Source organism: Cellulomonas chengniuliangii (assembly GCF_024508335.1).
Lineage (GTDB): Bacteria > Actinomycetota > Actinomycetes > Actinomycetales > Cellulomonadaceae > Cellulomonas_A > Cellulomonas_A chengniuliangii.
In genome coordinates, this window is the sequence record NZ_CP101988.1 from 2,628,975 (window position 1) to 2,856,206 (window position 227,232).

Annotated in this window: 206 protein-coding genes, 1 tRNA gene, 3 rRNA genes, 3 pseudogenes and 2 riboswitches (2 of these 215 running past the window's edge); of the genes and pseudogenes, 89 read left to right on the forward strand and 124 right to left on the reverse strand. The window is 72.6% G+C overall.

Going from position 1 to position 227,232, the window contains the following annotated elements; genetic code table 11:
• From NP064_RS12165 to NP064_RS12190, 6 genes are all read right to left on the reverse strand, one after another.
• Nucleotides 1-97: the 5' portion of a glycosyltransferase gene (locus NP064_RS12165; RefSeq protein WP_227570739.1), read on the reverse strand. Its footprint begins 1,076 nt before the window's first position; the window shows 97 of its 1,173 coding nt (coding positions 1-97); its start codon is at nt 95-97; its stop codon lies beyond the left edge, outside the window.
• Between the two features lie 176 nt (nt 98-273).
• Complete coding sequence (locus NP064_RS12170) at nt 274-1,314, reverse strand: glycosyltransferase family 4 protein (RefSeq protein ID WP_227570738.1); 1,041 nt, start codon at nt 1,312-1,314, stop codon at nt 274-276.
• On the reverse strand, nt 1,311-2,348 hold the full coding sequence (locus tag NP064_RS12175; RefSeq protein ID WP_227570737.1) for a glycosyltransferase family 4 protein: 1,038 nt from the start codon (nt 2,346-2,348) through the stop codon (nt 1,311-1,313). The genes NP064_RS12170 and NP064_RS12175 overlap by 4 nt, the downstream gene beginning before the upstream one ends.
• Before the next feature lie 37 nt (nt 2,349-2,385).
• The gene (locus NP064_RS12180; RefSeq protein WP_227570736.1) at nt 2,386-4,002 is read right to left on the reverse strand and encodes an FkbM family methyltransferase; all 1,617 of its coding nucleotides are present in this window, start codon (nt 4,000-4,002) and stop codon (nt 2,386-2,388) included.
• A 70-nt stretch (nt 4,003-4,072) separates the two neighbouring features.
• On the reverse strand, nt 4,073-5,395 hold the full coding sequence (locus tag NP064_RS12185; protein ID WP_227570735.1) for an ATP-binding protein: 1,323 nt from the start codon (nt 5,393-5,395) through the stop codon (nt 4,073-4,075).
• A 2-nt stretch (nt 5,396-5,397) separates the two neighbouring features.
• Nucleotides 5,398-6,090, reverse strand: coding sequence for a response regulator transcription factor (locus tag NP064_RS12190; RefSeq protein ID WP_227570734.1), 693 nt, complete (start codon nt 6,088-6,090; stop codon nt 5,398-5,400).
• A gap of 197 nt (nt 6,091-6,287) precedes the next feature.
• On the opposite strand from NP064_RS12190, the gene NP064_RS12195 reads away from it, so the two are divergent.
• The 5 genes from NP064_RS12195 to NP064_RS12215 all read left to right on the forward strand — a co-directional run bounded on the left by NP064_RS12195 (nt 6,288) and on the right by NP064_RS12215 (nt 16,188).
• A complete protein-coding gene (locus tag NP064_RS12195) occupies nt 6,288-7,682 on the forward strand; it encodes a sensor histidine kinase (RefSeq protein ID WP_227570733.1) in 1,395 nt (464 codons plus the stop codon).
• Nucleotides 7,679-8,395, forward strand: a complete 717-nt coding sequence (locus tag NP064_RS12200; RefSeq protein WP_227570732.1) for a response regulator — start codon at nt 7,679-7,681, stop codon at nt 8,393-8,395. Before NP064_RS12195 ends, NP064_RS12200 begins: the two co-directional genes overlap by 4 nt.
• Before the next feature lie 172 nt (nt 8,396-8,567).
• Nucleotides 8,568-9,401, forward strand: a complete 834-nt coding sequence (locus tag NP064_RS12205; RefSeq protein ID WP_227570731.1) for an ABC transporter ATP-binding protein — start codon at nt 8,568-8,570, stop codon at nt 9,399-9,401.
• A gap of 23 nt (nt 9,402-9,424) precedes the next feature.
• On the forward strand, nt 9,425-12,079 hold the full coding sequence (locus tag NP064_RS12210) for an ABC transporter permease (protein ID WP_227570730.1): 2,655 nt from the start codon (nt 9,425-9,427) through the stop codon (nt 12,077-12,079).
• A gap of 98 nt (nt 12,080-12,177) precedes the next feature.
• Nucleotides 12,178-16,188 (forward strand): FtsK/SpoIIIE domain-containing protein, encoded by a 4,011-nt coding sequence (locus NP064_RS12215; protein WP_227570729.1) that lies wholly within the window; start codon nt 12,178-12,180, stop codon nt 16,186-16,188.
• A gap of 129 nt (nt 16,189-16,317) precedes the next feature.
• On the opposite strand, the gene NP064_RS12220 is transcribed toward NP064_RS12215, so the two are convergent.
• Nucleotides 16,318-16,740: a hypothetical protein gene (locus tag NP064_RS12220; RefSeq protein WP_227570728.1), complete on the reverse strand. Its 423-nt coding sequence runs from the start codon at nt 16,738-16,740 to the stop codon at nt 16,318-16,320.
• A gap of 443 nt (nt 16,741-17,183) precedes the next feature.
• Here NP064_RS12220 and NP064_RS12225 point away from each other — a divergent pair, with 443 nt between their 5' ends.
• Entirely contained in the window at nt 17,184-17,432 is a 249-nt protein-coding gene (locus tag NP064_RS12225) for a WhiB family transcriptional regulator (protein ID WP_066582690.1), read from the forward strand.
• Nucleotides 17,433-17,539: 107 nt separating this feature from the next.
• Here NP064_RS12225 and NP064_RS12230 read toward each other — a convergent pair whose 3' ends face one another.
• Nucleotides 17,540-19,027: a sensor histidine kinase gene (locus tag NP064_RS12230; protein WP_227570727.1), complete on the reverse strand. Its 1,488-nt coding sequence runs from the start codon at nt 19,025-19,027 to the stop codon at nt 17,540-17,542.
• Between the two features lie 111 nt (nt 19,028-19,138).
• Here NP064_RS12230 and NP064_RS12235 point away from each other — a divergent pair, with 111 nt between their 5' ends.
• From NP064_RS12235 to NP064_RS12265, 7 genes are all read left to right on the forward strand, one after another.
• On the forward strand, nt 19,139-19,654 hold the full coding sequence (locus NP064_RS12235; RefSeq protein ID WP_227570726.1) for a DUF2505 domain-containing protein: 516 nt from the start codon (nt 19,139-19,141) through the stop codon (nt 19,652-19,654).
• 307 nt (nt 19,655-19,961) lie between these two features.
• Complete coding sequence (locus NP064_RS12240; RefSeq protein WP_227570764.1) at nt 19,962-21,245, forward strand: ABC transporter substrate-binding protein; 1,284 nt, start codon at nt 19,962-19,964, stop codon at nt 21,243-21,245.
• A gap of 88 nt (nt 21,246-21,333) precedes the next feature.
• Nucleotides 21,334-22,338, forward strand: a complete 1,005-nt coding sequence (locus tag NP064_RS12245; RefSeq protein WP_227570725.1) for a carbohydrate ABC transporter permease — start codon at nt 21,334-21,336, stop codon at nt 22,336-22,338.
• Nucleotides 22,335-23,252, forward strand: coding sequence for a carbohydrate ABC transporter permease (locus tag NP064_RS12250; protein ID WP_227570724.1), 918 nt, complete (start codon nt 22,335-22,337; stop codon nt 23,250-23,252). Before NP064_RS12245 ends, NP064_RS12250 begins: the two co-directional genes overlap by 4 nt.
• Before the next feature lie 103 nt (nt 23,253-23,355).
• Entirely contained in the window at nt 23,356-24,393 is a 1,038-nt protein-coding gene (locus NP064_RS12255) for a LacI family DNA-binding transcriptional regulator (protein WP_227570723.1), read from the forward strand.
• Between the two features lie 33 nt (nt 24,394-24,426).
• Nucleotides 24,427-24,864, forward strand: a complete 438-nt coding sequence (locus NP064_RS12260; RefSeq protein WP_227570722.1) for a fluoride efflux transporter FluC — start codon at nt 24,427-24,429, stop codon at nt 24,862-24,864.
• An 8-nt stretch (nt 24,865-24,872) separates the two neighbouring features.
• Complete coding sequence (locus NP064_RS12265) at nt 24,873-25,250, forward strand: fluoride efflux transporter FluC (RefSeq protein WP_227570721.1); 378 nt, start codon at nt 24,873-24,875, stop codon at nt 25,248-25,250.
• Between the two features lie 67 nt (nt 25,251-25,317).
• On the opposite strand, the gene NP064_RS12270 is transcribed toward NP064_RS12265, so the two are convergent.
• Nucleotides 25,318-28,617 carry a bifunctional proline dehydrogenase/L-glutamate gamma-semialdehyde dehydrogenase gene (locus tag NP064_RS12270; RefSeq protein WP_227570720.1) on the reverse strand — a complete coding sequence of 1,100 codons (3,300 nt, stop codon included), beginning with the start codon at nt 28,615-28,617 and terminating at the stop codon, nt 25,318-25,320.
• A gap of 147 nt (nt 28,618-28,764) precedes the next feature.
• On the opposite strand from NP064_RS12270, the gene NP064_RS12275 reads away from it, so the two are divergent.
• From NP064_RS12275 to NP064_RS12295, 5 genes are all read left to right on the forward strand, one after another.
• The gene (locus NP064_RS12275) at nt 28,765-29,535 is read left to right on the forward strand and encodes a helix-turn-helix domain-containing protein (protein WP_227570719.1); all 771 of its coding nucleotides are present in this window, start codon (nt 28,765-28,767) and stop codon (nt 29,533-29,535) included.
• Nucleotides 29,536-29,584: 49 nt separating this feature from the next.
• On the forward strand, nt 29,585-30,382 hold the full coding sequence (locus NP064_RS12280; protein ID WP_227570718.1) for an aldo/keto reductase: 798 nt from the start codon (nt 29,585-29,587) through the stop codon (nt 30,380-30,382).
• An 11-nt stretch (nt 30,383-30,393) separates the two neighbouring features.
• Nucleotides 30,394-31,614, forward strand: coding sequence for a M15 family metallopeptidase (locus tag NP064_RS12285; protein ID WP_227570717.1), 1,221 nt, complete (start codon nt 30,394-30,396; stop codon nt 31,612-31,614).
• Nucleotides 31,615-31,759: 145 nt separating this feature from the next.
• Complete coding sequence (locus NP064_RS12290; RefSeq protein WP_227570716.1) at nt 31,760-33,034, forward strand: Glu/Leu/Phe/Val family dehydrogenase; 1,275 nt, start codon at nt 31,760-31,762, stop codon at nt 33,032-33,034.
• Nucleotides 33,035-33,118: 84 nt separating this feature from the next.
• Entirely contained in the window at nt 33,119-34,219 is a 1,101-nt protein-coding gene (locus NP064_RS12295) for an LLM class flavin-dependent oxidoreductase (protein WP_227570715.1), read from the forward strand.
• Between the two features lie 45 nt (nt 34,220-34,264).
• On the opposite strand, the gene hemQ is transcribed toward NP064_RS12295, so the two are convergent.
• Together hemQ and NP064_RS12305 are read right to left on the reverse strand one after the other, a co-directional pair.
• Complete coding sequence (gene hemQ, locus NP064_RS12300; RefSeq protein WP_227570714.1) at nt 34,265-35,014, reverse strand: hydrogen peroxide-dependent heme synthase; 750 nt, start codon at nt 35,012-35,014, stop codon at nt 34,265-34,267.
• The gene (locus NP064_RS12305; RefSeq protein WP_227570763.1) at nt 35,011-36,171 is read right to left on the reverse strand and encodes a ferrochelatase; all 1,161 of its coding nucleotides are present in this window, start codon (nt 36,169-36,171) and stop codon (nt 35,011-35,013) included. Before NP064_RS12305 ends, hemQ begins: the two co-directional genes overlap by 4 nt.
• Nucleotides 36,172-36,623: 452 nt before the next feature.
• Here NP064_RS12305 and NP064_RS12310 point away from each other — a divergent pair, with 452 nt between their 5' ends.
• The gene (locus tag NP064_RS12310) at nt 36,624-37,529 is read left to right on the forward strand and encodes a serine/threonine-protein kinase (protein WP_227570713.1); all 906 of its coding nucleotides are present in this window, start codon (nt 36,624-36,626) and stop codon (nt 37,527-37,529) included.
• Between the two features lie 67 nt (nt 37,530-37,596).
• Here the strand turns inward: NP064_RS12310 and NP064_RS12315 are convergent, their stop codons facing one another.
• Entirely contained in the window at nt 37,597-38,103 is a 507-nt protein-coding gene (locus NP064_RS12315; RefSeq protein WP_227570712.1) for a flavodoxin domain-containing protein, read from the reverse strand.
• A 248-nt stretch (nt 38,104-38,351) separates the two neighbouring features.
• Between NP064_RS12315 and NP064_RS12320 the strand changes: the two genes are divergently transcribed.
• On the forward strand, nt 38,352-39,242 hold the full coding sequence (locus tag NP064_RS12320; RefSeq protein WP_227570711.1) for an FKBP-type peptidyl-prolyl cis-trans isomerase: 891 nt from the start codon (nt 38,352-38,354) through the stop codon (nt 39,240-39,242).
• An 85-nt stretch (nt 39,243-39,327) separates the two neighbouring features.
• Nucleotides 39,328-39,897: an NYN domain-containing protein gene (locus tag NP064_RS12325; protein ID WP_227570710.1), complete on the forward strand. Its 570-nt coding sequence runs from the start codon at nt 39,328-39,330 to the stop codon at nt 39,895-39,897.
• Between the two features lie 2 nt (nt 39,898-39,899).
• On the opposite strand, the gene NP064_RS12330 is transcribed toward NP064_RS12325, so the two are convergent.
• Nucleotides 39,900-40,655, reverse strand: coding sequence for an alpha/beta hydrolase (locus NP064_RS12330; RefSeq protein ID WP_227570709.1), 756 nt, complete (start codon nt 40,653-40,655; stop codon nt 39,900-39,902).
• Nucleotides 40,656-40,840: 185 nt separating this feature from the next.
• Between NP064_RS12330 and NP064_RS12335 the strand changes: the two genes are divergently transcribed.
• On the forward strand, nt 40,841-41,389 hold the full coding sequence (locus NP064_RS12335) for a DUF1697 domain-containing protein (protein ID WP_227570708.1): 549 nt from the start codon (nt 40,841-40,843) through the stop codon (nt 41,387-41,389).
• Between the two features lie 21 nt (nt 41,390-41,410).
• Complete coding sequence (locus NP064_RS12340) at nt 41,411-41,857, forward strand: HIT family protein (protein WP_227570707.1); 447 nt, start codon at nt 41,411-41,413, stop codon at nt 41,855-41,857.
• Between the two features lie 53 nt (nt 41,858-41,910).
• On the opposite strand, the gene NP064_RS12345 is transcribed toward NP064_RS12340, so the two are convergent.
• Nucleotides 41,911-42,714, reverse strand: a complete 804-nt coding sequence (locus tag NP064_RS12345; protein WP_227570706.1) for an SDR family NAD(P)-dependent oxidoreductase — start codon at nt 42,712-42,714, stop codon at nt 41,911-41,913.
• A 135-nt stretch (nt 42,715-42,849) separates the two neighbouring features.
• On the opposite strand from NP064_RS12345, the gene nhaA reads away from it, so the two are divergent.
• Nucleotides 42,850-44,211, forward strand: coding sequence for a Na+/H+ antiporter NhaA (gene nhaA, locus NP064_RS12350; RefSeq protein ID WP_227570705.1), 1,362 nt, complete (start codon nt 42,850-42,852; stop codon nt 44,209-44,211).
• Between the two features lie 6 nt (nt 44,212-44,217).
• Here nhaA and NP064_RS12355 read toward each other — a convergent pair whose 3' ends face one another.
• Nucleotides 44,218-44,718: a DsbA family protein gene (locus NP064_RS12355; protein WP_227570704.1), complete on the reverse strand. Its 501-nt coding sequence runs from the start codon at nt 44,716-44,718 to the stop codon at nt 44,218-44,220.
• A 128-nt stretch (nt 44,719-44,846) separates the two neighbouring features.
• Here NP064_RS12355 and NP064_RS12360 point away from each other — a divergent pair, with 128 nt between their 5' ends.
• Nucleotides 44,847-45,554, forward strand: a complete 708-nt coding sequence (locus NP064_RS12360; protein ID WP_227570703.1) for an alpha/beta fold hydrolase — start codon at nt 44,847-44,849, stop codon at nt 45,552-45,554.
• Here the strand turns inward: NP064_RS12360 and NP064_RS12365 are convergent.
• Nucleotides 45,545-46,294: a helix-turn-helix transcriptional regulator gene (locus NP064_RS12365; RefSeq protein WP_227570702.1), complete on the reverse strand. Its 750-nt coding sequence runs from the start codon at nt 46,292-46,294 to the stop codon at nt 45,545-45,547. The genes NP064_RS12360 and NP064_RS12365 overlap by 10 nt on opposite strands.
• Before the next feature lie 78 nt (nt 46,295-46,372).
• Between NP064_RS12365 and NP064_RS12370 the strand changes: the two genes are divergently transcribed.
• The gene (locus tag NP064_RS12370; RefSeq protein ID WP_227570701.1) at nt 46,373-46,855 is read left to right on the forward strand and encodes a MogA/MoaB family molybdenum cofactor biosynthesis protein; all 483 of its coding nucleotides are present in this window, start codon (nt 46,373-46,375) and stop codon (nt 46,853-46,855) included.
• Nucleotides 46,852-47,937 carry a GTP 3',8-cyclase MoaA gene (moaA, locus tag NP064_RS12375; protein WP_227570700.1) on the forward strand — a complete coding sequence of 362 codons (1,086 nt, stop codon included), beginning with the start codon at nt 46,852-46,854 and terminating at the stop codon, nt 47,935-47,937. The genes NP064_RS12370 and moaA overlap by 4 nt, the downstream gene beginning before the upstream one ends.
• Here moaA and NP064_RS12380 read toward each other — a convergent pair.
• The 6 genes from NP064_RS12380 to NP064_RS12405 all read right to left on the reverse strand — a co-directional run bounded on the left by NP064_RS12380 (nt 47,934) and on the right by NP064_RS12405 (nt 51,319).
• Entirely contained in the window at nt 47,934-48,281 is a 348-nt protein-coding gene (locus NP064_RS12380; protein ID WP_227570699.1) for a DUF6457 domain-containing protein, read from the reverse strand. The genes moaA and NP064_RS12380 overlap by 4 nt on opposite strands.
• 138 nt (nt 48,282-48,419) lie before the next feature.
• Nucleotides 48,420-49,052 (reverse strand): molybdenum cofactor guanylyltransferase, encoded by a 633-nt coding sequence (gene mobA, locus NP064_RS12385; protein WP_227570698.1) that lies wholly within the window; start codon nt 49,050-49,052, stop codon nt 48,420-48,422.
• Entirely contained in the window at nt 49,049-50,287 is a 1,239-nt protein-coding gene (gene glp, locus NP064_RS12390; RefSeq protein WP_227570697.1) for a molybdotransferase-like divisome protein Glp, read from the reverse strand. Before glp ends, mobA begins: the two co-directional genes overlap by 4 nt.
• 72 nt (nt 50,288-50,359) lie before the next feature.
• Nucleotides 50,360-50,572, reverse strand: coding sequence for a hypothetical protein (locus NP064_RS12395; protein WP_227570696.1), 213 nt, complete (start codon nt 50,570-50,572; stop codon nt 50,360-50,362).
• 49 nt (nt 50,573-50,621) lie between these two features.
• A complete protein-coding gene (locus NP064_RS12400; protein ID WP_227570695.1) occupies nt 50,622-51,110 on the reverse strand; it encodes a hypothetical protein in 489 nt (162 codons plus the stop codon).
• Between the two features lie 2 nt (nt 51,111-51,112).
• Nucleotides 51,113-51,319: a hypothetical protein gene (locus NP064_RS12405; RefSeq protein WP_227570694.1), complete on the reverse strand. Its 207-nt coding sequence runs from the start codon at nt 51,317-51,319 to the stop codon at nt 51,113-51,115.
• 150 nt (nt 51,320-51,469) lie between these two features.
• On the opposite strand from NP064_RS12405, the gene mqo reads away from it, so the two are divergent.
• Nucleotides 51,470-52,948, forward strand: a complete 1,479-nt coding sequence (gene mqo / locus NP064_RS12410) for a malate dehydrogenase (quinone) (RefSeq protein ID WP_227570693.1) — start codon at nt 51,470-51,472, stop codon at nt 52,946-52,948.
• 3 nt (nt 52,949-52,951) lie between these two features.
• On the opposite strand, the gene NP064_RS12415 is transcribed toward mqo, so the two are convergent.
• Nucleotides 52,952-53,617, reverse strand: a complete 666-nt coding sequence (locus NP064_RS12415; RefSeq protein WP_227570692.1) for a YoaK family protein — start codon at nt 53,615-53,617, stop codon at nt 52,952-52,954.
• Between the two features lie 163 nt (nt 53,618-53,780).
• On the opposite strand from NP064_RS12415, the gene NP064_RS12420 reads away from it, so the two are divergent.
• Nucleotides 53,781-54,608 carry an SGNH/GDSL hydrolase family protein gene (locus NP064_RS12420; protein ID WP_227570691.1) on the forward strand — a complete coding sequence of 276 codons (828 nt, stop codon included), beginning with the start codon at nt 53,781-53,783 and terminating at the stop codon, nt 54,606-54,608.
• Nucleotides 54,609-54,652: 44 nt separating this feature from the next.
• Here the strand turns inward: NP064_RS12420 and NP064_RS12425 are convergent, their stop codons facing one another.
• From NP064_RS12425 to NP064_RS12435, 3 genes are read right to left on the reverse strand one after another with little or no spacing between them, the layout of a single operon-like run.
• A complete protein-coding gene (locus tag NP064_RS12425) occupies nt 54,653-55,402 on the reverse strand; it encodes a carbon-nitrogen hydrolase family protein (RefSeq protein ID WP_227570690.1) in 750 nt (249 codons plus the stop codon).
• A 55-nt stretch (nt 55,403-55,457) separates the two neighbouring features.
• Nucleotides 55,458-56,090 carry an FMN reductase gene (locus NP064_RS12430; RefSeq protein ID WP_227570689.1) on the reverse strand — a complete coding sequence of 211 codons (633 nt, stop codon included), beginning with the start codon at nt 56,088-56,090 and terminating at the stop codon, nt 55,458-55,460.
• Nucleotides 56,087-57,229, reverse strand: coding sequence for an LLM class flavin-dependent oxidoreductase (locus NP064_RS12435; protein ID WP_227570762.1), 1,143 nt, complete (start codon nt 57,227-57,229; stop codon nt 56,087-56,089). The genes NP064_RS12430 and NP064_RS12435 overlap by 4 nt, the downstream gene beginning before the upstream one ends.
• 305 nt (nt 57,230-57,534) lie before the next feature.
• Between NP064_RS12435 and NP064_RS12440 the strand changes: the two genes are divergently transcribed.
• Nucleotides 57,535-58,233 (forward strand): FadR/GntR family transcriptional regulator, encoded by a 699-nt coding sequence (locus tag NP064_RS12440; protein WP_227570688.1) that lies wholly within the window; start codon nt 57,535-57,537, stop codon nt 58,231-58,233.
• Nucleotides 58,233-59,006 carry a YoaK family protein gene (locus tag NP064_RS12445; RefSeq protein ID WP_227570687.1) on the forward strand — a complete coding sequence of 258 codons (774 nt, stop codon included), beginning with the start codon at nt 58,233-58,235 and terminating at the stop codon, nt 59,004-59,006. The genes NP064_RS12440 and NP064_RS12445 overlap by 1 nt, the downstream gene beginning before the upstream one ends.
• Nucleotides 59,007-59,056: 50 nt before the next feature.
• Here the strand turns inward: NP064_RS12445 and NP064_RS12450 are convergent, their stop codons facing one another.
• From NP064_RS12450 to NP064_RS12475, 6 genes are read right to left on the reverse strand one after another with little or no spacing between them, the layout of a single operon-like run.
• On the reverse strand, nt 59,057-59,638 hold the full coding sequence (locus tag NP064_RS12450; RefSeq protein WP_227570686.1) for a hypothetical protein: 582 nt from the start codon (nt 59,636-59,638) through the stop codon (nt 59,057-59,059).
• Nucleotides 59,635-60,213, reverse strand: a complete 579-nt coding sequence (locus NP064_RS12455) for a DUF6286 domain-containing protein (RefSeq protein WP_227570685.1) — start codon at nt 60,211-60,213, stop codon at nt 59,635-59,637. The genes NP064_RS12450 and NP064_RS12455 overlap by 4 nt, the downstream gene beginning before the upstream one ends.
• Entirely contained in the window at nt 60,210-60,566 is a 357-nt protein-coding gene (locus NP064_RS12460; RefSeq protein ID WP_227570684.1) for an Asp23/Gls24 family envelope stress response protein, read from the reverse strand. Before NP064_RS12460 ends, NP064_RS12455 begins: the two co-directional genes overlap by 4 nt.
• Complete coding sequence (locus tag NP064_RS12465) at nt 60,559-60,741, reverse strand: DUF2273 domain-containing protein (RefSeq protein ID WP_227570683.1); 183 nt, start codon at nt 60,739-60,741, stop codon at nt 60,559-60,561. Before NP064_RS12465 ends, NP064_RS12460 begins: the two co-directional genes overlap by 8 nt.
• Before the next feature lie 23 nt (nt 60,742-60,764).
• A complete protein-coding gene (locus NP064_RS12470) occupies nt 60,765-61,235 on the reverse strand; it encodes an Asp23/Gls24 family envelope stress response protein (protein WP_227584235.1) in 471 nt (156 codons plus the stop codon).
• A complete protein-coding gene (locus NP064_RS12475) occupies nt 61,232-61,720 on the reverse strand; it encodes an Asp23/Gls24 family envelope stress response protein (RefSeq protein ID WP_227570682.1) in 489 nt (162 codons plus the stop codon). Before NP064_RS12475 ends, NP064_RS12470 begins: the two co-directional genes overlap by 4 nt.
• Before the next feature lie 388 nt (nt 61,721-62,108).
• Here NP064_RS12475 and NP064_RS12480 point away from each other — a divergent pair, with 388 nt between their 5' ends.
• The 4 genes from NP064_RS12480 to ligD all read left to right on the forward strand — a co-directional run bounded on the left by NP064_RS12480 (nt 62,109) and on the right by ligD (nt 67,196).
• Nucleotides 62,109-62,705 carry a hypothetical protein gene (locus tag NP064_RS12480; protein WP_227570681.1) on the forward strand — a complete coding sequence of 199 codons (597 nt, stop codon included), beginning with the start codon at nt 62,109-62,111 and terminating at the stop codon, nt 62,703-62,705.
• 1 nt (nt 62,706) lies between these two features.
• The gene (locus NP064_RS12485; RefSeq protein ID WP_227570680.1) at nt 62,707-65,100 is read left to right on the forward strand and encodes a hypothetical protein; all 2,394 of its coding nucleotides are present in this window, start codon (nt 62,707-62,709) and stop codon (nt 65,098-65,100) included.
• Nucleotides 65,101-65,342: 242 nt separating this feature from the next.
• A complete protein-coding gene (locus NP064_RS12490; RefSeq protein WP_227570679.1) occupies nt 65,343-66,053 on the forward strand; it encodes a head GIN domain-containing protein in 711 nt (236 codons plus the stop codon).
• A gap of 72 nt (nt 66,054-66,125) precedes the next feature.
• A complete protein-coding gene (gene ligD, locus NP064_RS12495; RefSeq protein WP_227570678.1) occupies nt 66,126-67,196 on the forward strand; it encodes a non-homologous end-joining DNA ligase in 1,071 nt (356 codons plus the stop codon).
• A gap of 41 nt (nt 67,197-67,237) precedes the next feature.
• On the opposite strand, the gene NP064_RS12500 is transcribed toward ligD, so the two are convergent.
• Genes NP064_RS12500 through NP064_RS12515 form a run of 4 tightly spaced genes read right to left on the reverse strand, consistent with a single transcriptional unit; the run spans nt 67,238 to nt 71,725 of the window.
• Complete coding sequence (locus NP064_RS12500; protein WP_227570677.1) at nt 67,238-68,497, reverse strand: MFS transporter; 1,260 nt, start codon at nt 68,495-68,497, stop codon at nt 67,238-67,240.
• 49 nt (nt 68,498-68,546) lie between these two features.
• Entirely contained in the window at nt 68,547-69,386 is an 840-nt protein-coding gene (locus tag NP064_RS12505; RefSeq protein WP_227570676.1) for a carbohydrate ABC transporter permease, read from the reverse strand.
• A complete protein-coding gene (locus NP064_RS12510) occupies nt 69,379-70,350 on the reverse strand; it encodes a carbohydrate ABC transporter permease (RefSeq protein ID WP_227570675.1) in 972 nt (323 codons plus the stop codon). Before NP064_RS12510 ends, NP064_RS12505 begins: the two co-directional genes overlap by 8 nt.
• Before the next feature lie 28 nt (nt 70,351-70,378).
• A complete protein-coding gene (locus NP064_RS12515; RefSeq protein WP_227570674.1) occupies nt 70,379-71,725 on the reverse strand; it encodes an ABC transporter substrate-binding protein in 1,347 nt (448 codons plus the stop codon).
• A 207-nt stretch (nt 71,726-71,932) separates the two neighbouring features.
• On the opposite strand from NP064_RS12515, the gene purT reads away from it, so the two are divergent.
• Nucleotides 71,933-73,156 (forward strand): formate-dependent phosphoribosylglycinamide formyltransferase, encoded by a 1,224-nt coding sequence (gene purT, locus NP064_RS12520; RefSeq protein WP_227570673.1) that lies wholly within the window; start codon nt 71,933-71,935, stop codon nt 73,154-73,156.
• Here the strand turns inward: purT and NP064_RS12525 are convergent.
• The 4 genes from NP064_RS12525 to NP064_RS12540 all read right to left on the reverse strand — a co-directional run bounded on the left by NP064_RS12525 (nt 73,137) and on the right by NP064_RS12540 (nt 80,167).
• Entirely contained in the window at nt 73,137-75,248 is a 2,112-nt protein-coding gene (locus NP064_RS12525; RefSeq protein WP_227570672.1) for an oxidoreductase, read from the reverse strand. The genes purT and NP064_RS12525 overlap by 20 nt on opposite strands.
• A 28-nt stretch (nt 75,249-75,276) precedes the next feature.
• Nucleotides 75,277-76,476 (reverse strand): acyl-CoA dehydrogenase family protein, encoded by a 1,200-nt coding sequence (locus NP064_RS12530; protein ID WP_227570671.1) that lies wholly within the window; start codon nt 76,474-76,476, stop codon nt 75,277-75,279.
• Nucleotides 76,473-79,571, reverse strand: coding sequence for a 3-phosphoshikimate 1-carboxyvinyltransferase (aroA, locus tag NP064_RS12535; protein ID WP_227570670.1), 3,099 nt, complete (start codon nt 79,569-79,571; stop codon nt 76,473-76,475). The genes NP064_RS12530 and aroA overlap by 4 nt, the downstream gene beginning before the upstream one ends.
• A 95-nt stretch (nt 79,572-79,666) precedes the next feature.
• Nucleotides 79,667-80,167 carry a GyrI-like domain-containing protein gene (locus NP064_RS12540; protein ID WP_227570669.1) on the reverse strand — a complete coding sequence of 167 codons (501 nt, stop codon included), beginning with the start codon at nt 80,165-80,167 and terminating at the stop codon, nt 79,667-79,669.
• 151 nt (nt 80,168-80,318) lie between these two features.
• On the opposite strand from NP064_RS12540, the gene NP064_RS12545 reads away from it, so the two are divergent.
• Together NP064_RS12545 and NP064_RS12550 are read left to right on the forward strand one after the other, a co-directional pair.
• Nucleotides 80,319-80,591, forward strand: coding sequence for a DUF2277 domain-containing protein (locus NP064_RS12545; protein ID WP_227570668.1), 273 nt, complete (start codon nt 80,319-80,321; stop codon nt 80,589-80,591).
• 75 nt (nt 80,592-80,666) lie between these two features.
• Nucleotides 80,667-82,346, forward strand: a complete 1,680-nt coding sequence (locus tag NP064_RS12550; RefSeq protein ID WP_227570667.1) for a stealth family protein — start codon at nt 80,667-80,669, stop codon at nt 82,344-82,346.
• On the opposite strand, the gene NP064_RS12555 is transcribed toward NP064_RS12550, so the two are convergent.
• From NP064_RS12555 to NP064_RS12580, 6 genes and pseudogenes are all read right to left on the reverse strand, one after another.
• Nucleotides 82,333-83,280 (reverse strand): phosphodiesterase, encoded by a 948-nt coding sequence (locus NP064_RS12555; protein WP_227570666.1) that lies wholly within the window; start codon nt 83,278-83,280, stop codon nt 82,333-82,335. The two genes, NP064_RS12550 and NP064_RS12555, sit on opposite strands and share 14 nt — an antisense overlap.
• A 158-nt stretch (nt 83,281-83,438) precedes the next feature.
• Entirely contained in the window at nt 83,439-83,756 is a 318-nt protein-coding gene (locus NP064_RS12560) for a type B 50S ribosomal protein L31 (protein WP_227570665.1), read from the reverse strand.
• A 59-nt stretch (nt 83,757-83,815) separates the two neighbouring features.
• On the reverse strand, nt 83,816-84,151 hold the full coding sequence (locus NP064_RS12565) for a type II toxin-antitoxin system PemK/MazF family toxin (protein WP_227570664.1): 336 nt from the start codon (nt 84,149-84,151) through the stop codon (nt 83,816-83,818).
• Nucleotides 84,148-84,678, reverse strand: coding sequence for a hypothetical protein (locus NP064_RS12570; protein ID WP_227570663.1), 531 nt, complete (start codon nt 84,676-84,678; stop codon nt 84,148-84,150). The genes NP064_RS12565 and NP064_RS12570 overlap by 4 nt, the downstream gene beginning before the upstream one ends.
• A 139-nt stretch (nt 84,679-84,817) precedes the next feature.
• The gene (locus tag NP064_RS12575) at nt 84,818-85,081 is read right to left on the reverse strand and encodes a hypothetical protein (protein WP_227570662.1); all 264 of its coding nucleotides are present in this window, start codon (nt 85,079-85,081) and stop codon (nt 84,818-84,820) included.
• A 378-nt stretch (nt 85,082-85,459) separates the two neighbouring features.
• Nucleotides 85,460-85,582: pseudogene (locus NP064_RS12580) on the reverse strand (winged helix-turn-helix domain-containing protein); the annotation flags it as partial.
• 73 nt (nt 85,583-85,655) lie between these two features.
• Between NP064_RS12580 and NP064_RS16765 the strand changes: the two are divergent.
• Nucleotides 85,656-85,940, forward strand: a pseudogene (locus NP064_RS16765) (DUF4291 family protein); the annotation flags it as partial.
• Nucleotides 85,941-85,995: 55 nt separating this feature from the next.
• Nucleotides 85,996-86,148 (forward strand): annotated as a pseudogene (locus NP064_RS16770) (helix-turn-helix domain-containing protein); the annotation flags it as partial.
• Between the two features lie 187 nt (nt 86,149-86,335).
• Here the strand turns inward: NP064_RS16770 and NP064_RS12585 are convergent.
• The 15 genes from NP064_RS12585 to NP064_RS12660 all read right to left on the reverse strand — a co-directional run bounded on the left by NP064_RS12585 (nt 86,336) and on the right by NP064_RS12660 (nt 103,597).
• A complete protein-coding gene (locus NP064_RS12585) occupies nt 86,336-86,572 on the reverse strand; it encodes a hypothetical protein (protein ID WP_227570661.1) in 237 nt (78 codons plus the stop codon).
• A gap of 12 nt (nt 86,573-86,584) precedes the next feature.
• A complete protein-coding gene (locus tag NP064_RS12590; protein ID WP_227570660.1) occupies nt 86,585-86,734 on the reverse strand; it encodes a hypothetical protein in 150 nt (49 codons plus the stop codon).
• Nucleotides 86,728-88,230: an RHS repeat-associated core domain-containing protein gene (locus NP064_RS12595; protein ID WP_227570659.1), complete on the reverse strand. Its 1,503-nt coding sequence runs from the start codon at nt 88,228-88,230 to the stop codon at nt 86,728-86,730. The genes NP064_RS12590 and NP064_RS12595 overlap by 7 nt, the downstream gene beginning before the upstream one ends.
• A gap of 750 nt (nt 88,231-88,980) precedes the next feature.
• Nucleotides 88,981-89,409: a hypothetical protein gene (locus NP064_RS12600; RefSeq protein WP_227570658.1), complete on the reverse strand. Its 429-nt coding sequence runs from the start codon at nt 89,407-89,409 to the stop codon at nt 88,981-88,983.
• A 15-nt stretch (nt 89,410-89,424) separates the two neighbouring features.
• On the reverse strand, nt 89,425-91,107 hold the full coding sequence (locus NP064_RS12605) for an RHS repeat-associated core domain-containing protein (RefSeq protein ID WP_227570657.1): 1,683 nt from the start codon (nt 91,105-91,107) through the stop codon (nt 89,425-89,427).
• 295 nt (nt 91,108-91,402) lie between these two features.
• On the reverse strand, nt 91,403-91,747 hold the full coding sequence (locus NP064_RS12615; RefSeq protein WP_227570656.1) for a hypothetical protein: 345 nt from the start codon (nt 91,745-91,747) through the stop codon (nt 91,403-91,405).
• A gap of 986 nt (nt 91,748-92,733) precedes the next feature.
• Nucleotides 92,734-93,417 carry a response regulator gene (locus NP064_RS12620; RefSeq protein WP_227570655.1) on the reverse strand — a complete coding sequence of 228 codons (684 nt, stop codon included), beginning with the start codon at nt 93,415-93,417 and terminating at the stop codon, nt 92,734-92,736.
• A complete protein-coding gene (locus NP064_RS12625) occupies nt 93,414-95,915 on the reverse strand; it encodes a DUF4118 domain-containing protein (protein WP_255624151.1) in 2,502 nt (833 codons plus the stop codon). The genes NP064_RS12620 and NP064_RS12625 overlap by 4 nt, the downstream gene beginning before the upstream one ends.
• Before the next feature lie 107 nt (nt 95,916-96,022).
• Nucleotides 96,023-96,694 (reverse strand): potassium-transporting ATPase subunit KdpC, encoded by a 672-nt coding sequence (gene kdpC, locus NP064_RS12630; protein ID WP_227570653.1) that lies wholly within the window; start codon nt 96,692-96,694, stop codon nt 96,023-96,025.
• A gap of 1 nt (nt 96,695) precedes the next feature.
• Nucleotides 96,696-98,852 (reverse strand): potassium-transporting ATPase subunit KdpB, encoded by a 2,157-nt coding sequence (kdpB, locus tag NP064_RS12635; protein WP_372456414.1) that lies wholly within the window; start codon nt 98,850-98,852, stop codon nt 96,696-96,698.
• An 11-nt stretch (nt 98,853-98,863) separates the two neighbouring features.
• On the reverse strand, nt 98,864-100,528 hold the full coding sequence (gene kdpA, locus NP064_RS12640) for a potassium-transporting ATPase subunit KdpA (protein ID WP_227570652.1): 1,665 nt from the start codon (nt 100,526-100,528) through the stop codon (nt 98,864-98,866).
• Nucleotides 100,525-100,617: a K(+)-transporting ATPase subunit F gene (kdpF, locus tag NP064_RS12645; protein WP_227570651.1), complete on the reverse strand. Its 93-nt coding sequence runs from the start codon at nt 100,615-100,617 to the stop codon at nt 100,525-100,527. Before kdpF ends, kdpA begins: the two co-directional genes overlap by 4 nt.
• 346 nt (nt 100,618-100,963) lie before the next feature.
• The gene (locus NP064_RS12650) at nt 100,964-102,064 is read right to left on the reverse strand and encodes a sugar kinase (protein WP_227570650.1); all 1,101 of its coding nucleotides are present in this window, start codon (nt 102,062-102,064) and stop codon (nt 100,964-100,966) included.
• Between the two features lie 33 nt (nt 102,065-102,097).
• Nucleotides 102,098-102,724, reverse strand: coding sequence for a bifunctional 4-hydroxy-2-oxoglutarate aldolase/2-dehydro-3-deoxy-phosphogluconate aldolase (gene eda / locus NP064_RS12655; protein WP_227570760.1), 627 nt, complete (start codon nt 102,722-102,724; stop codon nt 102,098-102,100).
• Between the two features lie 213 nt (nt 102,725-102,937).
• Nucleotides 102,938-103,597, reverse strand: a complete 660-nt coding sequence (locus NP064_RS12660; RefSeq protein WP_227570649.1) for a hypothetical protein — start codon at nt 103,595-103,597, stop codon at nt 102,938-102,940.
• A gap of 137 nt (nt 103,598-103,734) precedes the next feature.
• On the opposite strand from NP064_RS12660, the gene NP064_RS12665 reads away from it, so the two are divergent.
• Genes NP064_RS12665 through NP064_RS12680 form a run of 4 tightly spaced genes read left to right on the forward strand, consistent with a single transcriptional unit; the run spans nt 103,735 to nt 105,252 of the window.
• Nucleotides 103,735-104,076 carry a PadR family transcriptional regulator gene (locus tag NP064_RS12665; RefSeq protein ID WP_227570648.1) on the forward strand — a complete coding sequence of 114 codons (342 nt, stop codon included), beginning with the start codon at nt 103,735-103,737 and terminating at the stop codon, nt 104,074-104,076.
• A complete protein-coding gene (locus tag NP064_RS12670) occupies nt 104,076-104,636 on the forward strand; it encodes an HAAS signaling domain-containing protein (RefSeq protein WP_227570647.1) in 561 nt (186 codons plus the stop codon). The genes NP064_RS12665 and NP064_RS12670 overlap by 1 nt, the downstream gene beginning before the upstream one ends.
• A 1-nt stretch (nt 104,637) precedes the next feature.
• Nucleotides 104,638-104,814, forward strand: a complete 177-nt coding sequence (locus tag NP064_RS12675) for a hypothetical protein (RefSeq protein ID WP_227570646.1) — start codon at nt 104,638-104,640, stop codon at nt 104,812-104,814.
• A 48-nt stretch (nt 104,815-104,862) separates the two neighbouring features.
• Entirely contained in the window at nt 104,863-105,252 is a 390-nt protein-coding gene (locus NP064_RS12680) for a VOC family protein (protein WP_227570645.1), read from the forward strand.
• A gap of 38 nt (nt 105,253-105,290) precedes the next feature.
• Here NP064_RS12680 and NP064_RS12685 read toward each other — a convergent pair whose 3' ends face one another.
• The 8 genes from NP064_RS12685 to NP064_RS12720 all read right to left on the reverse strand — a co-directional run bounded on the left by NP064_RS12685 (nt 105,291) and on the right by NP064_RS12720 (nt 115,331).
• Nucleotides 105,291-107,594 (reverse strand): glycoside hydrolase family 31 protein, encoded by a 2,304-nt coding sequence (locus NP064_RS12685; protein WP_227570644.1) that lies wholly within the window; start codon nt 107,592-107,594, stop codon nt 105,291-105,293.
• Nucleotides 107,591-108,760 (reverse strand): glycoside hydrolase family 15 protein, encoded by a 1,170-nt coding sequence (locus tag NP064_RS12690; protein WP_227570643.1) that lies wholly within the window; start codon nt 108,758-108,760, stop codon nt 107,591-107,593. The genes NP064_RS12685 and NP064_RS12690 overlap by 4 nt, the downstream gene beginning before the upstream one ends.
• 94 nt (nt 108,761-108,854) lie before the next feature.
• Nucleotides 108,855-110,135, reverse strand: a complete 1,281-nt coding sequence (locus NP064_RS12695) for an ABC transporter substrate-binding protein (RefSeq protein ID WP_227570642.1) — start codon at nt 110,133-110,135, stop codon at nt 108,855-108,857.
• A 53-nt stretch (nt 110,136-110,188) separates the two neighbouring features.
• Entirely contained in the window at nt 110,189-111,019 is an 831-nt protein-coding gene (locus tag NP064_RS12700; RefSeq protein WP_227570641.1) for a carbohydrate ABC transporter permease, read from the reverse strand.
• Nucleotides 111,012-111,977, reverse strand: a complete 966-nt coding sequence (locus tag NP064_RS12705) for a carbohydrate ABC transporter permease (protein ID WP_227570640.1) — start codon at nt 111,975-111,977, stop codon at nt 111,012-111,014. Before NP064_RS12705 ends, NP064_RS12700 begins: the two co-directional genes overlap by 8 nt.
• Nucleotides 111,974-113,203: an ROK family transcriptional regulator gene (locus tag NP064_RS12710; RefSeq protein ID WP_227570639.1), complete on the reverse strand. Its 1,230-nt coding sequence runs from the start codon at nt 113,201-113,203 to the stop codon at nt 111,974-111,976. The genes NP064_RS12705 and NP064_RS12710 overlap by 4 nt, the downstream gene beginning before the upstream one ends.
• Nucleotides 113,204-113,454: 251 nt before the next feature.
• Nucleotides 113,455-114,345 (reverse strand): universal stress protein, encoded by an 891-nt coding sequence (locus tag NP064_RS12715; protein ID WP_227570638.1) that lies wholly within the window; start codon nt 114,343-114,345, stop codon nt 113,455-113,457.
• A gap of 89 nt (nt 114,346-114,434) precedes the next feature.
• Nucleotides 114,435-115,331, reverse strand: a complete 897-nt coding sequence (locus tag NP064_RS12720; protein WP_227570637.1) for an NAD(P)-dependent oxidoreductase — start codon at nt 115,329-115,331, stop codon at nt 114,435-114,437.
• 112 nt (nt 115,332-115,443) lie between these two features.
• Here NP064_RS12720 and NP064_RS12725 point away from each other — a divergent pair, with 112 nt between their 5' ends.
• The 3 genes from NP064_RS12725 to NP064_RS12735 all read left to right on the forward strand — a co-directional run bounded on the left by NP064_RS12725 (nt 115,444) and on the right by NP064_RS12735 (nt 117,824).
• Nucleotides 115,444-116,505 (forward strand): D-2-hydroxyacid dehydrogenase, encoded by a 1,062-nt coding sequence (locus NP064_RS12725; protein ID WP_227570636.1) that lies wholly within the window; start codon nt 115,444-115,446, stop codon nt 116,503-116,505.
• Nucleotides 116,506-116,576: 71 nt separating this feature from the next.
• Complete coding sequence (locus NP064_RS12730) at nt 116,577-117,371, forward strand: IclR family transcriptional regulator (protein WP_227570635.1); 795 nt, start codon at nt 116,577-116,579, stop codon at nt 117,369-117,371.
• 48 nt (nt 117,372-117,419) lie between these two features.
• A complete protein-coding gene (locus NP064_RS12735) occupies nt 117,420-117,824 on the forward strand; it encodes a VOC family protein (RefSeq protein ID WP_227570634.1) in 405 nt (134 codons plus the stop codon).
• A gap of 206 nt (nt 117,825-118,030) precedes the next feature.
• Here the strand turns inward: NP064_RS12735 and rrf are convergent.
• The 4 genes from rrf to NP064_RS12755 form a co-directional block, all read right to left on the reverse strand.
• Nucleotides 118,031-118,147 (reverse strand): 5S ribosomal RNA (gene rrf, locus NP064_RS12740).
• A gap of 78 nt (nt 118,148-118,225) precedes the next feature.
• Nucleotides 118,226-121,336 (reverse strand): 23S ribosomal RNA (locus NP064_RS12745).
• Nucleotides 121,337-121,733: 397 nt separating this feature from the next.
• Nucleotides 121,734-123,257, reverse strand: a 16S ribosomal RNA gene (locus tag NP064_RS12750).
• The 16S, 23S and 5S rRNA genes sit together here, the layout of an rRNA operon.
• Before the next feature lie 776 nt (nt 123,258-124,033).
• The gene (locus NP064_RS12755) at nt 124,034-124,825 is read right to left on the reverse strand and encodes a tryptophan-rich sensory protein (protein ID WP_227570492.1); all 792 of its coding nucleotides are present in this window, start codon (nt 124,823-124,825) and stop codon (nt 124,034-124,036) included.
• Nucleotides 124,826-125,038: 213 nt separating this feature from the next.
• Here NP064_RS12755 and NP064_RS12760 point away from each other — a divergent pair, with 213 nt between their 5' ends.
• Both NP064_RS12760 and NP064_RS12765 read left to right on the forward strand, forming a co-directional pair.
• The gene (locus NP064_RS12760; protein ID WP_227570491.1) at nt 125,039-125,662 is read left to right on the forward strand and encodes an NUDIX hydrolase; all 624 of its coding nucleotides are present in this window, start codon (nt 125,039-125,041) and stop codon (nt 125,660-125,662) included.
• A gap of 121 nt (nt 125,663-125,783) precedes the next feature.
• The gene (locus NP064_RS12765) at nt 125,784-126,530 is read left to right on the forward strand and encodes a hypothetical protein (RefSeq protein WP_227570490.1); all 747 of its coding nucleotides are present in this window, start codon (nt 125,784-125,786) and stop codon (nt 126,528-126,530) included.
• Here NP064_RS12765 and NP064_RS12770 read toward each other — a convergent pair.
• From NP064_RS12770 to NP064_RS12780, 3 genes are read right to left on the reverse strand one after another with little or no spacing between them, the layout of a single operon-like run.
• Entirely contained in the window at nt 126,485-127,093 is a 609-nt protein-coding gene (locus NP064_RS12770; protein ID WP_227570489.1) for a DinB family protein, read from the reverse strand. The two genes, NP064_RS12765 and NP064_RS12770, sit on opposite strands and share 46 nt — an antisense overlap.
• Nucleotides 127,094-127,144: 51 nt before the next feature.
• Nucleotides 127,145-127,354, reverse strand: a complete 210-nt coding sequence (locus NP064_RS12775) for a hypothetical protein (protein WP_227570488.1) — start codon at nt 127,352-127,354, stop codon at nt 127,145-127,147.
• A complete protein-coding gene (locus NP064_RS12780; RefSeq protein ID WP_227570487.1) occupies nt 127,338-128,135 on the reverse strand; it encodes a Mut7-C ubiquitin/RNAse domain-containing protein in 798 nt (265 codons plus the stop codon). The genes NP064_RS12775 and NP064_RS12780 overlap by 17 nt, the downstream gene beginning before the upstream one ends.
• Before the next feature lie 94 nt (nt 128,136-128,229).
• On the opposite strand from NP064_RS12780, the gene NP064_RS12785 reads away from it, so the two are divergent.
• Together NP064_RS12785 and NP064_RS12790 are read left to right on the forward strand one after the other, a co-directional pair.
• Complete coding sequence (locus tag NP064_RS12785) at nt 128,230-128,616, forward strand: nuclear transport factor 2 family protein (RefSeq protein ID WP_227570486.1); 387 nt, start codon at nt 128,230-128,232, stop codon at nt 128,614-128,616.
• Between the two features lie 33 nt (nt 128,617-128,649).
• Nucleotides 128,650-130,191 carry an ATP-dependent DNA ligase gene (locus tag NP064_RS12790; RefSeq protein ID WP_227570485.1) on the forward strand — a complete coding sequence of 514 codons (1,542 nt, stop codon included), beginning with the start codon at nt 128,650-128,652 and terminating at the stop codon, nt 130,189-130,191.
• A gap of 28 nt (nt 130,192-130,219) precedes the next feature.
• Here the strand turns inward: NP064_RS12790 and NP064_RS12795 are convergent, their stop codons facing one another.
• The 4 genes from NP064_RS12795 to NP064_RS12810 form a co-directional block, all read right to left on the reverse strand.
• On the reverse strand, nt 130,220-130,735 hold the full coding sequence (locus NP064_RS12795; protein WP_227570484.1) for a CarD family transcriptional regulator: 516 nt from the start codon (nt 130,733-130,735) through the stop codon (nt 130,220-130,222).
• Nucleotides 130,736-130,969: 234 nt separating this feature from the next.
• Nucleotides 130,970-131,371: a DUF2255 family protein gene (locus NP064_RS12800; RefSeq protein ID WP_227570483.1), complete on the reverse strand. Its 402-nt coding sequence runs from the start codon at nt 131,369-131,371 to the stop codon at nt 130,970-130,972.
• A gap of 155 nt (nt 131,372-131,526) precedes the next feature.
• Entirely contained in the window at nt 131,527-132,354 is an 828-nt protein-coding gene (gene thiD, locus NP064_RS12805; protein WP_255624102.1) for a bifunctional hydroxymethylpyrimidine kinase/phosphomethylpyrimidine kinase, read from the reverse strand.
• A gap of 106 nt (nt 132,355-132,460) precedes the next feature.
• Nucleotides 132,461-133,843: an MDR family MFS transporter gene (locus NP064_RS12810; protein ID WP_227570495.1), complete on the reverse strand. Its 1,383-nt coding sequence runs from the start codon at nt 133,841-133,843 to the stop codon at nt 132,461-132,463.
• 324 nt (nt 133,844-134,167) lie between these two features.
• Here NP064_RS12810 and NP064_RS12815 point away from each other — a divergent pair, with 324 nt between their 5' ends.
• The 5 genes from NP064_RS12815 to NP064_RS12835 are packed head-to-tail and all read left to right on the forward strand — an operon-like array spanning nt 134,168 to nt 138,226.
• The gene (locus tag NP064_RS12815; protein WP_227570482.1) at nt 134,168-135,052 is read left to right on the forward strand and encodes a class II fructose-bisphosphate aldolase; all 885 of its coding nucleotides are present in this window, start codon (nt 134,168-134,170) and stop codon (nt 135,050-135,052) included.
• Nucleotides 135,049-135,882, forward strand: a complete 834-nt coding sequence (locus NP064_RS12820) for an HAD-IA family hydrolase (RefSeq protein ID WP_227570481.1) — start codon at nt 135,049-135,051, stop codon at nt 135,880-135,882. The genes NP064_RS12815 and NP064_RS12820 overlap by 4 nt, the downstream gene beginning before the upstream one ends.
• A 4-nt stretch (nt 135,883-135,886) precedes the next feature.
• Nucleotides 135,887-136,537 (forward strand): dihydroxyacetone kinase subunit DhaL, encoded by a 651-nt coding sequence (gene dhaL, locus NP064_RS12825; RefSeq protein WP_227570480.1) that lies wholly within the window; start codon nt 135,887-135,889, stop codon nt 136,535-136,537.
• 38 nt (nt 136,538-136,575) lie between these two features.
• On the forward strand, nt 136,576-137,571 hold the full coding sequence (gene dhaK, locus NP064_RS12830) for a dihydroxyacetone kinase subunit DhaK (protein ID WP_227570479.1): 996 nt from the start codon (nt 136,576-136,578) through the stop codon (nt 137,569-137,571).
• Nucleotides 137,572-137,629: 58 nt separating this feature from the next.
• A complete protein-coding gene (locus NP064_RS12835; protein ID WP_227570478.1) occupies nt 137,630-138,226 on the forward strand; it encodes a YdeI/OmpD-associated family protein in 597 nt (198 codons plus the stop codon).
• Here the strand turns inward: NP064_RS12835 and NP064_RS12840 are convergent.
• A complete protein-coding gene (locus NP064_RS12840) occupies nt 138,192-139,193 on the reverse strand; it encodes a helix-turn-helix transcriptional regulator (protein ID WP_227570477.1) in 1,002 nt (333 codons plus the stop codon). The genes NP064_RS12835 and NP064_RS12840 overlap by 35 nt on opposite strands.
• A 108-nt stretch (nt 139,194-139,301) precedes the next feature.
• Here NP064_RS12840 and NP064_RS12845 point away from each other — a divergent pair, with 108 nt between their 5' ends.
• On the forward strand, nt 139,302-139,727 hold the full coding sequence (locus NP064_RS12845) for a VOC family protein (protein ID WP_227570476.1): 426 nt from the start codon (nt 139,302-139,304) through the stop codon (nt 139,725-139,727).
• Between the two features lie 337 nt (nt 139,728-140,064).
• Here the strand turns inward: NP064_RS12845 and NP064_RS12850 are convergent, their stop codons facing one another.
• From NP064_RS12850 to NP064_RS12880, 7 genes are all read right to left on the reverse strand, one after another.
• Nucleotides 140,065-140,751 (reverse strand): N-acyl homoserine lactonase family protein, encoded by a 687-nt coding sequence (locus tag NP064_RS12850; protein WP_227570475.1) that lies wholly within the window; start codon nt 140,749-140,751, stop codon nt 140,065-140,067.
• On the reverse strand, nt 140,748-141,188 hold the full coding sequence (locus NP064_RS12855; protein ID WP_227570474.1) for a DUF6069 family protein: 441 nt from the start codon (nt 141,186-141,188) through the stop codon (nt 140,748-140,750). The genes NP064_RS12850 and NP064_RS12855 overlap by 4 nt, the downstream gene beginning before the upstream one ends.
• The gene (locus NP064_RS12860; RefSeq protein WP_227570473.1) at nt 141,185-141,739 is read right to left on the reverse strand and encodes an SRPBCC family protein; all 555 of its coding nucleotides are present in this window, start codon (nt 141,737-141,739) and stop codon (nt 141,185-141,187) included. The genes NP064_RS12855 and NP064_RS12860 overlap by 4 nt, the downstream gene beginning before the upstream one ends.
• Nucleotides 141,736-142,311 carry an ArsR/SmtB family transcription factor gene (locus NP064_RS12865; RefSeq protein WP_227570472.1) on the reverse strand — a complete coding sequence of 192 codons (576 nt, stop codon included), beginning with the start codon at nt 142,309-142,311 and terminating at the stop codon, nt 141,736-141,738. Before NP064_RS12865 ends, NP064_RS12860 begins: the two co-directional genes overlap by 4 nt.
• A 57-nt stretch (nt 142,312-142,368) precedes the next feature.
• Nucleotides 142,369-143,382, reverse strand: coding sequence for a site-specific integrase (locus NP064_RS12870; RefSeq protein WP_227570471.1), 1,014 nt, complete (start codon nt 143,380-143,382; stop codon nt 142,369-142,371).
• A 151-nt stretch (nt 143,383-143,533) separates the two neighbouring features.
• Nucleotides 143,534-143,607 (reverse strand) — tRNA-Met (locus tag NP064_RS12875).
• Between the two features lie 147 nt (nt 143,608-143,754).
• Entirely contained in the window at nt 143,755-146,763 is a 3,009-nt protein-coding gene (locus tag NP064_RS12880) for a UPF0182 family membrane protein (protein ID WP_227570470.1), read from the reverse strand.
• A 122-nt stretch (nt 146,764-146,885) separates the two neighbouring features.
• On the opposite strand from NP064_RS12880, the gene NP064_RS12885 reads away from it, so the two are divergent.
• A complete protein-coding gene (locus NP064_RS12885) occupies nt 146,886-147,437 on the forward strand; it encodes a PPA1309 family protein (protein WP_227570469.1) in 552 nt (183 codons plus the stop codon).
• 18 nt (nt 147,438-147,455) lie between these two features.
• Here NP064_RS12885 and NP064_RS12890 read toward each other — a convergent pair whose 3' ends face one another.
• Both NP064_RS12890 and NP064_RS12895 read right to left on the reverse strand, forming a co-directional pair.
• Nucleotides 147,456-148,553, reverse strand: coding sequence for a YlbL family protein (locus NP064_RS12890; RefSeq protein ID WP_227570468.1), 1,098 nt, complete (start codon nt 148,551-148,553; stop codon nt 147,456-147,458).
• A 35-nt stretch (nt 148,554-148,588) separates the two neighbouring features.
• The gene (locus tag NP064_RS12895; RefSeq protein ID WP_227570467.1) at nt 148,589-149,659 is read right to left on the reverse strand and encodes an NAD-dependent epimerase/dehydratase family protein; all 1,071 of its coding nucleotides are present in this window, start codon (nt 149,657-149,659) and stop codon (nt 148,589-148,591) included.
• A 71-nt stretch (nt 149,660-149,730) separates the two neighbouring features.
• Between NP064_RS12895 and NP064_RS12900 the strand changes: the two genes are divergently transcribed.
• Nucleotides 149,731-151,257, forward strand: a complete 1,527-nt coding sequence (locus NP064_RS12900) for a zinc-dependent metalloprotease (RefSeq protein WP_227570466.1) — start codon at nt 149,731-149,733, stop codon at nt 151,255-151,257.
• Nucleotides 151,258-151,297: 40 nt separating this feature from the next.
• Here NP064_RS12900 and NP064_RS12905 read toward each other — a convergent pair whose 3' ends face one another.
• On the reverse strand, nt 151,298-151,894 hold the full coding sequence (locus NP064_RS12905; protein WP_227570494.1) for a SprT-like domain-containing protein: 597 nt from the start codon (nt 151,892-151,894) through the stop codon (nt 151,298-151,300).
• Nucleotides 151,895-152,230: 336 nt separating this feature from the next.
• On the opposite strand from NP064_RS12905, the gene NP064_RS12910 reads away from it, so the two are divergent.
• Entirely contained in the window at nt 152,231-152,389 is a 159-nt protein-coding gene (locus tag NP064_RS12910) for a DUF5679 domain-containing protein (RefSeq protein ID WP_108723739.1), read from the forward strand.
• Nucleotides 152,390-152,583: 194 nt separating this feature from the next.
• Nucleotides 152,584-153,651, forward strand: coding sequence for a ThiF family adenylyltransferase (locus NP064_RS12915; RefSeq protein ID WP_227570465.1), 1,068 nt, complete (start codon nt 152,584-152,586; stop codon nt 153,649-153,651).
• Between the two features lie 27 nt (nt 153,652-153,678).
• Here NP064_RS12915 and NP064_RS12920 read toward each other — a convergent pair whose 3' ends face one another.
• From NP064_RS12920 to NP064_RS12930, 3 genes are all read right to left on the reverse strand, one after another.
• On the reverse strand, nt 153,679-154,032 hold the full coding sequence (locus NP064_RS12920; RefSeq protein WP_284439671.1) for a WhiB family transcriptional regulator: 354 nt from the start codon (nt 154,030-154,032) through the stop codon (nt 153,679-153,681).
• A gap of 149 nt (nt 154,033-154,181) precedes the next feature.
• On the reverse strand, nt 154,182-154,439 hold the full coding sequence (locus tag NP064_RS12925; protein WP_227570464.1) for a hypothetical protein: 258 nt from the start codon (nt 154,437-154,439) through the stop codon (nt 154,182-154,184).
• A 188-nt stretch (nt 154,440-154,627) separates the two neighbouring features.
• On the reverse strand, nt 154,628-156,640 hold the full coding sequence (locus NP064_RS12930) for an ATP-dependent helicase (protein ID WP_255624080.1): 2,013 nt from the start codon (nt 156,638-156,640) through the stop codon (nt 154,628-154,630).
• A gap of 222 nt (nt 156,641-156,862) precedes the next feature.
• Between NP064_RS12930 and NP064_RS12935 the strand changes: the two genes are divergently transcribed.
• On the forward strand, nt 156,863-157,123 hold the full coding sequence (locus NP064_RS12935) for a mycoredoxin (protein WP_227570462.1): 261 nt from the start codon (nt 156,863-156,865) through the stop codon (nt 157,121-157,123).
• Nucleotides 157,124-157,133: 10 nt separating this feature from the next.
• Here the strand turns inward: NP064_RS12935 and nudC are convergent, their stop codons facing one another.
• On the reverse strand, nt 157,134-158,114 hold the full coding sequence (gene nudC / locus NP064_RS12940; RefSeq protein ID WP_256813615.1) for an NAD(+) diphosphatase: 981 nt from the start codon (nt 158,112-158,114) through the stop codon (nt 157,134-157,136).
• Between the two features lie 127 nt (nt 158,115-158,241).
• Between nudC and NP064_RS12945 the strand changes: the two genes are divergently transcribed.
• A complete protein-coding gene (locus NP064_RS12945) occupies nt 158,242-159,180 on the forward strand; it encodes a macrolide 2'-phosphotransferase (protein WP_227570460.1) in 939 nt (312 codons plus the stop codon).
• Between the two features lie 19 nt (nt 159,181-159,199).
• Here the strand turns inward: NP064_RS12945 and NP064_RS12950 are convergent, their stop codons facing one another.
• From NP064_RS12950 to NP064_RS12960, 3 genes are read right to left on the reverse strand one after another with little or no spacing between them, the layout of a single operon-like run.
• Nucleotides 159,200-162,643 carry an ATP-dependent helicase gene (locus NP064_RS12950; RefSeq protein WP_227570459.1) on the reverse strand — a complete coding sequence of 1,148 codons (3,444 nt, stop codon included), beginning with the start codon at nt 162,641-162,643 and terminating at the stop codon, nt 159,200-159,202.
• Complete coding sequence (locus tag NP064_RS12955; protein ID WP_227570458.1) at nt 162,640-165,951, reverse strand: ATP-dependent helicase; 3,312 nt, start codon at nt 165,949-165,951, stop codon at nt 162,640-162,642. Before NP064_RS12955 ends, NP064_RS12950 begins: the two co-directional genes overlap by 4 nt.
• A gap of 54 nt (nt 165,952-166,005) precedes the next feature.
• A complete protein-coding gene (locus NP064_RS12960) occupies nt 166,006-166,941 on the reverse strand; it encodes a DUF3152 domain-containing protein (RefSeq protein WP_227570457.1) in 936 nt (311 codons plus the stop codon).
• 87 nt (nt 166,942-167,028) lie between these two features.
• Between NP064_RS12960 and NP064_RS12965 the strand changes: the two genes are divergently transcribed.
• Both NP064_RS12965 and NP064_RS12970 read left to right on the forward strand, forming a co-directional pair.
• Nucleotides 167,029-167,676, forward strand: coding sequence for a TetR/AcrR family transcriptional regulator (locus tag NP064_RS12965; RefSeq protein ID WP_227570456.1), 648 nt, complete (start codon nt 167,029-167,031; stop codon nt 167,674-167,676).
• Nucleotides 167,677-167,728: 52 nt separating this feature from the next.
• Entirely contained in the window at nt 167,729-167,953 is a 225-nt protein-coding gene (locus tag NP064_RS12970; protein ID WP_227570455.1) for a DUF3107 domain-containing protein, read from the forward strand.
• Nucleotides 167,954-168,052: 99 nt separating this feature from the next.
• On the opposite strand, the gene NP064_RS12975 is transcribed toward NP064_RS12970, so the two are convergent.
• Entirely contained in the window at nt 168,053-168,730 is a 678-nt protein-coding gene (locus NP064_RS12975; RefSeq protein WP_227570454.1) for a ferritin-like fold-containing protein, read from the reverse strand.
• Nucleotides 168,731-168,950: 220 nt separating this feature from the next.
• On the opposite strand from NP064_RS12975, the gene NP064_RS12980 reads away from it, so the two are divergent.
• Nucleotides 168,951-170,672: a DEAD/DEAH box helicase gene (locus tag NP064_RS12980; protein ID WP_227570453.1), complete on the forward strand. Its 1,722-nt coding sequence runs from the start codon at nt 168,951-168,953 to the stop codon at nt 170,670-170,672.
• 100 nt (nt 170,673-170,772) lie between these two features.
• On the opposite strand, the gene NP064_RS12985 is transcribed toward NP064_RS12980, so the two are convergent.
• On the reverse strand, nt 170,773-171,396 hold the full coding sequence (locus NP064_RS12985; protein WP_227570452.1) for a MarC family protein: 624 nt from the start codon (nt 171,394-171,396) through the stop codon (nt 170,773-170,775).
• On the reverse strand, nt 171,393-172,235 hold the full coding sequence (locus tag NP064_RS12990; protein WP_227570451.1) for a PHP domain-containing protein: 843 nt from the start codon (nt 172,233-172,235) through the stop codon (nt 171,393-171,395). The genes NP064_RS12985 and NP064_RS12990 overlap by 4 nt, the downstream gene beginning before the upstream one ends.
• A 75-nt stretch (nt 172,236-172,310) precedes the next feature.
• Between NP064_RS12990 and NP064_RS12995 the strand changes: the two genes are divergently transcribed.
• Nucleotides 172,311-173,858 carry an aminopeptidase P family protein gene (locus NP064_RS12995; RefSeq protein WP_227570450.1) on the forward strand — a complete coding sequence of 516 codons (1,548 nt, stop codon included), beginning with the start codon at nt 172,311-172,313 and terminating at the stop codon, nt 173,856-173,858.
• Nucleotides 173,859-173,865: 7 nt separating this feature from the next.
• Here the strand turns inward: NP064_RS12995 and NP064_RS13000 are convergent, their stop codons facing one another.
• Nucleotides 173,866-174,522 carry a YflT domain-containing protein gene (locus tag NP064_RS13000; protein ID WP_227570449.1) on the reverse strand — a complete coding sequence of 219 codons (657 nt, stop codon included), beginning with the start codon at nt 174,520-174,522 and terminating at the stop codon, nt 173,866-173,868.
• Between the two features lie 130 nt (nt 174,523-174,652).
• Here NP064_RS13000 and NP064_RS13005 point away from each other — a divergent pair, with 130 nt between their 5' ends.
• The 16 genes from NP064_RS13005 to NP064_RS13080 all read left to right on the forward strand — a co-directional run bounded on the left by NP064_RS13005 (nt 174,653) and on the right by NP064_RS13080 (nt 192,693).
• The gene (locus tag NP064_RS13005) at nt 174,653-175,957 is read left to right on the forward strand and encodes a magnesium transporter MgtE N-terminal domain-containing protein (RefSeq protein WP_227570448.1); all 1,305 of its coding nucleotides are present in this window, start codon (nt 174,653-174,655) and stop codon (nt 175,955-175,957) included.
• Nucleotides 175,950-176,525, forward strand: a complete 576-nt coding sequence (locus NP064_RS13010) for a DUF1003 domain-containing protein (RefSeq protein ID WP_227570447.1) — start codon at nt 175,950-175,952, stop codon at nt 176,523-176,525. Before NP064_RS13005 ends, NP064_RS13010 begins: the two co-directional genes overlap by 8 nt.
• A 49-nt stretch (nt 176,526-176,574) precedes the next feature.
• On the forward strand, nt 176,575-177,741 hold the full coding sequence (locus tag NP064_RS13015; protein ID WP_227570446.1) for an Mrp/NBP35 family ATP-binding protein: 1,167 nt from the start codon (nt 176,575-176,577) through the stop codon (nt 177,739-177,741).
• A 58-nt stretch (nt 177,742-177,799) separates the two neighbouring features.
• Entirely contained in the window at nt 177,800-178,615 is an 816-nt protein-coding gene (locus NP064_RS13020; RefSeq protein ID WP_227570445.1) for a DeoR/GlpR family DNA-binding transcription regulator, read from the forward strand.
• Nucleotides 178,612-179,802 (forward strand): galactose-1-phosphate uridylyltransferase, encoded by a 1,191-nt coding sequence (galT, locus tag NP064_RS13025; protein ID WP_227570444.1) that lies wholly within the window; start codon nt 178,612-178,614, stop codon nt 179,800-179,802. Before NP064_RS13020 ends, galT begins: the two co-directional genes overlap by 4 nt.
• A complete protein-coding gene (gene galK / locus NP064_RS13030; RefSeq protein ID WP_227570443.1) occupies nt 179,799-181,034 on the forward strand; it encodes a galactokinase in 1,236 nt (411 codons plus the stop codon). Before galT ends, galK begins: the two co-directional genes overlap by 4 nt.
• A 118-nt stretch (nt 181,035-181,152) precedes the next feature.
• On the forward strand, nt 181,153-182,178 hold the full coding sequence (locus NP064_RS13035; RefSeq protein WP_227570442.1) for a permuted SH3 domain-containing protein: 1,026 nt from the start codon (nt 181,153-181,155) through the stop codon (nt 182,176-182,178).
• A complete protein-coding gene (locus tag NP064_RS13040; protein ID WP_227570441.1) occupies nt 182,175-182,972 on the forward strand; it encodes an ABC transporter ATP-binding protein in 798 nt (265 codons plus the stop codon). The genes NP064_RS13035 and NP064_RS13040 overlap by 4 nt, the downstream gene beginning before the upstream one ends.
• Nucleotides 182,969-184,183 (forward strand): ABC transporter permease, encoded by a 1,215-nt coding sequence (locus tag NP064_RS13045; protein WP_227570440.1) that lies wholly within the window; start codon nt 182,969-182,971, stop codon nt 184,181-184,183. Before NP064_RS13040 ends, NP064_RS13045 begins: the two co-directional genes overlap by 4 nt.
• Nucleotides 184,184-184,376: 193 nt before the next feature.
• Nucleotides 184,377-185,333, forward strand: a complete 957-nt coding sequence (locus tag NP064_RS13050) for a hypothetical protein (RefSeq protein WP_227570439.1) — start codon at nt 184,377-184,379, stop codon at nt 185,331-185,333.
• A 306-nt stretch (nt 185,334-185,639) separates the two neighbouring features.
• Complete coding sequence (locus NP064_RS13055; protein ID WP_227570438.1) at nt 185,640-186,587, forward strand: hypothetical protein; 948 nt, start codon at nt 185,640-185,642, stop codon at nt 186,585-186,587.
• Between the two features lie 214 nt (nt 186,588-186,801).
• Nucleotides 186,802-187,776: a calponin homology domain-containing protein gene (locus tag NP064_RS13060; RefSeq protein ID WP_227570437.1), complete on the forward strand. Its 975-nt coding sequence runs from the start codon at nt 186,802-186,804 to the stop codon at nt 187,774-187,776.
• A gap of 294 nt (nt 187,777-188,070) precedes the next feature.
• Nucleotides 188,071-189,042, forward strand: a complete 972-nt coding sequence (locus NP064_RS13065) for a hypothetical protein (protein ID WP_227570436.1) — start codon at nt 188,071-188,073, stop codon at nt 189,040-189,042.
• On the forward strand, nt 189,039-190,655 hold the full coding sequence (locus NP064_RS13070) for an efflux RND transporter periplasmic adaptor subunit (protein ID WP_227570435.1): 1,617 nt from the start codon (nt 189,039-189,041) through the stop codon (nt 190,653-190,655). Before NP064_RS13065 ends, NP064_RS13070 begins: the two co-directional genes overlap by 4 nt.
• Nucleotides 190,652-191,371 carry an ABC transporter ATP-binding protein gene (locus NP064_RS13075; protein ID WP_227570434.1) on the forward strand — a complete coding sequence of 240 codons (720 nt, stop codon included), beginning with the start codon at nt 190,652-190,654 and terminating at the stop codon, nt 191,369-191,371. The genes NP064_RS13070 and NP064_RS13075 overlap by 4 nt, the downstream gene beginning before the upstream one ends.
• On the forward strand, nt 191,368-192,693 hold the full coding sequence (locus NP064_RS13080) for an ABC transporter permease (RefSeq protein ID WP_227570433.1): 1,326 nt from the start codon (nt 191,368-191,370) through the stop codon (nt 192,691-192,693). The genes NP064_RS13075 and NP064_RS13080 overlap by 4 nt, the downstream gene beginning before the upstream one ends.
• Nucleotides 192,694-192,791: 98 nt before the next feature.
• Here NP064_RS13080 and NP064_RS13085 read toward each other — a convergent pair whose 3' ends face one another.
• Nucleotides 192,792-193,784, reverse strand: coding sequence for an aldo/keto reductase (locus tag NP064_RS13085; RefSeq protein WP_227570432.1), 993 nt, complete (start codon nt 193,782-193,784; stop codon nt 192,792-192,794).
• 97 nt (nt 193,785-193,881) lie between these two features.
• Here NP064_RS13085 and NP064_RS13090 point away from each other — a divergent pair, with 97 nt between their 5' ends.
• The gene (locus NP064_RS13090) at nt 193,882-194,298 is read left to right on the forward strand and encodes a MerR family transcriptional regulator (protein ID WP_227570431.1); all 417 of its coding nucleotides are present in this window, start codon (nt 193,882-193,884) and stop codon (nt 194,296-194,298) included.
• On the opposite strand, the gene NP064_RS13095 is transcribed toward NP064_RS13090, so the two are convergent.
• The 5 genes from NP064_RS13095 to NP064_RS13115 form a co-directional block, all read right to left on the reverse strand.
• Nucleotides 194,286-195,095 carry an exodeoxyribonuclease III gene (locus NP064_RS13095; protein WP_227570430.1) on the reverse strand — a complete coding sequence of 270 codons (810 nt, stop codon included), beginning with the start codon at nt 195,093-195,095 and terminating at the stop codon, nt 194,286-194,288. The two genes, NP064_RS13090 and NP064_RS13095, sit on opposite strands and share 13 nt — an antisense overlap.
• A 53-nt stretch (nt 195,096-195,148) precedes the next feature.
• Complete coding sequence (locus NP064_RS13100; RefSeq protein WP_227570429.1) at nt 195,149-195,631, reverse strand: VOC family protein; 483 nt, start codon at nt 195,629-195,631, stop codon at nt 195,149-195,151.
• A 68-nt stretch (nt 195,632-195,699) separates the two neighbouring features.
• Nucleotides 195,700-196,581: a bifunctional methylenetetrahydrofolate dehydrogenase/methenyltetrahydrofolate cyclohydrolase gene (locus tag NP064_RS13105; protein ID WP_227570428.1), complete on the reverse strand. Its 882-nt coding sequence runs from the start codon at nt 196,579-196,581 to the stop codon at nt 195,700-195,702.
• Between the two features lie 89 nt (nt 196,582-196,670).
• Nucleotides 196,671-197,960 (reverse strand): serine hydroxymethyltransferase, encoded by a 1,290-nt coding sequence (gene glyA / locus NP064_RS13110; protein ID WP_227570427.1) that lies wholly within the window; start codon nt 197,958-197,960, stop codon nt 196,671-196,673.
• A 66-nt stretch (nt 197,961-198,026) separates the two neighbouring features.
• Nucleotides 198,027-198,114: riboswitch (ZMP/ZTP riboswitch) on the reverse strand.
• 61 nt (nt 198,115-198,175) lie between these two features.
• The gene (locus NP064_RS13115) at nt 198,176-198,688 is read right to left on the reverse strand and encodes a GNAT family N-acetyltransferase (RefSeq protein WP_227570426.1); all 513 of its coding nucleotides are present in this window, start codon (nt 198,686-198,688) and stop codon (nt 198,176-198,178) included.
• 191 nt (nt 198,689-198,879) lie between these two features.
• Between NP064_RS13115 and purU the strand changes: the two genes are divergently transcribed.
• Both purU and NP064_RS13125 read left to right on the forward strand, forming a co-directional pair.
• Nucleotides 198,880-199,761 carry a formyltetrahydrofolate deformylase gene (gene purU / locus NP064_RS13120; protein ID WP_372456408.1) on the forward strand — a complete coding sequence of 294 codons (882 nt, stop codon included), beginning with the start codon at nt 198,880-198,882 and terminating at the stop codon, nt 199,759-199,761.
• A 214-nt stretch (nt 199,762-199,975) separates the two neighbouring features.
• Complete coding sequence (locus tag NP064_RS13125) at nt 199,976-201,343, forward strand: extracellular catalytic domain type 1 short-chain-length polyhydroxyalkanoate depolymerase (RefSeq protein ID WP_227570424.1); 1,368 nt, start codon at nt 199,976-199,978, stop codon at nt 201,341-201,343.
• Nucleotides 201,344-201,358: 15 nt separating this feature from the next.
• Here the strand turns inward: NP064_RS13125 and NP064_RS13130 are convergent, their stop codons facing one another.
• The 10 genes from NP064_RS13130 to NP064_RS13175 all read right to left on the reverse strand — a co-directional run bounded on the left by NP064_RS13130 (nt 201,359) and on the right by NP064_RS13175 (nt 217,462).
• Nucleotides 201,359-202,597 carry a sugar ABC transporter permease gene (locus NP064_RS13130; protein WP_227570423.1) on the reverse strand — a complete coding sequence of 413 codons (1,239 nt, stop codon included), beginning with the start codon at nt 202,595-202,597 and terminating at the stop codon, nt 201,359-201,361.
• Nucleotides 202,594-203,370, reverse strand: coding sequence for an ATP-binding cassette domain-containing protein (locus NP064_RS13135; RefSeq protein WP_227570422.1), 777 nt, complete (start codon nt 203,368-203,370; stop codon nt 202,594-202,596). The genes NP064_RS13130 and NP064_RS13135 overlap by 4 nt, the downstream gene beginning before the upstream one ends.
• Nucleotides 203,367-204,464, reverse strand: a complete 1,098-nt coding sequence (locus NP064_RS13140; protein WP_227570421.1) for a substrate-binding domain-containing protein — start codon at nt 204,462-204,464, stop codon at nt 203,367-203,369. The genes NP064_RS13135 and NP064_RS13140 overlap by 4 nt, the downstream gene beginning before the upstream one ends.
• Nucleotides 204,461-205,579: an ROK family transcriptional regulator gene (locus tag NP064_RS13145; protein WP_308015342.1), complete on the reverse strand. Its 1,119-nt coding sequence runs from the start codon at nt 205,577-205,579 to the stop codon at nt 204,461-204,463. Before NP064_RS13145 ends, NP064_RS13140 begins: the two co-directional genes overlap by 4 nt.
• Before the next feature lie 118 nt (nt 205,580-205,697).
• Nucleotides 205,698-206,696, reverse strand: a complete 999-nt coding sequence (gene glsA / locus NP064_RS13150) for a glutaminase A (protein ID WP_227570419.1) — start codon at nt 206,694-206,696, stop codon at nt 205,698-205,700.
• A gap of 40 nt (nt 206,697-206,736) precedes the next feature.
• Nucleotides 206,737-208,512, reverse strand: a complete 1,776-nt coding sequence (gene gadC / locus NP064_RS13155; protein ID WP_227570418.1) for a glutamine/gamma-aminobutyrate antiporter GadC — start codon at nt 208,510-208,512, stop codon at nt 206,737-206,739.
• A gap of 315 nt (nt 208,513-208,827) precedes the next feature.
• Complete coding sequence (gene pulA, locus NP064_RS13160; RefSeq protein ID WP_227570417.1) at nt 208,828-214,620, reverse strand: pullulanase-type alpha-1,6-glucosidase; 5,793 nt, start codon at nt 214,618-214,620, stop codon at nt 208,828-208,830.
• Nucleotides 214,621-214,737: 117 nt separating this feature from the next.
• Complete coding sequence (locus NP064_RS13165) at nt 214,738-215,025, reverse strand: DUF167 domain-containing protein (RefSeq protein WP_227570416.1); 288 nt, start codon at nt 215,023-215,025, stop codon at nt 214,738-214,740.
• A gap of 66 nt (nt 215,026-215,091) precedes the next feature.
• On the reverse strand, nt 215,092-216,078 hold the full coding sequence (locus tag NP064_RS13170) for a malate dehydrogenase (RefSeq protein ID WP_227570415.1): 987 nt from the start codon (nt 216,076-216,078) through the stop codon (nt 215,092-215,094).
• Between the two features lie 166 nt (nt 216,079-216,244).
• Nucleotides 216,245-217,462 carry an NADP-dependent isocitrate dehydrogenase gene (locus NP064_RS13175; protein WP_227570407.1) on the reverse strand — a complete coding sequence of 406 codons (1,218 nt, stop codon included), beginning with the start codon at nt 217,460-217,462 and terminating at the stop codon, nt 216,245-216,247.
• 237 nt (nt 217,463-217,699) lie between these two features.
• Between NP064_RS13175 and NP064_RS13180 the strand changes: the two genes are divergently transcribed.
• Entirely contained in the window at nt 217,700-218,797 is a 1,098-nt protein-coding gene (locus NP064_RS13180) for an aquaporin (protein WP_227570406.1), read from the forward strand.
• Here NP064_RS13180 and NP064_RS13185 read toward each other — a convergent pair.
• Complete coding sequence (locus tag NP064_RS13185; protein WP_227570405.1) at nt 218,794-219,258, reverse strand: DUF3017 domain-containing protein; 465 nt, start codon at nt 219,256-219,258, stop codon at nt 218,794-218,796. The genes NP064_RS13180 and NP064_RS13185 overlap by 4 nt on opposite strands.
• A gap of 160 nt (nt 219,259-219,418) precedes the next feature.
• Here NP064_RS13185 and NP064_RS13190 point away from each other — a divergent pair, with 160 nt between their 5' ends.
• Entirely contained in the window at nt 219,419-220,708 is a 1,290-nt protein-coding gene (locus tag NP064_RS13190; protein WP_227570404.1) for an NAD(P)/FAD-dependent oxidoreductase, read from the forward strand.
• A gap of 32 nt (nt 220,709-220,740) precedes the next feature.
• Here NP064_RS13190 and purH read toward each other — a convergent pair whose 3' ends face one another.
• Both purH and purN read right to left on the reverse strand, forming a co-directional pair.
• Nucleotides 220,741-222,369: a bifunctional phosphoribosylaminoimidazolecarboxamide formyltransferase/IMP cyclohydrolase gene (gene purH / locus NP064_RS13195; protein ID WP_227570403.1), complete on the reverse strand. Its 1,629-nt coding sequence runs from the start codon at nt 222,367-222,369 to the stop codon at nt 220,741-220,743.
• Nucleotides 222,370-222,412: 43 nt separating this feature from the next.
• Nucleotides 222,413-222,509, reverse strand: a riboswitch (ZMP/ZTP riboswitch).
• Nucleotides 222,510-222,544: 35 nt separating this feature from the next.
• Complete coding sequence (gene purN / locus NP064_RS13200; protein ID WP_227570402.1) at nt 222,545-223,225, reverse strand: phosphoribosylglycinamide formyltransferase; 681 nt, start codon at nt 223,223-223,225, stop codon at nt 222,545-222,547.
• Between the two features lie 73 nt (nt 223,226-223,298).
• Between purN and NP064_RS13205 the strand changes: the two genes are divergently transcribed.
• Nucleotides 223,299-223,883: a hypothetical protein gene (locus NP064_RS13205; RefSeq protein WP_227570414.1), complete on the forward strand. Its 585-nt coding sequence runs from the start codon at nt 223,299-223,301 to the stop codon at nt 223,881-223,883.
• Here the strand turns inward: NP064_RS13205 and NP064_RS13210 are convergent.
• The 3 genes from NP064_RS13210 to sucC form a co-directional block, all read right to left on the reverse strand.
• The gene (locus NP064_RS13210) at nt 223,840-225,135 is read right to left on the reverse strand and encodes a cell division protein PerM (protein WP_227570401.1); all 1,296 of its coding nucleotides are present in this window, start codon (nt 225,133-225,135) and stop codon (nt 223,840-223,842) included. The genes NP064_RS13205 and NP064_RS13210 overlap by 44 nt on opposite strands.
• 159 nt (nt 225,136-225,294) lie before the next feature.
• A complete protein-coding gene (gene sucD / locus NP064_RS13215; protein WP_227570400.1) occupies nt 225,295-226,182 on the reverse strand; it encodes a succinate--CoA ligase subunit alpha in 888 nt (295 codons plus the stop codon).
• A 33-nt stretch (nt 226,183-226,215) separates the two neighbouring features.
• A protein-coding gene (gene sucC / locus NP064_RS13220) for an ADP-forming succinate--CoA ligase subunit beta (protein ID WP_227570413.1) crosses the window boundary here: on the reverse strand, nt 226,216-227,232 show its 3' portion. It continues 165 nt past the right edge of the window; only the last 1,017 of its 1,182 coding nucleotides appear in the window; its start codon lies beyond the right edge, outside the window — the gene reads right to left on this strand; its stop codon occupies nt 226,216-226,218.

Genomic DNA, 227,232 nt, shown 5'->3' on the forward strand with positions numbered 1-227,232 from the left:
CCACACCGGGGACGGCGAGCGACGCGAGCCAGATATCGCGATGATTCGGCGCATGGTCGCCGAGGTGGTACACCGCAGCGTCGTAGTCAGTGAGCACACTGAAGTCTTCAGGATACAAAACCCGCGTTCGCCCGCTCCAGGTCCGCCCTCCGGACTCGACTGGATGCCACACGTCGACGTCTACGCCTGGGATCAGAGCGAGCTCTTCGACAATCAAAGAGCTGACACGCCCGATGGCACTCTCGGGCGAGAAGGGTGTGCACCAGGCTATTCTCATGAGAGCAACTCCTGGATCACGTGGTCCCACGACAGATTCAATTCTGCGACTGCCTCGAGTGCTGCTCGCCCCATCGAGGCAGCGAGCTGGCGGTTCTCCCAAATCCGATCGAACGCCCGGGCGATATCGAGTGGGTCGGCGCGGGAGACAATCCCCGTGACGCCATCCGTCACCAGATTGAGGATTCCACCCGAATCCTCAAGGGTGACGACGGGCCGGCCCGCGGTCATTGCCTCGGCGGTGACATAGCCGAATGAGTCTTCGTCGAGCGGGAAGTAGGCGACCGCCAATGAGGACGCTATCAATTCGCGCTTTGTCTCGGTCTCGACAAACGAGAGCCGCAACTCGACGCGGTCACCGAGATCATTCTCCTCAACCGTTCTCCGTATCGCCTCGGCGAGCGCGGGGTCGTCAGGCTGCCCGGCAACGATGAGCCGGACCGGAGTGGTGACGTGTGCCATCGCCTGCACCGCGAGCAACGCCCGCTTGCCCGCGGACACGCGGCCGATGGACAAGACATAGTCGCCCTGGACATCACTCACGGGGATCGATCCCTCGTCAGGCAACGGCGGATAGAGCACGCGAGCATCAAGACCGTTGTGCTCACGCAAGCGCTGTTGAGTGACGTTGTCATTCGTGAAGAGCTTTCGGGCTGAACTCAAGGCCGCGGTATCGGAGAAGGTGATCGCCGCCTTGAGGTCCTTCCAAGCCTGATCGTCTACTGGAGGGCCCCAAGGGGTATCCCACAGGTCGTAGACCTGTCTGAACTGATGCAGAAGCCAAACAACCGTCTCTGGGTGAGGGACCAGGTACGCCGGGAACTTCAGGGCGATCACACGATCGACCTCACGCAGGTCGATCGTGCGTGCGAAGAACATGGAGTCAGCGACCTCGAGCGGACTCTCCCATCGGAACGGGAGACGGATGACTTCTGCCTCGTGCCCCCGCGAGCGAAGTTCCCGGGCTAATGCGTCGGCGAGGAGTTCAGCTCCCCCCTGAATGAATGGCACGCCGTTGTTGAGGATCAGCACCCTCATGCGAGGAGCCTGGTGACGACGTGATCCCAATTGATGTTCAGAGCGTCCACCTTCTGCTTTTGTGCTGCGCCGAGCGCGTCCGCCATGAGCCGGTCCTCATAGAGCCGGTCGAAGGCTCGACCCAGGTCTTCCGGGGTCGGGGGCACGACCAAGCCGTTGACACCGTCCTCGATCAGCTCCGTCACCCCGCCGCTGTCCGGCGTCGTAATGACCGGTCGGCCCATTGCGGCCGCCTCGAGCGACGGATAGCCGTATGAGTCCTCGTCATGGGGCAGATATGCCACCGCAAGCGCCTCCGAAATCCTTCGGCGCTTCTCCCCTTCGTCCACCCAGCCCGGACTAATCGTCACCCGTTCCTCTAAGCCCAGTGCTCGAATCGTCCCAAGTATTTCTTTCCGATACGGCGCGAGCGGGTTATCGAAAGCACCCAATAGGTCGAGCCTCACCGCTGACCTTGTGTGCGCCAGGGCTTCCACTGTCAGAAGTTGCCGCTTGTGCGAAACGAGTCGTGCTGGATAGACAATGGTGTCGCCTGCCGTTCCCAATGGATAGCCTCCATCCGGGTCCAACGGCGGGTAGAGCACCTCGGCTCGGAGGTTGTTGTACCGAAGAAGCCGCTCCTGAATCACGCGCGAATTGCAGAAAACTCGACTCTCGGAGAGCGACGCGTCGTCCGACGAGAACATCATGCGGCGAAACTCTCGACCATGGGGGTCGTCCGCGACGTCGCGCGCAGTGTCCCACATGTCATACGAAGGTCGATGGTGGTGCAGGAACCAGACACTCTTCTTTGGGTGCCGCACCAGGTGGCTCGGGGTGCGAACGGCAATGAGGCGATCACACCGGTCGCTAAAATCGAGTGACCTCAGTCCGACCATCTGGCTGGGCATGGTGCGCGGATCAGAAGCGAACGGCAGGGAGAAGAGATCAACCTCGTGCCCGCGCTGCTCCAATGCGCGGACGAGCCAATCGATAATAATCGTCGCCCCACCACGCAGGAATGGCACGTGTGTCGTAACCACGACGACCTTCATGAAAGCCATTCCTTATGACCTAGAGCGATCCGCCAATTCACAGCGGTGACCGCGCCGAGCGAGAGTTCGCGCTCCGCGTCAGATACACGCTCAGGGGAAGCTCCGAGCCAGGCTCGGGGTGCTCGCCGGAGACGGTCTCGAAGATGTCATGGTCCCAACCACGCTGTGTGGCCTCGGCGATCAGCGCATCGATTGATGTCTCGGCTCGAGTCAGATGCTCGGCAGCGAGTTCTGCGAACACGACGATATCCGGGTTGTCCTCCGCGATCCGCTGCATTCCTCTCAGCACTTCAAGTTCCGCGCCCTCAGCGTCGATCTTGACGACATCGACTTTGGTGCCAGGAGGGAAGACCTCATCGAGAGGAACGATCTCCACGCTCACCGTTGGATCAGTCAGCTCTTTGGAATAGAGCGAGTTGTGGCCAGAGTCGGCGTCATAGACCGCGAGCTTCCCGGTGCCGCGTACCGCCCCCGCCGCCTTCTCGTGGATGGCGACCCTCCCGGTTTCGAGCAGCCCGTTGAGTTGGACGTTGTCCCTCAGCATCTGCGCAGTCCGGGGCGCCGGTTCGAATGCTGTCACCCTGCCTGACGACCCCACCAGCGAGGTTGCCGCGACTGTGTACAGACCGAGGTTCGCCCCGACGTCGACGAAGTGAGCGCCAGGCACGATGTGCCGCGTCATGAGTGACCAGAATCCGGGCTCGGGGTGTCCCCTGTGCTCCAGGAAGGCAGCCAGGCGCCACTCGGCCGCAGGCACACCAAGGAGCATCGAGCCGATCTCCACCACGCGGACCGCCTCCTGCGCGGGAGCGCCGGTCGCGTCACCGGTCCCAGCTTTCAGGTCATTGACCACACGCTGAAGGGCGATGACGCGATCATTCAACCGCTCGATCGATGCGTCGAGATTCGCACGTCGAGCCACGTCCTGTCGACGATCTGTCGCACTTCCGGGCGTCATCCGCGGCAAACTGTAGATCATCTGGAGTTGAGCCATGTCGAACGCACGTGAAGCAAGCACGTGACGCCTCCACCGAGCCCTGGGGCCACGACCGGGCACGTGCGTGAATATCGCCGACTCCAAGGGGACGCCTCGGTGTAATTGGGCCACCATGTCGTCGACGCGGTCCTCGCGCTCGGGCACCCCCAGCAACGACGCCATTGCCCGTGCCACGGCAAGTTCCCACGGCGGACCGCTCCGGACCGGATCCAACTCGTGGGCGAGGACTCCCAGAGGAACTCCCGCCGCCCAGCGTTCGTGTTGCCGCGCGATCGTCTCGTCGTCGCGCAGCTCGCCTTCGACTTCAAGCTGGAGACCCCGAATCACCAACGTGTCGAGATTGTACTCATCGGGGTAGTCCGCTGATACGCGACCGGGAATCGCTCGGGCTTCCATCGATCCGTGAAGTCCGGTGAAGAGTTCCGCGCGGGTCGAGCCCTGCCTCAGCGCATCGACATGGGCGGCGAAGCCGTGAGGGTCGGGCTCGCGCTGGAGCACGAGATCGTAGAGGCCCACGACGAACAGCTCATCGGCCTGATACGGAGTGGATCGAGCCGACTTGCGAGTCCGCGAAGGGCCCGACAATCCCGATGGTGGGAGGGAAGAACGAGCAGAAGCCTGAATGTGCGCAACTACAGACTGCGTTGTCAACGGCACGGCAGGCCTTCCATTCAAGAGACTCGTGATCGCACGGAGTCTAACTGCAACACGTTGCGGCGCTGTTGCCTCACCGCCACCGCCGGTCGGTCCGCGGGGAGATCACGGACCCGCGCGGCAGCACCACGTCGGGCGCGAGCGACGCGGGCACGCCGGCAAGGAAGAGCGCGAACACCGCGGGACGACGCTGCGCCAGCTCGAGCCGCCCACCGTCGGCCGAGGCGAGGTCACGGGCCAGGGCGAGTCCGAGGCCGGTGCCGGCGCCTGAGGTGACCTCCCGCTCGAAGATGCGCGGCGCGAGGTCGTCGGGCACACCGGCGCCCTCGTCCGCGACCTCGACGACCACGGCTCCCGAGGCGCCGCTGGGCCTCGAGCGGACGGTGGTGGTCCCGCCGCCGTGCTTGAGCGAGTTCTCCAGCAGGGTGGCGATCACCTGGGCGAGCGCCCCGGGTGTGGCGAGGACCTGCACGTCGGGGTCGATCTCGAAGACGAGGCGCCGCTCGGCCGCGGCGTAGGCGGGGGCCCACTCCTCGCGCTGCTGGCGCAGCACGTCGGCGAGTACCACTGCCTCGGTGGTGCCGCCCTGGGCACGACGGGAGCGCGCGAGCAGGTCGTCGACCACGGTGACGAGCCTCTCCACCTGCTCGAGGGAGATCCGGGCCTCCTCGCGGACCTCGGGCTCCTGGGTCGCCAGCGCGATCTCCTCGAGCCGCATCGACAACGCCGTCAGCGGCGTGCGGAGCTGGTGGGAGGCATCGGCGCCGAACTGCCGCTCAGCGGCGAGCCGCCCGGCCATGCGGTCGGCGCTACGGGCGAGCTCGGCCGCGACGAGGTCGATCTCCTCGACGCCGGACGGGCGCAGCTGTGGGCGCACCTGGCCGGACCCGAGCTGCTCGGCGGAGGCTGCGAGGTACACGAGCGGGGCGGCGAGCCGGTTCGCCTGCCAGATGGCCATGGCGATGCCGGCGCCAAACGCCACGACGGCCGCGACCACGACGAGCGCGATCACGCGGGCGCTGATCCAGAACACGTCCCACCAGGAGACGTAGAGGGTGATGTTGGCGCCATTGGCCGACTCGGTGACCACCGAGACGTAGCGGCCCTCGATCGGGGGGCCGGCCTGGAACTGGGCGCCACCCGGCGCCGACACCACGACCGTCGCCTCGAGGGCCCCGTCGCCGCCGACGGCCACCTCGAGCATGCGCGCCGTGAGCGGGATGCCCTCCTCGATGCGGAAGTCGACGGAGCGGGCGAGACCGGCGGCTCGCGCCTCGAGCGCGCTGACCTCGTTCTCGCGCACCAGCTGCGCCACGAGGAACGCGAGGGGGAAGCCGAGGAGCACCACCGCGACGGTGACCGCCGCGATCGTCGACTGCAGGACCCGACGGCGCACGTTCAGCCTCGGTCGCCCTCGCCGGTCTCGAACCGGAAGCCCATGCCGCGCACGGTGGTGACGTAGCGCGGCGCGTTGGCGTCGTCCCCGAGCTTGCGGCGCAGCCACGAGACGTGCATGTCGAGGGTCTTGGTGGAGCCGGACGGGTCAGAGCCCCAGACCTCCCGCATCAGGACGTCGCGGCCGACCACGGTGCCGGCCGCGCCGACGAGCACCCGCAGGAGGTCGAACTCCTTGGCGGTCAGGTGGAGCTCCCGCTCCCCCTGGAACGCGCGGTGCGCGGCGACGTCGACGCGCACGTTCTGGGCGTGCAGCTCGTCCTCGTCGGGGACATCGCCCACGGTGCGGCGCAGCAGCGCCCGGACGCGCGCCAGCAGCTCGGCGAGCCGGAAGGGCTTGGTGACGTAGTCGTCGGCCCCGGCGTCGAGCCCCACGACCAGGTCCACCTCGTCGGCGCGCGCGGTCAGCACCAGCACGGGCGTCGTCAGCCCCTGGTTGCGGATGGCGCGCGCGACGTCCAGGCCGTCCATGTCAGGCAGGCCCAGGTCGAGCACCACGAGATCGGCCTCGCTCGCGTGGTCGATCGCGCCTTGACCCGTTCCTTGCACGTGCACGTCGTAACCTTCACGCCCGAGGGCTCGGGCCAAAGGCTCGGCAATCGCGGGGTCGTCCTCCGCCAGCAGCACGTGGGTCATCGGCCCATGCTAGGTCATGGGCGCGGTCATGCACTGGTCGTGGACACGCCCGGTTCGTCGCGTCGCGGGGACGCGGGCGGCGGGCAGCGAGCGGCGGCCGCGCAGGTCCAGGGCTCAGTCCGTGGACGTACCCCCGCGCCCGCCCGTCAGCCCAAGGGCGGAAGCGCACGCCCGGGTACGGCGTCTAGGCTCGCCACGTGGGTCTCTGGGAGCGCTGGAACCGATGGGAGGACTCCCATCGGTTCGCCATCGACGCCACCCTGACGGGCCTCGTGATGCTCGTGGCGGTGCCGCTGTCGGCCGCCAGCGCCGACAGCTTCTACCCGGTGCCGTTCGACTTGTACCTCTGGTCTGCCGCCGTCATCGCGCCGTTGGCGTGGAGGCGTTCCCACCCCGCAGCCTCGGCGGCCGTCGTCTTCGTCGTGGGCCTGCTGCAGGTGCTCGCGGGACACAGCTTGATCTTGCCCGCTGACCTGGCGGTGCTGGCCGCGCTCTACTCGGTCACCGTCCACGGCCCGCGGTGGGCGCACCGCGTCGCGATCACCGGCGCCCTGCTCGGCTCGCTGCTCATGAGCGCAGCGTTCAGCGGCAACGACCCGGTCTCGCTGATCGGCACCACCCTCTTCGCCAGCTCCGTCGCGCTCGCCGTCTGGGCGTTCGGCCTGGTGCGCCGACAGCGCCGGCTGACCATCGACGCCCTCGTCGACCGCACCCACCGCCTCGAGGTCGAGCGCGACCAGCAGGCCCGGCTCGCCACGGCGGCGGAGCGCTCCCGCATCGCCCGCGAGATGCACGACATCGTCGCGCACTCCCTGAGCGTGATCATCGCGCAGGCCGACGGCGGCCGGTACGCGGCCGAGGCCGACCCCGCCGCGGCGACCCGCTCGCTGGGCACCATCTCCGAGACTGGCCGCGCGGCGCTGGCCGACATGCGCCGGCTGCTCGGCGTGCTGCGGACCGACCCAGCGGACGCGGCGCGCCCTCGCACGCCCGGCCTGGTCGCGGCGGCCGGCCACCAGGACACCGACGCGTCGGGGGCCACGACGTCGCCGATGCCCGCGGCCCACGATCTCGACTCCCTGGTGGAGCAGGTCCGCGCGAGCGGCCTCCGGGTCTCGTTGGTGCGGATGGGCACCCCGCGCCCCCTGCCGCCCGGCGCCGGGCTCACGGTGTACCGGATCTGCCAGGAGTCGCTGACGAACGTGCTCAAGCACGCGGGCCCCGACCCCGCGGTGACGGTGCTGGTGCAGTGGCAGGCGGCGGCCATCCAGCTCGAGGTCAGCGACGACGGCCGTGGCGCCTCGGCCGAGTCGGACGGGCTGGGCCAGGGCCTGCTGGGGATGCGAGAGCGCGCGGCGATGTTCGGCGGGTCCGTCAAGGTCGGGCCGCGGCCCGGAGGAGGGTTCCGGGTGCGCGCCCAGCTCCCCCTGCCGCCCGTCGCCAACGACGACGCCCCCGCCATGCCGGCGCCCTCCGAGCCAGTGGAGTCCGTGGACTCCTCGAGCACCCCACCACCACTCGATGACCCCGCCACGGGGTCACACACCACCCACCGGGAGAGACCTCCGATGAACCACCGGCAGCAGGCATGACCACACCGATCAGGGTCGCGCTGATCGACGACCAGCAGCTCGTCCGGGCCGGCTTCCGCATGGTCATCGACTCGCAGCCCGACCTCGAGGTGGTGCTCGAGGCGGGCGACGGCGCCCAGGCCGTGCGGGCGTTGACCCCCGGCACCACGCCCGCCGCGCACGGCCGCGTGGACGTGGTGCTGATGGACGTGCGCATGCCGCACATGGACGGGCTCGAGGCCACCGCCGCGATCACCGCCGCCGGCACCGAGGACGCTCCCGCGCCGCGCGTCATCGTGCTGACCACCTTCGACCTCGACGAGTACGTGCTCTCCGCGATCCGCGCCGGGGCTAGCGGGTTCCTGCTCAAGGACGCGCCGCCGGAGGAGATGCTCGGCGCCATCCGCACGATCCACCACGGGGACGCCGTCATCGCGCCGTCGAGCACCCGCCGCCTGCTCGAGCACCTCGTCACGGCCCTCCCCCCCGAGCGGCTCGCCCACGAGGACGAGCCCGCCCATGCCGCGCTCGCCGACCTCACCGACCGCGAGCGCGAGGTCCTCGTGCTGATGGCACGGGGCCGCTCCAACACGGAGATCGGCGCCGACCTGTTCGTCGCAGAGGCCACCGTCAAGACCCATGTGGGCCGCGTCCTGGCGAAGCTGGGCGTGCGGGACCGGGTCCAGGCCGTCGTCGCGGCGTACGAGGCAGGGCTGGTCCGCCCCGGGGCCTGACGGACGGCCAGGTGGGGGCTGTTGTCGTCGCCGAAGTCAGTGCCTGGTCGCAGACTGCTGAGCGGCGGGTCCACCCGTGGGCGGACGAAGGCCGCGACCCCAGCCCGACGCGGGGCCCCCCGGCGGTCCGTAGCGTCGACGCTGACGCACTCACCGAACTTTGGAGCTAGTCGTGGACACCACCGTCTACCAGAACACCTCGCCCGGGCAGCAGTCCGGCCCTCCTGCGATCGCCGTCCGGGCCCGTGAGCTCGCCAAGGTCTACGGCGACGGCGCGTCGGCCGTGCACGCCCTGGCTGGTGTCGACGTCGACTTCACCGCCGGCGCGTTCACCGCGATCATGGGGCCCTCCGGCTCGGGCAAGTCCACCCTCATGCACCTGCTCGCCGGGCTCGACTCGGCGTCGTCGGGCCACGCGTACCTGGGCGAGACCGATGTCACCACGCTGGACGACGACGCGCTGACGCGTCTGCGACGCGACCGGGTCGGCTTCGTCTTCCAGTCCTTCAACCTGCTGCCGATGTTCACGGCCGAGCAGAACATCACGCTGCCGCTCGAGCTCGCAGGGGCGAAGGTCGACCGCCAGTGGTTCGACACGCTCGTGCAGGCCCTCGGGCTGGGCCAGCGCCTGACGCACCGGCCGTCCGAGCTCTCGGGCGGGCAGCAGCAGCGGGTGGCGATCGCCCGCGCCCTGATCACCAAGCCGGAGGTCGTCTTCGCCGACGAGCCCACCGGGAACCTCGACTCCCGCTCGGGCGCCGAGGTGCTGAGCTTCCTGCGCCGCTCGGTGCGCGAGCTCGGCCGCACGATCATCATGGTCACCCACGACCCGACGGCCGCCGCCTACGCGGACCGTGTCGTGCTGCTCGCCGACGGCCGCATCGCCGGGGACATCGCGGACCCGACCCCCGAGTCGGTGCTGGCGGGCCTGGACGCCCTGCGCCAGCTCGACGAGCCGGTCGCCACGACCGGCGCCATCAACACCGCTCGCACTGCGGGGCTCTGATGCTGCGACTCACACTGGCCCAGATGCGGCGCAGCGTCGGGCGCCTGGCCGCGGGTGGCATCGCCATAGCCATCGGCACCGCCTTCGTCGCCGCCACCCTGCTCGCCGGCGCGGTCATGACGCGGGCCAGCTATGACGCCATCACGGCCTCCTTGGCCCGCGCGGACCTCGTCACCTATGTGGCGTTCCCGGAGACCATCGACCGGGTGGCGGAGCTGCCCGCCGTCGAAGCGGTCCATCCGGCGACGACGAGCGGGGTCGAGCTGCACCACGGCTCGCTCCAGATCTGGGCGAACGCAACGCCCCGTGCCCCCCACCGGGACCTCGAGGTGCAGACGCTCGTCGAGGGCTCGCTGCCCGCAGGCTCCGGCGAGATCGCCCTGCCCGGCCCGATGGCCGAGCGTCTCAAGGTGTCCATCGGAGACGAGATCGAAGCGCCGTACACCGTGTGGGTTGCGTCCGACGCCGTGACACCCGAAGGGTCCACCACCGGCGAGGCCCTCCCGCCGACCAGCGCTGAGCCGACGACCACTCGTGGCGAGGCGGCGCACGACTCCGCAGAGGAGGAAGGCGACTGGGAGTCGGCGTCCATCGTGTTGCGCGTGGTGGGCCTTCTGGACGACCCGCTCGGCGCCTACACCGACGGCGGGGGCGCGGCCGTCATCAGCGTCGAGGACACCGAGGCGTTCACCGGGATGTCGCTGGCGGACATGTCCATCGGCGCCGATGCGCTCATCGTCCTGGCGCCAGGCGCCGACGTGCGCCAGGCGAGCGCCGAGATCAGCGCGATATCGGAATCCGCGGTGCTCACCAAGGACGAGGCTGCCGAGTTCCGCATCTCGAAGACCGGGGCCGACGGGAAGGTCGTCACCCAGGTGGTGCTGGCCTTCGCGGCGGTGGCCCTGATCGTGGCCGCGCTTGTCATCTCGAACACGTTCCAGGTGCTCGTCGCCCAGCGCACGCGGACGCTCGCGCTGCTGCGCTGTGTTGGCGCCGGCAAGCGCCAGCTTCGCTCGTCGGTGCTGATCGAGGCGACACTGCTCGGGGGCATCTCCTCGATCGTGGGCATCGTGAGCGGAACCCTGCTCGCGCAGGTCGCGCTCACCGTGCTGCGCTCCTCGACAGACACGCCGCTGCCCGCGACGGTGTCCATCTCCCCCTCGGTGGTTCTGGCTCCGCTCATCGTGGGCACGGCGATCACCGTGCTCGCCGCCCTGATGCCGGCGCGGGCTGCGACACGGGTTGCCCCCATTGCAGCGCTGCGGCCGGCCGACACCCCGATGGTCACCTCGCGCAGTAGCCGGGTCCGGCTGGTTCTCGCGTCGCTGCTCGTCGTCGGCGGCGTGACGGGTCTGGGTCTGGGCCTGACGCTGGGGACGGACGACCCCGGGCTCGGGCTGGCTCTCGGTCTCCTGGGTGGCGCAGCGTCGTTCGTCGGGTTCCTCCTCGGCTCGGTGTTCTGGGTGCCGAGGGTCGTCTCCGCCACGGGACGACTCCTCTCTCTGACCGGATCGAGCGCCAAGCTCGCTGCGGCGAACACCGGGCGGAACCCTCGGCGCACGGCTGCGACCAGCACCGCGCTGCTGATCGGTGTCACGTTGGTCGCGATGATGAGCACGGGTGCGGCGAGCGCGCGCTCGACGCTCGCAGGGACGCTCGACTCGCAGTACCCCGTGGACGTCTTGATCGCCACTCCGGGACAGCAGGACGGCGGGACGACCGCTTTGCCGTCCACCGTCGAGGCGACCCTCCGGCAGATGGACGACGTCGCCGACACTGTGCCGGTGCACTCCATCACCGTGGAGATGGGCCAGGCAGGCTCCACCACGACCGAGGACGGGGCGGGCTGGGCGGGGCTTCGGGCGATCGACGCCGCCGACGCGAACCGGGTGATGCGCACGAGCCCGTCGGCAGACCAGCTGCGAGACGGGGCCGTGGTGATGAACACGAGCGTCGCCTCCCGGTTCGGGGTCTCGGAGGGCGACATGGTCCCCGTGGCACAGGCCAACGTGGGCGGGCTGTCCTCCTGGTCCCCGCTCGTCGTCCAGCTCGAGGTCGTGGTGGCCGACATCAAGAGCAGCGGCTTCCTCGTCACGCGCAGCACGTTCGCCGAGCTCGTGCCCGACCCGGTGGGCCCGGACGAGCTGTGGGTGCGGCTCGCGGATGTCAATGACGCCGGCGCCGCGTTCCCGCGGATCCAGGACGCCCTGCTCGACCAGTCCGTGATGATCACCGGGGCCGCCGCCGAGCGTGCGCAGTTCCAGCAGGTCATCGACACGCTGCTCGCAGTGGTCGTGGGGCTGCTCGGGGTGGCCGTGGTGATCGCCATCGTGGGGGTCGCGAACACGCTGTCCCTGTCGGTGCTCGAACGCCGTCGGGAGTCGGCGACGCTGCGTGCGATCGGCCTCTCCCGCCGGCAGCTGCGGCTGACGCTGGCCATCGAGGGGGTGCTCATCGCCGGGGTGGGAGCCGTCCTCGGCGCGGTGCTGGGCCTGCTGTACGGCTGGGCCGGATCCGCCATCGTGCTCGGCACGCTCGGGGACGTCTCCCTCGACGTGCCGTGGCGGGACATGGGGATCGTCGTGGTCGTGGCGCTCGCCGCCGGTCTGCTGGCCTCGGTCCTGCCGGGCCGCTCGGCGGCCCGCACGTCACCGGTCGCCGCGCTCGCCGTGGACTGACGGCACGCCGGGCGACGGGCCGGCCTGTGGAGGGACTGAGCGTCCACCCTTCGCAGGCCGGCCCGTCGCCGTGCGGGTCCCCCCGGCAGTGTGGCGGGGTGCGCCTGACCCTCCACAGCCCTGATCCCGCGAGCCCCCAGGCCTGGCGGAGCGTCGATGTGGAGGTCGACGCCGGCGCCCGACTGGGCGACCTGCGCGCGCACCTGGCCAAGGTCACCGGGCACCTCGGGTGGGCGTGCTCCGAGCGGCTGGCGGTGGGGGCGAGTCCGCTGGACGACGCCCACCCGTGCGGCACCTCCCCTCTCGTCGCGGGCGCCGTCCTGCGGCTCGGGCGGGGCCCCCGATCGGAGGACGAGGCGGCCCTGCGGGCGAGCGTCCACCTCGCCGTCGTCGCCGGGCCGGACTGCGGAGGGCTGCTGGCTGTCACGCCCGGGACCGTCGTCGGACGCAGGGGCTCCGACGAACTCCCGGGCGCAGCCGGCGCCCTCCTGCTGGCCGACCCGCTGATGTCGTCCCGGCACCTGGAGCTGCGCCCGCACCACCGCGGAGCGCGGGCACGAGACCTGGGATCCTCCAACGGCACGACGCTGCGCCGCGCGAGGCGGTGGCTGCCCCGACCGGCACGGGCCGACGGACGGCTGCGGCTCCGACGCGCCGGCGCCGGCGCCCTGCGCGGCCGGTGGACGGTGCTGCGCCCTGGTGACCAGATCGTCACCGGCGCGTCCGTGCTCGAGCTGCGGTCCACCGCCCGCGAGCACCAGGGTCGTCCGGCGGGCACATCGCCTGCGGGCCCCTCGGCTTGGACGTGGGCGACCCCGGCCGCCGGCTCGGTGGCGCTCGCGATCGCCACCGGCCACCGCGCGCTGCTGCTGGTCGCGTTGATCGGCCCGCTGCTGGGGATGGGCCAGGTCCTCGCCGAGCGGCGCCGCCGGGCTCGCGGCAGACCAGCCGCCCTCTCGCACCCGGGCAGCCCGATGGACGCCTCCACCGACGGGACTCCCCTGCGCGACCCCGCTGACCTGGCGATGGCCACCCTGCGTGCCTGCGGGGCGCCCGGGACGCCGCGGTTCGGCGCCGACCTGGCAGGGCCCGACAGGGTGCTCTGCATCGTCGGACCCCGACCGCAAGCCCTCGGCTGCGCGCGTGCCGTGGCGCTCGCCGCGGTGGGCACCCACGGCACGGCGGGCCTGACGATCCACGCCGACCCGGCGCTGCTCCAGGACTGGTCGTGGGCGCGATGGCTGACGAGTGCCGACGCGCCCACGATCGGCCCTGGGGACGGGCAATGGCACTTCACGGTCGTGGACGGGCCTGCGAGCATCGCCGGGGCGGCGCGCCACCTGGCCGCCGCGGCCGGCGAGGGGCGCCTGGTGGTGCTCGCTTCCACCCTGTCCTCCGTGCCTGCCTGGTGCCGCACGGTGCTGCGGGTCGACGCCCACGGGGCCCGCCTGAGCACGCCGTTCGCCGACACCGACACGCCGCTGCAGGCCGTCTCCGAGGAGTGGGCCGAAGCGCAGGCCCGCCGCGTCGCCGGCCTACGGCTCGACCCCCGTGCGCGTCCTGCCCCGGCCACGGCGCTGGGCGGCGCCCTTCTCGGCACGCCGGGCGGGGGCGCCGGGGGCGAGCCTGCGCCGGGAGCGGATGCCCTCCCCCGCGACGTCGCCCTCGGCGACTTGCCCGGCATGCCCCCGCCCACCGCCGCGGCCGTGGCCCGAGCGTGGGCCACCGGATCCCACACCGGGCTCGAGGCGGTGCTGGGGCAGGGCGCGAACGGCCCGGTGCGGGTCGACCTCGTCCGCGACGGCCCGCACGCCCTGGTCGCCGGCACGACGGGCGCGGGGAAGTCCGCCCTGCTGCGCACCCTGGTGATGTCCCTCGCGCTCACGCACCCGCCGGAGCGCCTCGCCATCGCCCTCATCGACTACAAGGGCGGCGCGAGCTTCGGGCCCTGCGCCGAGCTTCCGCACGTCGTGGGGCAGGTCACCGACCTCGACGGGCGGCTCGCCCTGCGCGCGTTGGCCGGGCTCCGCGCAGAGCTCCGGCGTCGCGAGCACACCCTCGCCGCCGCCGGGTGCGCAGACCTCGCCGCGTTGTGGGCGGCCACCGCGCCGGGCTCCCCCACGCCTCCGCCGCGGCTCCTGGTGGTGGTCGACGAGTTCCGCGCGCTGGCCGACGAGGCCCCGGACTTCATCCCCGGGCTGCTGCGGCTCGCCGCGCAGGGCCGCTCGCTGGGCATGCACCTGGTGCTCGCCACCCAGCGACCCGCAGGAGCTGTCAACGCCGACCTCCGCGCGAACATCGCGCTGCGCGTCGCGCTGCGGGTCACCGACGCCACGGAGTCCCTCGACGTGATCGACGTCCCCGACGCGGCCGGGCTGCCCGCGGACCGCCCTGGCCGAGCAGCGCTGCGCAGGAGCAACGGGCCCGTCGAGCTCCTCCAGGTGGCGCAGATCCGCGCCCCCGGGACGCGGCCTCCCGTGCGGCTGGCGCCCGCGTGGACCACGCCGCCGGCAGCCGCTTCCCACCCGGCGCAGGACGAGCAGCAGGACGACCAGCGTCTCTACCTGGCGGCCGTCCAAGCGGCAGCCCAGGGCCATGACATGCCCCGTGCCCCCTGGCTGCCCGAGCTCCCGCCTGCGGTACGGCTCTCCGAGCTCGACCCTCCGATGGGTCCTTCCCCGCCGCGACACGGGACAGGCGCCCAGTCAGCAGTGCCCTCCGCCGATGTCCCGACGACCCGGTCCACAGTGCCGCTGGCCCTCGCCGACCTGCCGGACGAGCAACGCCGCGCCGTGGTCGGGTGGGATCCCGCGCGAGGCCACCTCCTGGTGCAGGGCGCCCCGAGCTCCGGGCGGACCACCACGCTCCGCACCGCCGCGGCGGGAGCCCTGGCACTGGGGTGGGACGTGCACGCCGTGGGACTGTCGCTGCCCGAGGCCGCGTCAGCCGACGCTGCCCCAGGGATAGGCACGACGGTGGACGTCGACGACCCCCGTCGGCTCGCCCGCCTGCTGGCGCTGCTGATGGACGGGCCCCACGGCGACGGGCGACCCGGGCAGCTGCTGGTGGTCGACGGATGGGAGGCGGCGCTCGAGGCGCTCGACGCCGTGGGGCGCGGCGGCGCCGGGGACCTGCTGCTCGGAGTCGTGCGCGATGGGCTCGCCAACGGCGTGACGGTGGCGGCCGCCTGCGGCCCGACCGCGCGCACCGCGGCCCTCGCAGGGATGTTCCAGGACCGGATCGTGCTCGGGCTCGACCCGGTCGACCAGGTGCTCGCCGGCGTCCCCGCCGAGCTCGCCACACGGCCGCGCCGCCCGGGCCGGGCCGTCCACCTGCACGGCGCCGACGCCCGCGACTGCCAGGTCGCCGAGCCGGACCGGTGGCCCGCCCTCAGCGGTCGCCCTCCGGCCACGCTGCGGCTGCGCCCCGTTCCCCGGCGGATCGCGTGGACTGATCTCGGCGCGGTCGCCCCCGACGCGTCTCGGGCCGCCGTCGGGCGGGGCGGCGACGACGCCGCCGTGACGTTCCTGGACGTCACCCGAGGGGCCCTCGTGGTGGGTCCTGCGGGTTCGGGCCGGACGAACACGCTCACCGTGATCGCCACCGGCCTCGTCCACGCGGGCAGGGCGGTGGCCGTGGTGTCGTCAGACGCCGCGCTGCTCGCCGTCCCGGGCGCGCGCTGGGCGTCCGAGCCGAACGGGCTCGCCGCCCTGCTCGACACCATCGCCGCCACAGGGCGCCGTGCGGGCGCCGCCGACGCCGACCACGACGTCGACCTCGTGGTGGACGATCTGGACGTCCTCGAGCAACTGTTCCCGGTCGAGGCCGAGCGGCTGGCCAGCGCGGCCGGCCGGGTCCGCCTGATCGCCTCAGCCCGCACCGCCCGCGCGGCGACCGCCTACCGCGAGCCGATGGCCCGGCTGCGCGCCATCCGCCAGGGCGTGGTCCTCGACCCCGCCGAGCCGGGCTCGTCGGACGTGTTCGGGGTCGACCTGGCGCGCGTCACAGATCCAGCCCACCCGCACGCCGCGGGTCGTGGCGCCGTCGTGCACGGTCGGCTGCTCACACCGGTCCAGGCGGCCTTGCCGCCCACGGCCACTAACGGCTGACGGCTGACGGCTGACGGCTGACGGCTGACGGCTGACGGCTGACGGCTGACGTTGACGTTGACGTTGACAGCAGAGCGCCATCACCTGCCCGTGCGGCGAGGACCCGCTGCCCTGGGGCGCGTGCCGCCGCTATCGCCGGGGCGACCGCGGCGCAGCGGGCTCGTCCTCGTCGCCACGCCCGGTCGTCGCGGCGACGACCCCGGGCGTCAGGAGCCCGACGCCGACGGCCAGGGCGGCCGCCAAGATGCCCGCAGCCCAACCGGTCGCCTCCACCTGGAGCCATCCCACCGAGAGGACCACGAGGAAGAGCTGCCAGGTGAGCACCGGCGACCGGGCCCAGCGTCGCCCGCGCCACAGCCCACGGGCACTGAGCGCCAGGACGGCGGCCACCGCCAGAGAGAACACCACGAGGAACGCCATCGCGCCCACCACCTGCGAGCCACGCACGATCTCGACGGCGAACGCCACACCCAGGCCGACCAGCAGCGCGGCCTCGAGCAGGACGAGCAGGCAGAGGGGGGCAAGCAGGCGGGGCGCACGTCGCAAGGGCACCGGCTGACCCTACGCGAGGCCCCCCACAGGCGAGGGCGCTGACGGCGGACCACCGTCGTACCGCCCTTCCGTCAGGGTGTGCCCAGTCCCCGGCCGCCCCCGAACCGAGGGCTCTGTCGAACCCGCAGGTCAGCGCGTCGCACAGTGGGTCATGCACGACACCCAGGCCGATTTCGCCCTGCGGGCCGACCAGGATAGGGTGACCAGTCCATTCACAGGTGGCGTCCAGGTGTGATGAAGACCTCAGGCCACGTGGAGAACCGGCGCGCCCATAGATCTTGTGCTGCGTGCCCGCAGGTGTGAGGCTGTTTCCAGCAGTTGATCCCCCCACCCATGCGCCGCAGGATTCACACGAGCCGCCACATTGCTGTGCCGTGCTGCGCGCATCAAGCCCGGAGCCCTCGTGAGGACCCTGGCTTGCCCTGTGCAAGGAGAGAGATTTCATGGACTGGCGCCACCGCGCAGCGTGCCTGGACGAAGACCCCGAGCTGTTCTTCCCGATCGGCAACACCGGTCCCGCACTGCTGCAGATCGACGAGGCGAAGGCTGTCTGCCGTCGCTGCGAGGTCGTGGACACCTGCCTCAAGTGGGCCCTCGAGTCCGGCCAGGACGCCGGTGTCTGGGGCGGCCTCTCCGAGGACGAGCGTCGCGCCCTCAAGCGGCGCACGGCACGCCAGCGCCGCGCGAGCTGAGCATCCGCACGACCCGCTGAGCACCGGGCGGCAGTCCCCCCGCCGCCCGGTCAAGCGAACACCCGAGAGCCGCCCCAGCATCCTCCGCTGAGGGCGGCTCTCGCGTGTCACATCGAGCCGGCGCTCTCCCTGCTCGGGTTGCGAAGCACAGCCTCGAGCACGACCTGAGTCCCCCGGCTGCCCTCGCGCGGTCCCCACTCGATGCTCCCGCGCAGCTCGTTGGCGACCAGCGTCGAGACGATCTGGGTTCCCAGCCCGCTGCCCGCGCCGGCCAGCTCCGGCAGCCCGCCGCCGTCGTCGGCCACCACCACCCGCAGCGCCTGGCCCTCCCGCTCGGCGGTCACCTCGACCGTCCCACCGCCCACGGCGGAGAGCCCGTGCTCGACGGCGTTCGTGACCAGTTCGGTGAGCACCAGGGCGAGCGCGGTGGCGTCCTCGGCGGGAACCATCCCGAACGACCCGCTGACCACGGTGCGCACCCGGCTGCCGGCCGACGCGACGTCCGCGGCCAGCCGCAGGCTCCGGCCCACCAGGTCGTCGAACGGCACCGACTCGTCGAGGGTCTGCGACAAGGTCTCGTGCACGAGGGCGATGGTCGCCACCCGGCGCATGGCCTCGTCGAGGGCCTCGCGCGCCTCCGGGTTGCTCATCCGGCGCGACTGGAGACGGAGCAGCGCCGCGACGGTCTGCAGGTTGTTCTTGACCCGGTGATGGATCTCCCGGATGGTCGCGTCCTTGGTGATGAGCTCCCGCTCGCGGCGACGCAGCTCTGACACGTCGCGGCAGAGCAGCACCGCGCCGGTCCGCTGGCCACGCTCGGTGAGCGGGACGGCGCGCAACGACAGCGCCACGCCACGGGCCTCGATGTCGGTGCGCCACGGAGCCCGGCCCATGACCACCAACGGCATCGACTCGTCCACCGGCGCCTTGTGCTCCACGAGCTCGGCGGTGACCTCTATCAGCGATCTGCCCACGAGGTCGCCGAGCGCCCCGAGCCGGTGGAAGCAGCTCAACGCGTTCGGGCTCGCGTAGAGCACCTCCCCCTCGGAGTTCAGGCGGATGAGCCCGTCGCCGACCCGCGGCGCCCCACGACGGGGTCCGGTGGGCGCGTTCGTGGCGGGGAACTCGCCGCGCCCGATCATCCCCATGAGCTCGTCGGCGGACTCGACGTAGTTGAGCTCGAGCCGGCTCGGCGTCCGAGCACCGCCGAGGTTCGTCTGCCGTGCGATGACCGCGATCGCCCGCCCTTCGCGGACCACCGGGACAGCTTCCTCCCGCACCGCGTAGGAGCCGAACCAGCGCGGCTCGCGGGACCGCTGCGCGCGCACCTCGGTGAGGGAGCGCTGCAGCTGCGGGCGCTGGCCGTCCGGCGCGTGCGAGCCGACCACGTCGTCGTAGTGGACGGTGGCCCCCGTGCTGGGACGGCACTGCGCGATCGCGATGAAGTCGCCGTCGTCGGTGGGCAGCCACAGCACGAGGTCCGCGAAGGCCAGGTCGGAGATGACCTGCCAGTCTCCGACGAGCAGGTGCAGCCACTCGAGGTCGGCGGCGTCGAGCGAGGCATGACGTGTGGCGAGGTCGCTCAGGGTGGACACGGGATCCAGCCTAGGCGCGGTGACTCATGCCGTCGGCCAGCGCAGGGCGCTAGCCTCGACCTGTGCCACCCCCGCGGTGCGCACGTCGACATCCTCGAAAGGAGCCGATCGGTGCACCTGCGCGTCAGCTTCGCCCTCCCGGCGTCTCCGGCCACCGTCGCCGAGATGCTCGCAGACCCCGCGTACGTCGAGGCCAAGGTCCGCGCGACCGGCGCCATCGAGCAGCAGGTGGACGTGGTGCCGGCCGAGGGCGGCGCGTTCACCGTCACGACGCGGCGCTCGCTCCCCACCGACCAGATCCCGGCGAACATGCGCGGGTTCGTCGGCTCGCAGATCGATGTGCGGCAGGTCGAGGCGTGGGAGGCCGCCGGCCCCGACGGCGGGCGCGCGGGCACCGTGGTCGTCGAGATCGCCGGGGCCCCCGTGCGCCTGACGGGCGCCGTGCGGCTGCTGGCCGCCGAGGACGCGTCCACCCTCAGCTACGAGGGCGACCTCAAAGCCGCGATCCCGCTGTTCAGCGGGGCCGTGGAGGAGGCCGCGGCACGGGCGATCCGTTCCGCGCTGGAGGCCGAGGAGGGCGTCGCGCGCCGCTGGCTGGAAGGTCACGAAGCGAGTTCCCAGCCGTAACAATTCGGTAACACGCTCTGAGGCGAAATGGCCCTGACCTGCAAGAACGCGGGTGTGGGATCGCTACCACACCCGTTTGGCGGGTTCTCCTCCTTGACACCTGACCAGGTGGCGGCCAGAGTTCCAGGCAGCGCGTGGGAACGCTCCCGCATTTCGTCCCTGGGAGCGTTCTCAAGCGAGGGTCCACAAGGCCCACACGAGCCGGACGACACCGCTGCCAGCGGTTCCGGGCGGTGCGTGTCCCATGGGTACGGCGACGACGCCGTCAACTGACAAGGGAGTCATAGTGCGCAAGACCACACGCAAGATGTGGGCGGCTGCGGCCGGGGTCACGGGCATCGCCCTCCTGGCCACCGCCTGCGGAAGCTCGGACAGCGGCAGCGGCGAGCCCGCCGCCGACGGCGACGAGCAGATCACGCTCACCATCGGCACGTTCAACGAGTTCGGCTACGAGGAGCTCATCCCCGAGTACGAGAGCCTGAACCCGAACATCAAGATCGAGCACAAGAAGGCCGCCACGGCCGACGAGGCTCGCGCCAACATCAACACGCGTCTCGCCGCGGGCTCCGGCCTGTCGGACATCGAGGCCGTCGAGGTCGACTGGCTGCCCGAGCTGCTCCAGTACCCCGACAAGTTCACCGACCTCACCTCTGACGAGGTCGAGGGCCGCTGGCTCGATTGGAAGTCCGCCCAGGCGACCGACCCCGAGGGCCGCCTCCTCGGCTATGGCACGGACATCGGCCCCGAGGCCATCGCGTACCGCGCGGACCTGCTCGAGGCCGCTGGCCTCCCGTCGGACCGTGAGTCGGTCGCCGCGCTCTTCGGTGGCGACGACGCCACGTGGGACAAGTTCTTCGAGGTCGGCAAGCAGTACACCGCCGCCACCGGGAAGCCGTTCTACGACTCGGCCGGCGCCATCTACCAGGGCATGATCAACCAGGTCGAGGCCGCGTACGAGGACCCCGACACGCTGGAGATCACCGCCGCGGACAGCGCCGAGGTCAAGGACATCTTCACCACCGTCCTCAACGCCTCCACGCAGGACAAGCTGTCGGCCGGCTTCGCGCAGTGGAGCGACGACTGGCAGTCCGCCTTCCAGAACGACGGCTTCGCCGTCATGCTGGCCCCGGGCTGGATGCTCGGTGTCATCGAGGGCAACGCCGAGGGCGTGACCGGCTGGGACATCGCTGACGTCTTCCCCGGCGGCGGCGGCAACTGGGGCGGCGCGTTCCTGACCGTCCCGACCCAGACGGAGCACCCGGAGGAGGCCAAGGCTCTCGCCGCGTGGCTCACCGCTCCCGAGCAGCAGATCAAGGCGTTCAAGTCGAAGGGCACGTTCCCGAGCCAGGTCGAGGCGCTCTCCAGCCAGGACCTGCTCGGCCAGACCAACGCCTTCTTCAACAACGCGCCCACCGGCGAGATCCTCGCCAACCGCGCCGCAGCGGTCACGGTCACCCCGTTCAAGGGCCCGAACTACTTCGCGGTGAACGACGCGATGGGCAGCGCCCTCACGCGTGTCGACGTGGAGAAGACCGACGACATTGACACGTCCTGGACGAAGTTCGTCGAGGCAGTCAAGGCACTGGGCTGACGCTCATGGTGCCGGGGCGCCGGTCTTGACGACCGGCGCCCCGGCGCCCCCCTGTAACCGCCCTGCTCAGCGCCCTCAAAGGATTCTGATGGTCACCTCCACGACGCCGAAGCTCGACCGTAGGCCCAGCCGGTCCCAGGACCGCGAGCCCCGCCGGCTCGGCTTCGGTCAGCGGCTTGGCCGGTGGGACGTCAAACTCTCGCCGTACCTCTACATCTCCCCGTTCTTCATCCTCTTCGCCATCGTGGGCATGTTCCCGCTGCTCTACACGGCGTGGGTCTCGATGCACCAGTGGCACCTCATCGGTGGCCAGGGTGAGTTCGTCGGGATGGAGAACTTCCTGCACGTCCTGCAGCAGCCGCCCTTCTGGAAGGCGCTGCGGAACACGTTCAGCATCTTCTTGCTCTCCTCGGTGCCGCAGGTCCTTCTCGCGATCACGATCGCGGCCGTCCTGGACGCGAACCTCCGCGCCAAGACCTTCTGGCGGATGGGCGTTCTCCTGCCGTTCGTCGTCGCCCCCGTCGCGGTCTCCCTGATCTTCGGCAAGCTCTTCGCCGACCAGTCGGGCCTGATCAACGCCGTCCTCGGCGGCATCGGGATCGAGCCGATCCGCTGGCACGCCGACGTCCTCGCGAGCCACGTCGCCATCTCCTCGATGGTGAACTTCCGCTGGATCGGCTACAACACGCTGATCTTCCTCGCCGCGATGCAGGCCGTGCCGCGCGAGCTCTACGAGGCCGCGATCCTCGACGGCGCCGGCCGGCTCCGCCAGTTCTTCTCGGTCACCGTGCCCATGCTCCGCCCGACCATCATCTTCGTGGTCGTCACGTCCACCATCGGCGGCCTGCAGATCTTCGACGAGCCGCGACTGTTCGACCAGTTCGGCCTCGGCGGCGGCGACCGCCAGTGGATGACCGTGACGATGTACCTGTACGAGATCGGATGGGGTTCCCAGAAGAGCTTCGGCCGCGCTGCCGCAGTCGCCTGGATCCTCTTCATCATCATCCTGGTCATCGGGCTGATCAACTTCTCCATCACCCGTCGCATCGCGTCCGACTCGGCGCCCAAGTCCAGGAAGAAGCAGAAGCGATGAGCGCGCCTTCGATCCCCGTCATCCAGCAGACCGCTGGACGCGGCGCCGCACGCGCCGCCGCCAGCCGCCGCAAGTCCAAGGGCGCTGGCTCGGACCGCAGGCCGGGCTGGGTGACCTACGCGATCCTGACCCTGGTCATCCTGATCTCGGCGTACCCGCTGTACTTCGCCTTCCTTCTGGCGACGTCGGACTCGGGCACGATCGCGCAGAACCCGGTCCCCTCGCTGATCCCCCGGGGCGAGTTCTTCACCAACGTGGAGCGCGTCCTCAGCGCGGACATCCACTTCTGGAAGGCGCTCTGGAACTCGGTCATCGTCTCGACGGTGACCGCCGTCTCCGTCGTGTTCTTCTCGACGCTCGCCGGGTACTCGTTCGCGAAGCTCCGCTTCAAGGGCCGCGGGCCGCTGCTCGTGTTCGTCGTGGCGACCACGGCCGTCCCGACCCAGCTCGGCATCGTCCCGCTGTTCATCGTGATGTCGGAGCTCGGTTGGACCGGCAAGCTCATCGCGGTCATCGTTCCCGGGATGGTCACCGCGTTCGGCGTGTTCTGGATGACGCAGTACCTTGAAGGGGCGCTGCCCTACGAGCTGATCGAGGCCGCCCGTGTGGACGGCGCGTCGATGATCCGCACGTTCTGGCACGTCGCACTCCCGGCGGCCCGCCCGGCCGCCGCGATGCTCGGGCTGTTCTCCTTCGTGGGGTCCTGGACGAACTTCTTCTGGCCGTTCATCGTCCTGGGGCCAAGCAACCCCACGTTGCCGGTGGCGGTCCAGCTGCTTCAGGCGACGTACTTCAAGGACATGTCGCTCATCATGGCGGGCGTCACCCTCTCGGTGATTCCGCTGGTCATCGTGTTCATCTTCGCGGGACGCCAGCTCGTCGCTGGCATCATGCAGGGCGCAGTCAAGGGCTGACCCTGAGCGATCGGATGTGCGGCGGTGGTCACCTCGACCACCGCCGCACCCCGTTCACCGGTGCGACATCACGCTGCGTGAGCGGCTAAGGAAGGGACGACCAATGACGGTCGACAGCACCACGACCAGAACGGACGCGGGACGCCCGATCGCGCCCACGCTCGAGCAGGTTGCCGAGCGGGCCGGCGTCTCCCGATCCACCGCGTCACGCGCCATCAACGGCGGGCTCCGCGTCTCCCCCGAGGCGCTGGCCTCGGTCGAGGCCGCGGTGGCAGAACTCGGGTACACGCCCAACCGTGCCGCGCGCTCGCTGGTCACCCGTCGCACGGACTCGATCGCCCTGGTCGTGCCCGAGCCTGACGACCGCGTGCTCTCGGACCCGTTCTTCGCCGGCACGCTCAACGGGTTGAGCAGCGCCCTCTCCGACTCGGACCTCCAGTTGGTGCTGGTCATCGCCCGCCCGGGCGACAGCGCGCGCACCATCCGGTACCTGCGCAACGGGCACGTCGACGGGGCCATCGTCGTCTCCCACCACCGGGACGACGCGCTCGACCAGGCGCTGCGCCAGTCGCACCTTCCCAACGTCTTCGTGGGGCGGCCGCTGTCGGAGGGCGACACCCAGTACGTCGACACCGACAACGTCGCGGGCGGACGCATCGCGACGCAGCACCTCATCGACCTCGGCCGCCGCCGGATCGGCACCATCGCGGGCCCGCTCGACATGTCCGCCGGGATCGACCGGCTCGCGGGATGGCGGCAGGCCGTCACCGCCGCAGGGCTCTCCGAGGCCGCCGTCGTGCACGGCGACTTCACCATCGCGTCCGGCGCCTCCAGCGCGCGCCGCCTGCTCGAGGACCACCCCGACCTCGACGCGATCTTCATCGCGTCCGATCTGATGGCCGCGGGCGCCCTAGGCGTGCTGGCCGAGCTCGGATACGACGTGCCTGGCGACATCGCCGTCGTCGGCTATGACAACCTCGGGGTCGCGACGTCCACGAACCCCGCGCTGACCACGGTCATCCAGCCCGTGGCCGCGATGGCGCGGGCGGCCGGGGAACGGCTGCTCGAGCAGCTCAGCGGTGGCTACGCGGACGCGCCGCTGATCTTCGCGCCCGAGCTCGTCATCCGCGCCTCTGCGTGAGCCCGTGCGGAGCCTGATGGCCAACCACCGGTCATGAGTCGCTCCCTCGCGTACCTGCTGGTCGGGGTCGGCGGCGCCGTCGGCGGCCTGCTGCGATGGGGCGCCACCACGGTCGTCGACGAGGCCGCTGGCGCATTCCCGTGGACGACCTTCACCGTGAACATGGTCGGCGCGTTCGCGCTGGGGCTGCTGGTCGTGGGGATCGTGGGGCGGCGGCAAGCGCCGCCCTGGGTGCGTACAGCCCTCGGCACCGGCCTCCTGGGCGGCTTCACCACGTTCTCCGCGTACGCGCACGCCGTCGACGTCCTCGCGACGGGCGGCGAGGTGGGGACCGCGATGGCCTACCTGGTGTCGTCCGTCCTCGTCGGGGTCGCCGCTGCCGGCGCGGGGGCGGCTGTGGGCGCGCGACTACCGGCGCGGCGACGCCGCGCCGGCGACTCCCCCACGACCGCCCACGGGTGGAGCAAGTGAACGGCTGGGTGGTGGTAGGCGTCGCCGTCGGGTCAGGCGTCGGCGCGCAGCTCCGCTTCGCCACCGAGCGGCTGCACGCGCGAGCCCGGGAGCGCCGAGGACTCGGGCGCCCATCCTTCCCATGGGCGACCCTCACGGTGAACGTCGTGGGCTCGGTGGCGCTCGGGGCCGCCGCGGCGCTCGCCGCCCGCGGGGTGATCAGCTCGCCGTGGCTCACCGTGCTCGGCATCGGCCTGGCCGGCGGCCTCACGACCTTCTCGACGTTCGCGCTCGACGTCGTGAGCCTGGCACGCGACCACCGGGTGGCGCACGCCGTCCTCGACATCGCCCTGCACCTGGCCCTCGGGCTCGGCGCCGGCGCGGCGATGTTCCACATCCTGCTCTGAGCGCACGCCCTGCCCGCGAGACCAACCGCGGCTCCTCAGGCGGGCGCGGCGAGCACCCTCGCAGCCGCTAGCCCGCGCCGTCCCGCGCCTCGACGTGGCCGAACCGGTGGCGGGTCCGGCTGATCGACTGGGCGCGCAGCACGGTGAGCAGCTCGCGACGGGCGCTCGCCAGCACGGGGCAGTCGAGAACGGTCACGTGGCCGATCCGATGGGACGCCGCAGCCCGCAGGCCCTCGACCTTGCCCACCACCCGGATCCTGCCCTCCACCCTGCCCTCACGGACATGGGCGGCGAAGGCATCGTCGTCGTCGACGTCGAGCCGGCTGACGGTGACCGGCGTCCCGACGAGGCGCGCGGCGGCGAGGACGCGCTCGACCTCCACCTCCCGGGCGCCAGCGCCGACCCGGATCGTCAGGTGGGGGACGGGCCGGTAGCGCAGGACGTTCGACTCCGCGCGCAGGCCGCTCGGGTCGTGCTCGACGCCCAGGTCCTGCGCCCAGCACCGCGCGTCGTCGGCCAAGGCCCAGGCGAGCCAGTCGGCGTCCTCACGCGGCACGTCGGGTGAGTCCGACCAGACGCCCAGCTCGGCGACGTAGTCCGGGCCACCCGCCTTTGCCCCCGGGCCCACGACAGACGCCTTCCACCCGCCGAAGGGCTGGCGCCGGACGATCGCTCCCGTGATGTGCCGGTTGACGTAGGCGTTGCCGACCTCGACCCGGTCGAGCCACCGGTCGATCTCGTTCTCGTCGAGCGAGTGCAGCCCGCCCGTGAGGCCGAAGGGGACGGCGTTCTGCAGCACGATCGCCTCGTCGAGGGTCTCGACCCGCATGATGCCGAGGACAGGCCCGAAGTACTCGGTGATGTGGAACGGGGACCCGGGGGCGACGCCGACCTTCACGCCGGGAGTCCACAGCCGCCCCTCGTCGTCGAGCCGCCGAGGCCGCACCACCCAGCGCTCCCCCGGGTCCAGCTCCGTCAGCGCGTGCAGCAACTTGCCCGTGGCCGGCTCCGTGAGCGGGCCCATCGTGGTGGCCAGGTCGTCCGGGGATCCGACCTGCAACGACTCGACGGCGTCCACGAGCTGGCGGCGCAGCCGCTCCGAGCGCCCGGCCGACCCCACCAGGATGAGCAGCGACGCGGCCGAGCACTTCTGGCCCGCGTGGCCGAATGCCGAGCGCACCACGTCGGCGACAGCCAGGTCGAGGTCCGCGGAGGGGGTGACGACCAGCGCGTTCTTGCCGGAGGTCTCGGCGAGGACGTCCAGGTCGGGGCGCCAGGACGCGAAGAGCCTGGCGGTCTCGATCGCCCCGGTGAGCAGCACCCGACGCACAGCCGGATGGCTCACGAGCCTGCGCCCCACGCTGCCCTCGGGCGCGAGCACCACCTGCAGCACGTCGCGCGGCGTCCCGAGCTCGTCCATCGCCCGGTGCACCGCGCCCATCGCCACCTGGACGCAGCGGGGTGTGGGGGGCGCGGGCTTGACGATCACGGGCGAGCCGGCAGCCAGGGCGGCCAGCACCGAGCCGACGGGGATCGCGACGGGGAAGTTCCACGGCGGGGTGACCACCGTGAGGCCCTCCGGGCGGAAATGGGCGCCGGGCGTCGACCCGTCGGCCAGGCGCTCGGCCTGGTCCGCGTAGTAGCGGGCGAAGTCGACTGCCTCGCTGACCTCGGGATCGGCCTCGGCGACGGTCTTGCCGGCCTCCTGCACCATGGTGGCGACGAGGTCGGTGCGTGCCCTCTCGAGGTGCAGGGCCGCACGCCGCAGCAACCGCGCCCGGTCTCGGGGCGAGGCGCCCGCCCATCCGGCGGCCACAGCGGAGGCCCGCTCGACGGCCCGGTCCACCCCGGCGACGGTGTCCACGACGATGCCATCGGGCACGTCGACGTCCCGCGTCAGCAGGTCGCCCGCCCATCGGCGGTGCTCCGCGACAGCGGGGTCGGTGTCGGGCGCGTTGGCGAACGGGGCGCCCGGCGGCGGTTCGACCGCCTCGCCCCGAGGTGTGCGCTGCGGCGGGCTGGTGGGCTCCTGGGCGTCGCGGACGGACGCGAGGAACGCCTCGCGCTGCCCGTCGAGACCGTGCCCGCCCTCGGGGCTGAAGAGCGCGTGCAGGTAGTTCTGCGGCGCCGCGTTCTCCTCGAGGCGGCGCACCAGGTAGGAGATGGCCACGTCGAAGTCGGCGCGCGCCACCGCGGGCGTGTACAGCAGGACGTCGCCGACATCGTCGCGCACGGCGCGCGCCTGGGCGGGCGCCATGCCCTGCAGCATCTCGATGTCCAGCGCCTCTCCGACGCCTCGGTCCTCGGAGAGCAGGTGCGCGAGCGCGACGTGGAAGAGGTTGTGGCTCGCGGCCCCGATCCGCACCATCGCGGTCCGCTCGGGCTGGAGAGCCCGGTCGAGGAGCCGCACGTACTGGGCGTCCACCTCGGGCTTGGAGCGGAACGGCGCCTGCTCCCAGCCGTGCAGCTCGGCCTCGACCCGCTCCATGGCGAGGTTGGCGCCCTTGACCAGGCGGACCTTGATCCGAGCACCGCCCGCCGCCCGGCGCCGGGCGGCGATCTCTGTGAGCTCGTCGAGCGCCGCGACAGCGTCGGGAAGGTACGCCTGGAGCACAATGCCCGCCTCGGCGTGCAGGAGTGCCGGGTCGAGCACCAGCCGCTCGAAGACCTGGACGGTGAGCGCCAGGTCGCGGTACTCCTCCATGTCGAGGTTGACGAACACCCCGTGGCGGGCGGCCGCCAGGCACAGCGGACGCAGCCGGAAGACGAGCCGGTCGCGGCTTCCCACGGTGTCCCAGGTGGAGAGCTGGCTCGCGACCGCCGACGCCTTGACCGAGACGTAGTCCACGTCGGGGCGCTCGACCAGCGCGATCACCCGCTCCAGCCGCTGCGCTGCCTCGCGCTCCCCCAGCACCGCCTCGCCGAGCAGGTTGAGGTTGAGGCGGAACCCGTCGGCCCGGGCCCGGGCGAGGCGCCCTCCCAGGCCCGGCCCGGCGTCGGCCACCAGGTGGCCCACGAGCTGGCGCAGCCGGACGCGTGCGGCCGGCACCACCACGCCCGGCAGAACGGTGGCGAGCCGCGCGCCGCAGGCCAGCAGGGCCCGGTCGACCGGGCCGAGGAATCCGGCGGCCGCCGACTGCGCGGCGGCGAGCCCGGCGAGCTCGCGCGCCGCGACGCGCACGTCCTCTGGGCGTGCCACGCGGTCGACGAACCGCACCGCGAGGTCCAGGCCCACCGGGTCGGAGACGAGCGCTGCGAGGCGGGCCGTGGTGCGGCGCTCACGCGGGGTCTCCCCCGCTGCCGTGGCGGCGACCCAACGGTCGGCGAGGGCGAGCGACTCCTCGACCAGGGCGGTGCTGATGCGCATGCCCCCATCGTCCGGCCAACAGCGGTCACCGTCTTGTCTCGATCGGTCGCGCTGTCTGACGTTCCGCGGCGCCCTCCGCGTCGCAGCCTCCCCTGCGCGCCCAGGCATCCTCTGCGGGCGGCATCGGCGCGATAGCCTCCGGGCCTGATGAGCAGCTCTCTGTCCACGGCGCCGGCGGCGCCGCCCGAATGGCCCGGCGCCGTCGACCTGCTCGCGGCCCTGGGCGACCCGATGCTCGCCCTGATGGACGAGCTGTCCACCACGATGTTCTGCGCGAAGGACGTCGACGGGCGTTACGTGGCCGTCAACCAGGCATTCGTGGACCGGACGCCCGAACGCTCCCGTCGGGCCGTCGTCGGCCGCTGCGCGGGCGACCTCTTCGTCACGTCGCTCGCTGAGCACTACGTCCAGCAAGACGCCCAGGTGCTGTCCACCGGACGCGCGGTCCGGCACGTCCTGGAGCTGATCCGGCGCCCCGGCGGCGGCCCGGGGTGGTATCTCACCTCCAAGCAGCCCGTGCGCCTCGACGGGCGCCTGGTGGGCCTGGTCAGCGTCTCGCAGGACCTGCGCAGCCAGGACACGGACGACGTCGCCGTGAGCTCCCTGTCGCGGGTGGTGGAGCTGGTGCGCGAGCGGATCACCGACGGGATCACCGTGGCGGACATGGCCGCGGCGGCCGGCTGCTCCCCCTCGACCCTCGACCGGCGGATGCGCAAGGTGTTCTCGCTCTCACCGCAGCAGTTCGTCCTCCGCGCCCGCATCGACCATGCCACCGCCCTGCTGGCGGTGGACGGCGTCGCCCTGGCCGAGGTGGCGGTGCGTGCGGGGTTCTCCGACCAGGCGGCGTTCACCCGCACGTTCGGGCGGCTCACGGGCGAGACACCAGCCCAGTACCGACGCAGATCGTCGACACGCTGACGCCGTGGCGCCGGTCGCGGCGCCACGACCCCGCGGGCATCATGGTCCGATGACCTCCCTCCCCACCCTCGCGCTGCGCGGCGCGGACATACCCCTCCTCGGGCTCGGCACGTGGCAGTCGGAGGGCGACGACGCCCGCCGTGCGGTGCGCGACGCCCTGGCCCTCGGCTACCGCCACGTGGACACCGCCACCGGCTACGGCAACGAGTCGCTCGTCGGGCAGGGCCTGGCGGACTCGGGCATCCCCCGGCAGGACGTGTTCCTGACCACGAAGCTGCCGCCGGACGCGGCCGGACGCGAGCGCGAGACGCTCGAGCGCTCGCTCGCGGACCTGGGCGTTGACCAGGTGGACCTGTGGCTGGTGCACTGGCCGCCGGCCGGCGCCGCCACCCCGTCCACCTGGGAGCAGTTCATCCAGCTCCGGGACGAAGGGCTGACCCGCGCGATCGGGGTCTCCAACTACTCCATCGCCCAGATCGACGAGCTCGTGGCCGCCACGGGCGAGGCTCCGGCGATCAACCAGATCCCGTGGAGCCCTGGCGATCACGATCCCGACCTGGTCGCGGCGCACCAGGAGCGTGGCGTCGCCCTCGAGGGGTACAGCCCGTTCAAGCGCACCGACCTCGAGGACCCGGTCCTCGTCGAGATCGCCGCAGCCCACGACGCGACCCCGCGACAGGTCGTGCTCCGCTGGCACATCGAGCACCAGGTGGTCGTGATCCCCAAGTCGACCCACCGGGACCGGATCGCGGCCAACTTCGAGATCACCGGGTTCGCCCTGACGCCGGACGAGGTCGCCCGGATCGACTCGTTGACCCGTGTCACGGACGCTGAGGCGCGCTCCTGACCCTGGCGCCGGTGAGGACGTCCCCGTGGCGCGCGGCGGTCGCGCGCATCCGCTCGCCCGTCGAGATGAGGACGGCGGCCAGCGTGGTCGCCGCCGTCCTCATCGCGACCCTCGGAGTTGCTGTCGCCTTCCACAACGGGGCATCCAGCCCCACCGGGGCACGCGTGGAGCCGGAGGGCGTGGTGGTGCTCGACGCCGCCCGCTCGCACCGGGCTGAGCGGGCCCGGTGGGACCGCGTCGCGCTCGCACATGCCGTGCGCCAGTCGCGCGAGACGCTGCTGGCAGCCGCGACGACGGCGGCCTCGGCGACCGCGGCGGTCGAGGTGGCGGCTGGCGAGACGGCAGCGGTGCAGGCGGCGTCGGCTGACGCTGCTGCGGCCTCGGCTGGCGAGGCCGCGGCTGCGTGGGACGCCCTCGCCGGGGCGATGACCGGCCTCGACACCGCCATGTCCCACCTCGGGGCGCGCGTCACGGCGGCAGTGGCGGCGGACGGTGGTGATCCGGCGGCGGACGTCCCCGAGGACGCGGCCTCGGCCCCTGAGGTCCTGCGGGCGGGCGCCGAGACCGAGTCGGCCCGGCTGGCGGTCGAGGCGGCTCACCACGGCTGGGCGGCCAGCATGGACGCGTGGCGGGCCGCCGAGGAGACGAGGGCCGCCGAGGAGGCACGGGCGGCTGAGGAGTCACGAGCCGCCCCGCGGCCGAGCTCCTCTCCGGCTCCCGAGCCCGGGCCGACGGCGCCCTCCGCGGGCGGCGGCCGTCCCACCGACGCCCAGGGCAACATCCTGTGGGTCACCTCCGTGCCGACCGCCGACGGCGACGGGTCGAACGGCCAGATGCCGATGTCGGCGATGTGCCGGATCCCGTGGGGCGCCGACCAGCTCGGCTACGCCCAGTACCTGCGCTGCGACGCGGGCGCCGCGCTGACCCGGCTCAACGACGCCTTCCGCGCTGCGTTCGGGGAGGGCATCGCCATGGACCTCACCTACCGCTCCTACGAGGACCAGGTCGCGATGAAGGAGGCCTTCGGGGCGCTCGCGGCGCGACCCGGGACCTCGAGCCACGGGCTCGGCACCGCGCTCGACGTGCAGGAGTGGCCCGACGTGTACGGCTTCGGCACCGCCCGCTACGAGTGGCTGGTCGCGAACGGGCCGTCCTACGGGTGGACGGCCCCAGCACGCGTTCGCCAGGACGGCGCCTACCCGGAGTACTGGCACTTCGAGTACCTGCCCTGAGCCCGTCTGGCGGACATGCCTGACCGCACCCCGGTCGGGGGCGACATCGCAGGCCAGCGATGGCATGGTGTGGGCGAACGCGTCTCACGGGTCGGCAACGGAGCCGGCCACCGCGCTCTGCGTACCGCTCAGGAGGCACAACCGCATGACGGTGACCGGTTCGTCGACCACGACCGCAGCACGTTCTCCGCTGGCCACAGCCCACGCCCAGCTCTCCTCAGCCATCGAGATCCTGGGGTACGACGAAGGACTGCACGCGATGCTCGCGACCCCGCGACGCGAGATCACGGTGGCGATCCCCTTGCGCCGGGACGACGGCAGCACCGAGCTGTTCACCGGCTACCGCGTGCAGCACAACATCTCGCGCGGGCCCGGCAAGGGCGGGCTGCGGTTCGCGCCCGGCGTCGACCCGGACGAGGTGCGCGCCCTCGCGATGTGGATGACCTGGAAGTGCGCCATCGTCGACCTGCCCTACGGGGGCGCCAAGGGCGGGGTGACGATCGACCCGCGGCACTACTCCGCCGCGGAGCTCGAGCGGGTGACCCGCCGCTACACCAGCGAGATCATGCCCATGATCGGCCCCGAGCGGGACATCATGGCGCCCGACATCGGCACCGACGAGCAGACCATGGCGTGGGTCATGGACACCTACTCGGTCAACAAGGGCTACACGATCCCGGCGGTCACCACCGGCAAGCCTGTCGCGATGGGCGGCTCGCTCGGCCGCGCCACCGCCACGTCGCGGGGAGTGGTGCACGCGGCACGGGCGGCGCTCGCCGACGCGGGCGTCGACCTGCGTGACGTGCGCGTGGCCGTGCAGGGGTTCGGCAAGGTCGGATCCCACGCGACGCGCTTCTTCGCGGAGGCGGGCGCCCGCGTGGTGGCGGTCTCCGACCAGTACGGCGGCGTCCAGGCCCCCGACGGCCTCGACGTGCCGGCGCTGCTCGCCCACGTGGCCGCGACGGGGACGGTGGTGGGGTTCGGTGGCGGCGACCCGATCGACAACACCGCGCTGCTCGCGCTCGACGTCGACGTGCTGGTCCCGGCCGCTGTCGAGGGCGTCCTCGACGAGGAGACCGCGGCCACCGTCAAGGCGCGCTGGGTGGTCGAGGGCGCGAACGGCCCCACCACGGAGGCCGGCGACCAGGTGCTCGCCGACCGCGGCATCGTCGTGGTGCCCGACATCCTGGCCAACGCGGGCGGCGTGGTCGTCTCGTACTTCGAGTGGGTGCAGGCCAACCAGGCGTACTGGTGGACGGAGCCCGAGATCGAGGAGCGGCTCGAGCAGCGCATGCTGGCCTCCTACGCCAACGTCGCGCACGTCTCGCGGGCGGAGGGCCTGAGCCTGCGCGACGCAGCGCTCACCATCGGCGTCAAGCGGGTCGCCGAGGCCCACCAGATCCGCGGGTTGTACCCCTGATCGGCCTGTGCCCCAGATCGGTGTGACGTCGCGCCGGGCCGGCGCCGTCGGGAAGCACAGCAGCCCCGACGGTGTTGGCCCGGTGTGACCAGCACCCGCACCACCCCGTTGTCCGTGCTCGACCTCGCCCCCGTCAGCGCCGGCTCCACCAGCCGCGACGCGCTGCTGGACTCCACCGCCCTGGCCCGCCGCGCCGACGAGCTCGGCTACTCGCGCTTCTGGGTGGCCGAGCACCACTCGATGCCGGCGGTGGCCTCGACCAGTCCCGCAGTGCTCATCAGCCACCTGGCCAGCGCCACCCGCCGGGTGCGGGTCGGATCGGGCGGCGTGATGCTGCCGAACCACCCGCCGCTGGTGATCGCCGAGCAGTTCGCCATGCTCGAGGCGCTGCACCCGGGGCGGATCGACCTGGGCATCGGGCGGGCGCCCGGCGCCGACCCGATGACGGCGGCAGCCCTGCGCCGCACCGTGGAAGGGCTGGGCGCCGAGGACTTCCCGCGCGAGCTCCGGGACCTGCGCGCGATGCTGGGCCAGGAGGACGCGGGCCGGGCGAGCAGCGCCGCGCGTCGGCTCATCGCCACGCCGGTCCAAGAGTCGACGCCGCAGGTGTGGCTGCTGGGCTCGAGCCTGTTCAGCGCCCAGCTCGCGGGCGAGCTCGGGCTCCCGTTCAGCTACGCGAGCCACTTCGCGACGGGCCGCACCCTGGAGGCCGCGGCCGCGTACCGGGCCGCGTTCCGCCCGTCGGCGGTGCTGGACCAGCCGCACCTGATGGTGTCGGCCTCGGTGATCGTCGCGGGCTCCGACGAGGAGGCGGAGTACCTCGCCGGGCCCAGCAGGGTCATGTCGCTCAGCCTGCGCAGCGGCCGCCTGGGGCCCGTGGTCTCCCCCGACGAGGCGCGTGAGCTGCTGGCCGCGCTCGACCCGCAGGCGGCCCGGGACTTCTTCGCGCAGTCCCCCGGCACCCAGGTCGCGACCACCGCCGAGCGGGCCGTCGCCGAGCTCGACGACCTGGTCGCGCGCTCGGGGGCGGACGAGCTGCTCGTCACGAGCACGACGCACGACCTGGCAGCCCGGGTCCGCACCCTCGAGGCGCTCGCCGAGGGCTGGGGCCTGACGCCCTCCGGCCAGGAGTCCTCACCGGCGTCCGGCGCAGCCGATCCGGCGTCCGCCGCGGCCGCCGTCTGAGCGGCTGTCCGCCCCGGTCGAGCCGGCCGGGGCGGACGCGGCGGCTCAGGCCTCGCGCGGCTGCCGGTCTGCCCACTCGGCGAGCGTGACGCGGGGCCCGGTGTAGAACGGGACCTCCTCGCGCACGTGCCGCCGGGCCTGCGTGGCGCGCAGCTCCCGCATGAGGTCGACGATCCGGTGCAGCTCGTCGGCCTCGAAGGCCAGGATCCACTCGTAGTCGCCGAGGGCGAACGCGGCCAGGGTGTTGGCGCGCACGTCGGCGTAGTCCTTGGCGGCACGGCCGTGCTCGATGAGCATCTCGCGGCGCTCCGCGTCGGGCAGCACGTACCACTCGTAGGAGCGGACGAACGGGTAGACGCACAGGTAGTCGCGCGGCGCCTCCCCGGCGAGGAAGGCCGGGATGTGCCCGCGGTTGAACTCGGCGGGCCGGTGCAGGGCGACCACCGACCACACGGGCACGACGTGGCGGCCGAGCACGCTCGCGCGCAGGCGCTCGTAGGCGCCCTGGACCGCCTCGATCGAGTCGCCGTGGAACCACACCATGAGGTCCGCGTCGGCGCGCAGGCCGGCGACGTCGTACCAGCCGCGGACGACGAGGTCCCCGGGCGCGGCGCCGTCCATGGTGATCGCGGCCTCGGCCTCGCGCACCAGCTGGGCGCGCTCCTGGTCGTCCTCGGGGAGCGCCTCCTCGAGCGCGTACACCGAGAACATCGCGTAGCGGATCTCGGAGTTGACGGTCTCAGCGACCTCTGCGGAGTGGCCGCCCTCGGGCGCCCCTGCGTGTGCCGTGCTCATGCGTGCTGTGCTCCTGTCGTCGCGTCCGCCAGATCGTCCTGGACCGGGTCCGATCCGCACGCCGCGGGGATCCCGCTGTCCTGCCCCGCCCGCATGCGGCAGCACCCGGGCCGGCACACGTCCGGCCAGACGCCGAGGGTACCGGCGGACACCCGGTCGACCTCCTCGCCGCGCTCCGCGGCCGCGCGCTCGAGCACCAGGTCCACCAGGCCCTCGACGAACGGCTGGCGGGTGGAGACGGACCCGGCGCGCACGGCGGCCACCCCGGCCTCGCGAGCCGTCTCGAGCGCCTCGGTGTCGAGGTCGAAGGCGACCTCCATGTGGTCGGAGACGAAGCCGATCGGGGACAGCACGACGGCCCGCATGCCCGCCGCTGCCCGCTCGCTGATCAGGTCGTTGACGTCGGGCTCGAGCCACGGCTGGCTGGGCGGGCCCGACCGCGAGCAGTACGCGAGGGTCCACTCGACCTCGGTGTCGAGCCGCTCGCCGACCTGCGCGGCGACGAGCCCCGCGACGTCGAGGTGCTGGGCGCGGTAACTGGGGGCCTGGGCGCCCGACGCCTCCTCCATCGTGTCGGGGATCGAGTGCGTGACGAACACCAGCGGCGCGCTGACCGCGAGCGTCGCGACGTCGCTGCCGGTCTTCTCCGCGAGCCGCTCGTAGGCCTCGACGACGGCGTCGGCGTTGGCCCGCACGAAGCCGGGGTGGTTGAAGTAGTGGCGCAGCTTGTCGACGACGATCCCGGCGCTGCCGTCGTCCCCGGTCGGGGTGGTGGCGCCCATCTCGACGAGGGTCGCGGCGAGGTTCTCCCGGTACTGCCGGCAACCGGAGTACGAGCCGTAGGCGCTGGTCACGATCGCGAGCACGCGTCGCGCGCCGGCCGCGCGCAGCTCGGTGAGCGCGTCGACGGTGTACGGCTCCCAGTTCCGATTGCCCCAGGCCACGGGCAGGTCGACGCCGCGCCGCTCGAGCTCGGCCCGCAGCGCGTCGACCAGCGCGAGGTTCTGCTCGTTGATGGGGCTGCGGCCGCCGAAGTGGGCGTAGTGCTCGCCCACCACGGCCAGCCGCTCGTCGGGGATGTTCTTGCCGCGCGTCACGTTCCGCAGGAAGGGCAGCACGTCCTCAGGGGCGTTCGGGCCGCCGAAGGAGTACAGCATCAGGGCGTCGTACGGCGCGGTGGAGGTCGGGGGCACGGTCGTCGAATCCACCACTGCATCATGGCATCGGCGCCTGGTGGGCCGACGTCCGGGATCCCTGTCCCGCGGCGTGAGATTGTCGAGACACGCCGTCAGATCGGCTCGGCCCCTCTTCGGGACGTCAGCTGCCTGGCGTTGACGACGTGCCTGCCCAGGGCTGTTGGTGAGCACCAATGGCCGGGCGGGGCGTGGACCTCCGCACGGCGACCCGCGACGACCCACGACGGTGCGCGTCGCCGTGGGTCGTCGTGGGTCGCCGTGCGAAACTGCCCCGCCTTGCTACACCTTCCGGACAAACCGGTCAAGCGCCTGGGGAGGCGTGCCCGCCGTCACGCACCCCCGGATGCGGGCGCCCCACCCTGCTCCTACCGTCATTGGGTGGGTCGACACGACGATCGAGGGAGCGCGGCACGGTGCAGACGATCGACCCCGGGGCTCTCATCGGGTGCGTGCTCGGCCATCGGTACCGCCTGGACGCCCCTCTGGGGCACGGCGGGATGGGCGCGGTGCTCCGGGGAACCGACTCCCGGCTGACACGACAGGTGGCGGTGAAGGTGTTCTCCCTGGACGGGGTGGCGCCGCGCGAGATCCGCCGGTACGCCGACGAGGCGCGGATGCTCGGCAGCCTCTCCCACCCCGGTCTGGTCGCCCTGCTCGACGTCGGCGCCGACCTCGGTCCCGGAAGCGAGCCGCTGGCCTTCCTGGTGATGGAGCTCGTGGAGGGCCGCACGCTGCGCGACCACATCGACGCGGGCCCGCTGCCGCCCGCCGAGGTCGCCGACGTCGGGCGCCAGCTCGCGGAGGCGCTCGGGCACGCGCACGCCGTCGGGGTGGTGCACCGCGACCTCAAGCCCGCCAACGTGCTCATCGCGCAGGAGGCGGTGCTCAGCGGCGATGCCGAGGCGCCATTGACCTCGACCAAGCTCGCCGACTTCGGCATCGCGACACCCGTGGGCAGCCAGGGCGCCGCGGGCGCGGGTGACGGCCCGACCTTCGGCACGGCGAGCTACCTCAGTCCCGAGCAGGCCCTCGGGCAGCCGCTCGGCCCCCAGTCCGACGTCTACTCGTTGGGCCTGGTGCTGCTCGAGTGCCTCACGGGCCGGCGCGCCTACCCGGGCGAGGCGCTCGCCAGCTCACTGGCGCGACTGCTGGACTCCCCGGAGGTGCCCGAGAGCCTGGGGCCGACGTGGTCCGCGCTGCTGCGGGCGATGACGGCCACCGCGCCGGAATCCCGGCCGACCACAGCGCAGGTCGCCGAGGAGCTCAGGCGCCTGCGCCGCCCCGCGATCTGGGACCGGGTGGCGGCCCGCCTGGGCTGACCCCCGCGAGCCGGGCTGCGGCCGGCGACGGGCGCCGTCGCGCGGATCCGACGGCGACGCCGCGCGGTCAGACGTGCGCGGGGTGCATCGCCGCGAGCTCGTCGACGATCTGCGCCGCCCAGGCGGCGACCGCGTTGAGATCACGGTGGTCGCCCTCGCGGGCTCGCGCCCCTGAGATCAGGGCGCGCTCGGCGAACGTCAGCTCGCTGCGGATCAACCGGCCCGCGAAGCTGCGATGGGCCCGGGCGCCGAGGGTCTCACGGAGCTGCTGCACCTCGTGGGGGGAGTTCGCCGACGCGGCAGGCTGCGTGGCCAGCCCTGACGACAGCATCCACACGGGCCGGTTCACCAGGTCGTGGGCGCAGCGCTCGGCGAGCGCTCGCGCCGCCGGCAGCCAGTGGGCGGTGTACACGGCCGAGCCGAGCACCACCGCGTCGTAGTCGCGGACCTCGGAGACCATCTCGGGGTCGAGCTCGTCGACATCGTGGCCCGCCTCGGTGAGCACTCGCGCGACCACCGAGCCGATCTCGCGCGTGGCCCCGTGCCGGGACGCCACTGTCACCAAGATCCTCATCGCGTGCACCTCCTGCTCGTGTGTGCCCTGCCCCCGCAGCCAGGCCCTGGTGAACATCGTCCGTCTCGTCCGGACACCTCGCGTGGGCCGGAGGTCCCCTTCGTCCACCGACGCCCCCCTCGCGACCAGGGGCGCGGCGCGCGGGACCCGGACGAAAGGGTCATGCTGAAAGGGCCCCGCCGTCACCCTTCTCCGGGCGCCTCGAGCGTCCGGCCGAGCGATCGGCGGGCCGTCGTCAGGGAGCCCAGATGAACCCTCGACCCGCCGCGCTGGCGGCCGCCGTCCTCGCCGTCCTGCTGCTGCTCGGCTCGTGCGCGCCGGGCGTGGAGACCCGGCCCCGGGGCGCGATGCCCGTGGTGAGGGGAGAGCCGGGAGGCCGGCCCACGCTGGACTTCCCAGCGTCCGGGCCGCCGCAGGGCTTCGCCACGGAGGTCGTCGAGCCAGGGCACGGCGCCGTGGTCCACCCGGACGACCTCGTGCTGGTGCGCCACCTGGCGCAGGCGTGGGACGGCCCCGAGGTCGACAGCTCGTACGGCGAGGGCTCCCCGGTCGTGGCGTCACTGCCCGGCCTGCCGGCGGGGTGGGCCGAGTCGCTGACGGGGTTGCGCGTCGGATCCAGGGTCCTGATGTCAGTACCGCCGGAGATCGGCTACACGCCGCCGGGAGGCGCCGCCGTCACAGGCGCCGACGACGACGTCATCGTGCTGGTCGTGGACGTGGTCGGCGCGTACGGGCGCTCCGCCGGAGGGGAGGCGGACGCCCGTCCGGACCCCGCCGCCGCGGGAGCGGTGGCCCCCCGGGTCAGCGGCGCCCTCGGCGGCCCCGCGAACGTCACGGTGCCCCCGGGCTCGCCGCCGCCGACGACGGTCGTGACGACTGTCCTGGCGCGCGGCACCGGCCCCTCGGTGTCCCCCGGCCCCGTGATCGTCCAGTACGCCGCCGTGGACTGGGAGGGCGCGAGCGCCGGGAGCTCGTGGGAGTCGGGCGCCCCGGAGCAGTTCTTGGTCTCCCCGGCGGATCCGGCGTTCGCAGGGCTCGCCGGCGTCCCGATCGGGAGCCGGGTGCTCGTCGAGCTCCCCGGCGAGGGCGCGGGCAGCCCTGCGACGGCGATCGTGATGGACCTCGTCGGCCAGCCCTAGGCCAGCGGCGCGTCGCAGCACGGCGCGCGGGCGGCTCGTGCCCAGAACCGCGGACCCTCCCGGCCGCACGTCGTACGCTGTGCCGATGCAGAACGGGGAAGGTCGCACCACCTACGTCCTGGTCGACGGCGAGAACATCGACGCCACACTCGGCTCGTCGATCCTCAACGGCAGGCCCACCCCCGAGCAGCGCCCGCGATGGGAGCGCATCCTCGACTTCGCGGAGCGCACCTGGGGCAACCCGGTCAAGGGACTGTTCTTCCTCAACGCCTCGAACGGCACCATGCCGATGTCGTTCGTGCAGGCCCTCGTCGCGATCGGCTTCCAGCCGATCCCCCTCGCCGGGGAGAGCTACGAGAAGGTCGTCGACATCGGCATCAAGCGCACCCTGACGGCGCTGGCGGCCCGGGACGGCGACGTGCTCCTCGCGTCCCACGACGGCGACTTCATCCCCGAGGTCGAGGACCTGCTCGGCGACGACCGCCGAGTCGGCCTCCTCGCGTTCCGCGAGTTCACCAACGCGGGGCTCGCGCAGCTGCTCGACCGAGGCTTGGAGATCTTCGACCTCGAGAGCGACGTCAAGGCGTTCAACGTGCAGCTCCCCCGCCTGCGGATCATCCCGCTCGACGAGTTCGACCCGCTGCGCTACCTCTGAGGTCAGCCGCCGAACGCGGCGGCGAGGAACCCGTCCATCTGGTCGAGGACCTGCGGGCCGGTGCCGGCGAGGAGGATCGCGACGCCGTGCGCGCTGCCGGGCAGCTGGACGTAGGTGGCCGGGTCGTCGGCGCGGGCCACCTGCTGCGACTCGGACGCGCGGATCGACCCGTCGGTCTCGCTGGCGACGACGAGCAGCGGTCCCGTGTAGGCGCTGCCGGCCGAGGTGGCGTCATGGCCTTCCACCTCCACGCCCGGGCTCAGGGCGATCACACCGACGGGGGCGGGGCGCAGATCGTCCGCGAGCGCCGCGACGACACCAGCCCCCTTGGAGGCGCCCACCAGGGCCACATCCTCCGCACCCTCGCCCCGCAGCACGCCGACGGTCGCCTCGAGCGACGCGCCACCGTCCTCGCCCCACGCGAACGACGCCACCCGGTACCCCTGGTCCGCGTACCGCACGAGCTGGTCCGCCCACTGGCAGAAGGTCGCGCCGAGCTGCGGTGCGAACACGATGCCCCTGCTGCCCTCTCCGATCGTGACGACGATCGTCGGGTCCGCCTCGCTGCCCGCGACGACCGCCCGGGCGGCGCCTGGGAGGCAGTCGGGCGTGTCGACCGCCCGGACGGCGGCCTCGGTGGGGTCTGGGGACGCGGTCGCCGACGCCTCGGGCGCGGCTGAGGCGCCGCACCCGCTCAGGGCTGCGAGGACCGGCAGCACGACCACGAGCTCGGCGATGGGGCTGCGGCGCGACGACATGCCGGATTCATAGCGCTCGCGGGATCCGCCGCGCCAGAGGCCTCACCCGTCCGCGCGGCGCGGGGTGCGGGGTACGGGGTGCGGGGTGCGACTACCGCGTGCCGGTGGAGTGCCGCGTGCCCGGACGACGACGCCCGCCGGGGCCCGGCTTGTCGCGACGACGCCCGCCGGGCCATGCTCGCGGGATGACAGCGGCACTGGCCCTCCTGCGGGGCGTCAATGTGGGCGGGCGTCGCAAGGTCCCGATGGCGGACCTGCGCGCCATCGTGGAGTCCTTCGGCCACAGCGAGGTGGCCACGCTGCTCAACAGCGGGAACGTCGTCTTCGCCGCCTCGGGGGGCGCGGAGTTCGACGCCGCCGCGGCCGCCGCGGACATCACCGCCGGGGTGCGTGGGCGGCTCGGGCTGGAGGTCGACGTCGTGGTGCGCACAGCCGCCCAGGTGGACGCGGTGGTGGCGGCCAACCCGTTCGTCGAGGCGGCGCGGACCGATCCGTCCCACCTCGTGGTGGTGTTCTACTCCGACCCGGTCCGCGACGCGGTGCTCGACATGAGCCGGCACGGCTCCGAGCAGGTGGTGTGGGACGGCGCCCAGGCCTACGTCACCTACCCCGAGGGGATCGGCCGGTCCACGCTCACCGCCGACGCGCTCGACCGCGCCGCGGGGCAGCCCGGGACCGGCCGGAACTGGCGCACCGTGCTCGCCCTCCAGGAGCTGCTGCTCGCGCGGGCCTGACCGCCGGGCTAGGTTGGCGACATGGCCACCGTGTTCTCGCAGATCATCTCAGGAGCGATCCCGGGCCGCTTCGTCTGGGCGGACGACGTCGCCGTCGCCTTCACCACCATCGCGCCGATCGCCGACGGGCACACTCTCGTGGTCCCGCGCGAGGAGATCGTCCAGTTCATCGACGCGCCGACGGACGTCCTCGCGCACCTCGTGCAGGTCGCGCAGACCATCGGGCGGGCGCAGCAGCAGGTGTGGGACTCCCCGCGCGTCGCCCTGGTGACCGCCGGCTTCGAGGTGCCGCACCTGCACCTGCACGTGCTGCCCGCCTGGGACGAGCAGAGCCTGACGTTCGCCAACGCCCGCCACGATGTGCCCGCCGCGGAGCTCGACGCGGCGGCCGAGCAGGTCCGCGAGGCGTTGCGCGCCCAGGGGCACGGGGACCACGTGCCCGCCCGGCTCACCGACCCGGCCGTCTAGCGCGCCGGTCCGCCGCCCGCCGCAGGTCGCCGACGAGCGGGACCGACTCCCCGTCAGTCCCCGAGTTGGGCGAGCCGCAGCACGCGGGCGTCGGCGGCCACGACCCGGTCGGCCTCGGCGAGCAGCGAGGCGGGGGTGTCGGCGCCCGCCCGCATGAACCGCCCCGACAGCACGTCGAGCTCGCCGTTGGCGAGCGCGAGCACCAGCTCGACGACGGCCTCGACCGGGGTCCAGTCGCTGCGGTCGTCGTGCGTCGGCATCGACGCCGTCATGTCGGTGCGGACCACGCCGGGCGCCAGGTCGAAGACCCGCAGGCCCTGGTCGCGGTACTGGGCGTCGAGCAACCGGGTCAGCCGGGCCAGGGCCCCTTTGCTGATCGCGTACCCCGTGTAGGCCTCCATCGGGCGGTGCCCCGCGCCCGAGTTCAGGTTGACGACGCGTCCGGAGCCGCGGGCCAGCATCCCGGGCAGCACCGCGTGGGTGACCAGCAGCGGGCCGCGGACGTTCGTCTCGATGACCCGCCACATCTCGTCGGGGTCGTCCTGCGCGAACGGGCCCTCGGTGGACTCGACGACCCCGGCGTTGTTGACCAGCAGGCCCAGCCCGCCATGCGGCTCGAACGCACGGAGCACGTCCTCCACCGCGGTCGAGACGGCGTCCCGGTCGACGAGGTCGGCGACGGCGACGGGCGCCATGACCCCGAGCGACCGGCACTCCGCCGCGACCTCGTCGAGGCGTGATCGGGTGCGCCCCACGAGAGCGACTGACCAGCCGGCCGCGGCCAGCCCGAGGGCGATCGACCGCCCGATCCCGCGTCCGGCGCCGGTGACGAGTGCTGTCTGAGGTGTGTGGGCCATGCGCTCATCGTCGCGCATCCGGCGGGCGCGCGACTCGCCCGGCCCGCCCCTCGCCGGTGGCGCGCGACCGTTGCGGCCACGGTCCCGGCCTGGAAGTTTGAGGGGGACGTGTCGCCGGACGGAGGTGCCACCGTGGTGTCTGACAGCCCTGGCCCGCCGCTGCGGATGCGGCTGCCGAGCGTCAACCCGGGCGTCCTGCGCTTCCTGGCCACGGAGGCGGGCAGCGCGGTGTTCCTGCTCGCGGCGACGATCGTGGCGTTGATGTGGGCGAACTCGCCCTGGTGGGCGTCGTACGAGGCCGTGTGGTCCACGCCCGCCGGGGTGTTCGCCGGGGACGCGAGCTGGCGGCTGGACCTGCGCGACTGGGTCAACGACGCCGCGATGGCGGTCTTCTTCCTGGTCGTGGGCCTCGAGATCAACCGCGAGGTGACGAGTGGGGAGCTGCGGGACCGCCGCACCGTGGCGGTGCCCGCCCTGGGCGCGCTCGGGGGGATGGCCGTCCCGGCGCTGCTGTACCTGGCGTTCACCTCCGGCACGGACGCCGCGCACGGGTGGGGCATCGTCATGTCCACCGACACGGCGTTCCTGGTCGGCATCCTGGCGTTGTTCGGGCCGGCCTGCCCGGACCGGCTGCGGCTGTTCCTGCTGACCTTGGCCATCGTGGACGACATCGGCGCGATCACCGTGTTGGCGGTCTTCTACACCGACGAGATCAGCCCGGTGGCGTTGGCGTCCGTCGGCCTCGTCCTGGTGGGCATCGTGCTGCTCCGCTGGATGCGCGTGTGGCGCTTGGCCCCCTTCGTCGTGGCCGGACTGCTGCTCTGGGCCGCGGTGCTGGCCGCCGGGGTGCACCCGACGCTCGCTGGCGTGCTGCTGGGCCTGCTGATCCCCGTGCGCCCCTCGGCGCGCGAGCACGTCGACGTCGTCGCCCGGTACGCGGACCACCTCGCCGAGGAGACCACCGCCGACCGCGAGCACCTCACCGAGATGGCGGCGCGCGCCGCCGTGCCCGCCGGCGAGCGGCTGCAGCGCGCGCTGCACCCGTGGAGCGCCTACGTGGTGGTCCCGCTGTTCGCGCTCGCGAACGCGGGCGTCCACCTGGACGCCGAGTCGCTGGGCGCCGCCGCGTCGTCGCGGGTGACGCTCGGCATCGTGGTCGCGCTCGTCGTCGGGAACGTGGTGGGGATCTTCGGCGCGTCGGCGTTGGCGATCCGCCTGGGGCTCGGGGACCTGCCCGGCAGGGTCCGCTACGGACACCTGCTGGGCGGCGCGATGCTCGCGGGCGTCGGGTTCACCATCTCGCTGTTCATCACCGAGCTCGCGTTCGGGGAGACCTTGCTGCGCGACGAGGCGAAGGTCGGGGTGCTCGTGGGATCCCTGGTCGCCGCGGTGCTGGGCACGCTCGTGCTGCGGGTGCTGGGCCAGCGGCTGCCGCTGTGCAGCCCGGAGTCGGACGCCCCGCCTCCGCTGCCGCCGCTGCCGTGGCGCAACGTGTGAGGGGGTTCAGCCCTGCCGGTCGAGCCCAGTCGCCGTCCGAAGGTCGTTGAGCGCGATGCGCCCGGTGTACAGCTCCCCGTCGATGAACAACGTCGGGGTGCCCCGGACGCCCGCCTCGACGCCCGACCGGTAATCGCGGTCGACCACCCCGGCGTACTCCTGCGCGGCGGGCCCCGCCGCGCTGTCCGGGTCGACGCCCGCGGTGTGGGCGTAGCGGCGCAGCGACGCGTCGTCGAGGGCGTCCTGGTGGGCGAACAGCTCGTCGTGCATCGCCCAGAACCTGCCCTGCGCGCGCGCGGCCTCCGCGGCGAGCGCCGCCGCCAACGCGTGCGGGTGGACCTCGAACAAGGGGAACTCCTGCCAGACCAGCCGCACCAGGCCGCCTGAGCCCTCGACGAGGCCGCGCAGGATGGGCGCCGCCGCCCGGCAGTAGGGGCACTCGAAGTCCCCGTACTCGACCACGGTGACAGGCGCGCCCTCGTCGCCCCGGAACTGGTCAGTCGCCATGGCCGCCTCCCCCGCCCAGCATGGCGCCCGCGCCCGGGCCGCGCCGGGCGGCTGCCGCCTTGCCGCGGAGGGCAGAGCCTGGTCTGCTGGTCGGGAGGTGGGTCTGCTCAACCCCTGGGGAGGGTTCCATGCCAGCACCGACCGTTCTCCTCGTGCACGGCGCGTTCGCCGACGGGTCCAGCTGGTCCCGGGTGATCGACCGACTACAGGCCGAGGGGGTGTCCGCGCAGGCCCTCGCGAACCCGCTGCGCGGGCTCACCCACGACGGCGAGTACGTCGCGAACGCCGCGGCGCAGGTCGAAGGGCCCGTGGTGCTCGTTGGGCACTCGTACGGCGGCCCGGTGGTGACGTACGCCGGCGGCAGCGCGCCCAACGTGACGGCGCTCGTGCTCGTCGCGTCGTTCGGCGTCGACTACGGCGTGTCGGCGCTGGGCTCGGTCGCGGAGTTCCCCGAGTCCGAGCTCAACACCGCGCTCGAGCCACGGGCCTACCCCGGGAGCGAGAGCCCCGAGCTGTACATCCGACGGGACCGGTTCCACTCGGTGTTCGCCGCCGACCTCCCCGAGGAGGAGACCGCGCTGCTGGCGGCGACGCAACGGCCGGTGGCCCTGGCCGGGTTGAACGACGTGCTGGAGGTCGAGCCGGCCTGGAAGACGATCCCGGTGTGGTTCGCGGTCGCCACGCAGGACCACACGATCGACCCCAACTCGCAGCGGGCCGCCGCGGCGCGCCTCGGCGCCACGACGGTGGAGGTCGAGGGGTCGCATGCGATCGCCCTCTCGCAGCCCGACGCCGTCGCCGCGCTGGTGCTCGCCGCTGTGCGGGCTCAGGGGTGAGCGGGGTCGTCGTCCTCTGCGCGCTCGCCGAGGTGCAGCACGCAGTGGTGGGGCTCGACGAAGCGCTCAAGCCACTCGGCGACGATCGGCCCGTCGTGCTGCTCCAGGACCCCGCGGCTGAGGCCCAGGTGGACCTGGCAGACGACATCGGAGGACTGCCCCACGAGGTCGATGAAGGGGCAGCGGTGCAGGTGCATCTTCAGGGCGTCCGGATCGGCCTCGGGCGCGAAGCCCAGCGCCTCCAGGTGCCGGCGCAGCTCGTCGAGCTGTTGGCGCGCCTCCTCGGCCCGTGCCACGACGGCGTCGTGCTCCGAGGGCGGCTCCTGGTCGGCGAGCTGGGCCGCCCAGGCGCGGCCGCACCGCTCAGCCGGCGCGTCCGGCTGCGGCACGCACGCGCGACCGGCGTCGGGCGGGGTCGCGCCGGCAGTGGAATAGCCGGCGATGAGCGCGCGGATGAGCTGGTCCCGCGCCCGGGCGTCCCCCGGCTCCTCGAGCTCCCCGGTGCTGCTGTACAGGATCCGCGGGCGGCCTCGGGTGCGGCGGCGCTCGATCTCGGTCGTGACGAGCCCCGACTCGATGAGGCGGTCGAGGTGCTCGCGGACCGTGTTGACGTGCAGGCCGACCTCGGCCGCGATCTCGTCGGCCCCCAGCGGACGGCCCGCCTGCTGGAGCATGCGGACCATCGCCATCCGCTTGTCCGACGCGAGAGCGCGGTGCGCGCTGACCGGCTGACTAGGCATGCAACCCATTGTCCGGCGGCTGGACGGCCAGGTCGTAGGACCAGCGGCCCGGGCCTGCGAGGTCGCTACGGTGGCGCCATGGACTCCGCGCAGGCAACCGTCATCGTCGTCTCCGACAGGTGCTCGCGGGGTGAGGCGGAGGACCGGTCGGGCCCTCGCGCCGTCGACCTGCTGCGGGCCGCGGGCCTGGACGTCGGGGCGCCCGTGGTGGTGCCCGACGGCGCGGCCTCCGTCGCCACGGCCATCGAGGCGGCCCTCGCGGCGGGATCGCGCGTGGTGATCACCAGCGGCGGCACCGGCGTGACGCCCCGCGACCAGACGCCCGAGGGCACCCGCGGGCTGATCGACCGTGACCTGCCCGGCCTCGCCGAGGCGCTGCGGCGGGAGGGCCAGTCGCATGTCGCGACGGCCGTGCTCTCGCGCGGGCTCGCGGGCGTCACCGAGGGCGGCGCGCTCGTGGTGAACCTGCCGGGCTCGCCGCGTGCGGTGGAGCAAGGCCTCGGGGTGCTGACACCGCTGCTTCCGCACCTGCTCGACCAACTCGTGGGCGGCGACCATTGAGCCCGCGAGTCGCGCTCCCCGACCCGGCCGTCCGGGTCCCCGGCCCAGCCGCCGGACGCCCGCCGAACACGGCCTCGCCAGCCGCCGCGCCGCTCGTCGACACGTTCGGCCGTGTCCATCGCGACCTGCGCATCTCGCTCACCGACCGCTGCTCGTTGCGTTGCACCTACTGCATGCCCGCGGAGGGCGTGCCATGGATCGCCAGCCCTGACCTGCTGACCACCGCTGAGCTGGTGCGCGTGGCGGGGGTCGCCGTCGAGCAAGCGGGCATCGACGAGCTGCGGCTGACCGGCGGCGAGCCGCTGCTGCGGCCCGACATTGTCGAGGTGGTCGCCGCCCTCGCCGGCCTGCGCGGCCCGCACGGCTCCCCGGAGATCTCCCTGACGACGAATGGGCTGCGGCTGCCGAGGCTCGCGGGACGGCTGGCGGACGCCGGCCTGGCCCGGGTCAACATCAGCATCGACACGCTGCGGCCCGACCGCTTCCTCGCCCTGACCCGCCGCGACCGGCTGGCCGACACCCTCGCCGGCATCGAGGCCGCCGACTCCGCGGGGCTGCGGCCGGTCAAACTGAACGCCGTGGCCATGCGCGGGGTCAATGACGACGAGCTCGTCGACCTGGTGCGGTTCGCCGCCGAGCGCGGCTACGAGATGCGGTTCATCGAGCAGATGCCGCTCGACGCGGGCCACACGTGGGACCGCACGTCGATGGTGACGGGCCAGGAGATCCTCGAGCGGCTCGGCGCCGAGTTCGCCCTGAGCGCGCTGCCCGGTCGGGGCGCCGCCCCCGCCGAGCGATGGCTGGTGGATGGCGGCCCCGCCACGGTGGGGGTCATCGCGTCGGTATCCGCGCCGTTCTGCGGCGCCTGCGACCGCCTGCGCCTGACCGCCGACGGGCAGCTGCGCTCGTGCCTGTTCGCCCGTTCCGAGACCGACGTGCGCGCCCTGCTGCGCGGGGACGCGGACGACGCGGCGATCCTCGCGGCGTTCGCCTCGTGCGTGGCCGGCAAGCTGCCGGGGCACGGCATCGACGACCCGTCGTTCTTGCAGCCAGACCGCCCGATGAGCGCGATCGGCGGCTAGCTCGCGGCGGGCCGCGACCAGTTGTGCGGACCGCCCATGGCCATGTACCGGGCGTACCAGTCCGTGGCGAGGTCGTCGGCTCGATGGATCGCGTCCGTCAGCGGGCCGGCGCCGATGCCTGCCGCGTAGCCGACCAGGAACGCGGTCAGTGGCGAGGCCCCGGGGCGGCCGACGCTCCGGGCGGCGTGCTGCGCGAGCGCGGTCAGCGCCTGCTCGTCCACGACGCCCACGTCGACGCCGAGGTCGCGGGCCAGGGTGTGCACCCACGCGTCGAGCGGCGTCGTCGGGGGCTCGATGTGCCGGTCCGGCGGGACGTGGTCCGGGTGGGGTGTGGTTCCGGTCATGCTGCGCCTCCCCTGTCGCACATGCCCAGCCCTTCCATCGTGCCACGCGACGGCTCCCCGCGCCCCGGCCACCACGGGGTGCGGCCGCAGCGTGCGACCGGCCGCCGCACGACGGCCCAGCCCTCGGTCAGCCGCCGGTCAGCCGTCGATCCGGCGGACGTCCTCCCAGGTGTCGACGTCGCAGGACGCGGCGCCGTCGTCGACGAGGCGCTCGAGCCGCATCCGCCCGAGGAGGGATCGCACCGAGGCTCCACGCACCTCGCGCTCGGCTGCCAACCGGCGCAGGGCTGAGGCCAGCGCCGCCGCCCGGTACAAGCCGACGAGCGGCTGCTCCCGGCCCGCGCCGTCGACGACCATCACCCCGTCGCAGGCCGTGTCGTCCCGCCGCTCGGCGCCGACGCCCAGCAGCCGTGGCACCGCGCCGGCGACCAGCGGCACGTCGCACGCGAGGAGGAGGACCCAGCGCTCGGGACCCAAGTGGTCGAGGGCGCCACCGCTCAGTGCGGCGACCCCCGCCTCGATCCCCGCCACCGGCCCGCCGTCCGGCGGGTCCTCGAGCGTCAAGGCCACGCCGACAGGCACCTCGAGCGTGGGCGGCCCCACCACCACGACACTGCTGGCGCCCGGCACGGCGTCGAGCACGTGGGCGAGCATCCGGCGGCCCCGGACGACGACGTCCGGCTTCGAGGCGCCGCCGAGCCTGCTGGCGCGGCCGCCGGCGAGCACGATCGCGTCGTGGGGCAGCGCGTCCGCCGGGCCGTCCGCCGTCACGGTGCGATCCGCACGACAGCCACGTCGTCCCCGACGGCGACGGCGCCCACCTCGCGGGGCACGATCGCCAGGCCGTCGGCGACGGCGAGGGACGCGACGAGGTGCGAGCCGGAGCCGCGGATCGCGGCCGGGCGCACCTCGAGGCCGTCCTCCCCCTGCGTCAGCACGACGGGGATGTGCTGCTCGCGACCGGCGGGCGAGGTCCAGCCCTCGGTCGCGCGGGCCAGGAGCCGGGGGCGGTGCAGGGCGGCGCCGCGGAGGCCGCGCAGGGCGAGCAGCGCCGGCCGGACGAAGGCCTCGAAGGACACGAAGGCGCTGACCGGGTTTCCGGGGAGGGCGAGCACCGGGGTCCCGTCGTCGAGCCGGCCCAGGCCCTGCGGCTTGCCCGGCTGCATCGCGACGGGGACGAAGCGCATCTCGGGCAGCCCGATCAGCGCCTCCTTGACCACGTCGTAGGCGCCTTGGCTGACTCCGCCGGAGGTGAGGACGAGGTCGACGTCGGCGCGGCTGCTGAGGGCCGCGCGCAGGGCGTCCGGGTCGTCCGGCACCGCGCCGAGCCGCACGACGCTGGCGCCTGCGGCCCGCGCCGCGGCGGCGAGCAGGTAGGAGTTGGAGTCGGGGATCTGCCCGTGGCGCAGCGTCTCGCCGGGAACGACCAGCTCAGAGCCTGTCGACATGACCAGGACGCGGGGTCGCCGGTGGGCCCGCACGGCGGGTCGGCCGACGGCGGCGATGGCGGCGATCCGGTAGGGAGTCAGCTCCTGCCCGGCGCCCAGCACCAGGTCCCCCTGGGCCACGTCCTCGCCCGCGCGCCGCACGTGGGCGCCCAGCGCGGCCGGCGCGAAGATCGTCACGGCCCGGACTCCGGCGTCGGTCCTCTCGACGGGCACGATCGCATCGGCCCCGGGGGGCACCGGCGCCCCCGTCATGATCCGCGCGGCCACGCCGGGCGTCACGGCCGTCAGCGACTCCGCGCCGGCGGGCAGGTCCACCACCACCGGCAGCACCACCGGGTGCTCGGGCGAGGCGCCCGCCACGTCATGGGCCCGCACCGCGTACCCGTCCATCGCGGAGTTCGCGAACCGGGGCAGCGCCTCGGGCGCCGTGACGTCCTCGGCGAGCACGAGGCCGAGCGCCTCGTCGATCGGCGTCGTCACCGCTGGCAGCGCGCTGACCAGGGCCAGCACCTCCGCCAGGTGCTCGGCGACCGTGCGGGGACCCTCGTGCGTCGGCATGCCGCCCACGCTATCCGTCGCCCACGGACACTCGTAGGACCCTGGTCGGTCCACGCGCGGGCGGGCTCGGCGTCAGCCCTGGGAGCTCGCGTCGTGCCGGGGGTTCATGTTGCGCGGATCGGCGTCGGTGTCGTCGGCCGGATCGTCCGACGCGCTCCCCTGGGCGCTGTCGCCTGATCGGGGGTTCATGTTGTCCGGGTCGCCGTCGGTGTCGTAGTCGACCGGGACCCCCGGCGCGGACGCGGGTTCGGGAGCGGTGCTCCCGCTGGGCGGTGTGGAGTTCATCTCCTCACGCTGTCACCGATCTCACAACGCCGCACCTGACGGGCGCCGGTCAGCCGCGCAGGGCCACCTGGCGCGCCAGGACCGCGAGGCGTCTCAGCTCGTCGAGCTGGCGGTCCGCGGCGAGCGCGAGCTCTTCGAGGATCTCGGGATCGAGCCCCAGCTCCGGAGACCACTCCTGCAGGGACCGCCACAGCGAGTGCTTTCCCGACACCGCCGACTGCATCAGGTCGAGCTCGACCAGCGCGGTCAGCGGCGACCTGCTCACGACTCGGCCGTTCGGCTTGAGCCGGCCCAGGTGCTCGCCCGCCCAGAGGGCCGCCAGCTTGGCCTTGCGCACCGGCACGCCCAGCCGCTCCGTGGTGTCGATCAGCCACTCGCGCTCGGTGGTGATCTCCGCCGCGATGTCCCGCAGGGTCGGCCCGAGCGGGGTGTCGCCCCAGGTGTCCGCCATGTGGCGGATCCGGGACACGCCAGCGGTCGCCCCGGCGATGTGGTCGTTCAGGTAGATGCCCAGCAGCCGTCGGTCCAGTGCCGCCATGCTCACTCGTCCGTGGTGCGTGGGTTGAGGTTGCCCGGCTCGGCGTCGGGGTCGGCGTCCGTGTCGGTGGGCGCGTCGGAATGGGCCGCGGCGCCGGTGCGGGGGTTGAGGTTGCCCGGGTCGGCGTCGGGGTCGAGGTCCGTGTCGTCGACGGCGCCGTGCGGGGCGTCGTGCTGGTCGGGGTGCTGGGAGTGCGTGTCGGAGTTCATGGCTCCACGCTGGCGCCGCCCGCGCTCCCGCGCACCCTGTGGGAGGCCGCGTGCCAGGGCCGTCGCCGGGACGCCACGGGCGTGACCACGGGATGACCGCAGTGCGGACAAAGATCCACACTGTGGTCAAGGTCATCCTACGATTCACCCGTGAGCTCTCAGCAGCCAGTGGATGTCGTCCTCGTCGGCGGCGGGATCATGAGCGCGACGCTCGCCGCGATGATCTCGACGCTCGAGCCCACCTGGAAGATCGAGATCCTCGAGCGGCGCCCCGCGCTCGCCGAGGAGAGCTCGAACCCCTGGAACAACGCGGGCACCGGGCACGCCGCCCTCTGCGAGCTCAACTACACCCCTGAGCGCCCCGACGGCACGATCGACATCTCCAAGGCCGTGGCCATCAACGAGCAGTTCGAGCTCTCGCGCGAGCTGTGGAGCTTCCTGCTGACCAGCGGACGGCTCCCCGACGACGCGTTCCTCTCCCCCGCGCCGCACATGACCTTCGTGCGGGGCGCCGCCGACGTCGACTACCTGCGACGGCGCGCGGACGCGCTGCGGGCCCATCCGCACTTCGCCAACCTCGAGTTCACCACCGACCCCGAGGTCATCCGCGACTGGGCGCCGCTCCTGATGCTCGACCGCGACCCGGGCGAGCCGGTCGCCGCGACCCGGGCGCCCGAGGGCACCGACGTGGACTTCGGAGCCCTCACCCGCGCGCTCGTGCAGGACGTCGCCGACCGCGGCGCCACCGTGAGCCTCGAGCAGGAGGTGCGCGGCCTGCGCCAGCGTCGGGACGGCACGTGGCGCCTGCGAGTGCGGGACCTCCGGTGGAACGCCTCCCCCCGGCGGCGCACCATCGACGCGCGGTTCGTGTTCATCGGCGCGGGCGGCGGCGCCCTGCGCCTGCTGCAGAAGTCGGGCATCCGCGAGGCCAAGGGCTACGGCGGCTTCCCCATCAGCGGGCAGTTCCTGCGCACCACCAACCCCGACGTCGTGCGCCAGCACCAGGCCAAGGTCTACGGCAAGGCCGACGTCGGCTCCCCGCCCATGTCCGTGCCTCACCTCGACACCCGCATGGTCGACGGCCAGGCGGCCCTGCTCTTCGGCCCGTACGCCGGCTGGAGCATGAAGTTCCTCAAGCACGGCTCGCCGCTCGACCTGATCCGGACCATCCGGCCGGGCAACATCGTGCCGATGGCCGCCGTGGGCCTGCACAACCTCGACCTGCTGAAGTACCTGATCGGCGAGCTCACGGCCTCGCCCACCCGGCGCCTGCGCACGCTGCGCGCGTTCATGCCCACCGCGCACCCGCGCGACTGGGAGCTCATCACCGCGGGGCAGCGGGTGCAGGTCATCAAGAAGGACCGAGCGAAGGGCGGCGTGCTGGAGTTCGGCACCGAGCTGGTGGCCGCCGCCGACGGCACCGTCGCCGGCCTGCTGGGTGCCTCGCCCGGCGCGTCGACGGCCGTGGCCACGATGCTGGACCTGCTGGACCGCTGCTTTCCCGACCGCGCCGAGTCCTGGGCGCCGCGGCTGCGCGCGATGATGCCGGCGCTCGGCGGACAGGACTGGGACGACGCGCTCGCGCTCCACCAGATGGCCGAGGGCGACCAGGTCACCTCGGAGCACTGAGCCTCACCGGCGTGCCCTCGCCCCGGCCACGGCGACCGTGAGCACGAGCGCCGCCGCCACCCCGAGCGCCAACGCGACCCCGACCCGCAGCAGCAACGCCCCAGCCACTGCTCCCGCGCAGATGACGGCCACCGCCACGACGCGGCGCGGCCATCGGCTGGCGTCGCCCCCGCCCAGGTCGGCCGCGAGCCGGGTGATGGTCGAGGTCACCACGACCGTGGTGATGTCAGCCACGCCGACCTGGCGGGCCGCGGCGGCCTGCAAGCCCATCGCGGAGCTGAGCAGCGCGACCGTCCCGGCACGCACGGCTCCCCCGTGCTCCGGGGCCAGGGCGGTGAGCAGCGCCGCCACCCCGACCGCCGCCCCGGTGACCACGACCGCCACGGTGGTCTTCGGGGTCCAGTGCTGCGGGCTCCCCCGGAGCAGGCGCCCGCCGAGGGCGGCGCCGAGCGTGAACAGGAGCAGCGCCAGCGCGGGGCCGGCCACTGGGACCCCCGAGGCCCGGCCGAGGCCCATCCCCAGGATGAGCACGTTGCCCGTCATGTTCCCGGCGAAGACGGACCCCAGGTCCAGGTAGGCGGCGGCGTCGATCATGCCCGTGCTGAAGGTGAGCACGAACATCAGCGCGGGCTCGCGACGGGCCGGGTCCTGGGGCAGCGCGTCCAGCACGGGCGACCTCCCGAACGGCCGCGCCTTCCGGACGCGGCCCGAGGCGCGCGTCCCACGTCCGCCCGTGGCACGCCGCGGCCATTCCAGGCTAGGCCGCGCCCGCGCGACCCGCTCGAGCCCACACCGGATGCGACCGCGCCCTGGACGGCGTAGACCTGACGAGATGACGAGCCGACCGGACTTCCTCCCCCTGGGCAGCGGGTTCGTCGCTCTCGGAGACTCGTTCGCCTCGGGTCCTGGCATCCCGGTGCTGATCGATGTCGAGCGCGGGCGCTCGGACGGCAACTACCCTCACCTGGTCGCGGCGGAGCTCGGGCTCGCCCTCACCGACGCCACCTGCCGGGGCGCGTCGCTCGAGGACATGATCGACATCCCCGAGTCCGCGGGCGTCCGTGGCGCGCCGTTGCCCCGCCAGGTCGACTCGCTGCTGCCCGACACCCGCCTAGTCACGATCACCGCCGGCGGGAACGACGTGGGGTTCGTCGCGGCGCTCCGCACCTGGTCGGCTGTGCACGCCGCCGAGCGCGGCCAGCTGCCGCACGGCCGTGGCAGCCTCACGTCGCCGCCCCCGGAGCCCGTCGACCGGGCCCGTGTCGAAGAGTCGCTGCGGGGCGTCGCGCCGCGCCTGGGCGACCTGGTGACGGCGGTCCGCGTGCACGCGCCCGGCGCCCGCGTGGTCCTGGTGGACTACCTCACCGTGCTCCCGCCGCAAGGGGTGGAGGTGCCCGAGGCGCCCCTGACCCCGGACGAGCAGGAGTTCCTCTGGCACGTGGCGCACACCTTGGAGGACGTGACGGCGACGGTGGCCCGTGAGCACGGGGCGCTGCTCGTCCAGGCGTCGCGCGCGAGCCGCGAGCACCACGCCGGCTCGCCCGAGCCGTGGGTGGAGGGGTTCTTCCCAGGGCTCAACGTGCCGCCGTACCACCCGGACGCCGCGGGACACCTCGCGATGTCGAACCTCGTCGTCGAGGCGCTGACGGCGACGTCCTAGAAGGGCGGGGCAGGGCCGCGGACGACAGCCGCCCGCGACGGCGGTCAGGCCCGGTGGCGGTCCAGCTCAGCCGAGCGCAGGGTGCGCACCAGCAGGCCCGGCTCAGCGCCGAGCGTGGCCTCACGCACCCCGTCCGGCCGCCACACCCCCGCGCCGCCGATCGTCAGGCCGATTCCGCTGGGACCGACCTGGCCGGCCATCGCCGCGTACATCCGGTGGTCCATCGCCCGGGCGCCGTGGTGCAGGTCGAGGCGCCGCTCCTCGCCCTCGACGTACACCGACGAGGACACGTACAGGTCGGCCCCCGCGGCGGCGGCCTGGGCCGCGTGGGCCGGGTCGGCCATGTCGAAGCACACCGCGAGGGCGACGAGCCACCCGTCGACGTCGAAGGGCGGCGTCGGCGTCCCGGGCGTGAACAGGAGCGTCTCGGAGCCGTGGAGGCGCTCCTTGGGGTGCGCGTGCGCGCGCCCGTCCGGGGCCAGCACGAGCGAGGCGATCACCGGGCCGCCGCCGGCAGGCCGCACGGGCGCCCCGACGACCAGCCACACCCCCTCGGCGCGCGCCGCGTCGCGCAGCGGGTCCAGCCGCGGGTCGTCGACGCCGGAGAGCCAGCGGGCGCCGTCTTCGAGCAGGCTGAGGTCGTAGCCGACCAGCGACAGCTCGGGGAACACCACCAGCCGCGCGCCCGACGCGGCGGCCTGGGCCGTCATCGCCACCGCGTGCGCCGCGTTGGCGGGGACGTCGCCGGGCACCGGCGCGGTCTGGGCGAGGGCGAGGACGAGGTCGGGTCGCACGCGCACACCGTAGCGGCCCGCTCCGACGCGCCCACGGCGTTCTTCTACCGGCTGGTCAGAGACCGCGGAGCAGGTCCTCGAACGAGGTCGGGGCCGCGAACGGGTCCGATGGGGTGCGAGGCTCCCGTGCCGCGACCAGCGCGGCGAGCTCCCGCGCGCCGCGATCGACCCGCTGGTCGAGGGCTCCGGACTCGTCGGAGACGTCCTGCTGCGAGGTCGCGCCGAAGTCGGCGGTGGCCGCGAAAACGCCGGTGGGCACGGTCAACGCCCGCAGATACGCGAACAACGGGCGCATCGCGTGGTCGATCGCGAGCGAGTGCCGGGGCGTGCCCGCGGTCGCGCCGAGGAGCACGGGCGTCCCCGCCAACGCCCCCTGCTCCGTGACGTCGAAGAAGTTCTTGAACAGCCCCGAGTAGGAGCCGGAGAACACCGGGGTCACGGCGATGATCCCGTCGGCGTGGGCCACCGTGTCGAGCGCGGTGCGCAGCCCGCCCGCGGCGAAACCGGTCAGGAGCATGTTCGTCAGGTCGTGTGCCAGGAGGCGCACCTCCACCACCTCGACGTCGGCCTCGACGCCCAGTGCGCCGAGCTCGCGCACCGTCGCCGCGGTGAGCCGATCGGCGAGCAGGCGGGTCGAGGACGGCTCGCGCAGCCCGCTGGAGACGACGGCGATAGTGCGGCGGGTCATCGCGCGGCCTCCGGGGAGAGGCCCGTGACGTCGTCGACCAGGTGGGCGCGCTGCGCCTCGGGGCGGTCGCCCGCGGCGGCGACCCGCGCGGGGTGGGTGGGCGCGTCGGGCACATGGGCCGGCCGCCTGGCGGCGAGCTCCTTGCGCAGGACGGGCACGACCTCGCCCCCGAGAAGGTCGAGCTGCTCGAGCACCGTCTTGAGCGGCAGGCCGGCGTGGTCCATGAGGAAGAGCTGGCGCTGGTAGTCGCCCACGTGGTCGCGCATCGCGGCGTAGCGGTCGATGACCTCCTGCGGGCTGCCGACCGTGAGCGGGGTCTGCGCGGTGAACTCCTCCATCGACGGGCCGTGCCCGTAGACGGGGGCGTTGTCGAAGTAGGGGCGGAACTCGCGCTTGGCCTCCTGGCTGTTGGCCCGCATGAACACCTGCCCGCCCAGTCCGACGATCGCCTGGTCGGCGGAGCCGTGGCCGTAGTGCTCGAAGCGGCGGCGGTACAGCTCGACCATCTGCTGGGTGTGCTCGATGGGCCAGAAGATGTTGTTGTGGAAGAAGCCGTCGCCGTAGTAGGCGGCCTGCTCGGCGATCTCGGGGCTGCGGATCGAGCCGTGCCACACGAACGGCGGGACGCCGTCCAGCGGGCGGGGCGTGGCGGTGAACGACTGCAGAGGGGTGCGGAACTTGCCCTCCCAGTCGACGACGTCCTCGCGCCACAGCCGGTGCAGCAGCGCGTAGTTCTCGATGGCCAGGTTGATCCCCTGGCGGATGTCCTTGCCGAACCACGGGTAGACGGGGCCGGTGTTGCCGCGGCCCATCATCAGGTCCATCCGGCCGTCGGTGAGGTGCTGCAGGTAGGCGTAGTCCTCGGCGATCTTCACCGGGTCGTTGGTGGTGATCAGCGTGGTGGACGTGGAGAGCAGGATCCGCTCGGTCTGCGCGGCGACGTAGGCCAGCAGCGTGGTCGGCGAGGACGGGACGAAGGGCGGGTTGTGGTGCTCGCCGGTCGCGAAGACGTCGAGGCCGACGGCCTCGGCGTGCTTGGCGATGGTCACGGTGGCCTTGATGCGCTCCGCCTCGCTGGGCGTGCGGCCGGTGACGGGGTCGGTCGTGACGTCCCCCACGGTGAAGATGCCGAACTGCATCTGCGGCATGTGGGTGCTCCTGCTCTGTGAGGGTCGGGCGATCGGGCTTCGTCAAACACTCAACCACCGGGTTCTCCGATCGTCAAATCTTCAACTATCCACTGAACCGCGCGGGCCCTCGCGATATTCCCGCGCGGCACGACCGCTGGCCGACGCACGCGGCGGAGCCGCCGAGCTTGGGGATGGCCTGACCGATGTCGCAGCAGCCCGGCCTGCGGCATTGGTCAGACCATCCGACCGCGGGAGTGCTACCGTGCCGTCCCGCGCAGCCCGTGCCACCCACGCTGGACGAACAGGAGCACGCCGTGCCGACACCTGTCCCGCCGCTAGCACGCAGGCCTCCCAGCATCTCGGTCACCCTCGCCGCGCACCTCGAACGGCTCATCGCCACTGGCGAGCTGGCCCCCGGTCAACGCCTGCCGGGCGAGCGCGAGCTCGCCTCCCAGCTCGCCGTCTCCCGGGCCTCCCTGCGGGAGGCGATGTTCGAGCTCGAGTCCAAGCACCTCATCGAGCGCAGGCCCGGGCGCGGCACCGTCGTCGTCGAGACCTCCGCGGAGCAGCGCGACCTGCACGAGCTCACCGCCGGGTCGGAAGAGGGCGTGGCGACGGCCGACGCCGCCGAGCTGCGCCTCATCGTGGAGCCCTCCATGGCCGGGCTCGCAGCGCGCCGGGCCACCCCGGCGAACCTGCTCCAACTGCAGGACGTGCTCGACGCGTCGGCCGGGCCGCTCACCGCCTCCCGCTCTGTGGAGGTCGACCTCGAGTTCCACCTGCTGCTCGCCCACGCGGCGCGCAACCCGCTGCTCGCCACCCTGCACGGGCTGATGGGCGAGTGGACGCTGCCCGTCCGGCGCCGCTCCCACGCCACCAAGGCCGGCCGCGCCCGCTCGGTCGCCGGCCACCAGGAGATCTACGCCGCCGTCGCCGCGCACGACGCGGACGCGGCCACCGCGGCCATGCGCGCGCACCTGAACGACATCCACACGCTGCTGAAGGACGCCTGATGCCACGCCCCACCCCCGCAGGCCTGTACACCTCCGGCCTGCTGCTGCTGACCGCCGCCACCGGCTCCATCGACGCGGTGAGCTACCTGGCCCTCGACGGCGTCTTCACCGGCAACATGACAGGCAATGTGCTGTTCATGGCCTTCGCGCTGGTCGGGGTCAGCGGCATACCGCTCCTCAACAACGCGTTCGCGCTCGCCGGGTTCACAGTCGGATCGGTGGTCGGCGGGCGGCTCGTGCGGCGCGGACACCCTGTGGGCCTGCCGGTGCGCAGCGGATGGGTGCTGGGCGTGGGCGCCGCGGTGATCTTCGCTCTCGTGGGGGCTTGGGCGGCGATCGGCGAGCTCTCCTCGGTCGGTCAGATCACCATCACCGCGCTTCTCGCCGCCCTGATGGGCGCGCAGGTCGCGGCGGTCAAGCCGGTGGGCAACACCGAGATCACCACGATCGTGGTGACCAGCACGTTGGCCAACGTCACCCGGGAGAGCCGGCTCGGCGGCGGGCAGCAGACCCCCAGCCAGTGGCGGCACCGGTTCTTCGCCGTCATCTCCATGGGCGCGGGCGCCGCTGTCGGCGCGGCGATGCTGCGCCTCGCCGACGGACCGGTCGCCCTGGCGGTCTCCGGGGTGGTGTTCACGGCCGGAGTCGCGGTGCTGCTCGTCGCGCGCGCCGACCAGCGCCGTTCCGCGCGGCTCGCCCGCGAGGCCGCAGCGCAGACCACGGAACAGGTCGTCCCGGAGCCTTCGACGCGCACCCCGGCCACCGCTCGCTGACGCCCCGGGCGTGCCCTGGGCGTCAGCGGGCCCGCGGCGTCAGCCCGTCCTCAGGACACCTTGCTGCCCGGGCGGGCGTTCGGGGCCACCAGCACCTGCGCACGGCAGCGCACGTCGTCACGGCCGAGCACCTGGTGCAGGTCGGCGCTGGCCGCCTCGACGGCCGACGCGACCTCCTCGAGGTCCGCGGTGGGGTCGATCGTGATCCGGAGCCCTGCCACGAGCTCGCCCCGGTCGCGACTGAGGCTCCCCGAGGCCGCGCGCACGCCCGGTGTGCCGGCCACCGCGTCCGCCGCGGCCTGGGTGGCGCGGCCCCCGTCGATGGTCAGCGCCCCCGCAGAGCCCGAGCCCCGCAGGCGGAGCGGCCCGGTGGACCGGCGCGGGATGTGGGCGAGGAGCCACCACAGGCCGAAGACCACCAGGGCCACGCCCAGCGCCCCCAGGGCCCAGGGCCACCACGCCTGCTCGGCGAGGTCCGCCGCCGCGCTGGTGTCGAGCGCGTCGGGCGCCGCCGACCACAGGTCGTCGAGGTAGCCCGCCCACCACGCAACGACCGCTAGCCCACCGGCCAGCAGCACCAGGCCGAGCAGGAAGGCGGCGACCCTGTCCCAGCCGATCACCCCGCGGCTCATGTCATCCCCCCGGACGTCGACGAGGAGGGACGCGCCCTCACACTGACCTTGGGCGGCTTGGCCAGCGCCGCGAGCCGCGCGGTCACGACCTCGCGCACCCGGTCGCGGGTGTACGGGTCGCCGGTGGTGCGCACGTCCACGTTCACGTTGCGCCGGCCGGCGGTGACCTTGGCGTCGAGCACGCCGTCGACGTCGTCGGCGGCGACCCGGGCCAGGCGGGCCACGTCACGGGGCCGGATGCCCACGCCCGCGGCCTTGCGCAGCCACAGGGCCTTGCGCCGCCGCCGCCGGAGCGCGACCACGATGAGCCACAGCCCCAGGAGCGCCGCCACGATCCCCCCGGCGAGGGCCCACCCGGTCCGGGTCTGGCCGTTCATCGCGTCCAGGACCGTCACGACCCACCCGTCGCCGGAGATCACGCCGGCGACCGCCAGCGCGTCCCGCACCAGGACCAGGCCCAGCGCGATGGTCAGCACCGCCAGCACGGGTCCCACGAAGCCGATCGCCCCAGAGCCCGTGGGCGCCCGTGCGGGCCGGAGCGGCTGGGCAGCCGGGGCGGCGTGCTGGGCGCTCATCGGACCCGTGCCTTGGCTCGGGGCGGCGGTTGGACCACCCGCATCACCTCGACGCCCACCGAGTCGGCCTGCAGGTCCAGCAAGGTGCTGAGTTGGTCTCCGACCTGCGTGCGGACCTCTGCGGCGATGTCGGCCGCGGAACGCGGCCACAGCGTCGCGATCTCGAGCATGACTCGGGCCCGGTTGCCCGCCACCGTCGAGTGGCTGCGCGGCAGGCCCCGCCCGAACGCCTTCCCGTCGGGGCCCGCCACGCCGTCCACCCCCAGGGCCGCCATCTCGGCGACGCGGGCGATGACGTTGTCGGCGATGCGCAGGCTGCCTCGGCCGCCGGGCTCGTCGAGGTCGTCAGCCACGCCGACGGCCCGCCTGCACCATCGACCCGAGGTCGACGCGTCCTTCGATCTGCGCTCCGACGACGAGCCCGATCACGGCGAAGCCGAGCGCGAGCAGGAATCCTCCGAACCCTCCGAGGATGGCGGCGATGGCGAGGAAGATCCCGATGAAGATGCCGATGACTGAGGTGGACATGTCAGCTCCTGGTTCAGGTGCGGTTACGCGTCGGGGATGTCGAGACCCTCGACGTAGATGTCGACCGGCTCGGGCCTGACCTGCTGCACGGCGTCTCGCACCGCGTCGGCCACGCCGGGGATCGGGGTGTCGGAGGAGACGACGACGTACACCTCGGTGCGGTCCGGGTCGAGCCGCACCCCGGTGACGCGCCGACCGGGCAGGTAGGTGGCGACGTCGGCGAACGGCCCCCCGTGCATCGACGTGATGCCGGGCACGCCGAGCACGGCGTCCCGCACCGCGTCCGCGGCGTCGGCGGGGTCTTCCGACCCTGCCTGCGCCGTTGGCGACTCCGGCTGCGTGGGCGCGGGGACCCCCGGGTCGGCGACCCCGCCCGGCGACGTGCCCCCCGGAGGCAGGACGGGCCCTCCGGCAGGCGGCACCGGGCCGCCGTGCGACCCTGGCCCGCCCGGGGGCGGGAACGCGCCGCCCGTGGGCGGTAGCCCGGAGCTCATGACGATCGAGACCCGGACTGGTCGCCGCTGTCGCCGTCGTCGGAGTCCTCCTCCGGCAGGTGGACGTCCTCGACCGAGATGTTGACCTCGGTGACCTGAAGCCCTGTCATCCGCTCCACGGCGTTGATGACGTTGCGCCGGATCGCTGACGCGACGTCCGCGATGGGCACGCCGTACTCGATGATGACGTCGACGTCGACCGCGGCCTGCTTGTCGCCGACCTCCACGCTGACGCCCTGCGAGTGGTTGGGGCGCGCGCCGGGCATCCGGTCGCGGAGGGCGCCCACGGTGCGCGCGGCTCCCCCGCCGCCGCCGAGGCTGTGGACGCCTTGGATCTCCTTGGCGGCGAGGCCGGCGATGGTGCTGACCACGCTGTCGGAGATGGTGGTGCTGCCCTGGGAGCTGTCGAGCGCGCTGTGCGACCTCGACGCCCCACTGCTCGCGCTCCCGCTGGTTGCTGTGGAGCTGCCGGATTGCTCGCTCACGATGTGCCTCTTCCCTCTGCCTCGCAGCCTCTCGCTGCCTCGCAGCGTCCGCGGCGACGCGGTGCGCCGGTGCGGGGTGCTCTCGCGCCGGCTCGGCGTCGGGGCGTCACCCGTCATGACCCCACATCCAGTGGAGCACCGGGCGGCCGGGCGCGCACCCGCTCGAGGCCGTGGGAGCGTGCCGGGCCGACTCGCGCCAGGTCACGGCGCGATAACGATGTCCCGGCTTGGGTTGGGAAGTACCTAGTACTCACTGTTCGACCCATACCTGCCGCTGCTAAACAGTGCTCGATCAGCCCGTCGGGACTTAAGTCCCAGGCGCAGCGACGACGCTGGCCCGCCCGACGGACATTGGCTCCTCCACGCCATTCACCACAACGAGGTGGTCATGACCAGACATGTGCTCGCGGGGGCTCTCCTCGCCGTTGCCGCTACCCTCACCGTCCTGCTGTCCGGAGTCCTCGGAGCCGAGGTCCAGGGGGTCGCCCTGCTCGGCGCCGCCCTGGGCGGCGCGCTCGGGCTCGTCCCGGACCGCACCCCCGGCCAGCGCGCCGCCGCCTTCGGCCTCGGCTTCGCCGCCGCCTGGATCGGCTACCTGCTGCGCGCGGCCGCGCTGCCCGACGCCACCGCAGGCCGCGCCGTCGCCGTCCTCATCGTGCTGCTCGTGTGCCTCGCCCTCGGCGTGGGCTCCCGCGGCCGGCTCCCGCTGTGGGCCACCCTCCTGGGCGCCGCGGCGATGGCCGGCTCGTACGAGGCCGTCTACGCCGCGGACCCGTCCGCCTTCGTCTCGACCTCCCCGATCGCAGCCACCGCCGTGCTCCTCACCGCCGGCGCGGGCTTCGTGGCGACCGCACTGCTGGGCCCCGTCGTCCAGCGCGACCGGGCCGACGAGCGCGACCCCGAGCCCGACCCCGAGCGCAACCGCTCGACCCACGTCGCCGAACCGGCCGCGTACCGCCCCTTCGAGCACGCCCCGGAGGCCTGAGATGACCCCGACCACCACCACCGGCGCCCGGCGCGCCACGTCGGCGCGCCGAGCGGGCGTCGTCGCCCTCGGCCTGCCTCTCGCACTGCTCGTCGCCTCCTCGCCCGCGACCGGCGCCGTCCGCGCCGCCACCGACACGGGCGACGTCGTCGTCACCAACACCGAGACCGTCCAAGCCCGACTGGACGCCACCGGCAAGCTCACCGGCGCGCGCGTCTACGAGCAGCTGAGCTTCACCGGGAACGGCACTCGAACCGTCGCCAACCCCGTCTCCGCCAAGGGGCTGCGCAACCTGGACGGGTTCGGCGGCTTCACCGTCCAGGACGGCGTCATGCAGGCCACCGTCACGGTGGACGGCGAGCAGCGGCTGCGCACCGTGAGCGACTTCGACGGCGAGCTGCCCGTCAGCGTCGACATCGAGTACTACCTGGACGGCGAGAAGGTGGCCCCGGGCGCCGTGGTCGGCAAGTCGGGCGAGCTCGAGGTCCGGTACACCGTCACCAACCTCACCTCCCGGCAGGACGAGGTCACGTACGACAACGGCACGGGCAGGCAGGCCACCGCCACCGCGGAGACGGTCATCCCGATGGTCGGCCAGCTCACCACCACGCTGCCCTCGACCTTCACCGCGGTCACGTCCGACGAGGCCAACATGGCCGGCGACGGACGCGGCGGCACCAAGCTCTCCTACACGATGACGCTGTTCCCGCCGATCGGGTCGCCCACGGCCGAGTTCGGGTACACGGCGCAGATCCGCACCGGCGAGATCCCGCCCGCCTCGGTCACCGCGCTGCCCGTCTCGCCCCTCACCAGCCCGTCGTTCAAGGGTGGATCGGCGAGCTACCAGGGCGGCGCCGAGTCCGGCATCGCCCTCACCGCCGGCGCCACCGAGATCGACGCGAACCTGCTCAAGCTCCGCGACGGCGCCGCGACGCTGCTCGACGGCCTGCTCCAGCTCCGCACCGGCGCCGACCAGCTCGCCGCCGGGCTCAACGACACGGCGCTGCCGGGCTCCAACCAGCTCGCCGCGGGCGCCAAGACAGCCGCCACGGGCGCCGCCGCGCTGGCCACAGGCGCCGCGTCGGCTGACGCCGGCGCCCAGCAGGTCGCCGCTGGGGCCGCCGCCCTCGGGAGCGGGCTGACATCGGCGGGCGACAAGGTCCCGCAGCTGCTCGGCGGACTGGAGCAGATCGCCGGCGGCTTGGGCACGGTGGACGCCGGGCTCGTCCAGCTCTACGGCGGTGTCGACGCCTTGCCAGCGAGCGCGAAGCCGCTCAAGGATGGGGTCGAGAGCCTCGAGGGTGGAGTCGCGACGCTGCTCGCCGGGGCGCAGTCACTCCGCGCCACGCTCGCGTCTGAGGCAGACGTCCTCCTCGCGTTGGCTGCGATCAATCCGACCGTCACGCTCCCCGCCGCTCCCGATGCGACGACCCTGCGCGTCCAAGCCCTCGGGAGCTTCGTGGCCGGTGTCGCCGCGAAGGAGGCCGACGCCGACAAGAAGTTGGAACTGGACAACGTCGCCAACTCCTACCTCACGGCGCCCGCCTCGTCGACGGTCCCACTCGGGCCCGGCCTCAAGGTGCTGGGAACCGTCCTCAAGGACGGAGCGGTCCCTGGCCTCGTCGCCATGCAGTGCGGTCTCAACGCGACCGCAACCGGCGCTGCCTGTGCCGGGAAGCCCGGGCTCGCCGAAGGGCTCGCAGGCGTCGACGCCGGTGTCGACCAACTCGTCAACTCGGTCCGCGGACAGGTCCTGGGGGCGATCGGCACAGCGGGCCAAACCGCCGCCGACAAGACGCTGCGTGGCGGTGTCGGGTCGTTGTCCGCCGGGGCCGCGGAACTGCTGGAGGGGACACGGACGCTGGTCGGCGGCCTCGGCCAGCTCTCGGCGGGCGCGTCGTCGCTGCAGGCGGGCAGCTCTCAGCTCGCCGGTGGAACCCGTCAGATCGCCACGGGCGCCGGCCAGCTCTCCACGGGCGCCGGGCAGCTCGCCGCGGGGGCTGACCGGCTCGCGGGTGGGCTCCGCACCGCCGCGGACGGGTCGCAGACCCTGGCCGACGGCCTGGGAACGGCGGCGGACGGCGCTCCGGCGATCGTGGACGGGGCGCAGCAGCTCTCCGAGGAGGGCACCTCGGTGCTCGTGGAGACGGGCGCCGCCACGGCGGCCGACTACGGCGTGAAGTACGCCGTGATCGAGGCTGGCGCCGCGCGTGCGGCGGACGAGTCCATGGCGTACGGCGGCCCGGAGGGGGCGGCGTCCGTGACGGCGTACTCGATCGAGATCGCCGGCGCTGACGGCTCGGGCGCGAGCTCGCTCGGCCGGGGCGTCGCGGCGGTCGCGCTGTTCGGGCTGGGCGGCGCGTTGGCGGCCTTCGCCCGGCGCCGGTTCGCGTAGCGCACCACCACCGGACGGGCGTCGCGGGCGGGGTCGTCGGACCTGGCCCACGGCGCCCGTCCGCGCGCTCCCCCGCGCCTGTCCGCGGTCCCGCGCCCCTGTCCTCCCCCTGACCCGCTGTCCGCCCAGATCAGGGGCGGTCTCGGGGCTCCCCCTGATGCCTCCGAGCGACCCGCGGATCAGACTGGTGGGACCGCGCTGGGCGAACCCGCCACGAGCGCCCGATCAACGTCTGAGGCCTCATGCGATCCCGCACCATCGCCCTGCTGACCAGCATGTTCGCCGTGTCCACCGTGCTGGCCGGGTGCGGCGCCCCGATCGTCAACCCGGGCGAGCAGACCACCGAGGACCGTGAGATCGGCAACGCCACCGAGGTGCGGCTCGAGGCCTCCGGCAGCCTGACGCTCAAGGTCGGCGACGAGCCGTCGCTGACGGTGACCGCGGGCGAGAACGTCCTCGACCGCGTCACCAGCCGGATGTCGGGTGACACCCTGGTGCTCGGCACGGACCGCGGGTGGGGCAACTGGGGCTCGGTCGACTACACCCTGACCCTGCCGGACCTCGAGAGGGTGTCCGTCCTCGGCAGCGGGGACGTGAGCGGCGAGCTGGGCGCGACGGGCGAGGTCCGGGTCGCGGTCAAGGGCAGTGGCGACGTCCACCTGAGGGACCTGGACGTGGACGAGGTCCGCCTCACCATCGACGGCAGCGGAGACGTCGAGCTCGAGGGCTCGGCGACGCGCCAAGACGTCCAGATCAACGGCAGCGGCGACTACGACGGCGAGGACCTGGACACCCGGGAGGCCGTGGTCGACATCGCGGGCTCGGGAGATGTCGACGTCCGTGTGCGCGACCAGCTCGACGCCTCCGTCGCCGGCAGCGGGTCCATCCGGTACGCGGGCGACCCTCGGCTCAACAGCTCCACCGACGGCTCGGGGAGCATCGAGAAGCGCTGAGCGGGAGTCGGCGTCGGCGGCGGGTGGGGGTTCCCCGCGCACCGGGGAGCGGCCGCGTCTACGGTGGCTGCCATGGCGCCCACCAAGACGCCGGCGGTGGAGCTCGACGTGCAGGGTCGCACCGTCCGCGTCAGCAGTCCGGACAAGGTGTACTTCCCCGCGCGCGGCCTGACGAAGCTCGACGTCGTCGAGTACTTCCTCTCCGTGGGCGACGGGATCCTGGGCGCGCTCATCGAGCGGCCCACCACGCTGGAGCGGTGGCCCAAGGGGGTCTTCGAGGGCGCGAAGATGGCGACCCGGGCGGACTCCACGGGTGACGCCTTCTACCAGAAGCGCGTTCCGCAGGGCGCCCCGGAGTATGTGGAGACGGCCCGCATCGCGTTCCCGAGCGGCCGGACGGCGGACGAGGTGTGCCCCACCGAGCTCGCGGTCGTGGCCTGGGCGGCGAACCTGGGCACGATCACGTTCCACCCGTGGCCGGTCAGCCGCGCCGACGTCGAGGCTCCGGACCAGATGCGCATCGACCTCGACCCGCAGCCGGGCACGGACTTCACCGACGCGGTGCGGGTGGCGCCGGTGGTGCGGGAGGTGCTCCAAGAGCTCGGCTTGGAGGGCTGGCCCAAGACGTCCGGCGGCCGCGGGCTGCACATCTTCGTGCCCATCGAGCCGCGGTGGACGTTCACGCAGGCGCGCCGCGCGACGATCGCGCTGGGACGCGAGGTCGAACGGCGCCTGCCCGAGCAGGTCACCGTGCACTGGTGGAAGGAGGAGCGCGGCCGCAAGATCTTCATCGACTACAACCAGATGGCCCGGGACCGCACGATCGCCTCGGCGTACTCGGTGCGCGCCAACCAGCGCGCCACGGTGTCCGCGCCGCTGCGCTGGGACGAGCTCACGAGCGTCCACCCGGACGACTTCGACGTGACCACCATGCCGGCCCGGTTCGCGGAGGTGGGCGACCTGTTCGCCCCGTTGAGCGCCGTCGACGGCCCGGCGTACTCGATCCGCCCGCTGCTGGACCTGGCCGACAAGGACGAGCGCGACCACGGCCACCAGGACCTGCCCTACCCCCCGGAGTACCCGAAGATGCCCGGCGAGCCGAAGCGGGTGCAGCCGAGCAAGGACCGCGACCGGGCACGCTGAGCCGACGAGCCCGGCGCTGCGGCGCCAGGGCGAGTGGCGGGTTATCGCCGTCCGACGGGGAGGTCGTCCGCCGTGTCGGGAAGACCGGCGGGCCGGGCGTCGCCGATGGGCGACGAGCCGCCGCCGATCAGCCCCGCCATCGCCATCATGACCGCGATGCCCGTCATGACCAGCAGCGACGCGTGCCAGCCGGCGCCCGAGAGGACGCCCACGAGCACCGGGACGCACGCGGCGAGGCTGTAGCCCACGGCCTGGACCATCGCGGACAGCGACCTCGCGGTCTGCTGGTCGACGCTGCGGCGGGCGATCAGCGTGAAGACCACGGCGATGGCGCCACCCTGGACCACGCCGGCCACCACGACCCACACCGCCCACAGGCCGGGCGCCGTGAGAAGCCCGACGAAGGCCACCACCCACACCACGCCCAGAGAGGCGGCGACGACCCGCGGCGACCGGGACCGGGTGAGCAGGAACGGCGCCAGCAGCGCACCGCTGATGCCGAGCACCTGGAACACCGACATCGCGGTGCCCGCGGCGCCGACCGACAGCCCGCCCACGTCGCGGAGCAGCCCCGGCAGCCAGGCCGTCACGGCGTAGTAGAGGCCCGACTGGCATCCGAAGTAGAGCCCGAGCGCCCATCCGCCACCCGAGCGCCACACGGTGGAACGCCCGCCGGTGGCAGGCACCTCGACATCACCCCGCCCGCGCGACGAGACGGCCCACAGCCACGCCCCCGCGAGCGCGAGCACCGCCCACACCGCCGTCCCGGCACGCCACCCGACGGCGTGCGACAGCGGGATGATCAGCGCCGCGGTGACGGCGGCGCCGGCGGTGAGGGAGGCAGTGCTCGTGCCGGTCATGGCGCCGAGCCGGTGCGAGAAGTCCCGCTTGACCAGCACGGGGATCAGCACGTTCCCCACGGTGATGCCGGCCCCGATCACCACGGTGCCGATCAGCAGCTGTGTCGCGCCGCCCCACGGGCGCAACGCGATGCCCGCCGCGATGAGGAGCAGCGCCACGCAGACGGATCGGTCGGCGCCCCACCGGCGGGCGACGGCCGGGACCAGCAGCGAGCCCACCGCGAAGCAGAGCACCGGCAGCGTGGTCAGCAGCGACGCCTGGCCGGCGGAGAGCCCCAGGTCCGCGCGGATGTCGTCCAGCACGGGCGACACGGCTGAGATCGCCCCGCGCAGGTTGAGGCTGACCAGGATGAGCGCGACCACGTGCAGGGCCCCGGCGACGGCGGGGACGGAGGCGTGAGGGCTGGGCGCGGCGGCGCGACCGGGACGATGTTCGATCACCGCTCTTTGTAGCACGCGATGTGGCGCCAGCCGGAATCCCCCGGAGTCGCTACTTGACCGAGCCCGACGTCAGGCCGGCCACGAACTGCTTCTGCAGCAGCAGGAACCCGATGACCACGGGCACGCTGACCACGAGTGACGCGGCCATCACCTGGTTCCAGTAGACGTTGATCTGCGTCGAGTACTCACGTAGCCCGATGGACAGAGTCCTGTTCGCGTCGTTGGTGAGCACGGAGGCGAACAGCACTTCCCCCCACGCCGTCATGAAGGCGTAGATGGACACGGCGATCACCCCGGGGCGCGCGGCCGGCAGCACGACCCGGAACAGGGCCCCGAGCTGCGAGCAGCCGTCCACGCGCGCGGCCTCGTCGAGCTCGCGCGGGATCCCGTCGAAGTACCCCGCCAGCATCCAGATCGCGAACGGCAGCGAGAAGGTCAGGTAGGTGATGATCAGGCCGAGCCGGGTCCCGATGAGCTGCACCCCGAAGGTCTGCGTGAAGTTCACGAAGATCACGAACAGCGGCAGCAGGAACAGCACGCCGGGGAACATCTGCGTGGACAGCACGGTGGTGGTGAACACCCCGCGCCCCCGGAACCGGTGCCGGGACACCGCGTACGCCGCGAAGATCGCGATGGCGACGCTCGCGATCGTGGCCGCGCTCGAGACGATCAGGCTGTTGAGGAAGTAGCGGGCGAGCGGCACCGTCGACCACATGTCGATGAACGGCTGCACGGTGAGGTTCGTGGGCCACCACGTGAACGCCCCCCGGACGTCGCTCAGGGGTTTCAGCGACGAGCCGACCATGACGTACAGGGGCACGACGGTGAACAACCCGAGGACGACCACGACGACGACGCGGAACGCCTTGAAACCGGTGGTGTCATGCACGGCGCGACTCCCGGTTCGTGATGAGCAGGTAGATGCCGGTGACGAGCAGCAGGAACAGCAGAAGCAGCACGGACATCGCCGCCCCCAGCCCGAAGTTCCAGGTGAGGAACGTGGCGTTGTAGATGTGGAACGAGATCAAGTCCCCCGCGGCGGGCTGGCCCGTGCCGAACAGCACGAACGGCGTGTTGAAGTCGTTGAACACCCACAGGAACATCACGAGCACCAGCACGATGTTGACCGGGCGCAGCATCGGCAGCGTGATCGAGCGCCACTGGCGGTAGGCGTGGGCGCCGTCCACGGCTGAGGCCTCGTAGACGTCCTGCGGCACCGACTGCAGGCCCGCCATGAGCATGAGGAACGCGAACGGCCACATCTTCCAGATCGCCACCACCACCACCGACCAGAACGCGTTCGAGCCGATGAGCCAGAACGGCCTGTCGTCGATCAGCCCCAGGTTGTCCACGAGGATGTGGTTGATCGCGCCCGTGTCGCGCTGCAGCATGAAGTTCCAGGTCAGCACGCCGGCGTACACGGGCAGCGCGTACGGCACCAGGAACAGCGTGCGCAGCCCGGACCGCCCGCGGAACGACCGCTGCAGCACCACCGCGGCGGCCATCCCGAAGGTCCACGAGACCAGGACGACCAGCACGGTGAACGCGCACGTGACGGCGAAGGACCTGAGCAGCGCCTCGCCCACCGCGGCGTCGAAGTCGAGCGCCACCTGGTAGTTCCGCAGGCCCACGCCCGGCGCCGCGGTCCAGTTGCTGATGAAGAACTTGGTGAGCTGGCGGGTGCTCATCCACACGCCCGTGATCATCGGGACCACGTGGATCACCAGCTCGAACAGGACTGCTGGCGCCAGCAGCGCGTAGGGCCACCACCAGCCCGACCGCCTGCGCGGCCGGGCTGGTGGGCGCTGCTCTTGACCGGCGTCGTCCTTCTCGGAGACCGCTGTCGTCGCCATCAGACGCCTCCTCGCCAGGATGGACGGCTCAGCCGACCGAGGCCTGCACCTGGTCCTGCGCGGTCTGCAGCGCAGCCCGCACATCGTCCTCGCTCACCGTGCCGCCGGTGGCGATGGTCGCGAACATCTGGTTCATGGCCTTGCCCACGGTGTTCTCGAACTGGTCCTCCGCGGGCACCAGGGGCAGTGGCGCCGACCGGTTGTTGTAGATGTCCGTGAACGTCTCGGCCAGCTCGGTGTTGTCCGTGAACGTGGCCTCGGTGTCGACGAGCACCGGCAGGGTCGAGAACGGCCGGCCGAGCTGCGTCTGCACCTCTGGGCTGGTCATGTACTCGACGAACTGCAGGGCGCCGTCCTTGTTGTCGGTGTTGGTGAAGATGGACAGGTTGATGCCCGCCACGTGGCTCGCGATGTCGTCCTCGGCGTCGGACGGCGCGGGGAGGGCCACGACCCCGAAGGCGTCGTCGGGCATCCCGTTGGCGGTGATGGTCGCGCCCGCGTTGTTCTGGGTGAGGATCATCGCCGCCTTGCCCGTCGCGAAGTCGGCCACCGCGAGCGCCGCGTTGTCGTACTGCGCGTTGGAGGGGTTGACCACCTCGTCCTCCTGCATGAGGTCCAGGTAGCGCTTGATGCCCTCGACCGTGCCGTCCTCGGTGAAGGTCGGGTTCCCATCGCTGTCGAAGAGCTCGGCCCCGTTCTGCGCGCCGTTGATGAACGCGAAGTGGCTGTTCTCCGTGTAGCTGCCCGAGGCGAGGCTCAAGCCGTACACCCCGGTCGCCGGGTCGGTGACCGCCTGGGCGGCGGAGACCATCTCCTCCCAGGTGGTCGGCGGCTCGACTCCCGCCGCCTCGAGCATCGCCTTGTTGTAGTAGAGCCCGTAGGCGAGCCCGTACACCGGCACCGAGGTCGGGTCCTCGCCCTCGGCCCCTCCGGTCGCGAGAGCCGTCTCCACGAACTTGTCGGCGCCGCCGATGGCGTCCATCTCCTCGTCCCCGAAGGGCATGAACGCGCCCGTGGCCTGCAACGACGCAGCCCAGGTGTTGCCGATGTTCACCACGTCGGGCGCCTGGCCCGACGTCACCGCGGTCTGGATCCGGGTCTGCAGGTCGTTCCACCCGATCACCTCGAGCTCGACCGGGATGCCGGTCTGCTCGGTGAACGCCTCGAGCACGGGCGTGAGCACCTCTTTGTCGTTGTCGATGCTGGTGCCCTGGTTGCTCGCCCAGTAGGTCAGGGAGCCACCGCCGCCGCCCCCACCCTCCGTCGAGCCGCCGTCGGAGTCGTCAGCGTTGTCCGAGTTGCTGGTGCACGCGGCCGTCATGCCGAGCAGCAATGCTGCGGCGACGGCGGAGGCGCGCAGAGATCGTGTCTTCACGAGATGTCCCCCCTGGTCATCACGGGACCGATGTCCGGACGGGCCCGGTCCAACAGGCTCAGGTGCGCATGCGCGAGCCATTTTTGATGGTATGCGCGGTATGCCGTCCCAGCGCGTCGGGAGGGCGACCACGCTGCGACCTCCGCGCGAGGGGCCTGGGGCGGGAGAATGCTCGGACCATCCCGCCACCGAAGGAGCACCTCCGTCATGAAGCCCTGGGGCACACCCGGCTCGACCGTCGCCGCGCGCGTGATGCTGCTCGGATCAGGCGAGCTCGGCAAGGAGGTGCTGATCGCGCTGCAGCGCCTGGGGGTCGAGACCATCGCCGTGGACCGGTACCCGGGCGCCCCCGGGCACCAGGTCGCGCACCGCGCCCACACGATCGACATGACCGACCCGCAGGCGCTGCGGGACCTGGTCCTCGCCGAGCGCCCCGACCTGGTGGTCCCGGAGATCGAGGCCATCGCGACGTCGGCGCTCGAGGAGCTCGAGCGCGATGGCGTGGTGCGGGTGGTCCCCACAGCGCGCGCGACCCGCCTGACCATGGACCGGGAGGGCATCCGCCGCCTCGCCGCCGAGACGCTCGGCCTGCCGACCAGCCCGTACCGGTTCTGCGACTCGGAGGCCGAGCTGCGGGTCGCGATCGACGGCGACCCCTCGACCGGCGCGAGGGGCATCGGCTATCCGTGCGTGGTCAAGCCGGTGATGAGCAGCTCGGGCAAGGGCCAGAGCCGCCTCGACACCCCGGACGACATCACCCGCGCGTGGGAGCACGCGATGGCGGGCGGACGGGTCGCGGGGGGCCGGGTCATCGTCGAGGGGTTCGTGGACTTCGACTACGAGATCACGCTGCTGACGGTCCGCGCCCTCGAGGCCGACGGGACGACGGGCACGCACTTCTGCGAGCCGGTGGGCCACCGCCAGGTGGGCGGCGACTACGTGGAGAGCTGGCAGCCGCAGCCCATGTCGCCCGTGGCGCTGGGCCGGGCGCAGCAGATCGCGCAGGCGGTGACCGGCGACCTGGGCGGGTGGGGCGTGTTCGGCGTCGAGCTGTTCGTACGCGGGGACGACGTGTGGTTCAGCGAGGTCAGCCCTCGCCCGCACGACACCGGGATGGTCACGATGACCACCCAGCGGCAGAGCGAGTTCGACCTGCACGCCCGGGCGATCCTGGGGCTGCCGGTGGACACCACGCTGCTCAGCCCTGGCGCCAGCGCCGTCGTGTACGGCGGGGTCGACGCGGACGCCGTCGTGTTCGAGGGCGTCGCCGAGGCGCTCCGCGTCCCGCACAGCGACTTGCGGCTGTTCGGCAAGCCGACCAGCGGCGTGCGCCGCCGGATGGGCGTGGCGCTAGTGCACGACGACGACGTCGAGGCGGCCCGCGCTCAGGCGGCCCTCGTCGCGAGCCTGGTCAGCGTGCGCCCAGCCTGACCGTGAGGCTGGCGGCCACCGCCGCACCCGCGCGCAGGCCTTGGTCGAAGGCGCGCACCGCGTTGAGGCCGGAGGCGTCGAGCGCGCCTCCGACCACCGTGCAGGGGACGCCGAGCGCCGCGAGCTCGTCGGCGAGCGGGGCGTGCGGCTCCTGCCCGGCTGCCACCACGACGGTGTCGGCCGGGATCGTCTCCTCGGCGCCGGTGGCGTCGGCCACGACGAGGCCGTCCGGGGTGAGCCTGCGGTAGGCGACGCCGGTGCGGCTGCGCACCCCGGCGTCGCGCAGGGCCTGCAGCACGGCCCACCTCGTCGACGCCCCGATCCCCTCCCCCACCCGGTCCCCGCGCCGCAGCACGGTGATCTCCCGTGCGGGCGGGGGCGCATGCCCGGCGCCCTCGACCCCTGCCTCCCGTCGGAACCGGTCCCGCGCCTGCGCCGACGTCTCGGCTCCCCCCACCAGCCCGGCTCCCCCCACCAGCCCGGCTCCCCCCACCAGCCCGGCTCCCCCCACCAGCCCGGCGCCCTCCACCAGCAGGTGCGCCAGGTCCACCGCGATGCCCCCGGCGCCGATCACGGCGACCCGGCGGCCCACACGCCACGGCGCTGCGAAAGCCTCCCGGTAGTCGAGCACCGGCAGCAGCGCCGCGCCGGGCAGCACCACCCGGCGCGGTCGGACCCCGGTGGCGACCACCACGTGGGCGTGCGCGACGAAGTCCTCGGCGCGGGCGCTGACCCCCGTGCGCACCCGCACGCCGAGCCGCTCGAGCTCGTGCTCGAAGTAGCGGACCGTCTCGAGGTAGTCGGACTTGCCGGGCACCCGCCCCGCGAGGAGGAACTGCCCGCCGATCCGCCAGGCCTCCTCGATCAGGTCGACGTGGAGGCCTGCGGCGGCCAGGGTGGCGGCGGCCTGCATGCCGGCCGGCCCCGCTCCTGCCACCGCGACGCGCCGCGCCGGTGGCTCCGGCTCGCGGGCCACCCGAGGGAAGTCGAGCTCGCGACCGGCCCGGGGGTTCACCATGCAGGACACCCGCTCCGTGCCGATCGAGCGGTCGATGCAGGCCTGGTTGCACGCGATGCAGGTGTTCACGAGGTCGAGGGCGCCGTCGCGCGACTTCGCGACCAGTCGGGGGTCCGCCAGGAACGGCCGGGCCATCGACACCAGGTCCACGTCGCCCTGCGCCAGCGCCGCCTCGGCGAGCGGCAGCGAGTTGACGCGGTTCGAGCCGATCACGGGGGTGGTGAGCCCCGCCTCGGCCACGCGGCGCCGGATGCCGCCCGCGATGTCAAGCCACATCCCGTGCGGCACCAGGGCCTGCACGCTGGGCACCGACGACTCATGCCAGCCGATGCCGATGTTCAGCGCGTCCGCGCCCGCCGCGGCGAGCCGCACCGCCAGGTCGGCGCTCTGCTCGGGGGTGCTGGACCCCTCGACGAAGTCCGCCCCCGACGTGCGCACGATCACCGGGTAGTCCGGGCCCACCGCCGCGCGGACCGCGGCCAGCACCGCGAGCGGGAACGCGGCCCGCCGGTCCTCGTCGCCGCCCCACTCGTCGTTGCGCAGGTTCGTCAGCGGCGAGGCGAACTGGTTGATGAGGTAGCCCTCCGAGCCCATCACCTCGACCGCGTCGAACCCGGCGTCGCGGGCGGCGGCCGCGGCGGCCGCGAACGCCTCGATGACCCGCTCGATCCGCGCGCCGTCCATCGCCTCGGGCGTCCTGCGCGAGAAGCGCGAGTACACGGCCGACGGCGCCACGGTGGCCACGCCCTCGGCTGGCATCGCGTACCGCCCGGCATGGAAGAGCTGCAGGGCCAGCAGGGCGCCCTCCCCGTGCACGGCGTCGAGGGTGAGGGCCAACGCCTCCCAGGCGTCCGCGCGGTCGAGGACCAGGTACCGCGGCCCGCCGGAGCCCGCGGCGTCGACCGCCGCCCCACCCGTGACGATGAGCCCGGCGCCGCCCTCGGCGCGCTCGCGGTAGAAGGCCGCGAGCGCGGGCGGGTCGTGCTCGAGGTTGAGGTGCATCGATCCCATGACGATCCGGTGCGGCAGCCGCAGCGGCCCGATCCGGGCGGGCGAGAAGACGCGCGTGAGCATCAGCGGCGGGCCGGCCGGTGTCGCCCGGTCATGGCTCGAGGTCCAGGGCGGCGGCGCGGCGCAGCAGATCGCGGGCGATGACGGTCTTCTGGATCTCGTTGGTGCCCTCCTCGAACCGCTGGGCCCGGGCGTCGCGGTAGACCCGCTCGATGGGCATGGACTTCCAGTAGCCGATGCCGCCGTGCACCTGCAGCGCCTTGTCGGTGACCCGGGTGAGCATGTCCACGGCGGTGAGCTTGGCCATCGAGGACAGCGCCGGGGCGCTCGCCTCGCCGTCCTGCCAGGCCCGCGCCGCGGTGAGGGTCAGCGCCTTGGCCGCTTCGATGTCCGCCTCGTTCTCCGCGAGCTGGAACGCGATGGCCTGCCGGGACGCGAGCGGCTTGCCGAACGTGACCCGCCGGGTGGCGTAGGCGACGGCGAGTTGCTGGGCGCGCTGGGCCAGGCCGACGCAGCTCATCGCGACCGAGATCCTGCTGGGGGTGAGGAACCCGCCGAGCGCCACCGCGAGCCCTTCGCCCTCCTCGCCCAGGCGTTGGTCGACCGGCACGGGCGCGTCCTCGAAGCGCAGGGTGGCGTGGTCGGTGCCGTGCACCCCCATGGTCTGACTGGTGTCCTCGACGACCACGCCGGGCGTCTCGCGGTCCACCAGCAGCGCGACGGTGCCCTCCTTGCCGATGCTGCCTGCCAGGCGGGCGAACAGCAGCCAGTAGTCGCACCGCACCCCGAAGGTGATGAGGTGCTTGCGCCCAGTCAGCAGGTACATGTCGCCGTCGCGGCGGACCGTGGAGGTGATGTCCGCGCCGGTGCCGTTGCCGGGCTCGGTCAGCGTGAACGCGACCGTCAGCTTGCCAGCCACCGCCGGCTTGACGAACTGCTCGCGCTGGCGGTCGTCGGCGAACGGGTTCATCGCCCGCCACGTCCCGTTCACCACGTGCACGATCATCCGCACCGACGCGTGCGACCGGGAGAACACCTCCATCAGCCCCATCCACTGCACGAAGCTGAGCCCTCGCCCGCCGAGGTCGCGGGGGGCCGCGAGCGCGAGGAACCCCCGGTCCACCAGCTCGTCCCACAATGCGTCGGGGACCACGCCGTCGGCCTCGATCCGCTCGGCCCAGGCCTCGCCCGGGCCCTCGACCCACGCGGTGACGTCGGCCAGGATCTGGCGGAACTCCGGGTCGGGGACGCTGCTGCCCCGGCCGTCGGCGGTGATGGCGGTGATGCTCACGGGATGCTCCTCATCGTGGGCGCGGGTGGTTCCGCGGCGAGCTGCCGGGCGAGATCGCGCAGCAGGAACTTCTGCACCTTGCCGACGGCGTTGCGGGGCAGCTCCGCCAACACCTCGAGCCGCTCGGGCCAGTAGTGCTTGGACACCTGGTGCCGGTCCAGGTACGCCGTGAGGTCGGCGAGCACGAGGTTCGCGCCATCGACCGGCACGATGAACGCGCAGGCCCGCTCCCCCAGGCGGGGGTCGGGCATCGCCGCGATGGCGACGTCGTCGACGCCGGGATGCCGGTAGAGCAGCTGCTCGATCTCGGCGACGGGGATCTTCTCCCCGCCCCGGTTGATCACGTCCCGCACGCGGCCGGTGATGCGCAGGAACCCGGCGTCGTCGAGCGTGGCCAGGTCGCCGGTGCGGTACCAGCCGTCCTCGGTGAGCGCCTCCTTGGTCAGGTCGGGGCGGTCGAGGTAGCCGTCGAACATCGTGGGGCTGCGCAGCTCGAAGTTGCCCTCGGCGCCGGCGGGCATCAGGTGGCCGTCGTCGCTGACGATGCGGGCCCGCACGCCGTCGAGCAGCTTGCCGTCGGTGCCCCAGACCAGCGCCGGGTCGTCCTGCGGCGCGGAGAGGCTGCCCAGGCACGTCTCGGTGGTGCCGAATGCCCCGCACACCGCCGCGCCCAGCACCCGGGTGGCACGCTCGGCGAGGTGGCGCGGCGCCGCGGCCCCCGTGTTGACGAAGACTCGCAGGCTCGCCGGCGCCGGCTCCCCCGCCTCCACGGCCTTCACCAGGTCGGTGAGGAACGGGGTCGCCGCCTGCGCGAAGGTGCCCTTCCAGCCGCGGAGCAGCCGCAGCGCCCGCACGGGCTCCCACACGGGCTGCAGGATCTGCGGGGCGCCCAGCACGAAGGACAGCCACATCCCGTAGAGGAAGCCCGTCTGGTGGGCGAGCGGCGACGGGATGAAGATCGCGTCGTCGCTGGTCAAGCCGAGGTGGGCCACTTCCATGGCCGCGGCGCGGCTGAGCGTCTGGTGCCGGTGCAGCACGCCCTTGGGCTCGCCGGTGGTGCCGGAGGTGAACAGCAGTTGGGCCGCGTCGTCGGGGCGGGGCGCGCGCTCGTCGATCTCGGGTCCCCGCGCCTCGGCGTCGGCGTCTGCCAGGGCGTCGGCCCACCGGCGCCATCGGGGGGCGCGGCCGGTCTCCCGCGGCGTGGCGTCTGCGGGCAGGTCGTGCGCGCCACGACCCTGGCACGCCTCCGGGAGGTCCCCGATCACCACCACGTGCTCGAGGCGCAGCCCGTACCCGGGGTCCGTGCCGGTGCCCGCGCGCAGGATGCCGTCGAGCTCGCCGGCAGGGCTCCGGCCCCGGAACTCGGCTGGCAGCACCATCACCCGGGCCTGGGACCGGTGCAGCGCGAACGCGACCTCGCGCTCCCGGAAGATCGGCATGATCGGGGCCGTCACCGCGCCGATCCGCAGCACGGCGACGGCCAGCACCACGAACTCGCGCCAGTTCGGCAGCTGGAACGCCACCCGGTCGCCGCGGCGCACGCCCAGCCCGAGCAGCATCGCGGCGGCGCGATCGGCCTCCGCGTCGAGCTGCGCCCAGGTCAGGTGCCCGGTGGCGTCGTCCCGCGCGTCGACCACCGCCGTCTCGTGGGGCCGTTCCGCGGCCCACCGCCGCACCCACTGCGGGCCGGTGACCTGTGCCGCCTCGTCGATCGCGGTGGGCCCGTCGATGGTGTGGGCGCGGGCGGCGCGCGCCGTGCGGCCCGCGGGGCGGTGGGTCGCGTGGCGCCGGAGCCGGCCGTCGTCGACCCGCATGTCCAGCCCGAACGTCGTCATGGACTCCAGGTACTCCGGGTAGGAGATGCGGTAGGCGTGCGGATAGGTGAGCGTGCTGCGCCCCTCCGCGGCGGAGGCGGCGACCGCCAGCGACATCAGCACCCGGTGGTCGTTGAACGACGACAGGTCGGCGCCGCTCAGCTCGGGCACCCCGCGCACCCGCAGCTCGGTGCCCTCGATCCGCACGTCGCCGCCCATGCTGTTGAGCTGGAGCATCGCCGCGACCCGGTCCGACTCCTTGAGCCGCACGTGCTCGACGTTGCGGAAGACGCTCTCGCCCTCGGCGAAGCAGGCCATCACCGACAGGATCGGCAGCATGTCCGGCACGGCGCGGCAGTCCACGTCGGCGGGGAGCAGACGGGCGCCGTCGTGCCGCACCCGGACCGCGTCGGCCTCGGGGTCGTAGGCCATGGGCACGCCCATCGCCTCGACGATGTCCAGCAGGTGCGCCTCGGGGTGGTCGGAGCGCGCGGAGCTGGTGGAGCGGAGCCCTCGGAGCACGATGTCCGAGGGGTGCAGCGCCCCCGCGGCCAGCCCGAACGCCGCCGAGCCGATGTCGGGGGGCATCCGCAGGTCGGTGGCCACCGCCTCCTGGCCCGGCGGGACCTCGAACCGGCGCCAGTCGTCCGCGACGTCCACGCGCAGCCCGAACTGCCGCATCATCGCGACGGTGAGCTGGAGGTACGAGCGCTCGTTGAGCGGGCCGTCCACGACCACGGTGGTGGGCGAGGTGGCGAACGGGGCGAGCAGCAGCAGCCCGGAGATCCACTGCGAGAGGGTGCCGGCGATGTGCACCTCCCCGCCCCGGGGACGCGCGGCCCGCACCTCGATGGGCGGGCAGTCATCGGAGGATGAGACGTCCAGCCCCATCTGGCGCAGTGCGGCGAGCAGGGGCCCGATCGGCCGTCGCTGGAAGTACTTCTGCCCGGTGACCGTGACGTCGCGATCGCCCAGCGCGGCCAGGCCGACCATGAAGTACAGCGTGGTGCCCGAGCTGCCCGCCGTGATGGCCCGCCGGGTCGGCTGGTACGGGCCGCCGTGGACCACGAAGGTCCCGTCGTGGATGTCGATGCGGACGCCGAGCTGGCGCAGCATCGCGACCGTGTACTGGACGTGGCGGGCGTCGGTGAGGCCGGTGACGCGGCTGATGCCGGGCGCGAGCGAGGCCAGGATCAGCGCGCGGTGGGCGTGGTACTTCGAGTTGGGCACCTGGACGGCGCCGCCGATGGGTCGATGCGTGCCGAGAACTGACAGATACATGCCTGAGCGCCCCCCGAAGCTTCGGCAATATGTCGCCTTTGTCCTTCTGACGCTAGTGCTCGACGTCAGGGAGCACCACGGGGCGTGCCAGGAGGTCAGCGCGCCGGATCGGCCAGCCGGAAGAACAGCTCGGTCTGCCAGCGGCTCATGTCGGGCTGCTCGTCCGGGTCCGTCAGGTAGCTCTCGACCCGGCACCCCCAGGCGTCGCCGCGCGGGTCGTCCCACCGGTCGAACTCGAGCCCTTCCTGCTCCGCCCAGGCCAGGAGGCCACCCGTCGCCTCGACCAGCTCGTCGGGGTGTCCCTCGTGGGTCACCGTGGCGTACTCCCCGGCGGGCAGCACGCCGGCGACCACCTCGCCCGAGCCCTCAAGCGCCTGCGGCACGGGCAGGCCCGCCTCCACCAGCAGCTCGCGGTCCATGTCGATCACGTGGTACCGGATGAACGGCGGCCCTGACGGCTCCACGCCGGCTGCGGCCAGCCAGACCACCAGCTGGTCGAGCCGCTCGACGACCTTGTCGAACGTGGTCATGGTGGTGGCCTGGTGGATGCCCACGTAGGGCTGGGCGTCGCGGTGCTCGACGCGGGGCTGGGACATGGCGACTCCTGGTCGGCTCTCGGTCAGCGCGCTCGCCCCACGGACGCGGGGCCCATCCCGACACTAGGGCCGGGCGGCGGCGCCGTCCTGCCCGCCAGCGCCGCGCCCGTCCCGGGTTCCGCTGCGCGCGCCGTGCTCGTAGCCTCGAAGGATGTGCCGGAACATCCGAACCCTCCACAACTTCGAGCCCGCCGCCTCGGACGACGAGGTGCACGCCGCGGCGCTGCAGTACGTGCGGAAGATCAGCGGGTCCACCACCCCGTCGCAGGCGAACCGCGCCGCGTTCGACCGCGCCGTGGCTGAGATCGCGCACATCACCCAGCACCTGCTCGACGACCTCGTGACCACCGCGCCGCCCAAGGACCGCGAGGTCGAGGCGGCCAAGGCGAAGGCGCGCAGCGCGCAGCGGTTCGCCCCGGTCTGAGGCCGGTCGTCGCGGGGGTTGCGCAGCGCCTACCGACGGGTACGCTCAGCCTGCCCCGTCGGAGTGGTCGATCCGATGAGAGCTGTCGGATCGCACCGTGTGGCGCCCCCCTCCCGCTCGACCATCGGACTCGCCATCGCCACCATCCCCGCCCCGCGTGACGTCTACCTCGCACCTCCCGAGACCGACGTCGAGCCCGCCCTGCCCGTCACGGCCGCCTCACGCGCGCGACTGCGGGAACGCGGCGACCTGGTCCGGCTCAAGGGGCGCTACTGCCTGGTCAACGACTCGTTGACCCCGCATGCGGCGATGGTCGAGGACCTGCTGTTCGTGCGCGACGCCCTGGACCGGGCCGGCATCGACTGCCTGCTGGTGCGCGGCAACGACGAGCGCCCGGTGATCGCGGTGGACCGGGCAGACCGCAAGGCCCTGCGCGCGGCGCTGACCAGCGCGTGCGCTGACGAGCCGTTCTACGTCAAGCCGCTCGACGCGAAGGCGCCGACGCTGCTGGTCGCCGACGGCGCGCTGTCCACCACGTCGAAGGCCCGAGCGTTCCGGCTCTACCGGCCGCGCGTGTGCCTCAACGGCGGCCTGCGGTACGGCGCCGCGACGGGCGTGCAGATCGAGCTGTGGGCGTTCGGCGACGAGGACATCGTCCTGCCCGTCGAGAACTCCCTGACCCGCCGCACCATCCACCGCGACGAGGCGGTGCGCGGCCAGGTGGAGCGGTACGGGCGCACCTGGTCGACCATCGAGAACATGTTCGCCGAGCACGCCGCGGACATCAGGTTCGACATCGACCTGGTGTTCTCGTGGGTGGACGGCACCGACAGCGCCTGGCAGAAGGCCCGCGCCGCGCGCATGCAGAGCTACGTGGTGGGCGAGGGCGACGACTCCGAGGCCCGGTTCCGGCAGATCGACGAGCTGCGGTACGCGCTGCGCTCGGTGCACATGTTCGCCCCGTGGGTGCGGCGCATCTTCGTGGCGAGCGACTCCCCCAAGCCGGCGTGGCTCGCCGACCACCCGTCGGTGACGTTCGTGCGCAGCGAGGAGTTCTTCACCGACACCTCGGTGCTGCCCACCCACAACTCGCAGGCCGTCGAGTCGCAGCTGCACCACATACCGGGCCTGGCAGAGCACTTCCTGTACTCGAACGACGACATGTTCTTCGGCCGCGCGGTGAGCCCGGCGATGTTCTTCTCCCCCGGCGGCATCACCAAGTTCATCGAGGCCAGCACCCGCATCGGGCTCGGGGAGAACAACGAGGTGCGCAGCGGCTTCGAGAACGCGGCCCGCGTCAACCGCCGGCTGCTCAACGAGCGCTTCGGCCGCGTCACCACCCGCCACCTCGAGCACGCCGCGACCCCGCTGCGCCGCAGCGTCATGGCCGAGCTCGAGGCCGAGTTCCCCGCGGAGTTCGCCGCCACCGCCGCCAGCCCGTTCCGGGCGAGCTCGAACATCTCGGTGACGAACTCGCTCTACCACTACTACGCCCTGCTCACCGGGCACGCCGTCGCGCAGGAGAACGCCCGCGTGAAGTACGTCGACACCACCTCGCGGGCCGGGCTCGCGGACATGACGTCGCTGCTCGCCTCGCGGGACATGGACTTCTTCTGCCTCAACGACGGCAGCTTCCCCGAGATCGACGCTGACCTGCGCACCCGGGCCGTGACGGAGTTCCTCGAGCAGTACTACCCGATCGCGGCGCCGTGGGAGAAGCCGGTGGACGGAGGGGCGGTCGTCAGCCCCGCCTGACGGCCGCCCCCGCGCGGGAGCCACCCGCTCCCACGACGGGCCGCTCGGTGAGCGGCTCCGGGATGACGACGCCCGCGGCGGCCAGGCGCCGGGTCGCCTCCTCGGGCGTCACCGGCTCCCCCACCGTCAGGCCTGTGCCGAGCGGGACCACCGAGTGCACGATCGTGTCGTCGTACACGTGCACCAAGTTGAAGCCCTGCGCGCCGTCGCGTCCCCGCAGGCCGCCGCCCGCCGCCACGTTGAGGTCCTGCGTGTAGCAGGTGGCCGACGCGACCGACACGGGGATGCCCGCGAACATCGCGGTCGTCGAATAGTGCAGGTGCCCGGCGAGCACGGTGCGCACGTCGGTACCGCGCAGCACGTCGGCCAGGCGGTGCTGGTCGCGCAGCTCGACGAGCACCGCGAGGTCCAGCACGCTGGGCACCGGCGGGTGGTGCAGCGCGAGGATGGTGCCGTGCGGGGCTGGATCGCTCAGCACCCGGGCGAGCCAGTCCAGCTGCGACTGGCGGATCTCGCCGTGGTGGTGGCCCGGCACGCTGGTGTCGAGGGTGACGATGCGCAGGCCATCCACCTCGTCGACGCGGTCGATCGGGTCGTCGGTGGCCGGCTCGCCCAGCAGCGCGTGGCGGACGCCCGCCCTGTCGTCGTGGTTGCCCATGGCCCATACGACGAGCGCGCCGAGCCGCTCGGCGACGGGCTCCATGACCGCCCGCAGCAGCGCGTACGCGTCGGGCTCGCCCTTGTCAGCCAGGTCGCCCGTGACGACGATCGCGTCCGGACGGGCGCCGGACGCCTCGGCCTCGGCCAGCACCTGCCGCAGCCGCGCGGTCGCGTCGACGGCGCCGTACAGCGGGCCGTCACCGACCAGGTGGGTGTCGCTCAGGTGCCAGAGCACATGGTGCGGGCGAGGGTGCTCGGCTACGCGGTGGTTCATCGTTCCCCGTCCTGGGTTCCCGGTCGTGCGTCGATCTCACCAGCCCCCACCCAACACCCGGTGACCTGCGGGCATCGGGGAGGTGTCGAACCGGGAGCGTCCGGACATGGGGGCGCGCCTGCGCCCCCGCGGCCGCGGGGCCGCTCGGGGTACGACTCTCAGGCGTCGTCGGAGTCGGAGGCCTCGGGGGCCGGAGTCTCGGGGGCAGCCGTCTGCGCGGCGCCCTTGCTGCCCCGGTCGCCGTAGCGCTGCCGGAACTTCTCCACACGCCCGGCGGTGTCCACCACGCGCGACTGCCCCGTGTAGAACGGGTGCGTCGCGCTCGAGATCTCAATATCGACCAGTGGGTAGGTATTGCCGTCCTCCCAGACGATGGTCTTCGACGGCGTCGCCGTGGACCGCGTCAGGAAGGCGAACTCGCCAGACACGTCGCGGAAGACGACCGGGTGGTAGTCGGGGTGGATGTCCTTCTTCATGCCTCCAGCATGTGCCGGGAGGCTGGACGGCGCACCCGCGGGGGCCCCGCTTCAGCCCGTCACGCCAGCCCGAGCAGGCGGCGCGTGATCATCTCCACGCGGAGCAGGGCGAACTCCTCGATGACGCCGAATCGGCGACTGAGCCGCGCAGGAGAGATCGCGCGGAGGTCCTCGCACTTGATGTAGCTGGTCGCCACCAGACCAGAAGGGCCCGGCTCCACCTCGACATGCGTCGGCGCGTCGCGCCGCGTCCGGGTGAGGGGGACGACGGTGACGACAGGTGGCCGCGAGTCCAGCCACGGTTGTGCAGACAGAATCAGGACTGGCCGGACGAGAGCCTGCTCGTGCCCGACAGGGTCCCCGAGGTCAGCGAGGTAGAGGTCGCCGCGCCTCACCAGGCATCCGCTTCGATCGCGTCATCGTCAGGGTCGCCGAGGTTGTCACGCAGAGCGACCGACGCGAGGGAATCCTGAGGCGACGCGGCGTTGCTGGCACGGACGCTCTCCCAGAACTCGTGCTCCTCGGTCTCGTCGAGCACATGCTCGAGCGCCCCGGCGAGGGTGGTGTTCTCCCGGTGGGCCCTCGCGGCGAGCCGGTCGCGCAGCGTTCGCGGCACCTTGATGGTGGTCAGAGGTGTCATACCGTTGATCATACCGCTGGCACCGCCCATCGGTACTACCGCACCCCGGGTCGGTTCCGCGGCTGCCTTCACACCTGTCACCGTCATCAGGAGGAACACCGAGTCCGCCTCAGCCAGCACGGCGTGGCGCACGCGCGTGAGCGGTGCGTTATCGCCCGTGAACTGCACGTCAGCGTCCGCGCCGGTGCTACTCAGGCGCTCCACCAGGACTCGCACGCTGGCCGTGTCATGCTCGGCGAGCTCGACGCCGACCGCTCGTCCATCGGGGCGCACCGAGGCCATCGGCAACATCGAATTACACAACTGGATCGCCCGCGGCTATCACAACCCCGACTACGACCGACTATGTATGCCCCTGGTCTGCGACAGTGCGAACCAAGCCCCCTCCGAAAGTCCGATGAGCCGGCAGAAGAGGCGCGACTCAGGAAAGGCGCCAGCCTGCATGGTCGAAGGCTCGTGCAATTCGAGCGAGGATCAGATCCCTACGGCCAGGCGGCAGGTCAGGGATACTCTCCCCATTCACAACCACATGAACAGGAGACTCGTTCATCGTCTCCGAGTCGACATGGACCATTCCTTGATCGTCGCGATAGTTAATTCCGGTTCTTCCCGCAACCCGGATGCGGTACCCCTCGGACGAGCGGACCACATCCCTCAAGCGAGATTTCTTGAATCTCTCGGTCATGAACAACTCTCCTTATGCCGGGCACTCCGCGCTCACACCGAAGTCTCAGTCCCACCGACAGCAGCCCTTCGCCGGGCCCTGCGACTCACATCGCTTACGTGTCGACTGAGGTTGGTGGTTCCTCGGACGACATACCCCGACCCAGCCACGCGGCGGCACCACCCTGCGCTGTCGACGCCAAGCCGCGCCACTCGGCACGTGGGGTGGACGGCGACGGCGCCAGAAACTACCGGTGACCGGCTTCGCACTCCGAGCAAGCGGTCGCATCACCGTCAGGTTCATCCGATTGCCGCAGCACCCCCGGGCAGGGGCAGAGCAGAGCACCCCGACACGCCCGGCCCGTGCAGCAGGACCCGCGGTCGTCGTCTCCACGTCTGCTCACACCTCGAACACGTACCCCATGCCCGGCTGGGTCCGCAGGTGGCGCGGGTTGGACGGGTCCGCCACGAGCTTGCGCCGCAGTTGTGCGGCGTAGACGCGCAGGTAACCGGTCTCGGACGTCACCCGCACCGGCTTCGAGGAAGCCCTCGCCTCCGCGTCCCTGAGCCACTAGGACGACTCCGTCTACTCCAGCCCCGAGGAATGGCGAGCACGCAAGGAAGCCAGCCCCGTCCGCGTCCAGTGGGACCCCGAGCGCGACCTCCGCCTCGATCCGCTGCCATGGCGCTCACACCAGATCGGACTCTCCGGCGTCGCGGTCCAGAGCTACCTACACGACTGGATCATATGCATTAACGACATCACCGAACGCGTGCAGGCACTGCGCACCGCAGCCTTCGCCGATCCGTCGCTTCTCCCCGCGGAGCGCCCCTACGCGCTGCCCGACCTAGTCGCCCAAGCCGTCGGCGCTGACCGCTGAGACTCAGGCGGACCGGCGCTCGAGTTGTCGGCGCGCCTCGTTCCAGCCCCACCGCCTGCGCGAGCTGCGCACCCAGGCCGGCTGGTCCCAAGCCGACCTCGCCGACAAGATCGACCCCGACGCCCGGCAGGTCTCCCGCTGCGAAGGCGGCAACGTCACCCCCGACCTGGACACCGTCGTTCGCATCGCCGAGACCTTCGACGTCACCGTGGACTACCTCGTCATCCCCGACACGCCCCGCCGGCCCCTGCACGCCCCCACCAACGCCCTGGCCGACCTCCTCGCCGCCTTCGCCGCCCTGCCCCCCCGACGACCAAGCCGCACTACTCAAAGCCCTCGACGCCCTCGTCACCAAGACCAGACTCCGCGCCCTGACCACCGACGCCAGCTGACTGCTACTCGGGCCGAGACGACTCCCGCAGAAGCTCGCCCAGCCGGGCCCGCAGCGCCTTCGCCTGATCCGGTGTCACGCCGAGCCTGGTTTCAAACTCCCACCCCTCAACGAGCTCCAGCGCCTCGTTGACCGCCCCGGCCAACACGGCCAGATCCGCGCGTGCGACGGCCAGAACCAACTCATCGTCGGTCACCTCGTCGTCACCGATCCAAGGGGAATCGGGATGAAGGATCCTCATGTCGGCCGTCCCTCAGTTCAGGTTCAGGAAGTAGTCATAGCCACTCGTCGGGCGGAACGCCGTTCCGCCGTCGACGGCGTTCGGGTTACGAATGACGATCGCCCCGTTGTTCCAGTACGCGGTCCGCCCGCCACCGAGCGTACGCATCTCACCGTTCAGCACCACATCCTCGATGTGGGAGGCAAACTGTGGCCTCGTCGTGATCCCTGGGAACTCCCTTGATCGTTCACGTGCTTCTGGAACGCGTGGCCGCCCGAGATCTCCTCGCCCGTCAGCTGCGCCCGTAGACGCACACCGTTCAGGACATCGTCAGCTCCTGTGCGTGCGGTTTTTGCGGCAACGCTGCCGCCGCGCGCAACCGCCGTTCCCGCGGCGGCGGCGCCGATCTTGCCGCCGACCTTGCCTATGCCGGGAATGAAGCCGACGATGCCCATCGCCGCAGCGACGCAGTTGCCTTCGCTGTAGTTTGCGGCCATAGCGCCGGCGTTGGCACCTAGCGAGAGCGCGATGAGCGCGGCGCCCACTGGGGCGCCGACTCCCGTGGCCGTCACAATTGCGCCGGCAACCCCAAGTCCCAGAGACACGTTGTCCCAGGTCGCGCCCGTCCACGTGCCCGGGTTCCACCAGTCGAGGCCGAGGGGGTCGGTGAATTGCAGTGGGTTGCCGTCGGTGTATCCGTAGGGGTTGCCGGTGGTGGCTTCGAGGGGGTCGCGGGTGAGGAATTGTGCGCTGGCGGGGTCGTAGTAGCGGGCGCGGAGGTAGAGGTATCCGGTGGGGTCGGTGTACTCCCCGGCGTATCCGAACCGGGTGATCACCGCGCAGAGCACGTCGGTGACGGCCTGGGGGACTCCGTAGGCGTCGTAGTCGGCGTCCGAGGTGACCGAGCCGGTGTGGTCGGTGGTGCTGCGCACGGAGCCGAGGGCGTCGGTGTGCAGGTAATCGACGGACGCGTCGCCCAGGTCGACCTGGGCAAGCGGGGTGCTGCCGTTGCCGTACACGTAGGCGTGGGACACGTCGGTGAGCAGCAGCGGGATGCCAGCGAGGGCGTCCCAGGTGTACTGCTCGACGACCGTGCCGGTGGTGGCGGTGGCGCGAAGCCCGGTCGCGGCGTACGTGTAGCTGGTGGTGGTCCCGTCCAGGCCGGTGACTGAGGTGAGCTGGTTGGCCTGGTTGTAGGTGTGCCCGACGGTCCCGGCGGTCGGGCCGGTGTCGGTGGTGGCGGTGGCCCGGTTGCCGCGGGCGTCGTACGCGTACGCCGTCGTCGTCGCAGGGACTGAGCCGGTGGCGGGCGTGGCCAAGGTGGTGACCTGGCGGGCGGAGTCGTAGGCGAGGGTCCGCCCGTCGGCCAGGGCCGTGACCGATCCGGCCGCGTCGAAGGCGAACGCGCCAGCGTTGTCGCCGGTGATCTGCTCGATCCGCCCGAGCCCGTCCCAGGCGAAGTCGCTGCTGGTGGTCGCCGAGGTCGGTGGCGCACGAGACTGGGTGGAACGGGTGGTGGCCTGGTCGGCCAGAAGCCCAGCGTCGGTGTACCCGTAGGCGAGCTCGAGCAGGTCGAACCCATTCCCGGCGACGGTGATGCCCAGGGTCTGGCCGGCGTCGTCGCGGTCGTAGGACGTCACGACATCGTTGGGATAGGCGACCTGCTCGGTGTAGGCCACGGCACTCCACCAAGCCTCCCAGGTATCTCAAGCTGCTCGATCAAGCCGAGCGGAACGCCCACTGAGCACCCCGCCCGGAGGGCCAGTCCGCCAGCTGATCAGCCGGCGAGGCCCACTCCACGAAGGAACACCCGACGCTACGAAGGAACACCCGACGCTCGGACCTGTCGTCGACCCGAAGCACGATCTCGTCGTCACACACCCACAAGCACGACTCGATCACGGCATCGAACTCGAGCCGGCCCCTCTCCCCCGGCCGATCACGCGCCGCACCGAGGTCTCGCAGATGAAGACCCACCCTCCAGCGCTCTCGAAGACGGCCAGTAGGTCCTCGTCAACGAATGGCCATCTCGCGCGGCAGCCGACGAAACCGGCCTGATGGCGGTCAGCCACGAACCGGCCTGATCCGCACCGCCACCCCAGACGCGATCACCCACCTCCAGGCGGAAGCATCGTCCAGCCGTCCCACTTGTACCCGGCGTTCGTGAGCTGACCGAGCTCGCGGCCAAACACCGTGGTCCTGCCAGCGGCCGCATCCCAGACAATCTCCCAGGTCAGGTTCAGCCGACGCACACAGGCAACTCGCGATCAATTATCGCTCTGCACCCATTGATCGTTCTCCACGATCGTCCAGTCGGGTATACAAAAACCCACTCGACGAAGACGCAATTCAGTACTTCACCAACCGCAACCGAGGGTTGAACACTGCGCGAAGAAAAGGACAGATTCGGGCATGAACCAAACAGCGGCTCATGAGAGCCATTTCACTACATCCGCGTCCGTGAGATCACGGCACGGCGGTAGCACCAACAAGCGAGGTCGCCCCGTGCGAATATTCACCAACAGCAAGAATGCGCCAAAGGCGACAAAGAAGGTTGCCGCGGCAAGCCCCACGAATTCCCAGTCGCCACCTGGGCCGGTCGAAAAGAACGTCATAGGCACCGCAAGGGTGAAAACTCCGAAAACGCCGGTCAAATATGTGGTGAGGGGAATTATTGAGCGCGCAAAAGTAGGTAGCGACATCCCGGTCAACTGGCGAAAAACTACAGCGACTCGCGAAACATAACGCCGATGCACCTCCGCGCGGAACAAAACTCGAATCAGGATCGCAAATCCGATGAACGCTACGCAGGAGATCATCCAGGCAAGCAGATCGGCAGTGTGGATTCCAGCAGGCATCAACACACCTCTCTTTCAGTAGTAAATGTGATCCTGCATTGCATTTAAGCCGCGTTGCCCTAACCATGCGCCCGCAGTCCCGAAAGCTGCGCCGACAACGAACCCCGCCACGGTCCCGAGGCCCGGCACCACGCTGCCCACGGCCGAGCCGACGAGTGAGCCGGCGGCCATGCCCGCAAGGAGACCCATGCCTCCACCTGCCACGGCCGCCGACGCTCGTGCTGCGGCCATGCTAGAGCCTTCGCCAGCACCAATAGAATCACTGTACGCCTGAACCCCGCCTAAACCCGCGCCGACAATGCCCACCCCGCCGCCGATCGCGCGCACCGCACCGCCCTTTCCAACAGAATTCATCGTCGCACGAGAGCCGGGATGGGAGTATGAAGACAAGACTCGCCCACTCGCGGACGCGGTGCCCTGACTTACAGGACTCCCCTGCCACCGATAATTGGCCAAGTTTCTGCCCGCCTCACTTGCCGCGCGGGTGTGATAGGCCAAAGCAAACGCAGCAGTATCGGCAGCCGTCACACCGGCCCCGGCGCCAACGAACAGACCGCGATACGAATCTCCCAGCCCCCCAGCAGTGTAAGGGGAGCAGGAATCGTTTCCCGTTGGCGCACCCAACAACCATGTGCTCCTTCTGGGGTTCAACATCATGGCGCTAAGACCTGTTGGGTCGACTCGCTGAAGCGGATTGCCATCGGCGTAGCCGTAAGCATCGAGCGTGCTATCAACAAGACGGTCCACAGAAATGAACTGGGCGGTGGTGGGGTCGTAGTAGCGGGCTCGGAGGTAGAGGTAGCCGGTGGGGTCGGCGTACTCCCCGGCGTACCCGAACCGGGTGATCACCGCGCAGAGCACGTCGGTGACGGCCTGCGGGACTCCGTAGGCGTCGTAGTCGGCGTCCGAGGTGACCGTGCCGGTCTGGTCGGTGGTGCTGCGGACGGAGCCGAGGGCGTCGGTGTGCAGGTAGTCGATGGACGCGTCGGCCAGGTCGACCTGGGCGAGCGGGGTGCTGCCGTTGCCGTACACGTAGGCGTGGGTCGCGTCGGTGAGCTGTAGCGGGATGCCGGCGAGGGTGTCCCAGGTGTACTGCTCGACGGCTGTGCCGGTGGTCGCGGTGGCGCGGAGCCCGGTGGCGGCGTACGTGTAACTGGTGGTGGTCCCGTCGCGGCCGGTGACTGAGGTGAGCTGGTTGGCCTGGTTGTAGGTGTGCCCGACGGTCCCCGCGGTCGGGCCGGCGTCGGTGGTGGCAGTAGCCCGGTTGCCGCGGGCGTCGTACGCGAACGCCGTCGTCGTTACCGAGGTCGCGTCCGCGGCGGGGGTGGCCAGGGTCGTGAGCTGGCGGGCGGTGTCGTAGGTGAGGGTGCGGCCGTCGGCCAGGGTCGTCACCGATCCAGCGGCGTCGAAGGTGAACGTGCCGGCGTCGTCGCCGGTGATCTGCTCGATCCGCCCGAGGTCGTCCCAGGCGAAGTCGCTGCTGGTGGTCGCCGTGGTCGGTGGTGCGCGGGACTGGGTGGAGCGGGTGGTGGTCTGGTCGGCCAGGAGCCCGGCGTCGGTGTACCCGTAGGCGAGCTCGAGCAGGTCGATCCCACTCCCCGCCACGGTGATTCCCAGGGTCTGGCCGGCGTCGTCGCGCTCGGTGCGGCCGTCCGCGTCGTAGGTGTAGGTGTAGTCCCGGTCAGCCCAGTCGGTCACCTTGGTGAGCTGGCCCGCCGCGTCGTAGGCCCGGCCGACAACTTCACGCGTGGGGAGTCGAGGCTGAGGACCCGCCTTGTTTCAATCAGCCGCAACGGATGCGCGTACCTTCGCGGCCATCTCAGAGGCGCCTCGAGCACGCCCTGTCCTCCTTGCCCTCAATACGGCAATGAGAACCCTGCCTCCAGCGGCTTGCGCTCGATCAGGTCGCCCACCCCAACGAGTCGTGACTTCCTGCGACCGCGACGATGCCAGCCAGATCCTGGCCGCGGGCGACGCCACCGCGGGTCCACCACTATCGCCAAGGATCTAATTCCAGCAAATGCCGAGGCAGGATCTCTCGAAGTTCTACCCCTCCCGGCTCGTCGGGATCTGGGAGCATCTCGATCCCGCTCACGGCGATAAGATCCCTCACCGAATCATCACCGCGCAGGTATTGTTCACCAAGCCAATCCCACACCTCCACGCACATCGCGAGATCGGTGCCGAAGTGGGCTCCCATCCACCTCACCATGTCCGAGAGAATCAAGTGTGGCAGAGGTTCGCCGTCAGTCTGAGCCAGATTGTCTCTCAGAATCGGATCTAGCACGGTCCACTTTCGCGCTAACAATTCGACCAGCACTGTCGAAGACTCGGTCATTTTTCACACCTCAGCATCTCCCGGAGCATCCGTCTGTCAGGCCTCGTCACCGAAATGCCCCCTCGCCAACACCCGCATCCGCGCCGCACTCAACAGCGCCGCCAACTGAACCCGACGAGAATTTGCCACGCCGTTCGGAGCGGAGTTGCCGGTAGCGATCTCAACTCCCTCCACGAGGGGTTAACCATTAGCGCCCATAGAATTGGTCAGCACCCACGCTGCAGCCGCAGCCACCGCGGCGCAGGCGCCCCAGACGCAGACCACGACCCTGGAAAGACGCGCTCGGCGGGCCAACAGTTCTCCCGCGGCGATCGCAGCTAGCGGAGTCGAAAGCGCCATGACTGCGAGTGTTGATCGCGCCCCGACCCATGAGCACATCGCTCGGCTCTCCGCTGCCGCGGGCGAGATCGGCCCGACCACCAGGGCGAAGAGCGGCAGTGCAAGGAGTGTTCCGAGCCCGATCGGCCACCAGCGATGCCACAGGAAGTCGGGGCCCGCAGATTGTCCGAGCGCTCGCCCTACGGACCACACCACGCCAGCCACGAGCGCCAAACCGATGCTGACCAGCGCCGCATCGCGTGTGTCTGCCCCCGACGTCATGCAGTTCGCCGCCCGGTGCCCGGCAGAGAAGAGGCCGATGAGGGAGGCTGCTGCCGCAATCGTCGCTACTAGCGTCAAGGCCCAGCACATGACTACTCGCGTCAGGGCGGCCACTCGAGCGTTGGATGCTGGTGCTTCGCTCATGGTTCGCCGGTCACCAACGTGAGGTCCATGCAGTGGCCGCGCCGAATGCTGAGTGAGTCCGCGCCCGTCTTCGCGATGTGCGCTGCTGGGAGCCCGGCGCCGTCGAGAAACGCCCCGCGGGCGAGGCCGGCGGTGGGGCGGCGTCGAGGTGCGACGGGGCGAGCAGGATCACGTTGGCCATTCGTCCTCCTCGGTCGCGACGAGCGTAGGGGTCGGCAGCACTCGCCGCCGGGATTCGAGGCTCACACCTCGAACACGTACCCCATGCCCGGCTGGGTCCGCAGGTGGCGCGGGTTGGACGGGTCCGCCTCGAGCTTGCGCCGCAGCTGCGCGGTGTAGACGCGCAGGTACCCGGTCTCGGACGTGTAGGCCGGGCCCCACACCTCGCGGAGCAGCTGCTCGCGGGAGACGAGGCGGCCGCGGTTGCGGACGAGCACCTCGACGATGGCCCACTCGGTGGGGCTGAGCCGGACCTCGGCGCCGGCGCGCAGGACCCGCCGCCGGGCCAGGTCGATCTCGAGCTCGCCCGCGACGACGACGGCCTCGGTGGCGTCACCGGGCGCCGCGCGGCGCACGGCGGCCCGCAGCCGGGCGAGCAGCTCGTTCATGGCGAAGGGCTTGGTGACGTAGTCGTCGGCGCCGGCGTCGAGGGCGTCGACCTTGTCCTCGCCGTGCTGCCGGGCGGAGAGCACGACGATCGGCACCCGGCTCCAGCCGCGGATGCCGGCGATGACGTCGAGCCCGGGGATGTCGGGCAGCCCCAGGTCGAGCAGCACCACGTCCGGGTGCCACGACGCCGCGAGGTCGAGGGCCTGCGCGCCGTCGGTGCCGGTCGCGACCTCCCAGCCGTGCGCGCGAAGGTTGATGGCGAGGGCGCGCACCAGTCCCGGTTCGTCGTCCACCACGAGCACCCTTGAGCCGGTCATACGCCCTCCTCGGCGCGCGGCACGGTCAGCACCATGGTGAGGCCGCCGCCGGGGGTGTCCTCGGCGGCGAGCTCGGCGCCGACCGCCTCGGCCAGGCCTTGCGCGACGGCGAGCCCGAGGCCGAGGCCGCCCGGAGAGGTGTCCCCCAACCGCTGGAACGGTTCGAACATCTGGTCCTTGAGCTCGTCGGAGAGCCCGGCGCCGGTGTCGATCACACGCAGTTCGACGCTGCGGCGGGTGGCCGATCCGGCGACGCGCACCCGGGTTCCAGGCGGCGCGTGCCGGGCCGCGTTGCCCACGACGTTCGCGACGACGCGTTCGAGCAGGCCCGGGTCGGTGCTCACGAGCGGCAGGTCCTCGGGCACGTCGAGCTCGACGTGCCCCGGGTCGAGGCCTTCGAGCGCGAGCGGCACCACCTCGTCGAGGCTCGTGGGGCGCAGCACGGGCCGCACGCTGCCCGTCTGCAGGCGGGACAGGTCGAGCAGGTTGTCGATGAGCCGTTCGAGCCGGGCTGTCGAGGCGCCGAGGGCTCCCACGAGCGCGGCCGTGTCCTCCGCGTCGAGCCGCACGTCGGGCGAGGTGAGGCCGTCGACGGCGGCGCGGATCGTCGCGAGGGGGGTGCGCAGGTCGTGCGACACGGCGCCCAGCAGGGCGGACCGGGCGGCGTCGGCCTGCTGCAGCGCGTGCACCCGGTCGGCCTCCTGCCGCAGGCGCCGATGCTCGAGCACGGCCCCCGCCTGCGAGGCGAACGCGTCGAGCACGCGCCGGTCGCTCGCGGGCAGCACCCGGCCGCCCAGGGCGAGCACGCGCGTGTCGTCGATCGCGACCACGGTCTGCGCGTCGTCGGGGGCGAGGGCCGGGGCGGGGCCGTCGGTGGCGAGCGCGCGCCACGCCGCCCGCCCCCGTTCGCCGCCCCGGCCTGGCTCTCGCTCGAGCAGGGCGACCGATTCGAGCAGGAACGTCTCCCGCAGCCGTTCGACGAGGGCCTGGGCCGAGTCCTGGCCCGAGAGCACCGACCGGGACACCGCCGCGAGCGCCGACGCCTCCGCGCGGGCCCGGAACGCCTGCCCCGTGCGCCGTGCCGCGAGGTCGACGACGGAAGCGACGGCCGCCGCGACCAGCACGAACACCACGAGCGCGAGCGCGTTCTCGGGTGAGGCGACGGTGAGCCGGCCGGTGGGGTCGGTGAAGAAGTAGTTGAGGGCGAAGAACCCGGCCACCGCGCTGAACACCGCCGGCCACAGCCCCCCGGTCAGCGCCACCGCGACGGTCAGCGCGAGGAAGAGCACGAGTTCGGTGGGCAGCCCGAGGCGGCCGTCGACTGGGCGCAGCAGCATCGTGAGCGCCGTGGTGCCCAGCACCGCCAGCAGCCAGCCGCCGACGGTCCGCCGCCGGGACAGCAGCGAGCCGCGACGCTTCGGCCCCCGCCCGGCGCGGGCCTTCTCATGGGTCATCAGGTGCACGTCGATGTTCTCGGCGAGCCGGGCGATCTCCACCCCGTTGCTCTCGGAGAGCGCCTCGCGCCATCGGCTGCGCCGCGAGACGCCGACCACGATCATCGTGGCGTTGACCCCGCGGGCGAAGTCGACCACCGCGGTGGCGACGTCCTCTCCGACCACCGTGTGGAACGCGCCGCCGAGCTGTTCGACGAGCGCGCGCTGGGCGGCGATCGCGCCAGGGGCGGCGCCGGGCAGCCCGTCGGTGGGCAGCACGTGCACGGCGAGCAGCTCCGCGCCGGCCGATCGCTGCGTGATCCGCGCGCCGCGCCGGATGAGCGTCTCGCCCTCCGGGCCGCCGGTGACCGCGACCACCACCCGCTCCCGTGCGGGCCACGGCTCGTCGATGCTGTGGTCGCGGCGGTAGGCGGTCAGCGCGTCGTCGACCCGGTCGGCGAGCCACAGCAGCGCCAGCTCGCGTAGCGCGGTCAGGTTGCCCACCCGGAAGTAGGAGGACAGCGACGCGTCGATCTGCTCGGCCCGGTACACGTTGCCGTGCGCCAGTCGACGCCGCAGCGCCTGCGGCGAGAGGTCCACGAGCTGCACCTGGTCGGCGTCGCGCACCACGTGATCGGGCACCGTCTCGCGCTGCCGGACCCCGGTGATGGCCTCGACCACGTCGTTGAGCGACTCGAGGTGCTGCACGTTCACCGTGGTGACCACGTCGATCCCCGCGTCGAGCAGGTCGTGCACGTCCTGCCATCGCTTGGCGTGCTCGACTCCCGGCACGTTGGTGTGCGCGAGCTCGTCGACGAGCACCACCTGCGGCGCGCGCTTGAGCACGGCGTCGACGTCGAGCTCGGCGAACTCCTGGTCGCGGTAGGCGACGGCGCGACGCGGCACGATCTCGAGCCCGTCGAGGAGCGCGGCGGTGGCCGGTCGGCCGTGCGTCTCGACCAGCCCGACGACGACGTCGGTGCCGCGCGACAGGCGCCGGTGGGCCTCGTCGAGCATCGCGTAGGTCTTGCCGACGCCCGGGGCGGCGCCGAGGTAGACGGTCAGCCGCCCACCCCTGCACGGATCGGCGCCGAGGTCGCCCGTAGACGCTGGCGGACCAGCCGGCGACGGGGTGTCGCCTGCTGGTCCGTCCGCGTCGGGCGCGGGAGTGCTCACGACCCCATTGTGGTCAGCGCGAGGTTCAGCTCGAGCACGTTGACCCGCGGCTCGCCGAGGACTCCCAGGCCACGCCCCTGGGTGGCGCCCTCCACGAGGGCCGCGACTTCAGTGGCGGACACCCCGCGGGCCTCCGCCACCCGCGCGACCTGCTGGCTCGCGTACTCCGGGGAGATGTGCGGGTCGAGGCCCGAGCCCGAGGCGGTGAGCGCGTCCGGCGGCGCCGACGCGGGGTCGACGCCGTCCTGTACGGCGACTTCGGCACGCCGCTCGGTGACCGTGGCGAGCAGGTCGGGGTTGGTGGGTCCGAGGTTCGAGCCGCCCGACGCGAGCGTGTCGTAGCCTCCGGCCGAGGGGCGCGGGTGGAACCACTCGTCGCCCTCGAACGTCTGCCCGAGCAGTACCGAGCCGGCCGCCTCGTTCGGGGTGGTGACGTGCGCGCCGTCGGCGCTCACGAGGGAGCCGTTGGCCTGCCACGGGAACGCGACCTGCGCGATCCCCGCCACGGCCAGCGGGTAGGCGAAGCCGAGCACGGCGGTGAGGACGAGCAGGACGCGCAGCCCGGCCCAGGTCTGCCGGGTCAGGGCCACGAGCGTGGCGCCAGCCGAGCGGGTGGTGTGGGGACGGGGGTGCGGTGCGACGGGGGTCGCGGTGCGGGGCGTGGTCATGTCAGCTGATCCCGGGGATGAGGGAGACGATCAGGTCGATGAGCTTGATGCCGGCGAACGGGGCGACGAGGCCGCCGACGCCGTAGACGAGCAAGTTGCGGCGCAGCATCACGGCCGCGCTCGCCGGGCGGTAGCGCACGCCGCGCAGCGCGAGCGGGATGAGCGCCACGATCACCAGCGCGTTGAAGATGACGGCCGAGAGGATCGCCGACTCTGGGCTCGACAGGCGCATCACGTTGAGCACCCCCAGCTGCGGGAAGGCGACCAGGAACATCGCGGGCAGGATCGCGAAGTACTTCGCGACGTCGTTCGCGATCGAGAACGTGGTCAGCGCCCCACGCGTGATGAGCAGCTGCTTGCCGATCTGCACGATCTCGATGAGCTTGGTCGGGTTCGAGTCGAGGTCGACCATGTTCCCGGCCTCCTTCGCCGCGCTCGTGCCCGTGTTCATCGCGACCCCGACGTCGGCCTGCGCGAGCGCCGGGGCGTCGTTGGTGCCGTCCCCCGCCATCGCGACGAGGCGGCCCCCGGCCTGCTCGCGTCGGATGAGCGCGAGCTTGTCCTCGGGGGTGGCCTCGGCGAGCACGTCGTCGACGCCGGCCTCGAGCGCGATCGCGCGGGCCGTCACGGCGTTGTCGCCCGTGACCATCACGGTGCGGATGCCCATCGCGCGCAGCTCGTCGAACCGCTCGCGCAGGCCCTGCTTGACCACGTCCTTGAGATGGACGACCCCGAGCACGCGGGCCGGGCCGTCGCCAATCTGCTCCGCGACGACCAACGGGGTGCCGCCCGAGGAGCTGATCGCGTCGACGAGCTGTGCGGTCTGCGCGCCCGTGCTCCCGCCGGTCGAGCGCACCCAGCCGCTCACGGCTCCGGCGGCGCCCTTGCGGATGCGGCGCACCCCGTCCTGACCCGGCAGGTCGAGCCCGCTCATCCGGGTGCGGGCCGTGAAGGGCACGAGCTCGGCGCCCACGAGCTCGCCGTCCTCCCGTGCCCGCATGCCCAGCTGCTCCTTGACGAGCACCAGGACGCTGCGCCCTTCGGGCGTCTCGTCGGCCATCGAGGACAGCTGCGCGGCGTCGGCCAGCTCGAACAGGTCGACGCCGTCGACCGGGAGCAGCTCGGATGCCTGGCGGTTGCCCAGCGTGATGGTGCCCGTCTTGTCGAGCAGCAGCACGTCCACGTCGCCCGCGGCCTCGACCGCGCGGCCGGACATGGCCAGCACGTTGCGCTGCACCAGCCGGTCCATGCCCGCGATGCCGATGGCCGAGAGCAGCGCACCGATCGTGGTCGGGATGAGGCACACGAGCAGCGCCACCAGCACGATGAGCGACTGCCGGGCCCCCGAGTACACGGCGAACGGCTGGAGCGTGGCCACCGCCAGCACGAAGATGATGGTCAGCGACGTGAGCAGCACGTTGAGCGCGACCTCGTTGGGGGTGCGCTGACGTTCTGAGCCCTCGACGAGCGCGATCATCCGGTCCACGAACGTCTGCCCCGCGGGCGCGGTGATCCGCACGACGATGCGGTCCGAGAGCACCACGGTGCCACCGGTGACCGCCGAGCGGTCGCCACCGGACTCGCGGATCACCGGGGCGGACTCGCCCGTGATCGCCGACTCGTCGACGCTCGCGATGCCCTCGACCACGTCGCCGTCGCCCGGGATGGTCTCCCCCGCGACGACCACGACAACGTCCCCGACGGCCAGCGCCGAGGACGGCACCGGCTCGGTGGGCAGGCCCGCGAGCGCGACGCCGCCCACCGCGTCCTGCGGCGCCACCACGCGCCGGGCGGTGGTCTGCGCCTGCGTGGCCCGCAGACTCGCCGCCTGCGCCTTGCCGCGGCTCTCCGCGACTGCCTCCGCGAGGGTCGCGAACACGAGGGTGAACCACAGCCAGAGCGTCACCGAGACCGCGAACAGGCTCGGGTCGATGACCGATAGCACCGTCGAGGCGACGGCCCCGACCTCGACGACGAACAGCACCGGCGAGTGGCACAGCTCGCGCGGGTCGAGCTTGCGCAGCGCCGCGGGCAGGGCTTGGAGCAGTTGGCGCCCGCTCAGCGCGCGCCGGGCGCCCGTCGGGCGGGGCGCGCCGAGAGGGCTCATAGGTCCGGGGTCGACCGACGGGCCCACGGGGTCCACCAGGGTCGGGTGCATGGCGGTGTCCTTCATGAGAGGGACTCGGCGATCGGGCCGAGGGCGAGGACGGGGATGAAGGTCAGGCCGACGACGACGAGCGTCACCGCGACCAGGAGGCCGACGAACAGCGGCCGGTGGGTCGGGAGCGTCCCCGATCCGGCGGGGACGGTCTGCTGGCTGGCGAACCGGCCGGCGAGTGCCAGCACGAGCGCGATCGGCACGAACCGTCCGAGCAGCATCGCCAGGCCGAGCAGGGTGTTGTAGAAGGGCGTCGAGACGGTGAGCCCCGCGAACGCGCTGCCGTTGTTGTTCCCGGCGGAGGTGAACGCGTACAACACCTCGGAGAGCCCGTGCGGGCCGGACTCCTGCATCCCTGCCTGCCCCGCGGTTGTCGCGATGGCCACGGCCGTGCCGATCAGGACGACGGCGGGCACCGCGAGCACGTACAGCGCGACAAGGGTGATCTCGTGCTGGCCGATCTTCTTGCCCAGGTACTCGGGGGTGCGCCCGACCATGAGTCCCGCGACGAAGACCGCGACGATCGCGAGCACGAGCATCCCGTACAGCCCTGCGCCGACGCCTCCGGGGGCGACCTCGCCCAGCATCATCGTGAAGAGGGTGACACCGCCGCCGGGCGCGGTCAGCGAGTCGTGCATCGCGTTGACCGCGCCGGTCGACGTGCCGGTGGTGGCGGCGGCGAACAGCGCGCTGCCCGCGGCGCCGAACCGGGTCTCCTTGCCCTCCGACGCGGCGCCCACGAGCTGCGGCACGGCGCCGGGCGCGGCCATCTCGGCCCACGTCAGCAGGCCCACCGCGGCGACCCACATCGCGGCCATGGCGCCCAGCACCGCATGGCCTTGGCGCTTGTCGCCCACCATGATCCCGAAGGCGCGCGGCAGCGCGGACGGGATCAGCAGGATCAGGAAGACCTGGAGCAGGTTGCTGACCGGCGTCGGGTTCTCGAACGGGTGCGCGGAGTTCGCGTTGAAGAACCCGCCGCCGTTGGTGCCGAGGAGCTTGATGGACTCCTGCGAGGCGACCGGTCCCCCGAGCACGCTCTGCGCGCCGCCCGCGAGCGTGGTGATCTCGGTCGGGCCTGCCAGGTTCTGGATCACCCCCGTCGCGACGAGCACTACGGCGCCGAGTGCGGCGATCGGCAGCAGGATGCGCACCGTCGCGCGCACCAGGTCTGACCAGAAGTTGCCCACCCGCCCTTCGGCGCCCGAGCGCGAGAACCCGCGGATCAAGGCGACGACCACCGCGATGCCGACGGCCGCGGAGACGAAGTTCTGCACCGCGAGACCCGCCATCTGCAGCAGGTGCCCAGCGGACTGCTCACCCAGGTACCACTGCCAGTTCGTGTTCGTCACGAACGAGACCGCGGTGTTCCACGCCCCCGCGGGGTCCATCGGCGGCGTCCCGAGCGACAGCGGTAGGTGGCTCTGCAGCCGCCCGAGGCCGAAGAGCAGGAGCAGCGAGGCCAGCGAGAAGCCGAGCAGCGAGAGCAGGTAGGTGCTCCACCGCTGGTCGGCGTCGGGGTCGACGCGCACCAATCGGTAGCCCGCCCGCTCGACGCGCAGGTGGCGGGGTGAGGTGAAGACCCGGGCGATGTAGGCGCCGAGCGGCACGTGCACGGCGGCGAGCAGCGCGACCAGCAGCGCGATCTGTCCGACGGCGGCCCACGTCGCGCTCATCGGGTCGTGTCCGGCCGGACGAGGGCCACGAACAAGTAGACGGTCAGGGCGGCCGTGACCACGAGGGCGACCCAATCGGCCCCGGTCACGGGTGGTCCAGCGTGCGTGCGACGAGCGCGACGGCGGCGAAGAACGCCACCGTGAGCGCGAGGAAGGCCAGGTCGGCCATGATGGGGCGCCTTCAGGGAGGAGGACGGCCCGCAGGACTCCCGCGAACCGGTGCGCACCCGCGCACAGCCCCTGTCCTATGCCCGCGGGGCGCTCGCGCACCGCGGCCTTGACGACTCCTTAACGCCCCCGGCGCCTGCCTTCACGCAACCCTGACGCGTGGGCTCGCCACCGGGACGGACGAATGCCCGCACCTCCCCGGGGGAACGGGGTGGTGCGGGCATTCGAGCGCGTGGCCCCCCTGCGGGCCGCCCTGCGCGCCGAGGCTCAGCGGTCGACGCGGGCGCTTCCGCCACCGGCGAGCTTGAGCACCTCGGCCTTGGTGACCATCGTCGTGTCGCCGGGTGTGGTCATGGCCAAGGCGCCGTGGGCCGCGCCGTACTCGACCGCGGTCTGCAGCGGCTGCCCGTCCAGCAGGCCGTAGATGAGCCCGGAGGCGAACGAGTCGCCGCCGCCCACGCGGTCCATGATCTCCAGCCGCTCGCGGTGGGTGGACTGCACCACGCCGGTCTCCTGGGACCACGCGAGGGCGCCCCAGTCGTTGATCGAGGCCGAGTGCACGGTGCGCATCGTGGTGCCGATGACCTGGAAGTTCGGGAACTCCGCGGCGGCCTTCTGGATCATCGCGGCGAACTTGTCGACCTCGAGCGCCGACAGGTTCTCGTCGACGCCCTCGACCTCGAAGCCGAGCGAGGCGGTGAAGTCCTCCTCGTTGCCGATCATCACGTCGATGAACGGCGCGATGGCCCGGTTGACCTCCTGGGCCTTGGCCTGGCCGCCGATCGAGCGCCACAGGCTCGGCCGGTAGTTGAGGTCGTAGGAGACGACGGTGCCGTGCTTCTTGGCGACCTGCACGGCCTCGATGACAGTCTCGGCAGCCGTCTCGGAGAGGGCAGCGAAGATCCCGCCGGTGTGCAGCCACCGCACACCGAGCTCCCCGAAGAGGTGCTCCCAGTCCACGTCGCCCGGCTTGAGCTGGGACGCGGCGGTGAGCCCGCGGTCGCTGACGCCCACCGCGCCGCGCACCCCGAATCCCCGCTCGGTGAAGTTCAGGCCGTTGCGGACCTCGCGCCCGATCCCGTCGTACGGCGCCCACTGGACGAACGAGGTGTCCACGCCGCCCTGCAGCATGAGGTCCTCGACCAGACGGCCGACCTCGTTGTCCGCGAGCGCGGTGACGATCGCCCCGCGCAGCCCGAACGCGCGGCGCAGGCCGCGGGTCACGTTGTACTCGCCGCCGCCCTCCCAGGCGCGGAACGAGCGTGCCGTGCGAATGCGCCCCTCACCCGGGTCGAGCCGCAGCATCACCTCGCCCAGGGACACCGCGTCGTAGCGGCACTCAGCGGCGGGACGGATGGTCAGCGACATGAGATCAGTCCTTCGTGTGGCGGGTCAGGGTGGTCAGCGGGTCAGCGCGACGGCGTCGGCCGTGAGCTGCGTGATGCCGGCGAAGTCGCCAGCGGCGACGCGGTCGCGAGGGACCATCCACGAGCCGCCGACGGCTGCGACGGCGGGGATGCTGAGGTAGTCCTGCAGGTTCTTGGGGCCGATGCCGCCGGTGGGCACGAAGCTGACCTGCCCGAACGGGGCGGCGAGCGCGGCGATGGCCGGGGCGCCGCCGGAGGTTCCCGCCGGGAAGAACTTCACGGTCGTCAGGCCCAGCTCGAGGGCGGCCTGGATCTCCGTGGCGGTGACGGCGCCGGGCAGCGCGAGCACGCCCAGTTCGTGGCAGCGCTCGACGACGGCGCGGCTCAGGCCCGGGGAGACGACGTAGGAGGCGCCAGCGGCGACGGCCTGGTCGACCTGGGCCGCGGTCAGCACGGTGCCGGCGCCGACGAGGATGTCGCCCCGGTCTGCCATGGCGCGGATCGAGTCGGCGGCGGCGGCCGTGCGGAACGTGACCTCGGCGACGGGGAGGCCGCCGGCGACGAGGGCGCCGGCGAGGGCGTCGGCATGGGCGGCGTCGTCGAGGACGACGACGGGGACGAGACGAGCTTCGCTCAGTGCGGCGAGGGTATCCACGGTGATTCCGTTTCGCTAGGCGCAACGCCCGCTGCGCTGCGCGAAACAGCATCGCACACTGATCTCGCGGACCTCAACCCGTCACCGAGAGGACCAGCCGTGTCGAGCCGCCGGGTCAGCGGAGCTTGCGCATCTCGAGGGCCGCGCCACACCCGCACAGACGACGTCGGGCCCGCGGGGAGTGATCCTCGAGGGCCCGACGTCGCTCGTTCGGCGGGGTCAGATCCCGCAGCTCGAGGAGCCGGAGGCGGAGCCGCTCGATGTCCCGGTCACCCGCACGCACGGGGTGGGCGACTGCACGGTGGCGCCGCCGGCGCTGAGCGTGAACCGGTGCTGCGAGTAGGCCCTGCCGGTGTTGGAGACCACACCGGACCCGCTGTTGATCCGGCCCTGGTAGCTCCAGCCGGGGGTGGACGTCTCGCCGCCCGCGTCGGCGAGCCACGCGCTGGTGACCGTCGAGCCGGATGAGCACCAGCCGCCCACCGTGTAGTAGGTGTACAGCGTGTTGCCGAGGCCGGACCGGGCGCTGCCGTTCTGTCGGGCGGTCCAGCACCCCGTCGCCAGGATGCCCACGGTCCGGCCCGACGCGGACGCGGCGCTCAGGCTGCGGCGCGCTGCCGCGTCGAGCGGCTGCTGCGCGCCCTGGGTGAGCACCACCTCCGCCGGCAGGCTGCTGGCGATGAACGCGTCGCGGTCCGCGTCGCTCAGCGTGGCGAGGTACGACTCGAGCTCTGGGCTGAGCGCGTCGGCGCCGACGACGACCGACGTGGCGCCGCCGCCCGCGTCGGCGCCGCTCCCGGCGGCCATGCTGGGCGCTGCCGCGAGGACGAGCCCGGCGGCGGCGATCGTGGCGACGGTGGCGGTGCGGAACCTGCGCATGTGTCTCCCCTTCGTGGTCGGACGGGGCGTGCGGGGCCGACCACGCGAGGAGGCCCCCTTGCTCCCGAGGTGAGCCAACCAGGGAACCTGGCGATGCGCACTACCTTGCGGCGCACGCTACTGCTAGCGTGCGCCGCATGGAACCGACCGCGGAAGGCGTGCTCACCCAGATGCGCAAGGGTGTGCTCGAGTTCTGCGTCCTCGCGTACCTGCGGTCCGGGCCCGCCTACGGGCTCGAGATCGCGACCGAGCTCGGCCGCCACGAGACCCTCTTCACCAGTGAGGGCACGCTCTACCCGCTGCTCGCGCGGCTCCGCAAGCAGGGGTGGGTGGAGACCAGCTGGCAGGAGTCCCGCAGCGGCCCCCCACGCCGCTACTACTCCCTCACCGACGAGGGACGCGCGGCGGTCCGCACCTTCGCCGCGATCTGGACCCCGTTCAGCGACGGCGTGGACGCCGTGCTCGGAAAGGCCAGCTGATGCCCGGGCAGCACTTGTCGCTCGTCGAGTCGTACCTCGACGACCTCGACCGCGCCCTGGCGGGCATCGACCCCGCCGAGCGGGCGGACGTCGTGGCCTCCATCCGCGAGCACGTCGACGCGTCCCTCGGCGACCAGCCCACAGCGGCCGACGTGCACGAGGTGCTCCAGCGGCTCGGCCCTGTGGAGCGCATCGCCCGCGAGGCCGACGCCGGCGCCCCCGCACTGATTGCCTTCCCCGAGCCCACGCCCGGCGCCTCCCCCGACGACCGCTGGCCCCGCTGGTCGGGTCCCGTGCTGCTCGGGCTCGGCGCCCTGGCCATCGCCCTCATCCCGACCGCGCCCGTCGCCGCGGTGGCCCTCGCCCTCGCCGCCGGCATCGCCGCGCTGATCGGCGTCCGCCGCGCCCCCGGGCCCACCAGCCTGCTGCGCGCCGCCGTCGCGCTCTGCGCCCTCGCGATCCTGCTGACCGCGCTCGCCGCCGCGACCCTGCTGAACGTGCGAGCCGAACTCCCCTCGATCGACACCCCGGTCGAGGTCGTCTCCCCAGGAGGTGGATGACATGACCGACGACGACGTCGACGACACCACCGCCACGCCCACCGAACGCGAGCTGCGCCGCATGGTGCTGCTCCGCCGACGGGCGCAGCGGCGACCACTCAGCTCACAGGCTGTCCTCGCCCTGGCGATGCGCGTCGCCTCCCCGCCACCGGCCTCCCCCGGGGCGCACGCGCGCTGACCTGCCGCGCGCTTGACGCCAGACCGCGCGAAGCACCATTTTTCGTGCATGGTGACCATCGGCAGATACACAGTGCTCGTCGACGACCTCGACCGGGCCCAGGAGTTCTACGCCACCGCGTTCGGCTTCACGACGCTCTACGACCAGCAGCCCTCCCCCGGCTTCCGCTACGTCCACGTGGGGCCTGGCGGTCTGCACGACCCCGGGCTGTGGCTGTTCGCAGCCACCTCCAACGAGGCGCGCGCCCGCGCCGGCAACCAAACCGCGGGGTACCCGCTGCTGGTGCTGTACACCGACACCCTCGACGCCGACCTCGCCCGGATGGCACGCGCCGGCGTCCACCCCGACCACGGCCCGCTGGTCGACGACGACGGGCGCTACGCCCACATCCGCGACCCGTGGGGCAACGCCATCATCCTGGCCGAGCTGGCCCGCTGATCCTCGGGGCGCCGCTCGCGCGGCGCCCCGTGGCCTGGTCAGCCCTCGAAGACGGGCGCCAGCGCGGCCCAGCGCTCGGCGCGGCAGTACACCGGGACGATGTCGCGAGGCGTCGGCCGCTCGACGGTGGTCCCGCCCGCGAGCGCCTCGCCCGACCAGGCGTCCACCCAGTCGCCTGCCGGCAGGTACGTCGTCCACGTGCTCGCCCCGGGCTCGGTCACCGGATGCACGAGCAGGTCGTCGCCCAGCAGGAACTGGCCCGGCCAGTCCCACACCGCCGAGTCGTCGGGCCAGTCGAAGAACAGCCCGCGCATGAGCGGGCGGTCGCTCGCGATGGTGCGGGCCGCCTGCTCGGCCAGGTACGGCACGAGCCGCTCCCGCAGGTGGGCGTACCGGCGGAACTCGTCGACCACCGCGGGATCGTCGTGGGTCTCCGCCACGAACCACGGGGTGCGGTCGCGCAGCGGCAGCCGGTGGTGGTTGAACTCCGAGTGGTACTGCATCACCGGCATGAACGTCGCGGCAGCCGCCGCGCGCACGTAGAGCTCGCCATCGGGCACGGGGCCGGAGAACCCGGCCAGGTCCCAGCCCCAGTACACGATGCCGCAGGCGGAGGCCGTGATTCCCGCCGTCACCGAGTGCCGGAACGCCTCCCAGGTGGAGTCCTCGTCGCCCGCCCAGAACAGGCCGTGGGCCTGCGACCCGGTGAAGCCGGCGCGTGAGAACGTCACGGGCGCCTTGCCGTGCGCGCGGAGCAGGTCGCCGAACGCCCGCGCGTAGTGCACCGGGTAGAGGTTGTTGCCCTCGTCGCCGCGGCGCCCGTCGGCGTAGCGCAGGTCGTGGCCCCAGGCGTGCTCGCCGCCGTCGGTCTTGAACCCGTCGACGTCGAGGTCGGCCACCAGGTAGCGCCGCTTCGCGGTCCACCAGTCCCGGCCTTCCTGCGTGGACAGGTCGGCCATGAGCGCCTGCGGGAACCACCAGCCGCGGTTGTGGTAGGCCGAGCCGTCGGCCTCCCGCACGGCGTGGCCCGACGCGACCATGGCACGCCCGTCGGCGAGCACCTGGCTGTCCTGGGGCACGTCGGGGCCCAGGTCGTGCTCGGTCTTCTGCAGCGGGATCTGCCAGAGGATCACCTTGATGCCCCGCGCGTGCAGCTCGTCGATCATCGCCCGCGGGTCGGGCCACGCCCCCTCGGGCGGGTAGGTGAAGTCGTCGGCGCCGTGCGGGGCGCCGTCGGGCGTGACCTCGTAGCGGGCGTCGCGGAAGATCGTGATGCCCTCCTCGTCGCTCCACGCCTCGATCACGACGGCGCCCACGGGGATGTCGAGCTCCTGGTGGCTGTCCATGCGCTCCATCACGAGGCGCTGGGTGTTCCACTCGTTGCCCGAGGCCCACAGCCGGAACACCCACGCCGGCAGCTCCTCGGCGCGCCCGACCTCGTCGCCGAAGGCCCGCAGCACCTCGTCGGGCGCCCCGTCGTAGAGGGCCACCTCGAGCCGCTCGTGCGGGGCCCCGCCCAACGCCGCCTCGACCACCAGCAGGTCGGGCTGCGAGGCGCCGACGTCGTACCAGGTGCGCCGCGCGGTGCGGACGTGGAAGCCCCACCCAGCGCCCCCGACGACGTGCGCGAAGGGCATCGGCAGGTAGGTGCGGCCGTGCGCGGCCTGCGACTTGTACTGCTCGAACACGACGGCGTCGAGTGCCGAGCCGCGCTGGTCGACGGCGTCGTACCGCTCCCCGAACCCGACCACGTGCTCGTGGGGATCGAGCCGCAGCGCGAACCGCACCCGCCGCACCCCGTCCGCGTCGCGCAGCCACTCCACGCTCCCGGGCACGAGCCGTGACCGGGAGCCCTCGGCGCCGGCGAGCACCAGGTCGCCGCCCTCCTGCGACCACTCCGCGGCCGAGACGTCGAACCAGGGGGTCGGCGGCTCCACCCGAGGCGTGCCCTCGCCCTCGGCGCCGGTCGCCTCGGCCAGGAACCGGTAGCGGTAGCGCGTCCCGGCGACGAGGGCGGGGGTGTCCACCGACCAGCCGCCATCGGCCTCGAGCTGCGCGGCCTGGGCCGCGGCGAGGTGCCCGTCGCCGCCCGCGAGAGCCGCGGCGTCCGCGGCCGAGGCAGTCGCCGGGGCCAGCGTGAGCAGCATGGTCGCGCCCGTGGACAGGTCCTGCCACTCGCAGGTCACGGCCGTGACGTCGGGACGCGCGACCACGCCGAGGCGGACGCTCTGGCCCGCCTCGGGCGTCACCGGCACGCGCTGGTCCGCTGATGTCGCGTAGGGGTGCTCGATGCCGTGGGGACGGTGGGTGAGAGCCGGGAGGCTCGTGGTGGTGGGGGTCATCGCGCGTCGTCCTCCGGGAGCAGGCCGAGCTCGTCGGCCAGGATCAGGTACATGCCGTGGGACCACAGCAGCGGGGTCGCGACAGTGCCCCAGCGGTCGAGCCACTCGTCGCGGTGCTCGGGCGCCAGCAGGTGGTCCGGGACCTGCTCGGGCATCTCGCCGTCATCCACGGCGTGGTCGGCGGCCCACACGAGGTGGCGCAGGGCGGCCGGGCGGTCGCCCGCGGCGGCACGGTTCCAGCCGAGCAGGCTGGCCAGGAGCAGCCACTGCCCACCGCCGTAGAACACGTCGGCGCGGAAGCGGTGCACGCCGCCGTCGACGTCGAGGTCGCGGGCCACCGCGTCGAGCGTCGCGGCCGCGATCGGGCTCGCGGGGTCCACCAGCCCGAAGGGGACCACGCACGCGGCCAGGGAGGCGTCGACGGCTGACGAGCCGAGCCACTTGGCGAGGTGCGGCGCCGCGGGGTCGCCCGCGCGGCCGGTGGTCGTCCCCTCGGCCAGGACGAGCTGGCGGGCCTGCTCGGCGACGTCGAGCGCACGCCGCGCGCGAGTCGCGTCGAGGACCCCGGCCTGGGCGATGGCCTGGAGTCCGCCGTGGATCGCGCCGAGGGTGGAGACGTGGCGCTGCTCGACGTGCTCCTCCCACCAGTCGTAGCACGGGCGGTCCCAGAAGGCCGCGAGGTAGTCGACCGCCACCTCGATGCCCGACAGCCAGCGGTCGAGCGCCAGGCCGTGCCGCTGAGCGTGCGTCACCACGGCCCACAGCCACATGCCGTACCCGTCGGTCTGGAAGTCCCACCACGGGTCGGAGCCGTCAGAGCCGTCGAACGTGAACCGTGTCGGCAGCATCAGGTCGAGCGGCAGGTCCTCGCCTGCCTCCGCCGCGGCGACGAGCCCGGCGACCTGGCCCGTCCGGGCGGCCAGGACGCGGGTGACCCAGTCGTGGAAGCGGTCGACCGACCCGACGTCGCCGTACCGGGACATGCCCTCCGCCGTGAACGACCCGTCACGCAGCCACGCGTACCCGCGGTAGGCCGAGAACGTGGGCGAGGCCGGGTAGGCGCCCGCGGGGTCCTGGTGTCCGGCGATGACGGCGTGGCTGCGGCGCGCGAGCGCGACGAGGCGCTCCCGGTCGGGCGTGGAGGTCTCCGGGAAGGGGTGGGTCATGTCTCACAGTCCTGGTCAGGTGCGGTGCGGGGATCCGCGCGCGATGCGCGCGAGCGGGTGGGCCCGGCTGACGGCCGGGCCCACCCGGTGCAGGTCAGCCCAGGAGGGCGGTGACCCGGGTCTGCGCGTCGGTCAGTGCCTGCTCGACGGTCTTGCGGCCGGCCGCGGCGTTGGCCAGCTCCTCGCCGACGATGTCCTGCATCTCCTGCTGGGACTCGATCACGGGCGGCAGCACGACAGCGTCGAGCGAGTCGAACACCGCGGCCCGGTTGGCCGGCGGGGTGACCTCGAGGTAGCTGTCCAGCATCGACTGGTCGGCCACCGGCGGCAGCTCCCACGACGTGGCCAGTCGCGTCTCCACGGTCGTGCTGGACGCGGTGAGGAACTCGAGCCAGCGCGTGGCCTCCTCGGGGTGCGCCGACTTCGCGGACACGACGACGCCGTTCGCGAACAGCGCCGACGCCTTCTCGGCGCTGCCCGGCTCAACGGCGATGTCCCAGCCGAGGCCCTCGACCTCGGCGAGTCCGCCGAACATCCAGATGCCGCTGTGCCACATGCCGAGCTTGCCCGCCTTGAACAGGTCGGTGTCGAAGTCAGCGGTGCCCGCGCCGTCCGCCTCCGTGGGCATCGTCGTGCCCGACTTGCCGACGAGCCACGTCGCCGCCTCGATGCCCTCGGGGCTCGCGAAGGTCGCGGCGGTCTGCTCGGCGTCGAAGAACTCGCCACCGGCCTGGGCCAGCGCCTTGTAGAACTCGTGGAAGGAGATCGGCTGGTAGTCGCCCCAGACGCCCGCCGACCGGTCGGTGAGCTTCTCGGCCGCGGCCTGCTCGTCGGCCCAGGTCCAGTCAGCCGTGGGGTGCTCGAGGCCCGCCGCGTCGAAGAGGTCCGTGTTGTAGAACAGCACGACGTTCGAGAACGAGGCCGGCAGGCCCAGCTGGGCGCCGTCGTGGGAGAACGACTCGAGCAGCGACGGCGTGTACGCGTCGGCGTTCTCGATCGTCAGCTCCGCGAGCGCCCCGTTGGCCGCGTACGTCACGAAGTTCTCGTAGTTCAGCTCGAAGGTGTCGGACACCGTGCCGCCGGCCACCGAGGTCAGCAGCTTCGTGAAGTAGTCGGCGTACGGGAGGGTCTCGACCTGCACGTCGATGTCAGGGTTGGCTTCCTCGAACGCCGTGACGATGGCGTCCAGGTCCCCCTCGTGGCCACCGTTGGCCGAGAAGTTCATGTACGTGATCGTCACCGGGCGGTCGCCGTCCCCGGCGGGCGCCTGGGGCGCCGTGGCCGACCCCTGGGAGCAGGCCGTGAGCGTGAGCGCCAGGGCGGCGCTCGCGCCGAGGGCGGCCCGGCGGCCGGGGCGCATCGTGGTTCGGAACATCTGTTCGTCCTTTCGTGGCGGTCGGCGACGGTGCCGAGCCGGGGAGGTGGCGGCTACTTGAGCCCGGTGTGGGCCATGCCCGCGATGATGTGGCGCTGCGCCACGATGTAGAGCAGCGCGATCGGGATGATGGAGACGACCGACCCGGCCATGACCACGTCCCACTCGGTGGTGAACTGCCCGCGGAGGGTCGCAAGCCCGAGCGGGAGGGTCATGAGCTCGGGCGACCTGATGACCACCAGCGGCCACAGGAAGCTGTTCCAGCTCGACATGAACGCGAACACCGCGAGGGTCGCGAGCGAGGGGCGCACGAGCGGCAGCATGATCGTGGTGAAGATGCGCAGGTGGCCCGCCCCGTCGATGGTGGCGGCCTCGTCGAGCTCGCGCGGCACGCCCTCCATGGCCTGCTTCAGCAGGAACACCCCGAACGCGGAGGCGATCGTGGGAGCCAGCAGCGCGAAGTAGGTGTCGTTGAGCTGCAGCCGTGTCATCTCGATGAACAGCGGCACGACGAGCACCTGCAACGGGATCATCAGCGTCGCGAGGTAGACGGCGAACACGACGTTGCGGCCCCGGAACGGCAGCCGGGCGAACGCGTACGCGGCCATCGACGAGGTGACGAGCTGGAGCAGTGTCGTGGCGACGGCGATCCCGAACGAGTTGCCCACGATGCGCCACACCGGCATGACGCCGAACAGCTCCCGGTACGCGTCCAGGGTGGGGTCCTCGACGACCAGGCTCGGCCCCGAGGAGAGCGTCCCGCCGGGCGTGATCGAGGTGATCACCGTCCAGAGGAAGGGGAACAGCATGGCGACGGCGCCGAGGGCGACGACGAGGTAGAGGAGGCCGCGGCGCGCGAGCCGCGTGGTTGTGATGTCAGGCATGGTTCACCCACCGCTTCTGGCCGTGCAGCTGGAATGCCGTGACCCCGAGGATCAGGGCGAAGAGGAGCCAGGACAGCGCAGACGCCTCGCCTGCGCGCCCGTAGCGGAACGTCAGGTCGTAGATCTGGCCGACGACCACCTGGCTCGCGCCCGATGGGCCTCCCCCGGTCATCACGTACACCTGGTCGAACACCTGGAAGCCGTTGACGAGCGAGATCACCACGACGAAGAACGTCGAGGGGGACAGCAACGGGAGCGTGATCGACCGGAACCGCTGCCAGGCGTTGGCGCCGTCCATCCGCGCCGCCTCCATCACGTCGCCCGGGATCGCCTGCAGGCCGGCCAGCAGGATGACCATGACGAAGCCGAGGTCCTTCCATGCGGAGGCGAGGATGACCGAGGGCAGAGCCCACGTCGGGTCCGTCCACCAGCCCGGCTCCGGGAGGCCGATGGCGCCCAGCACCTGGTTGACCAGGCCGTTGCCCGGGTTGAGCAGCCACTGCCAGACCAGCGCCACGACGACCCAGCTCGTGACCACGGGAAGGAAGTAGGCGGCGCGGAAGAAGGACCGGCCGCGGAACGCCTGGTTCAGCAGCAGCGCGAGTCCCAGGCCGCCCACGTACACGAGCGGCAGGTACCCGGCGATGTACATCAGGGTGTTCCCGAAGACCTTCCGGGTCGTCGGGTCGCCCAAGAGCTTGGCGTAGTTGTCGAGCCCGACCCACTCCATGCCGGAGATGAGGTTCCAGCGGTGCAGGCTCACCCAGGCCGATCCCACCATCGGGACCAGGACGAAGGCGATGAGGGGGATCGCGCTCGGCAGCAGGAACAGCAGCACCCACCCGACGCGCTTCAGCCCACGGCGGCGCGACGCGGGTCCGCGGCGGGCGCGGGTGGCTGCCCTGCCGGCGGTCGCGGCGGGGGCGCCGGCGATCGACGGCGCGGTCGGCGCGCTCATCGGACCGGCTCCGCGTGCTGGTCGTCCGCCCCGGCGTGGAGGCGCTCGCGCACGAGCCGTCCCTGGTCACCGGTGGCGCCCGCGGCGTCGAACGGGCTCGCCAGGACGAGGGAGGCGGCGCCGAGCGCCCACTTGTCCTCGGCCCAGGGCTCGATCACGAACGGGATGCCGCGACGCGCGGGCATGAGGTGCCCGCGGAAGGACGGCTCGAAGCCGGGCTCCCAGTGCCGCCACGCGTCGATGCCCTCCCCGAGCAGCACGATCACCTCGGGGTCGATGGTGTGCACGACGCCCGCGAGGGCCCTGCCGAGCCGTGCGCCGGCCTCCCGGTAGATCTCCAGGGCGGCGGCGTCGCCGCGCTCGGCGGCCTGGCGCAGACCGGCGGCGGTTCCTCGGGGGCCGACCACGCCCTGCTCGAGAGCTGCCCGCACCAGGGCGTCCTCGCCGATGTGGGCCTCGAGGCAGCCTCGCGACCCGCACCCGCAGAGCGGGCCGTCCGTGGTGATGGGGATGTGCCCGATCTCGCCCGCGCCACCCGACGCGCCACGGTAGACGGCGCCGTCGACGACGATGCCGCACCCGATGCCGCGCCCGATGGTCACGACCAGGTAGGAGCCGTGGTCGCGGCCGGTGCCGTACAGCCGCTCGGCGACCGCGAGGGTGTTGACGTCGTTCTCCACCAGGACGGGCACGCCGAGCGTGCTGCGCAGCACCGCGCCGACGTGCGCGTCGGACCAGCCGAGGGTCGGGGCGTCGACGATGCCGGAGGCCTGGGAGTCGACAGACCCCGGGATCCCGACGCCGATGCCGAGCAACGGTCCCGAGTGGTCGTCGACCGCGGTGCCGAGGATGTGGCCGAGCGCGTCGAGCGCGTCCGGCGCGTCCGGGTCGAAGCGCTGCGTGGACTGGCTGCGCACGGTGCCGTCGAGGTCCACGTCGACGAGGGCGACGTGGTCGGCGGTGACCTTGGCGCCGATCGCCCCGCCGGCGGACCGGACCAGGCCGAGGAGCCTCGCCGGGCGCCCGCCCTGCGAGGGCGCGTGCTCGAGCTCGGTGACGAGCCCGCGGGCGATGAGGTCCTTGGTCAGCTGCGTCACGAGGGCCGGGCTGACGTCGAGCGCCCGGGCGACGTCGGCGCGGGACGTGGGCCCGCGCGTGCCGAGCAGCCCGAGGATCGCCGACGGGACCAGGTCACCACGGGCAGACGGGCGGGTTGCGGGTGACATCGAACTCCTTTGTTCACCACTAAATTTAGTGCAACACTAACTAGCGCCACAGTGGTCGTCAACTCCGCAGGTCGCGGCCCTGCCAGGAGCCGCGCGCCATGCCGCTCGCTCCCCCAAGCGCGCGACGACGTCCGGCCCGCCACGCCCCGCAGGCATGGCGAACCGCGCGCCAGGCGGACGCCGGCCCTGCCGGTCAAAGCGGCCGTGGCGGAGGCTGCGCAGTCACGTCCGCAGGCGCGGGCCGCCCGCGGTCAGGCGGTGACGTCGGCGCGCGTCACGAGCACGGGGCAGCGCGACCGGCGGACGACGCCCCGGCTCACGGACCCGAGCAGCAGGCCGGCCAGCCCGCCCCGCCCCCGTGCGCCGACCACGACCAGGTCCGCTGCAGCGGAGGCCTGCGTCAGGACATGCGCCGCCGGGCCCTCCGTCACCTCCCACGCGACCTCGATCGGCAGCTCGCGTTCGGCGAGGAGCACCCGGGCTGCCGCCTGCACGCGCTCGGCGTGGGCGAGCGCCATCTCGTCCGGCGTGATCCCCGGGTAGGCCACGGCCCAATAGCTGAGGGTCGCCGATGCCTCGGCCCGGGTCCACGACGTCACGACCCGCAGCGTCGAGCCGCGCAGCACCGCCTCGTTCACGGCCGCGAGCAGCGCGGTGTCGGCGCCAGCCGACCCGTCGATGCCCACCACGACAACGCCCGTCGTCGACCTCTCGGCCGAGTCGGCGGGCACCACGACGACCGGGCAGGTCGCGCGCTGCACAGCGCCCGTGGCGACCGATCCGGTCAGGGCCTCGCTGAACCACCCGGTGCCGTGCCGCCCCAGCACGAGCATCCGCGCCCCGTGCGCGCGGTCCACCAGCGCTTGGGCCGGCGAGCCGTGGCCGATGGCCGCGCTCACCGCCACCGACGCGTCGGCATCCCGGACGATCTCGGCGCCCTCGTCGGCCACGGCCTGGACCCCAGCGAGCACTGCCTGCCCCAGCGGAGAGCTCCCGGCGCCTCCGCCCGGCCTGTCGGCGAAGCCCCACACATGGACCACCAGCACGTCGCTGCCCGCACGGGCGGCCTCTGCCGCCGCCCACCGCACCGCCACCGCCGATTGCTCGGAGGCGTCATACCCGACGACGATCGGAGCAGCCACCATGACCTCCTCGAGCCTCAGCCGGTCTGGCTCTCCATGCTGCACCCGACATCGCGGCGCCGCCCGGCGCCGGCCGGCCCCCGGGTGGGCTAGCGGCCCTCCCCGGTGAGGCCCGAGATGTACGCCTGGACCACCGAGGTGTCCTGGTCGCCCATGCCGAGCGCCGTGAGGTCGGAGAACGCCTCGTGCAGCCGATCGGCGATCACGGTGCGCGTCGTCGTGCGGTCCGCCTCCGCCCGGTAGGCCGCAAGGTCCTTGACCATGAACTTGGCCGCCCCGGAGACCCTGTAGTCCTTCTCGGCGAAACGCGTCGCCTTGTCGGCGAGGATCGTGCTGGCCGCGTAGCCGCCCTGGAGCAGCGTGAGCAGCCTGCCGACGTCGAGCCCCGCGCGCTCGGCGACGACGGCGGCCTCCGCGATCGCCACCAGCTGGGCCGCGCAGATGAGCTGGTTGCACGCCTTCGCGACCTGCCCCGCCCCCAGCGGGCCAAGATGCACGGGCGTCCCCATCAGGCTCAGCACGGGCATCACCTGGTCGACCAGGCCCCGTGGCCCCCCGACCATGATCGACATCGTGCCGGCGACGGCGCCGATCTCACCGCCGGACACCGGGGCGTCGACGAGCCGCAGCAGGTCCGTCCGCGCGGCCAGCTCAGCGTCGAGCTCGCGGACCCCGTCCGGCGAGACGGTGGAGCAGATGACGAGGACCGTCGGCCGCCGCAGCCCGGCGACGAGCCCGTCGGGGCCGTCGAGGAGGCCGCGCAGCTGCGGGAGGTCGGGCAGCATCACGAGGATCAGGTCGCAGGCCTCGGCCACCGCCCGCGCCGTGCTCACACCGGTGGCGCCGCGCTCGATGAGGGCGTCCGCGTTGCCGCGGCCGCTGTCGAGGAGCACGAGCCCGCGGCCCTCCGACGCGACGCCGTCCAGGACATGGCCGGCCATCGGCCTGCCCATCACGCCCAGTCCGATGAACCCGATGTCGGCCATCCCCACCTCCATGTGAGCAGCGTGCGCGCGAACGCGTGCAGGCGGCCACACCGCGCGGACGCCATTACGGTCAACCTAGCAAACGCTGTTCACTCACCTGTACGGTCGTGGCATGAGCAGCACTTCCCCCGACCGTCTCCGCGTCGTCGTCGCCACCCCGCTCACCGACGAGCACTGCGCACTGCTGTCCCGGCTCGAGCCGCGGCTCGACGTCGTGTGCGACCAGGCCCTGCTCCCCCCGATGCGGTTCCCCGGCGACCACTCGGGCGACCCCGGCTTCACCCGCTCGGCAGCTGACCAGGCCCGGTTCGAGGCACTGGTCGACAGTGCGGAGGCCCTGTACGGCATCCCCGACACCGACCCCGCAGCCCTGCGCCGCACCGTGCGCGCCAACCCGCGGCTGCGGTGGGTGCACACAATGGCCGCCGGTGGCGGAGCCCAGGTCAAGGCGGCGGATCTCACACCCGACGAGCTCGAGCGTGTCGCCATCTCGACATCCGCGGGACCGCACAGCAGCACCCTCGCAGAGTTCGCCCTCTTCGCCGTGCTGGCCGGCGCCAAGTCGCTGCCCCGGCTCCAGGCGCAGCAGCAGGCGCGGACGTGGAGCAGCCGCTGGACCATGCGCCACCTCTCCGAGATGACTGTGCTCGTGGTCGGCCTGGGCAACATCGGACGCGCCACCGCGCGGCTCTTCGCGGCCACTGGCGCGCGGGTCATTGGGGTGAACCGCACCGTGCGAGCCGTCGACGGCGTTGAGGAGGTCGTCGGAGTCGACCGCCTGGCCGAGGTCGTCGGGCGCGCCGACGCCATCGTGAGCACCCTGCCCGGCACCGACCGCACGCGCCACCTGATCAGTAAGGACGTACTCGCGCAGGTGAGGCCAGGGGTCATTTTCGCGAACGTCGGCCGGGGCGACGTCGTCGACCAGGACGCCCTCGTCGAAGCGCTGCGCGACGGCCGTGTCGGGTTCGCGGGCCTCGACGTGGTGGCGGTCGAGCCTCTCCCCGCGGACGACCCGCTGTGGGGCTTCGAGAACGTGCTCATCTCGCCTCACACCGCCGCCCTCAGCAACCAGGAGGACCGCCGCATCGCCGAGCTGTTCGCAGCGAACGCCACGCGACTGCTCAACGGCGAGGAACTCGCCAACCGGATGAACACGGTCGACTTCTACTGACCGTGCGGTCCCAGGCGCCACGAGACCGCGTGCCCCACGGCGCCTCCGACGCAGCACCGATGGGAGATGGCATGGCCCCGACATCCGACTCCGGGCGCAGCCCTGCTCCGGCTGTCACCCGCGCCGCCGCGATCCTCATCCTCCTGGCGGAACGCGGACAGCCGGTGGGGCTGGCCGACATCGCCCGTGCGCTCGGCGTCGCGAAGTCCTCGACGCTGAACCTCTGCCTCGCGCTCGAACAAGCGGACCTCGTGCGGAAGACCGAGCAGGGGTACGCGCTCGGCCGCGCCACCGTGCGGCTCGGCGGCGCCTTCGTGCGCGAGTTCGACGTCGTCAGGGAGTTCTACCGCGTCTGCGCCGAGGCGCCAGCCCTCCAGAACGAGCTGCTCCAGATCGCCATGCTCGACGGCACGGACGTCCTGTACCTGGCCCGGCACGAGGGACGGGCGCCGTTGCGCCTTTCCGCGTCGATCGGGGACAGGTTCCCGGCCGCCATCACCGCAGTCGGGTGCGCCCTGCTTGCCGACCTCGACATGGACGAGGTCAGACGACGTTTCGCCGACCCTGCGGCGCTCCCCCGATGGACCGACCGCTCGGTCGCGACGGTAGACCGTCTCACTGCCAAGCTCGAGGCCACCCGGGCCCGCGGTTACGCGCTGGATGATGGCGAGACCCACCCGGGGATCGTGGGGATCGCGGTGGCGATCCCGCCCCGCACGTCCGCGGACCAGCAGCTGGCAATCGGCGTCTCCCTCATGACCACGCCTTCTGACACGGATCGGGAGCACGTCGTGGCAGCGCTGCTCGACGCGCGCGCCGCCCTCACCGCGCCGCAGCTGCGCACCGGCCCCGCATCGTCCAGCTGACGACGTCTTAGGCTCGGCGGGTCAACTACTCGCCTCCCGAAGGAAGCCATGCCCCGGATCCAGCTCTCGAGCATCTATGTCGACAATCAGGAGAAGGCACTGGCCTTCTACACGGACGTCCTGGGCTTCCAGCTGAAGCAGCACGTCCCGGTGGGGGCGTACGCATGGATCACGCTCGTCTCCGCCGACGACCCGGCCGGCCCCGAGCTCGTACTCGAGCCCGCAGCGCACAAGGCTGTGCAACCATACCGGCGGGCGCTCTACCGTGACCGCATTCCGGTGACCTCTTTTGCCGTCGACTCTGTGGACGCGGAATACGAGCGCCTGCGCGAACTCGGGGTCCGCTTCATGCAGAAGCCGACGACCACGGGACCGGTGACGGTCGCTGTCCTCGACGACACCTGCGGGAACCTCGTGCAGATCGCCTCGCCAGCGGCAAGCCCCGACGCCTGACGTCGAGCAGGCCGTTGACCTGCGGTAATGCCCTCACAGAGGATCGTTCCGGGGCGCGCGGCGCATGGCGTCCCGCGCCCCGAGACGCTGCCGTGCGGGCCCCCGGGATCGGGGACGCGGGGGCATGTCATGTGGGCAAAACAGCGTGTCATGTGGGTAAAACAGAAAGAGCCATCCCCATAGGGGATGGCTCTTTCTGAATGATGTTCCGGCGGCGACCTACTCTCCCACACCCTGGCGAGTGCAGTACCATCGGCGCTGAAGGGCTTAGCTTCCGGGTTCGGAATGGGACCGGGCGTTTCCCCTTCGCTATGACCGCCGTAACTCTATGGAGATATGAATCTCGGGATGATTCCCGTTCGTATCTCGGGAACCGCACAGTGGACGCGTAGCAATGTAGTGTGGTGAAGTCATCGGCTTATTAGTACCGGTCAGCTCCAGCAGTCTTTCGTCCTGCCTTCCACATCCGGCCTATCTACCCAGTGGTCTAGCTGGGAGCCTCTCGGGGCACTAGTCCCCATGGAAACCTCATCTTGAAGCAGGCTTCCCGCTTAGATGCTTTCAGCGGTTATCCCTTCCGAACGTAGCCAACCAGCCGTGCTCCTGGCGGAACAACTGGCACACCAGAGGTTCGTCCGTCCCGGTCCTCTCGTACTAGGGACAGCCCTTCTCAAGTTTCCTGCGCGCGCAGCGGATAGGGACCGAACTGTCTCACGACGTTCTAAACCCAGCTCGCGTACCGCTTTAATGGGCGAACAGCCCAACCCTTGGGACCTACTCCAGCCCCAGGATGCGACGAGCCGACATCGAGGTGCCAAACCATGCCGTCGATATGGACTCTTGGGCAAGATCAGCCTGTTATCCCCGGGGTACCTTTTATCCGTTGAGCGACGGCGCTTCCACAAGCCACCGCCGGATCACTAGTTCCGACTTTCGTCCCTGCTCGACCTGTCAGTCTCACAGTCAAGCTCCCTTGTGCACTTGCACTCGACACCTGATTGCCAACCAGGCTGAGGGAACCTTTGAGCGCCTCCGTTACATTTTAGGAGGCAACCGCCCCAGTTAAACTACCCACCAGGCACTGTCCCTGGTCCGGATGACGGACCGAGGTTAGATATCCAGAGCGACCAGAGTGGTATTTCAACGTTGACTCCACCGACACTGGCGTGCCGGCTTCACAGTCTCCCACCTATCCTACACAAGCCGCACCGAACACCAATACCAAGCTATAGTAAAGGTCCCGGGGTCTTTCCGTCCTGCTGCGCGTAACGAGCATCTTTACTCGTAGTGCAATTTCGCCGAGTTCGCGGTTGAGACAGCGGGAAAGTCGTTACGCCATTCGTGCAGGTCGGAACTTACCCGACAAGGAATTTCGCTACCTTAGGATGGTTATAGTTACCACCGCCGTTTACTGGGGCTTAAATTCTGAGCTTCGCCTTGCGGCTGACCCGTCCTCTTAACCTTCCAGCACCGGGCAGGCGTCAGTCCGTATACATCGTCTTGCGACTTCGCACGGACCTGTGTTTTTAGTAAACAGTCGCTTTCCCCTGGTCTCTGCGGCCGTCCACGCTCCCCCAGCAAGTGGGATCACGCTTCGGGCCCCCCTTCTCCCGAAGTTACGGGGGCATTTTGCCGAGTTCCTTAACCACGATTCTCTCGATCGCCTTAGTATTCTCTACCTGACCACCTGAGTCGGTTTAGGGTACGGGCGGCTAGAACCTCGCGCCGAGGCTTTTCTTGGCAGCATAGGATCACCCAATCATCCCGCATTCGCGGTCACCATCAGTTCTCAGGCTATGTGAGAGGCGGATTTGCCTACCTCTCGCCCTACAACCTTGGACGTGGACTACCATCGCCACGCTGGGCTACCTTCCTGCGTCACCCCTGTTAATGCGCTTACCTACTGCCGGCTCGGGTCGCGCGCTCCCCCGCCCGGTGTCCCCGAAGGGACGATGGACGGCTTCGGGCGCTTAGCATCACCGGGGTCGGTATGGGCGGTTCTTCGCCGGTACGGGAATATCAACCCGTTGTCCATCGACTACGCCTGTCGGCCTCGCCTTAGGTCCCGACTTACCCAGGGCGGATTAGCCTGGCCCTGGAACCCTTGGTCATTCGGCGGACGGGTTTCTCACCCGTCTTTCGCTACTCATGCCTGCATTCTCACTCGTGTGGCGTCCACCGCTGGGTCACCCCGCGACTTCACTCGCCACACGACGCTCCCCTACCCATCCACACGCCTGAACCACGAAGGCTAAGCTATTGTGTGAATGCCACAGCTTCGGCGGTATGCTTGAGCCCCGCTACATTGTCGGCGCGGAATCACTTGACCAGTGAGCTATTACGCACTCTTTCAAGGGTGGCTGCTTCTAAGCCAACCTCCTGGTTGTCTGTGCAACTCCACATCCTTTCCCACTTAGCATACGCTTGGGGGCCTTAGCTGGTGGTCTGGGCTGTTTCCCTCTCGACTACGGAGCTTATCCCCCGCAGTCTCACTGCCACGCTCTCACTTACCGGCATTCGGAGTTTGGCTAACGTCAGTAACCTTGTGGGGCCCATCGGCTATCCAGTAGCTCTACCTCCGGTAAGAAACACGTGACGCTGCACCTAAATGCATTTCGGGGAGAACCAGCTATCACGAAGTTTGATTGGCCTTTCACCCCTAACCACAGGTCATCCCCTCGGTTTTCAACCCAAGTGGGTTCGGTCCTCCACGCGGTCTTACCCGCGCTTCAACCTGCCCATGGCTAGATCACTTCGCTTCGGGTCTAGAGCACGCGACTGTATCGCCCTATTCGGACTCGCTTTCGCTACGGCTTCCCCACACGGGTTAACCTCGCCACGTACCACTAACTCGCAGGCTCATTCTTCAAAAGGCACGCTGTCACCCCTGCTAGGGAGGCTCCAACGGATTGTAGGCACACGGTTTCAGGTACTATTTCACTCCCCTCCCGGGGTACTTTTCACCTTTCCCTCACGGTACTTGTCCGCTATCGGTCACTAGGTAGTATTTAGGCTTAGCAAGTGGTCTTGCCGGATTCACACGGGATTTCTCGGGCCCCGTGCTACTTGGGATCCCCCTCGGGAGGCCACGTCATTTCGTCTACGGGGGTCACACCCTCTGTGCCGGGCCTTTCAATGCCCTTCGACTATAACGCGGCTTTCTGACTCCCTGCTGATTCGGCAGAACCAGCTGAAAGGTCCCACAACCCCGCACACGCAACGCCTGCCGGCTATCACACGCATACGGTTTGGCCTGATCCGCTTTCGCTCGCCACTACTCACGGAATATCTCTTCCTGTCGGTACTGAGATGTTTCACTTCCCGACGTTCCCTCCACACACCCTATATATTCAGGTGCGGGTCACTGGACATGACTCCAGCGGGGTTTCCCCATTCGGAGATCCTCGGATCACGGTTCGTTTGCCAACTCCCCGAGGCTTATCGCAGGCTACTACGTCCTTCATCGGCTCCTAGTGCCAAGGCATCCACCCTGTGCCCTTAAAAACTTGACCACAAAATTCTACAAAGATGCTCGCGTCCACTGTGCAGTTCTCAAGCTACGAACGATCCCCGCGCTGACACCGGCGCCTACCCAGAACTGGGCGGTTCGACCGATCACACGGACCCGTATCCAGCCACCCCACCGCAACCCATCCGAAGACGAGCCAGCGGGGCAACCCGAGACAACAACCTTCCGGCTGTTCCCTCAGGACCCAACAGCGTGCCCAGCCGACCCGATCAGACCCCCTCGTGTTCCAGACCCGGGCGAACCCGAGACGTACTAGAAGGAGGCCAGCGCGAGGCCGGCCATAGTCGATGTTCCACCCTTGAGCTCCACCCCCGGCTCGTTCGGCCAGGGACATGGGCCTGGACCCGGCCCCCGAAGAGACCTGGCCAGATGCTCCTTAGAAAGGAGGTGATCCAGCCGCACCTTCCGGTACGGCTACCTTGTTACGACTTAGTCCCAATCGCCAGTCCCACCTTCGACGGCTCCCCCTCTTGCGAGTTGGGCCACCGGCTTCGGGTGTTACCGACTTTCGTGACTTGACGGGCGGTGTGTACAAGGCCCGGGAACGTATTCACCGCAGCGTTGCTGATCTGCGATTACTAGCGACTCCGACTTCATGGGGTCGAGTTGCAGACCCCAATCCGAACTGAGACCGGCTTTTTGGGATTCGCTCCACCTCGCGGTATCGCAGCCCTTTGTACCGGCCATTGTAGCATGCGTGAAGCCCAAGACATAAGGGGCATGATGATTTGACGTCATCCCCACCTTCCTCCGAGTTGACCCCGGCAGTCTCCTATGAGTCCCCGGCATGACCCGCTGGCAACATAGGACGAGGGTTGCGCTCGTTGCGGGACTTAACCCAACATCTCACGACACGAGCTGACGACAACCATGCACCACCTGTACACCGACCTTGCGGGGAGCACATCTCTGCACTTTTCCGGTGTATGTCAAGCCTTGGTAAGGTTCTTCGCGTTGCATCGAATTAATCCGCATGCTCCGCCGCTTGTGCGGGCCCCCGTCAATTTCTTTGAGTTTTAGCCTTGCGGCCGTACTCCCCAGGCGGGGCACTTAATGCGTTTGCTGCGGCACGGAACTCGTGGAATGAGCCCCACACCTAGTGCCCAACGTTTACGGCATGGACTACCAGGGTATCTAATCCTGTTCGCTCCCCATGCTTTCGCTCCTCAGCGTCAGTTGCGGCCCAGTGACCTGCCTTCGCCATCGGTGTTCCTCCTGATATCTGCGCATTCCACCGCTACACCAGGAATTCCAGTCACCCCTACCGCACTCTAGTCTGCCCGTACCCACTGCAAGCCCGAGGTTGAGCCTCAGGTTTTCACAGCAGACGCGACAAACCGCCTACGAGCTCTTTACGCCCAATAATTCCGGACAACGCTTGCGCCCTACGTATTACCGCGGCTGCTGGCACGTAGTTAGCCGGCGCTTCTTCTGCAGGTACCGTCACTTTCGCTTCTTCCCTGCTGAAAGAGGTTTACAACCCGAAGGCCGTCATCCCTCACGCGGCGTCGCTGCATCAGGCTTGCGCCCATTGTGCAATATTCCCCACTGCTGCCTCCCGTAGGAGTCTGGGCCGTATCTCAGTCCCAGTGTGGCCGGTCGCCCTCTCAGGCCGGCTACCCGTCGTCGCCTTGGTAGGCCTTCACCCCACCAACAAGCTGATAGGCCGCGAGCCCATCCTTGACCGATAAATCTTTCCAGACGCTACAGATGCCTGTGCGTCTCGTATCCGGTATTAGCCGCCGTTTCCCGCGGTTATTCCAGAGTCAAGGGCAGGTTACTCACGTGTTACTCACCCGTTCGCCACTGATCAGACAGGGCAAGCCCTGTCGTCACCGTTCGACTTGCATGTGTTAAGCACGCCGCCAGCGTTCGTCCTGAGCCAGAATCAAACTCTCCGTAGATGTCTCATGGCACCCCACCACCGAAGCGGCAAGGAAACCGACACACGAAACAGCCCCACCCGAAAGCAGGGCCAGTTAATTCGGCTGATTCGAAGACGCCACCCACGGGGTGGACAACGCCTCCATGTCAACCAAGACTCACCAACCAGCAACCCCCCACCAAAAAGCGGGGAACCACCAGACGATGAACCATCTTGGCATCGACTACTTGGCACACTGTTGAGTTCTCAAGGAACAGACGCTCATCCCGTCAGACCCTCTCGGGCCCTCGTGAGGCGGCTATTCAATCTTACCGCATTTCCTCATCCCGTCAAATTCTCTTTTTCGGAGAATCTCTCGCGGTGAGGCACTTCCTATCCTAGGCGCATTTCGGAGGCGGTCTAAACCGCCTTCTCATCGAGCCGGGGATCGCTGCTCTCCAGGGGACCGGCCACCGTGGTGAACCCTCGGTGTCCGTTGCTCGCTCGGAGGCAACTTCGCTAACTTAGCGGAGGTCTTCCCGCCCGTCAAACCTGCGTGCGCTGGCTGCCGGGCGTCTACCGCCTCCCCGCACACCGGTGGATCAACGGCATGACCGTTGATCCGTGCTGTCTGGGGATGTCTCTCCGTGGGACCGGCCACCGGGTTTCTCACCTGCGGTGTCCGTTGCTCGCTCGGAAGCGACTGCGCAAACTTAACCCAGTGGCGCCCACCGGTCAAAGCCGCTGGCAGCGCCGCCCTGCCCGGCCGGAGCCACGCGGGGAGCCTCTCGCGGATGCCGGGGGCATCGTCGTCCGTCAGCTCCTGACCGGCATCGGCCCCGCGCGGAGGCGGGCGGCGGCCGTCGCGAAGGCGATGACGACAGCGGCCGCGACGGCCGCGAGCGCGGTGGCGGTGGACGCGGGGATCCCCTCGAGGCGCGCCTGGGCGATCCACCCGAGTCCCCAGACGATCGCCGCGGCCACCGCGAGCCGCCCACGCCCGTAGACGGCGATGGCCACGCCCACCGCTGCCACGACGGCGAGCACCGCGACCGCCCACCACTGCGGCGTGGTCCCGCCGTCGACGCCTGCGCCGTACAACGCCGCCGCGATGTTGGCGCATGTCGCGACGCACACCCACCCCAGGTACAGGCCCATCGTCCCGTCCGCGACCACTGCCTCCACCCGGCCGCGGGGCCGCGTGGTCACGAGCCGGCGGAAGGTCTCGGCGAGGACCGCGAGCAGCACGACGATCACGACCACGCTCAGCAGCACCACGCCGGCCTGCACGACGAAGATCCAGGCGGCGTTGAGCACGAGCGAGGCGGTCACGAGCCAGGCGATGCGACGGGGGTCGACGGCGTCGGTCCACTGCCACACCGTGTAGGCGCCCAGGCCGATGTAGATCACGGTCCAGATCGAGAACGCGCCTGAGCCAGGAGCCAGCAGGGTGGACTCGCTGGACAGCAAGCCGTCAGCCGCCTCCGCGATCGGGGTGCCGCCCAGCGCCCCTGAGCCGATGAACGAGGCGACGACACAGACGACGTAGACCACGGTGACGATGGCCTGGCGGACGCGGGGCGACCGATCGGGCGTCTGAGGAGCCATGCCGCGGGCGCTCTCCCCTGTGCCGCCGCGCCGCGCCGAGTCCCGTGCCGAGTCCCGCATGCCCGCCCCTCCCGGTCGTGTGGGCGTCACGCGACGTCATTGTCGGCGCGACGCGGGTCAAGCATTCCGTCAATCACGCGGAACCGCCCGTCGAGCGGCTGGGGAGCGCCCGTCCAAGCGTGGCGTGGCTCCGCCGTCCCCTACGGTCGTCGGGTGCCACGACAAGCCGTGCCTGCCCGCCACGAGACCTCTGCCCCGACGGACGAGCCGGACCCGGCCGCCCGCACCGAGGGCGCGCTCGACCGCGTCCGCTCCGAGCTGGCCCGGTGGACGGCGCCCGACGCGCGGCAGGAGCGCCTCCGTGCGGACTACCTGGCCCACGTGCGCGCCCACGGGACGGCGGCCCTCACCAAGGGCGGCCATCCGGCGCACCTCACCGCCAGCTGCGTGGTGCTGTCGGAGGACCTCGCCGAGACGCTGCTCTGCTTCCACCGGAAGGGCCAGTTCTGGGTGCAGCTCGGCGGGCACCTCGAGGCGTCGGACCGTTCGCTCCTCGACGCCGCGCGTCGGGAGGCGCGCGAGGAGAGCGGGGCGATGACGGTCCAGATCCTCGGCGAGGCCCCCTTCGACCTCGACCGCCACGCGCTCTCGGGCGGCTGGACGTGCGCGGAGCACCTCGACGTCGGGTTCGTGGCGGTGGTGCCGCGCGCCGCCGCCGTCGCGGCGAGCGACGAGAGCGAGGCTGTGGCCTGGTGGCCGGTCAGCGCGCTGCCCGCGGACTCGGTCTCCGGGCTCGCCGACCGGGTGAGCCGGGCCCGCCGTCACGCCGCCATGTGACCGGTTGAGCAGCCGGGCGCTCCACCTCGGGCGCCGCCAGGACGCGCACGTGGAGTGAGCGGGCGGGCGAGGGGACGATGCTCCCCCTGCCGTCCGGCGGGCCCGCGCCTACCGTGGACGGATGGCGATGCTCGCGTCCGCACTCGCGCAGGCCGCGTCGACGCGCACCGGGCACGCGTGCGAGGAGGGCGCCGGGTTCCTGCACGAGCCCGTCTCCGCCGTGACGAGCCTGGCCTTCGTCGTCGCGGGGGGACTCGTCATCATCGACGGCCTGCGCGCCGCACGGGCGGGGAACAGCCCTCCGGGCGCGCACCCGGGAACGGTCGCCTACGCGGCGCTCGTCGCGGGCATCGGGGTGGGCTCGGTGATCCAGCACGGCCCCGACCCGGCCTGGTCTGACGTCGCCCACGACCTGCCGCTGGTCGCCACGCTCGCGTTCGTCGCCGCCGACTCCGCAGCCGCCCTCGCCGGCAGGCGCCGCGCGTGGTGGTGGTGGGCCGCGCCGAGCATCGCGCTCGTCCCCGTCATGGCCGCGGCGCCCGAGGCCGCCGACGCCGCGCAGGCCGGCATCGCGACAGCAGCGGTGGCGCTGACACTCGCCCGGGCCTGCGCGACCCCGCGCCTGCGGCGACGCATCACGGCGAGCATGGGCGTGCTCGGGATCGGCGCCGCGATCGGCGCCCTCACCCGTGCGGGCGGTCCCTGGTGCGTGCCGGAGAGCGTGTGGCAAGGGCACGGAGCGTGGCACGTGCTGGCGGCGGCCGCGCTCGTGGTGCTCGCCCCCGTGATCGGCGATCCGGGAGGGCCCGGGCCCACGGGCGATCAGCAGGGGGTTGAGGCCTCCCCCGCGCGCTGGTGGCCCGCCTGACGCGCTGCGGCCTCGATGCGCGCTCGGTGCTCCGCCCAGCCGTCAGCGCCTCGGTCGGCGATGTTCGGGTCCCCCGCGCGCATCCCGGCGGCGCCGTCGATGAGCTCGCGGATGATGTCGGCGTGGCCTGCGTGACGGGCAGTCTCCACAGCCATGTGCACCAGGATCTGGTGCAGCGTGACCCTCCGGCGGTCCGGGCCCCACCATGGCACCTCGCCCACGGTGTCGATGGGCAGTGCGCGGATGGTCGCGTCGCTGTGCTCGGCCGAGTAGTGGTGCAGGTCGATGATCTCGGCCCGGGTCTCCTCGGCCGTGGCCCACATGTCCGCCTCCGGAGCCGCGTCCTGCGCGAACCACGGCAGCAGCCGGTCGGCGGGACGCCCGAACACCTCTCCGAAGTACCCGATCTGCACGCTCGCCACATGCTTCACGAGGCCGAGCAGGTTGGTGCCCGTGGGGGTCATGGGCCGGCGCGCGTCGTACTCGCCGAGCCCGTCGAGCTTGCCGAGCAGGTCGGCGCGCCGCGCCTGCAGCACCGTGAGCAGGGTCTCCTTGGGGTCCATCGCGCCACTATGACGCGAGGCGGTGACATCCGCCTCGCGCCATAGCGACGGCTACTGCCGGGTGAGGTCCACCCCGGCCTGGGCGGCGAAGTCCTCGATCAGGCGGCGTCCTTGCGCATCAGCCGCAGCGCGGATGGCCGACAGCACGACGTTCGGCCGCGAGGCGCTGTTCAGGGTGTTCGGGTTCGAGGACTTCACCGCGGGCTTCACCGACAGCACGCTCGACCCCATCCGGGCCGCACGGTTACCCATCCCGCTCATCCGGGCCACCGTCCCGTCCGTGTGAGCCGCGGGCGGCCGGCCCCTCCCCGTCCCGCGCCGGTAGCCGCCGTCGCGCGACCACGTCCCGCGCCCTGGCCACGACCGGCTCAATCCGCGCGGCATGGGCCCCGCGCCAGTACACGTGGCCGCAGTCCACGCACCGCCCGAAGTCGCGATAGCTCCGCGCCGTCCCCTCCCGCACCTCGGCGGCGACGTCCAGCGCCGCCACCAGCGCGAGCACTCCCCCGCACGCCGTGCACCGTGTCCACGGGGCGAGCGGCGGAGCGAACCGGTCGAGCACGTCGTCGAGCTGCTCGTCGGCGGAGGAGCCGCGCACCAGTGCGCCGTGCGGCAGGCTCCGGCGACGCAGCAGGCCGCGGTCCTGGGTGAGCAGCACCCGGCCCTCGGCGGCGGCGATCCGGGCCAGCGCGGGGTCGTCGGCCTCCGGGCGGTAGGCCGCGTCGAGCCCGAGAAGCCGCAGCCGACGGGTCAAGGACCCGAGGTGCACGTCCAGCAGGAAGCGGGGTGGTGACGACCCTGTCGCCTGGGGACGCCTGACGGGCTCGACCCGGAGAACGCCGTCATCGGCCCGGGCGGACGCCGCGACCGTGGCTCCGTCCACCGTGAGCGCCCCGACCTCCGTGAGGGGGACGCCCACGGACTCGACCACGTGCCCCCACGTGTCGGTGTCTGCGGCGCCCGCCGTGAAGCCCTCACCCCGGTGGCGCGGCGTCAGCAGGAACCGCAGCGCCGGGTCGATGCGCAGCCGGACAACTCGCACCCTCCCAGGGTGCTCGCTCCGCCGGGCCGGCGCCCGCCCCGCATGCCTGCGGCCGACCGTCATGTCAGGCTCGAGGTGGCAGATGGGGGACGACATGGACATCGCTGACGTCATGTCCTGGGCTACTCGGTACGAGGACGCATGGCGCGGTCAGGACGTCGCCGCCGTCGAGGACCTGTTCACCGAGCAGGCGGTCTACCGGCGCGGCGCGTACGACGACGAGGGCCTGCGCGGGCACGCCGCCATCGCCGAGTTCTGGCCGGATCCCGCCCCGTTCACCATGCGCGCGGAGCCTGTCGCCGTCGCGCCGCCCACGGCGGTGCTCCGCGTCGAGGTGCAGTACCTCGGCGACGTCGGCGACCAGCCCCGTGAATTCCGCGACCTGTGGGTGGTGCGGTTCGCGCCCGATGGGCGGGCCGAGCACTTCGAGGAGTGGGCGCACTGGCCCGGCCTGGACTACGGCGGCGCCGCCTCGGACTGAGCGCCGCGTCAGCCACGAGGCCAGGATGGCAGGGTGCTCCTCGTCGACGTCGCCACCACCTCCGCCAGCCTGGCGGCCACACGGTCCCGCCTCGCCAAGCGCGCACTGCTCGTGGACATGCTGCGCCGCGCGCATCCGGCCGAGGCGCCGGTGGTCGCCCGGTACCTCGGGGGCGAGCTCCGGCAACGACGGACCGGCCTGGGCTGGCGCTCGCTCGCCACGATGCCTGAGCCGGCCGCGGTCCCGTCCCTCGACGTCCTGGCGGTCGACGCCATGTTCGAGCAGATGTCCATGCTCGCGGGGCCCGGGTCGTCCACCGCGCGGATGGCGCTGGCCGCCGACCTGTTCGGCGCCGCCACCGAGGTCGAGCAGCGCCTGTTGCGCGGGCTCGTGGCGGGCGATCTGCGCCAGGGCGCGCTCGACGCCCTTCTGCTGGACGCGGTGGCGGAGGCGGCGGGTGTGCCGCTGGCAGTGGTCCGCCGCGCCGCGATGCTCGCCGGCGCCACGGAGCCGGTGGCATCGGCCGCGCTCGGGGCCCGCTCCCCCGACGAGGCGCAGGCGGCCCTCGAGGCGTTCGGCCTCACGGTGGGGCGGCCCGTGCGCCCGATGCTGGCGGCCTCGGCCCCCGACGTGGCCACCGCCATGGCGGGGTTCGCCGGACGAGAGGTGGTCGTCGACGCGAAGCTCGACGGCATCCGCGTGCAGGCGCACCGCGACGGTGACGACGTGCGCGTCTACACCCGGAGCCTCGACGACGTCACCGCGCGCGTGCCCGAGCTGGTCGCGGTGGTGCGCAGCCTGCCCGTCCGCACCGCGGTGCTGGACGGCGAGGCGCTCGCCCTCGACGCGGCAGGCCTGCCCCGGCCGTTCCAGGAGACCTCTGCGCGCAGCGCCACGCGCGACGTCGAGCTGGCGGCTGCGACGACCCTCGCCCCGTTCTTCTTCGACCTGCTGCACGTCGATGGGCACGACCTCATGGACGCGCCGCTGCGCGCACGGCTGGCCGCGCTCGACGCCGTGGCGGGGCCGCACGTCGTCGAGCGGGTCGTCACCCACGATGCGGATGCCGCCCAGGCCGCCTTCGCGGGATGGGTCGCGGCCGGGCAGGAGGGCGTGCTCATCAAGGACGCCGAGGCGCCCTACGAGGCGGGCCGACGCGGCGGCGCGTGGGTCAAGGTCAAACCCCGGCACACCCTGGACCTGGTGGTGCTCGCGGTCGAGCGCGGCTCAGGGCGGCGCGAGGGCCTGCTGTCGAACATCCACCTCGGCGCCCGGGACCCGGCCGGCGGGTTCGTCATGCTGGGCAAGACGTTCAAGGGCATGACCGACGAGATGCTCGCCTGGCAGACCCGGCGGTTCCGCGAGCTCGAGGTCGCCGACGACGGCTGGACCGTGACGCTGCGCCCCGAGCAGGTCGTCGAGATCGCCTTCGACGGGGTCCAGCGCTCGACCCGCTACCCGGGAGGGCTCGCCCTCCGATTCGCGCGGGTGCTGCGCTACCGGGACGACAAGACAGCCGCCGAGGCCGACACCGTGGAGATGCTCCAGGCGTTGGCCCCGACGGCTTCGCGTTGAGCGGGTGGGGATCGGTCGAGGCGACGGGTCAGGCGAGCGTCGCGGCCAGATCCTCCGACTCCGTGCCGAGGACGGCCGCCTCGACGATCTTGTCGACCACGTCGTCGCTCAGCGACAGGGACAGCGCGAGCTCGGCGAGGACGGGCTGGCGGGCGTTGTTGAGCATCTCCTTCTCCCCAGCGGAGAGCCCTCGCTCCTCCTGGCGCCGGGTGAGGTCGCGCACCACCTCGGCGGTCATGGACAGCTCGCCCACCCGCAGCTTCTCCTGGTTGGCCTTGAACCGGCGCGACCAGTTCGACTCCTGCTCGCCCGAGGGCTCCTGGAGGATGCGCAGCAGCTCGTGGGCCTGGGACTCGGCGTAGACGGGACGCAGCCCGACCTCCTCGGCGGAGTCGAGGGGCACCGCGACCGAGAGGTTCGTGCTGTGCACCTGGAGCTGGACGTACCGCCGGCTCGTGCCCTTGATGATCCGGTCCACCATCTGCGTGATGGTGGCAGGTCCGTGGTGAGGGTGGATGACGGTCTGACCCTCAAAGAGCTGCATCCTGTGCTGTTTCCTTCGCTGTGCGATCGTCGCCGAGCCCGATCGCGCCTCAGGCGTGAGCCCTGAGCGCGTGACCGCTCCCTCCGCCCGACGGCGGCCGCGTGGGGGCGGGCCTGGTGGGGCGTGGGGAGCGCAGAGGTCGATGCGTCCATGCGGATGAGCGCGCCCATCGCTCTGCGAGCCGGCACTTCTATTGTCCCACCCGCTTGCTGCGCGTGAACCCCGTGAGCCCCGTCACAGGCGCGGGCTGCCTGCCTCAGCGTCGGCGGGGACGAGCCGGATGGTCAGCGACGCCTTGTCAGGCCCGGTGACCGTGCCGACGATGGCCGGCCCGTGACGGTCGTACTTCGCGTGGTACGCCCGGTCGATCGCGGGGGCGCCCGACGGCTCGGCGTCCTCGAAGCGGACGTCCCGCTCGACGCCGCCGGCGCGGACGCGTCCCGTGCCGCTGGCCCGGGCCCTGCGGTACCAGGGGTTGTCGGGCCCGTATGCCGAGCGGACGTAGAGCCCGTCCCCCGCCCGCACGACCCACATGATGACCTCGGGGCGCAGGCTTCCGTCCGGGCGCCGTGACGCCAGACGCAGCTCCTCCGCGTCGCCGACCCTGGTCAGCTCGTCCTGCGTCCAGCTCGCCATCGCGCCCTCCGGATCGTCTCGTCGCGTCCGGCGCCGCGCCTCGACCGTGCCGCACCGCGCATCTCCCACTATGCGGCTCTCCGAGCGATCCGGCAGGGAGAGGGGCGCGCCGCCCACCTCGAGCGCGGCGCGCCCCTCTCACCCCCGTGCGGTGCTCAGACGCGCGCGGCGCCCTGCCACACGCTCTCGAATGGCGCGCGACCGGACATGCGCCCCTCGATGCCCGCGGTCACGAAGCTCTTCGCGTGGGCCACGGCGTCTCCCACGTCGGCGCCCTTCGCGAGCTCGGCCGTGATGGCGGCCGCGAGCGTGCAGCCTGCGCCCGAGACGCGCTCCTGGCCGATCTTGGGCGTCGACAGGACGGTGACCTCGTCGCCGTCGACGAGCACGTCGACCGCGTCAGCGCCGGGAAGGTCCACCCCGCCCTTCGCGACGACGTACCGCGGGCCGAGGTCCTGGATGCGGTGGGCCGCCTCGATGAGCTGGTCGACCGTTTCGATGACGTCCATCCCGGAGAGCGTGCGGGCCTCGAACAGGTTCGGGGTGACGACGGTGGCGAGGGGCAGCACCTGCTCGCGCAACGCGTTGTCGGTGTCGAGCGCCGCCCCGGGCTCCTGGCCCTTGCAGATCAGCACCGGGTCGAGGACGACGTGCCGCCACGGCTGACGGCGCAGGCCCTCGGCGACGACCTCGATGGTCGCCGGCGTGCCCAGCATGCCGATCTTGACGACGTCCAGCTCGTAGGCGGCGGTCGCGGCCTCCATCTGCGCGGCGATGACCTCGGCGGGCACCGGGAAGAAGCGGTGCCCCCAGCCGTTCGCCGGGTCGAACGAGACGATGCAGGTCACCGTCCCGAGGCCGTAGACCCCCAGTTCCTGGAAGGTCTTGAGGTCCACCTGCAAACCGGCGCCGCCCGTCGCCTCCGATCCGGCGATCACGTACGCGAGGTCGGCCACGGTGGGGCTCTTGTCGTTGTCGTGCATAGGAAGAGCCTCCCACGCCGGGGGGTGCTCGGCGCCGCCTTCTGCCGCGGTCGTGGCGAGGCTGGACGCGTCGCTGGCCGTGGCCGTCATCGCGGTCACCGTCGCGTCATGACCCGGCGGGCTCCACCCGCGCGTCGGGGCGCCCCTGCGCCGGGCGCCCCACCCGAGGCATGGCGAGCGCGACCACGGCGATCGCCAGCGCCGCCACCGCCACCGCGACGAACACGGCCGTCGCCGCGCCGCCGAACGCCTGCGGGTCGGCCGTCGCCTCCACGCCCCGCATCCGCGCGTTGACCAGCGCCCCGAGTGCCGCGACGCCCACGGCGCTGCCCATCGACCGGGCGAACATGTTCGCCCCCGTGACGACGCCCCGCTCCCCCCAGCCCACGCTCGACTGCGCCGCGATCAGGCTGGGCGCGGCGACGAGCCCCAGGCCCAGCCCCAGCACGAAGCACGAGAGGGCCACAGCCAGGACGGACGGGCTCGTCGACGTGGCCGCGAGCGCGCCGGCGCCCAGCACGGTGATCGCGCTGCCGATCATCACCGTGGAGCGGAACCCCCAACGCAGGTACAGCCGCCCGGCTTGGGAGGCAGAGATCGGCCAGCCGATGGTCAGGGTCGCGAGCGCGAGGCCGGAGGCCAGCGGCGACGAGCCGACCAGCGCCTCCAGGAATGTGGGCACGTAGGTGGTCACGCCCATCAGCACCACGCCGACGCCCACGGCGATCAGAGCAGTCGTCGCCAAGAGCCGGCGCGAGAAAACCCAGGGGGCCAGCACCGGCTCTGCGGCGCGCCGCTCGACCAGCACGAACACGACGAGCAAGACGAGCCCCGCCCCGAGCGTGCCGACGCCCTGCGGCGAGTCCCACGCCCAGGCGTGGCCGCCCTCGAGCAGCGCCAGGATGATCAGGGTGGTCGAGGCGGTGAGCAGCACGCCGCCCGCCCAGTCGATCCGGTGCGTGCGGCTCGGCACGGTCTCGTGGAACCGCCGCAGCAGCAGCCAGCCGGCGGCGACGCTCAACGGGACGTTGACGAAGAAGATCCAGTTCCAGGTGAGGAACTCGGAGAACACCCCGCCCAGCGTCGGCCCCACGACGGCCGAGACCGCCCAGACGCTCGCGAGGTACCCCTGCACCTTGGCGCGCTCGGCCAGGGTGTAGATGTCGCCCACGATGGTGATGGCCATGGGCTGGACGGCGCCCGCCCCGAGCCCTTGGACGGCTCGGAACGCGATGAGCGCGGGCATCGACCACGCGAGCCCGCACAGCACGGAGCCCAGCAGGAACAGCCCGACGCCGATGAGGATGATCGGCTTGCGGCCCACGGTGTCCGCGAGCTTGGAGTAGATCGGCACGCTCACGGCCTGGGTGAGCAGGTAGACCGAGAACAGCCACGGGAAGCTGGAGAACCCGCCGAGGTCGGCGACGATCGTCGGGACGGCCGTGGCGAGGATCGTGGAGTCGATCGCCACGAGCCCGGTGGTGACCATGATCGCGATGAGCACGGGGCCGCGCTCGGAGCGGAAGCCGATCGCGGCCGTGGCGGGGGAAGCGGTGCTCAGGGGTCTGGCCTCTCTCGATGTCCTGGGGTCGGCGCGTCGGATCGGCTCATCGCGACGCGAGCCCGACGGCCGTCTGCCGCAGGCCTCCCCCAGGCCCAGCCGTTCTGGGTCGGTCGTTGCACCATAGGACGCCGCGTGCGGCTGCCGCTCTGGTCGAGCGCGCCGACGCCGGCTCACCGCTGGACCGAGACGGACATCCCTGACATATTCGACAGAACTGATGCGCCGGGTGGACTCGACGAGGAGCAGCCCATGATCGCCTCGACAGCACAGCTCTGCGAGCACGGCCGCGCCCACGGCTACGCGGTCGCAGCCGTGAACATCCTGGACGACCTGAGCCTGCGCGCCGCGATCGACGCGGCCGTCGCCCGGTCGTCGCCCCTCATCGTGCAGGTCTCGGTGAAGACGGTCCGGTCGATCGGCGTCAAGCTCCTCACCACCATGTTCCGGCTGGCGGCGGGCGACGTGCGGGTCCCGGTGGCGCTGCACCTGGACCACTGCCCGGACCGCGGCGTCATCTCGGCGGTGGTGGCGGCTGGATGGTCCTCGGTGCTGTTCGACGCCTCTGACCGCGACCTCGACCAGGCCGAGCTCGAGACCACCGAGGTGGTGCTCGAGGCGCACCGGGCGGGCTGCGACGTGGAGTCGGAGATCGAGAACATCGTGGGGGTCGAGGACGACATCGGCTCGGACGAGTCGGCGCACGCCTACTCGGTCCGGACGCTGGCCGAGGTGGCCGCGCGCACGGGCGTCGACCTGCTCGCGCCGCAGCTCGGCACCGCCCACGGCCTGTACTCGAGCGCCCCTGTGCTGCTGCCTGATCGGGCGCGCCAGCTCGCCGCGCTGACGGACCTGCCGATCGTGCTGCACGGCGGCACAGGGCTCACGGACGGCGACTTCCGCGCCTTCATCGACGCCGGGGTGTCGAAGATCAACATCTCCACCGGCTTGAAGATGGCGTACATGCGCGCGGCGCAGGCCGCGACCGCTGTGGCCGAGGAGACCGGCCGGTGGGACCCGCCCACGATGTTCCGCGACATCCACCAGGCGGTGCAGGCCGAGGTGGCGGGTCGCCTCGACGCCTTCGGCTCCGCGGGCCAGGCCGAGGGCGCGATGGCCACGTTGGCCGTCCGATGAGCCCCGCCCTGCTGCTGGACTGCGACGGGGTGCTCGCGGACACCGAGCGCGACGGCCACCTGCCCGCGTTCAACGCCACCTTCGCGGAGGTCGGCCTCCCGCTCCGCTGGTCGGAGGCCGACTACGCGAGGCTGGTGCTCATCGGGGGCGGCAAGGAGCGCATGTCCGCCGCGCTGACGCCGGAGCTCATCGCCCAGGCGGGACTGCCCTCCGACCCGGAGGCGCGGCGCGAGCTGGTGGCGGACTGGCACCGCCGCAAGACCGCCGCCTACGTGGCCCTGGTCGAGTCGGGGGCGCTGCCGGGGCGGCCGGGGGTCGCCCGCGTCGTCGCCGAGGCGCACGCCGCGGGCTGGCGGCTCGCGGTCGCCTCGACGTCCGCCGAGCGCTCCGTGCGCGCGGTGCTCGACCACGCCGTCGGCGACGACCTCGCCGGCGAGTTCGCGGTCTTCGCGGGCGACGTCGTGGCGCACAAGAAGCCGGCGCCCGACATCTACCTGCTGGCCCTCGAGGGCATGGGCGTCGACCCCGCCGACTGCCTCGTCGTCGAGGACAGCGCCCTAGGGCTGCGCGCTGCGCTGGCCGCGGGCCTGACGACCGTCGTCACGGTCAGCACGTACACCCGCGACGAGGACTTCGCGGGGGCGGCCTTGGTGGTCAGCAGCCTCGGGGACCCGCCGACGTCGCCCACCGAGGTGCTCGCCAACCCGTTCGACCTGCGGATCAGGGACGAGGTCACGCTCGCCGACCTCGCCCGGCTCATCGACCTCGCCCGCACCAGCCCTGGACAGGGGCGGCCCACGAGCACGACCGCGACGCCCACGAAGGAGTGAGGCCATGCCCGTCGACCTGGCAGGCATCGAGCACGTCGTCCAGATCATCGCGCGGACGGCGGTCGACAACGAGGTGTACTTCGGCGAGCTCGACTCGGTGGTGGGCGACGGCGATTTCGGGTACTCGCTCGCGCGGGGCTTCGAGATCGTCCTCGCCGACTGGGACGACCTGGACCGCACCGACGCCGGCACGTTCCTGCAGAAGGTCGCGATGATCATCACCGGCCGGATCGGCGGGACGTCTGGGCCGCTGTGGGGCACTGCTTTCCTGCGGGCGGCGAGCGCGATCCGCTCGCAGGAGGCGCTCGACGGCGCGGCGGTGCTGGCGATGCTCGACGGCGCCGTCGCCGGCATCCAGGCGCGCGGCGGCGCCGCACTGGGGGACAAGACCCTGCTCGACGCGCTCGTGCCGCTGCGCGAGGCCATCGCCGCCAGCCTCACCGAGGGGGCGACCTCTCAGGAGGTGGTCGATGCCGCGGCCCTCGCTGCGCGCGCGAGCGCTGACGCGACCACTGCGCTGCAGGCCAGGCGTGGCCGCGCCGCCTACACCGGCGAGCGCAGCATCGGCTCCCCCGACGCGGGCGCCGTGGCCGTCGCCGTCATCGCGGAGCAGGTCGCCGCGCAGTGGCCCGACCCGATCCCCTGGCCGCACTGACCGAGCACGCCGCCCGACCCCACGCCTTGGAGGCAGCCGTGAAGAAGTTCATGAACGACGCGCAGCAGTTCGTCCCCGAGATGCTCCAGGGCATCGCCCTCGCCAATCCCGACACGCTGCGCTACGAGCCGAGGCACAACCTCATCATGCGGGCCGACGCGCCCCGCGACGACAAGGTCTCGATCATCCAGGGCTCCGGCTCGGGGCATGAGCCCGCCCACGTGATGATGGTCGGGCGCGGGATGCTCGACGGCGCCTGTCCCGGCGACGTGTTCGCGGCGCCGCCCATGGACTACGTCTACGAGTCGGCCAAGCGGCTCGCCTCCGACGCAGGCGTTCTGCTGCTGGTCAACAACTACACCGGCGACCGGATGGCCTTCGAGATGGCCCAGGAGCTCGCCGAGGCCGACGGCATGAAGGTCCGCACGCTGTTCATCGACGACGACGTCGCCGTCCAGGACTCGACGTACACCGTGGGTCGGCGCGGCGTCGCCGGGAACTTCTTCGTGATGAAGGCCGTCGGAGCCGCGTCCGAGGAAGGCGCGGGGCTCGACGAGGCGATCCGCATCGGCGAGAAGGTCAACGCCGCGACCCGCTCGATGGGCATCGCGCTGACCCCCTGCACTCCCCCGGCCAAGGGCTCCCCGCTGTTCGAGCTCGCCGACGACGAGATCGAGGTCGGTGTCGGCATCCACGGCGAGCCGGGCCGCCGCCGCGCGAAGCTGGTCTCCGCCGACGAGATCGTCGACGAGCTGCTCGGAGCCGTCGTGCCCGATCTGCCGTACGAGTCCGGCGACCGGGTCGCGCTGATGATCAACGGTCTGGGCGGGACCCCGATCTCGGAGCTGTACGTGCTGTACGGGATCGCCCACCGCAAGCTCGCCGAGCGCGGCATCACCGTCGGCCGCAGCTACGTGGGCGAGTACTGCACCTCGCTCGAGATGGCCGGCGCCTCGCTGACGCTGGTCAGGCTCGACGACGAGATCGAGCGACTCCTCGAAGCCCCGGCGGAGGTCGCCTACCGGGTGTTCTAGGGCGGGGCGCTCACGAGACGGACCGCGCCTGTCGGAGGGGCACGGCATCATCGGCGGCATGCCCGCCGCTACTCGCAGAGCACCCCTCGAGCTCGTCGTCGCCGATCGGGCGGCGTGGCGGGCGTGGTTGGACGCGCACGAGGACGACGCGGACGGGGTGTGGCTGCTGCTCGCGAAGAAGGGCACGTCCTCCCCGACGTCACTGGCCTACGCCGAGGCCCTCGACGAGGCGCTGTGCAGCGGCTGGATCGACGGGCAGCGCCGCGGGCACGACGCCGCGACGTTCTTCCAGCGCTTCACCCCGCGCCGCGCCCGCTCGATCTGGTCCGCGCGGAACGTCGAGCACGTGGCCCGCCTGCTCGACGAGGGCCGGATGCGCGCGCGAGGGCTGCGGGAGGTCGACCGCGCCCAGGGTGACGGCCGGTGGGACCGCGCCTACGCCGGGGCGGCGACGGCCGCAGTCCCCGAGGATCTGCGGGCGGCGCTGCTCGCCGCCCCGGGCGCGCAGGCGAGGTTCGACGCGATGACGGGCCAGGACCGGTACGCGCTGCTGCACCAGCTGATGACGGCGTCGACCGAGACGGTCCGGGCCAGGCGCCTGGAGCGGCTCGTCGAGGCGCTCAACCGCGACGACGCTGCCGACGCTCCCCGGTGAGCCCGTCCTCGGCGGCGCGGGAGCAGCGCTCGGCGAGGACCCCGAACCCGGCCGCGAGCTCCGCCGGCTCGACGTCCGTGATCTCGGCGTCGAATCTGCCCAGCGAGGCGGCGAGCGCCACCCAGGACCAGGAGCCCGCCGAGAGCCGGCAGCGCCCGTCCCCGAGGTCGGCCACGACGCCGTCGCCCGCGAACGGCGCCACCTCGCCCGCGGCCACGGCCAGCGTCACGGCGCCGACGCAGGGCCAGGCGTTGGACCGGTCGGCGCCCTTGAACCGCGCCGCCACGTACTCGGCGACGTCCCCGCCCGGGACCTCGCGGGGGGCGAACCGCCGGCCGGTGGGCGTCCGCGGCGAGATCCGGTCCAGGCGGAAGGTCCGCCACCCGTCCGCGTCGACGTCCCACGCCAGCAGGTACCACCGCCCGGACGAGGTCACCACATGGTGCGGCTCGACCCGCCGGGCGGGCCGATCAGGGGCGTCGGAGGCGTAGTCGAACGCGAGGACCTCGTGCCGGCGGGCGGCCGCGCTGACCGTGACCAGGACGTCCGGGGCCACGGTCGGGACCGCCGCGCTCCCGGGCGTGGGCACGGGGGTCACGTCGAGCGAGTCGATGCGGTGGCGCAGCCTGGCAGGCATGACCTGTCGCACGGTGGCCAACGCGCGCGCCGCCGCCTCGTCGACCCCGATGCCGCTGACCGAGGCCGCCTGGAGCGCCACGGCCAGGGCGACCGCCTGCTCGTCGTCGAACAGCATGGGCGGCAGCTCCGAGCCGGCGTCGAGGCGGTAGCCGCCGTCGGGCCCCTTGACGGCCGTGACCCGGTAGCCCATCTCCCGCAGGTGCTCGACGTCCCGTCGGACGGTGCGCGGGCTGACCTCGAGCCGCTCGGCCAGCACCTGCCCAGGCCAGTCACGTCGCGTCTGCAGCAGCGAGAGCAGCCGCAGCAGACGTGAGGTCGGCGTCGTCATGGTCGCCAAACTAGTGGAGGTAGAGGCCGGGATCTGACCGCTACTCCTGGAAGTGTCCAGGACACGCCCCGGGCAGCGGGGCCATCCGACACTCCCGAGGAGCACCCCATGACCGTGAGCACCACGCCCCACCTGAACTTCCGCGGCCAGGCGCGCGCCGCCCTCGAGTTCTACCAGTCCGTCTTCGGCGGCGACCTGGCCGCCATCACCTATGCCGACGCGGGCGCCGTCACGGTCGCTGACGAGGCCGACCAGATCATGTGGGGGCAGGTGTCCTCCGAGGCCGGCTTCCGCGTCATGGCCTACGACGTGCCCGCGCACACCCCGTGGGAGCCGGGCGCCAACCCGTTCTTCGTCTCCGTCCGCGGGGCCGACGCCGAGGAGGTCACCGGGTACTGGAAGAACCTCGCCGACGGGTCCGCCATCGCCGTCCCGCTCGCCCCGGCCGCCTGGGCGCCCCTGTACGGGATGCTCACCGACCGCTTCGGCGTCACCTGGGTCCTCGACGTCGAGGCCCGCTGGGACGCCAGCTAGCCGTTCGACGCCCCGGAGCCTCTTCGCCCGAGAAGCCGGAGCAACGCCAGAGGCCCTCGTGATCCGAAGATCACGAGGGCCTCTGTACTGCCACTTCACAAGTAGCGGGGGCAGGATTTGAACCTGCGACCTCTGGACAAGATCGGAGGCCTGCCCCGGGCTACCTGAGACTTCGGGTCCCTCTGGGAAACCTCGGGTGGTTGAGGAGATTCCTCATTGGACGGTTTCCACTGTATCGGATCGTCTCGGAGCCGTTGCCCGTGGTTTCCGATGACCTTCTGATGACGCGTCGAAACCCCGGCACGTGGCCTCCGTCAACGGCCCATGCGTCACCGGATCATGCGTTGGTCGACCGATCATGGCTGTCTCGCCTTTCGGCCTGGCGGTGGTCTTCGGCGTGGGCGGTGCGGGGTCGCCACGGCTCTTGCGCGTGCGCGAGCCAGACCTTCTCGGGATCGAGCGCGCGGATTCGCCGTTGCCCTTCGGTACGCGGCTCGTCCAACTCACCGAACCACACTGCAGTGTCGCCACAGATGACGACTGGACGTCCCCCGGTCTCGACCACCACTACCTGTGAACCGGGCGTATGACCCGGCGTTGGGACGAGCCGGACGCCGGGAAGTAGCTCGAGTTCTCCGTCGACCGGCACGTACTGCAGGTCGGGAGCGTCGACCCACTCGCGAATGGTGTAGTCGTCCTCGCTACGGGCGTCATCCAGCTCCCGGCGCTGAACGTAGATCGGCCGTCCGGCGAAGAGGTGGTTGCCGCCGCAATGGTCGGCGTGCAGGTGCGTGTTCACGACGATGTTGATGCCAGCGGCGTCGAAGTCCTGCTCGCTCAATGGATAGAGGCGGGGATCGAAGGCGGCCACCACCGCCGGGTGCAGCTCCGTCATGCCGGTGTCGACCAGGACCCGACCATCGGGATGGTCGATAACGTGCACGCATACGGGCATTACCTCGCCCTCGACGAACAGCTCGGCGACGAGGACCGGCGTGACGGTGATGGCGCCGTCGGCGTTCATCGGTCTCGGCTTCCGTCGCTGGCTGCGAGCGGGAGCCCCTGGCTGAGGATCGGAATGATGATGCTCGCTGCCAGCAGGTGCGCCGCGACCAGAACCGCCTTGCTGGCGGCGTCGTCCGGCAGTGCCATCGGCGGGACAAGCAACAACCCGGTTGCGACAAGGGCCACTACGAGGAACCGGCGGCGAGCGCGAAGAAGTCGGGCCATCAGGACGCCCACGGCTGCCCCAACGACGGTCCACAGCGCGAAAGCGGGGATTGGAATCGGTGTGGCGTCCACTTCGAGGCTGACGTCAGCGACGCGCGCGATGGCAGCCACGGCGGTGGTGCCCACGGCCGCGATCGCGCTGGCCGAGGAGCCCCGTCGAACGAGAGCCAGGGTGCTCGGCTGGGCTGACTCGGTGCTCAGCCCACGATGTGTGGCCTGGGAAGTTGTCATCGGTGAGTTCCTTCCTTGGTGCGTGCAGCCTTGAGATGCCTGTCGAGGTTGTCGAGCCACGGCGCTTGCTTGTCGGGGCCGAACGGGACAGTGCCCCAGCCGGCCACCATTTCGGAGAAGTACTCGTTCTCCCAGTCCGCTCCGCTCCCGTAAGAACTGGAGACGACGCGCAGGATGCAACTGCCTCCTGATGCAGCTTCGATCAAGAACTCGGTCGCTATCGGGGAGATCGATGCGAGTTCCTCGTCGGTGACTTCGTGTCCGGCAGTGTCGGCCACCCACTCGCGCATCTCCTGGGTCATCGGCCACGGCTCTTCATAGGCGAAACGCCGATTTGGGTTGTAGTCGGTGATGACACCGTTCGACCGGAACCCGCCGTGATCGAACGAGACGTCGCCACCGATCTGCGGGTCCAGCCGGGTTGGCACCATCCACGCCGAGATCCCGTCCGCGGTCGCGATGGCTTGCCACACCTGCTCTGGGGTGGCGGCCAGCTCTCGGGTGTGCTCGACCCGGTGTTCGACGCGGCCGCGCCGGTCGGGATTGCTCACGAGTCCTCCATGGGCCTGGGGTACGACGAGACAGTGAGGCGGTGGGGTCGTCCGTCATCGTGGTGGTATCGGGCGGCTAGGTCGGCGACGGCCGATTGAAGCTCGGCAGCGAACGCAGCGCGATCCTCGGGAGACTTGAACCCGATCACCGTGTCGACGGTCAGGGTCGGCACCCGCGTCCCAGTCGCCGCGTTCCTAGTCATCGAACCGACCTCGGACACGGCCCGGGCGTTCACCGCCACCAAGTACGCAGCCGAGAGACGATCGGCCATCTCGTTCGGGTCGGGCACCTTGCCTTCGAGTACGTCCGGGGCGACGACCAGATGTCGTGCCGAGCGCTGCACGTAACGCTCAGTGATGCCACCCCATGTGCGTTCGCCAGCCGGCTCAACCAGTCCATGGGCCTCCAGCGCCTTCAGGTGGTAGTTCACCTTTTGACGGGTCAACCCGACTGACGACGCGACGGATGCCGCTGACCCAGGTTCAGCCAAGGCATCGAGGATCGAGGCCCGAATGGGATCCAGCGCTACTTCGACGGCGCCGGCCTCCCTAAGTACGCGAATCTCGTCCACGGACCGAGGCTAGGCCTTGACAAGAATTATTGTCAAGGGTCGCCGTTGGGGTGGCCACTAGAGGCCAAGGTCTTTGCTCGAGGTAGTCGCGAGGGCCTCGAGGGGTCGGATGTAGCGGTTGACGAGGACGGAGAGGTCCTTGTGCCGGGTCTGGGCGGCGATCCGGTCCAGTGGCACACCGGCCAGTGCTGCGGTGGTGGCGTGGCCGGCGCGCATCGAGTGCGCGGTGATCCGGGTGCCGTCGAGTCCTGCGGCTTCGGCCCGGGCGCGGAGCATCCGTGCCGGGACGTGTCCGCTGAGCGACTGGAGGCTGATGGTGCTGCCCCAGATGCGCGTGAAGACCGGGCCGGGGGCTGCGCCGCGGATCTCGCGCCAGGCGTTCAGGGCGGCGACTGGATCGGTGGCGGCGTGCTGGCCGTGGGCGACGCCGACGACGGCGCCGTGACCTTCGGGGTCGGTCTTGGAGCGTCGGATGTGGAGCATGATCCCGGCTGGCTTGTTCTCGATGTCACTGAGCGTGAGGGCAACGAGCTCGGAGCGCCGCAGGGCGGAGGCGTAGCCGAGCAGGATCATCGCGGTGTCGCGGATGCCGATGGGCGTGGTGCGGTCGATGGCGTGGATGATCTGGCGGATCTCCTCGACCGACAGCGGGCGGGCTAGCCGCCGGGGTGCCGAGCCGTAGGTGCGGCGCAGGCCGCGGCGCACTTGGCGGACGGCGAGGGCATCGGCCGGGTTGTGCAAGCCGCACGTGAGGTGGACATGGCGGATGACCGTGCAGATCAGGTCGAGGGTGCCCATCGCGCGGCCGGCGGCGGCCTGTTCGGTCAGGTAGGCGCACACCGCAAGCGGGTCACTCGGCAGCACCGGGACACCGCGGCCTGCGCACCAGCGTTCCCATCGGGACCAGACTCCGGCGTAGACGTGACGGGTGGACTCGGTCCTGGCCGCGGCGATCGCGGCGGCGATCCGCTCGGCGTCGGTGTCGGTCAGGCCGCGCGGCATCACGCCGGTCGGGTCGACGGGATGGACAACAGCGGTCGCCGGCAGCGCGGCGCTCATCATCGTGGTCATCGCCCTGTGGTAGCGGCGGCCCCGCCAGCCGCCACGACCGGGCAGACGCCGAGCCGACGAGTTCGTCAGTGAAGGCTGACTTTGTGATGACCGAGTCAAGTTAGAAAGCTTTCAGGCTCGGTTCCCCAGAGGGAACCGAGCCTGAAATTCGTAGCGGGGGCAGGATTTGAACCTGCGACCTCTGGGTTATGAGCCCAGCGAGCTACCGAGCTGCTCCACCCCGCGTCGGTGTCTTCACCCTACGGCACTGGTGGGAGGACCGCCAAATCGGTCACGGCCGCGCCGCGCCCAGGCGTCCGGGAACCGGCCCCGGACGCACCGCGGGGCGGTGGCTCGTTCGTCCACCGCCCCGCGCCGCCACACTCCCGGGCCTCAGCCCGCGTCGAGCTGCTCCTCTGCGGCGATGGCCGCTGCCAGAGCCGTGTCGAGCCGCTTCTGCGCCTCACCGTACGCCGCGAAGTCGCCCGCGGCCAGAGCCGCCTGGCCGTCCTTCATGGCCTGGCTCGCGTCGGAGAGCGCCTTGTCGAGCGCCGCACGGGCGTCCCCGCTCGGCGCATCCGTCGGCGCGGGCGCCGGGCTGGCCGGAGGGGTGGCCGTCGGCTCCGAGGTGGGCGCGTCCGTGGCGCCCTCCTCGGGGGTCGGCTCGACGCCAGCCTCAGGATCGGTGCCGACGTCGCCGGCATTGGTGCCGGAGTCTCCGCCGAACACCTGGTCCAGTGCCTCGTCCAGCGTCGGGGCGAACCCGATCTGGTCGCCGAAGGCCACGAGCACCCGCTGCAGCAGCGGGAACTGCGTGCCGCTCGAGGACTGCACGTACACGGGCTGCACGTACAGCAGGCCGCCGCCGACGGGCAGGGTCAGCAGGTTGCCTCGGACCACGGCCGAGTTGGCCTGCTGCAGCAGGTTGAGCTGCTGCGAGACGGTCGGGTCGGCGCTGAAGTTGTTGTTCACCTGGCCCGGCCCGGGCACCGTCGAGTCACGGGGCAGCTCGAGAAGCCGCAGCTTGCCGTAGCCCTCCGCGACCTTGCCGGCCTCGGTCCCCGCCTCCGCGTCGACCGCCAAGAAGCCGGTGAGCACGTTGCGCTGGTTGGTGCCGGCTGGGATGAACGTGGACATCAACGAGAACGTCGCCGCGTCCTGGTCCGGCATCTTCAGCGTCAGGTAGTACGGCGGCTGGGCCACCTGCTGGTCGCCGAGCGTCGGGTCGTTCGGGTTCGCCCAGAAGTCGCCACCGGAGAAGAACTGCGTGGCGTCCTGCACGTGGTAGCGGGTGAGCAGGTTCCGCTGCACCTTGAACAGGTCCTCGGGGTACCGGATGTGGCTCATCAGCTCGCTGCTGATGTCCTCGACCGACGACAGCGACGTGGGGAACACCTTGTTCCAGGCCTGCAGCACCGGGTCCTCGGTGTCCCACGCGTACAGCTTCACCGAGCCGTCGTAGGCGTCGACCGTGGCCTTGACCGAGTTGCGGATGTAATTGACCTTGGCCGGCTCGAGGGCCTCGATGGACGCCGAGCGGGCCGTGAGCGAGTCCGTCGTGGCGTCCTCGAGGGACCGCGAGGCTGCGTACGGGTACTGGTCGGACGTCGTGTAGCCGTCCACGATCCACACCACGCGGTTGTCGACGACGGCGGGGTACACCCGGCCGTCGAGCGTCAGGTACGGGGCGACCTTCTCCACGCGGGTGCGCGGGTCACGGTCGTACAGGATCTGCGACTCGTCGGTCACCCGGTCCGAGAAGACGATCTGCTCGGAGCCGAACTTGATCGCGTAGAGGAGCTGGTTGAGCGGGGTGCCGATGCTCGGGCCGGCCTCGACCTCGTGGGTCGGGAAGCTGGTGTTGACCTGACCGCCAGGGGCCGAGTCGTCCGGGTAGTCGAGCTCCCACTCCTGGTTGTCGGGCGAGCCGACGATCGAGTAGCTGGGCGACTTGGGGCTGAAGTAGATCCGCTCCTCGTACTCCCCCATCTCGCCGGAGGACGGGATGCCCCCCTCCCAGAACGCGGGGGCGCCACGGGCGCCGGTCGTGTTGCCGTAGGCGGCCACCACGCCGAAGCCGTGCGTGTACACGGTGTGGTCGTTGATCCAGTTGCGCTGCGCGTCGTTGATGCCGCTGAGCTCGAGCTCACGGACGGCGATCACCGTGTCGCGGCTCTCGTTGTTGATCGTGTACCGGTCCACGGACAGGGTGTCCGCGAACGAGTAGTAGCCCTTGTTCTGCTGGAGCTGCTTGAACGACGGGCTGACGATCTGCGGGTCGAGCAGCCGGATCGACGCCGTGGTGTCCGCGTCGGAGCGCAGCGCGCCCTTCTCGGCGGTGACCTCGGCGTCGTACTCGGCGGTCTCCACGCCGTCGAGCCCGAACGCGTCGAGCGTGGCGTCGATGTTGCGCTGGATGAACTCCGCCTCGGCGTCCTGCTGGTTCGGGGTCACCTGGAACCGCTGCACGATGGCGGGGTAGACCCCGCCCACGGCGATCGCGGAGACGACCATGAGCCCGACGCCGATCGCCGGCAGGCGCCACGTGCCGCGCACGGCCGTCACGATGAAGAGGATGGCCACGAACACCGCGACCCCCGCCAGGATGCCCTTGGCCGGGATGACCGCGTTGACGTCGGTGAACGAGGCGCCCTCGAACTTGTCGCCCTCACGCGTCAGCACCGAGTACCGGTCGAGCCAGTAGTTCGCGGCGATGAGCAGCATGAGCGCGGCGCCCGTCACGGAGACCTGGATGCGCGCGGCCCGCGTGGTGCGGGGCCCCTGGACACCGCCGCCGATCCGCAGGCCGCCGTAGAGGTACTGCGTGGCGATCCCGGCGATGCCGGCCAGGATGACCACGGCCATCAGGAACGACACGATGAAGCGCAGGCCGGGAAGCGTGAACAGGTAGAACGACAGGTCCAGGCCGTACTGCGGGTCGACCTTGCCGACGGTCACGCTGTTCATCCAGAGCTGGATGGTGGCCCACTGCTGCGAGGCGGCGCCGCCCGCGAACAGCCCGAGCACGGCGGGCGCGGCGATCATCACGACGCGCCGCAGCGGCTCGATGGCCTCGCGGTACTGGTCGAGGTTCGCCTGCTCCTGCGTGGACGGCGCGTAGACCGGGCGCGAGCGATACGCGAAGCGCAGGCTCGCGAAGACCGTTCCGCCCATGACGAGGAAGCCCAGGAGGAACAGCACCAGGCGGGAGCCCCACTCGGTGCGGATGACCTCGATGTAGCCGAGCTGCTGGAACCAGAGGAACTCGGTCCAGACGTTCGCGGCGATGAGCAGCAGCACGACCAGCGCCGCGAGGACGATGACCGTGGGGATCAGCGGGCCCCGGCGCTCCCGTGGCGGTTGGGGACGGCCCGGTCGGGTGGGCGGTTGAGCGAAAGTCACAGGTTCAGGGTCCTCGTCGTCAGCTGGGTCGGGTGTGCACGTTGCTCCGTGAACGACCCGCGCCGCCCGCGGGTTCCCGGGGGTGCCCCTAGGTTGCCATGCGGAGATGGGACGATGGCCCGATGACTGACGCCACTTCCGTCGCCGCCCAGCTCGCCCTCGCCGAGGCCGTCCGCGAGATCGAGCGCCACGTCGCCACCGGGGGGTGGGACGGACCGGCGCGCGTCTTCGCGCTGGTGCGCACCGCGAGCGCCCTCGCCGCCGAGCCGGGCCTGGCCGACCAGCTGCCCGCGGACGTGGTGGCCCGGGCGGGCGTCGAGCCGCAGCACCTGACGTCGATCGAGCAGGAAGGGCTGCCCGCGGCTGAGGACCTCGAGGAGCTGCTCGGCGGGATCACCTGGCCGTCCACGGTCGACGGAGCCGCGGTGACCGTCGAGCGCGTCGTGCTGCCGCCCGCCGCCGAGGAGGCCATGCCCGCGGACCCCGACGAGGCGCTGGCCTACCTCATGGGACACCCGGACCGGCAGGACGTGCGCATCGCCGTGGGCGTGCTGCGCGACGGCCCGGCGTGGTGCGCCGTGCGGACCCGGGCGAACGACGCCGACGACGCCGTCGGCGAGGGCTCGGATGTGGTGCCCGGACTGGTGGAGGCGCTGCGCTCCACCCTGGAGTGAGCCCGGTCTGAGCCCTGCTCAGGAGGTGCAGGACGGCAGGTCGTCGGCCTGCCCGGCGCCGATCGCGACGACGGCCTCACGCGCCTCGTGCAGGGTCTCGACCTTCACCACGCGCAGGCCGTCGGGCACGTGGCCGGTCACCTCGTCGCAGTTCGCGGCCGGCGCGAGGAACCACTCGGCGCCGTCGCGGCGGGCGCCGGCCAGCTTCTGCTGGATGCCGCCGATGGCGCCGACGCGGCCCACCGAGTCGATGGTGCCGGTGCCGGCGATGATCGCGCCGTTCGCCTCGTCCTCGGGCGTGAGCCGGTCGATGATCCCCAGCGCGAACATCGTGCCGGCGCTCGATCCGCCGATGTCCTCGATCTTGATGGACACGTCCACCGGCAGGTCGAACTGCGGGTCGATGTACACGCCGAGCTGGCTGCCGCCGCCCTCGCGCTCCGCCGTGACGACGTCCAGGTCGACGGGCTGGCCGTCGCGCAGCACGCCGAGCCGCACCGTGGAGCCCGGCGCCGTCTGGAAGAGCCGGTCGACCAGCTGGGAGTAGGTCGTGAGCGGCTGGCCGTCCATCGACACCAGCACGTCGTCCTCCTGGACGATGCCCTCGGCGCCGCTGCCCTCGGTGGTGCCAGCGATCGTCATGGTCGCCGGCACCTCGTAGCCGAGCTCCTCGAGGGCGGCCACGGTGGCGTTCTCCTGGGAGGACACCATCGCCGCCTCGTTGCTCTGGTCGAACTCGTCCTGGGAGACGTCGGGCGGGAACACCAGCTCCACGGGCCGCACGGCGGTGGAGCCCTTGAACCATCCGGCCACCACGCTCACCAGGTTCGACGGGTAGCCGGGCCGACCGGTGGTAGACACGGTGGTCAGCAGCAGCTGGCCGGTCGCGTCGTAGGTCTCCGCGCCCTCAATGGTGATGAGCGGCTCCCCCGCGTGCTCGCCCAGGGTGTCCCGCGTGGGACCGGGCGAGCTCACCGCGTACGGGGCGGGCAGCAGGGCGAGCACCGCCAGCAGGACGGCCGAGGCCAGCATCGACACCGAGAGGGTGATCGATCGCGTGCTGGGCGCGGGCGGGTCGGCGGGAGAGTCCGGGGCCGTGGTGGGCTCGTCATGCACCGGCACATCATCCCCCACACCGCCGAGAGGCATCCTCACGGGCGCCGTCGGGCGCGGGCACGGCGCCAGACGGCCGCCGTGCCGATCATGGCGACCGCGGCCCCGGCGGCGCCGACCGCCGCCGCGTCGCGCGCCCCGAGCCGGCGGCCGGCCAACGCCGTGCGGCCCTGCACCCCCTCGAGCAGCACGTCCAGGCACTCCGGCCCGGACCACTGCGGCTCCCACCCGGCGGCGAGCAGCCCCGCGCTCGTCACGGTCCACGGGTAGACAGTGAAGGCGAGCTCGGCGGCGGGGGCGGGCAGCGCGCCCACCCGGTGCAGGCGCTCCGCGGCGCCGAACGCGGTGACCGCCGCGAGCTCGACGCGGCGCATGTCAGCGGCCTCCTCGACCTCGCGCGCCGACAGCAGGTCCGGGCTCCCCACGGTGAGCCGCCCGCCCAGCCGCTGCTCGAGCACCAGCGCCACCGCGGCGCCCAGGTCGTCGACGTGCACGAACTGCCACTCACGCTCGACGCCCCGCACGGTCAGCAGCCGCGGCGCCTCGAAGTGGCGGGTCACCATCGTGTCGACGGCCGGGCCCACCACCGGCGCCGGCCGCAGCACCGTGAGCAGCGGGCCGCCACGTCGACGGGCTCCCCGGGCCACCGCGTGCTCGACGGCCAGCAGGTCGCCGGCCACCCCGTCGCCGAGCGCCGCCGCGTCGGCCAGCGGGGCCTCGTCCCCCAGCGGCGCCTGCTCGGGCGCGGCGCCCAGCACCATCGCGGACGTCACCACCACGACGTGCGGCGTCCGCGCGGCACGGGCGCCGGCCAGCACCCGCTCGGCGTCGGCCACCGCGGCGGCGCGCCGTCCGGCCGGCGGCTCGGCCAACGTCGCGGCGAGGTCCCCGGTGTGCGCCACCAGCACCACCGCGTCGGCTCCCGCGAAGGCGGCGCCGGGGTCGTCCTCGGGCGCCCGGTCGAGCATCCTGACCACCCCGCCGGCCCGGGCCGAGAGCGCCGCGGCCACGCCTGTGGGCACCGGGCCGCGGCCCACCACCACGAGCTCGCGGGGGGTTCTGCGCGCGTCCTCGCGGAGGCTGCGCCCTGAGCGAACCTGTGCCTGCACCGTCCCTCGATCCTCGCGGCGTGTGGTTACCGTTGACGGACACCTCGGCCCATCGTCCCAGGAGCATGCCGATGAGCAGCGACCGCCCCGCCGATCCCTTCCCCGAAGGTGACGGCGCGCCCGAATGGGAACAGCTCCTGCGCCAGATGTTCGGCGCCGACTCGGACGAGGCGATGCGCCAGCTGCGCGCCCAGGGCATGGACCCCGCAGCCCTGGCCGCCGCCTCCGGACTGCCGAACGACCCGCAGCTGCTGGGCCAGGTCCTCGCCCAGGTGCAGCGGATGCTCGCCGCCTCGAGTGAGGGCGCCGTCAACTGGGACCTCGCGCACGATGTCGCCCGGCAGGCCGCGGTCGCCGAGGGCGACCCGTCCGTCACATCGCAGCAGGCCCGTCAGATCACCGAGGCCCTGTCGGTGGCCGAGCTGTGGCTCGACGCCGCGACCGACCTCCCGCCCGGCGGCGGGCCGGCACGCGCGCTCAGCCGCTCCGAGTGGGTCGAGCTGACCCTGCCGGCGTGGCGCAACCTCACCGAGCCGATCGCGTCGTCCCTGACCGAGGCGCTCGCCGAGGCCCTGGCCGACAGCCTCCCGGAGGACATGTCGAGCGACCTGGAGCCGGGCGCGCCGCGTGCCGTCGGGCCGCTGGGCGACGTCTCTGGGCCTCGCCAGATCGTCCGGCAGCTGGGGTCGGCGGTCTTCGGGATGCAGGTCGGGCAGGCTGCCGGCACGCTCTCGCGGGAGGTCTTCGGGCTGACCGACATCGGGGTCCCGCTCGTCCAGGAGCCGTCGACCGCACTGGCCCCGGCCAACGTTGACGCCTTCGCCGAGGGCCTCGACGTGCCGATCGAGGAGGTCCGGCTCTTCCTCGCGCTCCGTGAGGCCGCCCACGCGCGGCTGTTCACGCACGTGTCGTGGCTGCGCGGCCACCTGCTGAGCGCGGTCGACGCGTACGCGCGCGGCATCAGCATCGACGTCGAGAGCCTCGACGAGGCGGTGCGCTCGATCGATCCCACCGATCCCGGGGCGCTGCAGTCTGCGATCTCCGGCGGTGTGTTCGCCCCGCAGACCACCCCGCAGCAGCAGGCAGCCCTGTCCCGGCTCGAGACGGCGCTCGCCCTCGTCGAGGGCTGGGTCGACGAGGTCACCGCCATGGCGGCCCTGCCCCACCTACCGCACGCCATGGCCCTGCGCGAGATGATCCGCCGCCGCCGCGCTGCTGGCGGCCCCGCCGAGCAGACGTTCGCGACGCTGGTCGGGCTCGAGCTGCGTCCGCGTCGCTCGCGCGACGCCGCGACGCTGTGGGCCCGGATCACCGCCGACGGCGGGCCCGAGGCCCGTGACGCCGTGTGGGACCACCCGGACCTGCTGCCGACCACCGAGGACCTGGACGACCCGCAGGGCTACGCCCGGCGCACGGCCGAGCACCGGGACGAGCACGCCGATGTGGACCGCGCCCTGGCCGAGATCTTCGGCGAGGAGGCGGCCCGCGAGTCGTCCGACGCCGCGGACGCCGCCGCCCAGGACGAGGCTCCCGGCCCTGGCCGCCCGGGACCGGACGACGAGCAGGAGGCCGGGCCCGAGGAGCCGACGGCCCGCTGACCCCGGACGACGCGGCCACCACCCGGCGCCGGGGCCGCCGTCAGTTCTGCTGCTCCAGGTCACCGGGCGTGGGATCGTCCGCGGCCTCAGCGTCGGCGACGGGATCCTCCAGGGGACGGCCAGCGTCGTCGGCGTGCTCCTCGCCGTACGAGTAGCCCTCCAGGAACCCTCGGGCTCGCGCGGTGCGGGGGTAGGCGTCGAGCTCGGCCCAGAACTCCGGGCCGTGGCCGGCGTGCAGCAGGTGCGCGAGCTCATGCAGCAGCACGTAGTCAAGGACCCAACTCGGCATGCCGCGCAGCCGGTCGGAGATCCGGATGGTCCGGTCGGACGGGGTGCACGATCCCCATCGACGGCCCTGGTTCGATGACCACACCACGCTCGCCGGCTCGGCCCTCCCGGACAGGTAGCGGGCGGACAGGTCCACCGCGCGCTGCATCAACTCCGCGTCCGAGGGGCGCCGCCGGCGCTCCTGGTTCGCGAGCCGCGCGAGCATCCGCGCGACCCACTCGCGCTCCTGCGCCCGGGTGAACCGCGCCGGGATCGCCACGATGGTGCGGTCGCCCTCGCGGTAGGCGGTGACGGTCCGCAGCCGCTTGCGGGACCGGCGCACCTCGACCGGGCCGTGGGCGTCGACGATCGCGGCCGCGGCCGACCCGACGTCTGGCGCACGGCCGGCGCGAGGGCGCACCTGCTCGGCAGGGTGCTCGCTGGACGGCTGCACGCCAGCACCGTAGCGGCTGCGGCGCTCTGGGCGCCCCCGCTCGTCATCATCCGCCCGATCCAGGCGGCGTTAGGCGGTTCGTCACACTCCACGCGGGGGACGTGTTCGGCGCGCCTCGGGGAACAGCCACTGCTGGACAACCACACGGTTTACTGTGGCCGTGCTCGCGCCGAGGGATCCCCCCACGCACCGGCCGGGCCGCCGGCCCTGCGCGTACCGCCGCCGGTGACCAGACATCGCGAGGAGACAGTCATGGCCGAGAAGTACACCGGTGAGTTCTACTGCGTGAAGTGCAAGGAGAAGCGCGAGACCGAGGGAGACGTCGTTGTCTCCGAGTCGGGCCGCAAGATGGCCAAGGGCATCTGCCCGGTGTGCGGCACCAAGCTGAACCGGATCCTCGGCAAGGCCTGATCTCCGCGAACGCCTCCACGGGGCGCCCTCCTTCGGGATGGCGCCCCGTCGGCGTCTCCGGCGCGATCACCCGCACCGGCGCCTGTGGACGACGGCCGGGCCGGCGCTCCCCGCCTGCCAGGGTGGGCGGACCCTGGCGTGGAGCCGGGCGCGGACCCGCCTGGGAGCCCGCGGCGAGCAGGAGGAGAGAGCGCATGCGGCTGCGTCCCGGACTGCGGGTGCTGAGACGTGGTCCGGCAGAGGTGCAGATCGGCGCCGACCCCCGCTGGGCGGTACGCCTCGTTGACCTGCCCGCCTCGGAGGTCGACCTGCTGCTCACCCTCGACCACGGCGGCGACCTCCACGCCCTGGTCGGCTCCGCCGGGCGCCATGGCGTCTCCTCGGCTCGGGCGGACCGTCTCACCGACGCGCTGCGCTCTGCGCGCCTCACCTCCGACGGCGCACGGCGCTCGGGCCCGCCCTTACGGCCAGGGGCCGCCGCAGAGGTCGAGGCATGGACGCTGCTGCGAGAGGACGGCGACGGCGCCGCGCAGGTCCGCGCCCGGGCGGCCCGCTCCGTCGGCGTGGTCGGCCTGGGACGCGTCGGCCTCGGCGCCGCGCTCACACTCGCCACCGCAGGGGTGGGCGTCATCCTGCTCGACGACGACTCCTGGGTGACGTCCCTGGACGTGGGACCCTCCGGCTACCGGGTCAGCGACGTCGGCGGGCCGCGGCTCGTCGCAGCCGCCCGCGCCATCCGGGACATCTCCCCCGAGACGCGGCTCGCCCTTCCGCCAGGGCGAGCCCCGGACGTGATCCTGCATGTCGAGCATGGCGCGGCCGACCCGGCCACGGCCGTCGCCCTCATCGCGAGCGGCGTCACGCACCTGTCGGTGGTGCTGCGCGAGGCCGACGCCTGCGTCGGCCCCTTCGTCGTCCCCGGCCAGGGCCCCTGCCTCAGGTGCCTGGACCTGCACCGCGCCGACGCGGACCCCGCGTGGCCGACCGTGGCCGCCCAACTCGTCATGGCGCCGCCCCGCGGCATGCCGACCGCTGGGGAGCCCGGCGTCCTCGCCGGTGTCTGCGCTGCCCTGGCGGCCGCCGAGGTGCTGGCCCACCTGGACGGCAGGACCCCGCGCACCTGCGGCAGCACGATCGAGGTGGCGATGCCCGACGTGCTGCCGCGACTCCGCGAGTGGGAGGCGCACCCGCAGTGCGGATGCGCCTCCCTGCCCCCTGCCTCGCCCCCTGCGCCCGCCGTCACGCCTCCCGACGGCGCATAGCCGTGGTGAGGCGCGACGCGGGAGACGTCAGGCGGCCGGTGCCGCGCTCTTGCGCGGGCGTCCCCGCCCGCGCTTGACCGCGACGACGGCGCCTGCGACGAAGACCTCCCCGCCCCAGACCCCCCAGGGCTCCGCCCGCTCAAGGGCCCCGGCGAGGCAGCCCTCGACGATCGGGCAGGTGCGGCACATGGCCTTGGCCTGCTCCACCTGGGCGGTCTGCTCGGCGAACCAGAGCTCGGGGTCGTTCGAACGGCACGGGATCAGGCCCGCCACCATCCGGTCGAACTGCTGCTGGTCGTCCGCCGTGGTGGGCGCCGGCGCGAGGGGCCACGGGCCTGATCCGCCCTGGTTCACCGTGTCGAGCAGCGACGTGAGCCGCACGATGTCCTCCTGATATGTCGAGCTGGTGAGCGTGATGCGAGGTTCCGGAGCCCCGGGACCTACGCCGCTCCCCGGTGCATCAGGGGAAAGACGAAGGCCGCGGTGTCCGAGTGAGGACTCCGCGGCCTGAGATCGGTCTGTTCAGACCGTCAGGTGGGTGGTGCGGAGTCGTGCGGGTTGCCTGCAAGAGCAGTCCCGTAAGCGCGGCGCCGGACGGCACGCGCCTCGAGTGCCGAGGCGCCGAGAGCCGTCACGCCACGACGGGCGGTCATGCCGAGAGCGGCCGCCGGGCCGAAGCCGGCGGACGTGTCGAGGGCAGACCACTCCTGGCGGACGCCGAAGATGGGCGCGGCGGGACGCGGCGTGAACGCGATCATGGTGATCGCGTTGCGCTTCTTGGTCTCCATCAGTGCACCCACCTCCTCTCCGCTCGGGCCGCTGCCTCTTCGGCGCGGCCCTCCTCCAGGGACGACAGACAGGTTATGGGGCTTTCTCGGAGGGGCACAACTCATTTATCCACGAGTGTGCGCACGAGTTCTCGAAGGCGTTCCCGGGCGCGCTCTCCAGCACACCCCGCTCCACGCGGGGAGGGCCTCTAGCGGGACTCCCCGCCGGCGACGATCGACAGCAATGTCGCCCCGAACCGGTCGATCTTCGCCGGGCCGATGCCGTTGACCCGCGCCAGCTCCGCGATCGAGGCGGGGCGCCGGGCCGCGATGCCCATGAGCGCGGCCTCGTTCAGCACCGTGTAGGCAGGCTTCGCGGTCTCGGTGGCCACGGACGCGCGCCACTCCATGAGCCGCGCGAGCAGGTCCCGGTCGACGTCCTCGGGCGGGACGGGTGACGGGTGCCGTGCGATCCGCGGCGCCGGGCGGTCGTCACCGGCCCACAGCCCGTCCAGGAACCGGGTGCGTCGACGCGAGGCGCGGCCGCCGGGGTTCCGGGAACGGGCGTAGGACAGCTCGAGATGCTCCCGCGCCCGCGTGATGCCGACGTACAGCAGCCGGCGCTCCTCGGCGATGGCCGCGTCCGTCTCCGCGAGCGAGATGGGCATCAGCCCTTCGCTCATCCCCGCGAGGAAGACCGCGTCCCACTCGAGGCCCTTCGCGGCGTGCAACGACGCCAGGGTGACTCCCTCGACGGTGGGGGCGTGCTGGGTCGACGCGCGCTCGTCGAGCTCGGCGACGAGGTCCGGGAGCATCGCCTGCCGTCCCTCGCGCTCAGCGGCCGCGGCCAGGTCGTCCGCGAGCGCCACGAGCGCCTGCATGGCGTCCCACCGCTCGCGCGCTGCGCCGCGGGCCGCGGGCGGCTCCGGCGCCCAGCCGACCGTCAGGAGCACGTCGCGCGCCAGCTGCGGCATGGGCTCGTCGGCGCCGGCCGCACGGCCGGCGCCGCGCAGCAGCAAGATCGCGTCGCGCACGTCCCGGCGGGCGAAGAACCGGTCGCCGCCGCGCACCTGGTACCCGATGCCTGCGGAGGCGAGCGCCTGCTCGATCGGCTCCGACTGCGCGTTGGTCCGGTAGAGCACCGCGATCTCGCTGGGGCGGGTCCCCGCGGCGATCAGCTTCCCGATCCGGGCGGCGATGCCGGAGGCCTCGGCGTCGTCGTCGTCGTACGCCACGTACCCCACGGGCGGCCCCGCCGGCCGGTGGGCGACGAGCTCGAGCGGCGCGTGGCCGCCCGCCTTCCCGCGCGGGGCCTTCGCGAGCAGCCGGTTGGCGAGCCCCACGACCTGCGGCGTCGACCGGTAGTCCCGGACCAGGCGCACCACCTGGGCCTGGGGGTGGGTGCGGGAGAAGGTGAGCAGGTGGTGCGGCGTGGCGCCCGTGAACGAGTAGATCGTCTGGCTGGGGTCGCCCACCACGCAGATCTCCTTGCGGCCGCCCAGCCACTGGTCCAGCAGGAACTGCTGCAGCGGCGAGACGTCCTGGTACTCGTCGACCACGAAGTGCCGGTACTGGGCGCGGACCTCCGCGGCGACGTCGCCGCGGCTCTCCAGCAACGCGGCGAGCAGCAGCAGCACGTCCTCGAAGTCGATGACCCCGCGCTCGGTCTTGACCTGCTCGTAGACGTCGAGCAGCCGTGCCACGGCCTGCCGGTCGAAGCCGGCGGGCGCGGGACGGTCCAGCGCGGTGCTGGCGCGCACATAGTCGTCCTGGGTGACCAGGGAGACCTTCGACCACTCGATCTCGGAGGCGAGGTCGCGCACCCCGATCCGATCGACGGCCAGGTTGAGGCGCTGGGCGGCCTCCGCGACCACCGGGGCCTTGTGCTCGAGGATCCGCGGGGGCGCGCCGCCGACCACCTTGGGCCAGAAGAAGCCGAGCTGGCGCAACGCGGCGGCGTGGAACGTGCGGGCCTGCACCCCGGCGACCCCCAGGTCCCGCAGCCGGGTGCGCATCTCCCCCGCGGCCCGGGCCGTGAACGTCACGGCGAGCACCGAGGTGGGCCGGTAGACGCCCGTGCGCACCCCGTAGGCGATGCGGTGGGTGATGGCCCGGGTCTTTCCGGTGCCGGCTCCCGCGAGAACGCACACCGGACCGGTCAGGGCGAGGGCCACCTCACGCTGGTCGGGGTCGAGGGCATCGAGAAGGTCGTCGGCAGACATCGTCACCGATTGTCTCAGCCCGCGCCGACGTCGCCGCCGCGCCCTGCACAGCCCACCGGGCTCGCCCGCGTCGCGGCAGCCCACCAGGCCGGTGGCGGAACAGACGAGGACGCCCGCGCGTTGACCTGCGACAAGGCGACGACGCCCCCGCACGACGACCCAGCCGGGCGCGGCATGATGGCGCCCGCATCCCCCACGGGTCATCCAGAGAACAGAGGACGCATGAGCACGCAGGCCCCCGACGCCGGGACGATCACGATGTACTCGACCACCTGGTGCGGCTACTGCCGCCGCCTCAAGACCCAGCTCGACTCCGCGGGCATCGCCTACACCGAGGTCAACATCGAGGAGCACCCCGACGCGGCGGCGTTCGTCGAGAAGGCCAACGGCGGCAACCAGACCGTCCCGACCGTCCTGTTCCCGGACGGCACCTCGGCGACCAACCCGTCCCTGGCCGAGGTGCGCTCCCGCCTGGGCCTCTGACGCCCGGGCGTCACAGCGCGTCGGGCAGCTCCGAGCCGTACCACTCCTCGATCAGGGCACGGGCGATCGAGGTGCGGCTCGGCAGTTGCACCGAGCCCGATCGCACGGCGGCCCGCAGCTCGAGGCGCGCGAACCACCGTGCCTCCGTGACCTCCTCGCCGTCCACCGTGATGTCGGTCGACAAGGCCGTGGCGCGGAAGCCCAGCATCAGCGAGGCGGGGAACGGCCACGGCTGGCTCCCCCGGTACTCGACGTCGCCGACGACCACGCCCGTCTCCTCGCGCACCTCGCGTCGCACGGCGTGCTCGATCGACTCGCCGGGCTCGACGAAGCCCGCGAGGGTCGAGAACCGGTTCACCGGCCAGAGCGCGCCATGCCCCAGCAGCAATCGGTCCGCGTCGTCGACCACGGCCATGATCACGGCCGGGTCCGTGCGCGGGTAGTGCTCGCTGCCGTCCTCCACGCAGCGGCGCGTCCAGCCGCCGCTCTCGGGCCGGGTCGGCGCGCCGCAGCGCGGGCAGTTCCGGTGAAGCGCGTGCCACCCCTCGAGCGCGACCGCCGTCGTCGCCAAGCCCGCGTCACGCGCGGAGAGGTCGACGCCCACGTCGCGTAGCGGCGTCCACCGGTCCCCGCCGAGCAGCACCGCCGTCGCCCGATCGGAGACCAGGCGGGCCAGGTACGCGACGGCGCCCTCGGGCCGCGACTCGTGCGGGGCGAGGCCGGGAAGCCCGTCCACGTCGTCGTACCCGAGGAAGACCCACCCCTCGGAGTAGCCGCCTCCTGGTGCGAGCACCGCGGCCTCGCCCGGGCCGAGCAGCATCAGCTCGGGCCGGCCACGCGGGCCCACGCGGGTGGCGACGGACCCGGAGTGCACCAGCAGCACACGGGTGGTCGGATTGGTCAGCAGCGAGGACATCAGGCCCGGGCGCGACCTGACGTCCGCTGCCCGGTCCGTGCGGGTCCGGGCCAGGGGGAGCTCGGCGGCATTCACCCCGTCACGGTACGCGGACCCCGCTAGGCGGTTCATCCGCGCGCGCCTCAATCGCCCATTCGCGACATCCCAGACACGCCCGTGGGCGTGCCGCTCACCGAGCCGGGGCGCCGCCTAGGCTGAGCGGGTGCCACGCTCCCCTCTTGCCCTCGCCGCCCTGGCGACGGTCGCCGTGCCCGGCCTCGACGCCTACAACGCCTATCCCGCCGCCGGGACGGGTGGCGACTACGACGCTGCCGTCGTCATCGACTCGACCAGCCGGCGCTGGGTGGTGCGAGCACCCGTCCACCCCGCGGCCGGCGCCGCCCTGGAGGCGGAGGTCGAGCTGCTTGAAGCGCTCGCCGCAGAGGTCGACGCGGAGCGCCTGCCGTTCGACGTCCCCCGCACCACCGGGTTCGCGCACCTGCCCGAGGGCGGCCGTGCGGTCGTCTACCCCGAGGTGCCGGGCACACCGCTGCGCTTGGAGACGCTCGGCCCGGGTCCCGGCCTCGCCGCGTCGCTCGGCCGGGCCATCGCCGCGCTGCACGAGCTCCCGACGTCCCTGGTCGAGAACGCGGGCCTGCCGGTGTACGACGCCGAGGCCTACCGTCGCCGCCGCCAGTCCGAGGTGGACGAGGCCGCGCGCACGGGCAAGGTCCCGCCGTCGCTGCTGCGGCGCTGGGAGGAGCGCCTCGAGGACGTCGCGATGTGGCGGTTCCGCCCCACGATCGTCCACGGCGACCTCACCACCGAGCACGTCCTGACCGCCGGCGGCGCGGTGACCGGGATCCTCGACTGGAGCGACGCGAAGGTGGCCGACCCGGCCGACGACCTGTCGTGGCTGCTGGTGGCCGCCCCGCAGGAGGCCGTGGACTCCATCATGGAGGCCTACCAGCTGCGCCGCACCGAGCTCATCGACCCGCACCTCGCCGAGCGCGCGCTGCTCGCCGGCGAGCTGGCCCTCGCCCGCTGGCTGCTCTACGGGGTGCGCTCTGGCCAGGACGACGTCGTGGCGGACGCGGTGCAGATGCTCGTCGAGCTGGACGCCCACACGCAGGAGCCCGAGGGCGCCGACGCGCTGAGCTGACGCCCGACCCGCATCGGCCTCAGACCTGCCGGGCGGCTGCCACAGTCGACACGGCAGCCTCGGCGCCGTCCCCCGCGGTCTCGCGGCGTGCGGCGGCGGCCTCGAGCAACGCGGTGATCTCGTGCTCGTCGAGGAGCCGCTCAGGGCGCACCGTCCGTCCGGCGCCCACGTAGCAGAACGCCGCGCTGACCCGGTCCAAAGGCGTGCCCTTCCACCGCGACCACGCGAGCCGGTACACGGCGAGCTGCAGCTCCCGGGCCGCGGCGGCGAGCGGGTCGGTGGGCGGCGCGCCGGTCTTCCAGTCGACGACGACCACGGCGTCGTCCAGCTCCGGGTGCTCGGGGTCGCGGAACACTGCGTCCACCCGGGAGCGCAGGACGTACCCCGCGACGACGGTCTCGATGTCGACCTCGACCTCGAGGGGCGTGCGCTGCGCCCACTCGGTGGCCAAGAACGCCTCGCGCAGCGCGCGCTGGTCGGCGTCCACGGGCACCGAGTCGTCGTCGGCGCCCGGCAGGTCGTCGAGGTCGACCAGCGCCGAGGACCCGAACCAGCCCTCGACCCAGGCGTGGAACGCGGTGCCGCGGCGGGCCTGCGGCGACGGTTCGAGGGGCACGGGCCGGCGCAGCGCCCGCGCGAACTCCTGCGGGTCGGAGGCGAGGCGCACGACTGCGGACGCGGACAAGTGCGCGGGCAGCTCGACGTCGGTCGACGGCCGCTGGGCGCCCTCGCGCTCCCGCAGGAGCAGCTCGGCGGTGCGGTCCCACCGCGTCCCCGCGTCGACGACGGCGCCGCCAGGCTCGGTCACGGCCCCCGCGGCCATCTTCGCGCGGACAGCGGCGGCGGCCGACTCGACAGCGGCACGCCGCGACCCGCCGTGGGCGCTGCCCCGCGTGAACGGGTCCGCGGGCCACACCGGGGGCTGCTCGCCGGACTCGCGCGGGCTGGTGGCGCCGGCCTCGGGCTCCGCCGCCCAGCCCGCGTCCTCGACGAGTCCTGCCTCGACGAGCTCGGTGAGGAAGATCGACGGCGGTCGCGGGCGTTGCGCCTCGCCCCACCAGGCTCCGGTCAAGAGCAGCGCCGACCGCGCGCGGGTCAGCGCCACGTAGGCCAGGCGCCGCTCCTCGGCGACCTGGTGGTCGCCGGACGCCTGCTCGAACAGGCGCCGCCGCTCCTCGAGGTCCTTGGGGTCGGCCGCGCCAGCGCACTCGAGCGTCGGCAGGTCGGCGCGGTCCCCGCGCAGCGGATAGGGCAGCGTGCCGAGCCCGGACAGCCACCCGGAGTCGCGTGGCCCGTCCTTGCCGGACGTCCGGATCGCCGGCAGCCCGCCGTCCACCATGCCCGCGACCGCCACGATGTCCCACTCCAGGCCCTTGGCCGCATGGATCGTGATGAGCTGGACCGCGTCGGGATCGGGTTCGGCGACGGGCATGTCGAGGCCCCGCTCGTGGGACTCCGCGGCGGCGAGCCACGCCAGGAAGGCGCCCAGCGTGGGGCTGTCGGCGTTGTCGGAGAACCGCACGGCGACGTCCCGGAACGCGTCGAGGTGCGCGCGGGCGCGGCCCGCGGACATCCCGGCGCGCGCGGCGACCTCGATGTCGAGGCCGAGCAGCCGCTCGGCCTCCCCGACGAGCTCGGGCAGTGACAGGTAGGTGTGGGCGCGCAGCACGCGCAGCAACTGGCTGAGCTCGGCGAGCCGCGTGCGGGCCGTCTCGCTGAGCGACCTGCCCGACGGGCTCGCCCAGCCCGGCGGCGGCAGTTGGTCGAGCGCGTCGACGATGCTCCGCTCGTCCACCACGTCGCCCTCGAGCACCACGTCCTGCTGGTCGACCGCGGGCGCCCGGCGGCGCCCCAGCCCGGCGGCGAGCTCGGCGGACCACGCGGCCAGGGCGTGCAGGTCGGCGGCGCCCAACCGCGTGCGCGCGCCGGTGAGCAGCCGCATCAGCGCGTCGCCTCGGGAGGGGTCGTGCGCCGCCTGCAGCGCGGCCACGAGGTCGACGACCTCGGGGGCGGAGAGCAGCCCGCCGAGCCCCACGACCTCGACCGGCAGCCCTTCCTCGCGCAGCGCGCGGCCGAGGGCCGTGAACTGGGAGCGCTTGCGGCACAACACCGCGGCCGTCACCCGCGCGGACCCAGGGCCCGCGGGGCGCCAGCGCCGGGCGAGGAATCGGGCCACCGCGGCGGCCTCCTCCTCGACGGTCGCGGCGACGTGGGCGAGCACCTGGCCGCGACCCGCGCCTGGGCGGACGGCGAGCTCGGGCACCTCCACCCGGGTGCTCGCCCGCCGCAGCGGCGTCGCCACCTGGTTCGCCGCGGCGAGGATCGCCTCGTCGTTGCGCCACGACGTGGACAGCTGGTGCACGTCGGCCGGGCGCCGGTCCCCGGAGCCCGGGTCCACGATGGGGAAGGTCTCGGGAAACCGCTCGAGCCCGCCGGCGCTCGCCCCACGCCAGCCGTAGATCGACTGGTGGGGGTCGCCGACGGCCGTGACGGGGTGGCCGGCGCCGAAGAGCGCGGCGAGCAGGCTGAGCTGGGCGTAGGACGTGTCCTGGTACTCGTCGAGCAGGACCACCGCGAAGCGGGCCCGCTCCCCGGCGCCGACCTCGGGCACGTCCCGGGCCAGGCGGGCGGCGAGGGCGACCTGGTCCCCGAAGTCGAGGGCGTCGGCAGCCCGCTTGCGCCGGCGGTAGTCCTCGACGAGGTCGAGCACCCTGCTGCGCTCCCCCAGCGACCCGAGCAGCTTCTGCACGGCCGCGTAGTGCGCCCGGGGAGGCTCCCCCGGCGGGGTGGCGCCGATGGCCTCGATGATGTCCTCGATGCCGGCCTGCGCCTGCGCCGGGGTGAGCAGGTGCTCGTCCAGCGCCCCCGAGAGGCTGAGCACGGCCTCGACGACGGTCGAGACGGCCGCCTCGGTGTCGAGGTCCCCGGTCCACGACTCGACGACCTCGGACGCGAGCTGCCACTGGGCGGCCTCGCCCAAGAGCCGCGACGTCGGCTCGATGCCGAGCCGCATGGCGTGGTCGGTGACCAAGGACGCGGCGTAGGAGTTGTACGTCGAGATGGTGGGCCGGGCCAGGTCGAGAAGACCCGCCCCCTGCTCGGCGGCGGCGAGCCCTGGCAGGACGATCCCGGAGTGGGCGGCGGCGCGGGCCAGGTGGCGCAGCCGGTGGCGGACGCGGTCCCCCAGCTCGCCGGCGGCCTTGCGGGTGAAGGTCAGGCCCAGCACCTGCTCGGGCGCCACGACGCCGTTGGCGATCAGCCAGACGACCCGGCCGGCCATCGTCTCGGTCTTGCCGGAGCCTGCTCCGGCCACCACGAGGGACGGGCGCAGGGGCGCCTCGATGACGGCGGTCTGCTCCGCCGTGGGGGCGGGCTTGCCGAGCATCTCGGCGATCGCCGCCGCGGAGAGCGCCACGGAGGACGGCGAGTCGGCGGCGGGCATGGCGGGCATCACGGTGCTCATTCGACCACCTGCGCGCCCTCGTCCTGCGCGGGGCAGGATCGCCGCACCGGGCACCGCGAGCACAGGTCGTTCGCCGACGCGGTGAACGTCGACCCCGCCATCTGCTCGGCGACGTCCTCGATCAGGGTCCGCGCCCAGGTGGACCCGTCCTCCTGCTGCTCGAGCGGCGGCTGCACCCGCAGCGTGGGTCCCTTGGCGACGTCGGACACGAACACGAGCTGCGCCCCCGCGCTCCGGGCGCCCGGCGGAAGGCCGTCGAACGCGCCCGAGTCGACCGCGAGCTGGTAGGCCCCGAGCTGCGCGTTCTCCTCCGCCTTGGCCACCGACGGCGCGCTGCGACCGGTCTTGAGGTCGCTCACCCGCACGAGCGGCGCCTCGTCCGGGCCGCCGTCGGAGGCGAGCTCGACGCGGTCCACGCTGCCGCGCACCACGGCGCGGTCCAGCTCGAGCTCGAACCGGCCCTCGACCAGGAGCGGCTCCCCTGACGAGCGCACGTACTGCGCGAGCCGCCGGATCATGCCCTCGGCCCGGCGGCGCTGCACCATCGCGGGCCATCCCGTGCCGAGGCCGAGCTCGGCCCAGCGGCGGTCGAGCTCGGCCAGGAGCTCGTCGTGGGAGCCGTGCGGGTAGGTCTGCGCGATGGCGTGCACCAGCGTGCCGAGCGACTGCCCGGAGCTCTCGGCCGCGGTGCCGCCCGCCGCCTCGAGGGCCCACCGCAGGGCGCAGGTCGAGGCGGTCTCGACCTTCGACGGGGACACCGGCACCTTCTCTCCCTCGGGCCACAGCGGCGCGTCGCACGACGGCTCGGCCAGGCCGTGCCACTGGGCGGGGTCGGCGCCTTCGACGCCCTCCCGGGCGAGCCGGGCCAGCAGCGTGGCCGCGGCGGGGTCGGGCTGCCCGCCCACCGCCGTGGCCTCCAGGTGGGCGCGGAGCTGCGCGACGAGCCCACGCAGGTCGAGCGGCGCGGGGCTCATCACCTTGCGGGGGTCCACGTCCGCCTCGCACGGGTCGACGAGCTCGACGAACGGCGACGGCTGGGTGTCCGCGTCCGCCACCGCCGTGACGAGCAGGGCGTCCCTCGCCCGGGAGACCGCCACCGCGAACGAGCGCAGCTCGTCGGCGAGCACCGCCGCGCGGGCGCCCGCGCCGAGCTGCCCGGCGTCCGGCTCCCGCCCCGCGAGGACCTCCACGAGCGTCTGCGCGCCGAGCAGCGAGTCCCGCAGCCGCAGGTCCGGCCACACACCGTCCTGCACGCCGGCGACGACCACCGTGTCCCACTCCCGGCCGGCCGCCCCGGCCGGGGTGAGCACCGCGACGGCGTCACGGTGAGCCCGCGCGGCGATCGTGTCGGCGGGGAGGTCTTGGGACAGCACCCAGTCCACGAACGCCCCGGGCGGCGCCTGAGGCAGGCGGTCGACGAAGGTCTCCGCCGCCCGGAACAGCGCGAGGACCGCGTCGAGGTCCCGATCGGCGCGGGCGCTCGACGCGCCGCCCGCGAGCGCGGCCCTGCGCCACGTGTCGGAGAGCCCGGTGGCGTGCCACAACGCCCAGAGCACGGTCTGCGGGTCGGCGGTGGGCGCGAGCGCCGCGGCGCGACCGGCGGCGAGCACCTCGGCCAGCCGGAGCACGGGCCGGCGCACCACGGCGGGCAGCGTGGCGGCGTGCGCCGGGTCGGCCAGCACCTCGGCGAGCAGGGCGTCGCTGCTGCGCCCGCCACCGCCGTCGATCTCCTCGGTGCGGAGCGCTCGGCGGACCCGGCGCAGTCCCACGGCGTCGAGGCCGCCCAGGGGCGAGCACAGCAGCCGGGCCGCGGCCTCGGGGTCGAGCGGGGCGGCTGTGCCGTCCGCGGCGGGCAGCACGCAGCGCACCGCCTCGAGCAGCGGCCGCACCGCGGGCTCCTCCCGCAGCGGGACGTCGCTGCCGAGCACGGCCACCGGGACTCCGGCGCCGGCCAGGGCCCGGCGCAGAGCGGTCACCTGCGACCCGGACCGGGCGATCACGGCCATCCGCTCCCAGGCGACGCCGCGCTCCAGGTGGGCGCTGCGCAGCGCGTGCGCGACGTACGCCGACTCCTGCGCCGCGCTCGGCAGGATGGCCACGCGCGCGAGGCCGGGGGCCCGGCGCTCGCCGACGCCCGCCTGGACGCCGTCTGGTCCGGCGCCTGAAGCGCCCTCTGCCCGCACGGTGGCATCGGCGGCCTCCGGGCCGACGGCCTGCGCGCGCCGGTGTGCCACCGCCCCGAGGGCGCCCACGCGCGACGTCACCGCCGAGACGACCTCGCGGAGCCGCTCGCCATGCCGCCACACCGTGCCGAGGACGAGCCGCTCGGCGCCCAGCTCGCCGGGCCCGTCGCCGTCGACCGTCGCGCGGGCGACGAGTGCTGGGCTGGCGCCGCGGAATCCCTGGACAGCCACGTCGGGGTCGCCGAGCAGCAGCAGCCGGGAGCCGTCGTCGGCCAGCACCCGCAGCAGCCGCGCCGTCGCCGCGGTGCTCTCCTGGTGGTCGTCCACCACGACCAGCCGCCAGCGTGGCCGCGGAGCGGCGGCGACCTCGTCGTCCCAGGCCAGGAGCGCCTCGGACGCCTCGTCGACCACCACAGCGGGGTCGTGCCGGGCGCCCATGTCTGGCGTGCCCGCACGCAGCAGCGTGACGTCGAGGTACTCCTGGTAGAGCCCGGCGGCGGCCACCCAGGCCGGCCGGTCGTGGCGCGCGCCCAGCTCGGCGAGGTCGACAGGCATGAGGCCGCGCTCGGCCGCGCGCATCAGCAGGTCCCGCAGCTCGTCGCGGAAGGCGCGCAAGCCCAGGGCCTCGGGGGGGACGGCGGCCGGCCACTCGAGGGCGGCGCCCTCGCCCTCGGCATGACCGGCGAGCAGCTCGGCGAGCAGCAGGTCCTGCTCAGGGCCGGAGATCAGCGTGGGCGGCGGGTCGCCCAGCAGCGCGGCCCGGGCCCGCAGCACCGCGAAGGCAGCGGCGGGAGCGGTGCGCACCATGGCCTGGCCAGAGGTGAGCCGCAGCCGAGCGGAGAGCCTGTCCCGCAGCTCTGCCGCGGCGCGGCGGCTCGCGGCCAGGACCAGCACGTCCTCCGGCGCGAGGCCGCCCGCGGCCATGGCGGCCACGACGGCCTCGACCGCGACGGTGGTCTTCCCCGTCCCCGGCGCGCCCAGCACGAGCAGAGCGGCCGACCGGCCGGCGACGACCGCGTCGACCACCGCGCGCTGGTCGGGGTCGAGCACGGGCCCGGCCGAGGCCGCCGCCTCGGCGAGCGCCGGGCGCACGAGCCGCAGCGCGGTGGGGGTGGGGCGGTTCACGGGTCGATCACATCACGGCCCGCTGACATCGCGGGAAGCCGCGCCCCGGCACGCTCAGACGTCGTTCGCGGGCCACGGGTTCGGCAGGCAGGGCGACATGGGCCCGGTCTGCTGCTGCATCAGCGGGGCGACCTGCCCAGCGCCGCCGCAGTACTCGTGGCGGTGGCCGAGGATGTGCCCGACCTCGTGGTTCACCAGGTACTGGCGGTAGCCGACCTTGTCGCCACCCCATGACTGGGAGCCTTCGACCCAGCGCAGGTAGTTGAGCACGGCATGGCCCTTGATGCCGCAAGACACCTTGCCGACGGTCTCGAGCGGCGCGCACATCTCGTCGACCAGGTCGGGCGAGGCGAGCACCACCCGCAGGTCCGCGTCGCCGTCTGTGCGGGCGAACGTGATCGATCCGTCGGCGCCCCAGCCGCGCGGGTCGTTGAGCGTGCTCATGACGGTGTGCGCGAACAGCCCGAGGTCGACGTCAAGGCCTGCCTCGACCTCGATGCGAATGGTGCGGACCTGGCCGGGCCCCGGCGCCGGCTGGGCTCCCGGGACGACGACCAGGGCCCCACCAGCCGCGCGGGGCACGTCGAGGGAGAGCAGCCCGGCCGCCACGTCGCTCTCCGCCAGTCCCGAGCCAGGGGCCGGCAGCTCCGCGGCGCCGTCGCCGAGCAGCACCTCGGCGGGAGGGTCGTCGATCTCGGCCGATGCCCCCTGCGCGGGGTCGGACGGCAGCTCGGCGCGGTCCGCGCTGCGCGACGCGGACTCGGAGCGCACCAGGTCGGCCCAATCGACGGACGGCTCGGCGAGCGGTGGCTGCTGCGGAGGGCGGAGCCTCTCGAGCCCGCCAGCGGGCCCGAGCCAGCCGCCCGCGCCGCCCAGCGCCACCGCGACGGCGACGGTCGTGAGCACGGCGCGCCGGCGCCGCCGCCTCGCGCGCGCAGCGGCGCGGCGGGTCCCTGCCCGGGTCGTCCCGGACTCCTCGAGCGCGGCCATCGGCACATCTTCGCACCTTGGCGGAGGCGCCGTGGCTACGATCACAGAGTGAAGGACGCCACGGCTGGAAAGCCCCGGAATCCCCGGATGCCCCGCGACGCGCGGCGCGCCCAGGTCCTGCGCATCGCCCAGGGCCTGTTCGCGACCGAGGGCTACCACCACGTCTCCATGGACGACATCGCCGACCATGCCGAGGTCAGCAAACCCGTCCTCTACCGGCACTTCCCCTCGAAGCTCGAGCTGTACCTCGCGGTGGTCGACCAGCGCGGCGCCGAGCTGCTCTCCGCGGTTGAGGCCGCGGTCGCGCCCGTCGTGAGCGGGCCGGTGCGCCCTGGCGAGGGCCGCGACGTGGTCTGCGCCATCGTGAGCTCGTACGTCGACTTCGTCGAGATCGCGGGAGAGTCCTCCTCGCTCCTCTTCGAGTCCGACGTGACCCGCGACGCCGGTGTGCGGGAGCACGTGGAGCGGGTCACGTCCGAGGCGGCCCGTCGGATCGCGGAGGTGCTCGTCGACGTCACCGGCCTGCCGGGGCCGAGCGCCGCGATGCTGGCGGCCTCGATGACCGCCATGGCCCAGGTCGCCGCGACCCACCGGTTCCGATCCCCAGACGGCCCCGGGCCCGCCGAGGCGGCCGACCTGGTGGCGCGACTCGCCTGGGGCGGGGTCGCCGGGCTGGTCCGGGACGACTTCGAGTACGACGACCGACCTAGGATGGTGAGCGGTCCCTCTGCCTGACCTGCCAGGGCACATGATCAGGACCGACCAGAGCTGCGAGGAGACGTTGTCAGTGGACATCACGATCGGTGTACAGAACCAGACGCGCGAGCTGGTGCTCGAGTCCGACCAGAGCGCCGACGAGGTCGCCTCGCTCGTCGCGGAGGCGCTCGCCGGCAAGCCGGCGCTCGAGCTCCTCGACTCGCGCGGCCGTCGCCTCATCATCCCGACGTCGTCGATCGGGTACGTGGAGATCGGCTCGGAGGCCAAGGGCCGGGTCGGCTTCGGCACCATCTGAGCCGGGGGCGTCCCACCGAGGACGCTCCCGCAGGACGAGGGACGGGCGCGGAGCCCGCCGGCGGGGCGAACCCGCACGGCGGCGCCGCGCCCGTTCTCGTCAGGCGGTGAGTCCCAGGCGGCCCATCCGCCGGGTGTGCTGGGCCGTGAGCTCGCCGAACAACTTGGCCGGGGCGCCCTCCTGGGCCGCGCCACGGTCGACCAGGCGCACCAGCCCTGGACGGGACACGAGCAGCGCCTGCACCACGCCGAGCGACTCGCCGACGAGCCGCCGTCCCCACAGCGCGAGCCGCGAGACCAGCACGGCGTCGCCCGAGCCGGCGGCGCCCAGCGCGGCCACGGTGAGGTCCCCGCGCTCGGAGTCGCCCAGCACCTCGAGGACCAGGTCGCGGGACTGCTCGTCGAGCCCTGCGGCGGCGATGCGGCAGAAGTCCTCGGCCACGCCGTAGCCGACGTAGTTGGTCAGCAGCCGCTCCCACCAGGAGCCGGGCTGGGTGCGCGCGTCGAAGTCGTCCAGCACGTGCTCGAACTCCGCGACCGCCGAGACCGGGTCGCCGCCCAGCTCGGCGATGCGGCTCAGCACCCGGTCGCGCCGCTCCACGGAGGCGGCCGCGAACCGGCTGAGCTCGAGGCGCTGCTCGAGCGTGGGGGCCTGCGCGGAGTCGGCGGCCAACCGGGTGAACGAGAGCAACTCGAGCTGGGCGACCAGGCCCAGCAGCTCGATCGTGTCCGCGCCGGACTCGACCTGAGGGGTGTCCGTGCGCAGCGTCGGAGTCATCGGAGGATCCTATCTCCGCGCGGAGCGCCGTCCGATAGGATGGCCCCGTACATCGGTTGCCCGGTCGTCTCGACCGCCTCGCGCCGGCAGCGCTCCAAGCGCCCCGCGCGACTGACTTTCACGATCGGCTGCCGGCCATCGCGTGGCGATGCCCGCTCCCGACCCGGCGACGAGCCACGGGAAGCGTGCGGCTTGCCACCCCAGCAGTGAAGAGTCGCATATGACCACCATCGAGCCGGAGATCGCCGGCGCCGCGGCGGCTGACCACAGCCCGTCCAGCGTGCAGGCCACCGACCCGTCCTTCGCGGACTTCGACGTCCGCCCCGAGATCGTCGCGGCCCTCGCGGCGTCCGGGATCACCCACCCCTTCCCGATCCAGGCGATGACGCTGCCGGTCGCGCTGGCGGGCCACGACATCATCGGCCAGGCGAAGACCGGCACCGGCAAGACGCTGGGCTTCGGCGTCCCGCTGCTGCACCGTGTCGTGGCTCCGGGCGAGCCGGGCTACGACGAGCTGCCCGCGCCGGGCAAGCCGCAGGCCCTGGTCGTGGTGCCGACCCGCGAGCTCGCCGTGCAGGTCGCGGGCGACCTGCAGACCGCGTCGTCGCAGCGCTCCGTGCGCATCGTCCAGCTGTACGGCGGCCGGGCCTACGAGCCCCAGGTCGACGCCCTGAGGAACGGCGTCGAGGTGGTCGTCGGCACCCCGGGCCGCATGATCGACCTGCTCAACCAGGGCTACCTCGACCTGTCCCGCGTGCGCTGCGTGGTTCTCGACGAGGCCGACGAGATGCTCGACCTGGGCTTCCTGCCCGACGTCGAGAAGCTCCTGTCGCGGACGCCCGCGTCGCGCCACACGATGCTGTTCTCGGCCACCATGCCGGGCGCTGTCGTCGCGATGGCCCGCCGGTACATGACGCAGCCGACGCACATCCGCGCCAACGACCCGGACGACGGCGGCCAGACCGTCAAGAACATCAAGCAGGTCGTCTACCGCGCGCACGCGCTCGACAAGGTCGAGGTGCTCGCCCGACTGCTCCAGGCCGAGGGCCGCGGCCTGACGATCGTCTTCGCGCGCACCAAGCGGACGGCCGCCAAGGTGGCCGACGACCTGATCGAGCGCGGGTTCGCCGCGGGCGCCATCCACGGCGACCTGGGCCAGGGCGCCCGCGAGCAGGCGCTCCGGGCCTTCCGCAACGGCAAGGTCGACGTGCTTGTCGCGACCGACGTGGCCGCTCGCGGCATCGACGTGGACGACGTGACGCACGTGGTCAACTACCAGTGCCCCGAGGACGAGAAGACGTACCTGCACCGCACCGGCCGCACCGGCCGCGCGGGGCACAAGGGCACCGCGGTGACGTTCGTCGACTGGGACGACGTGCCGCGCTGGGGCCTGATCAACAAGGCGCTCGACCTGGGCATCCCGGAGCCTGTGGAGACGTACTCGAGCTCGCCGCACCTGTACACGGACCTCGGCATCCCCGAGGGCACCAAGGGCCGGCTGCCCCGCTCGGCGCGCACCCGCGCCGGGCTGGACGCCGAGGTGCTCGAGGACCTGGGCGAGACTGGCAAGCGCGTCGGCCGTCCAGCGCGTTCTGACGCGGGCCGTGACCGCGGCGCGGGCCGCGGCGGCTCGGGCCGCGCCGACTCCGGCTCCGGCTCGGAGGGCGAGGGCCGCAGCCGTGGCCCCCGCGCGGACGAGTCCGCCCCGGCCGACGGCGAGGGCCGCAGCCGCCAGCGCCGTCGTCGCGGCGCGTCCGCCGACTCCGGCGCCGACGCCCCCTCGACGCCCGAGGCGCAGGCCCCTGCGGCGGCGCCGGCCGCTGACGCTGCCGCGGGCGGCGCGCCGTCCGAGGGCGGCTCCCGTCGTCCCCGTCGGCGCACTCGTCGCCGCGGGGACAACGCCGGCGCCCCCGCCACGGGATCCGCCACCGCGGACGCGTGATCCCTCGACGAGGGACAAGCGCGCTGAGCGCGTGACATGACGAAGGCGGGCCATCCGTGGATGGCCCGCCTTCGTCGTCCCGCCGCCAGGGCGGCTGGCGTCAGGCGCTGGCGACGAACGCGATGACCGCGTCGGCGACGAGCTGGACGGCGATGGCCGCGAGCAGCAGGCCGGCGATGCGCGAGATGAGGATCGTGCCGGAGTCGCCGAGCACCCGGTGCACCACGTTCGCGAAGCGCATCGCCAGGAAGAGGCAGACGTGCACGGCGAGCAGCGCGAGGGTGATCGACACCCACGACGACGCGTCGCCGTCGCTGCCCTGCACGAACACCATCGTGGCGACGATGGCGCCAGGGCCGGCGAGCAGCGGGGTGCCCAGCGGCACGATGGCCGCGTTGACGCCCTTCGCGCCCGAGGGCTGCGGCTCCTCCATCTTCCCTGTCAGGAGCTCCATCGCCACGAGCAGCAGCAGCAGGCCTCCGGAGGCCTGCAGGGCGGGCAGTGAGATGTGCATGTAAGAGAGCAGCTGCTGCCCGAACACCGCGAACGCCACGATGACGCCGAGGGCCACCAGCACCGCCTGGCGCGCCGACCGGTTGCGCTGGGCGCGGGTCAGCGTGCTGGTCAGCGCCAGGAAGATCGGCACGACGCCGGGCGGGTCCATGATCACGAACAGCGTGATGAAGACCTCGCTGAAGAGGCGGAGGTCGAAGATCTCGCTCACGGGCGCACCACCTCGCTGTCCCCCTGCTCCTCGATGGCGTCCAGCACCGCGGGGTCGGTGAGGTGCTCCCCCAGCTCGTTCAGCTTGCCGGCGCCGTGGTAGTCGCTCGAGCCCGTCACGAGCAGGCCGAGCCGTGCGGCGATCCCGAGCAGGCGCGTGCGCTGCTCGGGCGAGTGGTCGCGATGGCCGATCTCGAGGCCCGCGAGCCCGGCGTCGGCCAACTCGTCGAAGACCTCGTCGGGCACGATGCGCCCGCGGCAGGTCGCGCCGGGGTGCGCGAAGACCGGCACCCCGCCGGCGGCGCGGATCGCCCGCACCGCGTCGACGGCCTCGGGCGCGTGGTGCGGCACGTAGTAGCGGCTCTGCGCGGTCAGCAGGTCCGCGAACGCGGCGTCACGACTGGGGACCACGCCCAGCGCGACCAGCGCGTCGGCGATGTGCGGGCGCCCCACGACGGTGTCCGGCCCGGACTGCGCGACGACGTCCTCCCAGGTGACCGGGTAGTCCTCGGCGAGCAGGCCGACCATCGTCTGGGCGCGGCCGAGCCGCGCGGCGCGGGTCTGCTCGATCTCGGACAGCAGCGCCGGGTGGGCGGGGTCCTGCAGGTAGGACAGCAGGTGCACGCTGGTCCCGTGGGAGCGCGCCGAGACCTCGGTGCCGCGCACCAGGGCCACGCCGTGCTCTCGCGCGGCCAGGGCCGCCTCGTCCCACCCGGCGGTGGTGTCGTGGTCGGTGAGGGCGACGACGTCGAGGCCGGCCCGGCTGGCTGCGGCGACGACGTCGGAGGGTCTCTCCGTCCCGTCGGAGGCCGTGGAATGGGTATGCAGGTCGATGCGCACCGGATAACCCTAGGTGCCCAAGCTCAAGGCTCTGACGCCGACCGTCCTGGGACCTCCGGGTGGGAGGATGGGAGCATGAGCGAGGACGTGACCCCCGAGACCGTGCCGTCGGACGAGCAGCCCTTGGAGAGCCGAGGCCAGAACCGCTCCCAGCGCCCCGCCTCCGCCGCGTTCAAGGAGTTCATGGCCTCGGGGTGGGGCGCCCGGCCCGACCTGTCCACCGAGCCCGGGCCGGCGGCCGAGCACACCGCACGGCGCCGGGCGAGCGTGGCCGCGCAGTTCCCCGGCCAGCGCCTGGTCATCCCGGCGGGGGCCTTCAAGGTGCGGTCGAACGACACCGACTACCGGTTCCGCCCGCACTCGGCGTTCGCGCACCTCACCGGCCTCGGCGTCGAGCAGGAGCCCGACGCGGTGCTCGTCCTGCACCCCGACGGCGAGGCCGACGACACCGGCTCCGGCGCCCCCGGAACGCACCGCGCCGTGCTGTACGTGCGCCCGCCGGCCGGACGGGACAGCGAGGAGTTCTTCTCCGACGCCCGGTACGGGGAGTTCTGGGTCGGGGCCCGGCCCACGTTCGCCGACCTGGAGACGCTCACCGGCATCCGCACCGCGCACCTCGACGACCTGCGGGACGCGCTCGCCAAGGACGTCGGCCCCGACGGCGTGCGGCTGGTCGTGGTGCCCGGGGTCGACGAGGCCGTCGAGGCGGTCGTCGAGGAGATCCGCGCCGCGGAGGACGCCGGCGAGGCCGACGAGCGCCTGGCCGAGGCGCTGTCCGAGCTGCGGCTGGTGAAGGACGCGCACGAGGTCGAGCAGATGCGCGAGGCCGTGGCGACCACGATCGCCGGGTTCGAGAAGATCGTCGCCGAGCTGCCCGCGGCGGTGGCGCACCGGCGCGGCGAGCGGGTGATCGAGGGGACGTTCCTCGGCCACGCCCGGCTCGAGGGGAACTACGTCGGCTACGAGACGATCGCCGCCGCCGGCGACCACGCGACCACGCTGCACTGGACCGACAACGACGGCCGGGTCCGGCCGGGCGAGCTCGTGCTGATCGACGCGGGCGTCGAGGTCGACTCGCTGTACACCGCGGACCTGACCCGCACGCTGCCCGTCGACGGCGTCTACACCGACGTGCAGCGCCGCGTGTACCAGGCCGTGCTCGACGCCGCCGACGCCGCGTTCGCGGTGGCGGTTCCCGGCGCCAAGTTCCGTGACGTGCACGCCGCGGCGATGGAGGTCATCGCGGCGCGGCTCGGCGAGTGGGGCCTGCTGCCGGTCTCGGTCGAGGAGTCCCTGTCCCCCGAGGGCCAGCAGCACCGCCGGTGGATGGTGCACGGCACGAGCCACCACCTGGGCCTCGACGTGCACGACTGCGCCCTGGCCCGCCGCGAGCTCTACCTCGACGCGACGCTCGAGCCGGGCATGGTGTTCACCATCGAGCCCGGGCTGTACTTCAAGAGCGACGACCTGCTGGTGCCCGAGGAGTACCGGGGCATCGGGGTGCGCATCGAGGACGACGTGCTCGTCACCGAGGACGGCAACGAGAACCTCTCCGCCGCGCTGCCGCGCGAGCCCGCCGAGGTGGAGGCCTGGATGGCGCGGCTCCAGGGCCGCCAGGCCTGATCCGCGCTCAGGCGGGAGGCTGGGGCGGCGCCGCCGGCGGCTGGACCGGGGGCGCCGTCGGCGAGCCGCTCGGCTGCTGCGGCGGCTGCGCGCCCGGGGGCGTGGGGTGGCTGGCCGACGGGTCGGACGGCGGGAGCGCCGGGTTGGGCGCCGCGGGTCGCGCCGGCCAGCCGGACTGCACGCCGCCGACCTCGTGCAACAGCGCCCGCGCCCGGTGGGCGTGCTCGGCCAGGCACAGCACCGCGTACTGCGCGGCGACGATCTGCGAGGAGGACGTGAAGTCCCGCTTGCCGCCGGTGAACGCGTAGGTGATCACGGAGAACAGCACGCCGAAGGCCGCGCCGATGAGGATCGCGGCGAGCAGCGGCGGCGTCGAGCCGGAGCCCGAGGAGAACCAGGTCAGCAGCAGCCCCACGAACAGGCCGAACCACATGCCTGAGGCGAGGCCGGCCAGGGCCACGCGGGGGTAGGACAAGCGGCCGGTGACCCGCTCGACCATGCGCAGGTCGGTGCCCACGATGGTCACGTTCTGCACCGGGAACTGCTTGTCGGCCAGGTGGTCCACGGCCCGCTGCGCCTCGAGGTACGTGCCGTAGGACGCCACCAGCTCACCCTTGGGCAGGGTGGGAGCCTGGGGGACGCGAGTCTGACGGGTGAACGACATACCTCGATCCTCCCCCACCGCGCGCGCCCACGCCAGGATCACCGTCGGCGCGGGCCGGCCGCGCCGCGGACACGTCTCGCCCGGGGGGCTGTCGGGGCGCGAGAGGCCGCGCACGTCTATCCTGACCAGCGTGAGCAGCGCAGGGACCCGGGTCTTCGTCGCGCGCCTCGCCGGCACCACCGTCTTCGACCCCCTCGGTGACCAGGTCGGCCGGGTGCGCGATGTCGTCGCGCTGGTCCGGCTCAAGGGCGCCCCGCGCGCGGTGGGCCTCGTCGTGGAGGTGCCCGGCCGCCGCCGGGTCTTCCTCCCGCTCACGCGGGTCACCGCCATCGACCCGGGCCAGGTGATCTCCACCGGCCTGGTGAACATGCGGCGCTTCGAGCAGCGCCCCTCCGAGACCCTCGTCGTCGGCGAGCTGCTGGACCGCACGGTCACGTTCGTCGACGGGTCGGGCACCGGGACCATCGAGGACGTCGCGATGGAGCGCCAGCGCGACGGCGACTGGCGCGTGACGCAGATCTTCGTGCGGCGCTCCGCCCCCGGCAGCGGCCTGCTGCGCCGCCGGGGCGAGACGGTCCTGGTGCCGGTCGACGCCGTGACCGGGCTCTCCGCCGCCGACGTGGCCCAGGGCGCGGCCCTGATGCTCGCCCGCTACGAGGACCTCAAGCCGGCCGACCTCGCCGACGTGCTGCACGACCTGGGCACGACGCGGCGGATGGAGGTCGCCTCCGCGCTGGACAACGAGCGACTGGCCGACGTGCTCGAGGAGCTCCCCGGCGACGACCAGGTCGCCATCCTGTCCGGCCTGGAGCGCACCCGCGCGGCCGACGTGCTCGAGGCGATGCAGCCCGACGACGCCGCGGACCTGCTGGGCGAGCTGCCCGACGCGCAGGCTGCCGAGCTCCTCGAGCTCATGGAGCCCGAGGAGGCCCGCGACGTGCGGCGCCTTCTCGCCTACGAGGAGAACACCGCCGGCGGCATGATGACCACCGAGCCGGTGATCCTCGGGCCGGAGACCCCCGTCGCGGCCGCGCTCGCGCATGTGCGCCGCCAAGACCTGGCGCCCGCGCTGGCCTCGATGGTGTTCGTGGTGCGCCCGCCGCTCGAGACGCCCACCGGCCGGTTCATCGGCGTCGTGCACCTGCAGCGCATGCTGCGCGACCCCCCGCACGAGGCGATCGGCGCGCTGGTCGACACGGACATCGAAGCCGTGTCCGCCGACGCGCCCCTGCTGCACGTCACGCGCCTGCTCGCGACCTACAACCTGCTGGCCCTGCCGGTGGTGGACGCCGAGCGGCGGCTGCTGGGCGCGGTGAGCGTCGACGACGTGCTGGACCACCTGCTGCCGGAGGACTGGCGCGAGACGGACGACGAGCACGTGCCGACACCTGCGGCCCGCACGCGCGTCTCCCGGAACGCGGGGCGACGTGGCTGACCGGCTCGACACCCCGAAGGAGGCGCGTCGCAGCCTCCTGCCCAAGATCCGGCTGGACCAGGACGCCTTCGGCAAGGTCTCCGAGGGCATCGCCCGCTTCATGGGCACGCCGCGGTTCCTGGTGTGGCTGTCGCTGTTCTGCCTCGCGTGGATCGCCTGGAACACCTGGGCGCCCGCGACGGTGCAGTTCGACAAGGCGGCGCTCGGGTTCACCGCGCTGACCCTGATGCTGTCCCTGCAGGCCTCGTACGCGGCGCCGCTGATCCTGCTGGCGCAGAACCGCCAGACGGACCGTGACCGCGTGACCATGGAGCAGGACCGGCAGCGCTCCGAGCGGAACCTCGCCGACACCGAGTTCCTCGCCCGGGAGATGGCGGCGCTGCGCATCGCGCTGAACGACGTCGCCACGCGCGACTTCGTCCGCTCGGAGATGCGCAACCTGCTCGAGGAGCTGGTCGCCGAGCGCGAGGCGGACCGTGAGGCCGAGCGTGATGCGGAGCGTGAGCGGGACGTGGAGCACGACGGCGTGGGCGGGCCGCGCGAACCACGCACGGGCGACGTCTCGTAGCGACCTAGGGCCCATCGGCTTCCGCGCTGGTCCGACCTACCATGGGGGCATGTCGTTCCCCCGTGACCCCGCTGCCCTCGCCGATGCCGTGCGAGCCGCCCTCGCCGGTGTGCTGGACCCGGAGATCCGCCGGCCCATCACCGAGCTCGGGATGGTCCGCTCCGTCGAGGTGACGCCTGGCGCGGCCACCGGCGGCGGCCCCCTGGTCGTCGTGGGCGTCGACCTGACGACGGCGGGCTGCCCGCTCAAGGCGACGCTGACCACCGACGTGACCGCGGCTGCCCGCACCGTCGAGGGCGTGACGGACGTCCGCGTCGACATGGGCGTGATGTCCGCCGAGCAGCGCGCGGAGCTGCGCACCCTGCTGCGCGGCGACTCGGCGGAGCCGGTGATCCCGTTCGCGCAGCCGAACTCGCTGACCAAGGTGTACGCGATCGCCTCGGGCAAGGGCGGCGTGGGCAAGTCCTCCGTGACGGCGAACCTCGCGGTGGCGATGGCCGCCGACGGCCTGCGGGTGGGCGTGGTCGACGCTGACATCTACGGGTTCTCGATCCCCCGCCTGCTGGGCGTCACGCAGCCGCCGACGAAGGTCGACGACATGCTGATGCCGCCGGTGGCCTTCGACGTGAAGGTCGTCTCGATCGGCATGTTCGTGCCCGCGGGGCAGCCGGTGGTGTGGCGCGGCCCGATGCTGCACCGAGCGCTGCAGCAGTTCCTCTCCGACGTGTTCTGGGGCGACCTGGACGTGCTGCTGCTCGACCTGCCGCCCGGCACGGGCGACATCGCCATCTCCGTGGCGCAGCTGCTGCCCACGTCCGAGGTCGTGGTGGTGACGACCCCACAGGTCGCCGCGGCGGAGGTCGCCGAGCGCGCGGGATCGGTGGCCCAGCAGACCCGGCAGAACGTGGTCGGCGTGGTCGAGAACATGTCGTGGCTCGAGCAGCCCGACGGCTCCCGGCTCGAGCTGTTCGGCGCCGGTGGCGGCGCACGCGTGGCGGAGAACCTGTCGCGGATGAACGGCTCCGAGGTCCCGCTGCTGGGCCAGGTGCCGCTCGATGTGGCGCTGCGCGAGGACGGGGACGCCGGCACCCCGGTGGTCCTGGCGCACCCGGACTCCCCCGCGGCGGTGGCGCTGCGCGGTGTGGCGCGGAGCCTGGCGTCGCGCTCGCGCGGTCTCGCGGGCCGCTCGCTGGGGCTCACCCCCGCAGGACGCTGACGGCGCCGAACAGCAATCGATTGTTGGTTGCTGTTCGGAAATGGTGAATACTGTTCGGATGCTGGCCTCCCTTCGCCAGGAGCGCATCCTGGCAGCGGTCCACGCGCACGGCGCCGTGCGCGTGGCCGAGCTCGTCGACGAGCTCGGCGTCTCCGACATGACCGTGCGCCGGGACATCACCGAGCTGGCCCAGGCCGGGCTCGTGCGTCGAGTGCACGGCGGCGCCGTCGCGCTCGACGCCCGCGCCCGGGCCACCGACGAGCCCGGCTTCGAGGCCAAGCAGGGCTGGGCTGCCGCCGAGAAGGCCGCGATCGCCGCACAGGCCGTGCGCCTGATCGAGCCCGGGCAGTCCATCGCCCTGTCCGCGGGCACCACCACCCACCTCCTCGCGCGGGAGATCGCCACCGACCCGGCGCTGCGCCCTCTCACCGTCGTGACCAACTCGCTTCCCGTCGCCGAGGCCCTGCACGGCGCCGGCCCCGGGCTCGACGTGATCCTCACCGGCGGTGCGCGCACCCCCTCGGACGCGCTCGTCGGCCCCGTCGCCGACCACTCGCTGTCCCGCCTGCGCGTGGACACCGCGTTCCTGGGCGTGCACGGAATGGACCCGGACGGGCTGACCACCCCCAACCTGCTCGAGGCGGCGACCGACCGCGCGCTGGTGGGGTGCGCGGCACGGCTCATCGTGCTGGCCGACCACACCAAGTGGGGCGTCGTCGGGCTCGCCCAGATCGTCGCGCTCGACGAGATCGACGTGCTGGTCACCGACGCCGGACTGCCCGAGCCTGCGCGGCGCGCGCTGGCCCAGCACGTCGAACGGCTGCTGCTCGCCCCCTCTCCCCCCGCCACCCCGCCCGCACCTGGAGCGCCATGACCACCGCCCGCGTCCGCCGCACCGCCACCACGCTCGCCGACGGCCGCGACCTCCTGTACTTCGACGACACCGAGCCGTACGTCTCCGGCGGGCGGACCCGCCGCCTCGACGACCCGCGCCCGCTCGCCGACCGGTACGCCGACGTGCCGGGCGAGGACGGCGCCCCGCGCCCGTTCCAGGGACCCGAGATGCGCCTGGACCCGCTCACCGGCGAGTGGGTGCCGATGGCGTCGCACCGCATGAACCGCACCTTCCTGCCCGCCGCGGACTCGTGCCCGCTGTGCCCCGCCCGGCCGGGCGCCGAGTACTCGGACGGCGAGGTGCCGGACACCGACTACGACGTGGTGGTCTTCGAGAACCGGTTCCCCGCCCTCATGCAGGTCCCCGGGACGGGGCTCGACGACGGGTGGGACGTCGACGGCTCCGACCTCTGGCGGGCGCGCCCCGCGGCCGGCCGCTGCGAGGTGGTCTGCTTCAGCGCCGACCACACCAGCAGCCTCGGCGCGGTGGGCCCGCGGCGGATGCGCACCATCATCGAGGCGTGGGCGGACCGCACCCGCGAGCTCTCCGCGCTGCCCGGCATCGAGCAGGTGTTCTGCTTCGAGAACCGTGGCAAGGAGATCGGCGTCACGCTCCCGCACCCGCACGGCCAGGTGTACGCGTTCCCGTTCGTCGCCCCGCGCACGCAGGCGATGCAGCGCCAGGCCGCGGCGCACCAGGCGGCGACCGGCCGCAACCTGCACCGCGACATCCTCGACGGGGAGCGCAAGGCCGGCGTGCGCGTCGTCCTGGAGTCCGAGCACTGGACCGCGTACGTCCCCGCCGCGTCCCGGTGGCCGGTCGAGGTGCACCTGGCGCCGCATCGCGACGTCCTCGACCTGCCCGGGCTGAGCGACGCCGAGCGGGACGACCTGGCAGTCGTCTACCTGGACCTGCTCGGCCGGCTCGACCGGTTCTTCGTGGGGCCCGACGGCTCCGCGATCCCGCTGCCGTACATCTCCGGCTGGCACCAGGCCGTCGTCGGCGAGGGCCGCGAGCTCGGCAGGCTGCACCTGCAGGTCTTCTCGGTGCTGCGCGCGCCCGGGAAGCTCAAGTACCTCGCCGGCGTCGAGTCCGGCGTGGGCGCCTGGATCAGCGACACGACCCCCGAGCGGATCGCCGCCCGCCTGCAGGAGGCAGCCCGATGAGCACGACCCCCACCCAGGTCGACGCCTGGTCGCTGCCCGAGGGCGAGGCGCGCGTGCGACAGCTCTTCGCGGCGCGGTTCGGCGCCGGAGCGGACCCCGGCGCCTGGTCGGCGCCTGGTCGGGTGAACCTCATCGGCGAGCACACCGACTACAACGGCGGCCTGTGCCTCCCGATCGCGCTGCCGCACCGCACCCACATCGCCCTGCGGCCCCGCGAGGACGACCTCATCCGCCTCGCGTCCGCGCAGGAGCCCGGCGCCGTGCGCGAGCTGCGGCTGGCGGACGTGGCGCCCGGGGCCGTCGCGGGGTGGACCGCCTACGTCGCGGGCGTCGCCTGGGCGCTCGCCGAGCGCGGGCTGCCGGTGCGGGGTTTCGACGCCGTCGTGGACTCGTGCGTCCCGTACGGCGCCGGGCTGTCCTCGTCGGCCGCCCTCGAGGCGGCGGTCGCCGTGGCCCTGGACGACGCCTTCGGGCTGGGCCTCGCCGGCTCCCCCCAGGAGCCCGACGACGCGGGACGCACGGTCCTCGCCGCCGCGTGCGTCCGGGCTGAGAACGAGATCGCCGGCGCTCCCACCGGGGGCATGGACCAGTCCGCGTCGCTGCGCGCCCGCGCGGAGCACGCCCTGCTGCTCGACTGCCTGGACTCCTCGGTGCGGCACGTCCCGTTCGACCTCGCCGCCGACGGCCTCGCTCTGCTGGTCGTCGACACCCGCGCCGCGCACTCCCTGGTGGACGGCCAGTACGCCGCCCGACGCGCCACCTGCGAGGCCGCCGCGCGCACCCTCGGGGTCGCGTCGCTGCGCGAGGTCACGCCGGGCGACGGGCTGGCGGCCGCGCTCGCACGCCTCACCGAGGCCTCGGAGGACCCGGACACTGCCGTGCGGCGGGTGCGGCACGTCGTCTCCGAGATCGAGCGTGTCGAGGCGCTCGTGGAACTGCTCGACGCAGGCCGCGCGCAGGAGGCCGGCCCGCTGCTGGACGCCTCGCACGCGTCTCTGCGCGACGACTACGAGGTGTCGTGCGTGGAGCTGGACGTCGCCGTCGAGTCGGCCCGCGCGGCGGGGGCCCTCGGCGCCCGGATGACCGGCGGCGGCTTCGGCGGATCGGCCATCGCGCTCGTCGACGTGGAGCGGGTCGCGCAGGTCGAGCAGGCGGTGGCGCAGGCGTTCGCCGCGCGCGGCTTCGCCCCACCGGCCTTCCTCGTGGCGACGGCGGCTGGACCCGCCACGTGACCTGCGCGGACGCCCCTGGCGTCATCCCTCAGTCTGATTCCCCGGCTCCGTGGGCGGCGCTACCGTCCTGCTGAGACGCCCGGCGCGCCTCATCCGTCGTGACACGAGGAGCCGCACCGTGGGGGTCACCCGCAGGATCATCTTCCCGACCATCCGCCTGATCCTGTGGGCGGTGATCGCGCTCGCCCTGGTGAAGATGGCGTTCTCGGGCGCGGACATGTCCCAGGCCGACGACAGCCTCGTGCCGACGGCCCAGATCGCCGAGATGCACGCCGAGGTGGGCACGGCGACGATCACCAACACCGTCACGGTGCAGGCCTCGGTGGTCGCCGACCCGTCGACGCCGGTCAAGGCCACCATGGCGGGCGCCGTGTCGAAGGTCCTCGCCACCGACGGCCAGCAGGTCGCCGTCGACACGCCGCTCCTCGAGATCCTGCTCGAGACGCCCGTCGAGCCGACGATCACCACGAACCCGGAGACGGGCGAGCAGACCGTCACCGAGCACAAGCCGAAGATCAAGCGCGAGACCGTCAAGGCCGGCGTCGCGGGCACCCTCACGCTCACCGCCCTCAAGGACCAGATCGTGTCGGTCGGCGACGTCGTCGGCTCGATCGCCCCCGGGACGCTGTCCGTCTCGGGCACGCTGACCCCCGAGCAGCAGTACCGCCTGATCGGGGCGCCGACGGAGGCCCAGGTCACCCTCAAGGGCGGCCCGGCCCCGTTCACCTGCGCCGGGCTGCGCATCGGCGCCGCGCCGACGGGCGCCGATGCGCGCCAGACCGGCGACGGCGGCGGGCAGGCGGCCACCACGGGCGCCATCTCCTGCGCCGTGCCGGAGGGCGTCACCGCGTTCCCGGGGCTGGGCGCCGACCTCGAGATCGTCAACGGCACCGCTGCCGACGCCCTGGTCGTGCCCGTCACCGCCGTGCAGGGCTCCGTGCAGGACGGCAACGTGTGGGTCGTGCTGCCCGACGGCGGCTCCGAGAAGCGGGCCGTCACGCTCGGCCTGACCGACGGCGAGCACGTCCAGATCACCGCGGGCCTGGCCGCCGGCGACACCATCCTGGAGTTCGTGCCGGTGGGCGACGTCGTCAACCTGCCGTGCGACCAGCCGGGCGCCGACTACACGACGTGCCAGGCATGAGCCTGCTCGAGCTGACGGACGTCACCCGCTCGGTCGTCCTGCCGGACGAGCGCGTGCTGGAGATCCTGCGCGGCATCACCCTGACGGTCGACGCGGGCGAGCACGTCTCGATCGTCGGCCGCTCCGGCACCGGCAAGTCCACGCTGCTCAACATCCTCGGCCTGCTGGACTCCCCCACCTCGGGGGAGTACCTGCTCGAGGGCGTCTCCGTGGCCCGGCTGTCGCAGCGCAAGCGCGCCTGGCGGCGGGGCGAGGACTTCGGGTTCGTGTTCCAGCAGTTCAACCTCATGCCCGGCCGCACCGCGCTGGAGAACGTCGCGGCGCCCCTGATGTACGCCCGCGGCCGCCAGTTCTGGAAGCGGCGCACGCTCGCCGCGGAGATGCTCGACCGGGTGGGCCTCGGCGACCGGCTCGAGGACATGCCGGAGAAGCTCTCGGGCGGCGAGCAGCAGCGCGTCGCCATCGCGCGGGCCCTGGTCCGCGGCCCGCGGGTGATCCTCGCGGACGAGCCCACCGGAGCCCTCGACGTGGACACCGGCGGAGAGGTCATGGCGCTGCTCGACGAGATCGCCGCGCAGACCGGCGCCGCCCTGATCGCCATCACGCACGACCTGGCCGTCGCGGCCCGCGCGCAACGGCACTACCGCCTGGCCGGCGGGGTCCTCGTGCCGATCGTGCTGAACGCGCCGGGCCGGGTCACCGAGTGGGTGGGCGACGTGCCCACCGACGTGCCCGCCGATCTGCCGGCCGACTCCCCTGCGACCGTCGACGAGCACGGCGCGGTGACGGCGTGACGGGCTTCGTCAGCACCCTGGTCGAGGCGTGGGACGAGCTGCGCGTCCACCGGCTGCGGGTGCTGCTCGCGCTGATCGGGGTGGCCGTCGCCGTCACCGCGATCACGGGCATCACCGCCGCCGTGCAGATGATGAGCCAGGCGTTCCGGGAGCAGTCCGAGCGGCACAACGGCCGGGACGTGACGCTCACCGCCGACGTCTACCCGGCGTGGTCGGGCGAGATGGGCACGACGCCCCCCACCCCGGACCCGGCGCAGATCGACGCGGCGTACACGCGGATCACCGAGCAGTACGCCATCGAGTACTGGTCGCGCACGTCCTGGACGCAGGCGCCGTTCCGCTTCCCCACCGGCGCCCAGATGGTCGAGGTCCGGGTGGTCGACCCGGACTACGGGGTGATCAACCGGTTCCAGCCCACCGACGGCCGCTGGTTCTTCGAGACCGACGTGGACCGCCTGGCCCCCTCCGTGGTGGTCAACGAGGCGTTCTGGAAAGCCCTGGGCGAGCCCTCGCTCGACACCCATCCCACAGTCGTCCTCGGCGGCGCGACCCCGGTGCGCGCCGAGGTGATCGGCGTGTACCCGAACAGCTGGCGAGAAGAGCCGCCAGCCGCCTATGGCCTGACCTCCCACATGACTCGCTGGGCCACACCCACCGACACATACGGGAACGCCCCCTCGCTGCGGATGTGGGTCCCCCCGGAGATGTCCGACGAGCTGCAGCCGCTCATCACGCGCGACCTCTCGGCCCTGATGCCGGGATACGAGGTGAGCGTCTACCCGAACGAGTTCGACAACAGCCTCGACAGCGCCGCCACGTGGATCATCTTGGGCGTGGGCGGGTTCGCGCTGCTGCTCGGCGGGCTCGGCCTGGTGAACATCGCGCTGGTGACCGTTCGCCACCGGATCCGGGAGATCGGCATCCGACGCAGCTTCGGCGCGACGTCGGGCCGGGTGTTCTTCGGGGTGCTGATGGAGTCGGTGGTCGCGACGTTCGTGGCCGGGCTGGTGGGGGTCGTGATCGCCGTCGCGGTGGTCAAGAACATCCCCGTCGAGCGGGTGTTCGGCGGCGGGATCGAGGACATGCCCCCGTTCCCGCTCTCGGCGGCCGCCATCGGCATGGCCTGCGCCACCGGTGTCGGCGCGCTCGCGGGGCTGATCCCGGCGACCGTGGCGGTCCGCGTCAAGGTCATCGACGCCATCCGCTACTGAGCGGCATCGTCCCGGGGCGCCACCCCGGTCCCCCCACGGGCCCATGTCCCTGCCGGGAACGCCCACCGGGCGGCTGACTCGGCGACGGGCGCCGCCTGGAACCGTTGAGCACCAGGGCATTCCGGGCGGGGCGCACCACGGTGCGCCCCGCCCGGGCCCTGCCAAGGACACGCTCACACGGAAGGCGCCACCCATGAGGACGACCGCCCTGACAGCCGCCGCCGCCGGCTGCGCCCTGCTCCTGCTCGGCGCCTGCAGCAGCAGCAGCGACGAGCCCGACGCGGGCGCCAGCGCGTCCGGCAGCCCGATCGAGGCGTACCTGCAGCCGCTCCAGGCCAAGCTCGACGGCGTCGACCGGGCCGCGTTGGCCAGGAAGTCCGAGGAGGCCATCGCCAACTGCATGCACGACGCCGGTTTCGACTACACGCCGGGCCAGGTCTCCGAGGACGACCTGGAGGTCGAGGACGAGCAGGGCGAGCCGGGCACCGTGGAGTTCGCCACCGTGCACGGCTACGGCGTCTGGGGCTACACGGACGGCCGCGGGGACGAGCCCGAGGACGAGCAGGTGGACCCGAATGCGGAGTACGTCGCGTCGATGACAGAGACCGAGAGCACCGCGTACTACGAGGCGTTCTGGGGGCCGACGCCCGACCCTGACGCCGAGGGCCCGTCCGACTGGTCCCAGATGGGCTGCGTCGGGAAGGCCGCCCACGAGGCCTACGGCGAGGACCTCGCCTTCCTGGAGGACCCCGCCCTCATCGAGGTGGACGAGGAGCTCAGGCGGATCGCGGAACGCGCGACGACGGCCGCCGACGTGGTCGCGGTGGAGGCCGCGTGGTCCGAGTGCATGAACGAGGAGGGGTACGACTTCGCGACCGTCGCGGAGGCCAAGGAGAGCATCTCCGACGCGTTCGAAGCCCTCTACGCCGACGCCGAGGCCGCTGACCCCGACGGCCGCCCCGACCAGGCCGCCCTCACCCAGCTCGGCGACCGCGACAAGGCCACCGCCGTGGCCGACGCGACGTGCCAGCAGTCCTCCGGCTACCGCGAGAAGCTCGTCAAGGCCCGGAACGCGCTCGAGCAGGAGTACGTCGACGCGCACAAGGCCGAGCTCGACGCGCTGCTGAGCTCGGCGGGCATCGAGAGGTGACGCGCCGGGCGTCGGGGAGCCCGCTCGTGTGACGTGACGACCGGGGCCGACGGGCCGCGGCCGGGATGGCAGGCATGTGCGCCTGCGTCCCGGCCGCGGCGCGTCTCGGCCCCGGTCGTTCGTCATAGCGGCGCGGTGACGAGCGGGGTGACGACGGCGCGGTGGGCCGCGTTCGACCAGGCCCAGCGCGCACCGTCACGAGATCTCAGTCCGCTATACACCAGGTGTATACACACTGTGTATAGTTCGACGTGTCAGCCCGATCTCCTCCCCTTCGCTCCCCCCGTCCCGCAGGAAGGCACACTCATGAGGACCATCCCGATCACCGCTGCCGCGAGCTGCGCACTGCTGCTGCTGATCAGCGCATGCGCCAGCGGCGGAGACGCCGAGCCCGGCAAGGGCGGCAAGGCCGACGCACCGCTCACGGCCTACATGGACGCGCTCTACGACATCGACTACCAGAAGGTCCACACCGAGGAGGAGAACCTCATCGCCTCCTGCATGCAGGAAGCCGGGTTCGAGTACATCCCCCGGGAGATCTCGAGCGCCGACTACGGCGACGACGACGAGACGTTCGAGTTCACTGAGGACTACGCCGCGAGGGAGGGGTACGGGTACTCGAGCCCCGAGCCCGAGAGCGACGATGCCGAGCCGGTGGACCCGAATGCCGACTACCTCGCGGCCATGTCCGAGAGCGAACGGGCCGCCTACGAGCTGGCGCTCTGGGGCGAGCAGGACGAGCCCATCGACGACGAGGCCGAGTACGAGTGGGACTGGACGAAGGCGGGCTGCTCCGGCAAGGCCAGCAACGAGGCGTGGGCCGCCAGCCCGATGGCCGCCTTCGAGGACCCGGCCTACGCCGACCTCAACGAGCAGATCTCCCGGCTGTACGACGAGGCGTACGCCGACCCGAAGATCGCCGCGGTCGACGCCACGTGGTCGGCCTGCATGAACGAGGCGGGCTACGACTTCGCGCAGGTCCTGGACGCGAACAACAGCTTCGCCGACCAGTACTCGGCGCTCTGGCAGGCGGCCGACCCGGAGGCGGGCACGGACAAGGCCGCCGAGGCGGCCCTGCGCGAGCGGGAGGTGGCCACGGCCGTCGCCGACGCGAGGTGCCAGAAGGAGGCCGGGTACGACGAGACCCTCATGGAGGTCGTGATCGCCTACGAGAAGGAGTTCGTCGACCAGCACAAGGCCGAGCTCGACGCCTGGGTCAGCCAGTACGCCACGGCGCCGAAGGCGTCCAAGTGACCGGCACGGCCCCGACGCCCAGCCGTGACGTCCCACCGTGGCCAATCGTTGTGCGCCTGAGTGGCCACGTTCCTGAACAGCCAAGTCATCCGCGAGGTTGACCCACGACCGCCCCCTGCTGCCTAGGTTCGTCGGAGATCACCACCGGCAATCCGACACGCGCGCGCCCGCTCCATCGCCGCCCGCGACCCACGTTCCGCAGGAAGGCACACCCATGAGGTCCATCCCGTTCACCGTCGCCGCCGCTGTCGGCGCACTTCTCCTGCTCAGCGCCTGCAGCGACAGCGGCGGCGGCGGCACCAGCAGCAGCAGCAGCAGCAGCAGCGGCGGCAGCAGCAGCGGCGACGACGCCGGGAAGGACTCCGCGGCGAAGGAGAGTCCGCTTCACGCGTACATGAAGTCGATCCAATACGACGGCGGCGATTCCGCGAAGAACCACAAGGAGGTGGAGAACATCATCGCCTCCTGCATGAAGGAGGCAGGGTTCGAGTACACGCCCAAGGACCTCCCGAGCCAACCGGCCTCGTTGGACGACTGGGAGGAGATGGACCCTGTGGAGCGGGCCGAGAAGTACGGCTACGGCTGGGCGGGCAGCCCGGAGTCGGAGATCGACCCGGAGGAGTTCGTCAGCCCGGACGCCGACTACCTCGCGGCCATGTCCGATAGCGAGGCGGCCGCCTACAGCGTGGCCTTGTTTGGCGATCAGCAAGACGTAGACACCTCCGAGTTGGACTGGACGAAGGGCGGCTGCTACGCCAAGGCGAACCACGAGGTGCACAGCAATCGCAACGCCGCCTATGAGGACCCCGCCTATGAGGACCTCCAGGAGGAGATCAGGCGGATGTTCGAGAAGGTCCCGGACGACCCGAGGCTCGCGGAGATCAACGCCGAGTGGTCCGCGTGCATGAACGAAGGGGGCTTCGACTTCGCGAGAGTCAACGAGGCCTACGAGAGCATCGCCGAGGGCTACGCCACGCTCCCGGAGACGGCTGACGAGACCGCCTGGGCTGACCTGCGCGATAAGGAGGTGGCCACGGCGATCGCCGACGCGAAGTGCCAGGAGAAGGTCGGCTACCCCGAGAAGCTCCAGGAGGTGCAGTTCGCCCTCGAGCAGGAGTTCATCGACACCCACAAGGCCGAGCTCGACGCCTGGATCGAGCAGTACGCGACTGACGAGGCGGCCAAGTGAGGCGCGCGATCAGGCCACACATGCTGCTGACCACCCGCCAGCTGGAGGTCGGCTAAACGCCCACCCTGGCCGAGGTCGCCCTCGGCCAGGAGCAGGTGTTCATGGCCGCGGCGTCCGACCGCCAACCGTTGTCCGCCTGAGGGGCCATATGCCCCACCAGCCAAGTCATCCGCAGGGCTGACCCGCGACAGACCCCCCGTTGCTAGGTTCGTCGGGGATCAAAACCGACAATCTGACCCGCGCGCGCCTGCTCGACCGCCGCACGCGCCCACTGTTCCGCAGGAAGGCACACCCATGAGGTCCGTCCCGTTCACCGCCGCCGCCGCCGCTGCTGGCGCACTGCTCCTGCTCAGCGCCTGCGGCGGCGGCAGCGGCTCCGACGCCGGGAAGGACTCCTCGGCGAAGGAGGGCCCGCTCGAGGCGTACATCAAGCCGGTCACGAGCGTCTACGACGACATCGACTACGAGAAGATCCAGGTGGAGCAGGAGAACATCATCGCCGCCTGCATGCAGGAGGCAGGGTTCGAGTACACGCCGCAGGAGTCCCAGAGCGTCTCGAGCCCGTGGGACGACGAGGACATCGAGTGGGGCACCGAGGAGTTCGCCCAGAAGTACGGCTACGGCTACTCGGGCGGCTCGGAGTCGGAGGACGGCGAGGACGAGTGGGTCGACCCGAACGCGGACTACCTCGCGACCATGTCCGAGAGCGAGCGGGCCGCCTACGAGGCGGCGCTGTGGGGCGGCCCCCAGGACGAGCCTGTCGACGAGGACGCCGAGGTCGAGTGGGACTGGACGAAGGCGGGCTGCTACGGCAAGGCGAGCAACGAGACGTACGGCGACGCCTTCTCCGCCTATGAGGACCCGGCCTTCGTCGACCTCCAGGACGAGATGGGGCGGCTGTACGAGAAGGTCCAGGCCGACCCGAAGCTCACGGCGCTCGACTCCGAGTGGTCCGCGTGCATGAACGACGCGGGGTTCGACTTCGCGAAGGTCAGCGAGGCCTCCGAGAGCATCTCCGAGGCCTACAACGCGCTCTGGGAGGCGGCTGACCCGGACACCGGCGGCATCGACAAGACCGCCGAGGCCGACCTGCGCGAGAAGGAGATGGCCACGGCGATCGCCGACGCGAAGTGCCAGACGAAGGTCGGCTACCAGAAGAAGTCCCGGGAGGTGCAGTTCGCCCTCGAGCAGGAGTTCGTCGACAACCACAAGGCCGAGCTCGACGCCTGGATCGAGCAGTACGCCACAGAGAAGGCGGCCAAGTGAAGCGCGCGATCCCGCAGGGCAACCGCACCATCCTCGTGATGGCCGGCGTCGCGGTGGCGAGCCTCGTCGCCGGGCTCGGCCTCAGCCAGCTCATCACCTCCCCGGCCAAGGCCGAGGCGGACGCCGCTCCGCCGGTCGCCGGCGCCGTCACCGTCCCGGTCGAGAGCCGGGTCATCTCCAACGAGCTGACCCTGCGGGGCGACCCGCGATACGACGACCCCGCCCAGATCCGCATCGAGACCGCCGACCTCGGGGGCCCGGCGGTCGTGACAGGCCAGGTGCCCGCGGTGGGCTCGACCGTCGACGCCGCCAGCGTGGCCCTCGAGGTCGCCGGGCGCCCGGTGATCGTGCTGCCCGGATCGCTGCCCACCTACCGCAGCCTCCAGTCCGGGGTGTCGGGCCCTGACGTCCTCCAGCTCAAGGCCGCGCTCGGGGCGCTCGGCATCAACGCTGGCAAGCCGGACTCCGACGTGTACGACGCGGCGACGGCGGCCGGTGTGGTGGAGCTGTACCGGAAGGTCGGCTACCAGCCCCCGACGCCCAGCAAGGAGCTCAAGGAAACGCTCAAGATGGCGCAGGACTCGGTGCGCACCGCTGAGAGCGCGCTCACCACCGCCCAGCTCGCGCTGACCAAGGCCTCCTCGGGCGCCACCCAGGTGGAACGCCTGCAGGCCGACAACGAGGTGCGGGCCGCGCAGCGGGCACTCGCCTTGGCCGAGGCGGGGACCCCATCCGCTGACCCCGAGCAGGAGGGCGGCCCTGTCGACATCGAGGGGCTGCGCGAGGCACTGGCCGTGGCCGAGGCGAAGCGCGCGGAGGTGCTGGCAGGCTCCGGGAGCGCCGCGGAGACGGCGCAGGTCGCCGCCGCGCAGCGGGAGCTGACGGACGCGAGGACCATGCTCGCCGAGGCGAAGGACGCGACGCTCACCGCGCTCCCCGCCAGCGAGGTGGTCTTCCTCAGCTCGCTGCCCCGGCGCGTCGACAGCGTCGACGTCAAGCTGGGCTCGATCATCAGCGGCCCGGCCATGACCGTCTCCGGCGCCACGCTCGAGATCCTGGCCTCGGCGTCGGCCGATGACGCCGCGCTGCTGGCCGTCGGGGCCACCGGGACGGTGGCGGTGCTCGGTCAGGACGTGCAGGTCACCGTCGCCGCGATCGAGGCGCCCGGCGCCACCAGCACGGAGGAGACGCCGGCGGAGGGTGAGGGGACGGAGGGATCGGACGGGTCCGCGGCAGCGGGCTCCGGAGCCTCGGGCGACCAGAAGGGGCGGCACAAGATCCGCCTCCAGCTCGGCCAGCTCACGGACGAGCAGCTCACCACCCTTCAGGGCGGCCAGAACGTGCGGGTCAAGATGCCGGTGAGCTCCACCGGCGGCGAGGTCCTCGCCGTGCCGCTGGCCGCGCTCACGGCAGGACCGGGCGGTGAGTCCCGCATCGAGCGGCAGGGCGCCAAGGGCGCCACCGAGCTGGTGACCGTGGAGACCGGGCTGGCCGCCAGCGGGTACGTGCAGATCCTGTCGTCGCAGGAGCCCATTGCCGCCGGCGACCTGGTCGTGGTGGGCAAGCGCGGCGGCGAGGACGCGTCCGACGGCGCGACGGAGGCCGCGGGATGAGCATCCTCGACGTCCTCCTGGACGAGCCGTCGACCGATCCGGCCCCCGCCGTGATCGAGTTCGCAGCGCTCACCCGCTCGTTCCCCGGGGAGCCGCCGGTCACCGCACTGCACTCGGCGGACCTGCGCATCGAATCGGGCGACTACCTGTCGATCATCGGGCCCTCGGGCTCGGGCAAGTCGACACTGCTGCACATCCTGGGCCTGCTCGACCGGCCCACCTCCGGGGAGTACCTGCTCAACGGCAGTCCGACCGGCACCGCCTCCGAGGCGGACCGCTCACGGCTGCGGGGCGGCTGCATCGGGTTCGTGTTCCAGTCCTTCCACCTGCTCCCCCATCGCACGGTGCTCGACAACGTGCTGCTCGCCACCCTGTACTCCGGGGTGCCACGGGCGGAGCGCCGGGAGCGCGCGCTCGCGGCGCTGCACCGGGTCCACCTCGACCACCGGATCGAGTTCCTGCCCACGGTGCTCTCAGGCGGCGAGCGGCAGCGCGTGGCGATCGCGCGGGCCATCGTCGCGGAGCCGCAGGTGCTGCTGGCCGACGAGCCGACGGGCAACCTCGACTCGGTGAACTCGGCGGGGGTGCTCGACCTGTTCGACGAGCTGCACGGCGACGGCCTCACACTCGTGGTGATCACGCACGACTCGCAGGTGTCCGCCCGGGCGCAGCGGCGCGTGCGGATCTCCGACGGCCGACTGACCGAGCTCGCATGAGGCGGCTCCTGACCCGGGCCCGCCCGGCCACCGACGCCATCGACGCGGACGAGCGCGAGCCCGCCGACGTCCAGACCGCGTCCGCCGTCGCCCCGCGACCGCCTCGCGGCGACAGGTTCGGCGCCCGCGACCTGGTCGCCGAGGCCACGTTCGGCATCGGCGCCCGGCCTGGGCGCCTCATCCTGACGATCATGGGCACGGTGCTCGGCATCGCGTCGGTGGTCGTCACCGTCGGGCTCGCCAACACGGCCGCCGGCCAGATCAACAAGCAGTTCGACGCCGTCGCCGCGACCCAGGTGGTCGTCGAGCCCGCGAAGTCGTCCAGCGGCGGCCAGGAGCGCGCCCGGGGACGGCTCCCCTGGGACGCGGCCGACCGCGTGAGCCGGCTCGCCGGCGTGGAGTCGGCGGGGACCCTGGCGGACGTCGACATCAAGGGCGCCAAGGTCACGTCGGTGCCGGTCAACGACCCGTCGCAGGCCTCACGGACGTCGACGCCGGTGCTCGCCGCGTCGGAGGGCCTGCTGGAGACTCTGCGGGGCTTCGTCGTCACCGGCCGCAACTTCGACTCCGGCCACGACGGGCGCGGCGACCGCGTGGTCGTGCTGGGCGCGCAGGCGGCTGAGGCCCTCGGGGTGAACCGCATCGACAGTCAGCCGTCGATCTTCATCGGCGAAGACTCGTACACCGTCATCGGCATCATCGACGGGGTGAAGCGCAAGACCGAGGTGCTCGAGGCGGTGATCCTTCCCATGGGCACCGCGCAAGCCGACTTCGGCCTCGCGGCGCCCGCCGAGCTGCAGGTGCGCATCGCGCCGGGAGCCGGCGAGGTCGTCGCCGCGCAGGCGCCGACCGCGCTCGACCCGAACTCCCCTGACGGCTTCAGCGTCAAGGCGCCGCCGGCACGCTCGTCGGTGCAGGAGAACGTCCAGGGCGACATCAACCTCATCTTCGTGGCCCTGGGCGCCGTGGCGCTGCTCATCGGCGGGGTGGGGATCGCTAACGTCACGCTCCTGTCCGTCATGGAGCGGGTCGGCGAGATCGGGCTGCGGCGCGCGCTGGGCGCCACCCGGCGCGACATCGCCGCCCAATTCATGGTCGAGTCGGGGATCGTCGGGCTCGTCGGCGGGCTGATCGGCGCGTCGCTGGGGGTGTGCGTCGTGGTGCTCGTCTCGGCCCTGCGGTCCTGGGTGCCGATCCTCGACCTGCGCGTGGTGGCGGTCGCGGCCGTCGCCGGCGGGTTCATCGGGCTGGCGGCCGGGGTCTACCCGGCGCTCAAGGCGGCGGCCATCGAGCCGATCACGGCGCTGCGCCGCGGGGTCTGACGGGCGGCGCGTCCAGCCGCCCAGCCGCCAGGGCCGGAGCCATCGCGGGTGGGCCGACGACTGTCGTCGGCCCACCCTTCGCTGTCATCAGGCGGCGGTCACCAGGGCGCGTCGAGGCGTTCGCGCGCCTCGGGGGGCAGGGCGAGCCTGACGCCCGACAGCGCGGCCTCGAGCTGTGCGGTGCTGCTCACGCCGACCACGGGACGCACCACCGGGTCGCCGCCCGCGAGCCACGCGAGCACCACCTCGCCGCGGGTGCGGCCCAGCTCGCGCGCCACCTCGTGGAGCACCTCGAGGCGACGTGTGGTGCCCGGGTGCGTGTACGCGTCGGAGATGGCCCGGTCCTCGCGGTCGTAGGCGCCGTACAGGAGCGGGGTGTACGCCCACAGGTCGACGCCGGGGTTGCTCGCGGCGTAGTCCAGCACCTCGTCGGTGATCCAGCCGAACCGGTGGTCGTGATCGTGATCCCGCACGAACGGCCGGGGCTGCAGGTACGTGTAGCGGAGCTGGATAGCGCTGGGCCCCACGAGCCCCCGGGCCCGCGCGTGAGCCGCTCCCCGCTCGACGCGCCACAACGCGGTGTTCGAGTACCCCCAGCGCCCCACGACGCCCTGCTCGACGAGCCCGGCGAACGCCTCGACCGTCGGGCCGAGGGGGGTCGCTCGGTCGTCCCGGTGGGCCAGGAGCAGGTCGATGTGGTCGATGCCCATCCGCTCGAGGCTCTGGGCGGCGACCCGGCGCACCACCTCGGGCGCGAGGCCCTCGGAGAGCTCCGGGTAGCTGCCCGGGTGGAGCGGCTCGCACCCGACCTTGGTGACGATGCGCACCCGCTCGCGGGCGCCGGGCCGCGCGGCGAGCCAGCGGCCGAGCAGGAGCTCGCTGGCGCCACCGCGCCCGCTGTCATCGGTCCAGAAGGAGTAGCAGTCGGCGGTGTCGATCCACACGCCCCCGGCAGCGACGTACGCGTCGAGCAGGCCGAAGGCCCGGTCCTCGTCGATGGTGGTGCCGAACGACATGGCGCCGAGGGCGAGGGGCGGGGCCTCGGCGGCGATCGGATCCTGCGCGGTGGGGTTGGGAGAGGTCGTGGTCATCACGCCAGCGTCCTGGCTGGAGCGCGCTCCAGGTCAAGCGGGAATCCACCGGCCACCGGCACGCGCCCTGGGACGTGTGCCCCGGCAGACTAGGGGCATGGCGACCTTCACCCCCGCCGAGACGGCGCGGCGCAGCGGCTTCAGCATCGACACGCTGCGCTACTACGAGCGGATCGGCCTGCTCAGCGGCGTCCGACGCGACCATGCCGGGCGGCGCGCCTACTCGGAGGCCGACCTCGGCTGGCTCGAGATCCTGCGCTGCCTGCGCGACACCGGCATGCCGATCGCCACGATGCGCCAGTACGCCGCGCTCGCTCTCGCCAGCGGCGCGGACGCCGAGCAGACGATCCCCGAGCGGATCGAGATCCTGGAGCACCACGCCTCGGAGGTCGCCGCGACGATCGACCTGCTCCGGCGCCAGCAGCAGCACCTGACGGAGAAGATCGCGCACTACCGAGGGCTGGTGGCTGCCGTCGACAGCGCCCCGGAGCCCTCCCCCGCTCAGATGTCGTAGGCGACGACGACCGGGGCGTGGTCGCTGAACCGCTCCTCGTAGGTGGCGGCGCGGTCGACCTCCGCGGTGCGGGCCACGTCCGCCAGGCCGGGGGTGGCGAGCTGGTAGTCGATCCGCCAGCCCGCGTCGTTCACGAAGGCCTGCCCGCGCCACGACCACCACGTGTACGGCCCTGGGCCTTCTCCGCCGAGCTCGCGCCCGAGGTCCCGCCAGCCCTGCTCGTCGAACCAGCGGTCCAGGTAGGCGCGCTCCTCGGGCAGGAAGCCGGCGGCCTTGAGGTTGCCCTTCCAGTTCTTGATGTCGACGTTCTTGTGGGCGATGTTGAGGTCGCCCGCCACCACCACGTGCTGCCCTGATCCGGCCAGCTCGGCGAGGCGCTTGGTGACGTGGTCCAGGAACGCGTACTTCTCGTCCATCTTCGGCGTGCCCGCGGTGCCTGAGTGGATGTACGTCGAGACCACCGTCACCTGCTGCGTGGAGCCGTCCTTGCCCGGGACCTCGAGGTCGGCCTCGACCCAGCGGCCGGTGTCGACCGGCACACCGGTCGCGAGGCCGATCCGGATGGCGGTCATGGGCAGGCGCGACGCGATCGCCACGCCGGCACGGCCCTTGATCTCGCAGGCCTCATGCGCGAGGTCCCACTCGGAGGTCGACAGGAAGTCGCTGAGGATCTCGTCAGGCGCCCGCACCTCTTGCAGCAGCATGACGTCGGGCTTGCGGGCCTCGACCCACTCGGCCATTCCGCGCTTGTACGCGGCTCGGATCCCGTTGACGTTGACGGTGGCGATGGTCAGCACGCGGCATATCCAACCCCATGACGCTGACAGGCCGCGCACCCGTCCCAGGCGTGTCAGACGGGGACGCCGTCGTACGCGGCCTGGATCGCGGGCAGGTCGAGCTTCTGCATCGCGTACATCGCCTGGGTGGCGCGGGCCGACGCCTCCGTGTCCTCGCTGAACAGCAGCGAGTCAAGGGACGTGGGGACCACCTGCCAGGACAGGCCGTACCTGTCCTTGAGCCAGCCGCACTGGCTGGGCTCGCCGCCGTCGGCCAGCAGCGCCTCCCAGTAGTGGTCGACCTCCTCCTGGGTCTCGCAGTCCAGGACCATCGAGAACGACTCGTCGAGGGTGAACCCGGGGCCGGCGCTCATCGCCGTCACCGGCATCCCGTCGAGGGTGAACTCGACGATGAAAGCAGCGCCCTCGGCCGCGTTCACCCCCGCGGGCGCCTTGATGACGTTGGTGACCTGCGAGTTCGGGATCACCGAGGCGTAGAAGTTCGCGGCCTCCTCGGCCTGCGAGTGGTACCAGAGGTGCGGACGGACGATTCCCATGGCGGTTCCCCTCCTGTGAGTGCGGTCACAGGTACAGACCCGCCCGGGGGGCCCGACTCATCGGCCGGTCAACCGGCCAGGCGCTCCGCGGTGTCCACCACGTTGCTGAGCAGCATCGCCCGGGTCATCGGACCGACGCCGCCCGGGTTCGGCGACACCCAGGACGCGATCTCCCGGACCTCCGGGGCGACGTCCCCGACGACCCGCGACTTGCCGGTCTCGGGGTCCGTGGCCCGCGAGACGCCCACGTCCACGACCACGGCGCCGGGCTTGACGATGTCCGCCGAGATGATGCCGGGAACGCCCGCGGCCGCCACGATGACGTCCGCGTTGCGGGTGTGCTCGGCGAGGTCGGCGGTGCCGGTGTGCGTCAGGGTGACCGTCGCGTTGATCGCCCGGCGGGTGAGCAGCAGCCCGATCGAGCGGCCCACCGTGGTGCCCCGCCCGACGACGGTCACGTCCGCTCCTGCCAGGTCGACGCCGTGCCGCTCGAGCAGCTCGATGATGCCGCGGGGCGTGCAGGGCAGTGGCGAGTCGATGGGCTCGTTGACCCGCAGCACGAGCCGCCCGAGGTTGGTGGGGTGCAGCCCGTCGGCGTCCTTGTCCGGGTCGATGAGCTCCAGCACCCGGTTGGTGTCGATGCCCTTCGGCAACGGTAGCTGCACGATGAATCCGGTGCAGGCCGGGTCGGCGTTCAGCCGGGCCACGGCGTCCTCGACCTCCTGCTGCGTGGCCGTCTCGGGCAGGTCCTCGCGTATCGACGCGATGCCGACCTCGGCGCAGTCCTTGTGCTTGCCGGCGACGTACCAGCGCGACCCCGGGTCGTCGCCGACCAGCAGGGTGCCCAGCCCGGGACGCACCCCTCGCGCGGCGAGCGCGGCCACGCGGGCCGTGAGCTCGCCCTTGATCGCGGCCGCTGTGGCCGTGCCGTCCAGAACCTGTGCGGTCATCGCTCTACTACTCCTTGGGGCGTGCCCACGGGCGGCCCGCGCGCGCCACGACGGGCGCGCGCGGGCCGGGTCCCGACGGCGAGGCGGGGTCAGTACTGCTGCAGGCCGGCGTACAGCGGGTGCGCGTCCGTGAGCTTCTGGACGCGCGCGCGCAGGGCCTCGACATCGGCGCCCGAGCCGTCGACCAGCGCGGTGGCGATGATGTCGGCCACCTCGGTGAACTCGGCGTCCCCGAAGCCGCGCGTGGCGAGCGCGGGCGTGCCGATGCGCAGGCCCGACGTCACGCGCGGGGGGCGCGGGTCGAAGGGCACCGCGTTGCGGTTCACGGTGATGCCGACCGAGTGCAGGAGGTCCTCCGCCTGCTGGCCGTCGAGGTCCGAGTGCCGCAGGTCGACGAGCACCAGGTGCACGTCGGTGCCGCCGGTCAGCACCGAGACACCGGCGCCCGCGACGTCGGCCGCGGTGAGGCGCTCGGCGATGATCTTCGCGCCCGAGAGGGTGCGCTCCTGACGGTCCCGGAACTCCGGCGAGCCGGCGATCTTGAACGACACGGCCTTCGCGGCCACGACGTGCATGAGCGGCCCGCCCTGCTGGCCCGGGAACACCGCCGAGTCGATCTTCTTGGCGTACTCCTGCTTGGACAGGATGAAGCCCGAGCGCGGGCCGCCGATCGTCTTGTGCACGGTGGACGAGACGACGTCCGCGTGCGGCACCGGGTTGGGGTGCAGGCCCGCCGCGACCAGCCCGGCGAAGTGGGCCATGTCGACCCAGAGCTTGGCCCCGACCTCGTCCGCGATGGACCGGAACGCCTCGAAGTCGAGGTGGCGGGGGTAGGCGGACCAGCCGCCGATGATGACGTCGGGGCGGTGCTCGAGGGCCGCGGCCCGCACCGCCTCCGGGTCGATGAGGAACGTCTCGGGGTTCACGCCGTAGGCGGCGACGTCGTAGAGCTTGCCGGAGAAGTTGATCTTCATGCCGTGCGTGAGGTGGCCGCCGTGGGCCAGCTCGAGGCCGAGGATCTTGTCGCCCTTGTTGATCAGCGCGTGCAGCACCGCGGCGTTGGCCGTGGCGCCCGAGTGCGGCTGGACGTTCGCGTGCTCGGCGCCGAACAGCGCCTTGGCCCGCTCGATGGCCAGGGTCTCCGCGACGTCGACCTGCTCGCAGCCGCCGTAGTACCGGCGGCCGGGGTAGCCCTCGGCGTACTTGTTGGTGAGCACGGAGCCCTGCGCCTGCAGCACGGCTCGCGGCACGAAGTTCTCGCTCGCGATCATCTCGAGAGTGCCCTGCTGGCGGGCGAGCTCTCCGTCCAGCACCGCGGCGATCTCGGGGTCCACGGCGGACAAATTCTGGTCGAGCACGGGGGTCTGGTCGACGCTCATGTCTCTCCTCGCAGTCAGCGTGCGGGTTCCCGGCATACGTCGGGCACGCACACGGATGGTGTGGTGACCGAGGGCCCAGGCGTTCGACCCGAAGTCTGCTGCTGCGTCGCTCCCCGGTGGTGTTCCACCCGTTGCGCCAGTCACGACGAGCGCCAGCCTACCAAGCGGGCGTGGCTGTCCACGCCCGTCTCACCGGGCGAGGGCCCTCGGCTGAATCAGCTGTGTCCGGCTCCGACGGGAGACGCCTCGCCGTCGCCCAGGATCTTGCGCAGGTAGGCGAACGTCAGGTCCCCCGCGGTCTGGTCATGCTGGTGGGTGTAGCCGTGCCGCTCGTACAGGGCCAGGTTCTGCACCGAGTCGCGGCCGGTGAAGACCCACACCTCGTTGATGTCCTCGGGCAGCAGAGGCAGGATCGCGAGCAGCAGGCTGGTGCCGATCCCCTGGCCCTGCACGTCGGGCGCCACCGCCAGGCGCCCGAGGGTCGCCTTCCCGCCCTCCAGCAGCACGCGGATGGACCCGACGAGCCGGTGTCCCGACCATGCGCCGAGGGTGATGACGCCGTCCGCGACGAGGTCGGCGCGCAGCTCCTCGAAGGTCTGCGTCAGCGGGGGGATGTTCGGGTCGCCGTAGATCTGCGCCTCGGTCACGAACGCGGCGCGACGCAGCGTCAACAGCTCGCCAGCGTCGGCCAGGTCGACGGGACGGATCTCCACCTCGGGCTCGCTCATGCGCTCATCGTCCCATCACGGGCTGCGGGTCTGGGGAGGAACACGCACTATCCTCCGCGGACCCGGGTGGCTCCAGGTAGCCCGTTCCCAGCCCCTGGACGAGGGCCCTTGGACCTGGCCCAACCCGCTGGCGCCCCCGGTCACGGACCCTCGCGCGGGCTGCGCGGCGCCGCCAGACTGCTCGACTAGCCTTGGGCACCGTGTCCACCCCGCTTCTCCACACCCCCGACGGAACCCACTGGGTCCTGACCCTGTCGTGCCCCGACCGACCTGGCATCGTGCACGCGGTGGCCGGGCTGCTCGCCGAGCACGGAGGGAACATCACCGAGTCCCAGCAGTTCGGCGACCCGCTCACCGGCCTGTTCTTCATGCGCGTGCAGGTCACCGCCTCGGTCGCCCGGCACACTCTCGAGAGCGCCCTGACCGACCTCGCGGGGCGCTTCATGATGCAGTGGCGGCTCGACGTGGCCGGCCGCCCGGTGCGCACGCTGGTGATGGGATCCACGGCGGCGCACTGCCTCAACGACCTGGCGTTCCGCCAGCGGTCCGAGAACCTGCCGATCGACATCGTCGCCGTGGTCTCGAACCACACGGCGCTGGTCGACCTGGCGCAGTTCTACGGCATCCCGTTCCACCACGTGCCCGTGACGGCCGCCACCAAGGCCGCGGCCGAGGACCGCCTGCTCGAGCTCGTGCAGGAGCTGGACGTCGAGCTCGTGGTGCTGGCCCGCTACATGCAGATCCTCTCCGACGACCTGTGCCGGACGTTGTCGGGCCGGATCATCAACATCCACCACTCGTTCCTGCCCTCGTTCAAGGGCGCGCGCCCGTACGCGCAGGCCCACGACCGTGGGGTCAAGCTGATCGGCGCCACCGCGCACTACGTCACGGGCGACCTGGACGAGGGGCCGATCATCGAGCAGGACGTGGAGCGGGTGGACCACACCCGCTCGGTCGAGGACCTGGTGGCGCTGGGGCAGGACGTGGAGCGCCGGGCGCTCGCGCGCGCGGTGCGCTGGCACGCCGAGCACCGGGTGTTGCTCGACGGGCACCGCACCATCGTGTTCCGCTGAGCCGCTACCGGGCGGCCACCGGCTGAGCCCTGGGCTGCGACCTCGCGCCCGGCACGAGCCGCACCCGCCCGGAAACGATTCAGCAGGTCGCGCCGCGGCGCCACCCGAGCCATGCTCCGAAGTGCCGATGGCTTCCAACTCCTCGACGGAAGCCGCCCACACCGGTGCGTGGCCGACGCCGTCCACCATGCCACCGGCCTCACCGAGGAGACCGATGGACCGCCCCCGCACCCCTGTGACCCGAGCGGCCGCCGCGGCAGCCGTCTTCGCGCTGAGCCTGCTCGGCGTCACCGCCGCGGCCATCTCGACGGCGCCGCCCGCCCAGGCGGCCTCCCTCGTCGAGGTCACCGGCTTCGGCGCCAACCCCAGCGGCCTGCGGATGCACCTGTTCGTGCCGGACAACCTGCCGGCCCGTCCCGCCGTGCTCGTCGCGGTGCACTACTGCACGGGCTCGGGGCCCGCGTTGTACAACGGCGCGCAGTTCGACGAGCTGGCGACGCGTCACGGCTACATCGTGATCTACCCGTCGGCGACGCGCAGCGGCAACTGCTTCGACGTCTCCTCCCCCGAGGCGCTGCGCCGCGACGGCGGCAGCGACCCGGTGGGCATCCGGTCGATGCTCCAGCACGTGCAGCAGCGGTACGCCATCGACACCAGCCGCGTCTTCGTCACCGGCGTCTCGTCGGGCGCGATGATGACCCAGGTGCTGCTCGCCAACTACCCCGACGTCTTCGCGGCCGGCTCGGCGTTCGCCGGAGTTCCCGCCTCGTGCTTCGCGACGACCAACGGCTCGGGGTGGAACAGCGACTGCGCGCAGGGCCGGGTCACGAAGTCCGCCCAGGAGTGGGGCACGCTCGTCCGCAACGCCTATCCGGGCTACACGGGCGCCCGTCCCCGCGTGCAGCTCTGGCACGGCACGAACGACGAGACCCTCAGCTACGTGAACTTCGGCGAGTCCGTCAAGCAGTGGACCAACGTGTTGGGCGTCAGCGCCACACCGTCGTCCACGGACGCGCCTGCCAGCGGCGTCACCCGCACGCGCTACGGGGGCACGGGCGCCCAGGCGCCTCTCGAGGCCAACAGCCTGCCGGGCGTCTCGCACAACCTGCCCGTCGACGCCGCGGCGGCCATCCGCTTCTTCGGGCTGGACGCCGCGCCCCCGCCCACCACGCCCCCGCCCACCACGCCCCCGCCCACGACTCCCCCGCCCAGCACGCCGCCGCCGACCACGCCCCCGCCCACGACTCCCCCACCGACTGGCGCCGGTGGCTGCACGGTCGCCTACGCCGTCAACCAGTGGAACACCGGGTTCACCGCCAACGTCACGGTGCGGAACCTGGCGACCACGCCCCTCGACGGTTGGCGCCTGACCTGGACCTTCCCGTCGGGCCAGGTCGTGACGCAGGCGTGGAGCTCGGTGACCACCCAGCAGGGGTCTCAGGTGACTGCCGTCAACGCCGCCTGGAACGGCGTGGTCCCGGCGGGGGGCTCGGTGCAGATCGGCTTCAACGGCTCCCACACAGGGGCGAACGCGGCGCCCACGGACTTCACGCTCAACGGGACGGCGTGCGGGCGCCCCTGACCTGACGAGTCCGGGTCACGCCGCCCGGGTGCGCCGGGCGAGCGAGTCGATGGTGACCGCCAGGGCGAGCACCAGGCCGGTGATGACGTACCTCTCCGACGCGCCCATGTTGAGCAGTGTCAGCCCGCTCGAGATCGAGTGGATGATGAGCACGCCCCACAGGGCGGACCAGGCCCTGCCCCGTCCGCCGAACAGGCTGGTTCCGCCGATCACCGCGGCCGCGATGGCCGTGAGGTAGAGATCACCGCCGCCGCTCCCCTGGTTGGCGGCGGACAGGCGGCCCACAGCGAGCACCCCGCCCAGGGCGGCGAGGGTCGAGCACGCGACGAACACCGAGACGTAGGTGCGGCGGATGGGCACCCCGGCTCGTCGTGCGGACTCCACCGACCCGCCGACCGCGTGCACGGCCCGCCCCCAGCGGGTACGCCGCAGCAGGATGTCCACGACAGCCACCAGCCCGAGGAACAGCGCGAAGGCGATGCCGAGCCCTCGGTCGGCCTGGAGGTAGGCGACCGCCGCGGTCAGCGCCGCGCCGAGGAGCGCCACCCGCAGAACGAGGGCCGTGTGCGTGCTCACGGGCAGACCCGCGCGCTCGCGGCGGGCCCGCCCTGCCACCTGGGCGCCGGCGTACGCGAGGACGACCGCCATCACCAGCCCGTAGGCGACGGGCGGCGGCACGAACCCCTGCTGGACGGTCCGCACCAGCCACGACTCGAAGGGCAGGTTCACCGACCCGGTGGGACCCAGCACCCGCAGCTGCACGCCCGCGATCACCAGCAGCCCCGCGAGGGTGAACACGAAGCTCGGCAGGCGCAGCCTGGTGGCGAGGACGCCGTACAGCAGCCCCACCACCGCCCCGACCAGGAGCGCGGCGAGGACGGCCAGGAGCACGGGCCAGCCGAGCTGCACCGAGCCGACCGCGACCAGGGCGGCGGACAGCCCGCACACCGAGCCCACGGACAGGTCGATGTGGCCCACCAGGAGCACCAGCACCACGCCCAGTGCGATCACGCCCGTCGACGCGGACTGCATCGTGAGGTTGACCAGGTTGTCGCTGCTGAGGAAGTTCGTGTTGAGCGACTGGAAGACCGCCCAGATGACCAGCAGCGCCCCGATGATCGGCAGCGACCCGAGCTCGCCGGCGCGCAGCCGTTGGCCGATGCCGCGCACGGCCTCGGCCCGCGAGGCCCCATCCGCCCGTGAGGGCGCCTTGGCTCCTGCCACAACGGTGAGTGCGGGAGCCGGCAGGCTCATCGAGCGGCCTCGCCGGCACGCACCACGCGCGTGCTGCGCCCGCTGGGCGTCACCCCCGTCACGGCGGCGATGAGGTCCTCGTAGCTGGTGCTCGCCGCGTCGAAGTCGCCGTTGACGCGGCCCAGGCGCAGCACCACGATCCGGTCGGCGACGGCCTGCACGTCGGCCATCGAATGGCTGATCAGCACGACGCCGTGGCCGCGCTCGCGCAACCGCTCGATGAGGTTGAGCACCTCGGCGGTCTGGGTGATGCCCAGCGACGCCGTGGGCTCGTCGAGGACGACCACCCGCGGGTCGCCGAGCAGCGAGCGGGCGATCGCGACGGCCTGGCGCTGCCCGCCGGACAACGCGCCGACGGGGGCACGGACCGAGGGCACCCGCGCGGCGAGCTGGTTGAGCAGCTCCCAGGCGTGCCGCTCCATGGCGACCTCGTCGAGCAGCGGGCCCTGGGTGACCTCCTGGCCCAGGAAGATGTTCTCGACCACGTCGAGGTTCTCGCACAGGGCGAGGTCCTGGAACACGGCCGCGATGCCGTGCGCCCGCGCCACCGCGGGGTTGACCAGGTGCACCGGCCGCCCGTCACGCTCGACGTGACCCGCGTCGGGCAGCAGCGCGCCGGAGACGACGCCCGCGAGCGTCGACTTGCCGGCGCCGTTGTCGCCGACCACCGCGACAACCTCGTGCGCATGGACGTCCAGATCGACGTCCACCAGGGCGCGGACGGCGCCGTAGGACTTGCTCACGCCGCGCAGTGACAGAACTGGAGCCTTCATTCGCCGCCCTCCTCGATGAGGCCTGCCTCGACGCAGGCATGACGATAGGGATCCACGCAGATCACCTCGATGGTGTGGACGCCGCCGTCGACGATGACGTGGCGCAGGTTCTCGGAGGTGACGGCCACGGGGGCCAGTAGGACGGCGGGGACGCCGTCCACGGTCGTGGTCGTCCGGGGGGTGTCCCCGCGCAGGACATCGACCGCGAGCCGGGCCGCGGTGCGGGCCTCCTCGGCGATGTCCTTGTAGACGGTCATGTGCTGGTCGCCGCTGAGGATCCGCTGCACCGCGCTCAGCTCGGCGTCCTGCCCGGTGACCGGGGGCACAGGGCTCAACCCCGCCGCCTTCATCGCGGAGATGGCGCCGCTCGCGGTGCCGTCGTTAGCGGCCCACACGGCGTCCACCCGGCCGCCGTACTGGGTGAGCTGGCCGGCGACCCACTCCTGGGCCTTGTCCGGGCTCCAGTCGGGGGTCGAGTGCTCGGCGAGGATGTCGACCCCGGCGCCGTCGAGGGCCGCCCGAGCCCCGGCCAGCAGCGCCGCGGAGTTGGCGTCAGTGGCCGCGCCGCCGACCATCAGCACGCCGTGAGCGCCGTCGGAGCCGGCAGCGCTGGCGCCGAGCGCCTGGACGATGGACAGGCCCTGCAGGCGGCCCACGGCCTCGTTGTCGAAGGACACGTAGGCGGCCACATCGGCCGTGGCCAGGGACCGGTCGTAGGCGATCACGGGCACACCGCGCTGCGCCGCGGCGGCGACGATGCTCAGCGCCGCGGAGACGTCCACCGCGTCGAGCACGAGCACCCCCGCGCCCTGGCTGAGCGCCGACTCGGCCTGCTGCTGCTGGCGCTCCGCGTCCTGCCCGGCGTTCGCCGAGACCACCCGGCAGCGGTCGCACTCGTCGGCGACGGCCTGCTCGAAGACAGGGCGGTCGACGTTCTCGTAGCGGGCGGTCTTCGACTCGGGCAGCAAGAACGCGATGGTGGGCTCGGTCGCGGAGGCGGAGGTCGCGCAGCCAGCGGCGGCCAACGGGGAGGCGATCAGCCCGGCGGCGAGGGCGGCCACGGCGCGCCACGAGCTGGCGCGGAGGGCGGTCATCCTGCGGCCACCATCGAGCCGGCGATGCCGACCCGGTCCAGGGCCACGGCCAGCGCGCCGCGGACCTCGGCGGCGGCGCCGAGCTCGGAGGCCACGACCTCCACCGGGCCGGCGGTGCTCGGCACGGTGCGCTGCTCGAGCATGATCCGCAACGGCTCGAGCAGCAGGTTGCCCGCCTCGGCGAGCCTGCCGCCGACCACGACGAGGTCGGGGTCGAAGAGGTTGCAGACGTTCGCGGTCGCCACGCCGAGGTGCCGTCCGGCGTCGGAGATGACCCGGCGGCAGCCGGGGTCGCCGTCGTGGGCGCGGGCGATCACGTCGGGGAGCGTGAGGCTGCCATGGCTGGCCTGCAGCATGTCGAGCAGCACGGGGGCCCCGACGAACGTCTCGAGGCAGCCGCGGTTGCCGCAGCGGCAGATGGGCCCGTTCTCGTCGATCGTCACGTGGCCGATCTCCCCGGCCGTGCCTGAGCGGCCGTGGAACAGCTGGCCGCCGAGAACGAGGCCACCGCCGACGCCGTGCGACACCCGCAGGTAGAGCACGTTCTCCCGGCCGCGCGCGGCGCCGAGCCGCACCTCCGCCAGGGCGCCGAGGTTCGCGTCGTTGTCGACGTGGACGGGGACGCCGATGCGGTGCTCCAGGACCTCGGGCACCGCCACGCCGTCCCAGCCGCGCAGCATGCCCAGCGTGGAGACCCTCCCGGTGCGGACGTCGACCGGCGCCGGCACCCCCACGCCGACGGCCAGCACCTCGCTCATGCTCGCCTCGACGGACTCGACCATCTCGGTGAGGAGCAGGGCGGCGCGGTCCAGGCCGGCGTCGGCGCGGTGGTCCGGCGCCAGCGGCATGCGTTGCTCGGCGACGATGCGGTGGGCGACGTCCGCGAGCGCGACCCGCAGCGAGCGGGTGCCGAAGTGCACGCCGGCCACGAGGCCGAGGTTGCGCGCGAGCGTGACCTGCTGGGCGCGGCGTCCGGAACGGGACGTGGGCGCGGTGTGCAGCACTCCGGCGCCGGTGAGCTCTTTGACGATGTTCGACACGGTCGCCGGGGACAGGCCTGTCACTCCGGCCAGCTCGACCTGCGTGAGGGAGCCACGCTGCTGGACCGCATTCACGATCCGGGCTCGGTTCGCTTCACGCAGTGAAGTCTGGGAGCCCGGGGTCACCCGGTCTGTGCCCACAGCCGGAACTGTACACAGCGTCGGCGCCTGCCTTGCGCGCCGCCACGGCGGGCTAGGCCCTCTTGAGCAGGGCGGACAGCGGCGGGTCCCCCGCCCCCGGGACCTTGTAGAGGCTCAGGTCCAGGCGCTGCGCGACCTGCCCCACGGCCGCCATCCCCCGCACGCTGTTCCCGACCGGGTCGAGCGGCGGCGAGAACGCAGCGATCGCGAGCTTGCCCGGGGCCACCGACAGGACGCCGCCGCCGACGCCGCTCTTGCCCGGCAGCCCAACCGTGTACGCCCAGTCCCCCGACGAGGTGTACAGGCCCTCCATCGTCATCTCCGCGAGCATGTGCGGCACCAGCTCGGCGTCGACCACCCGCTCCCCGGTGACAGGGTTCACCCCTCCCGACGCGATGGTGGCGCCCATCGTGGCGAGGTCCTTCACGGAGATCAGCGTGGAGCACTGCCGGGTGTAGACGTCGCACGCCTCCATCGGGTCGGAGTACATCGCCCCGCCGCTGTACAGCAGCCACGCGATGGCCCGGTTGTGGAAGTTGGTGGTCTGCTCGGAGGTGTTCACCTCAGGGCTGAGCTGGACCTCCCGGCCTGCGAACGCCCGCTGCGTCTCGAGGATCCGCTGCCACCGCTGCTCGGTGTCGGCGGCCTTCACCAAGCTCGCCGAGGACATGGCGCCCGCGTTGACCAGAGGGCTCAGCGGCTTGTCGTTGTGCAGTTCGAGGGCCATCACCGAGTTGAAGGGCAAACCCGTGGGGTCCGCGCCGATCTTCTGGTGGAACTCCACAGGCCCCACGTCGGCCATCGCCCGGGCCATCGTGAACACCTTGGAGATGGACTCGATCGCGAACTCGAAGTCCGCGTCGCCCGCGGAGTAGACCTCGCCCTCGGCGGTGACGACGGCCACCCCGAAGAGCGAGGAGTCGACCGAGGCGAGGTACGGGATGTAGCTCGCGTTCGCCCCGCCCTGCAGCGCGACGTTGTCCCGGTGCGCTGCGTCCACCGCCGCCTGGATGGTCTGCGCGTCCAGCGTCGCCTGCGCGTGCAACGTCATGGTGCGTCCATCCTCTCGGTGGGGCAGTGGCGGGGCGAGGTCACGACCCGGCGCCGCTGGGCGGCTGGCCGCCTCCCCGCGGATCCGGCGGCGTCGACCCACCCGGCCGGTTGGCGCCCGGGGTTCCCGCGGGGCCCGCTGCCCCGGCTGCGCGCGCGGGGCCGGCCGAGCCGGCGTCGCCCGGTGAGCCGGCATGGCCCCGGGCCCCGGAGCCTGTGTCCTCCGGGCCGGTGGTCGAGGAATGGCGGCCCGCCGCGGCGTCGCCTGCCTCCCGTGCCGTCCGGAGGAGGTCGGGCGTCGGCACCGAGGAGTTCGACACGATCCCCGGGTGCCCGCCCTCGATCTGCCAGGTGAACGGCGCGAAGTCGTCGTCTCGCTGGCGCCAGTGCGGCTTGCGCACCGCGTAGATGATCAGCGGGATCGCGATGAACACGATCGTCAGACCCAGGAGGAACCCGACGTAGGTGGTCGGCGACCCGGTGGGGACCTGGCTGGGCGGGAAGAAGCTGAAGAAGAAGGCCAGCGCGGAGGCGACGAACCCGGCCCCGCCGATCAGCCACATGCCGACCGCGCCGCCGGGGATCTTGTAGGGCCGTGGCCGGTTGGGCTGGCTGTACCGGAGGTAGATGGCCGCCGCGAACATCAGCAGGTACATCACCAGGTAGAGGATCGACGTGAGCTGGCTAAGGATCTGGTAAGCGGACTGCACCGAGGGCAGCAGCACGAAGGCCGCCGACAGCACCGTCACGATCCCTGCCTGGGCGATGAGGATGTGCGTGGCCATGCCGTGGCTGTTCGTGACCTGCCAGAACCGTGGCATGTACCCGGCCTTGGCGACGCTGAGCAGGCCGCTCGAGGGGCCGGACACCCAGGTGACGACCCCCGCGAACACGCCGACCGCGAGCGCCACCGCCATGATCGGCGCCGCCCACTCGATGCCCGCCCAGCGGAAGACGTCCGTGAACGTGGTCAGCAGGCTCTGCGTCAGGTTGATCTCGGACTGCGGCACCACGAAGGCGATCGCCAGCGTCCCCAACACGAAGATGATCACGGTGCCCAGCGCCGCGATGCCGATGGCGATCGGGTAGTTCCGGGCCGCGTTCTTGACCTCTGTCACATGGATCGCGTTCATCTCCATGCCGGCGTAGAAGAGGAAGATGCTCGCGGCCAGCACCACCGTGGAGAAGCTCCCGAAGTTGGGGACCAGCTCACCCCAGCCCAGCTTGATCTGCGAGGGGTTGCCGGCGATGAGGTAGCTGAAGCCCAGCACGATGAGGATGGCCGCGGGGATGATCGTGCCGATCATGCCGCCCCACTTCGCCACCCGGGAGAATGCCGCGGCGCCGCGCATCGCGATGAAGGTGGCCAGCCAGTACACGACCAGGACGACGAGCAGGATGTACGCGCGGTTCGAGGACAGGCGGGACGCGTACGACGTGTTGTCATCGGTGTACGCCAGAGCCGTCGCGCCGAAGGTCAGCACCGTCGGGAACCAGACGCTGACCTCGATGAACAGCATGAACATGGCGACGAACGCCCAGCGGCCGCCGAACGCCTCTCCCACCCACCGGAAGACTCCACCGCGCTCGGGCCACCCTGTGGCCAGTTCTGCCGCGACTAGCGAGACGGGGATGAGGAAGAACACCGCTGCGAAGAGGTAGTAGAAGATCGAGCCCAGTCCGTACTCCGCCTCCGCCGGGAGCCCGCGGAGGCTGACCACCGCGACGATGTTCAGCATGGCCAAGGCGAAGATCGAGATCGTGGCCTTCTTGGGCACACCCGACTTAGCAGGTGTGGTCGCCTGTTGCGCCGTCATGGGGACTCCTCACGGTTCGCTCCGGCGGGCGGAGCTCGAGAGAGGTGCTGCGGTGCAGCTCGGTGATGTGGCTGGGCCCGGTGCGGGAGGGACACGGAGTGCGGCCGTCGCACGGTGGCGCCGAAGCGCGAGGAACGCCAGGGGGCACCCGGAGGTGTGCGTCGCGTCTACCGGTTCGGGGCGCGGACTGCACGGCCCTGAGAAGGGCCCGCGCCGGGAAGGTGTCTCGGACTCAGAGTACGTCCGGGCCCTCGATCGGACAGCGCGAGCGGGTTCGGCCGTGGCGCCGCCCGCCCATGGGCGGCGCCGCTCCCCTCAGCCGCGCCCGCTGGCCCGCTTCTCGACGAGCACCGCGACGGTCCGCGGCGGGACGCTCACCGTTCCGGTCGCCGCGCTCCACGTCGTCCGCCGGACCACCGCGTCCGAACCCTTGGCCTGCACGGGCGCGAGGGTGTGGCGGCGGCCCGCGAGCTCGGGCAGCACCTGCGTGACGGGCTCGTCCGAGGCGTTGAACACGACGAGCAGCCCATCGAGGTCCTTGTCCACGTCGGGGCTGCTCCCCCGGCGCCGGTCGTCCACGTGCATGACCACGACCCCCGGCGCCGCGTCGGGCCCGCTCCCGGGGAACGTCACCTTCTCCTGGATGAGCGCGGCGTCACCGAGCCGGAACAGCGGGGTTGAGAACCGGAGCCGCAGCAAGTCGAGGGCGCCCTGCTCCGCGGCGGCGATGTCCGCCGGGGACGGCTTGAGGGCGGGGTCCGCCAGCAGGGCCTTCTGGAACGGCCACAGGTCCGCGTTCTCCTGCTCGGGCGGCAGCCCTCGGCCGAACCCGTTGTCCCGGCCGGCCAGGTCCAGGTGGTTGAACCAGTCCCCGGAGTCGTAGGAGTTCCGGTCCAGCGACTTGCTGCGCAGCAGCTCCGCGCCCGCGTGCCAGAACGAGGGAGTCTGCGCGAGGGCGGTGGTGGCCAGCGACAGGGTGTTCATCCGCACCCGGTCGCTCATGGCGGTGTCCCGCGGCAGCTTGTGCGTGAGCGAGTCGAACAAGGTCTCGTTGTCGTGGGCGTCGACGTAGGTCACGACCTCCTCGGGCGAGTCCGCGTACCCGGCGGGCTGGCCGTTGTAGTCGATCTCGTCGCCGGAGCGGACCTGCCCGTCGCTGGTCTGGAACGCGAAGTCCCGCAGGTTGCCCGCGAGGCCGAGCCGCACCAGGTCGGCCTGGTGCTGGGCCCGGGCGAGCTGCTCCTCGGCGGTGCCGTTGACGGAGGCGCCGTTGGGGTCGGTGGCCGCGCCGGAGCCGAACCCCTGCACCCGCGGGTCCTCGTCGAACGGGCCGCCGCCGCGCACCGCGTCCCGCAGGCGGTCGCTGAACGTGCCGATGCCCGTGCCGCCGAGCTGGCCCTGCGTCGCCTGGGTGAAGAGCCGGTTGTCGGCGACCTCCCCGAAGTTCCAGCCCTCGCCGTAGAGGTAGACGGCCGAGCCGTCCACCCCGTCGCGCCGGGGTGTGAGCGCGTCGAGCGCCTCCCGCACCGCGAGCATGGTCTCGACCGAGTGGTGGCCCATCAGGTCGAACCGGAAGCCGTCGACCTTGTAGTCGCGGGCCCACGTCACCACGGAGTCGACCATCAGCTTCTGGGCCATGGCGTGCTCGGTGGCCACGTTCTGGCAGCAGGTGGACGTCTCGACCGTCCCGCCGAGGGTGAGCCGGTGGTAGTACCCGGGCACCACGCGGTCGAGCACCGACGTCGTCGCCTGCCCGCTGGCGGCGGTGTGGTTGAACACCTGGTCGAGCACCACCTGCAGGCCGTCCGCGTGCAGGGCTCCCACCATCGTGCGGAACTCCGCCACACGGGCGCCACCCTCCGGGTCGAGCGCGTACGAGCCCTCGGGCGCCGACCAGTGGAACGGGTCGTACCCCCAGTTGAACGCGTCGTCGGCCGCGACGGCGGCCACCCGCTCCTGCTGCTCGGTCGAGTCGGGCGCGAGCTCGGCCAGGTCGCCGTCGGGGACGCGCTGGGCGTCGCGGTCCTCCTGGATCGTGGCGATGTCGAACGTGGGCAGCAGGTGCACCGTCGTCAGGCCCGCCCGCTGCAGCTGGCGCAGCTGGGCGCGGCCGGCGCCCTGGACTGCGAACGCGCCGTACGTCCCCCGCAGCCGCGGCAGCACCGTGGCGTCCGAGGCCGAGAAGTCCCGCACGTGCAGCTCGTAGACCGTCTGGTCGACCGGGCGCACCACGGGCTGCTTGGCCCGCTCCCACTGGCGCGGGCGGAAGGCCTTGTCGGCGAGGTCCACGAGCACCGAGTGCGTGGAGTTGGTGGTCAGGGCGACCGAGTACGGGTCGGTCACCGCGTTGACCTCGACCGCGTCGGTGCTGGGCACGTACACGGTGACCTCGTAGCGGTAGGCCGAGCCGGCCCAGGACCGCTCGCCCCGCGCCGTCCACGACCCGTCGGACTGGCGCCGCGTCGGCACCCGCAGCGGCTGCCCGGTGACGTCCGTGCCCCGCCAGAGCAGCAGGTCGACCTTCTGCGCCGTGGGCGCCCACAGCGCCATCTCCGGACGCCCCTTGGCCCAGGTCACGCCGAGGTCGCGGTCGACGGCGCCGGCGTAGAGGGCGTCCAGCACGCCGGGGATCTGCACCCCCGAGACAGCCTGCGTCGTGCCGTCGACGGCGTGCTGCGACACGAGCAGCTCCCCGCCCGCCAGGCGTTCGACGTCCGGCCTCGTCAGCCCGTCCGGCAGGCGGAGCGCGAGATGGCCCGCGAGCGCCGGGAACCGGGTCAGCTGGTCGGGCGTGAGGCCTGCGGGATCGAGGGCCAGGTCGTGGCCCTCGCCGCCGGTGACCACGCCATCGGCGACCTCGAGCGATCCGTCGGGAGACCCGTGCAGCCGGAACGACGACGAGGCGGCCGGGGCGCCCTCCGGGATCCATGACGGTGGCCAGGCGATCGTGCGCTCGTCGATCCAGTGCGCGCGCTGCTCGCCCAGGCCGGGCGCCGGCGGATCAGCCACGTCGATGGTGAGCAGGTGCGTGGCGAGGACGTAGGTGAAGGTCACGGGCTTGCCTCCGGGAGCCGTGAACGGGATGTTCGCGCCGTCACGCGCCCCGCCTGCCCCGTAATTCTCCGCCCAGGAAAGGTCATGGGCGACCTTGGCCTCATAGACCCCGGCGGGCAGCGCGGGCGTCGTGTACGTGTACGCGCCGTCCCCGTCCGGGTCCTGCAGCCAGGTGGCCAGGCAGTCCGGCGACCAGTCCGCCGCGCAGCCCAGCTCGCTCTGGTGGCTGCCGGGAACCGTGAGCAGCGGGCCCTCCGCGGTCGAGGTGAACCAGTGCGTCGTGGGGTCGTACACGAAGGTGACCTGCTGCGGCGCGCCGCCCGTGACGGTGTACGCGACGTTGGCGCCGCCGGGCGCGCCCCCCGCCCCGTAGTTGACGTCCCAGGACCCGCCCACGGCGACCTTGTACTCGTACGAGCCCGGCGGGAGGGTGAACGTGCCCGCGTATGCGCCGTCCGCGCGCCGGCTGAGCCGCGCCTGCTCGCACGCGGGCTGCCAGTCGCCCGCGCAGCCCATCACGGCGTTGTGGCTGCCGGGCACGGTGACGAGCTCGGAGCCCGGGTCTGGCCCTGGCCCGGCGCCCCCGTCGACCGCCACGCCGACGCTCGCATAGCTGGAGCCCGCGACCCGGTTGCCGGCGGCGTCGGTCGAGACGGCGCGGTACTCGACCAGCGTGCCCGGGGCCAGAGCGGTGACGTCGTGGAAGACCCGGGGCTGGGTGGTCTCGGCGGTGCCCAACGGCGTCCACCCGGGGTCCCCGACCACCCGGTACGCGAACGAGGTCTCCGCCCAGGTGTCGTCGTCGACGTCGGCGGTGACCGGCGGCTGGCCGCGCAGCCCGGCGCCGGGGGCCGGGGCGTCCACGCTCAGTCCCGCGTCCGCGTCGAGCGTCCCCACCGTGCGATCGGCGCGCAGCAGCACAGCGGCGAGCGGCGGGACGGTCAGCGTGAGCGCGCCCTCGCCGTCGGCCGTCGCGGTGGCCGCCGCCCCGTCGTCGACGCCGAGCAGCGCCTCGTAGGCCGCGCCCGGGGTGAGCGTCGTGAGGCTGACGGTCTGAGCCTCCGTCGAGTTGTTCAGCGCGACGAGGTGCTCGACCCTCTCCTCGCGGTCCACGCGGGAGAAGGCGTAGACGGAGCCGTCCGCGCCGCCCACCAGCCGCTCCACCTGGGAGCCGCCGGTCAGCGCGGCGGAGGCCTCCCGGATGCCCGCGAGCTCCGCGATGTGCGTGTAGAGCGGGGCCTCGGGGTCGAACCGGTCCACTGATCCGGCGACCTCCCCGGTGAGGAGGCGCTGCTCGGTGAACTCCGGCACCTGGCTCGCGAACATCGACTGCCGGGCGTCCTTGTCCGTGCCACCGAGGTCGCCGTCGCCGACGAAGCCCTGCTCGTCGCCGTAATAGACGACCGGCTGCCCGCGCGTCAGGTACATGAGCGAGTGCGCCAGCTCCGAGCGCCGCAGCGCGTCGCCGGAGTCCTTGACCATGTGCCCGATCCGGCCCATGTCGTGGTTGCCCAGGAACGTGGGCAGCGCCGCCGCGCTGGTGTCGGCGGTCGTGTACCTGTCGTCGCTCGCGAACAGGGCGCGCAGCCCGGTGGCCGAGAAGCCGCGCGCGTAGCTCGACGCGCCGGCCTGGAAGGCGAAGTCGAGCACCGCGTTCATGTCGGTGTCGCGCATGTAGGGCGCCAGGAGCGCCGCGTCCGCGTCGTACACCTCGCCGAACATGAAGAAGTCCGGCTTGCCGTTCGCGTGCGCGTAGTCCAGGACGCGGGCGGTCCACTGCTCCCAGAACTCCCGGTTCACGTGCTTGGCGGTGTCGATGCGGAAGCCGTCGATCCCCAGGTCGATCCACTCGTCGTAGACGTCCACGAAGCCGTCCACGACCGTCGGGTGCTCGGTCATGAGGTCGTCGAGCCCGGAGAAGTCGCCGTGCGTGACGGACTCCCCCGTCCAGGTCGAGTCCCCGCGGTTGTGGTAGAGCGTCGGGTCGTTCAGCCAGGCCGGGACCTTGAGGTCCGCGTCCTCGGGGGCGATGACCGGGGTGTACGGGAACGACGTCAGCGGGTCCAGCGTCGGGAACGGGCCGCCGTCGGCGTGGTCGGCCGGGTCGAACGGGACGCCCGCCGCGTCGGTGTACGGGCGTGTGGCCTGGTCCACGTAGGCGTACGTCTGCTCGGCGTAGTCGATGACGTCGGCGGTGTGGTTGGTGATGATGTCGAAGTAGACCTTGATGTCCCGGGCGTGGGCGTCGGCGATGAGGGCCTCGAGCTCGGCGTTGGTGCCCAGGTGCGGGTCGATCTGCGTGAAGTCGGTGATCCAGTACCCGTGGTACCCGGCCGAGACGCTGGCGCCTGTCCCCTGCACCGGGCGGTTGACGAAGGACGGGGTGAGCCAGATCGCCGTGGCGCCCAGGCCCTCGATGTAGTCGAGGCGGTCGCGCAGGCCCGCGAGGTCGCCGCCGTGGTAGAAGCTCTTGTCCGTCGGGTCGAGGCCGGTGGCGAGCCGGTCGCCGGTGCGTCCGCCGGTGTCGTTGGACGGGTCGCCGTTGGCGAAACGGTCGGTCATCACGAAGTAGAAGCTCTCGCCGGCGCCGCTGTCCCGGGCGGGCGCGGTGACGATCGCGTCGTCCCCGGGGCCGGGCCCGCCGGACAGCTCGACGGGCGCCAGCGCCACCCGGTGCGTGGCGTCGTCGAAGGTGAACCGCAGCGTCGCTGGGCCGGCCACCACGAGCGGGATGTTCTCGGAGCCGCCGTCGAGCCCGTACGCCTCGTCCCAGGAGCCGTTCACCGCGACCTTGTACTCGTGACTGCCTGCCGGGACGGTGAACTCGGCGCTGTGCACCCCCACGGCGTCGGTGGGCGCCAGCTCGGTGGCGGCGCAGTCCGGCTGCCAGTCGGCCGCGCATCCCAGCTCGTCCTGGAGGCTCCCCACGAGCGTGAACGTCCGAGGCTCGGCGGCTGCGCTGCCCGTCGGGGGCGGCACGACTCCGAGCACCGCGACCGCGCCGACGGCGAGGAGGATGGCGGCCCTGCGGGGGCGGGTGTGGACCGTGGCCATGTCCGACTCCTTCGTCGCCGCACAACGCTGTGCGGAAGCCGACGCATCGCGGAAGGGGTGCGTCGAGCCGAACGTACCGATTGCCGCAAATTTCAGCAACCGTGCGGATTGCCCGGATCAGCGACGCGTCGCCCCCGTGCGCAAACCCTCCACCAGCGCCTGGAGCGCAGGCTCGTCGCCCGCCGGGACGTCGACCTCGACGACCTTGTCGCGGCTCGTCGCCCCCGTCACCAGCGAGACCGCCCGGCGCCGCACGCCACACGCCTCGGCCACCGCCGCGAGCGCCGCCTCCGTCGCGGCGCCCTCGACGGCGCGCGACTGCACCGCGACCACCAGGCGATCACCGTGCAGCCCGCCCACACGGGTGCGCGACGCGCCCGGCTTGACCCTGATCGCGACCCGCACACGCACCTCCTGACGAGGCCCGCCCCGCCCGGAGGCGAGGCGGGCCGGCCACTGCCGCCACTCCGCTCAGATGAGCCCGAGCTCCCGCACCGCCGCGCGCTCCTCCTCGAGCTCCGCCACCGAGGCGTCGATCCGCCCACGCGAGAACTCGTCCACCTCGAGGCCCTGCACGATCTTCCAGGCGCCACCCTCCGACGTCACCGGGAAGGAGGAGATCAGGCCCTCGGGCACGCCGTACGACCCGTCCGAGACCACGCCCGCCGAGGTCCAGTCGCCCTCCGGGGTGCCGTGCACCCACGAGTGGACGTGGTCGATGGCCGCGTTGGCCGCCGACGCCGCCGAGGACGCCCCGCGGGCCTCGATGATCGCCGCGCCACGCTTGGCGACTGTCGGGATGAACTCGTCCCGGATCCACACCGGGTCGTCGATGACCTCCACCGCCGGCTGCCCGCCGACGATCGCGTGGCTGAGGTCCGGGTACTGGGTGGCCGAGTGGTTGCCCCAGATCGTCACGCGGGAGATGTCCGAGACGGCCGCGCCCGTCTTGCGCGCCACCTGCGACACCGCCCGGTTGTGGTCGAGGCGGGTCATCGCGGTGAAGCGCTCGGTGGGCACGTCCGGCGCGTGCGAGGCCGCGATCAGCGCGTTCGTGTTCGCCGGGTTGCCGACCACCAGCACGCGGACGTCCTCCGCCGCGCCCTCGTTGATGGCCTCGCCCTGCGGCTTGAAGATGCCGCCGTTCGCCGCGAGCAGGTCGCCCCGCTCCATGCCGGCTGTGCGGGGGCGCGCTCCGACGAGCAGAGCGATGTTGCAGCCGTCGAAGGCCGCCTTGGCGTCGTCGTAGATGTCGATGCCCGCCAGCAGCGGGAAGGCGCCGTCCTCGAGCTCGAGCGCGACACCCTCGGCCGCCTTGACGCCCTGCGGGATCTCCAAGAGCTGCAGCCGCACCGGGGTGGTGGCGCCCAGCAGGTGGCCCGACGCGATGCGGAACAGCAGGGCGTAGCCGATCTGGCCGGCGGCGCCGGTCACGGTCACGTTCACGGGGGTCGTCATGCGGATCTCCTTTGATCGAACGGCGAGCGTAGCGAGCGGTGCGTGCGGTGCGTGCGGTGCGGGCGCGGTGCCGGCGCGTGTCGAGAGGAGGCGGCCGGACCGGCCGGGACGCGCGGCGCCCGGCAGCCCCTGGGGGCAGACCGGGCGCCGCGCGTCACCGAGACGGTCAGGCGAGACGGGCCGCCAGGTTCTCGTCGAGCGCGCCGAGGAACTCCTCGGTGGTGAGCCACTTCTGGTCCGGCCCGACCAGCGCGGCCAGGTCCTTCGTCATCTTGCCGCTCTCGACGGTCTCGATGACGACCTGCTCGAGCGTCTCGGCGAACTGCGTGACCTCGGGGGTCTTGTCGAGCTTGCCGCGGTGCTTGAGCCCGCCGGTCCACGCGAAGATCGAGGCGATCGGGTTCGTGGAAGTGGGCTTGCCGGCCTGGTGCTGGCGGTAGTGGCGCGTCACGGTGCCGTGCGCGGCCTCGGCCTCGACCGTCTGGCCGTCCGGGGTCATGAGGACCGAGGTCATCAGGCCGAGCGAGCCGAAGCCCTGCGCGACGGTGTCCGACTGCACGTCGCCGTCGTAGTTCTTGCAGGCCCAGACGTAGCCGCCCTCCCACTTCATGGCCGCGGCGACCATGTCGTCGATGAGGCGGTGCTCGTAGGTCAGGCCGGCCTCGGCGAACTGCTCCTTGAACTCGGAGTCGAACACCTCCTGGAAGATGTCCTTGAAGGCGCCGTCGTAGGCCTTGAGGATCGTGTTCTTCGTGGACAGGTACACCGGGTACCCGCGCTGCAGGCCGTAGGCGAAGGACGCCCGGGCGAAGTCGCGGATCGACTCGTTGAAGTTGTACATGCCCATCGCGACGCCGCCGGCCTCGGGGTACGTCACGACCTCCTGGTGGATGGGCTCGGAGCCGTCCGCCGGGGTGTAGGTCAGCGTCAGGGTCCCGGCGCCGGGGACCTTGAAGTTGGTCGCCTTGTACTGGTCGCCGTGGGCGTGACGGCCGATGATGATCGGCTTGTTCCAGCCCGGCACCAGGCGCGGGATGTTGGAGATGATGATCGGCTCGCGGAACACCACGCCGCCGAGGATGTTGCGGATCGTGCCGTTCGGCGAGACCCACATCTTCTTCAGGCCGAACTCCTCGACCCGCGCCTCGTCGGGCGTGATCGTGGCGCACTTGACGCCGACGCCGTGCTCCTTGATCGCGTGGGCAGCGTCGATCGTGACCTGGTCGTCCGTCGCGTCGCGGTTCTCGATCGACAGGTCGTAGTACCGCAGGTCGATGTCGAGGTACGGGTGGATCAGGCGGTCCTTGATGAACTGCCAGATGATCCGGGTCATCTCGTCGCCGTCGAGCTCGACGACCGGCCCGACTACCTTGATCTTCGCCATGCGTTGGCTCTCCTGTGCTCTCGTGGTGCTCGTGGCCGACGGGTCCTGGCCGCGTGGCCGACGGGGTCCGCCGACCAGATTACTCGACATCAAGAGACCTGGGGCTCGCCCTCCGGGTGCGGTTCGCCGGGCTGGTCACCATGCTGGGAGTCTCAGCCGCTGCGCGGACCTGCGGACTGGGCGGTTGCGCCCGCAGCCACCCGCTCGGGGCCCGCGACTCCATGACAGGAATCCGCCATGTCTGAGCCGCAGGACACGTCAGGGACGCCCGGCACGACAGGCCGCGGGAGCGCGTCCGACGCCGCAGGCTCCCAGCACCGGGACCAAGAGCTGGAACGGGACCAGGCGCGTCGGGGCCTGCCGCCACGCGAGCCGCACCGCGACCAAGGGCGGCGTGCCGGGCGGGCACGGCCCGGCGCCGTCTCCGAGTCGGTCGCCTACTCCCTCCCCGGCCGGGGGACGGGCGCGCTGACCCCCACCTTGATCGCCAAGCTCGGCGCCGAGGCATTCGGCGCCTTCGTCCTGGTGCTGTCAGGGCTCGGGGTCGCCCTGTACGCGGGCTTCACCGGGCTGGGCGGGGGGCCGCTCGCGGTCGCGCTGGGGTTCGGCCTCGGCTACCTCGCCGCCGCGATCGCCGTGGGCCACGTCTCGGGCGCCCACTTCAACCCCGCCGTGACCCTGGGCGCCGCGATCGCGCAGCGCATCTCATGGCGCGACCTCGTGCCCTACTGGATCGCCCAGCTGGTCGGCAGCGCCTTCGCCGCGGCGATCCTCTTCGTCGCGATCGCCACCTTCCCCGCCCTCGAGGGCGCCGAGCGCACCTTCTTCGCCACCGTCGCCAACGGGTTCGGCGAGCACTCGCCCATCGCCGCGGTGTCCGGCGCCGCGGGCGAGGGGTTCGGGCTGTGGGGCGCACTGCTCATCGAGTGCGTCGTCGCGGCCGTCTTCGTGGGCGTGGCCCTCGGCTCGACGGACCGCAGGTCGAACCGCGCGCTGGCGCCGTTCTCGATCGGGTTCGCCCTGGCGGTGATGCTGCTGGTGTCCATCCCGGTGACCAACGGCTCGGTGAACCCCGCACGGTCCACCGCTGCGGCGATCTTCTCCGAGGGCTGGGCGTTCGGGCAGCTGTGGGTCTTCTGGGTGGCGCCGCTCGTGGGCGCCGCGATCGCCGCCGTGGTCTACCGGGCCTTCGCGCCGGAGCCCTCGGAGGAGGGCCTGCAGCCCCAGGACGATGACGACGACGACGAGGTGGTCGTCGTCGAGGAGACTGTCACCAGCACCGAGACGACCGATGACGGGCCTGGCCGGGCCGGGCGACCGGAGCCGCGGGACTAGCCCGCGGGGACGATCTGCGACAGCACCCCGACAGCGAACGCGAAGCCGAGCAGCACCGCCACGTCGATCGGCCGGGACCGCACGGCCAGCGCCGCCGGATGGCCTTCGGGTGCGATGGCCCGCGCGACCGCGGCGGCGACCAACATCAACGCCAGGGACAGCGCGCCCCACGACATCCCGGCGACGACAGCGACGGCCGTCGCGACGGCGACCCCCGCCGACACCCACCACAGCGAGGCGTTGCGCCCCGCCGCGAGGGACGCCCGCGCGATCTGCCGGGGGTCCAAGGGCTTCTCCTCGGGCGGCACGGGCGGCGCCACGACCACCGGCGTCGGCCCGGACGCGCGCGGCGAGGGCGCGCCGAGCGGCTGGTCGGCGGCCCCGTCAGCCGGGCTCGACGGGCTTGGGCGGGCGGGCGCCGGGCTGGGCTGCTCAGGGCTGGACTGCCCGGGGCTGGGCATCCCGGCGGTGTCAGCCGGGCCGCGCAGCGGGGGCCAGTGCGCAGGGCTCGTCGCACGCGACGGCTTCCCCTGCCGCCCGGGCTCGTTCTCGGGGCCCTGGCCGCTCTCTCCACGATTCACAGTCGCTCTGCCTCCCTCCGGGGAGACTACCGTTGCGGGCGTGCCGTCCTCACCGCCTGCGCCGTCGTCCTCCGCCGCACCGTGCGAGGGCGCCCGCACGGCTCCCCGCTCCGTCGTCGTCGTGGGCGGTGGCCTGGCCGGGGCGCAGGCCGTCATCGCGCTGCGGGAGCAGGGGTTCGACGGCCGCGTGACCCTGGTCGGCGCCGAGCGCGACGCCCCGTACGACCGCCCGCCGCTCTCCAAGCACCTGTTCGACCGCCCGGCCCCCACGCGGCTGGCGGACGAGCTGGGCGTCGACGCCCTGGCCCTGGCCGACGACGTCCGGCTCGGCGCGACAGCCACCGGCCTGCGGATCGGGGCGCATGACGTCGAGGTCCTCACGGACGACGGCTCCGTCACCGCCGACGCGCTCATCGCGGCGACCGGCGCCCATCCCGTGCGCCCTCGTGGCTGGGAGCACGCCATGACGCTGCACTCGGCCGCCGACGCGGAACGGCTGAGGGCGGCGCTGCGCCCGGGGGCCCGCCTCGTCGTCGTCGGGGCCGGCTGGATCGGCGCCGAGGTGGCCGGCGTGGCCGCGGCCGCCGGCGTCCACGTGCAGGTGGTCGAGGCCCTGCCGTCGCCGCTGTCGGCGCCGCTCGGGGTCGCGGTGGGCGCCGCGACCGCTCCCTGGTACGCCCTCGCGGGCGTGGACCTGCACACCGGCGTGCAGGTGGCCGGGGTGCGGCCCGACGGCGTGGACCTGGCCGACGGGCGGACGCTCGACGCCGACGTCGTCCTGGCCGCCGTGGGGGTTCGGCCGGCCACCGGCTGGCTGGCAGACGCTTTGCCCCTCGAGCCGGACGGCGCGCTGCGGGTGGACGAGCGGCACGCCCCCGAGGGCGGGCCGTGGCACGTGCGCGCCGTGGGCGACGTGGCCCGCCGCCGCTCGCCCCGGCACGGGATGGCGCCCGGCGGCCACTGGGACGGGGCCCTGCGCGGGCCCGCCGTGGCGGTGCGCGGGCTGCTCGACCCTGACGCCCCGGCCGAGGACCACGCGCCCTACGTGTTCTCGACCCAGCTCGGCCATGAGCTGGCGATGTTCGGCCAACGCGGCCACGACGACGACCTGGTGCTGCGCGGCGACCCGGCAGACCCGCACGCCGCGGACGGCTGGTCCGCGCTCTGGTTCCGGAAGGGCACGGCCGACGTGACTGCCGTGCTCACCGTGGACCGCCCTCGAGACGTGGGCGCGGCCCGCCGCATGTTCACCGCTCCCGCGCTCCCCCGGGTCGACCGCGCAGTGGCGGCCGACCCGGGCGCGCCGCTGCGGAGCGCCGTCCTGGACTGAGCGTCGGGACGGCGCCCGCAGCGCCAGGGCGCTCAGTGCGCGAAGTGGCGCGTGCCCGTCAGGTAGAGGGTGACCCCGGCGGCCTGCGCGGCCGCGACGACCTCGTCGTCCCGCACGGACCCGCCCGGCTGGACGACGGCGCGCACGCCCGCGTCGAGCAGCACCTGCAGGCCGTCCGCGAACGGGAAGAACGCGTCGGAGGCCGCCACCGACCCGCGCGCCCGCTGCACGTCGCCGGTGTTCGCGCGGTCCACCGCCAGGCGGCACGAGTCCACCCTGTTGACCTGGCCCATGCCGATGCCCACCGAGGCGCCGTCGGAGGCGAGCAGGATCGCGTTGGACTTCACGGCCCGCACCGCGCGCCAGGCGAAGGCCAGGTCGCGCAGCGTCGCCTCGTCGGCGGCCTCGCCCGCGGCGAGCGTCCAGGTCGTCGCGTCGTCGCCGTCAGCGTCCACCAGGTCGGTCTGCTGGGCCAGTGCGCCGCCGCTGATCGGCCGCAGCTCGAAGCGGCCGCCGTCGGCCGCCGTGACCTTGAGCAGCCGGATGTTCTTCTTGCGGGTCAGGACCTCGATCGCCTCGGGCTCGAAGTCGGGCGCCACGACGACCTCGGTGAACACCGGCGCGATCTGCTCGGCCGCCGCGAGGGTGAGGGTGCGGTTCGCGGCGATCACACCGCCGAACGCCGAGACGGGGTCGCAGGCGTGCGCCCGGGCGTGGGCCTGGGCGATGTCCTCGCCGATCGCGATGCCGCACGGGTTGGCGTGCTTGATGATCGCGACCGCCGGGGCGTCCTGGTCGTGCGCGGCGCGCCACGCGGCATCGGCGTCGACGTAGTTGTTGTAGCTCATCTCCTTGCCGTGCAACTGCTCGGCGCCCGCGAGCCCGCGGCCCGCGGCGCCCTCGGCTCCCAGGTACAGCGCGGCGCCCTGGTGCGGGTTCTCGCCATAGCGCAGGACGCGGCCGCGCTCGTAGGCGCTGCCGGCGAACGCGGGGAACGCCGACTCCTGCGCCTGCGCGTCGGGGGCGTAGTCCTGCGCGAACCACTGCGCGACGGCCACGTCGTACGCCGCGGTGTGCGCGAACGCGTCGGCCGCGAGGCGGCGGCGCTCCGCCAGGGTGAAGCCCTCCGCCGCGGCCGCCGCGACCTCGGCGTAGCGGGCGGGGTCGATGACCACGGCCACGCTCGGGTGGTTCTTCGCCGCGGCGCGGACCATCGAGGGGCCGCCGATGTCGATCAGCTCGACGCACTCGTCGGCCGTGGCGCCGGAGGCCACCGTCGCGGAGAACGGGTACAGGTTGACCACGACCAGGTCGAAGGGCTCGACCTCGAGCTCGGCGAGCTGGGCCAGGTGCTCGGGCCGGCGCGTGTCCGCGAGGATCCCGGCGTGGACGCGCGGGTGCAGCGTCTTGACCCTGCCGTCGAGGCACTCCGGGAAGCCGGTGAGGTCCTCGACACGGGTCACGGGCACCCCCGCCGACGCGATGGTCGAGGCGGTCGAGCCGGTGGAGACGAGCTCGACGCCCGCCTCGTGCAGGGCCGTGGCCAGCCCGGTGAGGCCGGTCTTGTCGAAGACGCTGAGCAGCGCGCGGCGGATCGGGCGGCGGGTCTCGGGCGCGTCGGGGTCGGCGACGGGCGCGAAGGGGGTGGCGAATCCGGACATGGGTGACCTCCCGGGTCGGTGCGGTCTCGTGAGACGGTCAGGACCCGAGCACCCAGGCGAACGGTGCGACGGCTAGGGGTACTTCCGGCCGCTCCCCGGTGGTTGAGCCCACCTCAGGCACGCCAGTCACGGCCACGAGCAGTCTAGCGGCGGGGAGGACCGCCCCGTGGGCCGCTCAGCCGATCGTGACGTGGCGCCCCTCGACGCGGATTCCCTCGCGCGCGATCCGGCCCACCCACTCGACCAGCAGCGCCCGCTCGACGACCTTGATGCGCTCGTGCAGCGTCTCCTCGTCGTCCCCCGTCTCGACCGAGACGGCCTGCTGGGCGATGATCGCGCCGCTGTCCACCCCGGCGTCGACCACGTGCAGCGTGCAGCCGGTGACCCGCACGCCGTACGCCAACGCGTCACGGACCCCGTGCGCGCCGGGGAACGCCGGGAGCAGCGCCGGGTGGGTGTTGACCACCCGGTCGGGGAACCTGTCGAGGGTCGCCGCCCCGAGGATGCGCATGAACCCGGCGCTCACCACGAGATCGGGCCGGAACACGGCGATCGCCTCGGCGACGGCCCGGTCCCACGACTCCCGGTCCGGGAAGTCGGCCGGCGCCACCACCGCGGTCGCCACGCCCGCCGCCCGGGCGATCTCCAGCCCGCCGGCGGACGGCTTGTCGCTGATCACGCCGACGACGCGCGCCCCGTAGGCCGGGTCCTGATGCGCGCCGAGCAGCGCCGCCAGGTTGGACCCGGCCCCCGAGACCAGCACCACGACTCGCCCCCCGGAGCGGGTCTGCGCGACGGGCGGGCGGGGCCCGTCACCCGCGGACGATGCGGACCTGGGGGGCTCGGGCGCGCTCATGCGCCGACCCTAGCCTCCGAGCGGAGCGGCGCACGTGGGGCGTCCGTGGCCACCGATGCGGGAGAATGCTCACGTGTCCAACCCGTACGCCCCGCCGCCCGCCGGCGCCACGCCCCCGGACCGGCAGCCCGGCCCCGGCGGCCCCCCTGCGGGCGCCCGCGACGGTCGGCGGCCGCCGCACCCCCCGCACCTGCCCGAGGGCCACGACCCCCGCCAGGGCCAGCGACCCCAGCCGGGCCGGCCACCGGTGCTGCCGCCCGACCCTGAGGCGGCGCGGGTCGCGAGCCGCCGGGTGCTGCACTTCGGCCTGCTCATGCTCGCCACCGTGCTCACCAGCTCGCTCCCCCTGCCGTGGGGCGCCGCGAGCATCGCCTTCGTGCTGCTCTCGCTCGTCGTGGGGGTGCGCGCCCTGGCGGCCCTGCGCCGGGCCCGGGTGCGCGGCGTGCTGGCCCCCATGCTCACCATCGGCCTCGTCTTCTCGACGATGCTGGCCCTCACCACCGTGAGCATGGTCGCGACCTGGCCCGTGCAGAGCGCGCGCGAGGACTGCCTGCGCAGCGCGCTCACGCTGTCGGCGCAGGCCCGCTGCGAGAAGGCCTACCAGGACGACCTGATCACGTGGCAGCAGGACCTGATTGATCGCGCGAGCCGCGGCTGACGGCACGGACCAGGGCTCGTCGGCACGCGGCGCGGAACGCGCCGTCGGCGGGGAGCGACACCGCCAGCACCCCGAGCAGCACCCCGCCGCCGAGCTGGAGGCCCACGGCGAACGGCGACGCCCCGAAGTCGCCCATCCGGCCGGGGCCGATGCCGCCGCTCGCCGCCACCGTCAACGCCGCGGCCATGGCGCCTGCGGCCAGGGACGCGGCGACGCCCGCGACCAAGGGGTCGATCGCGCGGTCCGCGGGCAGCCGCCGGTGCAGCCACCAGCCAGCCACCGCGCCAGCCACGAGCAGGAGCGCCGGCGCCGCGCCGAGCAGCCCTCCGGCCGTGCCCGGCTGCGGGAGCGCGCCGAGCAGCGGCACGGCGGGCAGCGGGCCTGAGACCACCTCGCCCGTCGTGAACGACGTGCCCGCGCCGACCCGGAAGCCCGGCCCGGTGAGCCAGGCCAACGCCCAGACCACCACGTTGGGCACGTAGGCGAGCTCTCCGACGGCCAGCACGCCGCCGCCCACCGGGTCCAGGTCGAGCACCCGGACGATGTCGTTGATCGTGGCCCTGCCTGCCAGCGTCCACACCACCACGACGGCCGAGGCCACGGCCATGAGCATCGCCACGGCCAGCACCCCCGCCGTCACGCCGGTCCGGATCGGGGCGATCACCCGCGACCACAGGGGGCGCGTCAGCTCCCGGACCCGGGGGGCGTCGGGGCGGCGCGCGAGCCCGGTGGCCAGCCCGGTCGCCGAGACCGCCGCCCCGCCGATCAGCGCGAGGGCGACATCGGCGATGGTGGCGCGCATCAGCAGCGTGATGACCACCGCCACCGCGGTGTAGCCGCCGACGCCCGCGACGAGGGACACGGTCGTCGCCTCGCCCGACCGGCGCGCGGAGGCGTGGCAGGTGAAGAGCGCGAGGCAGGTGATGCCCAACGGCATCAGGCTCACCATGTTGCCGCCCAAACCGAGCGGCACGCCGTGCCCGAGCAGCCACAGGCCCGCGCCGATCTCGGTGGAGCGGGTCCACGCCACGTCGCCGTTGGCCGGGTCCGCGGAGGTCACGACGTACGCCGTGACGGCAGGCAGCACCACGACGAGCAGGGACAGCAGCGCGCCCTGCAGCCCGGCGAGCAGGCCGGGCAGCCACCGCGGCGCCGAGCGTCCCTCCGGAGTCGGCGCTCCGGGCCGCTCGGCGGCGAGCACCCGCGGAGGGCGGGCCCGGTCGAGGCGGTCGGTTCCAGACGGATCGGTCACGCGCCCATCGTCCTTGCCCGAGGGGCGTGCGTGGCCGAGGCGCCGCGGCGCGCCGGGAAGGTCGTGACCGATGTCACCGGGCGGCGGCATGACGACGGCGCCACACCCTCACGGGGTGTGGCGCCGTCGTCGGCGGGCGGCGGCGAGGCCGCCCGCAGGTCAGGCGAGCAGCTCGCGGGCCAGCGCGGCGGTCTCGCTCGGCGTCTTGCCGACCTTCACACCAGCGGCCTCGAGGGCCTCCTTCTTGGCCTGCGCGGTGCCGGCCGAGCCGGACACGATCGCCCCGGCGTGGCCCATGGTCTTGCCCTCGGGGGCGGTGAAGCCCGCGACGTAGCCCACGACGGGCTTGGTCACGTGCTCGGCGATGTAGGCCGCGGCGCGCTCCTCCGCGTCGCCGCCGATCTCGCCGATCAGCACGATGACGTCGGTGTCGGGGTCGGCCTCGAACGCGGCGAGCGCGTCGATGTGCGTGGTGCCGATGATCGGGTCCCCGCCGATGCCGATGGCCGTGGAGAACCCGAGGTCCCGCAGCTCGTACATCATCTGGTAGGTCAGCGTGCCGGACTTCGACACCAATCCGATCTTGCCGGGGCCCGTGATGTCGGCCGGGATGATGCCGACGTTGGACTTCCCAGGGCTGATCAGGCCGGGGCAGTTGGGGCCGATGAGCCGCACGCCCTTGTCCTGCGCATACGCGAAGAACTCGGCGGTGTCGGCCACCGGGATGCCCTCGGTGATGATGACGGCCAGCGGGATGCCCGCGTCGACGGCCTCGAGCACGGCCCCCTTGGTGTGGGCCGGGGGCACGAAGATGACCGACACGTCGGCGCCGGTCTCCTTCATCGCCTCCTCGACGCTGCCGAAGACGGGCACGTCCACCGTGCCGTCGCCCTGCGGGAACGTCACGGACGTGCCGGCCTTGCGCGGGTTCACGCCGCCGACCACGTTCGTGCCGCTCGCCAGCATGCGGGTCGTGTGCTTCTGGCCCTCGGATCCCGTCATGCCCTGGACGATGACCTTGGATGACTCGGTCAGGAAGATCGCCATGTCAGTTGTTCTCTCGTCTCTGCGTGATCGGGCTCAGGCGGCGGCGTGGGCGAGCTCGGCGGCCTTGGCCGCTCCGCCGTCCATCGTGTCGGCGAGCGTGACGAGGGGGTGCGCGGCCTCGGCGAGGATCGCCCGCCCCTCCAGGACGTTGTTGCCGTCGAGCCGGACCACGAGCGGCTTCGTCGCCGCGTCGCCCAGGATCTGCAGCGCCGAGACGATGCCGTTGGCCACCGCGTCGCAGGCGGTGATCCCGCCGAAGACGTTGACGAAGACCGACTTCACCTGCGGGTCGGACAGGATGATGTCGAGGCCGGCGGCCATCACCTCGGCCGACGCGCCGCCCCCGATGTCGAGGAAGTTCGCGGGCTTGACCCCGCCGTGCTCCTCGCCGGCGTAGGCGACGACGTCGAGCGTGCTCATGACGAGCCCGGCGCCGTTGCCGATGATGCCGACCTGGCCGTCGAGCTTGACGTAGTTGAGGTCCTTCTCCTTGGCGCGGGCCTCGAGCGGGTCGGCCGCGGCGGCGTCCTCCAGCGCGGCGTGGTCGGCGTGCCGGAAGCCGGCGTTCTCGTCGAGGGTGACCTTGCCGTCGAGCGCGACGATCCGGCCGTCGGCCGTCTTGACCAGCGGGTTGACCTCGACGAGGGTCGCGTCCTCGCCCTGGTAGACGTCCCACAGCCGCTGCAGCACCTCGGCGACCTGCGGGGCGACGTCCGCGGCGAAGCCTGCCGCCTCGACGATCTCGGCGGCCTTCTCGGCGTCGATGCCGGTGCGCGGGTCCACGGCCACCTTGGCGAGGGCCTCCGGGCGCTCGACCGCGAGCTGCTCGATCTCCATCCCGCCCTCGACGCTGGCCATCGCCAGGTAGCGGCGCTCGGACCGGTCGAGCAGCACCGAGAAGTAGTACTCCTCGGCGATGTCGGCGCCGGCGGCGATCATCACGCGGTGGACCGTGTGGCCCTTGATGTCCATGCCGAGGATCTCGGCGGCCTTCTCCGCGGCCTCGTCGGCGGAGCGGGCGATCTTCACGCCACCGGCCTTGCCGCGGCC

What these genes read in the sequence shown, in the direction of transcription:
- NP064_RS12170 (WP_227570738.1), bottom strand. Translation starts at nt 1,314, where the DNA reads ATGAGGGTGCTGATCCTCAACAACGGCGTGCCATTCATTCAGGGGGGA.
- NP064_RS12175 (WP_227570737.1), bottom strand. Translation starts at nt 2,348, where the DNA reads ATGAAGGTCGTCGTGGTTACGACACACGTGCCATTCCTGCGTGGTGGG.
- NP064_RS12190 (WP_227570734.1), bottom strand. Translation starts at nt 6,090, where the DNA reads ATGACCCACGTGCTGCTGGCGGAGGACGACCCCGCGATTGCCGAGCCT.
- NP064_RS12200 (WP_227570732.1), top strand. Translation starts at nt 7,679, where the DNA reads ATGACCACACCGATCAGGGTCGCGCTGATCGACGACCAGCAGCTCGTC.
- NP064_RS12210 (WP_227570730.1), top strand. Translation starts at nt 9,425, where the DNA reads ATGCGGCGCAGCGTCGGGCGCCTGGCCGCGGGTGGCATCGCCATAGCC.
- NP064_RS12225 (WP_066582690.1), top strand. Translation starts at nt 17,184, where the DNA reads ATGGACTGGCGCCACCGCGCAGCGTGCCTGGACGAAGACCCCGAGCTG.
- NP064_RS12240 (WP_227570764.1), top strand. Translation starts at nt 19,962, where the DNA reads ATGTGGGCGGCTGCGGCCGGGGTCACGGGCATCGCCCTCCTGGCCACC.
- NP064_RS12245 (WP_227570725.1), top strand. Translation starts at nt 21,334, where the DNA reads ATGGTCACCTCCACGACGCCGAAGCTCGACCGTAGGCCCAGCCGGTCC.
- NP064_RS12250 (WP_227570724.1), top strand. Translation starts at nt 22,335, where the DNA reads ATGAGCGCGCCTTCGATCCCCGTCATCCAGCAGACCGCTGGACGCGGC.
- NP064_RS12255 (WP_227570723.1), top strand. Translation starts at nt 23,356, where the DNA reads ATGACGGTCGACAGCACCACGACCAGAACGGACGCGGGACGCCCGATC.
- NP064_RS12260 (WP_227570722.1), top strand. Translation starts at nt 24,427, where the DNA reads ATGAGTCGCTCCCTCGCGTACCTGCTGGTCGGGGTCGGCGGCGCCGTC.
- NP064_RS12270 (WP_227570720.1), bottom strand. Translation starts at nt 28,617, where the DNA reads ATGCGCATCAGCACCGCCCTGGTCGAGGAGTCGCTCGCCCTCGCCGAC.
- NP064_RS12275 (WP_227570719.1), top strand. Translation starts at nt 28,765, where the DNA reads ATGAGCAGCTCTCTGTCCACGGCGCCGGCGGCGCCGCCCGAATGGCCC.
- NP064_RS12280 (WP_227570718.1), top strand. Translation starts at nt 29,585, where the DNA reads ATGACCTCCCTCCCCACCCTCGCGCTGCGCGGCGCGGACATACCCCTC.
- NP064_RS12290 (WP_227570716.1), top strand. Translation starts at nt 31,760, where the DNA reads ATGACGGTGACCGGTTCGTCGACCACGACCGCAGCACGTTCTCCGCTG.
- hemQ (WP_227570714.1), bottom strand. Translation starts at nt 35,014, where the DNA reads ATGAGCACGGCACACGCAGGGGCGCCCGAGGGCGGCCACTCCGCAGAG.
- NP064_RS12305 (WP_227570763.1), bottom strand. Translation starts at nt 36,171, where the DNA reads ATGCTGTACTCCTTCGGCGGCCCGAACGCCCCTGAGGACGTGCTGCCC.
- NP064_RS12315 (WP_227570712.1), bottom strand. Translation starts at nt 38,103, where the DNA reads ATGAGGATCTTGGTGACAGTGGCGTCCCGGCACGGGGCCACGCGCGAG.
- NP064_RS12320 (WP_227570711.1), top strand. Translation starts at nt 38,352, where the DNA reads ATGAACCCTCGACCCGCCGCGCTGGCGGCCGCCGTCCTCGCCGTCCTG.
- NP064_RS12325 (WP_227570710.1), top strand. Translation starts at nt 39,328, where the DNA reads ATGCAGAACGGGGAAGGTCGCACCACCTACGTCCTGGTCGACGGCGAG.
- NP064_RS12330 (WP_227570709.1), bottom strand. Translation starts at nt 40,655, where the DNA reads ATGTCGTCGCGCCGCAGCCCCATCGCCGAGCTCGTGGTCGTGCTGCCG.
- NP064_RS12335 (WP_227570708.1), top strand. Translation starts at nt 40,841, where the DNA reads ATGACAGCGGCACTGGCCCTCCTGCGGGGCGTCAATGTGGGCGGGCGT.
- NP064_RS12340 (WP_227570707.1), top strand. Translation starts at nt 41,411, where the DNA reads ATGGCCACCGTGTTCTCGCAGATCATCTCAGGAGCGATCCCGGGCCGC.
- NP064_RS12345 (WP_227570706.1), bottom strand. Translation starts at nt 42,714, where the DNA reads ATGGCCCACACACCTCAGACAGCACTCGTCACCGGCGCCGGACGCGGG.
- NP064_RS12355 (WP_227570704.1), bottom strand. Translation starts at nt 44,718, where the DNA reads ATGGCGACTGACCAGTTCCGGGGCGACGAGGGCGCGCCTGTCACCGTG.
- NP064_RS12360 (WP_227570703.1), top strand. Translation starts at nt 44,847, where the DNA reads ATGCCAGCACCGACCGTTCTCCTCGTGCACGGCGCGTTCGCCGACGGG.
- NP064_RS12365 (WP_227570702.1), bottom strand. Translation starts at nt 46,294, where the DNA reads ATGCCTAGTCAGCCGGTCAGCGCGCACCGCGCTCTCGCGTCGGACAAG.
- NP064_RS12370 (WP_227570701.1), top strand. Translation starts at nt 46,373, where the DNA reads ATGGACTCCGCGCAGGCAACCGTCATCGTCGTCTCCGACAGGTGCTCG.
- NP064_RS12380 (WP_227570699.1), bottom strand. Translation starts at nt 48,281, where the DNA reads ATGACCGGAACCACACCCCACCCGGACCACGTCCCGCCGGACCGGCAC.
- glp (WP_227570697.1), bottom strand. Translation starts at nt 50,287, where the DNA reads ATGCCGACGCACGAGGGTCCCCGCACGGTCGCCGAGCACCTGGCGGAG.
- NP064_RS12395 (WP_227570696.1), bottom strand. Translation starts at nt 50,572, where the DNA reads ATGAACTCCACACCGCCCAGCGGGAGCACCGCTCCCGAACCCGCGTCC.
- NP064_RS12400 (WP_227570695.1), bottom strand. Translation starts at nt 51,110, where the DNA reads ATGGCGGCACTGGACCGACGGCTGCTGGGCATCTACCTGAACGACCAC.
- NP064_RS12405 (WP_227570694.1), bottom strand. Translation starts at nt 51,319, where the DNA reads ATGAACTCCGACACGCACTCCCAGCACCCCGACCAGCACGACGCCCCG.
- NP064_RS12420 (WP_227570691.1), top strand. Translation starts at nt 53,781, where the DNA reads ATGACGAGCCGACCGGACTTCCTCCCCCTGGGCAGCGGGTTCGTCGCT.
- NP064_RS12430 (WP_227570689.1), bottom strand. Translation starts at nt 56,090, where the DNA reads ATGACCCGCCGCACTATCGCCGTCGTCTCCAGCGGGCTGCGCGAGCCG.
- NP064_RS12435 (WP_227570762.1), bottom strand. Translation starts at nt 57,229, where the DNA reads ATGCAGTTCGGCATCTTCACCGTGGGGGACGTCACGACCGACCCCGTC.
- NP064_RS12445 (WP_227570687.1), top strand. Translation starts at nt 58,233, where the DNA reads ATGCCACGCCCCACCCCCGCAGGCCTGTACACCTCCGGCCTGCTGCTG.
- NP064_RS12450 (WP_227570686.1), bottom strand. Translation starts at nt 59,638, where the DNA reads ATGAGCCGCGGGGTGATCGGCTGGGACAGGGTCGCCGCCTTCCTGCTC.
- NP064_RS12455 (WP_227570685.1), bottom strand. Translation starts at nt 60,213, where the DNA reads ATGAGCGCCCAGCACGCCGCCCCGGCTGCCCAGCCGCTCCGGCCCGCA.
- NP064_RS12465 (WP_227570683.1), bottom strand. Translation starts at nt 60,741, where the DNA reads ATGTCCACCTCAGTCATCGGCATCTTCATCGGGATCTTCCTCGCCATC.
- NP064_RS12470 (WP_227584235.1), bottom strand. Translation starts at nt 61,235, where the DNA reads ATGAGCTCCGGGCTACCGCCCACGGGCGGCGCGTTCCCGCCCCCGGGC.
- NP064_RS12480 (WP_227570681.1), top strand. Translation starts at nt 62,109, where the DNA reads ATGACCAGACATGTGCTCGCGGGGGCTCTCCTCGCCGTTGCCGCTACC.
- NP064_RS12485 (WP_227570680.1), top strand. Translation starts at nt 62,707, where the DNA reads ATGACCCCGACCACCACCACCGGCGCCCGGCGCGCCACGTCGGCGCGC.
- NP064_RS12490 (WP_227570679.1), top strand. Translation starts at nt 65,343, where the DNA reads ATGCGATCCCGCACCATCGCCCTGCTGACCAGCATGTTCGCCGTGTCC.
- ligD (WP_227570678.1), top strand. Translation starts at nt 66,126, where the DNA reads ATGGCGCCCACCAAGACGCCGGCGGTGGAGCTCGACGTGCAGGGTCGC.
- NP064_RS12510 (WP_227570675.1), bottom strand. Translation starts at nt 70,350, where the DNA reads ATGGCGACGACAGCGGTCTCCGAGAAGGACGACGCCGGTCAAGAGCAG.
- purT (WP_227570673.1), top strand. Translation starts at nt 71,933, where the DNA reads ATGAAGCCCTGGGGCACACCCGGCTCGACCGTCGCCGCGCGCGTGATG.
- NP064_RS12525 (WP_227570672.1), bottom strand. Translation starts at nt 75,248, where the DNA reads ATGCTCACGCGCGTCTTCTCGCCCGCCCGGATCGGGCCGCTGCGGCTG.
- aroA (WP_227570670.1), bottom strand. Translation starts at nt 79,571, where the DNA reads ATGTATCTGTCAGTTCTCGGCACGCATCGACCCATCGGCGGCGCCGTC.
- NP064_RS12540 (WP_227570669.1), bottom strand. Translation starts at nt 80,167, where the DNA reads ATGTCCCAGCCCCGCGTCGAGCACCGCGACGCCCAGCCCTACGTGGGC.
- NP064_RS12545 (WP_227570668.1), top strand. Translation starts at nt 80,319, where the DNA reads ATGTGCCGGAACATCCGAACCCTCCACAACTTCGAGCCCGCCGCCTCG.
- NP064_RS12550 (WP_227570667.1), top strand. Translation starts at nt 80,667, where the DNA reads ATGAGAGCTGTCGGATCGCACCGTGTGGCGCCCCCCTCCCGCTCGACC.
- NP064_RS12555 (WP_227570666.1), bottom strand. Translation starts at nt 83,280, where the DNA reads ATGAACCACCGCGTAGCCGAGCACCCTCGCCCGCACCATGTGCTCTGG.
- NP064_RS12560 (WP_227570665.1), bottom strand. Translation starts at nt 83,756, where the DNA reads ATGAAGAAGGACATCCACCCCGACTACCACCCGGTCGTCTTCCGCGAC.
- NP064_RS12570 (WP_227570663.1), bottom strand. Translation starts at nt 84,678, where the DNA reads ATGGCCTCGGTGCGCCCCGATGGACGAGCGGTCGGCGTCGAGCTCGCC.
- NP064_RS12575 (WP_227570662.1), bottom strand. Translation starts at nt 85,081, where the DNA reads ATGACCGAGAGATTCAAGAAATCTCGCTTGAGGGATGTGGTCCGCTCG.
- NP064_RS12585 (WP_227570661.1), bottom strand. Translation starts at nt 86,572, where the DNA reads ATGAGGATCCTTCATCCCGATTCCCCTTGGATCGGTGACGACGAGGTG.
- NP064_RS12600 (WP_227570658.1), bottom strand. Translation starts at nt 89,409, where the DNA reads ATGCCTGCTGGAATCCACACTGCCGATCTGCTTGCCTGGATGATCTCC.
- NP064_RS12615 (WP_227570656.1), bottom strand. Translation starts at nt 91,747, where the DNA reads ATGACCGAGTCTTCGACAGTGCTGGTCGAATTGTTAGCGCGAAAGTGG.
- NP064_RS12620 (WP_227570655.1), bottom strand. Translation starts at nt 93,417, where the DNA reads ATGACCGGCTCAAGGGTGCTCGTGGTGGACGACGAACCGGGACTGGTG.
- kdpC (WP_227570653.1), bottom strand. Translation starts at nt 96,694, where the DNA reads ATGACCACGCCCCGCACCGCGACCCCCGTCGCACCGCACCCCCGTCCC.
- kdpB (WP_372456414.1), bottom strand. Translation starts at nt 98,852, where the DNA reads ATGCACCCGACCCTGGTGGACCCCGTGGGCCCGTCGGTCGACCCCGGA.
- kdpA (WP_227570652.1), bottom strand. Translation starts at nt 100,528, where the DNA reads ATGAGCGCGACGTGGGCCGCCGTCGGACAGATCGCGCTGCTGGTCGCG.
- NP064_RS12650 (WP_227570650.1), bottom strand. Translation starts at nt 102,064, where the DNA reads ATGTCGCTGACCATCCGTCCCGCCGCTGAGTGCCGCTACGACGCGGTG.
- NP064_RS12660 (WP_227570649.1), bottom strand. Translation starts at nt 103,597, where the DNA reads ATGCGCAGGTTCCGCACCGCCACCGTCGCCACGATCGCCGCCGCCGGG.
- NP064_RS12665 (WP_227570648.1), top strand. Translation starts at nt 103,735, where the DNA reads ATGGAACCGACCGCGGAAGGCGTGCTCACCCAGATGCGCAAGGGTGTG.
- NP064_RS12670 (WP_227570647.1), top strand. Translation starts at nt 104,076, where the DNA reads ATGCCCGGGCAGCACTTGTCGCTCGTCGAGTCGTACCTCGACGACCTC.
- NP064_RS12675 (WP_227570646.1), top strand. Translation starts at nt 104,638, where the DNA reads ATGACCGACGACGACGTCGACGACACCACCGCCACGCCCACCGAACGC.
- NP064_RS12680 (WP_227570645.1), top strand. Translation starts at nt 104,863, where the DNA reads ATGGTGACCATCGGCAGATACACAGTGCTCGTCGACGACCTCGACCGG.
- NP064_RS12685 (WP_227570644.1), bottom strand. Translation starts at nt 107,594, where the DNA reads ATGACCCCCACCACCACGAGCCTCCCGGCTCTCACCCACCGTCCCCAC.
- NP064_RS12690 (WP_227570643.1), bottom strand. Translation starts at nt 108,760, where the DNA reads ATGACCCACCCCTTCCCGGAGACCTCCACGCCCGACCGGGAGCGCCTC.
- NP064_RS12695 (WP_227570642.1), bottom strand. Translation starts at nt 110,135, where the DNA reads ATGTTCCGAACCACGATGCGCCCCGGCCGCCGGGCCGCCCTCGGCGCG.
- NP064_RS12700 (WP_227570641.1), bottom strand. Translation starts at nt 111,019, where the DNA reads ATGCCTGACATCACAACCACGCGGCTCGCGCGCCGCGGCCTCCTCTAC.
- NP064_RS12705 (WP_227570640.1), bottom strand. Translation starts at nt 111,977, where the DNA reads ATGAGCGCGCCGACCGCGCCGTCGATCGCCGGCGCCCCCGCCGCGACC.
- NP064_RS12710 (WP_227570639.1), bottom strand. Translation starts at nt 113,203, where the DNA reads ATGTCACCCGCAACCCGCCCGTCTGCCCGTGGTGACCTGGTCCCGTCG.
- NP064_RS12720 (WP_227570637.1), bottom strand. Translation starts at nt 115,331, where the DNA reads ATGGCCGACATCGGGTTCATCGGACTGGGCGTGATGGGCAGGCCGATG.
- NP064_RS12725 (WP_227570636.1), top strand. Translation starts at nt 115,444, where the DNA reads ATGAGCAGCACTTCCCCCGACCGTCTCCGCGTCGTCGTCGCCACCCCG.
- NP064_RS12730 (WP_227570635.1), top strand. Translation starts at nt 116,577, where the DNA reads ATGGCCCCGACATCCGACTCCGGGCGCAGCCCTGCTCCGGCTGTCACC.
- NP064_RS12735 (WP_227570634.1), top strand. Translation starts at nt 117,420, where the DNA reads ATGCCCCGGATCCAGCTCTCGAGCATCTATGTCGACAATCAGGAGAAG.
- NP064_RS12755 (WP_227570492.1), bottom strand. Translation starts at nt 124,825, where the DNA reads ATGGCTCCTCAGACGCCCGATCGGTCGCCCCGCGTCCGCCAGGCCATC.
- NP064_RS12765 (WP_227570490.1), top strand. Translation starts at nt 125,784, where the DNA reads ATGGCGATGCTCGCGTCCGCACTCGCGCAGGCCGCGTCGACGCGCACC.
- NP064_RS12770 (WP_227570489.1), bottom strand. Translation starts at nt 127,093, where the DNA reads ATGGACCCCAAGGAGACCCTGCTCACGGTGCTGCAGGCGCGGCGCGCC.
- NP064_RS12775 (WP_227570488.1), bottom strand. Translation starts at nt 127,354, where the DNA reads ATGAGCGGGATGGGTAACCGTGCGGCCCGGATGGGGTCGAGCGTGCTG.
- NP064_RS12785 (WP_227570486.1), top strand. Translation starts at nt 128,230, where the DNA reads ATGGACATCGCTGACGTCATGTCCTGGGCTACTCGGTACGAGGACGCA.
- NP064_RS12795 (WP_227570484.1), bottom strand. Translation starts at nt 130,735, where the DNA reads ATGCAGCTCTTTGAGGGTCAGACCGTCATCCACCCTCACCACGGACCT.
- NP064_RS12800 (WP_227570483.1), bottom strand. Translation starts at nt 131,371, where the DNA reads ATGGCGAGCTGGACGCAGGACGAGCTGACCAGGGTCGGCGACGCGGAG.
- thiD (WP_255624102.1), bottom strand. Translation starts at nt 132,354, where the DNA reads ATGCACGACAACGACAAGAGCCCCACCGTGGCCGACCTCGCGTACGTG.
- NP064_RS12810 (WP_227570495.1), bottom strand. Translation starts at nt 133,843, where the DNA reads ATGGTCACCACCGGGCTCGTGGCGATCGACTCCACGATCCTCGCCACG.
- NP064_RS12815 (WP_227570482.1), top strand. Translation starts at nt 134,168, where the DNA reads ATGATCGCCTCGACAGCACAGCTCTGCGAGCACGGCCGCGCCCACGGC.
- NP064_RS12820 (WP_227570481.1), top strand. Translation starts at nt 135,049, where the DNA reads ATGAGCCCCGCCCTGCTGCTGGACTGCGACGGGGTGCTCGCGGACACC.
- dhaL (WP_227570480.1), top strand. Translation starts at nt 135,887, where the DNA reads ATGCCCGTCGACCTGGCAGGCATCGAGCACGTCGTCCAGATCATCGCG.
- NP064_RS12835 (WP_227570478.1), top strand. Translation starts at nt 137,630, where the DNA reads ATGCCCGCCGCTACTCGCAGAGCACCCCTCGAGCTCGTCGTCGCCGAT.
- NP064_RS12840 (WP_227570477.1), bottom strand. Translation starts at nt 139,193, where the DNA reads ATGACGACGCCGACCTCACGTCTGCTGCGGCTGCTCTCGCTGCTGCAG.
- NP064_RS12845 (WP_227570476.1), top strand. Translation starts at nt 139,302, where the DNA reads ATGACCGTGAGCACCACGCCCCACCTGAACTTCCGCGGCCAGGCGCGC.
- NP064_RS12850 (WP_227570475.1), bottom strand. Translation starts at nt 140,751, where the DNA reads ATGAACGCCGACGGCGCCATCACCGTCACGCCGGTCCTCGTCGCCGAG.
- NP064_RS12855 (WP_227570474.1), bottom strand. Translation starts at nt 141,188, where the DNA reads ATGACAACTTCCCAGGCCACACATCGTGGGCTGAGCACCGAGTCAGCC.
- NP064_RS12870 (WP_227570471.1), bottom strand. Translation starts at nt 143,382, where the DNA reads ATGACCACGATGATGAGCGCCGCGCTGCCGGCGACCGCTGTTGTCCAT.
- NP064_RS12885 (WP_227570469.1), top strand. Translation starts at nt 146,886, where the DNA reads ATGACTGACGCCACTTCCGTCGCCGCCCAGCTCGCCCTCGCCGAGGCC.
- NP064_RS12900 (WP_227570466.1), top strand. Translation starts at nt 149,731, where the DNA reads ATGAGCAGCGACCGCCCCGCCGATCCCTTCCCCGAAGGTGACGGCGCG.
- NP064_RS12910 (WP_108723739.1), top strand. Translation starts at nt 152,231, where the DNA reads ATGGCCGAGAAGTACACCGGTGAGTTCTACTGCGTGAAGTGCAAGGAG.
- NP064_RS12915 (WP_227570465.1), top strand. Translation starts at nt 152,584, where the DNA reads ATGCGGCTGCGTCCCGGACTGCGGGTGCTGAGACGTGGTCCGGCAGAG.
- NP064_RS12925 (WP_227570464.1), bottom strand. Translation starts at nt 154,439, where the DNA reads ATGGAGACCAAGAAGCGCAACGCGATCACCATGATCGCGTTCACGCCG.
- NP064_RS12930 (WP_255624080.1), bottom strand. Translation starts at nt 156,640, where the DNA reads ATGTCTGCCGACGACCTTCTCGATGCCCTCGACCCCGACCAGCGTGAG.
- NP064_RS12935 (WP_227570462.1), top strand. Translation starts at nt 156,863, where the DNA reads ATGAGCACGCAGGCCCCCGACGCCGGGACGATCACGATGTACTCGACC.
- NP064_RS12950 (WP_227570459.1), bottom strand. Translation starts at nt 162,643, where the DNA reads ATGAGCACCGTGATGCCCGCCATGCCCGCCGCCGACTCGCCGTCCTCC.
- NP064_RS12960 (WP_227570457.1), bottom strand. Translation starts at nt 166,941, where the DNA reads ATGGCCGCGCTCGAGGAGTCCGGGACGACCCGGGCAGGGACCCGCCGC.
- NP064_RS12965 (WP_227570456.1), top strand. Translation starts at nt 167,029, where the DNA reads ATGCCCCGCGACGCGCGGCGCGCCCAGGTCCTGCGCATCGCCCAGGGC.
- NP064_RS12975 (WP_227570454.1), bottom strand. Translation starts at nt 168,730, where the DNA reads ATGACTCCGACGCTGCGCACGGACACCCCTCAGGTCGAGTCCGGCGCG.
- NP064_RS12980 (WP_227570453.1), top strand. Translation starts at nt 168,951, where the DNA reads ATGACCACCATCGAGCCGGAGATCGCCGGCGCCGCGGCGGCTGACCAC.
- NP064_RS12995 (WP_227570450.1), top strand. Translation starts at nt 172,311, where the DNA reads ATGAGCGAGGACGTGACCCCCGAGACCGTGCCGTCGGACGAGCAGCCC.
- NP064_RS13000 (WP_227570449.1), bottom strand. Translation starts at nt 174,522, where the DNA reads ATGTCGTTCACCCGTCAGACTCGCGTCCCCCAGGCTCCCACCCTGCCC.
- NP064_RS13015 (WP_227570446.1), top strand. Translation starts at nt 176,575, where the DNA reads ATGTCGTTCCCCCGTGACCCCGCTGCCCTCGCCGATGCCGTGCGAGCC.
- NP064_RS13020 (WP_227570445.1), top strand. Translation starts at nt 177,800, where the DNA reads ATGCTGGCCTCCCTTCGCCAGGAGCGCATCCTGGCAGCGGTCCACGCG.
- galT (WP_227570444.1), top strand. Translation starts at nt 178,612, where the DNA reads ATGACCACCGCCCGCGTCCGCCGCACCGCCACCACGCTCGCCGACGGC.
- galK (WP_227570443.1), top strand. Translation starts at nt 179,799, where the DNA reads ATGAGCACGACCCCCACCCAGGTCGACGCCTGGTCGCTGCCCGAGGGC.
- NP064_RS13040 (WP_227570441.1), top strand. Translation starts at nt 182,175, where the DNA reads ATGAGCCTGCTCGAGCTGACGGACGTCACCCGCTCGGTCGTCCTGCCG.
- NP064_RS13050 (WP_227570439.1), top strand. Translation starts at nt 184,377, where the DNA reads ATGAGGACGACCGCCCTGACAGCCGCCGCCGCCGGCTGCGCCCTGCTC.
- NP064_RS13055 (WP_227570438.1), top strand. Translation starts at nt 185,640, where the DNA reads ATGAGGACCATCCCGATCACCGCTGCCGCGAGCTGCGCACTGCTGCTG.
- NP064_RS13060 (WP_227570437.1), top strand. Translation starts at nt 186,802, where the DNA reads ATGAGGTCCATCCCGTTCACCGTCGCCGCCGCTGTCGGCGCACTTCTC.
- NP064_RS13065 (WP_227570436.1), top strand. Translation starts at nt 188,071, where the DNA reads ATGAGGTCCGTCCCGTTCACCGCCGCCGCCGCCGCTGCTGGCGCACTG.
- NP064_RS13075 (WP_227570434.1), top strand. Translation starts at nt 190,652, where the DNA reads ATGAGCATCCTCGACGTCCTCCTGGACGAGCCGTCGACCGATCCGGCC.
- NP064_RS13080 (WP_227570433.1), top strand. Translation starts at nt 191,368, where the DNA reads ATGAGGCGGCTCCTGACCCGGGCCCGCCCGGCCACCGACGCCATCGAC.
- NP064_RS13085 (WP_227570432.1), bottom strand. Translation starts at nt 193,784, where the DNA reads ATGACCACGACCTCTCCCAACCCCACCGCGCAGGATCCGATCGCCGCC.
- NP064_RS13090 (WP_227570431.1), top strand. Translation starts at nt 193,882, where the DNA reads ATGGCGACCTTCACCCCCGCCGAGACGGCGCGGCGCAGCGGCTTCAGC.
- NP064_RS13100 (WP_227570429.1), bottom strand. Translation starts at nt 195,631, where the DNA reads ATGGGAATCGTCCGTCCGCACCTCTGGTACCACTCGCAGGCCGAGGAG.
- NP064_RS13105 (WP_227570428.1), bottom strand. Translation starts at nt 196,581, where the DNA reads ATGACCGCACAGGTTCTGGACGGCACGGCCACAGCGGCCGCGATCAAG.
- glyA (WP_227570427.1), bottom strand. Translation starts at nt 197,960, where the DNA reads ATGAGCGTCGACCAGACCCCCGTGCTCGACCAGAATTTGTCCGCCGTG.
- NP064_RS13115 (WP_227570426.1), bottom strand. Translation starts at nt 198,688, where the DNA reads ATGAGCGAGCCCGAGGTGGAGATCCGTCCCGTCGACCTGGCCGACGCT.
- NP064_RS13125 (WP_227570424.1), top strand. Translation starts at nt 199,976, where the DNA reads ATGGACCGCCCCCGCACCCCTGTGACCCGAGCGGCCGCCGCGGCAGCC.
- NP064_RS13130 (WP_227570423.1), bottom strand. Translation starts at nt 202,597, where the DNA reads ATGAGCCTGCCGGCTCCCGCACTCACCGTTGTGGCAGGAGCCAAGGCG.
- NP064_RS13135 (WP_227570422.1), bottom strand. Translation starts at nt 203,370, where the DNA reads ATGAAGGCTCCAGTTCTGTCACTGCGCGGCGTGAGCAAGTCCTACGGC.
- NP064_RS13140 (WP_227570421.1), bottom strand. Translation starts at nt 204,464, where the DNA reads ATGACCGCCCTCCGCGCCAGCTCGTGGCGCGCCGTGGCCGCCCTCGCC.
- glsA (WP_227570419.1), bottom strand. Translation starts at nt 206,696, where the DNA reads ATGACGTTGCACGCGCAGGCGACGCTGGACGCGCAGACCATCCAGGCG.
- gadC (WP_227570418.1), bottom strand. Translation starts at nt 208,512, where the DNA reads ATGACGGCGCAACAGGCGACCACACCTGCTAAGTCGGGTGTGCCCAAG.
- pulA (WP_227570417.1), bottom strand. Translation starts at nt 214,620, where the DNA reads ATGGCCACGGTCCACACCCGCCCCCGCAGGGCCGCCATCCTCCTCGCC.
- NP064_RS13170 (WP_227570415.1), bottom strand. Translation starts at nt 216,078, where the DNA reads ATGACGACCCCCGTGAACGTGACCGTGACCGGCGCCGCCGGCCAGATC.
- NP064_RS13175 (WP_227570407.1), bottom strand. Translation starts at nt 217,462, where the DNA reads ATGGCGAAGATCAAGGTAGTCGGGCCGGTCGTCGAGCTCGACGGCGAC.
- NP064_RS13180 (WP_227570406.1), top strand. Translation starts at nt 217,700, where the DNA reads ATGTCTGAGCCGCAGGACACGTCAGGGACGCCCGGCACGACAGGCCGC.
- NP064_RS13185 (WP_227570405.1), bottom strand. Translation starts at nt 219,258, where the DNA reads ATGCCCAGCCCCGGGCAGTCCAGCCCTGAGCAGCCCAGCCCGGCGCCC.
- purH (WP_227570403.1), bottom strand. Translation starts at nt 222,369, where the DNA reads ATGTCCGGATTCGCCACCCCCTTCGCGCCCGTCGCCGACCCCGACGCG.
- purN (WP_227570402.1), bottom strand. Translation starts at nt 223,225, where the DNA reads ATGAGCGCGCCCGAGCCCCCCAGGTCCGCATCGTCCGCGGGTGACGGG.
- sucD (WP_227570400.1), bottom strand. Translation starts at nt 226,182, where the DNA reads ATGGCGATCTTCCTGACCGAGTCATCCAAGGTCATCGTCCAGGGCATG.